Raw genomic sequence first — 221,609 nt, 5'->3', positions numbered from 1 at the left:
GCCAAGGCCATTTTGTCGCAAAATGTATCGCGGAGATCATGCGCAAGGGCAGGCGGCGTTTCCATTGGCCCGGAGCTTTTCTAAGATCGCCCGATGCGCACCCTTTATCCTCCGATCGAACCCTTCGCCTCCGGCCATCTCGATGTGGGCGATGGGCATCATATCTATTGGGAGCGCGTAGGGACGCCAGGGGCCAAGCCAGCAGTCTTCCTCCATGGCGGGCCGGGCGGCGGCATAGCGCCCGACCATCGCCGCCTGTTCGATCCGGATCGCTATGACGTGCTGCTGTTCGACCAGCGTGGCTGCGGCCGATCGACGCCGCATGCGGAACTGGAAGCGAACACCACTTGGCATCTAGTGAATGACATAGAGCAGTTGCGCAGGCTTGCCGGGGTGGAGCAATGGCTCGTCTTCGGCGGCAGCTGGGGCTCCGCGCTCGCTTTGGCCTATGCGCAGACCCATGTGGATCGCGTGAGCGAACTCGTTCTTCGCGGCATCTTCACTATCCGCAAGCAGGAAATCGAATGGTATTATCAGCAGGGCGCCAGCCGCATCTATCCCGACAAGTGGGAAAGGTTCGTCGCGCCGATCCCGGAAGCTGAGCGCGGCGACCTGCTCCACGCCTATCGCCGCGTCCTGACGGGGGATGACCGTGCAGCGCAGATCGCCGCCGCCAAGGCATGGAGCGTGTGGGAAGGCGAAACCATACGGCTCCTGCCTGACGACGCCTTGTCCGCAAGCCATGAGGCCGATGACTTCGCTTTAGCCTTCGCCCGCATCGAAAATCATTATTTCATGCACGGCGGCTGGCTGAAGGAAGGTCAATTGATCCGCGATGCCGCAAAGCTGCGCCATATTCCCGGCGTCATCGTCCAAGGCCGCTATGACATGGCCTGTCCAGCGGAAACCGCCTGGGCGCTGCACAAGGCATGGCCAGAGGCGCGGTTCGAGATGATCGAAGGGGCGGGGCATGCCTATAATGAACCCGGCATATTGGATGCCCTGATCCGTGCCACTGATGGTTTCGCAAAATAAATCCTCCTCATCGTAGATGGGGAGGGGGCGCCAAACGGGCCGGACGGAAATAGCGCAAGCTTATCCATTTCCCGCAATTTGCGTTCGGCTGGTGCCTTCCTCCTGCAAGCATCGGGAGGATTTAATCAAGGTTCACCCTTCGACTCCTGCATCCTCCGCTCGGCGAACCATTGCTCCAGCATCTTGGCGGTGCAGCCGGTGAAGCCGTTGCTGCCGATTGCCGAACAACTCCCCGGCAAATTTTGCCGCTGGACTTGCTCCATGGTCGCGACCTGGCTTCCCCAGCCCGGACCACCCGCAGGCGCGGGCTTTTCGCGCAGCTTCTTGGGGATTCGATAGCGTTCGGATTCAGGCTTGCGCGCGCAAACGATGATTTCGTCACCCTGCCCCTTGGGACAGGGATCGTCGCCATAGACGATCAGGTTGAACACGCGCTGCGGCGGTTCAGCCTGCGCAGGCGCACCCAGCGCAAATGGCAAAAGCGTCGCCGCCAGAAGGCGGGAATGAACAGGGAAACGCATCGGTCATCATCCTTACTCGCCCCTATTCCCCAGCGGAGTGCCCAATCTCCGCAAGTCTTCATCCCTAACGTCGCGCCATGTGGAAAACCGTCACGGCTGTGTCGCAGTTCCCGGCCGGGTTGTGGCCTGCTGCGGCTGTTGTTGCCCAGCTTTCGCCTTCTCCTCCGCAACGGCGCGCGCCTCGATCTGCTTGCTTTCCTCGTCGATGTTGGAAAGCCGCCGTCCGCGCTCCGCCTCGACCAGATCCTTCCAGCTGGCATTATCCGCTGCTTGCCGCTCCGCCTTGGCAAGCCTTGCAAGCTGGTTGAAGCAGCCGGTGAAACCGCCGGGGCCGGTAGCTGAACAGCTCTCTGTGCCGGTGCGGCCGACATATTCCATCGCCTTCACCCGCTCGGCCCAGGCCTGGTTGCTCGGCTTGTTCGGATCGCCGCGCAGGGGCTCGGGGATGCGGTAGCGCTCCTCTTCACCCTTGCGGGCGCACACGACGATGTCGCTGCCTGCGCTCTGCGGGCAGGGGTCTTCGCCATAGACGATGACCAGGTTGACGCGTTCCGATCCTGTCGTCCCGGCCGCCGCAGTAGGCGCCTGTTCCGGCGCCGGCCCGGCCTGCTGTTGCGCCAAGGCGGGGAGGGCGCTCGCAGCCATCAGCAGCATGGCGGTCATCGCGGTCTTCAACATTGACTTCGTCTCCTCAGATCCGCTTCGACAGCGCGATCGCGGCGCGGCATCCCAGGCGAATGACGCCCGACAGCAATGGATAGGCGGGCGCTTGCTCCGCGCCATGAGCTATGGCGGTGTCGCGATGCTCCACCTCTTCCGCCTGAAAATCCGTAATGGTGGCGGCAAGTTCCGGATCGTCCCCGGCCAATGCGTCCAACTGTTCTGCATAGTGGCGATCAATCTCGGTCTCGATCGCGGCGGTGCAGGCCATGGCGGCGTTGGGGCCAATCGCGGCCGTTACCGCGCCCAGGGCAAAGCCCGCCATATCCCAGACCGGCTGCAGCGCCGTTGGCCGTACGCCTCGCCGCGTGATCATCGCATCGAAAATCTTGCGGTGCCGTTCCTCCTGTGCCGCCATGCCCGCGATTACGCGCGCATGGGGATGGCGATCGCCCAGCACGGCGAGCTGCCCCGCATAGATGCGCGTCGCGCCAAACTCGCCCGCCTGATCGACGCGCAGCATGGCGGCGCGTTCGGCGTCCGTCACTTTCCGGCCGGGACGGGGGAAATTCTTCGGCGCGCTCATGCCTCTTTCCTTGCCTTGATCAGCAGCACCAAGATGGCGAGGGCGCTGGCGCCCGACAAGAGCCCGTTGAAACCCGCCAGCGAAATGCCCATCAGCGTCCAGGGCGCGACGTCGCACCGCGTGATCGGTGTCGCCATGATCTGGTTCAATATGTCGGCAGGATTGCCTCCCGCCGGACTGGTGGAGCAGGCGGTCAGCCCTTGCCACCAGCCATATTCGACGCCCGCGTGGAACAGCCCGATGCCGCCGCTGATCCCGATCGCCAGCCCCGCAAGCCCCGCGAAAAGCGCGCTGACGCAGGGCCGCCCCGTCGCACCATAGGCGATCAGCGCCAGCGGGATCGCGGCGAAATGCGGGTAACGCTGCCACCAGCACATCTGGCAGGGATGCAGGCCGCCAATATATTGCGACGCATAGGCACCCCCCAGCAACAGCAGCGGCACGGCCAAGGCGAGGAGGCGAGCAAGGGGTAAGCTCTTCATCATGCCCGCTTAAACCGCCTGGCACCTTTCGTCATGCTGAACTTGCGTCAGCGCCCGAACTTCCTCTGGGTCTTGCCGTAGCGCAGCTTCCGCGTGCCCGGCTTCCCCTCGGTCGCCCGCCCGCGGGGAGCCGCCACCTGCTGGTCGGCGGGCAGGCCAAGTTCTTCCGCCTCCAGCTTGCGGATTTCGTCGCGGATGCGCCCGGCTTCCTCAAACTCCAGATCTGCGGCGGCGGTCCGCATCTTCTTTTCGAGATCCTCGATATAAGCGCGCAGATTGTGGCCGACGAGGTGCGGCCGGTCGTCGATCCCTGTGTCGATCGTGACCTGATCCTTGCTCGCCACATGGGCGATGATGTCGCCGATATGGCGCTTGATCGTGGTCGGCGTGATGCCATGCTCGGCATTATATTCCATCTGCTTCTCGCGCCGCCGCGAGGTTTCATTGAGCGCTCGCTCCATGCTCCCGGTGATCCGGTCGGCATAGAGGATCACCCGCCCATCGACATTGCGCGCCGCGCGGCCGATGGTCTGGATCAGCGAGGTTTCGGAACGCAGGAAGCCCTCCTTGTCCGCGTCGAGGATCGCCACCAGCCCGCATTCGGGAATGTCCAGCCCCTCGCGCAGCAGGTTGATGCCGATCAGCACGTCATAGACGCCCAGCCGCAGGTCGCGGATCAGCTCGATACGCTCCAGTGTCTCGACGTCCGAATGCATATAACGGACCTTGATCCCCGCCTCATGCATGAACTCGGTCAGGTCCTCCGCCATCCGCTTGGTCAGCGTGGTGACAAGCGTGCGGTATCCTTGCGCCGCGACCTTGCGGCATTCGTTGATCAGGTCGTCCACCTGATCCTCGACCGGCTTGATCTCCACCGGCGGGTCGATGAGGCCAGTCGGGCGGATGACCTGTTCGGAGAATGTGCCCCCCGTCTGATTCATCTCCCACGGCCCCGGCGTTGCGGACACGCTCACCGTCTGCGGCCGCATTGCGTCCCACTCGTTGAAGCGCAGCGGCCGGTTGTCGATGCAGCTCGGCAGGCGGAAGCCATATTCAGCGAGCGTGATCTTGCGCCGATGGTCGCCGCGCGCCATCGCGCCGATCTGCGGCACCGTCTGGTGGCTCTCATCTACGAACAGCAGCGCGTTTTCTGGCAGATATTCGAACAAAGTCGGTGGCGGCTCGCCCGGCAGACGCCCGGTCAGGAAGCGCGAATAATTCTCGATCCCCGCGCAACTCCCGGTCGCCGCGATCATCTCCAGATCGAAATTGGTCCGCTGCTCCAGCCGCTGCGCTTCCAGCAGCTTGCCCTCGGCGGTCAACTCCTTCAGCCGCTCGGTCAGTTCATGCCGGATCGCCTCCATCGCCTGCTTCAGCGTCGGCCCCGGCGTGACATGGTGGCTGTTGGGAAAGACCTTCACATATTCCAGCGTAGCGACCTTCTTCCCCGTCAGCGGATCGAATTCGACAATGTCCTCGATCTCATTGCCGAAAAAGCTGACCCGCCAGGCGGTATCCTCATAGTGGGACGGGAAAATCTCCAGATTATCCCCCTTCACCCGGAAATTCCCGCGCGCGAAGGCCGCATCGTTGCGCTTATATTGCAACGCCACCAGTTTGCGGATGATCTCCCGCTGGTCCTCGACCTGGCCCTTCTTCATCGAGAAGGTCATGGCCGAATAGGTTTCCACCGACCCGATGCCATAGAGGCAGGACACCGAAGCGACGATCAGCACATCGTCCCGCTCCAGCAGCGCCCGCGTGGCCGAGTGCCGCATCCGGTCGATCGCCTCGTTTACGCTCGACTCCTTCTCGATATAGGTGTCCGACCGCGGCACATAGGCTTCGGGCTGGTAATAGTCATAATAGCTGACGAAATATTCGACGGCATTCTCCGGGAAGAAGCTCTTGAACTCCCCGTAAAGCTGCGCCGCGAGGATTTTGTTCGGCGCCAGCACCAGCGCTGGCCGCTGCAACGCCTCGATCACCTTTGCCATGGTAAAGGTCTTGCCCGAGCCCGTGACGCCCAGCAGCACCTGGTCCTTCTCGCCCTGCAGCGCCGTTTCCACCAGTTCGGCGATGGCAGTCGGCTGGTCGCCCGATGGCTCATAGTCCGAAACCAGCTTGAACGGTCGCCCTCCCTCGCTCTTTTCCGGGCGCGCGGGGCGGTGGGGGACGAAGCCTTCGCCGGTCTCGGGCTCGTCCAGCGTGGTGCGGATTTGAATTGTCATCGCCGCTTGATATGGTCTCGCACCACCGGGGGTGCAACAGGGAGGATATCGATGCGCAAACCGCTATTGGCGCTGGCCGGAATGACTGCGATGCTGGCCGCTTGCGGCGAAAAGCCGTCCGGCGACCCGCAGACGAAGGAGCAGGTCGCCAAGGAGGTCCAGAAGGTCCAGCTGAAGCCGGGCCAGTGGGAAGGCGCCTACACGCTCGAAGACATCGACATGCCGAACATGCCCGGCGGCAGCGGCGATGAGATGGAAGAGCAGATGAAGAAGGTGATGAACCGCACCTCTATCAAATACTGCGTTTCACCCGAAGAAGCGGCCAACCCCAGCGGCAAGATGTTCTCCGGCCAGGAGAATAAGGACTGCACCTATAAGGGCTTCGACGCCACGGGCGGATCGGTGAAGGGCGAGATCGCCTGCAAGTCCGAACATGGCGCGATGAACGCGGTCATGTCCGGCAGCTACGCGCCTGAAAGCTATGAAATGCACATGGACATGAAGATGACCGGCGCACCGGGCGGTATGGACATGAGCATGAAGGCGAAGACCAGCGGCAAATGGGTTGCCGCCAACTGCACCGAAAAATGAACGATAGCTCAGCGTGCTGGCTCTGCGCCCGCCCGCTGGGCAAACGTATAGAATGGCACCATCCCATCCCGAAAAGCCGAGGCGGGCGCGAAACCGCGCCCGTTCACCCCATTTGTCATCGCGCCATCCATGCGCAACTCAGCAATGCCGAACTAGCGCGGATCCGGGGCGATCCCGCTCAACTGCGCGCGCATCCCGGCATCGCTCATTTCCTGAATTGGGTCGCGAGCAAGCCTCCGGATTTCCACGCGCCCACACATAGGAGGCGTTGATCCCCTAACCCGCATATTTCTCTTGCGCTTTCCCGTCCGTGGAGCGAGCCTCCCGCCGTTCCGTAAGTGAACAGGGGAGAGGATATGCGAAAGACGATTCTGGCGGCGCTGCCGCTGGCGATGACGCTTGGCCTGACAGGATGCGGCAACGAGGCGCCTGAGCCTGAAGCCGTGGAAGCGCCGATCCTGATGAAGGCGGGGGAATGGACGATCACCCGCAAGACCACTGGTTACAACACCCCCACCGTCACCCCGGCCGAATATCAGGCCGCGCTCAAGCAGACGGAGGAGGACAAGCTCTGCATCGCCGTCGATGCCGCGGGTGTGCCGGACGCCAACGCATTGGCCGGCGATGAAGGGAAGAATTGCGCTTACAAGGATAAGCTGCTGCGCAAGGGCCGGCTGATCGCCACCCTGTCCTGCAAGTCTGGCGCGGGCACGTCGGAAATCGTGCTGGAGGGCAATTATACCGCTGATACGCTGACGCTCGGCAGCACCATGACCAAGACCGTCGGCGGTAGCCCGGTACTGCGCACGACCCACGATCTCAGCGGCAAGCGCGCAGGCGAATGTAGTAAGACCTAACGTCCCGGCAGTCATTTGCCCGTTCGTGTCGAGCGAAGTCGAGACGCAGGAAGCGCTGTGCTCCCGACTTCCCTCGATCGAACGGCCTTTAGCGAATGGACCAAGGGGGTTTCAGCAGCGCGCCTGCCTGAAATCGCCAATGCAGCCGCGCCCATTCTGTGGCATCCTGCCGCCCGGCATCTTAGCGGCGGAGACTCGTCCCATGCTGTTTCATCTTTCGATTGCGGCCCATGATCCCAGGCATGTCGCAGAGGTCATCGCGGAAATGTGGCGCGGCGAAGCTCATTATTTCCCGCCGGTGACGCCCGGCAGTTGGATCGCAATGGCGGGCGACGATCGCGGCACCGCTGTGGAGGTCTATCCGATCGACACCGTCCTGCGCGAGGAGGAAGGCGACGCCGACTCCTTCGGCGACCGCACGGGCGAAACCCGCTTCACCGCCACCCACGCCGCCCTGGCCACGCCGCTGACCCAGGACGAGATAATGGCAATTGCCGCGCGGGAAGGCTGGCCCGCCAAATATCGCAAGCGCGGCGGAGCCTTTGGCGTGGTCGAACTGTGGATCGAAGGGCGGCAGATGATGGAATTGCTGACCCCGGCAATGCAGGCCGAATATCTCGCCGCGATGGCGGGCGCCAATTACCGCACCATGTTCTCGCCGCCCCCGTCGGCATGATGCGCTCTTAAGCTATTTGCAAATATGTGCCTCTAGCCTTCTCTGCGGGAAGGACAGGCATGCAACTCACTCAGATTGGGCTTTTCGTCATCGGAACTTTGGCTCTTGTAAGCTGCGTTCAGCCTCAGGACGATCCGGCCAACCCTCCGCGCCTAGGTCAGTGGCATGACCGTATGATGCTGACCAGTATAAGGTTGAACGACAGAGCGTTGAAGGAAGAGGAAGTTCCGCCCCAACTGCGGAAGATTTTTGACAAATTTAACAAGGATGATCGCTATTGCGGCGAACCGCACCCGCGAGACCGTGGGGAGATGCAGGCGCTGCTCAATGAAAAATTTGCTCGTTGTGAACTTGAACAGCTAACTTCCGAAGGCGCCCATGTGCAGGTGCTGGTACGTTGTCGGCCAAGTGGCGAGCAGGACGATGTTTTGGTAACCGCTCGCGGCAATGGCTCGCTCGGTCCAAACTATGTCACCTTCGATGTCGATGCGATCGCTCGCGTCACCGAAGAGACTGGCGGCAATTATCTGCTGGTGGCGTCGGGCCGGCGTGAAATCATTAGAACGGGCGATTGCTGATCTTCATTCCAACGCCCTGATCGCCCGCTCATCGCACCGTTTGGAACCCCGCGTTACCGCCGAATAAACCGGCACATGTATCGCCTGCCCGATCCGCAGCGGCGCGAACCGCTTGCGTGCGATCCCTTCGCAGCGCAGATATAGTTCCAGCATGCGCGGCGGCGTGCTCCATTGTTCGTAGGACAGGCGGAACGTGCCCCAATGAATGGGAATCGCCGTTGAGGCGTTGAGCTTTTCAAAGACGCCGACCGCCTGTCTTGGTCCGATATGCGAATCCGACTCCATCTGCCCCGGCCAGAAACGGAAGGCGCCGATGGGGATCATCGCCAGCCGGATCGGTCCCAATCGCGCCGCTTCCTCCGGCCAAGCCATATCCCCTGCGCCCGTATCGCCTGCGAAGAAGATGTTGCCGGCCCGCGTTTCGATGAAGAAGCTCGACCACAAGGCCCGGCTGCGGTCGGTGCCCCAACGGCTGCTCCAATGATGGTTACGCAGCACATGGACGCGATAGTCCGGGCAATGTTCGTAATTTTCGCACTGGATGACCGTATCCGTGCCCAGGCCGTTAAGCGCCGCGCCGCTGACCGATTGCCCCCAATCGATCGCCGTCGATGGGATGCCATTGTCCTTGAGGATTTTGTCATTGCCAAGGCTGGTGATGATCTGGGGCCGGTCCCGCTCCCACAGTCTTTTCAGCGTGGGGATGTCCATATGATCATAATGATTGTGACTGATGATGATCAGGTCGATCTTGGGCAGGTCCTCGAACCGGATGCCCGGCTGCGCCACGCGCTTGGGTCCCAGCGGCGGGAAAGGGCTGGCATAGTCCGACCAGATCGGATCGGTCAGAATGTTGATCCCAGCGGCCTGCACCAGCACCGTCGCATGGCCGACCCAGGTGGCCACCATGCCGCGCGGCGCTGCGAAGGCAGGCGGACGCGAGGGCTTTACCGCTACCGCATCGGGCCATTCGGGCCGGTCGTCCCGCCCCATCAGCCAGCGGGCGATGAAGCCGCGCCTGTTGCTCCCGGGCGGCGCGGAAAAGCGGATTTCGCCATCAGGATTGAAGAAGCGCTCGCCATCATAATGGCGGCTGACCGGTCCTTTATAATAGATGCGGTCGAGAAAAGGCGGGACAATCGTGATCGCCAGGCAGAGCGCAATGACGAGAAACAGCAGCGCAACCCCGGCTCCGCGCACGATTTTCCCGATGATGAGCCCCATGCCGTCTCCTGCGATGATCACCATGCAGGGTCATAGCCACCCTTGGGCGAGGGGCAAGAGGCGGCCCCGCCTTCGCGGCTTAATGGTGCATGTGTCGCAGCCAGGGAAGCAGCCGCCGTTCCAGCGCGCCGGTGCCATTTTCCTCACCGTCCAAAAACGGAATGGCATAGGCTTCCAGATCATCTTTCAGCAGGCTGGCGCCCTGGCTCGGACGATGCAGGTCCACTACCGCGCCATCGGGGAACTGGCTGGCGAGCGCCGCCATGCCGTCGCTGACGCTCGCATAGGGACCATCGACCTCATAATCCTCCGCCAGCAGCAGATCGACCATCAGTCCGGCGAGCGTCGGGTCGTCTTCCACCAGCAGGATGCGTCCATGATTGCCCGCCATCATCGTCGCTCCAGCCCGAAATGACTGCGATAGCGGTTGAAGCAGCGATCTCCGCAAGTCAGCCGGATCAGAGCGCCTTCGGCAATCGCGGTCGCCCGGCGCGGGTCTTCCGCCACTGCAGGCTTGATCGCCAACTCATTCCAGTCGCGGCTATGCTTGACGTCCAGAACCGCGTGCAGATCGAAATAACGCCTCTCCGATTGGCTGAGCCCGATCCGCCGCAGCGCGCGTGCGGTATGCGCCGACCGTCCGGGCGCCGTCAGTTCGATCACGCCCAACGCGCCGACACTGTGCCAGGCATAGCATCGCTGCGTCGCCATCGCGGTCATCGCATTGGCCAGCGCCAGGCTTTCCCAGGCGGTTGCTTCGATCGACGGCGACAGGTCCAGCGTGGTGACTAGCTGCGCCAGCATCGGGCCATGCATGCCCTTTTCATTGCCGCGCCCCATCTCGTCCCAATAGTTTCGGGCGAGTTCGAGCTTGGGCGAATCCGGCAGCTTCACCTGGGTCATCGCGACAAGGTCGTCAAACCCGGCCTCGCCAGCGGCTTCCTGGGTCAGGAACCAGCGTATCTCGTCCCGCTCGGCCTGCTCGGCCAGCCAGGGGAACAGAGGGTCATGCTGTCCGGGGCCTGACTGTTCCAGATCCTCGAACCAATGAATGAACCCATCAGGATCGGTTGGAGCCTGCGCTGCCCGGTCGCGTATCTGCGCGCGCAACTCCTCGATAAATCCATGCTCCAGCCGCAGTATGACCTCATCCTGCCGGAACCTTTCCTCCCAATCGTCGGGATAGGCCGGGGCAAGCCGCTGCCGGTTCCAATGGCTGAGCCGTTCCTGAAAGGATTGCTGAAGAAACTGCGACTCGCAACTTGGTGCGACGAAACGTGTAGCCACGAAAAATTCTCTCCTGATTGTACCCCTGTTCAATTCGGCGGAGCGCCTCGCGTTCCCCCTAAAGTGCCTAATCAAGATCATTCTATTTGCTGTTTCATCCATGAAAACGCATCGCAGCCTCGCGTCGCGCGTTCCTAAAAGCAGGAGGAACCGATGCTTTCACTTCCCCATCGTTCGATCCAGCGAGCGGTTCAGCAGAGCGTCGCCAGGCTGTTCGGCTCCGGCGGTGAGCGTATCAATCTCGACTCCCCTCTCGGCGATCAGGGACTGTTCGGTCCCCAATCGATGGCGTGGCGCGTACATGCTGACTTCACCACGATGATGATCGGCGGCATCGCCGCCCTCCTCCTGCAGATGCTGCACCCGGCGGCGCTGGCAGGTATCTGGGATCATTCCCGTTTCCGCGAAGACCGCAGCGGCCGCCTGCGTCGCACCGCGCAATTCATTGCGGGCACGACCTATGGCGGAACCGCCGAAGCCGAACGCCTGATCGCGCGCGTCCGTGATGTTCACGACAGGGTGGAGGGGCAGTTGCCGGACGGCAGGCACTATCGGGCCAACGACCCGGCTCTGCTGCGCTGGGTCCATGTCGCAGAGGTCTATTCTTTCCTGTCAGCTTACCGCCGCTATCGCGCGCCGTTTCTGACGACCCGCGAACAGGATCGCTACTATGGTGAGATGGCGCGCCTAGCTGAGCGGCTCGGCGCCACCGAAGTTCCGCGCACCGCCGCTCAAGTGCAGGATTATCTCTTTGCGATGCGGCCGCAGCTTCGCTCCGATGCTCGCACGCAAGAGGTTTCGTCCTTCCTTCTGAAACCCCAAGCCGGGCTATTGAGCTCGCCCTTCAGCAAGATTGCGATCGATGCCGCCATCGATCTTCTGCCGCCTTGGGCCGCCCGCATGCATGGCTTCCATTCCGGCCCCGGTCGCCATCGGACACGCGCGCAGCTCGCCTCCATGGCGGCCTTCCTGCGCTGGGCGCTCGACGGCGGCTCTGCGCAGCGGGCGCAACGGCGCGTGGATCAGGCTTTCAGCAGCTGATCCAGTTCGGCAGGGCGCAATTCCATCTGTAGTTGATCGCATGTGCATTGTCGTGGGGCCTTGTCGGGCCGCCACCGCAAGAAACGCGTGCCATGGCGAAACCGCCCGGCAGTCACCTGGTCATAAACGACTTCCACCACCAGATCCGGACGGAGCGGTTCCCATGCGCTTTCCTCGCCCCGATTCCATCGACTGGGTCCGCCCGGCGCCTTACCCGTAAAGCCCGGCGCTCCCACAAACGGCGTCAGTCGTTGCAGCAGCAAAGGGCGCTCGTCAGCCTTGAAGCTGGACGTGAAGCCGACATGGTTCAGCGCCCCAACCTCATCATAAAGGCCCAGCAGCAATGACGCCGCACCTTTTCCGTCTTCGGTCCGGCGAAAGCCGCCGACAACACAATCCGCGCTCCGATAATTTTTGACCTTCATCATGGCTCGCTCGCCTGAGCGGTAGGGCAGGTCGATCTGCTTGGCGATGATCCCATCCAGCGCACCGCCGCTCCGCTCCAGCCAGGTCGTGGCCACTTTCTCCCTTTCTGTCGCCGGCGAGAGGAGCAGAGTCGCGGTGCCTTCCTGTTCATAAAAGCGCTCTAGAGCGGGCCGCCGTTCGCGTAGCGGCGCGCCCGTCAGGTCCTCATGGCCAAGTATCAGGCAGTCGAAAAGCATCAGCTGCGCCGGGGTTTCGCGAGACAGCCGCAGGATCCTGCTCTCGGCCGGGTGGAGCCGCTGTTGCAGCGCATCGAAGGATAGAGCTCCACCCAGGGGCAGGATCAGCTCACCGTCCAGAATATAGCGCTCCTCTTTTGTCGATAGCAGGGCCTCAACGATCTCCGGAAAGAAGCGGGCCAGCGATTTGCCAGACTTCGAGCGGATGTCCGCGCTCTTGCCGTTCCGCCCGACCACAGCACGGAAGCCGTCCCATTTGGGCTCATATTGCCAGCCTGGCGGCAAGGGCAGTTCTGCAACCAGCCGCGCCTCCATCGGCAAGGGCAGGGATATGGGCTCGCCGGAAGTCATCACCGGACCTCACCCGATTGATCAAGCGTGATGACGACCGGCGCATGATCGCTCGTCCGCTCCCACCCGCGCGGGACGGTATCGACTTCCGCTGCCTTCAGCATCCGCGCCGCTACCGGGTTCAGCAGCAGATGGTCGATCCGCAGGCCCGCATTACGCTCGAAGGCCCCACGCCAATATTTCCAGAAGCTGTAAATGATGTCGTCGGGATGCAACTGCCGGATCGCATCGCTCCACCCTTGGTTCAGCAGCGTTTGGTAGGCGGCGCGAACTTCCGGCGCGAACAGCGCATCGTCGCGCCACCGCTCAGGCGCATAGACGTCAAGGTCGGCGGGCATGACATTATAATCGCCCGCGACAATTACCGGCGCATCCAGATCGATCAATGAGGCAAGGTGAAGCCGCAGTCGCTCGAACCATCGCAGCTTGAAATCGAATTTGGGTCCCGGACGCGGATTGCCGTTGGGTAGGTAGAGACCGGCGACCAGCACGCCGTTCACCGCCGCCTCGATATAGCGGCTCTGGACGTCTTCGGGATCGCCCGGCAGGCCCCGGCGCGTTTCGTGAATGTCTCCAACGCGGCTCAATATAGCGACGCCGTTCCATCGACTCTGCCCGTGCCAGACAGCCTGATAACCGGCATCCTTGATCGCTTTCTCTGGGAAATTCTCCTGCGGAGCCTTCAATTCCTGCAGGCAAACAATGTCGGGCGCGGCGAGGTCGAGCCATCGCAGCAGCACTGGGAGCCGTCCATTGACGCCATTAACATTGTAAGTTGCGATCTTCATGGCTTTTGAAAAGCTAGACGTTCCGCAGCGCAATTGGTTCGACGGCCGCAGGAACGCCATCCGCGCAGGCTCGTTCCTGTCGCTCGAGGTACAGCATCGGAGCAAATGATGGCAGATGATCGGACGGAGCGGCCCGCGAACGAGGCCAGCCTAGCAAAGCAGGCGTCTCCCAAACCTGCGACGCCGACGGAGAAGGAAAAGCAGCAAATCGCCGATGCTAAGGAACGCGCTAAGAAGGATCAGGAGGAACTGCGTTCACAGGGTTTCGGCGATCACAAGGGGACGGAAGGATTCTGAACAGGCACCAAGCAAAAGGCCGCCCGGATAAAATTCCGGACGGCCTTTCCATTGTCAGCCGATTGGACGCGCTCAGAAGAGGCGGACCCCCGCGGCGGAGGTCAGGCTCTTCGTTTTTGCCGTAACCGGCACGTGACAATGAGACATCAGACCACCTCCTTTCCATTGTTGACGATGACCGGGATATGGGTCGCCATTCCGACAGGACAAGGGGTTTTGCGCGCAAGCTCACTGCTTGGCGGCGGCTAACATTATCCCCTTGGCGGAAAGTGAGCGGAAGGTGATGGACAAGCGGCCCCTGTCCTGGGGCATAATGCTATGTTCCCAGTCATGACGCGCTTCACCTGAAAGATGATAGACGGATCGTGGCGCCAAGGGAATGCTAAGGCGGTCGAAGCCCGTGGCCGTTCGCTTGCGAAACCGCAGCGCCGCAGCCGTTTCCAAGGAGATGCCGACAACATGGTCGAACACCGGCCTATCCCGGTGCCACCCGATGCCCGCACCTGGATCGTAGCGGATCAGCAGCGCCTGGACCAGATCGGCGTCGGCAAGTCCCGCGAAGCGGGCCGCGCGCGCCTTGATCGGCGCAAGCCAGGAGGGGATCGGGTCGCTTGGCCCGAAGCGACCATTTTCAAAATCATAGGTCCATCCGAGCGACAGGGTCAGCCGCTTTCCCGTCCATCCCTGAAAGCGGAAGGGCGAGAGGGGCAGGGTGTTCATCTGCGCGATCAGTATCGCTTCTTCGTCCGGGGCGACGAACTCCTCTTCGTAGGAAAGGCCGGGGATAACCGGCGTTTCGAAGAGGCTTGGCTGCCTCATTTTCTTCGCCGTCCCAGCCGCCGCCTATTGCTGTCCACCGCCTTGCGGTAATGGGCGATGGAGGCGCGCATCGCCGCGTCGGGCGTCGCGCCTAGCGTGCCGGTCATCGCCTTCCATTGCAGGACGCTTATGGCTTCGATTTTTTCGACCACCATCCGCTGAGCCTCCAGCGCAGCGGCTGGATTGCCGGCGAGAAGCTTGGGTATTCGGAGGCCGATCACCGTCCAAGCTTCCACACCCAATTGCCAACTTTCGATGGCGAGCCCGAACGGATTGATCTTCTGCATGATGACAGAAGGGCTCGCCTCCCGTTCGGGTTCCGTCGTCCGGAGGCTGAGCTTCACTTATTCCGCCAGGAAGCTCAGCAGATCACCGTTCAGCCGGTCCGGCGCCGTGGCGAACAGGCCGTGCGGTTCACCTTCATACTCGATCAGCTCCGCGCCAGCTATGCCTGCCGCCGCTGCCCGGCCGGTGGGATCGATCGGCACCGTCTTGTCGCTGGTCCCGTGAATGACCAGGGTAGGGATGTCGAAGGCGGCGAGGTCCGGCCGGAAATCGGTGCGACCGAACGCGCTGATGCAATCGATCGTCGCCTTGGGGCTCGCCATGATCGCCAGCGCGAAGGTCCAGTCCAACAGCGCGCTGCTGACCGGCTTGGAAACGAGGCCGATGCCATAGAAGCTCTTGGCGAAGGTCTGAAGAAAGGCGAAGCGGTCCTCCCGCACCTGCGCTTGCATCTGGTCCAGAACGGATTCGTCCACGCCATCCGGATTGCTGTCATCCTTGAGGATATAGGGGACGACCGACGCAACAAGCGCCACTCGGTCCACCTTGGCCGAACCATAGCGCGACAGATAGCGGGCGATCTCGCCTCCCCCCATGGAGAAGCCGATCAGAGAGACTTTGGGCGCGCCAACCTTTTCGATCACCGCCGCAAGGTCGTCCGCGAAAATATCATAATTATAGCCGCCCGCCGGATGACCCGATTGGCCGAACCCGCGCCGGTCATAGGTGATGACGCGGTAGCCTGCCTCCAACAGCGCCAGTGTCTGATATTCCCACATGTCGCCGGATAACGGCCAGCCATGAATGAGGATGACGGGGTGGCCGGATCCCATGTCCTTTACGTGAATCGCATGACCTTCGGGGGTTTGGATATGCATAGGAGCCACTCCTTCCTCTTTGAGTGACCGCAACCGGCAAGGCGGCGCATCGTTCCATCGGGACAGTCAGGGAGCCATGTTGCATGCGCGGCGTTGGACGGCCGAGGAGACAGAGATGACCCATAAGCCCCACGTTCCCGCCGGCAGCCAGTCGCCCTACCCGCTACACCCCGCGCCAATGCAGCAAACACTGCCTCGTTCCGTTCCGGTCAGCCCCCCCGAAGAGCGGCAGGCGCGGGCTTTGGCTACGCATTCCACGGGCTGGACGATCGGGGTTGGGCTTGCCGTCATCGCCTTGAGCTTCCTGTTTCTGCGCCGCCGCTGAGAGCGGAACAAGCTCCGCCAAGCTGGGTTGAACAGACGTGCGGTGGGGCGCCATCAGCGGCCTCAAACAGGCCAACGGAGGATGTCATGGTGACGCTTACTCCCCTGGAAATTGGCCTGGGACTGGTCGTTCTTGTCCTATTGGCCGGGATTGTGGCTCTCGTCGTACGCAACCGGCAGCGCGCAAATCTGAGGTCCAAGTTCGGACCCGAATATTCCCGGACGGTTGAAGAGGTCGGCAGTTCGCGCAAGGCGGAAGCCGAGCTGCAGCAAAGGGAAAAGCGCGTGGCGAGTTTTTCGCTCCGCCGTCTCTCGCCGCAGCAGGTGGACATGTTCACCGATGGCTGGATGAAGGTGCAGAACCAGTTTGTCGATGATCCGCAAGGCGCGGTGTCTCGTGCAGATGTCCTGCTTACTGAAGTGATGGAAGCGCGCGGCTATCCGATCGTCGATTTCGACCGCCGCTCGGCCGACCTGTCTGTCGATCATCCCGAAGTTGTGCAGAATTATCGCTCGGCACATGATATCGCCATCCGCCATGCTCGCGGCGAAGCGGACACCGAGGATTTGCGCCAGGCGATGATCCATTATCGCGCGCTGTTCGAGGAACTGGTGCACGAACCGGGCGAGCCCAATGGCGCTTCGCACATTCCCCGGCCCAGCCGCTTTGGTGACACTGACTATGGCAGGCGTGACCTGCACTAAGAGTTGAACTGTCACTGCCGCCGCGAAGTTCGTCTTCGCGGCGGCAATCATATTCAGGCCGTGGCGGTCAGGCTCGAGCGGCGGCGGTCAAAGCGGTCGGCGTTCATCACGTTGACCCAGGCCGCGACGAAATCATCCACAAACTTCCGGCCTGCGTCTGCACCGGCATAGACTTCAGACAGCGCCCGCAGCTGCGAGTTTGATCCGAAGACCAAATCGACCCGCGTCGCCGTCCATTTCTGCTGATCCGTCCTGCGGCATGTGCCGATGAACAAATCGCCCTTGTCGCTTCCCGCTTTCCAAGCGGTGCCCATGTCCAGCAGGTTGACGAAAAAGTCGTTGGTCAGCTGGCCCGGCCGATCAGTAAGCATGCCATGCCGCGATCCGCCATGGTTGACGCCGAGTACGCGCAACCCTCCCACCAGAACGGTCATCTGCGGTGCGCTGAGGCGCAGCAGACTGGCGCGGTCGATCAAGAGTTCTTCGACCGGCACGCGATAGCTGACCGGCAGATAGTTGCGGAAACCATCGACCTTGGGCTCCAGCACGGCGAAGCCTTCCATATCTGTCTGCTCCTGCGACGCATCCGTGCGGCCGGCGGTAAAAGGCACCACGATGCCATGGCCCGCATCTTTCGCCGCCTTTTCGATGCCAACCGAACCGCCCAGCACAATGAGGTCGGCGATGCTGACCTTCTTCCCACCCGCCGCGCTGCCGTCAAACTCGGCCTTTATCCGTTCCAGGACGCCAAGCACATGAGCAAGTTCTCGAGGTTGGTTGACGTCCCAATCCTTCTGCGGGGCGAGGCGAATACGCGCACCATTTGCGCCGCCGCGCTTATCAGATCCGCGGAAGGTGGAGGCCGACGCCCAGGCCGTTTGCACCAGTTCGGTCACCGTCAGTTCCGACGCCGAAATCTTTTGCTTGAGCGCTTCTACATCCGTCTCATCGATCAGCGCATAGTCAGCCACAGGGATCGGGTCCTGCCAGATCAGATCCTCGGAAGGCACGTCGGCACCCAGATAGCGGGTTTTGGGACCCATGTCGCGATGGCACAATTTGAACCAAGCGCGCGCGAAGGCATCGGCAAAGGCGTCGGGGTCGTTGCGGAAGCGTTCGGCGATCTTGCGATATTCCGGGTCTTCGCGGAACGCCATGTCGGCCGTCGTCATCATCGTCGGCAGGCGCTTATCCGGGCTGTGCGCGCCGGGGGCGAGGTCTTCCGGCTTCTGATTCACCGGCTGCCATTGATGCGCCCCCGCCGGGCTCTTCACCAGCTCATATTCATAGTCGAGCAGCATGTGAAAGAAGCTCATGTCCCATTGGATGGGCGTTGGCGTCCACGCGCCTTCGATGCCGCTGGTGATCGTGTGATCGCCGACGCCCGACTCATGTCCGCTGTGCCAGCCCAACCCCTGCTGAGCGATGTCCGCGCCCTCCGGCTCCGCGCCGATCTTTGATGCGTCGCCTGCGCCATGCGCCTTGCCGAAGGTATGGCCGCCCGCGGTTAGCGCCAGCGTCTCTTCATCGTTCATCCCCATGCGGGCGAAGGTTTCGCGAATATCGCGGGCGGACTGGAGCGGATCGGGATTGCCGCCCGGCCCTTCGGGATTAACGTAGATGAGCCCCATCTGGATCGCGGCGAGCGGCTCTTCAAGGGCCATTTCCTTGTCAGGCTGGATGCGGGTCTGGTTGTCGGGATTGCCGACCCACTGTTCCTCGGTGCCCCAATAAATGTCCTTCTCGGGTTCCCAAACATCCTCACGTCCGCCGCCGAAGCCGAACACGGGACCGCCCATGGATTCGATCGCGACATTGCCGGTCAGGATCATGAGATCCGCCCAGCTCAGCTTGCGGCCATATTTCTGTTTGACCGGCCAGAGCAGGCGGCGCGCCTTGTCCAGATTGGCATTGTCGGGCCAACTGTTGAGCGGCGCGAAGCGCTGCCCGCCTGACGAAGCGCCGCCGCGACCGTCTCCGGTGCGATAGGTGCCAGCGCTGTGCCAGGCCATGCGGATGAAGAAGGGACCGTAATGCCCATAGTCCGCAGGCCACCAGGGCTGGCTGTCGGTCATCAGCGCATGCAGGTCCTGCTTGACCGCTTCCAGATCGAGCGACTGGAATTCTTTCGCATAATCGAAGGACTCGCCCATCGGATTGGCGTGAGCGCCATTTTGATGAAGGATCTCCAGAGATAATTGGTTCGGCCACCAGTCGCGGTTGGTTCGGCCGAGCAGCGACCGCAGCGCCGCTATTTCCTTGGCAGGGCAACTGAGCGGGCTTCCCCCGGTTTTTGCGTCCATGACATGGCTCTCCTTTAGATTGCGATTGGAAGCGTAGGCTTCGTCGCGGATGCAGGAAAGCGATTAACATCGGTCATCATGATCGATAAAAGCGATCACAAGCGTCTGGCGCACGAGCGGTCCAGGCCCGAATCCATTGCGGCTTTTTGGTTCCGCTCCGTTATCCTTTGGTGTAACGTGCAGCTGTTGGCCATGAGGCGTTTCTCATGCCGAGACGATGCGCTGCGTAGGTCAAGAAGGCCGCTCCCGGCACCAGTCCCGACTGAGGGTTAGGAAGCTCAAGCGTCGTCATGGCGGCTTCCAAGGGAGAGCGACCATGGCAATTACGCAACCAGCTGATCTGACATCCCGCCGCGATGAATATGAAATTCGCAAGATCGGCTTTGAAGACCTTCGCATCTCGCTTCGGCAAGGCTGGGAAGATTTCCAGGCCAAGCGCGGCGACCTGGTCTTCATCGGCTTCATCTACCCGCTCGTGGTGCTTTTCGCCATTCTGATCGCCAGCCGGGTATCGATCCTGCCGTTGCTCTTCCCGCTCCTGGCAGGCTCCGTCCTGTTCAGTCCGCCACTGGCGAGCGGCTTTTACGAATTGGCGCGACGCCGCGAACAAGGGCTGGATTCTCGCTGGCGGCATTTCCTGGATGTGGTCCGCGGCCCGTCCGCGCCTTCGCTGCTGGACCTGACCAGCGTCACGGCCATGTTGTTCCTGGCCTGGATCGCCGCCGCCTGGTTCATTTATAATTCAACCGTTGGCACGCTGGGCCACGAGGCGGTGTCTTCCGTGGGCGCGTTCCTCAATGCCGTGTTCGGCACATCCGAAGGCTGGAGCATGATCATCATCGGCAACTTGGTGGGGCTTGGCTTCGCCATTGTGGCGCTGGCGATCAGCGTTGTGTCCTTCCCGATGATCATCGACAAAAATGTTAATTGGGGGATCGCGCTGCGGACATCAGTCAAGGTCGCCTGGAACAATCCGGTGACGGTGGCGGCGTGGGGACTGATCGTCGTGGCCCTGTTAATCCTGGGCGCGCTGCCGGGGCTGGTGGGTCTGGCCGTCGTACTGCCGTTACTCGGATATGCGACCTGGCATCTCTATACGCGCGCGGTGGTTCGCTGAAACAGACACCCGCTCGGCCTGAGCTTGTCGAGCCCGTTCGACAAGCTCAGGCTCCCGAGGGGAGTTATTGGGCGGTGCTGGCTAACGCCTTTGGCTTTGGCATGGACGGAGCGCCATTCCCCAGGGTTGCAAGATATTTGATCAGCGCGGCCCGGTCCTCCGGCCGCCGCAGCCCGGCAAAGCTCATCTTGGTCCCAGGCACATCCCGTCCCGGCGAGGCGAGAAATTCGAACAACTTGTCATAGGTCCAACTGCCGCCATGCGCTTTCATCGCGGGGGAATAGGCAAAGCCTGCATGGCTCCCCACCGGCCGGCCCACAACGCCCCACAAATTGGGCCCGATGCGGTTTGGGCCGCCCTGCGTAAAGTCGTGGCAACTGGCGCAAAGCTGCGTCTTTGCCTTCCCCGCAGCGGCGTCTGCACCGACCAGCAGCGTGCCAAGATCAACGGCCGGTGCAGCGGCGACCGGCCCGGTCGATGCGGAAGGCATGGGCGCCTTACCCCGCATCTCCCGATGATAGGCAATCAGCCTGTTGCCATCGCCCGGATCGCCGAGGCTGGCGGGCCAATCGCGTTGAACCGACGCCATGTCCACGCGCGGCGGCATATCGTCGGCGGGCTTATAGGCGAGGTCCCCGGCAGTGGCGTGCGGATAGAGTTGGCCTGCGAACCAGCTGAAGCTCCAGAGCGCGCCCGCTGCTCCTGCCACGCACAAACCTGTCATCAGCCAGCGCGTCCTGCTCATGGCTTCAACCTCCGCCGCCCATGAAGATCGCCCGGGTCCAATAGGCATAATCGGCCTCGATCGTCATGATCCGTACCAGCACAAGCAGCACCAGCGGCGGCACCAGGATCGCGTAGATCAGCGACAGCCTTTCCCATGCAAGATGCATGAAGATGGACAGGATCAGCCCGGCCTTCATCAGCATGAACAGGATGATAAGCGTCCAGCGGACGATACCCTGCACATGCATGTAGTCGACCAGATAAGACAGCGTGCTGAGCACGAACAGATAGCCCCAGACCTTCAGGTACAGGCTGATCGGATGATGCTGCCCTTCATGGGCCACGGAGGTTTCGGTGCTGGGCATCTCATGCTTCATGGCGATCACCAGAGATAGAAGAAGGCGAAGATGAAAACCCAGACCAGATCCACGAAATGCCAGTAGAGCCCGGCAATCTCGACCGGGCTATAGTCGCCGGTCCGGTCATAATGGCCGCGGGCGACCTTCGACGCGATGATCAGCAGAAGGATGACCCCGCATGTCACGTGCAGGCCGTGAAAGCCGGTGATCATGAAGAAGGATGCGCCGAATTGCGGCGCGCCCATCGGATTGCTCCAGGGGCGCACGCCTTCCTCGAAGATCAGCTTGCTCCATTCGAACGCCTGCATGGAAAGGAAAACCAGGCCGAACAGCGCCGTCAGCAGCATGAGCCCGGCCGTTTTTCGCCGATCATGCCGGTAGCCAAAGTTCACGGCCATCGCCATCGTGCCGCTAGAACTGATGAGGGCGAAGGTCATGATCGCGATCAGCACCAGCGGGATATCCTGCCCGCCGATGTTGAGCGCGAACACTTCTGCCGTGTTGGGCCAAGGCAGCACGGCGGACGACCGCATCGTCATGTAGCCGGTGAGGAAGCAGGAAAAGATGAAGGTGTCGCTGAGCAGGAAGATCCACATCATCGCCTTGCCCCAATGGGTCTGGCGAAAGACTTCCTGATCGGCCGACCAATCCGCAGCAATCTCACGCAGAGAGGGCGTCAGAACCTCTCGGTCTCTTCTGTCCGTCATGGCGTTGGACATGGCGATGTGACCTCATGTCGATAAGAGCAGGGCGGCAATCAAAATCCAAAGGAAGAGAAGGAAGTGCCAATAAATGGCGCAGAGGCGCAGATGGGCCGGGTTGCTTTCAGTCAGCACCCAACCAGCGGCAACCAGGCCGCCCACTATGTGAAGGCCATGCAGCGCGGTTAGCAGATAGAAGAAGGCGTTGGCCGGATTGGACGAAAGATAATAGCCCGCCATTTGATAATGACGCCACAGCAACCATTGACCGACGAGGAAGCAAAGGCCCAGTGCAGCCCCAGCCAGTGAAGCACGCGCTGCCCGGCCTTCTGCGCTTGATCGGCGCGCCATTTCCCAGGCAAGGCTGCTTGCCACGAGAATGGCGCTGTTGATCCAGAGCAGTGGCGGATCGGGCATGGAGACCCAATCATCCGCATGGCCCATGGCGGCATGCAGTCCCATGCGCATGTAATAGGCCGCACCCAATAGTGAGAACATCACCATCGCAACGGCGAAATAGACGGTCAGCCCGACGCTGCCCGCCGAAGGGCGACCCTCCGGCTCACGCGGATCGCGGTCGCTTGCGGGCTCCCAGCTTCTTTCGGCAAGGCGCGCAAGGATGGTCATGTGCGCGGCTCGGTCTGCGCGATGAAGTCGCGCGGCGCGCCTGGAACGCTGTAATCATAGGCCCAGCGATAAACGACCGGGAGCTTCGGTCCCCAATTGCCATGGGCGGGGGGCGTCTGCGGTGTCTGCCATTCCAGGCTGGCTGCGCCCCAGGGGTTGGGTTCGGCGCGGGGGCCGCGGAACAGGCTCCAGATCATGTTGAAGAAGAACAGGCCCTGCGCCGCGAACACGATCAGCGCGGCTATGCTGATCCATTCATTGGCAAGATGCACCGATTCCGGGATGAAGCTTGTCTCGCCCAGCGCATAGTAGCGGCGTGGCACGCCCAATATGCCCAAATAGTGCATCGGCAGGAAAATCGCATAGACGCCCAGAAAGGTGATCCAGAAATGGAGTTTGCCTAGCGTCTCGTTCCACATGCGCCCGAAAATCTTGGGATACCAGTGGTAGATGGCGCCGAAGATCACAAGCACCGGCGACACGCCCATTACCATATGGAAATGCGCGACGACGAAGAAGGTATCGGACAGCGGCACATCGACGCTGACATTGCCCAGGAACAGCCCCGACAATCCTCCGTGGATGAAGGTAAAGATGAACGCGATCGCGAACAGCATCGGCACGCGCAGATGGATGTCGCCGCGCCACAGGGTCAGTAGCCAGTTATAGACCTTGATCGCGGTCGGAATGGCGATGATCAGCGTCGATGTGGCGAAGAAGAACCCGAAATAGGGGTTCATGCCGCTCACATACATATGATGCGCCCAGACGACGAAGCTCAAGGCACCAATGATGACGATCGCCCACACCATCATGCGATAGCCGAAGATGTTGCGCCGGGCATGGACGCTGATCAGGTCGGACACGATGCCGAAGGCGGGCAGCGCGACGATATAGACTTCGGGATGGCCGAAGAACCAGAAGAGATGCTGGAATAGCAGCGGGCTGCCCCCTTCGGTCGGGGTGATCTTTCCCATGCTCTGCATCGTCGGCATGAAGAAGCTGGTGCCGGCGAAATGGTCGAACAGCATCATGATCGCCGCGACGAACAGCGCCGGGAAAGCGAGCAGGCCCATCACCGACGCGGTGAAGATGCCCCATACCGACAGCGGCATCCGCATCAGGGTCATGCCCTTGGTCCGCGCCTGCAACACCGTGGTCACATAGTTGAGGCCGCCCATGGTGAAGGCCGCAACGAAAATCGCAAGGCTGACCAACATGGTTGCGATGCCCCATTGGTGCCCCGGCGTCCCCTCGCTGATCGCCTGCGGCGGATAGAGCGTCCATCCTGCTCCGGTCGGGCCGCCCGGCACGAAGAAGCCCGTCACCAGCACGATCACCGACAGCAGATAGAGCCAGTAGCTCAGCATATTGACGAAGGGGAACACCATGTCGCGCGCCCCGACCATCAGCGGGATCAGGTAATTGCCAAAGCCGCCCAAGAGCAAAGCGGTCAGCAGATATACTACCATGATCATGCCGTGCATCGACACGAACTGGAGGTAATTGTCCGGCTGGATCGCGGGAAAGGCGCCGGGAAAGCCCAACTGCAACCGCATCAGCGCGGACAGTATCAGCGCCACCAGCCCGATCGAAATGGCAGTCACGCTATATTGGATGGCGATGACCTTGTGATCCTGGCTCCAGACATATTTGGTGACCCAACTGTGCGGATGATGCAGCGGGCGTAGGTCGTCAGCCAGTGTAGTAGCCATCAGATAGAGCTCCGGGTGGCGGCAATAGTGCAGGCATTGGCCTTGATCAGCATGATCGACATGGCGGCCTTTGGCATGTCGGCCAGTATCTGGGAGAAACTCGTCTGCTGCGCCTGCCAGTCTGCGAAGGCCCTGGGCGTTTCCACAATGACTTTCCCCCGCATCTCATGATGACCGGTGCCGCACAGCTCTGCGCAGAGAATATCGAACGTCCCCGCCTTGGTCGGCGTCATCCAGAAATAGGTGACGATGCCCGGCACCAGGTCCATCTTCGCCCGGAACTCGGGTACGTAAAAGTCGTGCAGCACATCCTTCGATCGCAGCACGATCTTCACCGGCTTGCCCAGCGGCAGGTGCAGATCGCCCGCCTCGACCAGAAGGTCGTCCCGTCCGAACGGATCCAGCGGATCGAGGCCGATCGGATTGTCGGGCGTCACATATTTGACCGCCGCGGCGCCCAGCACTCCATCAGGGCCAGGATAGCGGAAGGACCATTGCCATTGCTGACCCACCGCTTCGATAATCGTGGCGTCCTGCGGCACCGACACATAGCGGCCCCAGGCCGCGAGGCCGGGAGCCAGCATTCCGGCGATGCCGATCGCTGTCCAGATCGTCAGCCGCTTTTCCAGCGAACTGTTCTCCGGCTCGTAATGGGCGCGATGCCCCACCCGGTGCCTGTAACGGACCAGCGTCCAGGCCATGAAGAGGTTGAGCAGGATGAAGGCGGCCGCGCAAATCCATAGCGTCACGTCGAGCGCGGTGTCGATGGAACCCCAATTGGATGCAAGCGGCGTGCGCCACCAGGGGCTGAATAGATGAAATGCGACCGAACCCAACACCAGCATGGCGATGGCGACCGCAATCGGCACAAGCCCTCTCCCATCGATGTGGGCGCTCGTTGCCGTATTCCGGCTTCTTTCGAGTCGCCCTCGGAAATTACCGTGAGCGGTAGCTTATAGAAAAAGCGGCAGAGGTGAAAGTCTTCCGCTTGTCATGCTGTTGAATCGAGATCCGGCGCGTCCTCCCGCTTACCGTTTGGTGCTTCGCCATACTCGAACGGGTTAATCACTTTGCCTGCCATTCGCGCCCGAAGATTGTTTGATCGAAAGACCTAAAAGCAGGAGGGTCGCAAACTCCGGCGGGACTAGATCATCTGGAGAGCATACTCATGTTGTCGCAATCGGGAACGATCAATACCCCACTTCTCGAGGCGAGGCTCGATCAGCCGGTGGAGGGCGGAAGCGCGCCTTCAAGTCTCTCCGCGCGCCAGATTTTCAAGATCATCAGGCGGCATGAATTGCTGCTCGGCGCCATCGTCTTCATCATTGTGGCGGTAGTCCTTGCGGTGCAATTGACGGCCACCCCGATCTATGAAGCCACGGCTACGGTGCAAGTGGAGCTTAACGATGACAGCGGGTCGCCTGACATGGCCGCCCGCAACCAGCAGCGCGTATCGAATGAAGCGAATATCTACCGTTCGCGCTCCCTTGCCGAACGTGTGGTGCAGGACCTGAAGCTGGCGCAGGACCCGCGCTTTGCCTCTGCGCCGCTGCCGTCGAATGCCATACTCGACACCCAGCGGCTTACCCGTCTTGCGGGAAGGCTGATGTCGATGACGTCGGTATCTAACCTCCGCGATTCCGACTTCGTTGATATCACCGTGCGATCCTCCTCGCCGGAACTCGCGTCGGAGATCGCCAACCAATATCCGGTCAGCCTGGCGGCATACCGCTCTGAAATGCGCGATGATCGCCAGGGCAAAATCGTTGCTCAACTGGATGGCGAACGCGACCGGCTGGCCATCGAAGCCCATAAGGCGGAGCAGGCTGTTGCGGATTTTCGCCGTAAGAATCAGATGCTGACAGGCGCCGGCGGAGCGGAGGACTATCAGCAGATCAACCGCATCGCCGTGGAAGCAGCCTCAGCTGCCGCCATGCGCGCCGCGCAGAATGCGCGTGCCGCTGTCGTCACCAGCGCCGTCAGCAACATCAGCACCGCAGGGGCGACTTCACCCCTGCTGGACCAGCAGAAGCGGCAGATGGATGATCTGATGCGGACGCGCAGCGAAATGTCCCAGATGCTGGGCTCTGAACACCCGCGCATGCGCGGGTTGGAGGCGCAGATTGCGGAAACGAGCGCCAACATGCAGCGAGAGCAGGCACGGGTCGTCACAGCGGCGATGCAGCAGGCGCAGGCTGAAGCAGCGCGCCAGGCTGGCATGGCGAGGAGCGAGGCGGCGGCTTCGTCCTCAAGAGCCGGGCAGTTGGAGGGAACCCTACGCTCCATCACCGGCAAGGCCTTCGCCAACACCGCCGCATCCGTCGAACTCAACGCTCTGGAACGCAATGCAGAAGTCGCGCGCAGCGCCTTCGCCGCGATGAGCACGCGCGCGCAGGAGGTTAAGGCCAGCCTTGCCGCTTCGGGCATCCACTCCCGCCTGATGTCGCCCGCCGCAGTTCCGCAGAGCCCCATCTCTCCGCGGCCCAAGTCGGCGACCTTCGCCGCCTTCGTCGGATCGCTGATCATAGGGCTAGTGATCGTGTTCGGCATCGAACTGACCGACAACAGGCTGTGGAGTGCAGAGCAGATTTATAATCAGTTCGGCCTGCGGACCTTCGCGATGCTGCCTGAACTCACCGGCGACGCCCTGACATCGGCGAAGGCCAATCCCGTAATCCAGGATCCGCAATCCCTGTTTGCGGAGGTTGCGCGGGGGCTGGGCAGCGAGGTCGCCGATCTGGCGACGCCTGGGCGGGCGCAAACCGTGCTGATTACCTCTCCCATCACCGGGGACGGAAAATCGACGGTGACCTTGTCCCTGCTGGCGGCCGCGGTGGCGATGGGCCGGCGCGCGATTGTCATCGACCTGGACCTGCGCCGTGGTGGAGACAGCACGATGGGCCCGGCTGAGGACGGGGACACAAGGCCTGACCTCATCGACTATCTGACGGGTGCGGCCGATGCCCGGCATGTGCTGCCCGCCCCTCCGGCAATGACCTTGGGGAACGGAGAGGTACGCGACCTAGTCACCTATGAGCCGGTCGTCATCAGCGCGCGGGAGCCTGCGCGCAATCCTGTGGCGCTTATGCGCATCGGCCGGGTCAATCACTTGCTGGACGAACTGCGGGATCAATATGACCTGATGATCATCAACGCGCCCCCGACGCTTGCGACGCGGGACTCGCGCATGCTGATGGATGCCGCCGATCACACCTTGCTCGTGGTGCGCTGGGGGCGCACGACCATCGAACAGGTGCGGGCTTCCCTGCAGGTCCTTCAGCGGCCCGTGGACGGGGTGGTAATCAACCGCGTCGATTATGCCGAGCACGCCCGCCGCGGCTATGGAGACGCTGTCCAGTTCTACATGGACTCGGCCGAATATTTCGAAGGCGACTTGCCGCGTCCCCGTCGCTGGTATCAGCGTCTGGGCGGCTTCCCGTGGCGCAGGAGCGCTGATGGCGTCGCCTGACGCCCGCCACCCAATATCCTGATGCTGACAAACCGGGTTCCTGCTTGAGCAGGAGCCCGGTTCTTTTTTGCGCAGGCAGTTAGACCCGCGCGGTCAAGGCGCAGTTCGCATGTTTTGCGCTCACCGAACTGACGGATAGCCCATCGGCCCGCTTAGTCCGTGGGCCAGCCGTGTCTATCGCGCCCGCCCGCACCGGGCAAATCACGGCTGATGAGGATCATCCGCTCGATCGCGAAGACCCCGCCAGTGCGGCGGCATGGGACGCCCTTAAATTGATGATCGTGCAGGAAGCTGCTTGACTGGCGGGCGCTCGGTCGCTGCCTCGCCTTATTCCGCGGGCATCTGCTCGACCGCCCGTTGTCCCGCGGCCGACCGAAGCTTGCTGTGTGTGACCCAGGCGATGTCCAGCAATATCGCCGTCACTACTGCCAAGGAGATGTGCGCAGCACTGGCGCCGGCTGGCCCGAAATAGAGGACGCCGGGCACCGCGATCGCGTAAAAGATGACTGTGCTCAGCGCGAATATCTGAAGAACCCGCTTGGGTTGGCCCATAGACAGCAACGCGCTTTTCGCCGGGATCGAGTGCATGATGAACAGGACGGCGATTACCTGGCTCATAAGCAGAGGGAAAGCGGCGACATATTGCGCACCTGGTCCGATGCGGAGCAGCCATTCTCCGAAGAACCAGGTAATGATGGCGATGACCGTTCCCGTTCCGCTCAACAGCAGTTGCGTATTGAAGATGGTGGAGCGGAAAGTGGCGTAATTGCCGCTCTGCCACATGCGGGCAAGTTCTGGGTAAAGCACGGTTTGAACCTGTGCTCCCATCTGCTGGCCCAATTTGGCAACCCGCTTGGCAAGGTTGTACATGCCCACCGCGCCATGGCCTGCAAGCGCGCCCACGAGCAGTTCGTCCGCTTCATGGGTCAATGTCCGGAGCGTTGTGGACAGATTGACGGTCCAGGCGAATGAAAGGAAGTCCGGGAAATCCTTTCGAAGGCCCCGGAGAGAGACGCTGAACGGCGATGGGATATTCTGCCGTTTCAATGCCTTGTAGCCAAGCCAGAGGAATAGCAGGCTGTTGAAGACCTCGGCGACCGTCCAGGCCAGGATGAATCCGATGACTCCCGCCCCGATCCAGAGGCAAAAGGCGGCCAGGAATGCGCGCAGGATGTTCGACAATATCTGCGAATAGGCCACTTCCCGGAACCGGCCGTCGAGCCGCAGGGCGGCGCCGGGCGCGCCGACTATCCTGCATAGCATCGCGAGCGCATAGATCGCCGCCACGTCCAAAGGCACAGGGGCGAAGATCGCTGAGATGCAGATCAGCAAGATGGAGGAGAGGGTGGCGGTGGTGATGTCCAGCAGCAGGCCATATCCATATAGCCGGGCCATGCGCACAGGATTGGCGTCGCTCTCCTCCTCGGCGGCAAATTTGATGAGCGGTTGCCAGGATTCGAAGCGTATCAGCCGTTCGATCGTGCTGGCCAAGGCGAGCACGATCACCATCGATCCCCATTTTTCCGGGCCCAGCCCGCGCGCAGCGATAGCGACGCTGATCAGCATCACGCCCAGATTGACGAAATTGCCGGTCAGCATATGGCCGATGTTGATCAAGCGGCGGCCCATCGGCCCATTCAGCACGGATGCGACTATCCGCATGCAATAAAATTCCTCAGGCTTTCAGGGGTGGGAAGGCACTGCCGGGCGGTCTTCGGCCCGGATATGCGGCGGGCTGCGGACTTCTTGCACTATACCAGATCAGCGCCGGGCTGACCGCCAGATAGATGAACAGGAACCACGCACGGCCATAGACATGTGCCACCCCCATCGTGGCATTGGCGAAGACCACGACTGCCGTAACCGTTGTCAATAATATGAGTTTGCCATGAGGCAGCCGTCGTGCAGCCACGCCTGCGACGATCGGCACCGCCAGAATGACAAGATAGCCCAATAGGGACAGGGCGCCTCCTTCGTTCAGAAGCAGCAGATAGGTATTGTGAACCGGCAAGCCATATTGGCTGGTATAGCGATACTGGTCCGCGCCCAGGCCGACGATCAGATTATTATCAGCCATGCCCAAGGCTTCCATATTCAGCTCCTGGCGATGCTCGAAGGTTCCAGCTGCGGAGATGTCGCCGGAATCTAGAGCCGAAAGGACACGCGTCTGGAAAGTCTTGGGCAGATAATCCTGGCCAAACATCAAGACAGAGCCGCCCAGGCAAACCACCGTGATCAGCGTCTTGAAGTTCCGGCGCCCGCCAAAGAAGATCAGCGTCGCCGCTATCATGCTGTAAAGTCCCGTGTTGGAACTTGTCAGGATGACGCCCGTGACCAGAAGTCCCATACATGGCAGCGCAACCATGGGCCTCATCTGGCGCGACAGCAGCAGGAACCAAAGGAGGGGCATGGACATGACAGTCAGCACCGCCATGGCATTGGGATTATCGACGAATCCTGAAAGGCGCTTGCCGCCGGTGACCAGCTGCATTTGGCCTTTCGCCATGCTGGTGTAACCAGACATGTAGATGACAATGCCGATCGCGCACATGATTGCCATTCCCCAAAGGCCGCATTTGATCAGCCGGATCACTTCCTTTTCAGGCCGCCGCAGCAGAACCAGGGGCACGATCAGATAAGCGAAGAAATATTGGGAAATGAGCGTGAGACAGCGGGCCATGTCGCCATTGAAGATGCTGCCCAGGAACAGCCCGCCAGTCAGCAACAGGAGGCCGAGCACCCACATCCAGGTAAGCTCGGCGAAAGGACGCGCCATGCGACCGGTGGAAAGGCGCAGCATGAAGGCGCCCAGGAAGAGGCCATCGCCCAGGGTGAAATAAAGGCTGGGCGGGTGCAAGGCGACGTAGGGGGCGAAAAAGACCGCGCCTTGCAGTAGGATAAACTCCCACCGGTGCAGCTCTTCCGTCCAATTCTGCGTCAGGCCGCGCATGTCATTGACAGGGGGACGGGCGGGCGCAGCGAACCTATTTGCCTGATGATAGTCTGTCCGCACGTCGCGCTCCGGGCCCGCCACATTAGCAATGGTTCGTCAGCAGCATGCAAATCTGGTTCAGCTTAGTCCATTGCACATAATTTCAGCGCCTTATTCATAAGGAGCAGCGCTATACGCCCATTGGGTATCCGTATCGCGCCAGTAGAAAACCGCATGCCCGCGTCAGCAGCCTGCGCTTCCCCTCCGGCATCTGTTTCCGCCATGAATCATCGCTTTTGACGCGGATTCCCTTCTGCATCCGCAGCCGGTTGCCTGCCACCTGATGGACCGGGTTAAACTCGCCAGCCTCGTAATCGCGTGGGTCGAGCGCTATGCCGGCAAGCGAGGCGATGCGTTGGAGGCTGCCGGCCGGATCGGCTGCAACATCCTCATAACGGATGCGCAGATATTTCGACGGCCCTACCTTCCGGCACAGCCATTCCGCCGCGAGATTCACATAGGCCCAGCGAGCGGCGCTGTAGAGGAGCGGCTTGGGCACGATCACCCTTTGTAATCCCTTGGACGCGTCGGCTTCATAAGCTTTCGACAGGGACCATGCCACGCCCCGGACATCGCGAACGAGGTGAATGACGTGAAGATCGATGCCCTTGATCTTCGCCAGCGCCATGCCGCGCCCAGGCCATTTGGATGAATCGACGATGGCGGCTTTTCCGGATCGGTCAGACATCAGCCGCATCAGCCGCGCGGTATGGCTGGAGAACGTTTCGAGGTCGCGGCTACCAAACCATCTTCGCGGGCTGAAGACCGTGCCCACCTTCCATTGTGCGCGCCGAAATTCTTCAATGAAGCGGGGCGGCTGTTGAGCATGCCATTGTTCGACGACCGGCTGCCAGAAGGAACAGCTTCTGACCCGTTCGCCGCAGGCGCAATATTCATCGTTGAGATAAACGTGCTGGCTGAGGCCGATGATCTCCCCGCCGCCGAACATGGAACGCTGCTGGCCCAGCAATATGTCGAGCAGCGTTGAGCCGCTGCGACCATATCCGCAGATGTAGATCAGCTTGATTGGCTGTGTTTCGGCCGTGCTTGCAATCTCATCCCATGTCGAATGTTCGGCAGGATTGATGTCTCGTCCGTTATCATGCGCGAGCGGCATGTCCATTCACATTACCCTTTCCTAGCACGGCGCCCGCCGCCGACTGGATAGCTGCATCATCGATCAGGGCAGGATAGCTGCGCGCCGCTGCCGTCCTTTTCGAAGCTGCGGGCTCGGTGGCGGGACCCAATGCCTGCAAGCCTTGCGCCGCCGCCCAGATGGCCGCCTGGGTCCGATTGGCCACACCGAGTTTCCGCAGCACTGCCTTGACGTGGACCTTCACCGTGGCTTCGCTGATGCACAGTTGGCGCGAAATGATCTTGTTGGGCAGGCCGCTTATGAGGCGCTGGAGAATCTCCATTTCGCGGGCCGACAAATTGACGGAGTCAATTGTTGCTGCGCCGCCGCTAGGAATGCCATCCATATTCTCACCGATTAATCGTTCCGCCAATTGCGACGGGAAGATCTTCTCGCCAAAAGCGATGAGGTCCAGATAACCGGCGAGCCGCTCCCAAGGCAGATCATTGGTCAGATAGCCTTGCACGCCAGCCCGGAAAGCTCCCAGCATGGCGTCATAATCGAACTCGGTTGCCAGAATGACGATCTTGGCGGCCGGATGCTGCTGGTGAGCGGCGGCCAAGGCCGCGCCATTCCATTTGAGTTGCTGATCCTCCATCAAGATGAGCAGGAATGCAGCGTCCGTGGAGCCGCTCCTGCGCAATTCCTCGACTGAAGGACCTGCATAGATGATTCGACGGTGTTCTTCGGAAAGAAGGCGCTTGAGGCTTTCGCTGGCTATGGAGTTGCAGCCGACAAGCGCAACATCGGAGGTCGTCGTCATACCCGTCACTCCGTTCATATCACGGCGAGCCGTAATGCGTCGAAACATGAAGTTACTGGAATATTGCGACCAATTTTTTTGTGTTTCGGGACAGTAGCACATATGGAAACTTCAACAAGTGTCTCATTCGATTGTAAAATTGATCTACATTGATCTCCGATGATATGATTCCAGCTTAACCCTTTGAGCTATATAGCTACTCGCCTGGGGCGATTTCCGTCGCCTTTGAGCCACGACTGCTCAGGCCAAGCGAGTCGCGCCGTAAAATTCCTTCTGTGCCGTCGGTCGCCTTCGCGCTGGACCTCGCAATCGGCGTGGGAAATGAAAATCGAGTTTCGCGCCTGTCAATAATCCTGAAGACGTAGTTCTTCGCCATCTGGAACATCCGCTGGAGCGCCGCAGACGCCCTGAATGCTCCCATTCAGCTATCTTGCTACCGAAGTTTGCGACAAGGGATGATAGCTGTCTGGTTCATTGCGGCCCCAAGCCAAGTCGCTAGGCTTTTACGCAAGCCAATTGACCATGGCGTTACTGCATGCGCGACGAATGTGGATCGCTTCATTCAGGCACGTGCCGGTCAAATCAGACGTTTACGACCGCGCAAGGGGTTATCATGGCAGTAAGCACTTCGCCTGCAGCATCCGAACCCTATTTTGATGAACTTGGGGAAAGGCGGAAGAAGTTTGCCGATGGCGGGCCGCTATGGGCCATTCTGCTCCATGACCTGCTCACGCGGCCGACCGGCTTCCCCGGGCCCGCGCGCTTCGCCGCCCTCATGCTTATCGACGGGACGCTTATCCTGTTGACGTTGCTTCTAGTCACGTTGGCCATTCCCGGCGCTGTTTCCTCTGCCTTTTACGGCAGGCCCAGCCTCATGGGCTTTTTCAGCCTCACGGCGGTGTTCACCATTTGCCTTACGGGTCTTTATTGGCGGAGCTGGCGGTTTCTGTCTTTTGGAGATGGTATAGCCATTTCGACCTCAGTCATGGGCGGAATGGCGTCGGGCTGGGCGCTATGTTTCATCATCTCTGTCAGGATCAGGTCGGCGCCACTCGATGCCTTGGGCTTCGCGCTTCTGCATACCGCGCTCTTGCTGGTGACGATGATTGGCGTTCGCACCCTGCGGCGCGGCCTGAGGGAGTTTGCGCGGGGCCGAATGGCGCCTCCCGAAGACAGCCACAATATTCTGCTGCTCGGCAAATTGGAGTGGATCCGCTCGCTCGTGGAGATGCTGAAGGCGGACCGGGAAAACCGCTATAATGTGGTCGGTGCGCTGACCTTTGACGGGCGCGAAACGCGGCTTCAGGTTGCGGGCGTCCCCGTGCTGGGCTCCCCGGACCAACTGCCGCAGATCGTCGAAACTCTTGCGCTCAAGCGCCTCAAGCCGGAATGCCTTGTCATTCGCGGCGACAAGTCCATGCCGCGACGCGCCTTTTCGCATCTGGTGAAGTTGGCGGATCAGTGTGACCTTACCGTCGCCAGCGCCAACGATCTGCAGCGGAGCGAAGACGGCGAGCCACGCATCGAGATCAAGCGCTTCGAACTGGCCGACCTGCTGGGCCGTCCGGAAGTCTCGCTCGATCGCAACATCGTCGATCGGCTGATCCGTTCCCGCCGCATTCTCGTGACGGGCGCAGGGGGAACGATCGGCGGCGAACTCGTCCGGCAGATCGCGACCTTCAAGCCTGCCGAGATCGTTCTTCTCGATCATAGCGAGTTCAATCTCTATACGATCGAGATGCAGGTGAGGGACCTTTTCCCGGACATCATCTGCCGGCCCGAACTCTGCTCGATCCGCGAGCGTTCAGCAGTCGAAGACGTGTTTGGCCGCCATCAGCCCGAAATCGTCTTTCACGCTGCTGCGCTCAAACATGTGCCCATTGTGGAGGGCAATCCCTGCGCGGGCGCGCATACCAATGTGCTTGGCACTCGCAATGTCGCTGACGCGGTCTGTGCGCATGGTGCGCTCGCCATGATTCAGGTATCGACGGACAAGGCCGTCAATCCGGTGGGCGTCATGGGCGCAACCAAGCGGCTGGGCGAACTTTACTGCCAGGCGCTGGACCTGATCGGGCAGTGCGATCCGGATAGCCCCCGCTTCATGACCGTGCGTTTCGGAAATGTTTTAGGCTCCAGCGGATCGCTGGTCCCGCTGTTGCAGCAGCAGATGGCCGCCGGAAAGCCGCTGACCGTCACGCATCCTGAGATCGAGCGTTATTTCATGACGGTCGGCGAAGCGGTTCAGCTCATCTTGCAAAGCAGCGCGCGCGCCATGGAGGCGAAGATCGATCGCGGCACGATCTTCGTGCTCGACATGGGCGAGCCGATCAAGATCGTGGACATCGCCCGGCGCATGATCCGCCTGGCTGGGTTACGCCCCGATATTGATGTTCCGATCCAGTTCGTCGGCCTTCGACCGGGCGAAAAGCTCTACGAGGAATTGTTTGATAGTACCGAGGAGCGCGCCCGATCCTCGATCCCCGGCGTCATAGAAGCGACGCCCTGTCCGGTGCCGCTGGAGAAGCTTGTCCAGGCATTTGCCGAATTATCGCACCTCATCGCTGCCTGTGACGAGGATGGCGTGCGCGACCTCATGAAGGAGCTGTTGCGAGCGCCGGCGCAGTCCACCTGGGCAAAGACGCTGCGCGAGATGACGCGCGAAATCGATGTCGTGGGCAAGGCAGCGAATGAATGACCCTGGGGGATAGCATGAAGCCGATGACCGACCCGCAGCCCCTTATCGCGGCACCGCCGCTCCCATATTCGCCAGCGGCCGACCGCCGCTGGCCGCAATATGAGCAGGACGAAATCAACGCTGTCGTCCGCGTGCTGGCGAGCGGCCGCGTCAACTCGCTGGTGCATGGCGACGAGTGCCGGGCGTTTGAACAAGAGTTTGCCGACTATTGCGGCATGCCGCACGCCATCTCGCTCGCCAATGGAACGCTGGCGCTGGAACTCGCCTTTCGCGCTCTTGGCATCGGCGCCGGGGATGAGGTCATTGTGCCCGCACGTAGCTTCTTCGCCAGCGCGTCGGCGGTCGTCGCGGTGGGGGCCGTGCCGGTTTTCGCCGACATTGACGTCGAAAGCCACACCATTGACCCAGGCGCCGTCGAGGCGCTGATCACCGATCGAACGAGAGCGATCCTCTGTGTGCACCTCGCAGGCTGGCCATGCGACATGGATGCGCTTTGCGCTCTTGCGCAGGCGCACGGGCTTGCCCTGGTCGAAGACTGCGCCCAGGCGCATGGGGCGGCGATTCGGGGCAGAAAAGTGGGGTCCTTTGGCGACGCGGCGGCCTTTTCCTTCTGCACGGACAAGATCATGTCCACCGGAGGGGAGGGCGGAATGCTGCTGCTCAGGGATGCCGCGCACTGGCGCCGCGCCTGGGCGTACAAGGATCATGGCAAGAATGTCGCGCTGCTTTCCGCGCCGTCATCGGGACATGGTTTCCGCTATGTCCACGAGAGTTTCGGCACCAATTGGCGGCTGACCGAAATGCAGGCGGCGATCGGGCGGGTGCAGTTGCGCAAGCTGCCGGATTGGCTGAGGCAGAGGCGCAGCAACGCGGCTGTGTTACGGCAGCGTCTCAGCGATCATCCATTGGTACAGCTGCCCACCGTACCCGACGGAGTGGAGCATGCTTATTATAAATTCTACCTGATGCTGAACCTGGAAGGATTTGCGCCAGGGGCCGACAGGTCGGACATCGTAGCAGAGCTGGTCCAAAATGGCATGGCAGCGGGCAGCGGCTCCTGCCCGGATATGTCGCGCGAACTTGCCGTCCGCAACAGCCTTCATCCCAACACGCGCCTTCTCCCGGTTGCAGCCGAAGTGGGCGAACGCAGTCTCATGCTTCCGGTCGATCATCTCTTAGGAGAGAAGGCGATGAATTTCATGGCGGATAGATTGCTGAACGCTTTGGGCCGGACAGGCTGCGGCCCATGAAATCAGCGGCTCAAGCAATTCCGATTGACTTTAATTCGTTGCTGTTCTGAAACAGCAGAAATGCCTTAGAGCATTGCTGCGACGAAAGGGGAGACGATGATGCGCTTTCTTCCTATCATTGGCCTGTCGCTGCTGGTCAGCCTCATGACCGCTTGCACTGGTTCCGTTTCCGGTCTTCCCGCGGTTTCGACCGCCAATGCCAATCAATATAGGCTCGCGCCTGGTGACGAATTGCGTGTCATCATTCCGGGGCTTGCCGAAGTGGAAAACGGCACGGCCTTTGTCGTCAATGACAGGGGTGAGCTCACCATTCCCCTTATGGGCGGTATTCCCGCGAGCGGATCGACGATCCCTGAACTTGAGCAGCGCATTGCCGCCTTGCTTGTGGAAAAAAGATTGATGGTTTCGCCGGCGGTTAGTGTGCAGCCTGTGAAACTGCGGCCCATTTATGTTCTTGGTGAGGTCCGCAGCCCTGGAGAATATCCGTATCGTCCCGGAATGACAGTCGTGACCGCCGTTTCAGTGGCAGGTGGCTTCACCTTCCGCGCCAATCGCGGCACCGTGGCCATCATTCGCCAAGTCAATGGGCAGGCGACGACGGCAAAAGCATTTGAAAGCACTCCCGTTCAACCTGGCGATACTATCAAGGTGGTCGAAAAATGGTTCTGATATCTGCCCGTTTCGCTTCTTTTCTTTCGTACGGAGCAGTAGCCACTGCTGCCTTGATCTCTCCAGCGGCAGCACAGGAACTCGACCGGGCCACTCCCTTGCTGGAGGCGCCATCTGAATATGACCCGGTGCCCATCCAGCTCGGACGGATCGCCGCTTTTGTAGGGGCGGATGCTCGCCTGGAATATGACTCCAACATCTATGCCCTGCCGTCGAACGAAATTGACGACATGCGCTTCACTGCTTCGCCCTGGGTGAACCTGCAGATGAAGGACGATACTTTGGACCTGGGGCTGCAGGCCCGTGCTGTCGTGCGCCGCTATTTTGATAATAAGACGGAAAATTCGGAGTCGGGCTCGGTCCGGTTCAATGGCGTTTTCAAATTGTCCGGCAGCGACAGCATCAGCGGCCAGGCTGGCTGGCTACGGCTGGTGGAGGAACGTGGCGAACCCGAAGGGCTGAGCATCACCAACATCGGCCCTCGCAAATATGACCAGTTGCGCGGCGAACTGGGCTACACGCATGAGGGCGCGCGCATCACCCTCGGCCTTAAAGGCGGCGTGCTGCACAATAACGCGCTGCGTTCGATCGATGCCGAGCGTGACTATAATCAATATACGGGCTCAGCCCGTGTCGGTTACCGGGTCAGCGGGATCATTACGACCTTTGGAGAAGTCTTCATCGCGGCCCGCGAATTCAGGTTGCCGGTCGATTCGTCGGGGATCGATCGCGATTCCAAGACATATGGCGCACGTGGCGGCGTGTCGTTCGAGCCGGGCGGCCTCATTCGGGGCGAGGCGGGCATCGGCGTTTTTCGCTTCGAGCCGGATGCCGCGACGCAGGATTCCAGAACCGGCCTTTCCGTTTCGGCAGCGCTGACCTACACGCCCACACCCCGCCTGGTCATCACGCTTGACGGCTTCCGAGGCGATGTGGCCACGGTCAGGTCAGGCGCGCAGTCGCGAACGGACACTCGGCTCCGCCTCGGCTTTCAAAATGAGATCTATCATAACCTCCGCTGGCAGGGTGCGGTCATCTACCGCCGCAGCAGCTTCCTCGGCAGCGCCCAGCATGAGCGTACGCTCGCGGGGCTTCTCGAGCTGGAATATTTACTGAACCGCAATATCGCCTTCGCGATCACCGGGCGCCTCGCCTCTCGCAACAGCACGATCGACTTGGACGACTTTGACCGGAGCATCTTGGGCGGGGAGATTCGTTTCCAATATTGACCTGCCGCACCGCCCTGATCCCCACGGTTCAGCGCACCTCGCGTCCGGCGAGGCGTTCCCGGTGCGCAAAATCCAGGAACTCGTCCAGGTTCGCCCAACCATTATGGTCAGTATCCTGCCATGCGTCGTTCCGCATCGGGTTCATGCCATGGGCGCGTTCCCAATTATCGGCCATGCCATCCTCGTCCAGATCGACATAAGGCGCTCCGGACGAGATGGCAGGCAATGTGCGCGGACCGGTCAGGTCGGCCGGATTACGCAGGATCGCCCCCGTACGTCCGGTCACATCCGCTACTGTGCGCACGTCCAGAGAGTCGCGCGGAAAGGCTCCCGCCTGCTTTAAGACTTTCGCATAAGCATTTTCGGCAGACATGACCCGCACACTCAATGGGCATATGGGGTGCTGCGCCATGGCTGCCTCCGCGGGGCTGGTCGCCATGATCTTGACATGGTCCAGCTTGTTGTCGGCAGCGAAGATTTTCGATTCTCCCGTGCTGGCGACTAAGACGCGATCTATGGCGGGGATGACGGCCTTGCTGTTGGGACCTTTCTTATAATAGTTCCCGATGATGTTGACGGGCGTACCGCCGAATGTCTCGTGCACTTCGGTAAATTGAGACGAGCCGTTGTAGAAGACGTTGTTAAGAACTTCCACGCAGGAATGGGGCGGGAAGTTCACATCCGGATTGCGATCTCCATTATGAGCGCACAAATTGCCGATGAAGCTGAGCTTCTGCGCATCCTTGGGGTCCGATGCGAGCAGCGCGCATTTGTCATGCCGTGGCACGCCCTGGGTGAAGATCGAATTGGAGATGGTGATATTGTCATTGTCGGCATAGCCGCTCATGATCTGGTCGAGCGCCCAGGCGCCGCTGACATGATCAAAAATGATGTTGCGGCTGTTCTTGTAGAGGAAGGATCCATTACTTCCCCGATGCGAGCCGTTCAGGTCGGTGCGAACGCGGATGTGCCGTATGATGACATCATGCGTGCCCTCCGCCACGATCGGCGTATATCCCTCTGCACCGCCGGCGTGTGTGATCAGGATGCCGCCGCCAGGGGCCGTCTGCCCGGCGATGGTGATGTAGGGATTGCGGATAAGTGGTCGGCGGGAGGTGAAGCGGATCACGCCGCCGACGCGGAAGACGCAGGTTCGCGGACCTTTTTCCTCGATGCAGTCGCGCAGGGAGCCGGGGCCATGATCGGCCAGCGTGGTGACCGGAATGATTGCGCCCCCACGTCCGCCACGCGCGCGCCGGCCGAAACCTTCCGCGCCGGGAAAGGCATCGACTCCGGGGACATCCGGAAGGACTGATGATCCGCTGAAATCTGCCGGGCCACGCTCCTCGCTTTGGCCCGCGCCCCAATCCGTCGTCGCGATGAAGGGCGTCACCAGCAGCGCGGCAATGCCCGCGCAGAGAAGAGTGGTTGTGTTATGACTCACCATGGCTGATCGGCGCCCGTCTTGGCAGCAGAAAGGAGCGACTGATAGATCGCGCTGATCTGCGCAACGTGACGGTCGGCCCCATAAAGTTGGGTCGCGGCCTTCAACGCTTTAGCCGCAATCGTTTCCGCTTGATCCGGCGAGTCGAGCAACCGCAGGATCGCCTCGGCCATGGCGGCGGGATCGTCGGCGGCGGAAAGGAGCCCTGTGACACCCTCTTCGATCGCCTCCAGATTGCCCCCGGATGCCGCCGCAACTACCGGTGTGCCCAGAAGCATCGCCTCAATCAATGATCGGCCGAAGGGCTCGTCGATCGCGGGCACTGCATGAATGTCGCATGCCGCCATCAACTCGGCCGAGTTATAGCGGAATCCCATGAGGCGCAGCCGATGGCTGATCCCGAGCGTCTGTGCCCGCTCGGTCAACTGGTCCTCGACGCCCGGTTCCAGCGCGGAGCCGAACATCAACCCCAGGAAGGGGAGCGCTGGCCGCTTTTCCGCTAGGCGGGCCACTGTTTCCACGAACAGCATGGGCCGCTTGCGCTCGACGAGATTGCCGAAGAAGCCGATCAGCTTGGTTCGGGGATCGACATTCAATTCTTCGATAAGGGCCTGATGTGCCCTCGCCTTGTCGATCGGTTCGGCGTCAGTGTCGAAGGGGCTGTAAACAACCGCAGTCTTGCGCACGGCCTTCTTCCCGCGCCGCACTTCCGACAAGGCGAACTGCGACACTCCTACGATCCGGCTGGCGATCAAGGGTGCCAGAAAACGCACGCCTCGCGCATCGGGCATGCCGCGATGGTGCCAGAGCAGCTTTGCTCCCGCCAACCGCGCAGGCAGGGCCCAGGAAATGTGCATGGCCCCCTCATTGCTATGCACGATTTGGACGCCGTTCATCTTGAGAAAGCCGGCGAGACGCCACTGATCGAAGCAGGTGCTGATGAAGGATATCGCTCCTCCCGTCTGAGGAACACCCCGCGACTGGCCGAAGAACCGCCTGCCGGGCAAGGTGATGTAATCCAGTCCTTCGGAACGAAGCAGTTGCCCCAATTGTCCTCCACCATAGTGCAGCACAATCAAGGGAGCGAAGCGTGTGCGGTCGAGCCCCTGGATCAGCTTTATCGCCGATATATGACTGCCGCCTACTGCCCCGCCGCCGAAGGGAAAGCAGATTCGGGCAGGAGCCGCCGTTCGCGCGATGCCGCCCACCTGTCGTGGCGCCGGCTCCATAACCTCAGTCGCAGAAAAGCGCTGCAGCATCACATCACCTGTGCCCGTCGGATGGAGGATTGTGACCGGTTTGGCCGCTGGACAGCCATGCCGCTCACGCTGTCATAAAGCGCGGCGTAAAGCGCGCCGATCCTGTCCATGGCGAACTTCTGCCGGACACGCTCGCGCGCGGAGAATCCAAGCTCCCGGCGGCCATCCGGGCCGTGTTCCGCCAGCGTCAGGATCGCCTTGGCCATCAGTGCAGGATCGCGCGGCGGCACGATGATGCCCGTATCGCCGATGACGAAGCGGCTATCCCCCACATCCGTCGCGATGCAGGGTACGGCGCATGACATGGCTTCGCCCAATATGTTCGGGAACCCTTCGCCCCAGGCCGATGGAAGGACGAGCAGGTCCAGGCCAGGCACCCATTCTGCCAGCGACCTGTCATGACCGCGCAATGTCACTCGATCGGCCGGAATTGCCTGCAGCGTTCGCGCCAGATCGCCAACAGGTCGTTCCATGCCCTCGCCGCTCAACAGCAGGTGGATGTCCGCCCCGGCTTCTCTCGCTCGCCTCACGGCTTCGACCAGGGTGGCTGCGTCCTTCATAGGATGGTTGCGCGCGGCCATGCCCACGATCAAGGCGGCTGGGTCGATCCCCAGCCGCTCTATCAGCCGCTCCCGGCTTCCCGGCTGCGGACGGAAATGTCCGCAGTCGAACCCGTTGGGAATGACCATCGTCCGCGATGCGCAAAAGCCCAGCCGCTCATGCTGCTGTGCGGCGGCATGGGAATTGTAGATGATCCGGCGCGGCAGTCGGGACAAAAGCGCTTCCACACGGATAATCGCGCGGGTGGCGGGCTTTTCTTGAGCCAGATCCGCGAGGCTGTGGCGCACATTCCAGATCAGGGGAATGGATGGCCGTTGCAGCCCTGCACCTATGACCGCCGCGAGATGCGCATGATACATCCAGGCCATGACGATGTCCGGCCGCTCTTGCCCGATGATCGAGCGCAGCCGGGCTAGCGCGGCCGGCAGCGCCAGTGCGCCGTCGAGTCCGCAGCTGTGCAACGGTACGCCGCTCGCGCGGATACGGTCGCCTCCCACGCCCGGTGTCATCAGGGAAATCACGCAAGATTCTATATCGCCACCCTGCGCGCGCTCATGTTCCACCAGCTTGGCCAGCATGGTTTCTGCGCCGCCGACATTCAGGGCCGTGATGACATGGGCAATTTTCATAGTTGCTCCTGAAAGTCGGCAAACGAGGCCCGCGACGACGGATCAGGCAGCCGACAGCAGTTCCTCGATTTCCGACCCGGCCCCGATCCTCTCCACAACCTCCAGCGCGCCTTTTTCGCGCAGGGCGAACAACGTCCCATGATGCTCGCCTGAGGGAAGGGTGCGGATGATGAAGAGCAGTGATCCTGGTCCCCGCAAATAGGTGCACAGATTTTCCACCGCCTGCTTCAACTCGCCTTTCGGAAAATAATTTTCGTTCAGGACATTGGCAGCGCGGATCAGGTCAAACCGCCCGGCGAACGTGTCGCGAGATACCAGCACATTATCCTGAACCACGGTGATGCTGTCATGATCGCGGAGCCGCGGACTGACGAGTTCGACCTTCCTGACGCCGATCCCCTCGCGTAGCTTGCGCGCCGCCCTTCGGCCGAGCAGCCGCCTCAGCAGCGGCCGGACCAGCCACATGCCGGTAAGATAATCCATGCGCCGCCGCCAAGGCCGCATGGACCAGCCGAACAGGTCCGCCTGCAACAGCTGTCCTTCCTCGTTCAGCAGGGCGGAACAGTTCGGGCCAAGCGGGACAATCCAGGCGTGGATCGTATAGTCGGTCCCGGTGATGCGCGGCCGAAAGCCTTCGCGACGCAATGTGTCCCACAGGTCCAGCGTCGTCGCGCCGGACGACACGCCTACGTCGAGCAGTTCATTCAGTTCGACGCGCCGTTGCCTAAGTGCCTGCACCAGGCGCTGGTCAATCTCGTCAAACCGTCCTCCCCATGTGCATTTGAAGGTGTTGTTCGGATTTTTGATCGAACTGAAGAAGGCGTCCTCCACCTGCTGGGGCAGGGCGTCGGCCGCGCGCGAAAAGAATTGGGAGGCTGCAATGGTCATAGACCTGAAATTACAATTTGTTGGCTCTTCAGGAAGCTGGGCGCTTGGCTAGCGTCAGGCCATTAGGGATTAGTCCGAATGCGAGCGGCCGCGCTCTGCTGGCTAAGCCCCAAAGCTCAGCACGGGCGTTCATCCGATATCATACTCAATGGCCATGGATTCATGAATTTACTCGCCGCATTCTGACCAAATGAAGACATTCGTCAGGACGAGCGCCCCGTCGGGCAAGCCTCATGTCGCCTTCGTTCTCGCGGGCCTGCGCGCGGGCGGGTCGGAACATATCGTAAGCTTGCTTTGCAATCATTTCAGCCGCTTGGGCTGGACCGTCAGCCTTTTCGCTTTTGAAGAGCCCGGCACCGATCCCTACTATCCCCACGACCCGGCCGTACGCGTGTCGCAGATCGGCTTCCCGCCGGGACGGCTGCCCCTCCTGCAATCGGCATCCGCCATGTTCCAGAGGGTCGCTGCATTGCGTAACGCCTTGGGCGCGGCCAAGCCCGATCTGGTGGTCAGCTTTCTGACGCGTATCAATGTCATCAGCGTGTTGGCGGCAGGGCCGCTCGACATTCCGGTCATCGTATCCGAACGCAATAATCCGGCCCTGCAGCGGCCCGGCGTCGTTTGGTCCGCCCTGCGCCGTTACGCCTACGCGCGGGCTTATGGCCTTGTGACGATGACGCAAGGCGCGATGAACCAGTTCCCGCCATCCATGCGCCGCCGCCAATGGGTGATCCCCAATCCCACGTACGCGCCGATCGAACTAGATCCGCACCGCACGCCCGGCCACACTATCGTGGCCGTCGGGCGCCTAGTGCAGCAAAAGGGCTTTGACCTGCTGCTGAAAAGCTTTGCGCGCGTTGCGGATCATATTCCCCAATGGTCGCTCGTCATCTGGGGCGAAGGTCCCGAACGAGCCACGCTGGAAGCGCAGCGGGACGCATTGGGGCTGCGCGACCGGGTGGCGATGCCCGGCGTTACTCAAGAACATGGCGGCTGGCTGCGTGGCGCTGACATATTCGTTCTGTCTTCCCGGTTCGAAGGGTGGGGGATCGTCATCGGCGAAGCCATGGCCGCAGGCGTGCCCACTATTTCCTTCAACTGCCAGTGGGGGCCTGGGGAAATGATCGTCGATAATGTCAGCGGCATTCTCGTTCCCGACGGCGACGTCGCCGCAATGGGCGAAGCGATCGCGGCCTTGTGCAAAGACCCTGAGCGCCGCGCGCAATTGTCTCAGGCCGCCCGGATCGCGTCGATGCGCTTCAGGATAGACAGCATATTGGGCCAGTGGGAGGATGCGATCACCGATGCGCTCGCGCCTGCCCAGCCCCAGGCAGTTCCACTGAAAGCCGCCGCCGCCTGACTGGCCCGGCCTTTTTCAGAATTGCTCCATTGTTTCGATAATTCTGTCGGCTGGCACCATCTGCCGGTGCGCATAGTCATGTATCCGCCCCGGCCGCACGATCTGCACCGTGTTCCATCCCAACGAGCGGGGGGCGGTGAAATCCTTCGACGGATTGTCGGCGACATAGGTCAGCGCCCCACCCGACCGGCCAAACAGCTGCTCTACATGTTCGAACGCGCGCGGATTCGGTTTCCAGCAGTCCCGGCCCCATTTGTCGGTGCATATCCCCATGTGAATCCCGCGCCCATAAAGGCCGAGGGCCCTGATCTTGCGCCTTTGCGCGTCGAGGAAGCCGTCGGTTATCACCGCGAAGGCCGTTGCCGCATCACGGCTTGCCAAAAACCGCTCCGCGTCGGGAGCCAGGCCGATTTCCGGGCGATGCTGCCGGTAGGTGGCCAGCATCCGCGCGATAGTCGCTGGCTGGGCGTCAATCCCCAAGTCCCTCAGGCTGTCGTCGAAGATTTTTGTGCGGCAACCGGCATCGAAACGGTTGCGCATAACTTGCCCGAGCCCACTGACACCCAAGGCGGCCGCAGCCCATCGGCCTACCGCCTTGAAGCCGCTGAACACATAATCACGCTCCAGATATAGCGTGTCGTCCAGGTCGAAGACGATCACCCGGCTGAACCGACGGCGCATGGCCTCTCCTGGGTCAGACAAAGACCGCATCGTCGAACCGCAGCATCAGTACGCCATCTCGCCAGCCGTCATCCGCTGTCTTGGGCAGCCCGAGCCGTTCCTCCAGCATCCATAAGGCAAAGCGCGCGCCCGCCTGATGCGCCAAGGGATAGCCTCCGCCAAAACGCGCGTTGATCTCGAAAATGGAGGGCGCGCCACTCGCATCCACGCGCACCTGAAAACACAGGGCGCCGCGCGCGCCCTGCAGACTTTCGCCAAGCCGCCAGGCGACGTCCTGCAGCGCCCGATCGCGAACCGTGATTCCCTTTTCCACCTCGCCTGAACGCACGCGCAGCCGCTCGTGCGGGATCGCGCATTTCAGCGCGCCTTCCTGATCGAAATAAAGGCTTATGGTGAATTCACGGCCGTGCAGATATTCCTGCAAAATATAGGGTTCGGCCTTCTTCAGGCCCAGCAGCTGTTCGCGATCATGCACCATCATGATGCCGCGGCTCGAACTGCCATGCCGCGGCTTGGCGAGGAGCGGCAGTGTAAGGTTTGCAGCGCCGTCCAAAAACTCCTCGAGCGCAATGGTGCGGGGGGAGGGGAGGCCGGCCTGCGCCAGGAAGGTCGCCGTCGCCAGCTTGTCGCGCGCCATTTGAACCAGCGGCTCGTCGCTCACGGCAACATGGCAGCCGATGGCGCTGAACTGGTCCCGCGCCTGGCTATAGGCCAGCAGTTCGGTGTCGATGGTAGGCACGACCAACCCGATCTGCTCACCCTTGCAGATGTCGAGCATCGCCGGGATGAACTCGCCGCTTTCCGCTGGAGGCGCAGCAAAGGCCTTGTCCGCTTCCATGCAGGCTGGGCTCCACTCCGGCGTCATGTCGCATGCGAAGATGGTCAGGTCTGCGCCCAACGCACCTGCCGCCTCACGAAAGCTGCGCAAGAGGCTGACCCGGCGGCCTGCCGAGCTCAACATCATGCGCAGCGACCGCCCGCCGGGTGTCCCTTGCTCCATTTCCGTGCCCAATAGTGCGGAACCTTCTCGATGGCTTGTCGTGGCCAAGTCCATGTCAGGACACCTCCCGGATCAGGACGAATGCTTCGGCCGCTTCCCGGTTAACGCAGCTGCCCCGGACTTGAGCCAGCGCCCGCAATGTTTCGACGGATCGTTCGTTGGGGAAGGGGCGCACCTGCGACGCGAAACAGCTGAATGCCTCGATCTTGCGATCGAGATGGCCGCTTATATCGACAAACAGGTTTGGCTGGAATGCTGGCCCCAGATAGGGGGCCGCCCAGTTCGTCTCCGACACGGTTTCATAAGCGAGCACGCGCGCGGGATAGTGCGCGCCGACCGGCCTTGCCGCCACCATCGCCGCTTCGAAAATCAGCCCATGATCGAAGTGCAAATCACCGACGAAGGGTATGAACAGGGCGTCGGGGCGGCATTGGGCGACGAGCGTGCCGATGCCCTGGTTCAGCTCGGCACGCGGTAGGGAATCCAGCATCGCTGCGGGAAAGTCCAAAAAATGCGTGCGCGCGATGCCCAGCATGGCATGTGCCCGCCGCGCCTCAGTCTGTACCTTCTCGACCTGTTCAGCATCGAACATCGGCGCGCTGCCCCGTGTCGCCACGACGACCTCGACATGGCGGCCGAGCGAGACCAGGCGCGCGATCGTCCCGCCGCACCCCAGCACTTCGTCATCCGGGTGGGGAGCGATCACCATGGCGCGCTGAATATTGTCTATCATTGTCATGCCGCCGCCTTCGGCCGCCCCAATATGGCGTGATTAGGCAAGGGCTTTTCTCGAGCCGTCCGCCATCGCGATACAAGCAGCCCCTGATCGTCGCCGCATTTCACGGTGAAGCCCCTTTCGCCCCGCTCCACAATCTGACCCGCCAATGCTGCGGCATGATGGTGGAGCGGTATGGGAACGGCCGACTCTATGACGATCCGGTCATCGCCATAGCTGGTCCACGCCCCCGGATAGGGATCGCCGCAGGCCCTGACGCAGCGCCAGACGGCCGATGCAGGCTGCGCCCAATCGATCAGGCCATCTTCGGGCCGCCTACGCGCGGCATAGGTGGCGCAGCGTTCATCCTGGATCGACAGTGTCGGGGATCCGCTGGCGATATCCTCCAGCACCATAGGCAGCATCTCTTCCAATCGCGCCATATGCTTGGCGTAAAGCGTCGCCGCCGTCTCGTCGGGCGCCAGGTGGAAATATCGCTGCCCAAGCAGGGGGCCGCTATCCACGCCTTCGTCGATCAGGAAAAGGGAGGAGGCGGAGATGGGCTCATCCAGCAGGATGGTCCAGGGGATGACCGCGCGCCCGCGCAGGCGGGGTAGGGGCGCAGGATGATAGCCCACCACACCTTTGCTTGCCGTCGCCCTGAACTGCTCACCGCAAATCTGCGACCAGCCGATGACGAAAATATAGTCCGGCTCCATCTCGCGGATCGCCTGCAGGGCAGCATCAGAATTGATGTTCGCGGTGCGCACGATCCGCGCTCCCGCTCTTGCGGCCTCCTCGGCAAGATCGACGAAATCGGAATGACGCCCGGAAAGATCCGGCGGAAGCGTGAAGACGGCAGCCAGATCCCATTTGGCCGAGGCGGCGAGGCATTTGAGGGCGATCTTGGTGCTTTCAACCGCGCCTACGAGTATGGCCTTCATGCGCCCTCCTTATCGACAAAAGGTTGAAACGCTCGCCGCACAAAGCAACCCTGACGGTGCGCGCAAGAATGGTGAGGTCGAGCCGCAAGGAGCGGTTCGCGATATACCAAAGGTCCAGCGCGATCTTGTCCTGATCGTTCAGCAGCGTGTTGCCATTGACCTGCGCCCATCCCGTAAGGCCGGGCCGCACGGTGCATCGCAACCGTCCCCTCTCACCGGCTTGCGCGATCGTTGGGGGTAGCAGCGGTCGTGGCCCGATCAGGGTCATGGCGCCCGTCAGGATGTTCCAGAGCTGCGGCAGTTCATCCAGGCGAAAGCGCCGGAGGAAGCCGCCCAGCGCGGTGGTGCGCATGCTGTCGGGCAGCAACCGCCCTTCGGAGTCGCGCCTGTCGTTCATCGTGCGGAACTTGAGCACTTCGAACAGCCGGCCTCCCCGCGTCACTCGGGTCTGTTTGAACAACACCGGCGCGCCATCCACTATGCGGATAGAGCCGCCAATCACCGCCATCAGCGGAGCGAACAGCACAAGCCCCGTGGAAGCAAGCAGGACATCGACCAATCGCCTTGTTGGCATCAGGATTCTCCGGCCGCCAACCGCCCGTTCAGGGCAGGTCTTCCGCCTCGATCGGCGCTGACGCCCTTTATCTCCATGGCTGAAAGCAGCATGGCATTCACCCGCTCAACCGAATAACGCTCCTCCGCCGTCCTTCGCGCAGCGCGGGAGAGGCGCAAGGGCAGCTCCGGCTGTGCGCAGACAGTGAGCATCGCGTCCGCAAGCGCCCGGACGCTGCGCGGTTCGACCACAAAGCCGTTGATCCCCTGGACAATCGGTTCACGGCAACCCGGCATATCGGTCGTGATCACGCCACGACCCACCGACATTGCTTCCAATATGGTGCGGGGCAACCCTTCGCGATACCAGCTGGGCAGCACGAAAATGCTCGCCCCCGCCAGATAGGGGCGTACGTCGCGCGTCTCGCCAAGATATTCGATGATCCCGTCCTCGTGCCATTGCGCAATATCTCCGCGGGAAATGGCGGCCGGGTTTTCATCGAGCGGCCCCAGCAGGAGGAAGCGCGCTTCAGGAAACCGGGCCTTCACGATCTTTGCTGACTCGACATATTCGATCAGGCCCTTGTTCCGCAGCAGCCGTGCGATCATCAGGAACACCGCCGGCCCGTCCGGCAGGGGAGCCTGCGCATAGTGGGACAGGTCCACGCCCGATCCCGGCACCTGTATGACCCGGCTTTCCGGCTTGATGATATGGTGCCGCAACATCTCGCCGCGATCGTCGCTGTTAAAGACGAATACCGCCTTGGACTTGCCGATCGCCAGCCGGTAAAGGACGGAAACGATCGCTCGAACACAGGTCAGCAGGCGCGATCCGCCGTCGCTGAATACATGGCCAAGGCCGCTCACCATCGCGTAGAAGTCGATGTTGCGGAATAATCGGCTTGCGATGCCGCCATAGATGATGGGCTTTTGTGTGTAGGCCAGGACGGCCTGCGGGCGTTCGCGCCAGAAGCAGCGAACCAGCCATGCCAGCGTCACAATATCGATGAACGGATTCATGCCGGCACGGGCCATCGGCATCTGCAGATAGGTTGCCCCCATCGCCTTCAACCTGGCTTCGATTTCCGGATCATGGTCCGGCGCGCACAACAGGACCTCATGCCCATTCTCTATCATCGCGGCGATCAGGCGCCCGCGGAAGTTGATCAGCGAATAGGCAAGACTGGCGACGACAATGATTTTCATGCCATTTCATGCTGCACGGGCAGCGTCCTTTCTGATGCCTGCGCCAATCTGTTCCGGCGATTGACGGCTCACCCCGTTCGCGACCGGGGACTTGGCTCATCTTAGGGGGAAGCCATTGAAATTAACGGCACCATTTCGCGACCTATACTGATGAACAGCCGTCGCGCGGCTGGTGCATCCTTTCGGGTAGGTGTCGAGTTTCTTGGGGTGCCTGCTACCCAAAATAGTGGTGGCGCTACCCCTCATCGGTTCGTACCGATGCACAACTGCCCGCAGGCCGATATTCGCCTAACCTGGCGAAAATTCTGGAAATCCTCGTGATGGGGAAAGGCAGATGATCCGGGACGTCGGAGCGGGCAAGCCTTTGGCTAATGCTCGCAAAATCCGCGTCCTTCTGCCGCCGGAAATAGCACTGCTGTGTCCACGACTGGAAAGGCAAATCGAACGGCCATGACTGATCGCCAGCCAGCCTTTATCGTGATCGGCGCTGTAAAGGGCGCGACCACCTGGATCGCACATCAACTCCGCAATCATCCTCAGCTGTGGCTGCCTGACGCCGAACCGCACTATTTCAGTTCGGAATATGAGCGGGGGCCGGCATGGTATGCCTCCCTCTTCGATCCCGCCCCGGCGGGCAGGATTGTGGGGGAAAAGTCGGCGGACTATTTCGCTCATCCTCTCGCGGCCGTCCGCATGGCGAGCGCGTTGCCCGAAGCCAGGCTGATCGTCCAGCTGCGCGATCCGGTTCGGCGCGCATATTCCGACTACTGCATGTTGTTCCGCCGGGGATGGGTGAGCGGCGATCTGCGCGAATATCTTCAAGGCGCGAAGCCGGAAGGGGCACGCTTTCTGACCGGCGGCCTTTACGGCGCGCATCTAGGGCGCTTCCTACTGCACTATCCGCGCCACCAGATTCACGTGATCCTGTATGAATCGCTGCGGCAGGCACCCGAAAAGGCGGTAGCGGACGTGTGCGCACATATCGGCGTACCCGTGCATATAGCACCGGAAGAAGTTGCGAGCCGCAAGAATGACAGCGCCAGCCCGATGCTGCCGCTGCCGCTGCGCCGTATCCTTCAACCGATACGGCCGATCCTCGACCCACTACGCTCTCACCCATGGATGGTGAAGCTGCGGGCATCTTTGGCGGCGCCGGTTCGTTACCCGCCCCTGACCGAGGAATTGCAGCAGATGCTTCGGGAGTTCTACCGCGAGGACATCCTTATCCTTCAGGACATTCTGCAGAAGGATCTCAGCCATTGGCTTACAGGCGCGCCAGCCCCCAAAATCGTAGAGGCCGTCGCGGCGGAGTAGCGCCGGACCGCATGTAGGTTGCGGTGCCTCGATTCTCAGGTGACCGGCAAGGGGAGTAACCCGGAAAAGTTCACCATTGGCGGATAGCGTGGCTTAGACATGTTCGGGATTAAAGCGAGGTGCGCTGATGCCTGATTCCAGGATGGTTCGATCTTGGCTGTTGAACCTCTATATTCATCACCTGCCTCGCTTCCGTGGCAAATGGCGGCTGCTGTCACCCTTTGCCGCGATGCTGGATGGCACGCCGGTCCGGTCCAGCTATGGCGATGTTTGCCTTGGCTTCGATGTCCGGGACCGGACTCATCTGCTTGGGCTGACGGGTAAATATGGCGAGCGGGTGTCCAATGAAGTGACAAATCTTCAGCCGGGCGACTGTTTCATCGATGTTGGAGCCAATTGCGGCGTCTTCACGCTTCTGGCGGCCGAGCAGGTCGGGGCCGATGGGCTGGTCGTCGCCTTCGAACCGTGTTTTTCCACCTTCGCCAAGCTCGTCCGGAACATCGGCCTCAATGCGTTGGACAATGTCCTGCCCTTTAATATGGCGCTTGCGGCGCTGACCCAGCCCGAACTGCTCGATAACAGCGCGTCTGGCCACTCCGGCCGCTTCTCCATCGCAAATGAGCCTGTTCAGACGGGCGAGCGGGTCATGACCTTGTCGATCAGCGACTTTCCCGGCCTCCTCAAGCTGATCGGCGACAGGTCCATCACCGTGAAAATTGACGTGGAGGGATTTGAATATGCGGTGCTGCAGGGATTGCAGCCGATTCTCGACCTGCCGCAGACCCGCGCGGCCGTCGTCGAAGTCGATGACCGCAATCTTGGCCGCTACGGCGCCAAGGCTAGCGAGGTGTTCGGCCTGCTGGAGCGTCATGGCTTCAAGCGCGTCAATCCCGACGACACGGGCCAGCATTTCGACGCAGTCTTTCATCGCCAAAGCGCCGTCGCCAATCCGCCTGCGGCCAGCGTAATCCCCCTTCCGCACAGAAGCTCTCGCGCGCGTCCCGCCTCGCTCAGCCGCCATCGGGGAGCGGCGAACCTTGCGCGCGTCGCCGCGGCCTTATTGGTGCTGGCGGGTGGCTGGTTCATCGTCGGAAAGGGCCTTCCCGTCGATCGGGGGCAGGCGGAGGAATATTTCATTCAGGAAGCCTTGCAATCGCACCATGTGGCGGAAATGCGGGCAGCCCTTCGGCGTTCGCCCCCTGCGGTGTTCAACGTCGGCGAAGTCGGCTCATACGCCCGCATCGCGCTTCCGATCCTGCCTCGGGGTTGGCGCGTAACCGATGTCCAGCTTTTCCCCTCCGACAGCGGCCCCAGCCTGCAAATGACCATCACCAATGATATCAGCCGCCCGGTCTCGCTTTTTGCAGTCCGCGACGATGGCGTAGCGCCCGCGAAACCCGCGGTGCTTACCCGCAATGGCAAGACGGTTGCCTATTGGCAGGAGGGGGAACTTGCCTACGCCTTGATCAGCAAGAGAAAGCGCCCTGCCGAACTGGATCGCCTGGCGGAGGACATTGCGGATAATGTCACCTCTTAATGCGGTGTCGCGGATAGTCCTGTTTCCTGACCATGTTCAGCCAGACCGGCGCAGTTCCAGCGTTACGCATAATCCGGGGCCCGCATCCTGCAGCATGACAGTCCCATGATGGAGCCGCGCAACCGCGCGGACCAGCGACAGGCCGAGCCCTGACCCCGGCTTGCCGCGCGCCGGGTCCAGGCGGCCAAAGCGTCGCAGCGCCTCCTCATGCTGGCCGGCCGCTATGCCCGGTCCATTATCGCTGGCGCTGATGCGCGCGGTGCGGGCGTCCAAGTGCGCTGCCGCCAGCAGGATATTGTCGCCCGCATCCGCATATTTCAGCGCATTTTCGATCAGGTTCGCGATCGCCTGGCTCAACAGCTCCCGATGTACGGGAAAAAGCAGCGGTTCCTCCGGCGCTTCCACCGTCAGCGCAAAGCCGCTTTCCTCAGCCAGCGGCCCGTAGATTTCCGCGATGTCGGCCAGCAGTCTGCCAAGGTCAGTTTCACGCAGCATGTCCGCGCCCAAGCCCGCCTCCGTCCGGCTGATCAGCAGCGCGGTGGACAGCATCGCCTGCAACGTTTCGGCCTCTCGCCGTACCTCGTCCAATGCATCGAGCGCACCCTCGTCCTGCGTGCGGGCGCTCGCCTGCTCGATTACGGTCATCAGGCGCGTGACCGGCGATTTCAGGTCATGAGCCAGCCCATCGGTCATCATCCGCAATTGGCTGACGAGACTGTCGATCCGCTCCAGCATAGCATTGATCGATTGGCCGAGCCGGTCGAACGCATCACCGCTGCCGTCCGTCTCGACACGGTGGTGCAGCGCGCCCACGGCAACCTCCTGCGCGGTTGCAGCGATGCCCCACACCTGCCTTGCCAGGATGCGGCCGAGGATGATCGCCATGGCCAGCGTCAGGACCAGGCTGACCGCAAAGGCGATGCTCAGTGCTTCCTCATGAATGGCGGCGAGGCGCAGGCTGTTTGCGACGACCACCCCTGTCAGCAGGCGGTTGCCATCGCCCAGGGGCTGCGCGACCACGCCGATCGGCTCGGGCTCGACGCGGCCGACGCGATAGAGATTGATGCTGCGCCAGCTTGTCCGCTCGGGCACTGTGGCGGGCCAGGCGCTCAGATTGCCAGCCAGCGCCTTTCCATGACGGTCCGCCAGCAGGATCGCGACATTTTCGTCCCGGCTCGCCCGGAATCGCTCCGCGACATCCCTGCGCACCGCGTCTGATCCCCCGGCGCGATAGAGAGCGATCAGGTCGTCGCGCAGTTCGTCCGCCGCCTCCCGCTCAGCGGCGATCACCGTGCGCTGGCTCGCCTGCTGGACGTAAAGCAGCACGCCCCCAGTCACAAGAAACTGCCCCAGAAAGGCGAGTCCGATGAACCGAGCTATCGAGGATCGCAGGATCGGCGGCCAGCGCCGCACGCCCCTATGCGGCAAGGCCAAGGCGATAGCCCGCGCCCCGCACCGTATGGAGCAGTGGCCGCTCGGACCCGTCGTCCAGTTTCCTGCGAAGGCGGCTCACATGCACATCGATCACATTTGTGCCAGGGTCGAAATGATAATCCCACACGCCTTCCAGCAACATGGTGCGCGTCACCACCTGCCCGGCATGGCGCAGGAAGAATTCCAGCAGCCGGAACTCGCGCGGTTGCAGATCGACAGCCTTGCCGCCCCGCTTCACCCGCCGCGCCATCAGGTCCATTTCCAGGTCGTCGTGCCGCAAGACGGTGACCACGGCATTGCCCGCGCCCGCCCGCCGCAGCAGAAGTTGGACCCGCGCCAGCAATTCGGCGAAGCTGAATGGCTTTACGAGATAATCGTCCGATCCGCTCGTCAACCCTTCCACCCGATCCTCCGGCGTGCCGAGTGCTGACAGGATGAGAACCGGTGTGTCGATGCCGGCGGCGCGCAGCGCCTTCAACACCGACATGCCATCCATGGCGGGCATCATGCGGTCGAGTATGATTGCACCATAACTTCCGCCACTTGCCAGAAAAAAGCCTTCGCGGCCGTCCGCGGCATGATCTACGGTGAAGCCTGCTTCGGTCAGCCCCTTGACGATATAGGCCGCTGTCGCCTCGTCATCTTCCACCACCAGCAATTTGTGGCTCATCGCAATCCCCGATCCAGCGCGACGACATGCCGCCCACCGCTTCCCCTCAGATCCAGCACGACATCATCGCTGGGCTGGCTTATCAGATAAGCCTCCGCCTGATCCAGCGAGCGAAAGGATTTTCCGTCGATCGCGACGATGACATCCCCCACGGCAACCCCATGCCGGGCTGCTTCTCCTCCCGATCTTATGCTGGTTACGGTCAGCGCGGGTCCCGTCGCGCCGATCGTAAGGCCGGGTAACATCCGGCCACGTACCGCCTCGCCCATCGGATCGCGACGCAAGTGGAGGAAGAAAGCAAGGCTGATGAGCAGGGTGCACAGGGCCAGCGCTGCGAGCAAACCGCCCGTGACAGCAGGATCGCCCAGGCCACGCCTCATGCAGTCGCTCTCCTTCATCGGTTCGGCGGAACGGAGGAGGGTACAGGGGGCATGGTCTCCGTTCCGCCTGTCCTGGACCATGGCGGGAAAGTCGCGGCCGGTCACGTTAAGCTTTGTTCACGCAAGGGTCATGCGGCCGCGGGCTGCTGCATAGCCACCCGGCCCGACCGCTCCAGTTTGCCCCAGCCGACGACCCAGCCGCCGATGGCCGATGCGATGGCGCGGATCACCACCCAATACATGATCTGCCGATAGATGAAGCGCTGCGCCACCAGCAGCAGCGCGGGATAAGGCGGGCTGCGGCCGTCCAGGCGATAGGCCACCCAGCCGCATATTATGTCGATCCCGGTGAAGATCAGCCAGTAAAGCGCCATCGCGGCCACATCGCCATTGGTCTGCGCCCAGCCATGCTGCTGCACACGCAAGATGGTGCCGATAACCGACAGCAGTAACGCCAGGTCGATCACCGGCGATATCGCGGCAAAGGCGATCTGGAACAGCCAGGCCTGGGGCAGGCCGACCAGCGCCAGCCCGGTCGGCCGGCGTTCGCGCAGGATGGGGCCATGCTTCCACAGGCATTGCAGCGTCCCGAACGCCCAGCGATAGCGCTGACGCGCCAGCGCTTTGAAGCTTTCCGGCGCTTCGGTCCAGGCGACCGCATCGGGATCGTAGGTGACCCGCCATCCCGCGCGCTGGATCGCGATGGTCAGGTCCTGATCCTCCGCCAGCGTGTCTTCGGGATAGCCGCCCACCGCGTCCAGCGCTCGCCGCCGCCAGGCGCCCACGGCGCCCGGCACCACCGTCATGGCGTCGAAACCCGCCAGGGCGCGCCGCTCCAGATTCTGGGCGGTGATATATTCCAGCGCCTGCCAGCGGGTCACCAGATTGACCCGATTGCCCACCCGCGCGTCGCCTGCCACCGCGCCGATCTTCGGGTTTGCGAACCAGCGCGCCAGGCGGCCGATCGTCTCGGGCTCGAACTGCGTGTCGGCATCCAGCGCGATGAGGACGTCGCCATCGGCATGCAGCAGCGCGCGATTCAGCGCAGCCGCCTTGCCGCCATTTGCCAGCGTCACCAGTTGCACGCGCGGATCGCTGCCGAACGCGCGGGCGACGACTGCACTTGTCGCGTCGCTCGATCCGTCATCGGCGACGATCACCTGCAATCCGGGATAGGCACTGGACAGCACCCGACGCACCGACGCCTCGATTACCCGCTCCTCATTATAGGCGGGAATGATGACTGATACGCTCGGCTGATGCACCGGCGGCGCGGCCTGGTCCCGGCGGGACTGGAACCAGGCCAAAGAGGCCATCAGCACGGCGCGTCCGATCCCCAGCGAGATGGCGAGGTAGAACAACCAGCCGAGCAGCGCCGATCCTCCGGCCAGCAGAATGAAGATCGCGACATCGATCCGCACCGCGGTCAGATCATTCGCCTTGACCGGCGGCATCGCATCGGCCTGGTTCAGCCCCGCAAGCTGGGACACCAGGGCGAAGCGATAGCCGCGCGCTTGCAGGTTGGCGATGATGCGAGGGAGGGCGGCAACCGTTTGCGACCGTTCGCCGCCGCCGTCATGCAACAGGATGATGTTCGCCGACCTGTCGGGCGTGACGTCCCCCACCTGCCGATCGACTTCCCGCACGATCTTGTCCGCTCGCGGCCGCTGCCAGTCATTGGGATCGACATGCAGGCCCACCACCGTATAGCCTGCGCGCTGCGCCGCCAGGGCGGGCTGCAGCTCATCGGCCGTCGTTGGCTCTGCGTCCCCGAAATAGGGCGCGCGGAACAGCCGCATACTGCGCCCGGTATAAGCCTGCACCAGCCGCTGCGTGGCGTTTAATTCCAGTTCCGTCTGCCCAGGTGAAGCGGTGGCCAGATTGGGATGGGAATAGGTGTGGTTGCCGATTTCGTCCCCGTCCGCGACGATGCGGCGGAGCAGCCCCGGATGTTCCAGCGCATTTTCGCCGACAACGAAGAAGGTGGCGGGAACATGCGCCCGCTCAAGGATCGACAGGATTTTCGGCGTCCATTTGGGATCGGGGCCATCATCGAAGGTCAGCGCCACCATATGAGGCTGCGCGCCGGTCCGCTGAACCTGATAGGGGGTCGGCAATTGGCGATAGCGTTCCCGCGTGATCAGGCCGTCATTGTCGAACAGCATGTCGCGCGCGCCCTCGCTGGGCGTCGCCGTGATCCGCAATATCTCGCCAGTCCCCTCCACATCGGTGTTCAATACGCTGGCGACGTGGTGCAGGTCCGGCAGCCCGCCCGACCGGAAGGCAGCCAGGTCGTTCCAGAAACCGGGGTCTTCGCTGCCCAGCCGCCAAAGAGCGACCCCTGCGATGCTCAAGCGCTTGAGCGCTCGCATCTCGTTCCAGCAGGTTGCCGCATCCAGCATCCAGATTTGGTGATGCCTCGTCCCTTCATCATAGGCGAAGCCTGCATTGCCGCTCGCGGCGTCGAAGCGGACTGTCGCGCTGCTGTCATGTGCCGCGAGCCAGGCTTCGTCGAGCGACAGTGCGTCTGCCCCGCCATCATGCCAGTCATAGGCGTAGCTGCCGAGCGCGACGACGATCTTCTCGGGACCAATCGCCCGCAACGCATCCTGCACATGCTGCGCGAACCAAGTCTGTGCGGCGATGGGCCCCGGCGTCCCGCCTTGCCAATGCTGGTCATAGGCCATGAAGATCACCCGATCCGCAACCCGCGCGAATTGGCGGAGGCGCCAGCCCTGTTCTTCCGCCGCGACCGTCACCGCCAGATGCGCGCCCGCCGGCAGGGCCAGTCGCAGTTCCTGCAGGAAGCGCAGATAATCACCGGTCGCGCTTTCGGGCAGTGCTTCGAAATCCATGACCAGCCCCGCCGCATGCCGCTGCGCTACAAAGGCTGCGAGTTGGCCGGCGACATGGTGGCTGGCCGTCCGGCTGGCGAGCAGTCGCGCGACATTCCCGCCTTCCCAGCTTCCACCGCCGATATTTTGCACCATCGGTAAGATCTTGGGCGCATGAGGCTGGCTTGCGATCAGCCGGTCGAAGCGCGGGTCGTCGATGATGTGCAGCGCATGGCCTCGCCCGGCCACGCTCACCAGTGCGGGGGCTACCCAATCCAGCTGTCCTGCATGGCGCCGCAGCGACGCCAGGCTATTCTCATCATCGGGTACGTAGAAGCCGATCGACAGTTTATGCTTCACCTGCCCGCGCCGCCCACCCAGCCAATGGGGCAGCCAGGACCGCAGCGAATGACGCCCGTCAGACAGGCCGACCAGCCGCGCGGCGTGGAGGTGGGGAAAGGGCAGGGGGAGCGCGGTGCCCGCAGGCACCTCAATCAATGTCGTGGCAAAGGCGAGTGCGGTCAGCAGCATCACGACCAAGCCCGCTGCAAGCGATCGCCGCGCCCACAGCCCCCGCCGCCCAGTCGGATCGAAGAAGATAGGTCTCGTCATCTGCTTGCCTTGAAGTCCCGTCGCACGAACATGCTTATGTCGAGAACGGGCCAGGAACCGCCACCGCCTCATCCGCCCTTTGCGACCCGCTCATCCCGTTCGGGCTGAGCCTGTCGAAGCCCGCTCTTGCTATCTGAAGAGAAGAAAAGCCCTTCGACTAGCTCTGGGCGAACGGGCGGGGAGTGATGCTGATCAGGCTACGTTGCTCTAAACCAATGGCCACTAGACCCCCATGTCTTGGCGGAGGATGTGCCGATCATGAAATTTTGGTCATCAGCAAAGCGGCCTGGCTTCAGGCCGTCAAACCGCTCTCCACAGGATTGCCCTGCTCCCGCCAGGCCGCCATTCCTCCGTCAAGCGCGGTCGCGCGCGGAAATCCCAGCTCGCGCAAAGTGGCGGCGGCCAGGGTCGAAATCTTCCCCAGTTCGCAGACGGTCAGTATCTCGACATGCGGATCGGGCAGCACCTCATTCACCCGCAGTTCCAACTGACCGCGCGGCACATGGGTCGCGCCCGGCACATGACTCGCGGCGAACGCCTCTTTCTCTCGAACGTCCAATATCACGAAGTCGTTCGCCCTCTGCACCAGCCGCTGCCGCAACTCGGCCATCGCCATGAATGGCACCTTGGCCGCCGCTTCCTGCAATAGCTGGCGTACCGTCTTGCCTCCGGACATGTTGGTGCGCAGCGCTTCGGTCAGATGGGTGGGGGCGGACAGGTTGAGGCTGTTCATCATTGCGACGAACTCGGCGCGATCGACCTTGGCGAGCCGGGGATTGGTCACCCGCTCCTCAGCTATGGTGGAACTCTCCCGTCCCTTATAGTCATGCGCTGGATAGACCAGCGTATCGCCTGGCAGCGCCAGCAGCTTGCGGAACAGGCTGTCATATAGCTGTTCCGGATCGCCACTGGGCAAATCGCTGCGTCCGGTGCCGCCGATCAGCAGCGTATCCCCGGTAAAGACCCGATCCTCGACATGGATCGCCATCGAATCGCGCGTATGGCCGGGCGTGTGGAGGATATGCATGCGCATGTCGCCCAGGGGGAGCGAATGGCCATCTTCGACATGCAGATCGACATAAGGCGCGGGCGAAAATCGGTGCATGACGATCGGCGCGTTCAGCGCCTCCCGCAAAGCCCGCGCGCCGGAGAAATGATCGGCATGAGTATGGGTGTCGATGATGTAGCGGACGCGCAATCCCTGCTTGTTCACCTCGCCCAGATAACGGTCCACCTGATCCAGCGCCGGATCGATGATGGCCGCGGCGCAGCACTGCTCGTTGGCGATAATGTAGGATTTGCACCCTTCGCCATCCTGGAAGACCGCGAAGAACATGGCGCCTATTCCTGAGGCTGTGGCACGACCCGCAAATAGGGCGTGACGCTGTTCCACCCGCCCGGGAAACGCTCCTTTGCTTCCTCATCCGACACGGACGGTACGATAATTACATCCTCGCCCCATTTCCAATTCACCGGCGTAGCGACCTTGTGCTTGGCGGTGAGCTGGCAGCTGTCGAGCAGGCGCAGCACCTCGTCAAAGTTGCGCCCGCTGCTCATGGGATAGCTCAGCATCGCCTTGATCAGTTTGTCGGGACCGATCAGATAGACCGTTCGCACCGTCTGATTGTCCGCTGCCGTTCGCCCCTCGGACGTATCGCCTGACTCGGCAGGCAGCATCTCGTAGAGCTTGGCTACCTTAAGGTCGCTATCGCCGATGATGGGATAGGTGACATCGCCGCCGGTCGCGGACCTTATGTCGCCCAACCAGCGCTCATGATTGCCGACGGGATCGACCGACAGGCCGATCACCTTGCAATTGCGCTTCTCGAATTCCGGCGTCAGCCGCGCGAGATAGCCCAGTTCGGTCGTGCAGACCGGGGTGAAATCCTTGGGGTGTGAAAAAAGGATGCCCCAACTGTCGCCCAGCCATTCATGAAAGCTGATCTGCCCTTGCGTGGTCTGCGCGGTGAAGTCGGGGGCCTTGCTGCCGATCGAGAGTGCCATCATCTCCCTCCTGTGGAGTCGTGGGCCTCCTCAACCTATCATGGAGCAGGGGCAGGGGGTAGCGGCTCTTCCTGGGTAAGGGGCCCTTCAATGCCGTTGCCGGTGCGCATCCGCGTTACGATGTTCCAAGTGGCGATGAACAGGGCTGCGATCACCGGGCCGATGACGATGCCGTTGAACCCGAACATGTCGATCCCGCCCAGCGTGGTGATCAGCACCACATAGTCTGGGATACGGGTGTCGCGTCCAACCAGGATCGGGCGCAACAGATTGTCGATCATGCCGATGATGAACAGGCCGCAGACGATCAGGATAATGCCCTTCACCACCGCGCCCGTCGCCAGCAGATAGAGCGCGACCGGCACCCAGACGAGCCCCGTTCCGACGGCCGGGATCAGCGAGAAGCAGCCCATCAGCACTCCCCAGAGCAGCGGCCCCTGCAGCCCCAGCGCCCAGAAGACGATTCCGCCGATCATCCCCTGGACGATGGCGACGACAACGCTGCCCTTGATGGTGGCGCGGGTGACGACGACGAACTGCTCCATCAGCGCGCGCCTGTGCGTGGAGCGCAGCGGCGCCGCCCGGTCCAGCCGCGCCGCCAGCGCAGGCCCGTCCCGCAGCAGGAAGAAAGTGAGGTAGAGCGTCACGCTCAACGCCACGAAGAAGCTGAACGCGCTCTGCCCGATCTGGAACACCTGCGCCGCCACCGACCGGAAACTGTTGGCGATCCCCTGGCTCAGCGCCTCGCGCACCGTCGCGAAATTGGTGATGCCCACCCGCGCCAGCATCGCCGACGCCCAGTCCGGCAACCGCGCCTGGAACTGATAGAATGTATGCGCGATATTGATCTCGCCCGACTGCACCTTGCCGTAGAAGAGCGTAGCTTCCTGCACCAACGCGACGGCCAGGATGATCGCGGGCAAAATGACGACCGCAACGATCAGCAGCAACGTCAGCCCCGCCGCGCTGTTGCGCCGACCCGGCATCTGCCGCAGCAGATTCTGGTTCACCGGCCCAAACAGGATTGCGGCGATCACGCCCCACAGGATCGCCGCGAAAAACGGCTCGATCACCAGCGCGAAACCGACCGACACCAGCAGCACGAAGCCTAGAAAGACTCCATCCTCGATGCGGACATTTTGCGGCTGGTCGCTCATGCTCGCGCTTTGGCATAAGCGCGGCGGCAAATCCATGCCCGCTTATTCGGCCTTCGCATTGAACCGGAAATTGAGCGCTACCTTGGGGTCCAGGCCCGTGCTGCTTTCACCATTGCCGACGCCAAAGGCGGCGCGCGCGATGCTGGCTGAGCCCGTTACCTTCCGCTTTGCGCCCACGCCGGACAGGGTGAAGCGAATGGCCTGCGGCTCGCTCGCCCCCTTCAAGGTCAGCGTTCCCGACGCGCGGTAGCTGTTCGCGCCGGTCTTTTCCGCGCCCTTGACCGTGAAGACCGCCTTGGGATGCGCGGCCACGCCGAAAAACTCGTCCCCTGCAAGCATGCCGTCCTGATAGGCATCCCCCACGCTCGCGCTCGCCAGATCGATCTCGACGCGAAGGTCGGCGGTTTCAGGATGGTCGGGGTCCATCACAATCTTCGCCGTCCATCTGGAGAAGCTGCCCCGGATCGTGTCGCCGCCATTGCCCACCGAAAAGCCGATGGTTCCGCCCGGCTGCACGGTCCAGGCGGGCGGCGGTCCCACCGGCTCGGCTGCACTATTCTCCACTTCGGCCGGAGGCGCTGCATTCACGGCATTGTCGGCCACAGCGGTTGTATCGGTCGGCGACTGTTCCTCGACCGTGAGGATCTTTTCCTGCGCGGCTGCAGCCTTTGGCGCAGGCGCAGGCAGGATGAGACGCCCCAGCAGGAAGCCGGCCGCCATCAGGCCGGGTAGCGCCACCAGCAGCAGCGGCGATCGCGCCGGCATCATTCGCCACAGCAGGCCGTCACGCAGCAATATGTGGTGCCGCAACGCGCCCGCGACATGCAGCGCAAACAAGGCGATGCCGACCCAGGCCAGCAGTGCATGCGCCGCCAGGGCCGGGTCATTCGCTCCGGCTGGCAAAGGAAGATGGGGCAGGGGGATGATCCCGAAGACCAGCGTCGGCACCTTGACCTTGGCCGTCGATACCAGCGCCCACCCGGTCAGCGGCGCGCCCAGCATGAAGAGGTACAGCCCGCCATGCACCCCCTTCGCCAATGCGCCCTGCCAGCCGCCCTCGACGGGCGCCGGACGCGGCCTTGTATAGCGCACGACCACGCGCGCGACCGTCAGCGCCAGAATCGTGATGCCAATCGACTTGTGCAGCTGGAAAAGCGCGAAGCCCCGCGCGCCCAAATCCTCCAGCGCCGACCCGACGGCGATCTGAAAAGCCAGGAGGGCGGCGATCGCCCAGTGGAGGAAGATGGCGATAAGGCTGTAGCGGCGCATAGGTCCTCGACCGAGGGTAAGGCAGATCCGCCAACGCTATGAAACCGCCGGGTCAAAGTCCATGGCTGCAAGCGGAAACACAGCGTTCCTTTTTGCGCTGCAGCTAACATCGCCTGTGTCAAAAAGGTCGCAGTTTGGCCAATTTTCCTGCGGCGATTGCATCGCCGCCCGCACTGGCTAAGAGCCTTTAGGATATAACTGGTTGGAAAGCAGGACATGGCAAAACCCGAATCCTGGCGCTTGAGCCCCGAAACCTACAGCTTCATCACCAGCATGGACACGCGCTTCCAGGATATCGACACGATGGGCCACATCAACAATGTGGCCATCTCCGGCATCTTCGAAACCGCCCGCATCCGCTTTCATCATCATCTTGGCCGTCATCCCCAGGAACAGGGCGTGCGCTGGCTGGTCGCCGCCGTGTCGCTGAACTTCGTTGAGGAATCGCACTTCCCCTATCCGTTCGAGGTGCATTGCGGCATCGGCCATATCGGTCGCACAAGCTGGACGGTCAGCTCCGCCGCCTTCCAGAAGGGCGTCTGCGTCGCCACCTGCGACACCACAGTCGTCACCCACGGTTCGGAAGGCCGCCGCGTCATCGATGCTAGCCTGCGCGAAGCGATGGAACGCAATTTCCTACGCAAACCGGCGTAAGTCATCTCTAGCGAGCTGGGTGCCAAAAAAAGGGCTTACTGGTTCGCGCTCAAATCTCCGTTCGTTTCGAGCGAAGTCGAGAAACCGTCCCGCTCTTTCCGTTATCGACCCTGCCTGACCGAACGGAGCGTATTCAGCCCTTCGTCTGTGCGAACCCATCCATCCGCCGCGCCCATTGAAAGGTGATCACCGCGCCTTTCACCGGCTGGATCATGATCGCAGCCAACACCACCGCCAGCCCAGGCCATAGCGCCGCCTGCACCCCCAGCGGGATCGCCAGCGCGCTGTTCACCTCGATCATCAGCGGCACCAAAATGTGCCCCAACAGCAGGATGACGATATAGGCGGGAAAATCATCCGCCCGCGACAAGTCCCATGGCTGCCCGCACGCCTCGCACGCCGCACTGGGCTTCAGAAAGCCAGCGAACATCGCCCCTTCGCCGCACGCCGGGCAACGTCCCCGCAGCGCTCGCGTCAATGCGGGGCGAAGCGGCCGTTCGGCAATGTCTGCGGCAGGGTGGTTGCTCATGCGCCCATCCCTATGGTCAAGCGAGAGGGTGCGCAACCCATGGATCAAGCCATGGATAAAGCGCCCATGACCCTTTCGCCTCTCCAAAAGGCTGTTAAGACGGCGCGATGCGACTGCCGGGTCCTTCCGAAGCCTTTGTCCTATTCGACGATGCGCGAGAGCGTAATCCCGCCCCGGCGCGCCTCTATCGCGACCCGGTGGACGTTATCGTCGCCCACCGGCTTGAGGATGTGCAGCCCGCGCTCGACCGTCTCGCCGAAGCCGGAGAGAGGGGCCTGCACGCCGCTGGTTATATAAGCTATGAAGCGGGACTGGTGCTGGAGGACCGGCTGCTCCAGCTCGCCGCCGGGCAAAAGGGTCGCCCGCCCGCCATGCCGCTGCTCTGGTTCGGCCTGTTTGAAGGTCATCGCTTGATCGATCCTGATCTGATGCCGGACCTCCTGCCCGATCCCGCCACCGCAGGCATTGAGCCACCCCGGCCGCTCGTGGACGAACAGGCCTATCGGGTCGCCTTCGACAGGGTGCAGGAATATATCCGCGCAGGCGACATTTATCAGGTGAACCTGACCTTCCCCTGCGCCACACGCTTCACTGGCGACGTCATGGCGCTCTATGCCGCAATTCGCCCTCGGCAGCGCGCGGGCTATGGCGGCATCATCCGCACCGGCGCGCAAAATATCCTCTCTTTTTCACCGGAGCTGTTCTTCACCAATGTGCGCGGCCAACTCACCGCCCGGCCAATGAAGGGCACCGCGCGACGCGCCGTCGATCCGGCGCGCGATGCGGCGCTGGCGGAGCAGCTTGAGACTGACGCCAAACAACGCGCCGAAAATCTGATGATCGTCGATCTGCTGCGCAACGACCTTTCCCGCGTCGCGCGCGCAGGCACGGTGACGGTTCCCGACCTCTTCCATGTCGAAACCTATCCTACCGTCCATCAGATGGTTTCGACCATCCGCGCGCGGCTGCTGCCCGGCCTTGGCCCGATCGACATATTGCGCGTCCTCTTTCCTTGCGGCTCGATCACCGGCGCGCCCAAAGTGCGGGCGATGGAGATCATCGACGCGGTCGAAGCTTTTCCGCGCGACGTCTATACCGGCGCGATGGGCTGGATCGATCCCAATGGCGATGCCGCCTTCAATGTTGCCATTCGAACCATTTGGGTTGAAGAAGGCAGCAGTGAGGGGCGCCTCGGATTGGGTTCGGGCATCATCGCGGACTCGGATGCGGCATCCGAATGGGCGGAATGCCTGGCCAAAGGGCGCTTTCTCACCGCCGCAGGAACAGTTGGGCTAAGGGGGCTTGAATAGTTTCGATGTCATTGGCTGACGGACGGTTCGACCTGCTCGAAACCATGGCCTTCGATCCGATCGACGGGATCAGGCTGCTGGAATTGCATCTTGAACGGCTGAAGGCGAGCGCTACTGCGCTGGACTTCATCTTTGACCGCCATGACGTGCGCAATGAACTTCAGGCCGCGACCTTCCGCCTGCGCGAACGCAGCCGCCTGCGCCTGCTCGTGTCCCGCCGTGGCTCGATCGCGATCGAGGTGCGCGAACATCGCACCTGGCCCCAGGCGATCATGCAGGTTTCGATCGTGCCGCGTGAGGTTCCCGGCGACGACCCACGGCTCGTCCATAAGACCACTGACCGCGCGGTTTACCGCGATGCCCTGCGGCGCGGCGGCACCTATGAGGTGCTGATGACCGATCGCAATGGCTTTCTCACCGAAGGCTGCTTCTCTTCGATTTTCGTCGAGCGCGGTGACAAGCTGGTGACGCCGCCCTTGACGCGCGGTATCCTTCCCGGCGTTCTTCGCCGCAGCCTCCTCGACATGGGCGAGGCGGTGGAGGGCGAATTGAAGCCCCATGATCTGGAAAATGGCTTCTTCATCGGCAACGCCGCTCGGGGAATGGTCGCCGCTTCGCTGGTGAAGTGAGCCTGACGCTGCCTAAGCTCCCGTCTCCCAGCTTTCGCTGGAATGGCAGGCAAGGGCCATCCCACGCCAACTGGCGGTTGCCCCCAAACCCATAGCGCACTAAGGAGCCCCCGTCCGCCTGACGCGGACTCTAGGCAATCCTTCAGAAAGAGTGTCACGATGAGCCAGACTTCCGCTGCCCTCGGCCGCATCCAGCCCTCCGCCACCCTGGCGATGAGCGCGCGCGTGAATGCCCTCAAAGCCGATGGCGTCGATGTTATTGGTCTCTCGGCGGGCGAGCCCGACTTCGACACGCCCGATTTCGTCAAGGAAGCGGGCATCGCCGCGATCCGCAAGAACTTGACCCGCTACACCGATGTGGACGGCACCGCCGAGCTCAAGGACGCGGTCGCTTTCAAGTTCAGCCGTGACAACGGCCTTACCTACAAGCGCAGCCAGATCAGCGTGAACTCTGGCGGCAAGCACACCCTGTTCAACGCGCTCGTCGCGACCGTCGATGTGGGCGATGAAGTCATCATTCCCGCGCCTTATTGGGTCAGCTATCCCGATATCGTGAACTTCGCGGGCGGCACGCCCGTCTTCGTAGAAGGTCCCGCGAGCCAGGGTTACAAGATCACCGCCGAGCAGCTTGATGCCGCGATCACGCCGCGTACCAAGTGGCTGATCCTGAACTCGCCCTCCAACCCTTCGGGGGCGGCCTATTCGGCGAGCGAGCTCAAGGATCTGGGCGAAGTGCTGCGCCGCCACCCGCAGGTGCTCATCATGACGGACGACATGTATGAGCATGTCTGGTACGCGCCGACGCCCTTCGCGACCATCGCGCAGGTCTGCCCGGACCTCTACGAGCGCACGCTGACGGTCAACGGCTGCTCTAAGGCTTTCTCCATGACCGGCTGGCGCATCGGCTTTGCCGGTGGCCCTGAATGGATCATCAAGGCGATGGGCAAGCTGCAGTCGCAGTCCACTTCCAACCCTTGCTCGATCAGCCAGGCCGCGGCCGTCGCCGCGCTGACCGGCGATCAGGACTTCCTTGAGGAACGCAACGCGGCCTTCAAGCGCCGCCGCGACATGGTCGTATCGATGCTCAACGACGCGCCGGGCCTCGACTGCCCGACGCCCGAAGGCGCCTTCTACGTCTATCCCGACGCTAGCGGCGTGATGGGCAAGACCACGCCTAAGGGTCAGCTGATCGACAGCGATGAGAAGCTGATCGGCTATTTCCTCGACGAAGCCCGTGTCGCCGCCGTCCACGGCGCGGCCTTTGGCCTCTCGCCTGCCTTCCGCATCAGCTATGCAACATCGGAAGAGGTGCTGGCCAGGGCGTGCAAGCGCATCCAAGAAGCCTGCGCCGCTCTAAAATAAGCTCCCAACCCTCCCCATCGACAGATGGGGGGGCCGCTTTGCTTCGCAAATGGCGGCGGAAGGAAAACTGCGGCAGCACCCTCTGTTCTTCCCATTACGCCACAATCGGAAACGGTTATTTTCCCGCGCGCCGTCTTGCAGAGAGGGCGTAGCCGATTATATCCCATTTCAATTAACAACCTAATTTCGCCTGTTAACGACTGGCTAAGCTACCCGCTGCTAATCCCGTTGCCGGGCCAAGATAAAAAGGAACAGCGCCATGTTGGCATTCCTGAAATCCGACCTGTTCCTGCGCTTCCTGGGCGGTTTCGTCCTGGGAACAGTTGGCGTCTTCGCCCTCCAGCCGAGCGTTCCTCCCGCCCTCACGACGCCCGCCATGGCCGCTTCGGCCAGCGCCGCTCCGCAAGTTGCGGACAATGCGTCGCTCTGACGGTTTCCTTCTTGCATTTCTGGCGGCGCTCGCCGTCGCCTCTCCCCTGCGCGCCGAACGCCCCGTCCTCGCACCCCCGCCTGCTGTCGATGCCGCCCCCACCCGCAAACTGGAGACAGCGGTTTTCGCCGGTGGCTGCTTCTGGGGCGTCGAAGGCGTCTTCTCCCATGTGAAGGGCGTTCGCCTCGTCACCTCTGGCTTTGCCGGGGGGCCGAGCAGCTTCAAGGTCGATTATGAGCGCGTCAGCGGGGGCGACACCGGTTTCGCCGAAGCGGTGCGGGTTACCTATGATCCCAAGCAAGTGAGCTATGGCACCTTGCTGCGCGTCTTCTTCTCAGTGATCGCCGATCCCACGACTCTCAACTATCAGGGTCCCGATCGCGGCACCCAATATCGCAGCGCGCTGTTCCCACTTTCACCCAGTCAGGACAAGGCGGCGCGTGCCTATCTCGGCCAGCTCGGCAAAGCGGGCCTTTGGCGCGATCCCATCGTCACCCGCGTGGAACGCTTCTCCGGCTTCCAGGCGGCCGATGCCTATCACCAGAATTTCCTCACCCGAAACCCGCGCCACCCCTATATTCAACGCTGGGACATGCCTAAGTTGGCCGCGTTCAAGGCGATGTTCCCGAAACTCTACACTGATCGCCCCTCCGCCTAATAAGGGAAACGAATATGAGCGGCACGCGCGGTTTGAAGCTTCTTTCCACCCTCCACGCCGATGGCCGCTTGATCGTCGAATTGGCCGAAGAAGCGTTCCCTGCGCCCAAGGGCAATGAAGTGCTGGTCCGAGTGGAAGCCGCCCCGATCAACCCGTCCGATCTCGGCCTGCTCTTCCCGGCCGCCGATCTCGAAAATGCGGATTATAGCGGAGACCGGGTCATCGCCCCGATGTCCGACGCCGCTCTTCGCGCCATGGCGGGCCGGGTGGGCCAGGCGATGGAGGTCGGCAATGAAGGCGCGGGCACTGTGATCGCCGCCGGTGACGCCCCAGACGCTCAGGCATTGCTTGGCAAGCGCGTGGCGCTCATCGCGGGCGGCATGTTCGCGCAATATCGTCTAGTTCAGGCAGGCGCCTGCATCGCATTGCCGGATGACGTGACGGCGGAGCAGGGCGCGGCAGCTTTCGTCAACCCGCTCACCGCGCTCGGCTTTGTCGAGACCATGCGGCGGGAAGGGCATCGCGCAATAATCCACACCGCCGCCGCCTCCAATCTCGGCCAGATGCTGGTCCGCATTTGTCAGGAGGATGGCGTCCCGCTGGTGAACATCGTCCGCAACGAAGCGCAGGTGGCGATCCTCAGGGATTTGGGCGCAGACATTGTGCTCGACAGCTCGAAGGATGATTTTGCCGCTCAACTCCAGGGCGCCATCGCTGCGACCGGAGCAACCATCGCCTTCGACGCAATCGGCGGTGGCACGCTTGTCAGCCAGATCCTTCACGCGATGGAGTTGGCCGCAGCCAAGGACGCCCCGTACAGCCGCTATGGATCGGATAGTCCCAAGCAAGCCTATATTTACGGCATGCTCGACACCTCCCCGACGATCCTCACGCGCAGCTTCGGCTTCAGCTGGAATGTCGGCGGTTGGCTGCTCTTCCCCTTCCTGCAAAGTGCGGGGGCCGACACCGCGCAGCGCATGCGCCAACGCGTCCTCGACAGCCTCACCACCACTTTCGCCAGTCACTACAAGGCCCGCATCTCGCTACGAGACGCACTCGCGCGAGACGCCGTCCTGACGTACAACGCTCGGCGCACGGGTGAGAAATATCTGATCGTGCCGAACTGATCGCTGTCCTGCTCGATCAATAATCTCGCCCCGCATAGCGATGCGGTGACGTTGCGCCCGATACGTCCCCTATGAATTCGGCCCAAACGTCACTTGGCCGCCAGATGCGCTCAATCTCCGCGCGCGCCTCCGCTTCCTCCCAATGGAGTATGTCTCGCCTATAACGGTAGAGGAAGGCCGAAACTCGCAAATTGGCGATGCAGTGGACATGGATGGTCTTGTCAGCAAGCGCCGCCATCACTTCCCGGAACCGCTCGAAATCACTCTCCGACGGCTGGTCGAATGGGACGGGAATATGGATGTAGATCATGCCCAGCGCGCGGACGCTCGCCGCTTCGTCGGGTAACGCCTTATCATGGCTGTGCAGGCCCAGGTTGACGATATGCGTGACATTTAGACCAGCCAGCGCAGCCAATTGCTCCTCGCTGGGCTGGCCAGAGGTGGTCAGCCGCTCGTCAATCCGACGCCACATGAAGATGCCGCTCGGGTCATATACCCCATTATTCATGGCCATGGCACTGCTCCGCGTTCGAAGAGGGTGCCTAGGCGAACGGCGTATCCGATTCGCTTTCCCCGATGGTACGCCACCTCATCTCGCCAGTCGCGCGAACGCCGCTATAATGTCCCGAAGCCGCAGCTTCGTAAAGCCGCAGCAAAACACATCGGGCGGAGCCTGCATCCAGACCCCGCCCGACAACTTCATTCTAAAGCCGCAAAGCTTATTTCGGCGCCAGCACCATCAGCATCTGGCGGCCTTCCATGCGCGGATAGGCTTCGACCTTGGCGATTTCACCCACATTTTCCGCCACGCGCTGGAGCAACTGCATGCCGAGCTGCTGGTGCGACAGTTCGCGGCCACGGAAGCGCAGGGTGATCTTCACCTTATCGCCGTCGCCGATGAAGTCATGGACCTTCTTCATCTTCGTATCATAGTCATGATCGTCGATGTTGGGACGCATCTTGATCTCTTTGAGTTCCTGCGTCTTCTGGGTCTTGCGGGCGATATTCGCCTTTTTCTGGGCCTCGTACTTGAACTTGCCGATGTCCAGGAACTTGCAAACCGGCGGATCGGCGGTCGGCGACACTTCGACCAGGTCCAGCCCGATCTCATAAGCGCGCTCCATGGCCTCCTGCGTAAACATCACGCCCAGATTTTCGCCTTCGTCGTCGATCACGCGTACCTTGGGCACCGTGATGAACTCATTGTAACGGGGACCGGACTTAGGCGGCGGCGCCATCGGGCGGCGCATCATTGGGGGACGTATAGCGGCTTCTCCTATGGTAATCACAAAAATGGCTCTGGCGGCCCTTTAGCGCAAAGCCGAAAGGGGCGGCAAGCCCGCATCTGCGGATTCACCGGCCCCATGTGGCATCGCTGCCTCAGCGCATATCGGGGGCGAGCGCCTCTTTTGCAAGACGTGCAATGACGTCCTCGACCGAAAGAACGCTCTGCCCTTCTTTGCCAAGTTCGCGCAGGGCCACCGTCCCTTCGTCGGCTTCGCGGCGGCCCACGACCAGCAAATTGGGCACTTTAGCCAGGCTATGCTCGCGTACCTTATAGTTGATCTTCTCATTGCGCAGGTCGGTTTCGGCCCGAATGCCGGCCGCGCGGAGCTGCTCCACGACCGTTTGGGCATAGCCATCGGCGTCCGATACGATCGTCGCAACGACTGCCTGAACTGGCGCCAGCCAGAGCGGAAATTTACCCGCATAATGTTCGATCAATATGCCGATGAAGCGCTCATAGGAGCCGAAAATCGCGCGGTGGAGCATCACCGGCCGGTGCCGCTCGCCATCCTCGGCCACATAGGATGCGTCGAGTCGCTCGGGCAGCACTCGGTCCGACTGGATCGTGCCGACCTGCCAAGTCCGCCCGATTGCGTCGGTCAGATGCCATTCGAGCTTGGGCGCATAGAAGGCGCCTTCGCCCGGCAACTCCTCCCAGCCATATTCAGGCGTGTTGAGCCCCGCCGCCGCGACGGCGTTGCGCAACTCTTCCTCGGCCTTGTCCCACATCTCGTCGCTGCCGAAGCGCTTGTCCGGGCGCAACGCCAGCTTGATCGAATAGGTAAAGCCGAAATCCTTGTAGATCCGATCGGCCAGCGCACAGAAGGCGCGCACTTCCTCGACGATCTGATCCTCACGGCAGAAGATGTGCGCATCGTCCTGCGTAAACTGGCGCACCCGCATCAGTCCGTGGAGCGCGCCATGCGGTTCGTTGCGATGACAGCAACCATTTTCATAGAAGCGCAGCGGCAGGTCGCGATAGCTCTTGATCCCCTGCTTGAAGATCAGGATGTGCGCCGGGCAGTTCATGGGCTTCAGCGCCATCCAGTCGGCATCGTCCGACACCAGCGGCCCTTCATCCTCGACATTGGGAACCTCGTCGGGGATCACGAACATATTCTCGCGATATTTGCCCCAATGGCCGGACTGCTCCCATTGGCGCGCGTCCATCACCTGCGGCGTTTTGACCTCGCGATAGCCTGCATCGTCGATGGCGCGGCGCATATAGGCTTCGAGTTCGCGCCAGATCAGATAGCCCTTGGGGTGCCAGAAGACCGACCCATGCGCTTCCTGCTGGAGGTGGAACAGGTCCATTTCCGCGCCCAGCTTACGATGGTCGCGCTTGCCCGCTTCCTCCAGCTTGTGGAGATGCGCCTCGAGCTGCTTCTTGTTGAGCCAGCCAGTGCCATAGACGCGGCTCAACATCGCATTCTTCTGATCGCCGCGCCAATACGCGCCCGACACGCGCGTCAGCTTGAACGCCGCCGGATCAAGCTTCCCCGTGGAGGCGAGATGCGGCCCCCGGCACATGTCGAGCCAGTCCCCGCCCGACCAGTAAACCGTCAACTCCTCGCCTTCGGGAAGTTCTGCGGCCCATTCGGCCTTGAACGTCTCGCCGTCGGCCCGCCAGCGGGCGATCAGGTCCTCGCGCTTCCACACCTCGCGGCGCAGCGCCTTGTCGGCGGCGATGATCTCGCGCATCTTCGCCTCGATCGCGGGCAGATCCTCCTCGGTGAATGGCCGGTCCTTGGGTGCAAAATCATAGTAGAAGCCATCGTCCGTCGAAGGGCCAAAGGTGATCTGCGTGCCCGGAAACAGCGCCTGCACCGCCTCTGCCAATATATGCGCGAAGTCATGCCGCGCCAGCTCCAGCGCGTCGGCCTCGTCCCGCGACGTCACCAGCGCCAGCTGGGCGTCATTTTCCAGCGGCCGCATGATGTCACGCAACTCTCCATCGACGCGCGCGGCGATGGCTGCCTTGGCCAGACCCGGCCCGATCGCCGCTGCAATGTCCGCCGGGGTAGTGCCGGGCGCGACTTCGCGCACGGAACCGTCGGGCAGGGTGATCTTGAGCATGGCGGACAAGGGTCGGGTCTTTCTGTGAGTGGATGAAGCGGCGCAAAATGCCGCGCTTTCCCCATAAATGGGCGGCCCGGCCTGTCAATAGAAGCACTCTTGCCAAGCGCAGCCCGTACAAGCATAATTCATGTGTTGATATAACATTCAATAGGAGGGGTTCATGGCTTTAAGCTTGGCGCAATCCGACACGGCCCAAATGGAACATCCGATGGGCGAGATGAACACGACGCCGCTGGTCGATGTGATGCTGGTGCTGCTGATCATGTTCATCTTGACCATCCCGATCCAGACGCACAGCGTCGGTGTTGATCTTCCGCAAGGGCGGATAGAACGCTCTGTCGATATGAACCTCATCAAGAACAAGGTCAGCATTGATGCCGACGGCCTGATCCGTTGGAACGGGGCGGCGATTGACCGGATCACGCTCCGCCAATATCTCGCCGCGTCCCTGCGGATGCCGGTCGAGCCTGAGTTGCAGTTCGAACCGGACGCCGCCGCCCGCTACGTCGCGGTGGATGAAGTGCTCGCGGACATCCGTCGCGCCGGGGTGAAGAAACTCGGCTTCATCGGCAATGAGCGTTACGCTCAATTCTGACGCAAGCGGTCCGTCAGCATGATCCCCCTTGACCCGCCGTCCGGCTCATAGTCTTCTCCCGTCGGGGACTACAGGGGGGATCCATGGATCAGGAACGCTTTTACGGCGACAGCTTCGCCTTTGAAGGAAGCTGGCGTGAATATGCGCCAATCGCTTTCACTAATCTTCTGCTGACGATCGTCACGCTGGGCATCTATCGCTTCTGGGCGACGACGCGGACGCGGTGCTATCTTTGGGCGAACACGCGCTTCATCGACGACCGGCTCGAATGGACCGGGACGGGCAAGGAATTGTTCCTTGGCTTCCTGATGGTGGTCGCGATGGTCGGCGTGCCCTTCCTGATTCTTCAATTCAGTGCGCAGGCGTTGATCCTCCAGGGGCATGGCGGCGTGGCGGCCATTCTGACGCTGGCCGCTTTTGGCGGGATATTCTATATGGTCGGTGTCGCCCGATTCCGCGCGCTGCGTTACCGGCTGAGCCGAACCTGGTGGCACGGCATCCGTGGCGGCAGCGACGATCAGGGCTTTGGCTACGGCGTCTCCTATATGTGGAAGAGCGCTGTGGGCAGCCTTGCCCTCGGCCTGCTCATTCCCTGGTCGATGATGTCGTTGTGGAACGAGCGCTGGAACAAGATGAGCTTCGGCCCGCACCTGTTCGAGGCGGCGGGGGATCACGGCCCGGCCTTCAAGCGGTTCCTGCTCTTCTATCTGTTTCCGATCGCCCTTGTAGTGGTCGGCGGCATTATCGCTACCATGGCCATCCCGTTCGGTGACATGCAGAATGCTGGAGGCGCGGCAGTCGCTGGCATCCTGGCGATCATCGGCTTGGTGTTTGCCTTATATCTGGGCATGGGCCTCATCGCGCTCGCCTTCTACGCCAAATTCTTCCGCCAGGCGGTCGAGGGACTGTCGCTTGCTGGCCTCAATTTCCAATTCTGCGCTCGCACCAAGGATTGGCTGCTGCTGTTCCTTGGCGACATTGCCCTCGTCACTTGCACGCTCGGCGTCGGATCGATCTTCCTGCAATATCGTCACTGGAAATTCTTCGTCGCCCATATGGGAGCGACCGGCGAGATCTATACGGACGAACTCACCCAGTCGCAGACGAAGACAAGCCGCCATGGTGAGGGCCTTCTCGACGCGCTCGACGTGGGCGCCTTCTGACGCCGATGTCGGATTTCCGGCTCTGGCATTATGACGGTGTCACCGCGGTCCGGCGAAGCGTGCTGCTTCGCCAGGCTGCGGACGGCTTCGTGCTTGAAGAGCCGGAAAGTGGGTGGGCTGGCGCGCCTGCGGCTTGGTCCGATCTCACTGTCATCGGCGTCGAAAGCGGGCGCTCCGCCTATGGACACAGCGCCATTCCCGGCTGGCGTATGGGCTTTGCCGGGGAAGCCCCTGACGGCATTGCCGCCCATCTGCCCAAGGGGGCACGCTATGGTGGATGGATCGACCGTCTCGGATTCTGGCCAGCGGCGGCATTGTTCACCATAGCGGCGGTGCTGGTGGTCTGGGGCGCAGCCGAAGCGCCAGGAATCGTTGCACCGTTTATCCCGCGCAGCTGGGAAAACCGCATGGGCGATGCGATGGTGGGCGACTTCGGCGGCCGCTTCTGCCACACGCCTGCCGGGGACGCCGCGCTTCGCACATTGGTCGCGCAGGTCGATCCGCAGCATGAAGCGCGCGAGATCGCGCTCGCCAACATCCCGATGGTGAATGCCGTCACTTTGCCGGGCGGCCGCGTGATCCTGTTCGACGGGCTCATCCAGCAGGCCGGGTCGCCTGACGAGGTCGCTGGCGTTCTGGGCCATGAACTCGGCCATGTCCGCCACCGTGACACGATGACGGGCCTCATCCGCCAACTCGGCCTCAGTGTCGTCCTGGGCGGAGCAGGCGGCAATGCGGGCGGCTATCTCAACGGCGTACTGGCCATGAGCTACGGCCGCGAGGCCGAAACTGCAGCTGACGAGGTCGCCATTCAGCAAATGCGCAGCGCGAACATCTCCCCCGCGGGCACGGCCGCTTTCTTCGAGCGGATCGGCGGTAAGGAGGCAGGGACAGGCGCAAGGGCGATGACTTGGTTCTCCTCCCACCCGCTTTCCGCCGACCGCCGCCGCCGCTTCGCCGCAGCGGTGCAGCCAGGCACGCGCTATCGTTCCGCGCTCGACCCGGCGCAATGGCAGGCGCTCCGCAGTTCCTGTGCCAAAGACCCGAAAGTCGCGAAATTCTGGGGCAAGCCCTTCTGATCAGGCGAAGATCAGGCGGGCCTCCTTGCCCGTTTCCTGCAGGAAGGCAATGGGTCCGCTCACTGCGATATCGTCCGGCAAGTCCTGCGCGCCAATGCCGTGCAGCGCCATCCCGCTCTGACAGGCGAGAAGTGCGACGCCCAATCCCGACGCCTCTGCAATCAATTGCCTTAGCGTCGGCAACCCGGCCTCGCCATGCGCCGCATCCCTAGGCGCTTCAAAAGTGGGTGCGAGCAGGGCTACCGCGTCAAGTTGCAGGAAGATGCTGGCCCGCCCGCCCAACGCCGCCTGCGCGCTTGCCAGCACGAGCGCGCCACGCAGCCGCTCGGCATCGGCGGTCGCAACGATAATTCTCAGTTCGCGCATAGCTCTGCGGCGCACGCGCTGCAGCGTGGGTCCTTGGCGACTGAAACGGTCCGGAAGCGCATTGCCAGCAGGTCTGCCAGCAGCAACTTGCCCGCCATATCCGCGCCAAAAGGCACCAGCGCGCGGATCACCTCCAGCGCGGCCAAACTCCCCATGACGCCAGTCAGCGCGCCGATCACGCCCGTCTCTGCGCAGTTGCGCTCCGGTGCATCCTGCGGGTCGCCCACCAGGCAACGATAACAGGGTTGGCCGCTCTCCCACCCCCGGTAGGTGGCGAGTTGGCCCTCGAACGATCCCACGGCCGCCGACACCAGCGGGATACGCAGCCTTTGCGCGCAATCCGCCACAGCCAGCCGCGTCGCGAAACTGTCGCATCCGTCCAGCACCACATCGGCGTCACGCAGCATCAGCGCGGCATTGTCCGCATCGATTCGCGCGTTGATCGGGATGAGCTTCACATCGGGATTAAGCCGTGCGACCGCCGCCATGGCGCTTTCCGCTTTCGCCGCGCCGATGTCGTCCGTGCCGAACAGCACCTGCCGTTGCAGGTTGGACAGCGCGACATGATCATCATCGATGACGCGGATCGTGCCCACGCCCGCCGCCGCCAAATAGAGAATCGCCGGGCTGCCGATCCCGCCCGCGCCGATCACCGCGACATCCGCCGACAACAGCCGCGCCTGCCCTGCGCCGCCGATCTCCTTGAGGACGATATGGCGCGCATAGCGTTCCAGTTGCTCGTCGGAGAGCGTCAGCGGGGCAGGGGTCATGATGACGTCACTCCGGTCGATCCGAAACCACCGGAACCCCGCACCGTCTCGTCCAGTTCCTCAACCTCGGCAAAGCGGGCCATCTGCACCGGCGCCGCCACCAGCTGGGCGATCCGGTCGCCGCGCGCGATGACGAAGGGCTCCGATCCCAGATTGATCAGGATGACCTTCAACTCCCCCCGATAATCGGCATCGATCGTGCCGGGCGTGTTGGGAAGACTGATGCCATGCTTCAGCGCCAAGCCGGAGCGCGGCCGGACCTGCACCTCATAACCTTCGGGAATCGCCATGGCGAAGCCAGTCGCCACGGCATGCCGTCCGCCCGGCACGATGATCACATCTTCCGCCGACACCACGTCCATCCCCGCCGCATGGGCCGTCGCATAGATGGGAACAGGCAGCCCCGCGCCATGAGGCAGGCGCTTCAGGCGAATTTCAATGGGTGAGAGGTGGAAGGGCATTGGCGACCTTTTCGATGATACGGGTGGCGACGTCGTCCTTGGGCAGATGCTCCCAGCTTTCGACGCCCTGCGCGGTGACGATATGCACGCTGTTGCTGTCGCCGCCCATCACGTCTCCCGAAACGTCATTGGCGACGATCCAGTCGGCCCCCTTGCGCGCCAGCTTCGCCTGCGCATGTTCGGCGACCTTCTCCGTCTCGGCAGCGAAACCGATCAGCAGGGAAGGGCGCTGTCCATGCTTGCCCAGCGTAGCGAGAATGTCTGGATTTTCGATTAGTGTCAGCGGCGCGGGCTTGCCAGAGCCATCCTTCTTGAGCTTCTGGCCCGACGCGTCCGCTGTGCGCCAGTCGGCAACCGCCGCGACCATGATCGCCGCATCGGCGGGCAGCGCCTTTTCAACGGCGGTCAGCATCTCCCGCGCGCTTTCCACATCGATCCGGTCCGCCCCGGCAGGTGTCGGCAAATGCACCGGCCCCGCCACCAGCGTAACACGCGCCCCTGCCTTTACAGCGGCAGCTGCGATGGCGAAGCCCTGCTTCCCCGACGATCGGTTGGCGATATAGCGCACCGGATCAATCGGCTCATGCGTCGGCCCAGCGGTCACGAGGATGTGACGTCCTTTCAGGGGCCGTTCCACTGTCTCGAAATCAGGCTGCCCCGCCAGGGGATCGTTCGAGCCCGGCCGTGCAAGCAGCCGCTCTACCTCGGCCGCAATCGCTTCCGGCTCAGGCAGTCGGCCTTTGCCATATTCGCCGCAAGCCATCTCGCCGTCGTCCGGCTCCATCACCTGCACCCCATCGGCCCGCAGCTGCTTCAGGTTCCGCTGTGTCGCCGGATGATGCCACATGCGCACATTCATCGCGGGCACCGCCAGCACCGGCTTGTCGGTCGCCAGCAGCAGCGTGGTCGCCAGATCATCGGCAATGCCGTTCGCCATCTTCGCCAGGATGTTCGCCGTCGCGGGCGCTACTACCACCAAGTCCGCCTGGCGGCTCAGCTGGATATGCCCGATCTCGCGCTCTTCCTTAAGGTCGAACATGTCGCCATAGACATGGTCTTCGGTCAGCACGCCAAAAGCGAGCGGCGTCACGAACTTGCCCGCACTCTCGGTCAGCACCGCGCGCACCGCGATGCCGCGCTTTTTCAGCAGTCGCACTAGTTCCAGCGACTTATAGGCCGCGATGCCGCCGGAGACGATGAGGAGGATGCGAGACTGAGTCATAGCTGCAGATGTAGCAGCGCCGTAACGACCGCTCCAGCCACCGCAGCAACACCCGCGACAGCGGCATAGCGCCACCCGCCGCCGATGCGGATCAGCCTGACTTCGCTCAGCGGCGGCGGCGGCGGCGCGCCACCCTTCTCGGGGAAGGCTTCCTCCATCCGGCGCACCAGACCCGGGAGCCTTTGCAGCGTCCGCCAATTCTCGATCAACGCATCGGCCGCCTTGGCCTCCGGGCCCAGTTCCGCGCGCAGCCATTCCCGCACATAGGGGCCGCTTGTCTCCCACAGGTTGATGTCGGGGTCGAGCGCCGTCGCGACGCCCTCCACCATCACCATCGTCTTCTGCAGCAGCAACAGGTGCGGCTGGGTCTGCATGTCGAAGTCGCGCGTGATGGCGAATAGCCCGTCCAGCATCCCGCCCACCGACAGTTCGCGTACCGGCTTTCCGCGCATCGGCTCGCCAACCGCGCGCAGCGCCGTCGCGAACTCCTCGACATTATGATGGCCCGGCACATATTGCGCCTCGAAATGGATCTCGGCCACGCGCTTGTAATTGCCGGTGATCAGACCGTAGAGAATCTCCGCCAGCCACATCCGCGCGCGCCGGTCGATCCGGCCCATGATGCCGAAATCGATTGCGACGATGTCGCCATTGGCGGTGACGAACAGATTGCCCTGATGCATGTCGGCATGGAAGAAGCCCTCGGCAATCGCCTGCCGCAGGAAGGCGTTGACCAGCCGGGCGGCCAGGTCCTTGACGTCGTGGCCCGCCGCGATCAGCGCCTCCCGGTCGGAGATCTTGATCCCGTCGATCCATTCCATCGTCATGACCTTGCCGGTCGTGCGATCCCAATCGATGGCGGGGACGCGATAACCCGGCATCGCCTCCATCGCTTCGCTCAGTTCCGATGCGGAGGCGGCTTCACGCCGCAAGTCCAGCTCGCGAGCGGTCCAGCGCTTCATGTTGGCGATAACCAGCCGGGGCCGCAGCCGCGACGCCTCGCCGCCCAGCATCTCCATATGGGCTGCCGCCCACTCATAGGTCTGGATATCGCGATTAAACTGATCGGTAACGCCCGGCCGGATCACCTTCACCGCCACGTCGCGGCCGTCCTGGGTGATGGCGCGATGCACCTGCGCGATCGAAGCCGCGCCGACCGGCACTTCATCGAAATCGCGGTACATGCTTTCCAACGGCCGCCCGAAACTCTGCTCGATCTGTGCTCGCACTGTGGCGAACGGCACTGGCGGCAGCGCATCCTGCAGACGCAGCAGGTCGTCCGCCGCCTGCTCGCCAACCAGATCGGGCCGGGTGGCCAGCGTCTGCCCCAGCTTTATCGCCGCCGGGCCGATCGCCTGAAACGCATCGGCATAGCGCGGCTGCTTGGGCACCCGCGCGCCCACCCGCGCCAGCCGCACCAGCCGCCGCACCGGCGTCGGCGTCAGCGGATCGCGCTCTATCCCCCGCAACGCCCCATGCCGCGCCAAGGTCCGGCCCCATTTCAGTAGCCGCCAGATATGCGTCAGATGAGAAGGCATCCTAGTTTAGCCCCTCCCCTTCAAGGGAGGGATTGGGGAGGTGACCCGTTGCCTTGAAAGGACTGGGCTTCGTACTGGCCTGCGCCGCCATCAAATCTTCCACCCCGAATGGATCGCCACCAATCCGCCCAGGATCGGCTCGATCTTCGTGTGGACGAACCCGGCCTCCCGGATCATCCGCTCAAACTCGGGCATCGGCGGAAAGCGGCGGATCGATTCGATGAGGTAACGATAGCTGTCCTCGTCATCCGCCAACAGCTTGCCGAGCTTGGGCACCAGCCGATGCGAATAGACATCATATACATCGGAAAAGCCCGGCCAGGTGGTGGTCGAAAATTCCAGGCAGAAAAAGCGCCCGCCGAACTTCAGCACCCGGTGGGCCTCACGCAGCGCCTTGTCGATATGCGTCACATTGCGGATGCCGAAGGCGATCGTATAGGCATCGAAGCTGCGGTCTTTGAACGTCAGCTCTTCCGCATTCTGTTCCGACCAGATCAGCCCTTCGAGGCCCTTCTTCTTGGCCCGCTCGACACCGACGGCCAGCATTTCCGGGTTGATGTCCGACACCGTGACCCGCGCACCATGCTTAGCCAAGCGGAAGGCGATATCGCCCGTGCCGCCCGCCATGTCCAGGATCGCTTCATCCTTGCGCGGCTTCACACGCCCGATGAACTGGTCCTTCCAAAGCCGGTGTGCGCCCACGGACATGGCGTCGTTCATCAGGTCATATTTGGACGCGACATTGGAAAAGACGGCCCGCACCATCCCCTGCTTTTCAGAAGCATCCACATCGCGATAGCCGAAAGAAGCAGTGTCGTTCATGGCCGAGCCTCCTAGAGCATTTGCATGTCCCGAGGAAACACCCCAGATCAGCGAAAATGTTCAGGCACTTCTCCCAGCCGCTCATTTTGAGCGCAGTCGAGAAACGGCCGATCATATGTATTTCTCCAAGGATGATCTGAATGCCCGAACTGCCGGAAGTCGAAACCACCGTCGCAGGCCTGCGCTCGGTTTTGGAGGGCGCCGTCCTTACCCGCGTCGAGCCGCGCCGCTCCGACCTGCGTTTCCCGATCCCGGTGGACCTGCGGCAGCGGTTGACCGGCGCGACCGTCACCTCGCTCTCCCGCCGTGCCAAATATGGACTTATCGAAACGGATCGCGGCGATACGCTCATCTTTCACCTGGGCATGTCGGGGCGCTGGCGGATCGATCCGGCGGAGATCGGCGCGCATGACCATCTGCTGCTGGAGACAGGGGCGGGTCGGCTGCTCTCCTTGAATGATCCCCGGCGCTTCGGTTCGCTTGATCTGGTGCGCAGCGATGCCTGGCAAACCTATGCACCGTTCACGCGCATGGGGCCGGAACCTTTGGGACCCGGTTTCTCCGCCGCCTATCTCGCGCAAGCGCTGAAGGGGAAGGCGACGTCCATCAAGGCCGCGCTGCTCGACCAGCGCATAGTCGCGGGGTTGGGCAATATCTACGTCTGCGAGGCGCTCAACATGGCCGGGATTTCCCCGATGCGCGAAGCAGGGCGGATCAGCCGCGCCCGCCTCGCACTGCTGGCCGATGCGATTCGCGACGTGTTAACGGCCGCCATTGCTGCGGGGGGCTCAACTCTGCGTGATTATGCCCGGCCGGACGGGGAGCTAGGTTATTTCTCCAAACAGTGGCGCGTCTATGGCCGGGAGGGTGAAAGCTGCACCTGTGGCGGGCTGATCCGGCGTCGCGTGGATGGGGGGCGGTCCACCTTTTACTGCCCAAAATGCCAGAAATAGCGCGTCCCCAACCGTTGACGATGCGGCTTATCCCCTGTAAGGGGCGCACCTTCACAGGGGCTGGTGGGCGATTCCTACCGGCTCTTTTCACGAGATTTGACGAGACCGAGGACTTTAAATGGCCAATACGCCGCAAGCCAAGAAGCGCATCCGCCGCAACGAACGCCGTGCCGAAATCAACGGCGCCCGCATCAGCCGGATCCGCACCCTGGTGAAGAAGGTCGAAGCTGCTCTCGCCGCTGGCGACAAGGCGGCTGCGGCTGCGGCGCTGCAGACGGTCCAGCCGGAACTGGCGCGCGGCGTGGCCCGCGGCGTCGTGCACAAGAATACTGCGGCCCGCAAGTTCGGCCGCCTGACGAAGCGCGTCAGCGCGCTCGCCTGAGCCGCACCACTCGATCGTCGAACAGGTTGAAAGCCCGTCCCGCACTGCGGGGCGGGTTTTTTCATGATTCCGTCACGCGGCCGTAACGGAGACTCGCGGATTTCCGCGATTCTCTCATGATTCGGGGAAAAGCCGTCGGGACCGTATATTTGCTAAATAATTGAAATTATTGATAAAAATACCAATCCATCCGTTTTTCCCGGTTTTCCGAGTCAACGCCTTTATTTCACATTTTTGACCCGGCCCGCCCTTGATCCGGCGGAGATTGCCTGTCTATTTTCAACTCTCTGATCGCCACTCGAATCGAATCTCGGCGATCGTCATTGGGTTGTTCGGCACAGTTGCGTTGGAAAGCACACGCTTTTCAAAACGGTTTCATGTGTCTGATAGCTCCTGTCCGTCAGGGGCACAGTTGATGGGGGTCGACTGTTTATGAAGGGTTTAGCGGCAGTGTCAGGAAATTCGAGCGCTCAGGCTTCGCATGATCATGCGCGCCTCGAATCCGCCTGGGACGCCATCCGTACGGGGCTCCGCCGGGATATCGGTCCGCGCATGTTCGACCAGTGGCTAAAGGCTGGCCAACTGGGCGACTATTGCCCGGAATCCCAGACGCTGGATCTGCTGTTCGCGTCCGACTTCACCGCCAATTTCGTGTCCGGCCATTTCGGCGACCGCCTGCGCATGGCTTGGCGTTGTGCAGGTGTCGGCGTGCGGGAGGTGCGGCTGCGCCGTGCGCCCAATGCAGTCGGTCCGCGCCTGCTCGAAGCCGCTCCGGCGCAGGACGCTACCCCGGCGCTCGGCTCCGTCCCGGCGGAAGCCGTCGCCGCCTGCAATTTCCAGCCGCGCCACAGCTTCGCCGATTTCGTTACGGGCGATTCCAACCATCTCGCCTTTTCGGCGGCGCAGGCCGTCGCTGGCGAAGCTCAGCCGCGTTTCAGCCCGCTCTTCATCCATGGCAGCACCGGGCAGGGCAAGACGCACCTGCTGCACGCCATCGCCCAGCATTTCTCCATCCATTCGCCGAGCGCGCCGGTACTCTACATGTCGGCCGAGCGGTTCATGATGGAATTTGTGAACGCCATGCGCGCGAATGAAACCATGCTGTTCAAGGCGCGCCTGCGTGCTGCGCGGCTGCTGCTGATCGATGATATCCAGTTCATCGCTGGCAAGGGATCGACGCAGGAAGAATTTCTCCACACGATCAACGACCTCATCGATTCGGGCGCTCGCATCGTCGTCACGGCCGACCGTGCGCCGCAGATGCTTGATTCGATCGACGCCCGCATCCTCTCGCGCCTTGCGGGGGGGCTGGTGGCGGACATTCGCCCGGCCGACCTCGACCTACGCCTCGCCATCCTGGAGGCCAAGCGGGCCATCGCGGGCGATCCGCCCGTGCCTGACGCGGTTGTGGATTTCCTCGCCCGTTCGATCCGCTCGAACATCCGCGAGTTGGAGGGCGCATTCAACAAGCTGATCGCCTATGGCCAATTGACCGGCCGCTCGGTCGATCTCGAATTTGCACAGAGCATGCTGGCCGACGCCGTCCGCGCCAACGCCCGCCGCATCACCGTGGACGAAATTCAGAAGGTCTGCGCCGCACATTATAAGATCGACGCGTCCGAGATGCGCTCGAAGCGCCGCGCCCGCGCCGTCGCTCGTCCGCGTCAGGTCGCCATGTATCTCGCCAAGAAGATGACGCCGCGTTCGCTTCCCGAAATCGGCCGCATCTTCGGCGGCCGTGATCACAGCACGGTCATTCACGCCGTTCGCACGATAGAGGAATTGCGCCAGACCAACGCGGATATCGACGCGGACATTCGCGCGCTGCTGCGTCAGTTGGAAAACTGACGCTGACAAGAGGGTGGCGACGGGGTTAGGGTGAGAGCCATGATCCGCTCCGCCGCCCTGCTGCTCGCCGCTCTCCTGTCCCTCTCACCCGCTGCCGCGCAGCCCGCGCCGGCGCCTCCACCAGCCGACGTACGCGTCGCGCTCGATACCGGCGCGGGGCGCATCGTCATCGCGGTCCATGCGGACAAGGCGCCCATCACCGCACGCAATTTCCTGCGCTATGTCCATCAGAAGAGGTTTGACGGCACCAGCTTCTATCGCGGCGTCGGCTCGCCCGATTATGGTTTCGTCCAAGGCGGCACGCAAAATGCTCCGGCGCGCGTCCTGCCGCCCATCGCGCATGAGCCGACCACGCAAACCGGCCTCACCCATGATGACGGCGCACTCTCCATGGCCCGCTACGCGCCGGGGAGCGCGACAGGCGACTTCTTCATCGTGCTGGGCAAGATGCCCGGCATGGACGCCCATCCCGAAGCCGCTGGCGATAATCAGGGCTTTGCCGTCTTCGCCCATGTGGTGGACGGGATGGACGCCGTCCGCGCGATCCTCGTCGCGCCCAAATCGGCCACGGCGGGCGAGGGCGTAATGAAGGGCCAGATGCTCGACCAACCCGTCACGATACTGACTGCTCGCCGGCTTCCCTGACTCCGCAAAAGAAAAGCCCGGCGATCACAGACCGCCGGGCCAATCGGGCATGGCTGGGAGCCGCCCCGTTTCGATCCATTCAGCCTTTTCGCTCAGGCGGCAGGGTGATTTTCACATTCTCGCCATTCTGCCCCGGAAAGCCCGTGAACATGGCGTCGATCAAATTGGGCACCAGATAAGTCAGCCTGTTTGACAGCGACTGCGCGCTCGCCTTGCCTTCAAACAGCCGCCGGTTATCCGCCGCCCGGTCGATCTTCATGCTAAGATCGCTGGTATAGACGGTATAGCTGCTGACATCGCTATATCCTGGGCCGAACAGCCAGGGATCATAAAAGCCATACCCCCATGGACGGCCCCAACGCCCGCGCCAGCCCCAACCGCCGTAGAAGAATGGATCGGGCGGACCGAAGCCGGTCGATCGCACCTTCTCCCGTCCATTATCGACATGATAGGCGACGCGGACGATCAGGTCGGCTCGCGCCGGATCGCTCGCAGGCACATAGCCCGTCTGCGACAAGCGTTGGCCGACGAGGCCCGCATATTGCGAAAATTCAAGACCGCCTGCCAGGCGCGGATCGTCGGCTACGATGATGAAGCTCTGCCCGGCGGGGGCGGGTAGCTGCTGGAAGCGGGCCACGTCCGCCTTGAACGACGTCGCGCAGCCAGACAGGGCCACCAGCGCCAGAGCGGGCGCCGCAGCCAGTCCGATCTTCTTGAAAAGAGTCATTGTTCTGCGTCCTGTAGGCGGTAAGCCTGTTACAACCTTGCGCTCTGGCGTAGCAGAACGCAACTGAACATCATTTGAACGCTCGCACAGGGCGCGCGGGCGCAAATCATGTCCGGCCATCCTTCAAGACGGCGCGGCCATCATCTTCCCGTCACTACCGGCAGTCATGCTTCAGCGCATCAGGCCCATTGCGTCATAGGCGGCGCGCAGCGTCGGTTCGGCCGCAGCCGACGCTTTGGCGGCTCCCTTTTTCAGGATCGCATCCAACGCGGCATCGTCGGTGCGCAGTTCCAGGAAGCGGGTGCGGATCGGCCGAAGCGTCTCCACCAGCAACTCGCCCAGCGCAGGCTTGAACGCGCCAAAGCCCTTGCCAGCAAATTCTGCGCACACTGCGTCGGCGCTCATCCCGGCCAGCGTCGCATAGATGCCGACAAGGTTGTTCGCCTCCGACCGCCCCACAAGGCCCTCTGCGCGCTCAGGCAGCGGTTCGGGATCGGTCTTCGCCTTCCTCACCTTCTGCATGATCGCGTCGTCATCGTCGGTCAGGTTGATGCGGCTCATGTCGCTGGGATCGGACTTGGACATTTTCGCCGTGCCATCGCGAAAGGACATGATGCGCGCCGACTCCTTGGGGATGATCGGATCGGGCAGGGTGAACAACTCCACCCCAAAGTCGGTGTTGAACTTGGTGGCGATGTCGCGCGCCAGTTCCAGATGCTGCTTCTGGTCCTCGCCCACGGGCACATGGGTGGCGTTATAGACGAGGATGTCGGCTGCCTGCAGGACGGGATAGACGAACAGTCCGATCGATGCGCCCTCGCGGTTCTTGCCCGCCTTGTCCTTGAATTGGGTCATGCGGTTGAGCCAGCCGATCCGCGCGGTGCCGTTCAGCAACCAGCACAGCTCTGCATGGGCCGGAACACGGGCCTGGTTGAACAGCACCGACCGATCCGGATCGATCCCGGCCGCGACCAGAGCCGCCGCCATGTCGCGCACATTGCGGATGCGCTGCTCGCGCCCTTCATGCGCGGTGATCGAATGCATGTCCGCCAGGAAGAAGAAGCACTGGCTGCTCGCGTCCATCTCATCCTGCATCCGCACCCAGTTGCGGATCGCGCCCAGATAATTGCCCAGGTGTAGATTGCCGGTCGGCTGGATGCCGGAAAGGACGCGCATTCTTCTATCCGTTCTTCGATGTTGCGGTTGATCCCCGACGGCGCATCAGCGCCTTGAGGTCGGACACCCGATAAGCGCCCGTAAGGAAACAGGCCACCCCGTAAAGGGCGATCCCCGCGCCGACAAGCATGGCGAGAGCTATGTAACGCTGGACCATCGCGCCGCCGAGCCACGGCTCTAACAAGCTTTCCCCCGCCAGCAGCGCGCCGCCCATCACCAGCGCCGCCAGCGCGAGGCGGGGTAGCCGCCGGCGTAGCTGAGCATCGGCCGTGAAATGGCCGCGCTTCACCAGTGTTGCATAAAGCATCGCGACGTTGACGGTGGAGGACAGCGCGGTGGCCAGCGGCGGCGCGACATGCCCCAGTCCCACGCGGGCCATCAGCGGGATCAGTGCGATATTGCCGATGATGTTGATAAGGATCGAAAGCATCGCATAACGAACGGGCGTTTTCGTGTCGCCGCGCGCATAATAGCCGGGCGTCAGCACCTTCACGAGGACATAGGATGGCAGGCCGATTGAAAAGGCCGACAGCGCCCAGCCGCACCGGCGCGCATCCTCGACCGTGAAACGCCCATATTGGAACAGGCCCCGCACGATCGGCTCAGCCACGGTGATGAAGGCGATGGTTGCGGGTAAGGTGAGGAACAGCGCCAGCTCGATCCCCCGATTTTGCGTTTCCATCGCCACGGCGTCCTGCCCGGTCGATAGCAGGCGCGAGATCGTCGGCAACAATATGGTGCCCAGGCCAATGCCAATCAGCCCCAGCGGCAGCTGGTTCAACCGGTCGGCATAATAAATATAGGTGATCGATCCCGACGCCAGCAGCCACCCCGACAGGGCGGTCGAGATCAGCAAGTTGATCTGCGACGCGCCAGCGCCCGCTGCTGCGGGCACGATCAGGCGCAACAGCTCGCGTACGTCGGCGTCCAGGCGTGGCCGCTTCAATTTCATCGACACGCCCGCGCGGCGGCAGGCCCATATCAGCCAGAGCAATTGCAGCGCGCCGCCGACGGTCACCGAAATAGCCTGGACCCGCGCGGTTTCATATTCATCCGCGCCATGGAACAGCCACAGCCCGGCAATCATCGCCAGGTTGAGCAGGATCGGCGCGGCCGCATTGACCCAGAATTTGTCGAGTGAGTTCAATATGCCGCCCAGCAGCGAGGCAAGGCTGATCAACGCCAGATAGGGCAGTGTGATGCGAGACAGCAGCACCGCGAACGCGAATTGTTCAGGTGTCGGGTTCTGCCGCGAAAATCCGCCCGACAACAGCCAGGTGATGGGCCAGGCCGCGGCGACCAGCACGACGGTGAAAAGGATCAGGACTGGCAGCAGCACGGCCAGCGCGCGCTCGGCGAAATGATAGCCTTCCGCAACACCTCCCGGTCCGGCGGCCTTGCGATTGAACATCGGGATGAAGGCGGCGGAAAAGGCGCCCTCTGCAAAGAGAGCGCGGAACATGTTGGGCAGACGGAAGGCCACGCCATTGAAGGCGTCCGACGCGAAACCCGCGCCGACATAGCGAGCGGCCAGCGAATCCCGCACCAGCGCCAGCACGCGGCTGGCAAGCGTCAGCCCGCCGACCGAGCCAAGCGCTTTGACGAGTTTCACTATGCCATACCCCGCTCGTCCTGAGTAACCACTGAGCAACGTCGAAGTGGCGTATCGAAGGACAGGTATAAATATGCTTCGATACGGGGCTTCAACACACTCAGTCCCTACTCAGCACGAACGGTGATGCGCGCGCTCAGGCGTGGCCGGCCGGCTCACCCGCCGTCTGTGCAATGGCCTGCGCCTGCTGTTCGTAAAGAGCGCCAAAATCGATCGGGTCCAGCAGCAGCGGCGGGAAGCCGCCGTCGCGGATCGCGTCCGCCAGCACGCGGCGGGCGAAAGGGAAGATGAGGCGCGGCGCTTCGGCCAGCATGAAGGGCTGAAGCTGTTCGTCGGGCACGTTGCGCATGCCGAAGATCGCGGCATAGAGCAGTTCGACGGCAAAGGCGGTGCCTTGCGGTGCGGTCGCCTTCACTTCGATCTTCAGCGAAACCTCGACCACTTCTTCGCCGACCTTGTCGGCGCCGATGTTGAACTGGACGTCGATCTGCGGCTGGTCCGGCCACTGATAGACGGTCGGAGCGTTCGGGTTTTCGAACGACAGGTCTTTCACATATTGGCTGATCAGCGCGATTTGCGGACTCGTGTCCGCGCCGTTGCCCACGTTGGCGGTCTGGATGCTATCGGCTTCGTCGGCCATTTGTGTTCCCTGATTTTCCCTGTTGATCCGCAGGCGACGCGCCCGGGACAATGGCCCGTGCGCTTAGCAGGGGCGGCGGGGCAGGGCAATGGCGGCTGCCAAAGCGGCCATTTGAATTTGGGGGAAACATGCCTATGTTGGTTGCGTTGTCATTCTAGATCTAGACCAAAGGGTGCCTGGCCCCGTGTATGTAATTGTCATCCTCGCCCTCATCGCCGGTTTTCTGGCGCTGCGGCTCTATTCCGTCCTCGGTAAGCGGACGGGGCATGAGCAGGAGCCTGCGCTGCGTCCGGCCGAGGAGCGGGCTAAAGTGACTGTGCTTCAGCCGCGTCCGATGACCGACCTTCCCGGTGATTCGGTTCGCCTTGCCGATGGCCTGATCGCTTCGGGTGGCGAATTGGGCGTGCGCGCGCTGATCGCCGCTGACCGCAACTTCGACGTGCCGCAATTCGTCGAAGGCGCGAAGGCTGCGTACAAAATGGTGCTCGAAGCCTTCTGGCGCGGCGACCGTTCGGAACTGGAATGGCTCTGCGACGCCGATGTACTGGCGTCCTTCGAAGAATCGATCGCGCAGCGTGAAGCGGCTGGCCATGTCCTCGACAATCGCCTGGTCCGCATCGAAAAGGCGCAGATCGTCGATGCGAGCGTCAACGGCCGGATCGCCGAAGTGTCGCTGCGGTTCGAAGCCGACATCGCCGCCGTCACCCGCGACCATGATGGCAATGTCGTTGCCGGGTCGCTGACCGACGCGGTCGGCACAAACGACATCTGGACCTTCACGCGTGACCTGCGCAGCACTGATCCCAACTGGAAGCTCAGCGAAACCGACGAGGCTGCATGAGCCTGCGTAAGTCGGGCGCGCCGCTACTCGCGGCGCTGCTGCTATCGGCGTGCGCGGGCGGTGTGATTCCTCCTGGCGCAACGGGGCCTGCTCCCGCGCGTCCGTCACGCGGTGGTGAGACGGCGGCCCGCCCGCGTCCCGCCACGCCGCGCCCGGCGTTGCCGGTGACCCCGCCTCCGGTTCCAGTCACCGATACCGGAACGGCGCTTGCCACAGGGGTCACTCGGGGTCCTGAAATTGCCAGCCTGATCCCCGCCGGAGAACGCGCCCGAAAGGCATTAGAGGCTTTCCGCATCTCTTGTCCCTCGCTGATGCGCCGCACCGACCAGAGCGGGCTCACTCGAGGATCGGATTGGAACAGCGCCTGCGCCGCCGCGTCCAGTTGGCCTGACGCGAACGCCAATGAATTCTTCTCGCGCAATTTCGAAGCCGTGCAGGTGGGGCCGGGAACAGCCTTCGTCACCGGCTATTATGAACCGGAAATAGCGGGATCGCGTACGCGCCAGCCCGGTTACCAGATCCCGATATACCGCCGCCCGCCCGACCTGATCGATGTCAATCTCGGCCTGTTCAGCGATAGCCTGAAAGGCAAGACGATTCGCGGCAAGGTGCAGGGAAGCAACTTCGTCCCCTTCGATGATCGGGCGCAGATCGTCACCGGCTCATTGGCGGGCCGGGGCCTGGAGATCGCCTGGGCTGCGGACCCCGTGGAATTCTTCTTCCTGCAAGTACAGGGCAGCGGTCGCCTTCTGCTTCCCGATGGCGGCGTCATGCGGATCGGCTATGACGGGCAAAATGGCCGGGATTATACCGGCATAGGCAAGCTGATGAAGGATCGCGGGCTGATCCAGGCGGGCTCGATGCAGGACATCATGGCCTGGCTGCGCGCCAACCCTGAGGAGGGCGCGCAGATCATGAACGAGAATAAGAGCTTCGTCTTTTTTCGGGAGCTGACCGGCGCGGGGCCGCTCGGTGCGCTGGGCGTGCCCGTGACGGCGGAGGCGACGGTGGCCGCAGATCCCAAATATGTGCCGCTCGGGGCTCCCGTCCTGCTCTCGCTTGATCGCGCAGAACCCAATGGCCTGTGGATCGCGCAGGATACCGGCGGCGCGATCAAGGGCGCCAACCGCTTCGACAGCTTCTGGGGCGCCGGAGACCGCGCCCGGTCGGTCGCCGGCGGCATGTCCGCACGCGGAAGCGCGCTCATCCTGCTGCCGATAGGTTCGGCGGCTCGCCTTTCGCGCCAGTGAGCGTCTCTGGCCATGGCCCGGCGGCATCTTTCGTCTGAGGAACAGGCGCTCTGGAGCGCGCTTACCCGGTCTGTTTGGCCCCTGCGGCCCGGTTCGCGCCCCATCGACGCGCCGCCCGCGCTCGCAGTGTCTGCGCCCCCAGGGTTAACACCCGCCCCGTTGCGTCCCACTGTCCCGAGCCCCTCCCGCGCTCCGGCCGCCACGCTCGATTCCACTTGGGAACGCCGAATCCGTAGCGGCACGTTGGTCCCGGACATGGCGATCGACCTACACGGCCACAGCCTTTCCGCCGCCCATGCCAGATTAAACCAGGCCCTCGCCACGGCCCTGTCCCGCGATCTCCGAATCCTGCTGATCGTGACGGGCAAACCGCCCAAAGCCAGCGGATTCGGCCGCGACGCACGCCGTGGCGCGATCCGCGCAGAGATCGGCCATTGGCTCGAAACCAGTGCCTATGCCGACCGCATCGCTAGCGTCCGCCTCGCCCATCCGCGCCATGGCGGAGAAGGCGCGCTCTACGTCATATTGCGCCGCAAAAAATAGGATCGCCCGGCGCAGGCACTGACCTTTTCTTAACCAGCGTCCTTCATACCCTGCTGATCCGTGGCTCATCGTCGAGCCGCGCTCTGGGGCGGGAGGCACATGCAAGGCGTGACATTGAAAAGCCGCGCCACCGCCTTCGCCTGCGCCGCGGGGGCGCTGGTGTTCACCCTGTCCCTCGTTCTGGGACAGGATCAGGCGACCGACATTGTCGGCATCGGCCGCTCGCTGATCATCGCAATATTATGCGGCACGATGAGCTGGGCGTCCGCGCGCCAGACCGTCGCCACCACCGCCGACGCCATCGATACCGCGACGGAAAGGCTGGTCGCGGCCGCCCACGGCGATTTGCAATCGCCCGTCGCCCCTGAAATCGCGGCGGAGCTTCCCGACCTGTCCGTGGCCATGACCAGCCTGTTCAGCCAGGTACGCACCAATCTCGACCATGTGCAGGCGCTCGCCCTTTTCGATCAGGTGACTGGCCTCGCCAACCGAACCAGTTTCTGCCGTCAGGTCGAACGGCTGCTCGCCGAGCGGGAGGGCGATCACGCCGCAGCACTCTTCTTCATCGACCTTGATGGCTTCAAAGGCGTCAACGACACGCTCGGCCATGCCGCGGGCGATCAACTGCTCGCCCGCGTCGCCGGCCGGCTGCGCGAAGTCGTCATGGCGCAGGTCAGCGCTGGCCTGAGCGATGCCGTGCTTGGCCGCCTCGCGGGCGATGAATTCACCATGTTCTTCCCTGACCTCCATGGCCGGGAGGCCGCCAGCCGCATCGCCCGCGCCATTCAGTTCGCACTCAGCGAGCGGTTCGATCTTGGCAGCCAGCATATTGAACTCGGCGCTTCGATCGGCATCGCCTGCTACCCCGATCATGGCGACACCCTCTCCGCGCTGCTGCGTTCGGCCGACATCGCCATGTACCACGCCAAGCACGAAGGCCGTAACCGCGCGGAGATGTTCACCGCCGAACTGGCGCTGGAGGCTGCCGACCGGGCCGAACTGGAGCGCGACCTGCTGCTCGCCCTGCAACGCGACGAATTCATCCTGGAGTTCCAGCCGCAGGTCGAAGCGATCAGCGGCCGCGTCGTCACCGCCGAAGCCCTCATCCGCTGGGCGCATCCGGAACGTGACCTCGTCATGCCCGGCTTCTTCGTACCGGTGGCGGAGGAAAGCGGCGCGATCGTCGCGCTGGGCGACTGGGTGATGAGCCGCGTCTGCGAAACCGCCGCGCGCTGGGCGAAGGCGGACATAGGGCAGCGCATCGCCGTCAACATCTCGTCGCGCGAATTGTCGCAGGCGGACTTCTTCCTGCGCCTGCGCCACGCCATGGCCGCGCACCAGACGCCTCCGCATATGCTGGAGCTGGAAATCTCCGAATCACTGGCGATGGAAATGGATCAGCGGGTCCTGGGTCAGCTATGGGCGCTGCGTCAGGAAGGCGTGCGGATCGCCATCGACGATTTCGGCACCGGCTATTCCAACCTCTCGCGCCTTAAGGAACTGCCGATCGATCGCGTCAAGATCGACCGCAGCCTGGTGCGCGACATCGCCATTTCGGCCGAGGCGCGGACGATCTGCAGCGCCGTCGTCGGCCTGATCCAGGGCCTCGGCATGGAAGTGGTGGTGGAAGGCGTCGAATCCGAAGCGCAGATGGACATGCTGCGCGTGATCGGCTGCACCCTGTTCCAGGGCTATCATTTCGCCCGGCCGACGGGGGAGGAGGATTATCTCGCCCGCTTCGCTGCGCCTAGGATGAGCGATCGCCGGATCGTCTGAACCGCTCGCCCGAAAGCATGACGGCTATCGTCAGCAACCGCCCAAAGCCCGCCGCACGATCAGCGCATAAATCTCCCCCAGCGCCCTAAGGTCCTGCACCGCGACCGCTTCATCCAGCTTATGCATCGTCGCATTGTTCAGCCCGAACTCCACCACAGGGCAAAGCCGGGAGAGGAAGCGCGCGTCGGATGTCCCGCCGGTCGTGGACAGCTCCGCCTCAACCCCGGTCACCTCCCTAATGGCGCTCGCCACAAGGTCGGACAGCGGACCGGGCGCGGTAAGAAAAGGCTCGCCGCTGATCTTCGCCGTCACTACGCCGCCCTCAACCGCCGCGATTGCGCTGATCCGCTCGATCAACTCCGCCCCGCTATGCTGATCGTTGAAGCGGATCGAGATACGCGCCTTTGCTGCCGCTGGAATGACGTTGGTCGCAGGATTTCCGACCTCAAGATCGGTGATCTCGATATTGCTCGGCTGAAACCAGTCATTTCCCTCGTCCAGCACCTCCGCATCGATGGCGGACAGGATTCGGATGAGGGGCGGGATCGGATTGTCGGCAAGGTGCGGATAGGCGACATGCCCCTGCGTGCCATCGACCCTGATCCACATGTTCACCGATCCACGCCGGCCGATCTTGATGACGTCTCCCAGTCGCTGCGATGATGTCGGTTCGCCCACCAGGCACAGGTCGGGGCGCAGGCCATGCGCCGCCATCCGGTCCATCAGGGCCAGCGTGCCGTAAACGGCGGGGCCTTCTTCATCCCCGGTGATGATCAGGCTGATCGTGCCCGCCAAATCTTCCGAAAGGCTACCCAGCGCGCCGACAAAGGCAGCGATGGAGCCCTTCATATCGACCGCGCCCCGGCCGTAAAGCAGGTCGCCACGCAACTCAGGCGTGAACGGGTCGCTGGCCCAGCCCTCGCCCGGCGGCACCACGTCCAGATGCCCGGCGAATGCGAAGTGCGGACCGGCGCCCGTCGTCCGCCAGGCGAGCAGATTTTCGACGGGACCGTCAGGCGCTTCGCCCACGAGGAAGCGATCGACGGTGAAGCCCAGGGGAACCAGCATCGCTTCCAGCACGGCGAAAACTTCGCCCTGCGCCGGCGTGACCGAAGGACAGGCGATCAGCTTCCGTGCTATGTCCACTATGTCGGCATTGGTGCTGGTCATGCTCATGGCGCTGCGTTAGCGAAAGCAGAGCGCCTTTGCCAGCCGGAGGAAAGGTTCATGCCCAAGATCAATCTTGCAGCCATACAGCAGACGAACAGGACCGGTTATCCGGTCCCCTTCGCCGCTGCCGTCTATGGACGCTGGGTACGCAAACTAGGCCCTGACAGCGGACTTGCGGATTTCGGCGTTAGCCATGTCGTGCTGAAACCGGGCGCTGCCTCCTCGCAACGCCACTGGCATGAGGATGAGGATGAATTTGTCGTCGTTCTGAGCGGGCAGGCGGTGCTGGTGGAGGATGATGGGCGCGTCGCGATGCAACCGGGCGACATGGCGGCATTCCCGAAGGGGGAACCGAACGGCCACCATCTCGTCAATGAAAGCGACGGCGATTGCGAATTGCTCGCCTTCGGCCGAGTCCCAACCGGCGACGCGCATTATCCGGACATCGACCTGCGTTGGTCGAGGGGCGGCTATCAGCGCAAGGATGGGAGCGCTTTTTGAGCGGACCGGCGGCGCTCGACAGGCGAATGATGCTGGCTGGCATGGGCGGCGCGCTGATCGCGGCGAAGTCTCCTTCACCGGGGTTGATCAAGCCGCCCCGGCTGCGCCCCGGCGACACGGTCGGGCTGATCGAACCGGCGGGCTTCACCGACGACGCCTTCGACCTCGATCTGGTCAAGGAAACCATCGCCGCCATGGGGTTGAAGCCCAAGCCCGCCGCGCATCTGACGGAGCGCTATGGTTATTTCGCGGGCAAGGACGCCGATCGCGCGGCAGATGTAAACGCGATGTTCGCCGACAGGGAGGTGCGCGCCGTATTCGCCGTGCGCGGCGGTTGGGGCTGCGCCCGCATCCTGCCCCATCTGGATTTCGCTACGATTCGCGCCAATCCGAAGCTGCTGGTGGGGTTCAGCGACATCACCGCCCTCCACCTCGCTTTCGCGGCGCGCGCTGGTTTTGCCACCTTCCATGGTCCGAATGCCGCGAGCAGCTGGCCGCAGTTCAGCTGGGACGCCTTCCGCGCCATCGCCTTCGATGGGGCGACCCCGACGCTCACGAACCCGCCGGGGAAGGAAGACCGGCTAGTCCCGCTGGGCGGCCGCATTCGCACCTTTCGCGGCGGCCGTGCGAGCGGACGGCTGCTGGGCGGTAACCTTGCGGTGTTGGCTGCACTCATGGGAACGCCCTGGCTCCCCGAGTTCAGCGGCGCGATCCTGTTCCTTGAGGATGTGGACGAAGCGCCCTACCGGATTGACCGTATGCTGACCCAATTGTCGCTTGCCGGGGTGCTGGGCAAGCTCGCGGGCGTGGTCTTTGGTCAATGCACCGGCTGCGGCCCCACCGGACCATCCTATGGCGGCTTTACAGTGTCGGAAGTGTTGCAGCAGCATCTTGCGCCGTTGGGCGTGCCCGCTTTTCAAGGCGCAGCGATCGGCCATGTCGCAAACCAGTTCAGTCTTCCCTTGGGCGTGCGCGCGGAAATCGATGCCGACGCGGGCAGCATCCGCCTGCTGGAGGCAGCGGTAAGCTGAGGACGCCTCAGTCCTTCTCGTCTGACGGCCGAATATAGGCGCCGCGCCCGTCCGGCGGCACCAGTGCGCTATCCTTGATGGTCAGCGTCAGCGTCTGAAAGCCGGGCTCCGGCACATCCTTGGTTTTCTCCGCGGTGAGCAGCACCGCGCCATCCTTCTCCTGCCACCGCCCCTCGGCGAACAGGTCGAGCGCGCCATAAACAAGATACCACTGAAAACGCCCGTCAGGACGCAGCAACAATTCCGACCCCGTCTCCATCACCCCGCGCAGATAATAATGCCCGGCTCGCTGCGCCGTATCGGCCAGCGCAGGCGTGGCGAGGAAAGCGGCCAGCGGGAGGAGGGCGGTCATCATGCGCATAAGCGCAACCTACCCTAACTCGGTCCAAAAGGCAGCAACGCCTCATAAACTTCCAGCGGCGGCTTCCCATCGACGCGCGCGCCCTTCCGCATCAGGAAGGCATGCCGCACAATCTCCGCCTGCTGCTCAAGCCCATAATGCTGGAACGGCCGTCCCGGCACGATCTTGTAACCATAGCGGCAAAAGGGGTGCCGCATCAGCGGCAGATACCATTTCCCGCCCCGCTGCGCTTGCCACACATGCGTCATCTCATGGATGAAATGCCCCTGCAGGTGCAGCGGCTGATCGCAGAAGTCGGCGCAGAACAGCCCGCCCTTCGGAGGGAACCACAGGTGCCCGTCCGGCGCCATGGTCACGCGGTCCGGCTGGAGCGGCCACCATTTGCGATGATGCGCCCGCACCTGCTCATAAGCGATCGCATCGCCGAAGATCGATCGGGCGAGCGCGACCTCCGCCGGGGTGAGGGCGCGGCTGGTCAATGCGCCTTGGGCTCATCCTTGGAGGCAGGGGCAGGGGCAGGGGCAGGGGCGGCAGCGCCGGGCTTTTGGATGACCGCGTCCACCAGCAGGCGGTCGCCATTGGCGAGCAGGAAGGTGAATGTCATCTTGCCCCGGCTGATCGCCGTATCATTGACGCCCCAGATCATCAGATGCTTGCCGCCGGGGGCAAAGGCGACCTTGGTCTTGGCGGGGATGTCCACCGAATCCAGCTTCTGCATCATCATCATGCCGTCATGGTCCATGCTCTCATGCATCTCGACCTTCAGCGCATAGTCGGTCAGCACGCCGCGAAGCTGAGTCGCCGCGTCCCCGCCATGCGCCACGAAATAACCGGCCGAAGGCGTCTCCTTGTTGGGGCTCAGGCGCACCCATGCCTGGTCGATATAGGTCGGAGCGGGATCGCCGCAGGCGGCCAGCGCAAAGGGGGTGGCCAAGGCAATGTAGGGGAGAAGGGCGCGCATCGTTCCACTTTCGTGACTGTCTCGTTTCCGGTCGGTTGTCACGGTAATCGCACGCACTTCTTGTGCCAAGAAAGATCGCGCCTATATCCCATCCGCAAACCGGTCTTGCCTTGGCGCTTTCGTGAGGTATGGGGCCGTCAACCGCTGAATGAATTGGGGTTCAAAGAGGACAAGATGGGAAAAGTAATCGGCATTGACCTTGGCACCACCAACAGCTGCGTTGCTGTGATGGACGGCGGCAAGCCCAAGGTGATTGAAAATGCAGAAGGCGCGCGCACCACGCCGTCGATCGTCGCCTTCACCAAGGATGGCGAGCGCCTGATCGGCCAGCCCGCCAAGCGTCAGGCCGTCACCAATCCGGACAACACGATTTTCGCGGTGAAGCGCCTCATCGGTCGCCGCTTCGACGATCCGACCACTAAGAAGGATATGGAGCTTGTCCCCTATCACATCGTGAAGGGTGGCAATGGCGACGCATGGGTCCAGGCGGGCGGCAAGGATTATTCGCCCTCGCAGATTTCCGCCTTCACTCTGCAGAAGATGAAGGAAACCGCCGAGAGCTATCTGGGCGAAACAGTGACGCAGGCGGTCATCACCGTTCCGGCCTACTTCAACGATGCCCAGCGTCAGGCGACCAAGGACGCCGGCCAGATTGCGGGCCTCGAAGTGCTGCGCATCATCAACGAACCGACCGCGGCCGCGCTCGCCTACGGCCTCGATAAGCAGGACGGCAAGACGATCGCGGTATATGACCTTGGCGGCGGCACCTTCGACATCTCGATCCTCGAAATCGGCGATGGCGTGTTCGAAGTGAAGTCCACCAACGGCGACACCTTCCTGGGCGGCGAAGATTTCGACGCCAAGCTGGTCGAATATTTGGCCGAAGGCTTCAAGAAGGATGAGGGCATCGACCTCACCAAGGACAAGCTGGCGCTACAGCGTCTGAAGGAAGCCGCTGAAAAGGCGAAGATCGAACTGTCCTCGGCGCAGTCGACCGAAGTCAATCTGCCCTTCATCACCGCTGACCAGAATGGCCCCAAGCATCTGGTGAAGAACATCACCCGCGCCGATCTGGAGCGTCTGGTGACCGACCTCATCAAGCGCACGATGGACCCCTGCAAGAAGGCGCTGGCCGACGCTGGCATTTCCGCGAGCGAGATCAGCGAAGTCGTCCTCGTCGGCGGCATGACCCGCATGCCCAAGGTGCGCGAGGCCGTGAAGGAATTCTTCGGCAAGGAACCGCACACCGGCGTCAACCCGGACGAAGTCGTCGCCATGGGCGCGGCGATCCAGGCGGGCGTGCTGCAGGGCGACGTCAAAGACGTTCTGCTGCTCGACGTGACCCCGCTGTCGCTGGGCATCGAAACGCTGGGCGGCGTGTTCACCCGCATGATCGACCGCAACACCACGATCCCCGCCAAGAAGTCGCAGGTCTATTCGACCGCCGACGACAATCAGCAGGCGGTGACGATTCGCGTGTTCCAGGGCGAGCGTGAAATGGCGGCGGACAACAAGCTGCTGGGCCAGTTCGACCTGGTCGGCATCCCGCCCGCGCCGCGCGGCGTGCCGCAGATCGAAGTCACCTTCGACATCGACGCCAACGGCCTTGTCAACGTCCATGCCAAGGACAAGGGCACCGGCAAGGAACAGCAGATCCGCATCCAGGCTTCGGGCGGCCTGTCCGACGCCGACATCGAACAGATGGTCAAGGATGCCGAGCGCTTCGCCGAAGAGGATAAGAAGCGGCGGGAAGGCGCCGAGGCGAAGAACAATGCCGAGAGCCTGATCCACACCACCGAGCAGCAGCTCAATGAGCATGGCGACAAGGTGGACGCTGCCCTCAAGTCCGAGATCGAGACGGCGATCGCCGCGACCAAGTCGGCCGTTGAAGGCGGCGACGTCGAAGCGATGAAGGCAAAGGCGCAGGAACTCGCTCAGGTCGCGATGAAGCTCGGCCAGGCGATCTACGAGAAGGAACAGGCCGGTGCCGCGTCGCCGGGCGCGGACGCTCCGAAGGCTGATGATGATGATGTCGTCGATGCCGAATTTTCGGAAGTGGACGACAACAAGGCTTAAGGGCGATGAAACGGTTCTCGACTTCGCTCGGACCGAACGGATATGGTGATTGCCATCGCCGTTCGCCCGGGGCGAAGTCGGGGGACGTGCGCGCGCCGGGGGCGAGATGAGTAGCGAATTGGACTATTACGAACTGCTCGAAGTCGAGCGCACGGCAGACGCGGGCACGATCAAGAGCGCCTATCGCAAGCTGGCGATGAAATATCACCCGGACAAGACCGGGGGATGCACGGACGGCGAGGCCAGGTTCAAGGCCGTTTCCGAAGCCTATGAATGCCTCAAGGACCCGCAGAAACGCGCCGCCTATGATCGCTATGGCCATGCGGCCTATACCAATGCCCAAAATGGCGGCGGCGGCGGCTTCAACGGACGCGGCGCGGGCGGCTTTTCTGACCTGGGCGATATTTTCGAGACGATCTTCGGCCAGAGCGGCTTTGGCGGCGGCGGCCGTCAGGCGCAGCGGCGCGGTGCGGACCTGCGCTACGACATGGAGATCACGCTCGACGAAGCCTATCATGGCAAGAAGACCGAGATCGAAATCGAAGTATCGGCCTCCTGCGAAAGCTGTGACGGATCGGGCGCGCAGCCCGGCACCGGTGTCAAGACCTGCGGCACCTGCGGCGGTCATGGCCAGGTCCGCGCGCAGCAGGGCTTCTTCGTGGTCGAGCGGACCTGCCCCGGCTGTCATGGCGCGGGCCAGGTGATCGAAAGCCCCTGCCGCACTTGCCTCGGCGAAGGCCGGGTGGACAAGCCCAAGACCCTCTCGGTCAACATTCCCGCTGGCGTCGATGAAGGCACCCGCATCCGCCTCTCGGGCGAAGGTGAGGCGGGAGCGCGCGGTGCGCCTTCAGGCGACCTCTATATTTTCCTGCATGTGAAGCGCCATTCGCTCTTCGAACGGGACGGTACGACGCTCTTCTGTCGCGCGCCGGTCAGCTTCACCACGGCGGCGCTCGGCGGTTGCATCGAAGTGCCCGGCCTCGACGGCCAGCGGCACGAGATCAAAATCCCGAGCGGCATCCAATCGGGTAAGCAGATCCGCCAGCGCGGCGCAGGCATGCCGGTGCTGAATGGCCGGGGGCAGGGCGATCTCGTCATCCAGGTGGAGGTCGAAACCCCGACCCGCCTCACCGCCAAGCAGAAGGAATTGCTGGAAGCCTTCCGCGATACGGAAACCGGCGAAGAATGTCCTCAATCCACCGGCTTCTTCAGCAAGCTCAAGGAATTGTGGGGCGACTGAGCGCTCCGCTCTTTCAGCAATTGGAAAGGCCGGGTGCAGCGTCAACTGCCCCGGCCTTTTTGCATATTAGCTGATGTTATTTCCGAAGGTTGCGACGGAAAAAGTCCGTCATGACATCCAGCGCTTCCTGCGCTTCGGGCAAAGCCTGGTTGGCGAAGAAACAATGGTCCAGACCGTCCCAGACATGAAGGTCAGCGCTCACCTTGGCCTTTATCAGTTCGCGATGTGTGTTGACGGCCGCACTGACCTCGCCCGCCCGCAGAGACGTCAGCAGTAAAGTGGCGGGAAAGAAGCGCAGTACGTCGCGCGACATCATCGGCGACATGAGCGGGTCCAAAAGATCATGATCGCCATAATAGAAGCGCTCATCAAGCGTGGCAGGCGCCGTCAAACCCTGCATCGGTTTGAAGGAATACCAGCTGTCACCTGCCCAGCGCGCATCGGCGGACGCACAGAATATGCCCGCTGCGCCGGGTGAGGGCAGTTTCACATGCTGGAACCAGGCAATCGCCTGCGCGGTCAGCAGGCCGCCCGCAGAGCTGCCGAAAATCCCGATCTGGGAGGGCTTACGCGTCTTCAGCAACTCCCGATAGACCGCCGCAACATCTTCGCTGGCGGCGGGGAAAACAGCCTCCGGCGCCTGCCGATAATCGATGGTCAGAATTTCAAAGCCAGTGCGCCCGGCCAACGGAATGGATTCCTGCAATCCGCCCCCTGCGGTGGCCATGATGAAGCCGCCACCGGGCAGATTGATCAGGATGTTGCCGCGTTTGCCGCCTTCACTCTGCTTGGCGGGGGTGACCAGATAGCCGTGCACGCCGCCCATAGTGACTTCGCGATATGTAACCTTATGCTGTTCCGCCAATTTGCGGACAGCGGTCGCCATGCCTTGCGCCATCATCTGCCGGGTCGCCGGAACCCGGCCTTTCTTGATCAGCTGCGTCAGCATGTCATTGGCGTCAAAAGGACGGCGGGGAAGGGCCTTCTTCGCTTCGTCACTTAGATATACCGAGGGCGGAAGGCGGTAGGCTGGGACGTTCACCGTCCCATCCGCTTCAATAGGGTTTGCTTTCGACCGGGCTAGCGCCGGGGTCGCGCCATGCACGCCAGCCATGACCAACAGACCAACGATGTTCATCCTGTGACGCGTGACCATCCTCCACCATTCGATCATCGGATAGTCCCGTGGATCGCCCCGCTGCCCTCGCAGCTTGTTATTATCGCACGATATGGTTCTATTCTGTTTGCGTCAACGCACGATCATGCTCTGCCCCTCGTTGCCCTGAGGGTGCCCCATGGCACGCAAAAAAGGGCACCTCACCGCGTGAGATGCCCCTCCTTTGATGCTTGCCGGTTCTTAGAAGCGGTAGCCGAGGATCAGTGCAGCCTGGTGGCGCTCAGGCTTGGTGCCGCCGACCTGCTCATAGCTCGAATAACGATATTCAGCGCGGGCGATGAAGCCCTGCACGGTCGTTTCGAGGCCCGCGCCCAGGCGATAGCCGTCCAGCTTGGTGCCGTCGCCGGCCGCGTCTTCGAAGCGGGCATTGGTGTAGCCGCCCTTGGCGTAAGCCAGCACGTTCGGGACGACTTCACCGCCGATGCGCACGCCGGCATAGATGTCGCGGTCGGTGCGAACGCCCAGTTCCTTGGCGTCGGAATCTGCATACTCGCCTTCGACGCCGAAGACAGCGCCGTTGACGTTGACGTCATAGCCGATCACGCCGCCATAGAGCAGGCCGCTGTCGTGATTGACCGAGTTGAGATCAACATGGTCCAGACCAACGACGCCGCCGATATAAGGGCCCGAGAAGGGCACTGCATCCTGCGCAAAGGCCGGTGCGGAAACGCTGGCGAGCAGCAGCGCCGAAGCGATGAACTTTTTCATAGGACTTCTCCTGATTCCAATCTTCGTCCGGCGCGATCTAGATTGGCTCATCGGGAGGAGTAAAGTCTTGTAAACAAAGGCATGCCGCATTGCACAACAAGCTGTGGCAATGTTGCATCATGTCTTGAAATGGCGCGCTCATCACCTATCGAACGCTGAAATCTGGACTCCCATCCTCGTCATCCGAGCGGAAGCTGGGATCTCTAGAGGCCGGATAGGAACGGCGATGCGAGCCAGTCGGAATGACGATTGAAAGGGCCTTCGCCCCCGCCTCAAGCCGCCACAAACATATCCGGGTCAATCGCCATCAGGCTCTCCGCCCCACCTTCGATCTTCCGCCTGAGCGCCCCGGCATCGGGCATGATGCGCTCCGCAAAAAACCGGGCCGTGACCAGCTTTGCTTCCAGATAACGCGCATCACTATCGTCCGCCTCCAGCAGGCTGGCCGCGGCTTTCGCCATGCGCAGCCACATCAGCCCCGTCGAAACGATGCCAAGGATGTGCATATAATGCACCGCGCCAGCCCCGGCATTGTCGGGGTTCTGCATGGCGTTCTGCATCAGCCACATGGTGGCCGCGCCCAGTTGTCCGCTGGCCTTTTCCAACGCCTGGGCAACATTCGCCAGTTTCTCATTGCCCTTGGCCTCGGCCACATCGTCAGCAACGATCTTGAGGAAAGCCTGTAGCCCGCGACCGCCATTCATCGGCAGCTTGCGGCCGACAAGGTCCATCGCTTGTATGCCGTTGGTGCCCTCGTAAATCTGAGCGATGCGGGCGTCGCGCACATATTGCTCAACGCCATTTTCCCAGATGTAGCCATGGCCGCCGAACACCTGCTGGCACATGACCGCGACGTCAAAGCCCTTGTCCGTGCCATAGCCTTTGAGCACCGGGGTCAGCAGCTGGACCAGATCATCGGCCGCCTGCCGTTCTTCATCCGTCGCGGCATGCTGCGCCAGATCGACCTGCAGCGCGCCCCACAGCATCAGCGCCCGCAGGCCCTCGGTCAGCGCTTTCGCTTCCATCAGCATGCGGCGGACGTCGGGGTGGACGAACAGCGTGTCGGCCTTCTCCTGGCTGTCCTTGGGCCCAGTCAGTGCGCGGCCCTGCCTCCGTTCGCGGGCATAATGGACCGCATTCTGGAACGCGATCTCCGCCTGGCCCAGCCCCTGCATGCCCACCCACATGCGCGCGGCGTTCATCATGATGAACATCGCGGCAAGGCCCTTATTCTCCTCGCCCACGATCCAGCCCTTGGCTCCGTCATAATTCATGACGCAGGTGGCGTTGCCGTGAATGCCCATCTTATGTTCGAGCGACCCGCAGGACACCGCGTTGCGCTCGCCCAGCGATCCATCCTCATTCACCAGCACCTTGGGCACGACGAAAAGTGAGATGCCCTTGCTGCCTTCCGGCGCGTCGGGCGTCTTGGCGAGGACGAGGTGGATGATATTTTCGGTCAGGTCCTGCTCGCCGGACGAAATGAAGATTTTCGTGCCGGTGATGGTGTAGCTGCCGTCATCCCGCTTCACTGCCTTGGTCTTGATGAGGCCAAGGTCGGTGCCGGCATGCGGTTCGGTCAGGTTCATGGTGCCGGTCCATTTGCCCGATACCATGTTGGGCAGATATTTTTGCTTCTGTTCCTCGCTGCCCTTGGCGATGAGGGCGGAGACGGCGCCGCTGGTCAGGCCATGATACATTTCGAAGCTGTGATTGGCGGACAGCACATATTCGCCCACCGCCGATGCGACGACATTGGGCAGGCCCTGGCCGCCATATTCGACCGGCGCGTGCAGCGTCGTCCAGCCGCCCTCAACATAGGTATCGAATGCCTGTTTGAACCCAGGAGGAGTCGTTACGCTGCCGTCGGGATGGCGGATGCAGCCTTCCTTGTCGCCAACGGCGTTCAACGGAAACAGCACCTCTTCCGCCATCTTGCCCCCTTCGGCCAGGATCGCCTCGACAAGGTCCGGCGTCGCATTCTCGAATCCCGGCAGATTGGCATAGCGGTCGAGCCCCACGACATGGTCGAGCACGAAGCGGGTCTCGCGAAGCGGGGCGGTATAGCTGGGCATGATCTTCTTCTCTCCGGGCTTTTCTGTTCTGCGGGGGTGGGGATGTCAGGGCTTGGCCAACGCCTTTACGAAATCGGACAGTTCGGCGATGGCCGCATCGATGTCGCTCTTCTGCCGGGTAAGCAGTTCGATCCGCCCCTTGCATTTCGCGACGGTGACGCGCCGCTGCTCCTCATGTTCCTCGTCCGCGACATACAGGTCGATCATCTCGCGAATGTCGGCCAAGCTGAAGCCCACCCGCTTGCCGCGCAGGATCCAGGCGAGCCTGGCGCGATCCCGCCGCGAATAGATGCGGGCCAGCCCATGCCGCTCCGGGGCGATCAACCCCTCATCCTCATAAAAGCGCAGCGCGCGCGCCGTTACGCCGAACTCTTCCGACAGATCGGTGATCGTATAGGTCTGCCGTTCCTTATGGTCGGGCAGTTCTATGCCCGCGATGCTGCTGCGCTGATCCATGGCCACTAGCTAGGAGAGGTTTACGTTAACGTCAAGCGCGATCCTGCTGCCCCTCCAAAACCGTTTTTTTTCGCTATTTCATTCATCAATTTGCAGATCATGGACGATTTGGCCTGATGACAGCAACTCCCCTCGCCGCTAAGCGAGCCGCATCATGTTGGGGGCAATCAGACAATCGGAAAGCGCTCGCGGCCTTCTCGCCGCGCTGGCTCTGCTTGTCCTTTCCATCCAACTGATCGCCCCGTCCGGCTTCATGCCCGTCCGCACCGATCGCGGGATAGTGGTGACGCTCTGTACCGGTCAGGGCGCCGTCAATGTGCTGGTTGATCGGGAAAAAGCGCCCCACCGGCAGGATGAAGGCGCGCCAGTGCAGCAGCATTGCGCATTCGCGGCCTCCGTCCAACCTGCGGTCCCGCCGCTCATCCTCTCTGACCTTCCGCTGCCCTCCTGGCAGCGGGCGTTCGGCCCCATTGCCTTCGCGCTCAAGACCGGCCTGATCGCGCGCCTTTCCGCGCCGCCGCCACCTTCCTCCGGACCACCCGCCGCCTCCTGAATTTCGGCCTTTCCGCGCCGCCACCGGTGCGTCCCTATTTCTCGAGGTTTCTTATCATGTCCGCTCTTACCCTTGCGCGCGGCGCTTCGCTGTGCGTCCTTGCCTGTTCGTTTCTGTCCGCTCCCGCTTTGGCCGATGAAGCTGCCGACCAAAGCCGCATTATCGTCACCGCCAGCCCCGTGATCGAAGCTGCCGCCGAGCGTGCCGATCGCACCGCCGGCGGCGCGAATGTGGTCTCCGCAGAGGAGTTTCAGGACAAGCTCGCCGTCTCCCTCCGCGATGCGCTGAGCTTCTCTCCGGGCGTTTACACCCAGCCCCGCTTCGGCCAGGAAGTCCGCATCTCGATCCGCGGCGCCGGCCTATCGCGCGCCTTCCACATGCGCGGCCTGACGCTGTTGCAGGACGGCATCCCGATCAACATGGCCGACGATAACGGCGACTTCCAGGAGCTTGACCCGCAGGTCTTCCAGCATCTCGAAGTCTATCGCGGTGGCAACGCCCTGCGCCTGGGCGGATCCACCTTGGGCGGGGCGATCAACGCGGTCACGCCCACCGGGAGGAGTGCGCCAGGAGTGGAAGCGCGAATCGACGGCGGCTCGTTCGACACGCTGCGCGCCAAGGCGGCTTACGGCTATGCCGACGAGCAGGGCGACGCCTGGGCGGCGGTCACTGCAGATCGATCCGATGGCGACCGTCATCATGGGCGGCGCAAGGCCATGCGCTTCAACGTCAATGTGGGCCTGAAACTAAGTGACCGGGTGGAGACCCGCTTCTACGCCAGCGTCCAGGCCATCCGGCAGAAGCTGTCAGGCGCACTCAACGAAGCCGACGCGCTGAACGATCCAGGCAAGGGCAACTCAATTGGAGATCAAGCGCGCAACATCGATTCAATCCGGCTTCAGAACCGCACCATGGTTCAACTGGATGGCGGCCAATTGGCCTTTGGCGCTTATTACAACAGCAAGTCGCTCAATCACCCGATCTATCAGGTCGTGGATCAGAACTCGGAAGATCGCGGCCTCTTCGCCAGCCTGGATTTGGCAGGAGAACTTGGCGGTCTACCGGTCGCACTGACGTTAGGCAGTCAGGCGCGCTTCGGCCGTGGCGACTTCCGCCAGTTCCTCAACGTAAATGGCAAGGCGGGCGCGCTCACCTCTCTGCAGAAAGCGCATGCCCAAACCATCAACAGCTATGGCGAGGCGCGGATCGCGCCGCTGCCAGGGTTATGGCTGATCGCTGGCGGCATCTACACCCATGGCGAGCGTCGGCTCGACAATCGCCTTGCCCCGGCGCGCAGCGGGGAGGCGAAGTTCGACAGCTTCGCTCCCAAGTTGGGCTTGTTGTTCGAACCCTCCAAGACGGCGCAATTTTATGCGAACTATAGCCGATCGGTCGAACTGCCGGGCTTCATCGAGTTGGGACAGGCTCCTGCTGGCGGCGCCCCCGGCTTCACCCCACTGTTTGCGCAAAGGGCTTGGACCGCGGAGGTCGGAACGCGCGGTCGTTGGGGCATCGCGCGTTGGGATGTCAGTCTCTATCGCGCCGAGATCAAAGGCGAGATGCTGCAATATAATGTGCAGCCGGGCGTGATACCTGCGGCGACCTTCAACGCTGACCGCACAAGGCACCAAGGCATCGAAGCGGGTTTGGACGTGACGCTCACGCCTTGGGCGCTTCTGCGGCAGGTCTATCAATATAGCGACTTCCGTTTTCGAGGCGACGCGCTCTACGGCGACAATTGCCTGCCGGTTGTGCCACGCCATGTCTATCGTGGGGAGTTGCGCCTGGGCACTGAGCGCGCCAGTTTTTCCCCCGCAGTCGAATGGGTCCCGCAGGGTGCGTGGGTTGACTATCAGAACAGCAAGCGCGTGGACGGCTATGCCACGCTCAATCTTGCCGCGCAGACTGAGTTGCGCTCCGGCGTCACATTATTCGTCGATGCACGCAATCTGATGAAGAAGCGGGCGATTGGCGACATAAGCGCGGTGGTCGGGTACGTTGGTCAGGCCACCTTCTACCCGATCGAACGGCGCGCCATCTATGCGGGGCTGCGCGCGCGTCTCTGAAAAGGCAGCGGCCTATCCTCATGAGGGGGTGGAGCGGGGCGGTAAATGGGGCTAGAGGCGGCGCCATGTTGCGTCTGTCCGGCCTTAAACTCCCCCTCGACCACCCGGCCGAGGCGATGCCCGCCGCCATCTGCACGCGGCTGGGAATCGGAGCGTCGGAGCTGATCCGTCATGTCGTCGTCCGCCGGGGCAATGACGCGCGTCGGAAGAATGCGATCCAGCTCGTTTATACCGTTGATGTCGAACTGATCGACGAGCAGGCTATACTGGACAGCTTGGTGGGCGACCATGATGTGCGGCCACGCCCCGACACGGACTATCGCTTCGTCACGCATGCGCCACAACATTGGTCGGGTAAGCGCCCCGTCGTGGTGGGTGCGGGCCCTTGCGGGCTCTTCGCAGGGCTGGTCCTCGCGCAGATGGGTTTCCGCCCCATCATCCTCGATCGCGGCAAGGTGGTACGGGAGCGGACGAAGGACACCTGGGGCCTGTGGCGGCGCGCTGAACTGAACCCGGACAGCAATGTCCAGTTCGGGGAAGGCGGAGCCGGGACCTTTTCGGACGGCAAGCTCTACTGCCGGGTGAAGGACCCACGCTTTTTAGGCCGCAAAGTGCTGGAGGAATTTGTCGCGGCAGGCGCGCCCGACGACATCCTGACCGAGGCGCATCCGCATATCGGCACCTTCCGCCTTGTCACCATGGTGGAAAGCCTCCGCCGCCAGATCGAGGGATTGGGCGGCGAATATCGCTGGCAGCATAAGGTCGAAGAACTGGAACTGGAGCGGCAGGGCGACGGTTCGCAGCGTTTGCGTGGCCTCCACTTATCGGACGGCAGTTTCATCGAAGCGGATCATGTCGTGCTGGCCGTGGGGCACAGCGCGCGCCCTACGTTCGAGATGCTGCACAGGCGCGGCGTCCATATTGAAGCCAAGCCCTTTTCGATCGGCGTCCGCATAGAACATCCGCAAGGTTGGATCGATCGCGCGCGCTACGGCAAGTGCGCTGGCCATCCTGCGCTGGGCGCGGCCGCCTACAGCCTTGCGCATCATTGCGAGAATGGCCGCACCGTTTACAGCTTTTGTATGTGCCCGGGAGGCCGGGTGGTCGCGGCTACATCCGAAGAAGGTCGTGTCGTCACCAACGGCATGAGCCAATATAGCCGCGCCGAGTTCAACGCCAATTCAGGCCTTGTCGTCGGCATTGAGCCGGAACGGGATTATCCGGGCGGGCCGCTGGCGGGAATCGATCTCCAGCGCCATTGGGAAAGCATGGCCTTTACTGCGGGCGGTTCCTCCTACTGGGCTCCCGGGCAGAAGGTCGGGGATTTCCTGGCTGGACGTGCCTCGACCGAACCTGGGGAGGTTGTGCCGTCCTACAAACCTGGCGTCACCATGACCGATCTGTCGCGCTGCCTGCCTGCCTTCGTGATCGATGCTTTCCGGGAGGCGCTGCCCGTGTTTGGCCGCCAGATCGCCAATTATGATCATCCCGATGCAGTTATGACGGGCGTTGAAACCCGCACATCATCCCCGATCCGCATCACTCGGGGCAGAGACCTTCAAAGCCTAAACGTTGCGGGTCTATATCCTGCGGGTGAGGGTGCGGGTTATGCAGGCGGCATTCTGTCCGCAGCGATCGATGGGATTAAGGTCGCGGAAGCCGTAGGACTGGCCATTAATAGCTGACACTGCGAGTCGTCTAGGCCGTGCCGTAGCGGAAACGAGCTAAAAGGCAGCAACAGCCGAGACTTAGCCGATCTTCTTCCTGCGAAGATAAAAAGGCGGCTGCCAAAGACGTTTTTTGTCGCAACCTGAAGCGTACATGAAATATTCATATCCCGATGACATTGTTGGGGTATATTTATTACCCATGCGGCCCTGTATGCAATATACAGTTTCCGCTGCTCTCGGCCGGTCCGACGCTGCCGCAGTAGCTCTCAGTGAAAATCAACAAATAGACAGAGGAGGCCTCTATGTATGCCAAACCTGTGATGGCGGCGCTTTGCGTCTTCCTGGCTTTGCCCGTAGCTGCAGGTGCGCGGCAGGGCCCCGGCCAACTGACGGTCGTGGCGCCTGACAAAGACGCAATAAGTTATGAGAAATGGACGGACCGGACCGCATCGAGGCTGTCGCGGAGCATCCGCCAAGCAACATTGCTTTACCGCGACAGCGCTTCGACCGGCTATGCGCGTGTGCAATTCCGATTGGGAGAACAGGGCAAGCCAGAAAATATCGCCTTGGCTGGGTCTTCCGCATCGACCAGCATCAATCGCATTTCGATGCGTGCGATCCGATCGATTGGTTCCCTATACCCCTTGCCGCAGGATGTCCGCTCAGGGTCCAAATTTGAAGCCTGGGTCATCGTCGCGAATGACGCCACGGAAAGGGAAAATATGCTGACCAGTCTGCGTGCTGAACACCGGGCGCAAACGATGGCACAGGCAGAAGCCGACCGCCCCATTCTTATTGCCCAGCGCTAATCAGACGGAGGGTCGATGAGGCGCCATAATCATTTGGCGCCTCTTCAGCCCGCCGGGAAACTTCCAACAGGGGGGCGGCGTTCTCCCGCCATGCGCCGCCTTCATTTCGATCTCCACAACGGCACCGGCTTTACTGCGGACGATGAGGGCCGCGAGCTGGAAGATGATGACGATCCCCGTGCCTTCGCTATCCGGAGTATTCGCTCCATCCTCAGCGAAGAGGTGATAAAGGGCATCGTTGATCTCACAGGCTGGATCGACATCAGGAGTGAATCGGGCATACAATTCGGGCGGGTGTGTTTCAGCGAGGCTGTGTGTCTCCGGCTCGACCCAGGAGACCGCGATGGTAGAGCCCCATCTCGCCAAGCTTAGGTTCCGGCACTTGTTGACCCTCGAAGAGGAACAGGCGGTGCGCGCTATCGTGCCTCCCGGGCGGACCGTCCTCCGCAACACGGCTGTGGTGCAGGAAGGGGAGCGGTTGGAGGTGAGCACCTTGCTGCTGGATGGCGTCATGTGCCGCCTGAAGGACCTAGCCGACGGCAAGAGGCAGATTACGCAAATCCATGTGGCGGGCGACTTCGTGGACCTGCATGGCTTCACGCTGAAGCGGCTCGAACATGATGTCATGACGCTGACGGACTGCACTATCGCGCTCGTGCCGCATGAGCATATACGGCAGTTCATTGAGAAATGGCCGCGCTTGGGCCGGCTCTATTGGTTCAGCACTAATTTGGACGCCTGCATAAATCGCGAATGGGAACTGTCGCTCGGCCAGCGATCCGCGGTGGAAAGATTGGCCGCGCTTTTCTGCGAACTTCATTTCCGGCTGAAGGTCGTCGGCAGGACTGGTGTCAGCTTTAATCTGGGCATGAGCCAGTCACAGCTTGCCGAGAGCTTGGGAATGACGGCGGTTCATGTCAACCGCACATTGCGGCTGTTACGGGACCGGGGCTTGCTCAACTATCGGCGTGGGGAGGCACAGATACTTGACCTGGACGGGTTAAAGGCCGTGGCTGATTTCGACGATCGTTATCTCTATCCCCATCCCGATCCGCTCTGACGGCAGCCTTCAAGGAAGTTGTTGATTTCAGATGGATTAAGGTGTGGATTACGCAATCCACATTTCGCAACGTCAGGAACCCATGCCGGTATCGCAGGATCGTCAGCAGACGAACGCCGAAACGGCAAAGCCGCCGATTCCGGAGGACGAGCTCGATCGGTTGGAGGCGCTGGAACATTACCGCCTTGGTGGCATTGGCCGCGAATTAGCGTTTGATCGTATAACCCAGTTAGCAGCAAGCCTGTTCGATGTGCCCATGTCGCTTGTGTCGATCGTCGGGTCGGACACGCAATGCTTCCGCGGGGCCTGCGGCATCGACCAAACTCACACTTCGCGCGATATCGCATTTTGCGCTTTCGCGATCCTGCAGCGAGACGTCATGGTGGTGCCCGATGCGATGCAGGATGCGCGCTTCCGCGGTAACCCGCTGGTGAGGGGCGAGCCGCATATCCGCTTTTATGCTGGCGCGCCGCTGCGGGTGGCCAATGGGCAACCCATAGGCACTCTGTGCATCATTGATTACAAGCCTCGGTTGTTCAGTGAGCAGGACAAAAGCCTCCTAGCCCAACTGGCGCGGACAGTTATCGATTTGATCGAATTGCGGGTTGAAGGCTTCGCGGCCGAGGAGCATCGCCGTAAGCTGGATGAAGAACGGCAGTTGTTGAAACTGACGGTGGAAAATGTCAGCGGCGGGGTGGCCGTGGTCGATCAAGACCTGCGGCTGATGTTGTGGAACCAGGCTTTTGTCGATCTGTTCGACTATGCCCCCGACAGCGTGGATGACGGAGTGGACGCATGCAATCTCATCCGTCTCACGGCCCAACGCGGCGAATTGGGGCCTGGCGATCCTGATCAGATCGTCGCTGGCTTTGTCCAATCCATTCGTACCAATCATAGCCGCCGCTTGGAAATACAGCGCCGCGACGGTCGCATCCTCGACATTCGCCGGGAGTCAATAAGGGGTGGGCGGTTCATCATGACTGCCCGCGATGTCACGCAGGAAAGACAGATTAGCCGGATCAAGGATGAGCTTGTTTCGACCGTGAGCCATGAACTTCGGACGCCGCTGACCGCTATTTTCGGCGCATTGGGTCTCATGGCGGGCGGCGCTGCGGGCGAGTTGCCGGAGCGCGCCAAGCAGTTGGTCGCGATCGGTAGTAAGAATGCCGAACGGTTGATCCATCTGGTGAACGACCTGCTGGACATGGATAAGCTGCAGTCGGGCAAGCTGGCCTTCCATTTTGAGGACCACGACCTGGGCGCTCTGCTGGCCGAGGCGGTTGAGCAGATCGAGCCTTATGCGCAGCGGTTCAGCGTACAGGTCGATTTCGATCCGGCCGCCGCGCCCGTCATCGCCAAGGTTGACGGGAACCGTGTCTGCCAGGTGATGGCCAACCTTTTGTCGAACGCCTGCAAATTCTCGCCCGCCGGAGGGCATGTGCGCGTTTCGCTTGAGCGCGCGGGCCAAGTGGCTCGCATATGTGTCGCCGACGACGGGCCTGGCATCTCAGCCGAATTTCAGACGAGGCTGTTCAAGCGTTTCGAACAGGAGGATGGTGCGCATCAGCTTGGCCATAACGGCACCGGCTTGGGCCTCGCCATCAGCAAGGCCATTGTCGAGGCGCATGGCGGGACCATCGCGCTGGATCCGGCAGCGGAGAGGGGGGCGACTTTCCTGGTCGAATTGCCTCTTTCCCCCATAGATTAAGAAGGGAAAGCGGAGATGACTCGCATCCTGTATGTCGATGATGAGGCTGACCTGCGGGAAATCGCGGCTATGTCGCTGGAGCTGGACCCTGAACTGCAAGTCAGAACCGCGGCGTCGGGCAGCGAAGCACTGGAGCAGGCGAAGCAATGGAAACCTGCGCTTATCCTGCTCGACGTTATGATGCCCGGCATGGATGGACCCGCGACGCTGACGGCATTGGGGATTGATCCAGCCACGCAATCCATCCCTGTGGCGTTCATCACTGCCAAGACGCATCCGCGCCACGTGAATGACTTGAAGTCGCTCGGCGCCTGCGCGGTGCTGGCCAAGCCTTTCGATCCCATGACCCTGGCGGCAACGGTGCGGACCTTGCTCCGTTGATGAGCGGGCCGGATCAGAAGATGGAGATGCTGCGTGAGCGCTTCCACCGGCGGGCAGCGTCAGACCGAGCGGAAATGGTTGTGGCGCTCCGGCAGGGCGACCTTCCGCAGTTGTTGCGACTGGCCCATGGGTTGGCGGGGATCGCCGCCATCTTCGGCTATCGAGAGGTCAGCGTGCGGGCGTCGGCTTTGGAGGACGGGATAGAAAGGGAGCTTGACGGTACGGCGCTGGCGGATCTGGGCGGGGCGCTGATCGCGGCATTGGACGAGGTTGGCGGTTCCTCATGTGACCGGAGGACATAACAGGCCACTCCTTCGATATGCCATTTCGACAAGCTCAATGGCTACTCAGGACGAAGGAAGAGTGGCGAAGGTTTACCGTACACTCGAGGCCCCTCTCCGGGGAAGCGCAGAAAAAGGGCGGCATCCGAAGATACCGCCCCATTCCAGCTATGCTGGACCGGTCAGCTCTGCATGATGCGGAGCCAGGCCGATTACTTGAGCTCGACGGTCGCGCCAGCTTCTTCCAGCTGCTTCTTGATCTTCTCGGCTTCGTCCTTGCCAACGCCTTCCTTGACGGCCTTCGGCGCGCCTTCGACGAGCGACTTGGCTTCGGTCAGGCCCAGGCCGGTGATGGCGCGGACTTCCTTGATGACGTTGATCTTCTTGCCACCGTCGCCGGTGAGAACGACGTCGAATTCGGTCTGCTCTTCAGCGGCCGGAGCGGCAGCGGCAGCGGCCGGGCCAGCGACGGCGACGGCAGCGGCGGCCGAAACGCCCCACTTTTCTTCCAGAGCCTTCGAGAGCTCAGCGGCTTCGAGGACGGTGAGGGCCGAGAGCTGATCGACCAGTGCGTTGATGTCTGCCATGTTACTATATTCCCTTCTGGGCGGGGCATGTGCCCCTGATATGAGAGTTGAAAACCTGTCTTGCCGGAAAAGCCGGGGCCCTTAGGCCGCGTTCTTTTCCGCATAGGCGTTGAAGACCCGCGCGAGCTGCGCAGCCGGCGCCTGGGTGACGGTCGCGAGCTTGGTCGCGGGTGCAACGAGCAGCCCGACAATCTTCGCACGCAGTTCATCCAGCGACGGCATCGAGGCGAGCGCCTTGACGCCCTCCGCGTTCAGCAGCACTTCGCCCATCGCGCCACCAACGATCTCAAGCTTGTCGTTGGTCTTGGCGAATTCGACCGCAACCTTGGCGGCTGCGACCGGATCGGCCGAGGAGGCAAGAGCGACCGGACCAGTCAGCAGGCTGCTGAGGCTGGTATAGTCGGTGCCTTCAAGGGCGATCCTGGCGAGGCGGTTCTTCGTAACCTTGAAGGTCGCGCCGGCTTCGCGCATTTTCTGGCGCAGGTCCGTCGACTGGGCGACGGTCATGCCGAGGTTGCGGGTCACGACGACCACGCCAACTTCTGCCAGATGTGCGTTCAGCGCGGAAACGACCTCAGCTTTCTGATTACGATCCATGCCATTCTCCACTTCATGTCCATCGGACGACCCGATGAACGGCAAAAACCCGCGACGAATCACGGGGCATTGGTCCGAAGGGGAGAGATCGACTGGCCCGCATCCTCATGGGAAAACAGGCAGACCCGGACAGGGCAAAGGCCCGGCCGGTAAAGAACTTTTCCCCGTCTAGGTTGGAGATTAAGAAGGGCAAATTCCCTTCACCAACTGTCTCGGACGGAAGACCATCGACATTGCTGCCGGGGGTCCGCTGCGGGCGCCCCTACAGATTTGTAGGAGCCCTGTCACGCAAAATCTGGCGGTTGGGCGTGGCGAATGGCGGAAAACGGCCGTTTTCCGTCGAAGTTCACACCATATGCGCGCGCGTGCGCAGGCGCGCGTAGGCGGCGTGAGAAGCAGGGCCGATATTTCAAAGACCGGGGCGGGATAAGCAGGTCGGAGGGATGTAGGACAGGGAAGAATGGGTTCTCGAGACAAATAGGATGTTTTTTGGGTAAGCCGTGGCGTGCGGGTTACAGTTGGGGGGAGCAGCGTCGGATCCGATCAGCAGTGGCCCCTCATAAAGCCGGTTCGTTTCGAGCGAAGGTTCGAGCTTGTCGAGAACCAAAGTCGAGACGCACCTGAGGACCACTTTCTCGATACGGCTTCTCGACAAGCTCGAAGCCTACTCGAACCGAACGGTGTTTAAATGGAGAGCTGGGGTCCACCCCTCACTCTCCTACACCCGGTCTGCCTGCACCACGGCATCCAGCGCGCGAAGGGCCGAGAGGATGCGGTTCAAATGCTGGGCGTCGCTTACCTCCAGGTCGATAATGTCGGTGTGGAACGGCCCTTCGCGGTTCACCAGCTGGAGGTTGAGAATGTTCGCCTTCGTCGCGCCGAACACATTGGCGACGGCAGCGAGCGCACCCGGCTGGTTCTTGACGATCACCTGAAGCCGCGCGGTGCCTCCCTTGGACTTGCTGTCCCAGGCAAGGTCGATCCAGTCGTCGTCCTGGCCGGCTTCGAGCGAGCGGCAATCAATGGTATGGACCTCGATCGGCTCGCCGGTGCGGCGCACGCCGACGATGCGGTCTCCGGGGACGGGATGGCAGCAGTCGCCCAGATTATAGGCAATGCCCGGCGTCAGGCCGCGGATGGAGACCGGCGCATGTTGGCGGGGATGCGCTTCTTCCATGCCCTCGGCGCTGGTCGATCCCGGAACAAGAGCCTCCATGACCTCTGAATCCCGCAAGCGATGAGTGGCGATGGCGATCATCAGCGCGCCGCGATCCTCAAGCTTCAAGCGTTTGAGAGCGGCTTTCAGCGCCTTTTCTCCCAGTTCGCTGGCGAGTTCGGGGGAGAGGCGGCCGATAATCTCGTCGTAGAGCTTTTCGCCGAGCGCGATTTCCTCGCCCCGCTGCTTTTGCCGGATGAACCGGCGGATGGCGGCCCGCGCCTTGCCGGTTATGGCGAAGGTGAGCCATCCCGGTTGCGGTTCCTGCCCTTCCGACTTCAGGATTTCGACCTGATCGCCATTTTCAAGCGGCGTGCGGAGGGGCACCACACGGCCGTTGACCTTCGCGCCCACCGTCTGGTTGCCGAGCGAGGTGTGCACTGCATAGGCGAAATCAACCGGGGTCGAGCCCTTGGGCAACTGATGCAGCTCGCCCTTGGGGGAGAAGGCGAAGATGCGGTCCTGGTACATCGCCATGCGGGTATGTTCGAGAAGCTCGTCCGCGTCCTGACTCTGCTCCAGAATTTCAACCAGGTCGCGCAGCCAAGCGGCGTGGTGGTCCGCCGCGTCGCCCTTTTGCTTGTAGGCCCAGTGCGCGGCGAGCCCCAATTCCGCGTCATGGTGCATGTCGCGGCTGCGGATCTGCACCTCGATACGGGCATTGTCCTGATGGATGACGGTCGTGTGCAGCGAGCGGTAGCCGTTGCGCTTGGGCGTGGAGATATAGTCTTTGAAGCGCCCCGGAACCATCTTGTAGGTCTGGTGGATGACGCCCAGCGCGAGGTAGCAATCTTCCGTCGTCTCGGTAATGACGCGGAACGCCATAACATCGGTCAGCTGTTCGAAGCTGATGTGCCGTTCCTGCATCTTCTTCCAGATGGAGTAGGGGTGCTTCTCCCGGCCGGAAACGGTGACAGGCAGGTTCTTCCCGCCCAGCAGCAGCTGCAGTTCCGCGCCGATGCGATCGACCTTGTCGTGCCCGCCTTCCTTCAGCTGTTCCAGACGCTTGGTGATGCTGTCATAAGCTTCCGGCTCCAACTCGCGGAAAGACAGGAGCTGCATTTCGCGCATGAAGTCGTACATGCCGATCCGCTCGGCGAGCGGCGCATAGATATCCATCGTCTCGCGCGCGATGCGGCGGCGTTTCGCTTCATTCTTGATGAAGTGCAGCGTACGCATATTGTGCAGCCGGTCGGCGAGCTTCACCAGCAGCACGCGGATGTCGTCCGACATGGCGAGCAGGAATTTGCGCAGATTTTCCGCCGCCCGTTCATTTTCGGACATCGCCTCAATCTTCGACAGCTTGGTCACGCCATCGACCATGCGCGCGACATCCTTGCCGAACGCATTTTCAATCTCCTCATAGGTGACAAGCGTATCTTCGATCGTGTCGTGCAGCAGCGCGGTGACGATCGTTTGGTCATCCAGGCTGAAGTCGGTCAAAATGCCCGCGACCTCAATGGGATGACTGAAATAGGGGTCGCCGCTGGCGCGCTTCTGGGACCCGTGTTTCTGAACGGAAAAGACGTAGGCGCGGTTGATCATCGCTTCGTCCGCGTTCGGATCGTAGCGTTTCACTCTCTCAACAAGTTCATATTGACGCAGCATTGTTACCCGATTGTCCGGGAAGCATCTTGCTGTGCAACAAAAAAATCCCATCTTGGCGTAAAATGGCCGCGCTTTTGCAACGGCTGTGGCTTTGAGCTATCTAGGCAGGACGATGAAGCACAATCTGGCGCAGGATCTGGAACAATGCGCGCTACCCAGCGCATTGGAAGCGATGGGTGAGCGCTGGTCTTTTCTCATCTTGCGAGGCGCTCTGTCCGGCATCCGGCATTTCGAGGAATTTCAATCCACCCTGGGCATCGCCCGCAACATCCTGGCCAATCGTCTGGCGCGGCTAGTGGAAAACGGCATCATGCTGCGGCAACCGATGCAGTGCGACCGGCGCAAGATTGAATATCGACTGACGGAAAAGGGTCAGGAGTTGGCCCCCGTCATGATCGCGCTGCGGCAGTGGGGAGAAAAGTGGGGTTGCGGTCCTGTGTCCTGCCAAGTGCTGGCTGATCGGCGTGATGGCCAACCGATCCGGAAGATGACCATTCAGGCGCATGACGGGCGGCCGCTGGAATTGAGCGATCTAGTGTGGCTCTGTCCCGACGAGATTACGCCGATGGGTTCGGAGCCCGCTGCGGCTGCTTAGGGCAGGTCCCGGCAAAAAAGCGGTTCCCACTTTTTTGCCGGATGTTCTAGGCTGGCGGCAATGTCTGTGCATCGCATCCAGCCTCAGCCCTTCTTTGCTGACAAGAACCGCGCCTTTTGGAACCTGCAATCAGTAGGCTGGGCGGGCGCTTTCCTGCTCCGCGGCTCTTCGACCATCGCCAATGGTCAGCCGCTCTCCAGCCTAATCCCGGTGATGATTTCGACGGTCACCGGCTATTCGGTGACGTTGCTGATCGCGGTGATCTTTCGTTTCCTGCAGAGACAGCGGCCGATCGTTACCTGGGGCGCTTCGATCGTGACCGTGGTCACCGCGGCGGGACTGGTGGCATTTATCGACGCCTGGGTGTTTTCCACGCAAAATCGCGGCAGTGATACAGCGGGGCTCCAGCTTTTCCTGGGTGCCTTTTATCTTAGCATTACATTGCTCGGAGCTTGGTCTGCGCTCTATTATGCGATCAACTTCTACCTGACGGTGGAGGAGCAGGCCGATCAGCTGCTGCGGCTGGAAAACCAGGCTTCAAGCGCGCAGCTCGCCATGCTGCGTTATCAGCTCAATCCCCATTTCCTGTTCAATACGCTGAACAGCATTTCGACGCTGGTGCTGCTGAAGCAAACGGACCGGGCGAATGCAATGCTCTCACGCTTGTCCTCCTTTCTGCGCTATACACTGATCAATGAGCCGACGGCGCAGGTGACGATCGAGCAGGAGGTGGAAACGCTGAAACTCTATCTGGAGATTGAGAAGATGCGGTTCGAGGACAGGTTGCGGCCCGTCTTTAACATCGATCCCGCCGTGGCGCAGTCGCGTCTGCCTTCCCTGCTGCTGCAGCCGCTGGTCGAAAATGCGATCAAATATGCGGTGACGCCCAAGGAAGAAGGTGCGGAAATCTCCATTACAGCGCAGCCTGCCGGTGAAAACGTCCGGATCGTCGTGTCGGACACGGGTCCGGGATTGAACGAGGGGTTCACCCGCCCGAACAATCCGTCAAGCGAAGGAACAGGCGTTGGCTTGGCGAATATCCGTGACCGCCTGATTCAGGCGTTCGGGGAACGACAGAGCTTTGAAACGCGTTCCACGCCAGGCGGTTTTTCGGTGCAGATCGAAATGCCGCTTAATCTGGATGAACCATCGAAAGTGGCCGCATGACCATAAGAACAATCCTCGTCGACGACGAAAGCCTGGCTATCCAAGGCCTCAAGCTGCGTCTGGAAGCGCATGAGGATGTCGAAATCGTAGAAACCTGCTCGAACGGCCGCGAAGCCATCCGAGCAATCAAGACGCATAAACCCGACCTTGTGTTCCTCGACATTCAGATGCCTGGATTTGATGGCTTTTCTGTCGTCCAGGGCTTGATGGAAGTCGAGCCGCCGCTTTTCATATTCTGCACCGCCTATAGCGACCACGCGATCCGCGCTTTTGAGGCGCAGGCGGTCGATTACCTCATGAAGCCGGTGGATGAAGGGCGCCTCGCCGATGCGCTCGACCGGGTACGCCAGCGCCTTTCTGAAAAGAAGCAGGTGCAGGAGGCGGAAAAGCTGCGCGAAGTGCTGGCCGAGGTTGCGCCGGACGCGATGAATGAATTCAACGCTGGCGGCGACGAGGATGCGCCGTCCTCCAATCGCTTCGAAAAGCTCATCAATATCAAGGATCGGGGCCAGATTTTCCGCGTGGACGTAGATTCGATCGAGCGGATCGACGCGGCGGGCGATTATATGTGTATTTATACTGCCGATAATTCGCTGATTTTGCGCGAAACCATGAAGGATCTGGAGAAAAGATTGGACCCCAGGAATTTCCAGCGGGTGCATCGGTCGACGATCGTTAACCTAAGTCAAGTTCGGCAGGTGAAGCCGCATACTAATGGCGAATGTTTCCTGGTGCTAGAGTCGGGCGCTCAGGTGAAGGTCAGCCGGTCCTATCGGGATGTGGTGGCGCGGTTCGTGCACTGAGTTTCAACGAAAAACCCATTGGCGGTTGAGGCCGAACATCACTGCCGGCGTCACGAAAATCATAGCCGGGATGGGAGACCATTCCGGCCATTGCATATGGGTGACGCAGAGGAATACCCAGAGGGCGTTGAGGGCGTAGCTGAGTAGTGAGACCGCGACGAACTTGATCCCCCGCGCCGCATGCCCTGCATCGCCGCCATGTCCGCGGAAGGTGAAGGCGCTGTGCGTGACATAGCCGATCATGACCGCAGCCAGATAGCCGGTGACGTTGGCGATTTGCGGATGCCATCCGACCAACGCCGCCAGCGTCCAGTAAATCGCCGCCTGGCAAGCGGTGATGAAGAGGCCGCTGACGCCGTACCGGACGATCTGCCAGAACAGGGCCTGTCTTTCCGGCGGCAGGCGTGACAGCAATTTCATGAAGGCCCCGTTGCGATTTGATGCGGAGCCTCTAATCCACCCGCCATGAACTTGCAAAGCGGTGTTCCCTTGCGCGGCCGTGCGATGCGCGCCTTGACCATGCTGTCCACAAGGGCGGAGCGGCACTGGAAATGGCTGACCTTCCTCCTGTGGGTCGTGGCCGTGGCATGGCTGCTCTATTCCCGCTGGCCTTCTATCCATTGGCTGACCCTGAACGACACGGACGACAATATCCGCTTCGTCCAGGTGAAGGACTGGCTGGCCGGGCAGGGTTGGTACGACCTGCGGCAATATCGGCTGGACCCGCCCGCAGGGTTCGACATCCATTGGTCGCGTCTGGTCGATCTGCCGATCGCCGCCCTGATGTTGTTCTTCCGCGCGTTCGTCGAACAGGGGCTTGCCGACCGGCTGGCGTGCGCGATCGCGCCGATGATCCCGCTGCTGCCGCTGATGCTGGCGCTTGGTTTCATCGCGCGGCGGCTCGCTGGCGGCAATGGCTGGATATTGGCCGCGCTGGCCCCCTTCGCCGCGCAGATGGGGATCAGCATGTTCGTGCCGATGCGCATCGATCATCATGGCTGGCAGCTGGCCTTGACCGTCACGATGCTGGCGGGGCTGATTGACCGCAACTGGCTGCGCGGTGGCATCATCGCGGGGGTCAGCAGCGCGCTGTCGATCGCCATCGGCATGGAGATGATCGTCTATCTGGCGGCAGGCGGGGCGCTGATCGCGCTGCGCTGGGTGTTCAAGGAAGGCGCGGGGCGGCGGATGCTGCCCTATGCGCTAAGCCTCGCAGGATCGGTATCCATCCTGTTCCTGATCTTTGCGAGCTACGCCAATCGGCAGATGGTGTGCGATGCGATCTCGCCGATCTGGGTCGCGATCTTCGGCGCGGTCGGCGCTGGCATGACGCTGCTCGCACTGCTGCCGCTGCGCAGTTGGCCTGCACGGCTGGGGGCGGGTATCGTGGTTGGGGCCGCCGTCGCGGCCTTCGCCTGGTTCAACTGGCCCCAATGCCTGACCGGCGCGTACCAGATTTCGCCCGAGCTGGAGCGGTTGTGGCTGGCCAACATCCGGGAAGCCAAGCCGATCACAGTGCAGGCGCGCAGCCTGGTGGTGCCGCTGATGGCGATTCCGGTGGCGGGACTGTTCGGCCTGATCTGGGCGCTATGGGAATCGCGGCGCGACAGTGACCGGCTGTGGGCCTGGGCGACGGTGGGGCTGATGATGCTCTTTTCGACCGCCTTGCTCTTCTGGCAGCTGCGTGCGGGCCCTGCGGCGCAACTGCTGGCTATCCCGGCCGCGGCCTGGGCCGCGCATCGCGTGATCCAGGCGGTCTTCTTCGGCAGGCCCCTGGCGCGCATATTGGGCATCGCGGGAACCGCGCTGCTCGCGACAGCGGCCTTCGCAACACCGCTTTATCCACAGATGAACCAGCTATGGGCGGCTGTGTCGGGCGAGAAGCCCAAGCCGCAGAAGCCCGGGGTCAAGACCAGGTATCAGACGATCAACAAGGCCAATGGCCGTTGCCGCTCGCTGCCAGCGTTGGAAGTGCTGAACCAGCTGGCCCCCGCTACCATTTTCACCATGGTCGATCTTGGGCCGCGCCTGATCGCGACGACGCATCACAGCGCGCTTGCCGGCCCCTATCATCGCAATGGCAAGGTGATCCTGGACCTGCACCATGCCTTTGACGGGTCGCCCGAGGCTTTCCGTCCGATCGCGGCGCGGCATCACGCCACCTATTTGCTGATCTGCCCCGGCTTCCCGGAAGGGACCGTCTATCAGTCGCGCAGCCCGCGCGGCTTTTATGCGGGGATGATGCGGGGCGATGTGCCAAGCTGGCTGCATCGTGTGCCGCTCAAGAGCGGCTTCACCCTGCCTTATACGCTCTACCGGATCGATTATTCAGCGGCGGACGGCAAAAAAGTCTCGCAGCAGCGCTGACGCCTCTGCTTCGCCCAGCCCGCCATAGACCTCCGGCCGGTGCAGGCATTGGGGCTGGGTGAAGAGCCGGGGACCTTGCTCGATCGCGCCGCCCTTGGGATCGGACGCGCCATAATAGAGGCGGGCGATGCGTGCATGGGAAATGGCGCCCGCGCACATGGGACAGGGCTCCAGCGTCACCCAGAGGTCGCAGCCGGTGAGGCGGAAATCGCCAATTTGCGCCGCCGCCGCGCGCAAGGCGACGATTTCGGCATGGGCGGTCGGATCATTATCCCGCCGGTTGCGGTTTTCGCCCTCTCCAATAATCTGTCCATCGCGCGTCACGACTGCGCCAATAGGCACTTCGCCCGCGCGCTCAGCCGCGATGGCGAGGTCAAGCGCCCGGCGCATGGGGGAGGGCAGTGGGAAGGGCGGCACCATGACACCGCCCCCTACAGCATGTTCCTGCGTTACGGAATGATCAGGGCTTTTTCACGTCCACCGTCGGTACTTCGACCGTTTCGTTGCGGGTGCCTACTTCGACCTTCGCCACATCGGCCTGGAATTTAGGCAGTTGCCCGCCCTCTACCGCGATCTTGGGCAGGCTGCCTTCCTGCGTTTTCTGCAGGTTGATGAAGCCGGTGGCGATGCCCCCAGCCAGCAGCAGCAGCACAATCAGCAACAAGCCGCCAATGAGTCGCATTGCGCCTTCCTTTCCTCTATGGGCAGCAAACGTCCGAGCGGGGAAAAGGGTTGCGAAAGCGGTCCGACCATCGGGCGGAGCGGCTTGACGCGCGGTGGGAATCCGGTTAGTGGCGCCGCTTTCCGAACGTACATGAACTACAAGGTTGATTGACTATGTCGCGCATTTGCGAGTTGACCGGCAAGGGCCGCCAGGTGGGTCACAATGTTTCCCACGCCAATAACAAGACGAAGCGCGTGTTCCTGCCCAACTTGCAGAACGTGTCGCTCATCTCCGAAACGCTGGAAACGACCGTGAAGCTGCGCGTGTCGACCCATGGTCTGCGTTCGGTCGAACATAATGGCGGCCTGGACAACTGGCTGCTGAAGACCAACGATGAAAAGCTGTCGCTGAAGGCGCGCCGCCTGAAGCGCGACATCGTGAAGAAGCAGGCTGCTGCGGCCGCCTGATTCGGTTCGATATTCGGCTTTAAGAAGCGGCCTGGCGACGGGCCGCTTTTTTGCGTTGCTCGAGGGTCGAGGCGGATTCGGGATGGGCAATCCGTCACCCCGGATGTGATCCGGGGTCCCGCTTCCTTCCTGCGCTTTCCGAATAAGCGGGACCCCGGGTCGAGCCCGGGGTGACGGTTAGGGAATGTCGGGCCTGCCCTGCTTCAGCGCAAATTTCAGCAGCAGGGTGCGCTGGAAAAATTCGTGATTATCGTCTGACGCGATCCACAGGATAATCCTGCTGCCTTCGCGGGTGATTGCGAGCCCTTCGAAATTGTCGGCCAAGAGCGGTGGCGCGAGCCGGGCGATCGGGCGGGCCCACAGGCGATCGTCGGGGCGGGGGCTGGCGGGCAGTTCGATCACCGCCAAGGTGGCGGTGAAAAGGTCCTTCAGCGTGACGCGGCGGTTCAGCACCAGCAAGCGCCGTCCATCCAACGCAACGGCGTCCGTGGGCCTGTATCCCTTTGGCGGCACATAGCGCAGGTGGATGGGGGATGGGGTGGCGCTCTCCGCAGGGTCGCCGCTGAACAGCAGCGTATCGTGGGTGCCGTCGCCCCTCATCCCCATCTCGGCGATCACGAGGAAGCGGCCATCCGGCAGGCGCGCCATCGATTCTATCGAGCCGGTCTCCGGCCATGCTTCGATCTCCGGCCATGTGCGGCAGGATTCTACCCGCGAAAAGCCGGGCGCATAGCGGCAGATGCGCTGGAGCATTTCAAAGCCGACCCAATAGCGATCCGTGACCGGATCATGGGCAATCGCTTCTGAATCCCAGGCCCACCAGGGCTGATCCTGGTCCTGCGTTCGCACCGGCAGGGGCGCGATGAAGGGATGGCGGCTGCCGGGGCCGGGATGGAGGGTGAAGCCCATTAACGTGCCGGAGTCGCTCAGCGCAAGCACTTCGTCCCGCCCATCGACCAGGAGCGAGGAGATGCCGCCGAAGCCGCGATGGGGGCTGCTGAGCTGCCAGCCTCCGAGATAGTCGAGCGCGCCGCTGCTGTGGATCGCCGGGTCCGTAGCGCTTAAAGGCAGCGCCCGCGCGGTGACGAGTAGGCGGCCAGGGCCAAACAATTCAGGCTTATTCTTGTGCGGCGCCGGCAACAGCAGGATCGCAAGGAGCAAAACGATCAATATTCGGCGCATCGCCCCCGCCATAAGCAATCCGGTGCCGCGAACCAATGGCCTTCCTGCCTAATCAGTCCGCGCATGGGACATGTGCTCTTTTTAAGCGTAGAATGGCGGATCACGAGAAAGCGCTGACAAGCATTTGGACGGAGGAGATTTTATCTGAACGGCGGCTGACACGCCCATTCAGGCTTGGCTCAATGCGAATCGGGCAAAAGGGGTGCAATCGATGGTGCGGGCAACACCAATATGCACCGGGATCGATGGCAAGATTTTGAGGAGCAACGCCATGAAGACCAAGTTTTTGATCAATATGGGGGCGGCGCTGGCAATGGGCGCTGCCTCTCTCGCCGTCAGTGCGGCGCCGGCCCAGGCGCGCGATGGCTGGGGCCGTTATGAACGCGGCGACTATTATCGCGGCGACAGGGGCTATCGTGGTTATCGCGGCGACTATTATCGCGGCTATCGTGGCGACCGCTATTATCGCGACAATTATTATCGCGGTTACCGGGGCGGCTATCGTTGCCGGGACAATGGGACCGGCGGGACCATCATCGGTGCGATCGCGGGCGGCCTGCTCGGCAATGAGATCGGCAAGGGCAGCGGCCGCTATGGACGCCGGGGTGACGGCACGACGGGCGCCATCGTTGGCGCGGGCGTGGGTGCGCTGGCCGGCCGGGCGATCGATCGCGACTGCTGATTACGGTCCGCATTATTAAAGAAGAAGGGCTGCCCGTTGGGCGGCCCTTTTTTTTGCCCGCCGCGGGCTGGGGGTGGAGCTGTCACCCAAGCCCAATAGAAAAGGGCCGCTCCGTTGCCGGGCGGCCCTGTTCCCAACATATCCCGAAAGGGAATTACATCGCGTTGGCGGTGGCGTTCGCGGCAGCGTTGCTGGCGTTTTCAGCAGCGTTGGCAGCGTTCACGGCAGCGTTCTCAGCGGCGTTCATGGCATTGTCGGCAGCATTCGAAGCATTCTCAGCAGCGTTGGCCGAAGCATTGGCGGCGTTGTCGGCGTTACCCGAGCAAGCGGCGAGGCCGAGCGACGCGGCGAGAACGAGCGAAAGAGCAATCGACTTGGTCATGGGCAAACCCCTCTCAGAGATAAAAACAGTGCAGACCACTCTCGGAGAAAAGTTCACCCCCCTTTGCGCCTGCGGGGCCGATTCGTAATGAATTGGGCGACTCATGGCAATCCCATTCATGCGACTCGCCATTTTGCTGGCTTTTGTCGAAGTGGCAAAGGGAAGTCGCGGCGCGGCCATTGACGTATATAAAGATTTCTTTATATGGATAAAGCATGAGCGCCGCACTCGACATCTTCAGAGCTTTGAGCGATCCGACGCGGCTGCGTATCATCTATCTGCTGCGCGCGATGGAGCTGGCGGTCGGGGAGATCGCGCAGGTCGTGGGCCAAAGCCAGCCGCGCGTTTCCCGCCATGTCCGCATCCTTGCCGAAGCGGGATTGGTCGAGCGGCGCAAGGAAGGCAATTGGGTTTTTCTGCGATTGGGGCAAGCCGTCGCGATCGCGCCGTTCCTGACGCTTTTCGATCAGTTGGTCCCGTCCGAAAGCGAAGAGCTGTGGCAGAAGGCCGACCTTGCCCGGCTGGCGGCGGTGCGGGCGGACCGTTCGCGCGCAGCGGAGAGCTATTTCGCCGAACATGCCGAGGAATGGGACGCGATCCGGTCGCTGCATGTGCCTGATGTGGATGTGGAAGCCGCGATGACGGCGCTGCTGGGGGCGGAGGCGATCGGGCATTTGCTGGATATCGGCACCGGCACCGGGCGGATGATCGAGCTGTTCGGCCCGTCGGCCGATCAGGTCACAGCGCTTGATCGCAGCCCCGACATGTTGCGCCTGGCGCGTGCCAAGCTGCCTGAGGATGCAGGGGGCAAATATGCGCTGGTGCTGGGCGACTTCGGCGCGCTTCCGCTGGAGCCGGGCAGCATCGACACGGTGGTGCTGCACCAGGTTCTGCACTATGCGCAGGCGCCCGAGGTAGTGATCGCCGAGGCGGCTCGGGTGACTGCGGCAGGGGGCCGGGTGCTGATCGCGGACTTTGCGGCGCATGAGAGGGAAGAGCTGCGGCTGCGCGACCAGCATGCGCGGTTGGGCTTTTCCGACGAGCAGATCGAAAGCTGGTTCGCGCAGGCGGGCCTGGAACTGGAGCGGGTGGAGGTGATGCCCGGCCAGGAACTGACGGTGGTATTATGGCTGGGGCGGCGTCTGGGCGCGCGCATCCTGCGACATGAAGGACGACTTTCCGCATGACACTTTCCTTTCCTTCCGTCGAAGAGGCCCGGCGGGCGCTGGACGCGCCGCTCTATGCGGACCTCGCGGGCGACCTGAATGTGAGCTTCGAATTCTTCCCGCCCAAGACGGAGAAGATGGAGGAGCAGCTCTGGTCCGCGATCGAGACGCTGACGCCGTTGGCGCCGAAGTTCGTATCGGTCACCTATGGCGCGGGCGGTTCGACGCGGGAGCGGACGCATAACACGGTGGCGCGGATCGCGAAGGAAACGCCCCTGTCGGCGGCGGCGCATCTGACCTGCGTGGCGGCGAGCAAGGCCGAGATCGACGAGGTGGTGGACGCCTATTGGGAAGCAGGCGTGCGGCATATCGTCGCGCTGCGCGGCGATCCGCCTGAGGCGGGCTGCAAATTCGAGCCGCATCCGGAAGGCTACCAAGGCGCGGCGGAACTGGTCGAAGGGCTGCGTAAGCGGCATCCTTTCGAAATTTCGGTGGCGGCCTATCCCGAGACGCATCCCGACGCGCTGAATGCGCAGAGCGACATCGATAATCTCAAGCGCAAGCTGGACGCGGGCGCGAGCCGGGCGATCACGCAATTCTTCTTCGAGCCGGACACCTTCTTCCGTTTCCGCGACACGGTTGCGGCGGCGGGGATCGATGCGGAGATCATCCCCGGCATCATGCCGGTCAGCAATTTCGCGGCGGTTCAGCGCATGTCGGCCATGTGCAACACCGATGTTCCCGGCTGGATGGGCAAGCTGTTCGAGGGGCTGGACGACCTGCCCGCTGCGCGGCAGCTGGTGTCCGCGACGCTGGCGGCGGAACTGTGCCGCAAGCTTTATGCGGGTGGGGTGCGCGACTTCCATTTCTATACGCTCAACCGGGCGGAACTGAGCTATGCGATCTGCCATCTGCTCGGGCTTCGGCCGCAGGTGGCGGCGATGGCGTAAGATGTTGAGTTCCGTTCGTCCTGAGTAGCATTGAGCGAAGTCGAAATGGCGTATCGAAGGTTCCTTCGATACGGGTCTTTGGCAAGCTCAGCCCCTACTCAGGACGAACGGCTGAATTTTTGGGCGGAGTTGGACGAAATATGACCGCTGAACAATTATTCCGCGCCTTGGCGGCGGAAAAGATCATGATCTTCGACGGCGGCTACGGCACGTCGATCCAGAAGCATGGGCTGACCGAGGCGGATTATCGTGGGTCGCTCGATCTGGCGAAGGATCAGAAGGGCAATAACGACCTGCTCTGTCTGACCCGGCCGGATATCGTCGAGGGCATCCACACCGCCTATCTCGACGCCGGGGCGGACATGATCGAGACGAACACCTTCTCGTCCACCAAGATCGCCATGGCCGATTATGGCTGTGAGCATCTGGTGCGGGAGATCAACATCGCCGCTGCCCACATCGCGCGCAAGGCGTGCGAGGCCGCTACGGCAAAGGATGGGCGTCCGCGTTTCGTGGCGGGGTCGATCGGGCCGACGAACAAGACGCTGTCGATCTCGCCCGATGTGAACGACCCGGCCTATCGAGAGGTCGACTATGATACGCTCAAGGCCGACTATCGCGAGCAGTGCGACGCGCTGATCGAGGGTGGGGTGGACTTCCTGCTGGTCGAAACCTGTTTCGACACGCTGAACGCCAAGGCTGCAGGCATGGCGGCGCGGGAGGCCGAGGCTGCGGCCGGGCGGCCGGTGCCGCTGATGCTGAGCTTCACCATCACCGACATGTCCGGGCGGAACCTGTCGGGGCATACGATCAATGCCTTCTGGTATTCGCTGCGGCATTTGAAGCCGCTGACCATCGGGGTGAACTGTGCCTTCGGGGCGGATTTGCTGCGGCCTTATCTGAGCGAACTGGCGAAGAATGCCGATACGCTGATCCTGGCCTATCCCAATGCGGGGCTGCCCAATGAGCTGGGGCAGTATGATGAGCTGCCGGAAACGACCGCTTCGCTCATTCGCCAGTGGGTGGATGAGGGGCTGGTCAATATGGTCGGCGGTTGCTGCGGTACGACGCCTGCTCATATCGGCGCGGTCGCGAAGGCGCTGGCGGGGCATAAGCCTCGCGTGGTGCCGGAGTTGCCGGTGGTGACGCGGCTTGCGGGCCTCGAACCGATGCATATCGCGGCGTAAGATTATTCCCCCTCCCGCAGGCGGGAGGGGGCTAGGGGGTGGGCTGATCCAGGCGCCATCCCGAGACGGCCCACCCCCGGCCCCTCCCGCTTGCGGGAGGGGAGAAGAGAATTGAAATGACCAAGACCTCCACCGCCACTTTCGTCAACATCGGTGAGCGCACCAACGTCACCGGATCGGCCAAATTCAAGAAGCTGATCATGGCGGGCGACTATGCCGCGGCCATCGATATCGCGCGCGATCAGGTGGAGAACGGCGCGCAGATCGTCGATGTCAACATGGACGAGGGCCTGCTCGACGCGGTCGAGGCGATGACGACCTTCCTCAAGCTCATGACCTCCGAGCCGGACATCAGCCGTGTTCCGGTGATGATCGACAGCTCCAAATGGGAAGTGATCGAGGCGGGGCTGAAATGCGTGTCCGGCAAGCCGGTGGTGAACTCGATCAGCATGAAGGAGGGCGAAGAGGCTTTCCTGCATCATGCGCGGCTCTGCATGGCCTATGGCGCGGCGGTGGTGGTCATGGCCTTCGACGAGACGGGGCAGGCAGACACCAAGGCCCGCAAGGTCGAGATTTGCGAGCGCGCCTACAAGCTGCTGATGAGCATCGGCTTCCCGCCTGAAGATATCATCTTCGATCCCAATATCTTTGCGGTCGCGACCGGGATCGAGGAGCATAATAATTACGGCATGGACTTCATCGAGGCGTGCCGTGAGATCAAGGCGCGCTGCCCGCATGTCCATATTTCGGGCGGGCTGTCGAACTTCTCCTTTTCCTTCCGCGGCAATGAGCCGGTGCGGCGGGCGATGCATTCGGTCTTCCTCTACCACGCCATCCCGGCGGGGCTGGACATGGCGATCGTCAATGCCGGGCAGCTCGACGTCTATGACGCCATCGATCCGGCGCTGCGCAAGGCGTGCGAGGATGTGCTGCTGAATAGCGATCCTGAAGCCGGGGATCGCCTGGTGGCGCTGGCCGAAAGCTATAAGGGTAAGGACGCGGCGTCCGAAAAGGCGGCGCAGGAATGGCGCGGCTGGCCGGTCGCCAAGCGGCTGGAGCATGCGCTGGTCAAGGGCATCGACATGTATGTTGTCGAGGATACGGAGGAAGCCCGCCTCGCCGCCGTGAAGCCGATCGAGGTGATCGAAGGCCCGCTGATGGACGGCATGAACGTCGTGGGCGACCTGTTCGGGGCGGGCAAGATGTTCCTGCCGCAGGTGGTGAAATCGGCGCGCGTCATGAAGAAGGCGGTGGCGCATCTGCTGCCCTTCATCGAAGCGTCAAAGGAGCCGGGCGCCAAGGGCAAGGGCAAGATCATAATGGCGACGGTCAAGGGCGACGTCCATGATATCGGCAAGAATATCGTCGGCGTCGTGCTGCAGTGCAACGGCTTTGAGGTGATCGACATGGGCGTGATGGTGCCCTGGCAGGACATCATCAAGGCCGCAAACGAGAATGACGCGGACATGATCGGCCTGTCGGGCCTCATTACGCCGTCGCTGGACGAGATGGTGACGGTAGCTGCCGAAATGCAGCGCGCCAACATGACCATGCCGCTGCTGATCGGCGGGGCGACCACGTCGAAGGTGCATACGGCGCTGCGCATCGATCCGGCCTTTACCGGGCCTGTGGTGCATGTGCTGGACGCCAGCCGAGCGGTGGGCGTGGCGACGGCGTTGGTCTCCGAAACGCAGAAAAACGATTTCGTCCAGAAGACAAAGGACGACTATGAGCATGTGCGCGTCGCCCGTGCGAACAAGGGGCATAGTGCGCTGGTGCCGATCGAAGACGCGCGCGCCAACGGGTTTGAGATCGACGAGAGCCTGAAGCCTGGCAAGCCACGCCTGCCCGGCGTGCATCGCTTTCCCGATTGGGACCTGAAGGATCTGCGCGACTATATCGACTGGACGCCCTTCTTCCGCGCTTGGGAATTGGCGGGCAATTATCCGGCGATCCTGTCAGATGCGGTGGTGGGGGAAAGCGCGACCAGTCTTTTCAACGACGCGCAGGCGATGCTTGACCGCATCATTGATGAGAAATGGCTGACCGCGCGCGGTGTGTGCGGCCTGTGGCCTTGCCGCCGCGAGGGTGACGACATCATCGTCCATGTCGAGGACGAAAATCATGTCCGCCTGCCGATGCTGCGCCAGCAGATCGCGAAGCGCGAGGGGCGGGCGAATATGTGCCTGGCTGACTTCATCAGCCCCAATGGCGACTGGATGGGCGGCTTTGCCGTGTCGATCCACGGCATCGAGCCGCATCTGGCGCGGTTCAAGGCCGCGATCGATGACTATTCGGACATTCTTCTAAAGGCGCTGGCGGATCGTCTGGCGGAAGCCTTTGCCGAGCGGCTGCACCATTATGTCCGCACCGCGCTGTGGGGCTATGCCGAAGGGGAGCAGCTGACCAATGAGGCGCTGATCAAGGAGCAATATCGCGGCATCCGGCCCGCGCCCGGTTATCCGGCTTGCCCGGAGCATAGTTTGAAGCCGCTGCTGTTCGACATGCTGGACGCGCATCATGCGACGGGGATCACGCTGACGGAAAGCTTTGCGATGCTGCCGACTGCGGCGGTCAGCGGCTTTTACTTCGGCCATCCGCAGGCGGAATATTTCGGCGTCGCGCGGGTGGGTCGCGATCAGCTGGAAGATTATGCGCAGCGCCGCGGGGTCGATCTGGAGACGGCGGAGCGCTGGTTGCGGCCGAACATGGATTGACCTCTGGATATCCTCCCTGCGCGAAGCGTGGGGAGTGGGACCGTTCGCGATGCGAATGGTGGAGGGCCCTTCGCGACAGCGACGGTTTCACCGTCGCCCCTCCACCATGCTGCGCATGGTCCCCCCTCCCCATCTTGCAATGGGGAGGATTAGGTTACCGTTTCTCGTGATTGGCGGCGACCGCCTTCGCCACGGCCTGCATGAGCTGCCAGCGCGTGGGTATGGGCTCGGTGGTGCTGCCGATCATCACCGCCACGGCGTAGCTGGTGCCGTCCGGCGCGGTCATGATCCCGACATCGTTGAAGCCGGTCGAGCGTGCGCCCAAAATCTGGCCGGTGCCGGTCTTGTGCAGATAGTGCCAGCCTGCCGGCACGCCGCCCTTGATCCGCTGCGGTCCGGTCTTTGCCTCGCTCATGATCGACATCAGCAATTGCGCGGAAGCGGGGGAGAGCATGCTGCCCTCCTTGAGCTTTGCCAGCGCATTCACGATGGACGAGGGCGCTGCGCCATCGGGGGGGCTGGCGAGATAATTGTCGAGCGCTTTGACGCGCGCCGCCATCGGCACCCTGTCGCGCGCGGCATAGAAGCTGCGGCCGATCGAATAATCCTGCCGCCATTCCAAGCCCGCCGCGGTCGCCTGCAGTAACCGCTCGCCGGGGCCGAAGCGTATGTCTTTGATGTAGCGGCGGGCAAGATAGCTGCGCACCGCTTCCGGCCCACCCACGGCGCGCAGCAGCGTGTCGTTGGCGGTGTTGTCGCTTTGTGTCATCGCGCGGCGCATCAGATCGGAATAGCTGGTGGTCCAGCCGCTATTGCCGACCAGAGCGGCTGTCGGCTGGTGGAAGAGGGTAAGGTCCTTGCGCGTGATCGTCGTCGTGTCGGACAGGCGGATCTTGCCGCGATCGACCGCATCGAGGAAGGTCATCGACACCCAGAGCTTGGACACGCTCTGCTGCGGGAAGAGGGCGCTGCCGTTCCATGCCACGGTCCAGTCGCTGCCAATCCGGCGGACGGCGATGCCGACCTTGCCATTGAAGCTCTGGCCAAGGTTGCGCACGACGCTGACGAGAGCGGGCGGCGGGGTTTCGCGCTGATCGACGTCCAGCGCCTGGAACGGCTTGGGCGGATTGGCGACCGGCTTGATCGGATAGGTCGATGTGGTCGGCTGCACCCGCTGCGGTGTTTTGGCCTGAGGTTCGACAGGCGCGCTGACGCAAGCCGACAGCGCCGCCATCAACAAGACAAGGCGGGCCGAACCGCCATCAGGGCGCAACCCGCGCCCGTTATTTCCATCATTCATGTGCGTCCCCGCGCTCTCCCACTCGTCCTTCGTGGCGCGGGCCTCATTGCTGACAAGGTTCATGCGATGAATGATTCCACAATTGCGATGTAAGGAGTCTGAACGGGCTGCTGCTTGCGCTCAGTTAAGGTTAAGCCGCGACGGGTGATGAGAGCGCGATGATGGCTGGACTTGTGGATAGGCGCACGCTGCTGCTGAGCGGCATGGCAGCGGCCGGCGGGGTGATGCTGGGCGGCGCGGCGCTGGCTGCCCCCTTCACGTCGCGGCGGATCGCGGTGACGGTGCGGGGCACGGGGCGCGACGTGGTGCTGATCGCCGGGCTGGCGAGCGGACCGGGTTTATGGAATGGCCTGATGGCGGCGGTGCCGGGCTGCCGCTGGCACCTCGTTCATGTGCGCGGTTTTGCGGGGCTGGCGGCCGATGCCAATGCCAGCGGGCCGCTGGTGCAGCCGCTGGCCGATGAGGTTGCGCGCTATATGGGGGCGGCGGGGCTGGAGCGTCCGGCGATCATTGGCCATTCCATGGGCGGCACTCTGGCGATGATGTTGGGGCTGAAGGGTCTGGCCGGGCGGCTGATGGTGGTCGATATGCTGCCTGAGGGCGCGGCGATGGTCGGCGGCACCGCGCAGGGCATGGGCTATCTGGCCGATCAGTTGAGTCAATATTTTACGGGGACCAAGGCGGGGCGGACCTATCTGGCGCAGATATTGGCGCAGGCTCCGGGCGCGAAGGGGAGCGATCCTGACGTCATCGCCAATGCGCTGCGGGACTTGGCGAGCATCGACCTTGAGCCGCAGCTTGGCCGGATCGCCGCGCCCATGGAGGTTGTCTATGCGGTGGGCGCAGACCCGACGCAGGCGAACGCCATCGGGCGCACCTTCCGTGCTGCTTATGCCGCCAAGAAAGGCGTCCGTCTGGTGCCGATCGGTCCTAGCGGTCATGTCGTCATGGCGGACCAACCCGCGCGCTTCGCGACAGTCGTGAGGGACTTCCTCAGCCCCTGATCAGGGCGTCAGAACCGTGTCCACGGCCTCGGGCAGCATGTCCGGATAGTCGAGCGTATAGTGCAGCCCTCGGCTTTCCTTGCGCTTGAGCGCCGAGCGGACGACGAGGCGCGCGACCTCCAGCAGATTACGCAGTTCGATCAGGTCCGAAGTCACCCGGAAATGGCCGTAATATTCGTCCACTTCCTTGGCGAGCAGGTCGATGCGGTGCTGCGCCCGCTCCAGCCGCTTGGTGGTGCGGACGATGCCGACATAATCCCACATGAAGCGGCGGATTTCCTTCCAGTTATGCTGGACGATCACTTCTTCATCGCTGTTGGTGACGCGGCTTTCGTCCCACGGCCGGATCGACGGGGGCGAGGGGAGTTCGTCCCAATGGGCGCGGATGTGCTTCGCCGCTGTTTCGCCGAACACGAAACATTCGAGCAGCGAGTTGGAGGCGAGGCGGTTGGCGCCGTGCAGGCCGCTTTCCGTGACTTCGCCAGCGGCATAGAGGCCGGGCAGGTCGGTGCGGCCGTCCAGGTCGATGACCACGCCGCCGCAGGTATAATGCTGCGCCGGGACGACGGGGATCGGTTCTTTGGTGATGTCGATGTCGAGGTCGAGCAGCCGCGCATAGATGGTCGGGAAGTGGGTGCGCACAAACTCCGGCGGCTTGTGACTGATGTCGAGATGGACATAGTCGAGGCCGAGGCGCTTGATCTCATGGTCGATCGCGCGGGCGACGACGTCGCGGGGAGCTAGTTCGGCGCGCGGGTCGAAGCGTGGCATGAACCGCTCTCCGCCGCCGGGTACGCCGGGCGGTAGCTTCAGGTGGCCGCCTTCGCCGCGCACGGCTTCGGTGATCAGGAAATTCTTGACCTCCAGATTGTAAAGGCAGGTCGGATGGAACTGGTTCATCTCCATGTTGGAGACGCGGCAGCCCGCGCGCCAGGCCATGGCGATGCCGTCGCCGGTCGCTCCTCGCGGCGCGGTCGAGAAGAGATAAGTGCGGCCCGCCCCGCCGGTGCACAGGATCGTCGCTTTCCCAAGCAGCGCATCGACATGGCCGCTATTCTTGTTGAAGGCGTAAACGCCCCAAACGTGACCGTCTCCCGAATATTTCTCTGCGTGGCGGCTGGTGATGAGGTCGATGGCGACCATGTCCTCCAGCAGAGTGATGTTGGGATTGGCGCGTGCGGCCTTCAGCAGCGCGACCTGCACGGCATGGCCGGTGGCGTCATCGACATGGACAATGCGGCGATGGCTGTGCCCGCCTTCGCGCGTCAGGTGCCAGCGTTCGCCAAATTCCTCGCCGCCGTTGAAGGGGACGCCGAGTTCCGCCAGCCGATCGATTGCCGCAGGGGCTTCGGAGACGACGAACTCGACCGTCTCGCGATTGTTGAGCCCCGCGCCAGCGACCATTGTGTCGCGGACATGCGCCTCGAAACTGTCACCTGCGTCGAGTACGGCGGCAATGCCCCCCTGCGCCCAGTTGGTGGAGCCGCTGTCGAGCGCCGCCTTGGCGAGCACCAACACCTTGCGGTCCTGCGCCAGGCTGATCGCGGCGGTGAGCCCGGCGGCTCCGGAGCCGATGATGACGACGTCATGGGTGGTGGTGGGCATTCGAAACCTTACTCCCCTCCCGTTGACGGGAGGGACTGGGGGTGGGCCTGGGCAAGCGTCGCCTGGACATGCGACACAACGCCTTCAAGGTTTTCCATCACATCAGCATTTGAAAAGCGCAAGATTGGATAGCCTCGGGAGCGGGAGTAATCTTCTCGGCGCGCATCATAATCAACGCTGCGGTCGTGGCTCGCTCCGTCTATTTCAATGATGAGGTTAAGTTCGCGGCACAGGAAGTCGGCGAAGTAAGGGCCGATCGGTAGCTGACGGTTGAATTTATAGCGGAGTTTGCGGGCGCGTAGCTGTTGCCACAAGAGACGTTCTGGTGGGGGAGCGGCGTTTCTCAGCTCTTGGCGCGCGCTGTGTTGCGTCGTTTGAAGCGTTGCGCGGGCCCACCTCCCGATTGCCCGACCCCAATCGCCCCTCCCGCTAGCGGGAGGGGGAACAGGATCGTCTTCCCTCACGCAGCCGCCGTCAGATGGAGGAACACGTCCTCCAGGTCCGGGTCGCGCGTCACCACATCGACGATGGAAAGGCCGCTCGCCTGCACGGCGCTCAGCACTTGGCCTGCGTTGGCGCGGTCCTTCATGTAGGTGATCGTCAGCGTGCGTGGATCGGAAAGTTCGACTTTCTCGAAGCAGGGTGCGTCGGGCGTGGCGGTTATGTCGCGATCGACGGTGACCTGCACCACCTTCTCCTGCGCCATGGCGATCAACTCGCGGGTAGGTTTGTCGGTGATGAGGCGGCCGTGGTTGATGATGCCGATGCGGTCGCACAGCTCCTCGGCCTCTTCCAGATAATGGGTCGTCAGCACGATCGTCACGCCGCGCGCATTGAGTTCACGCACATATTCCCACAGCTGCTGACGTAGCTGCACATCGACGCCGGCAGTCGGTTCGTCCAGCACGAGGATCGGCGGGCTGTGCACCATCGCCTTCGCCACCAGCAGCCGCCGCTTCATGCCGCCCGACAGGGTGCGGGCATAGGCATGGGCCTTGTCCTCCAGATGCACCGCGCGCAGCAGTTCCAGCGAGCGTCGGCGTTCCTTCGGCACGCCATAATAGCCCGCCTGATTTTCCAACGTCTCGAAGGGCGTGAAGAAGGGATCGAAGACGATTTCCTGCGGCACGATGCCGATCGAGTTTTTGGCATTGCGGGGGTTCTGATCGATGTCGAAGCCCCAGATTTTGGCCGTTCCCGACGTCTTGTTCACCAGCCCGGCGAGGATGTTGATCGTCGTGGATTTTCCTGCCCCATTGGGGCCGAGCAGGCCGTAAATCTGGCCGCGCGGGATGGACAGGTTGATATTGTCGAGCGCGCGCTTGCCACCTTTATAGACTTTGGTGAGGTTGGTGATCTCTATGGCGGGGGCGGGTATGTCGGTCATGGCTGATCTTTATGGGGATGGCGCGAACATTCGGGAAGGGATTTCCCCACCATCGCTCGAAACGAACGGCTGCTGTTAGAATTCTTCGGCCACGTCCATCAGGCCCAGCAGCTTCCTGGGCGCGACTTCACGCCAGCTTTTGTGTAGCCGGTCCTCGATTTGATCCCAATCCGTGTCGCCCAGGTCGAGGCGGATGCCGACCCAACCGTCGCCGAAATAGGCCGGGCGGAAGTAGCGAGCGGAATCGCTGTCGATCAGCATCGCCTGTTCTTCCGGCGCGGTCGTCTTGACCAGCACCGCCGTGATGCCGTCGCCATGATGATCCTGGCTGAAATAGGCGAATTTCTTGCCCTTCTCGATACCGAAGCAGGGCATGCCGTGGGATGTGACCTCGTCCGCCTGGGGCAGCGCGAGGGCGCGTTCGCGCACCTTGTTTAGCAGCCATTCGGGCTGGCGCTCGCGGGTCACGAAGTCGGCGAGGGTGCGGGAATAAAGTTGATGCTCGGCGATCAGGATGCGCGCGGCAAGCGTGTCGGCGGTGTCGCCGGGGAGGATGGCGACCTCGGTTTGCGCCAGCACAGGGCCGTCATCCAGTTCGCTGGTGACGACATGGACGGAGCAACCGGCATGGCTGTCGCCCGCATCCAGCGCCTTTTGATGGGTGTCGAGGCCCTTATATTTGGGGAGCAGGCTGGGGTGGATGTTGAGCATCCGGTCTTCCCAGCCGGAGACGAACTCGGGCGAGAGCAGGCGCATGTAACCGGCAAGGGCGACATATTCCGCGCCTGCCTTGCGCAGTTCCGCGTCGATGATCTGGTCGAACTCGGCGCGCTTCAGGCCCTTGTGGCTTTGCGCGAAGGTGGGGATACCCTCCGCCTGTGCCAGTGTCAGGCCAGCGGCTTCCGGGTCGTTGGCGGCGACCAGCACGATCTCATAGGGGCAGGACGGATGTTTGGCGGCGTAGAGCAGCGCCGCCATGTTCGAGCCGCGTCCGGAAATCAGAACGCCGACTTTTGCCTTGGCCATAATCGAACGACCTCCGTTCGTCCTGAGTAGCCGCTGAGCGAAGTCGATGCGGCGTATCGAAGGATGTTGCGCCCCGCCCTTGCTTCGATACGGGCCTTCGACAAGCTCAGTCCCTACTCCGCACGAACGGTGGGAATAATTGCTAACCCAGATGCGTGGCGGTCCAGTCGGCCTTGGCGCTCCAGGTTTCTTGCGATCCCTTGACGGTGCAGCCCTTCTCGCCCGCTTCCACGACACCGACGCGGACCACGGTTTCGCCTGCCGCTTCCAGCTCGGCCGCCACGGCATCGGCAACGTCCGCATCCACCGCCAGCACCATGCCGACTCCGCAGTTGAAGGTGCGCGCCATTTCCTGCGGCTCGATATTGCCCTGCGCCTGGAGGAAGGCCATCAGGCGCGGCTGTTCCCACCCATCGGCATCGACCATGGCATGGCAGCCGTCGGGCAGAACGCGCGGGATATTTTCCAGCAGGCCGCCGCCGGTGATATGGGCCAGCGCATTGATTTTGCCGCCGCGCACCAGCGGCAGCAGCGCCTTCACATAGATGCGGGTCGGCGCCATCAGCGCGTCGATCAGCAGCACTTCATTGTCGAAGATCGCCGGGCGGTCGAGCTTCCAGCCTTTGTCCGCGGCGAGGCGGCGGACCAGCGAGAAGCCGTTGGAATGCACGCCCGAGGAGGCGAGGCCGAGCAGCACATCGCCGGCCTTCACCTTGTTGCCGGTCAGTGCCTGCGACCGCTCCACCGCGCCGACGCAGAAACCGGCAAGGTCATAATCCCCGGCCGCATACATGCCGGGCATTTCGGCGGTCTCGCCGCCGATCAGTGCGCAGCCAGCTTGCTTGCAGCCTTCGGCGATGCCCGCGATCACGCGCTCGGCGACGCCGCTCTCCAGCTTGCCGGTGGCGTAATAGTCGAGGAAGAAAAGCGGCTCCGCGCCCTGAACGATAAGGTCGTTGGCGCACATGGCGACAAGGTCGATGCCCACGCCGTCATGCGCATCATGGTCGATGGCGAGCTTCAGCTTGGTGCCGACGCCGTCATTGGCCGCGACCAGCAGCGGATCGTCATAGCCGGCGGCCTTGAGGTCGAAGAAGCCGCCAAAGCCGCCCAGTTCGGCGTCGGCGCCGGGGCGGCGCGTCGCCTTGGCAAGAGGGGCGATGGCGCGGACCAGCGCATTGCCTGCCGCGATGTCCACGCCAGCCTTGGCGTAGCTGTAGGATTCGGTGTCGCTCATGCTCGCGCCCCCTAAAGCATTTTCGAGCCAGATGGAAACATCTGGCGGCTTAAGAAAATGCGGCAACCCAGAGAGTGCACAATGGCGCGGAAAACGGAACGGGAAATGGGTTGGCGCTTGGCAGATGGGGGAAATCCCGCCAAAAGGGCGCGCGTGAGCCTGTCCCCTGCCTTGCCCCGCCTGAATTTCCGGCCATCGCAGCTGCTTCGCCTGCTGTCGCGTCCCGCGCAGATATTGGGCGCCATCGTCCTTGGTCTCGCAGCGGCGGCGCTGTTCGCGCAGATGGAGGGGGAGCGCGGCGTGCCCCCGATCGCCAGCGGCGGCGACTATCAAGTGAGCGGCATCAAGGTCGATGTGCTGGGCAAGGATGCCAATAGCGCGCGCCTTGCCGGATGGCGGCTGGCGCAGCGGCAGGGCTGGCGCATGCTTTGGACGCGCACCCACGGCAATGCAGGCGTGCCCAGCCTGTCCGATTCGCAGCTGGAAGGCATGATCTCCGGCGTCGAAATCGAATATGAGCAGATCGGCCCCACCCGCTATGTCGCAACGCTGGGCATTTTGTTCGACCGCGCGCGCACGGGTCAGTTGCTGGGCGTGTCTGGCCATGTCATGCGTTCGCCGCCGCTGCTCGTCATCCCGGTGATGTGGGACGGGGGATCGGCCGTGTCCTACGAACGGATCAATGAATGGCAGAAAGCCTGGGCGCGGTTCCGCACCGGCGACAGCGCCATCGATTATGTGCGCGTCGCCGGATCAATCGCCGACCCGGTCCTGCTCAATGCCGGCCAGGTGGGGCGTCGCGGGCGTCTCTGGTGGCGCGTGCTGCTCGACCAATATGGCGCGGCCGATGTGGTGGTGCCGATCGCGCGGCTGGAGCGGCAATGGCCTGGTGGTCCTGTCACGGGCACCTTCACCGCGCGCTATGGTCCCGATGACCGGCTGATCGGCAGCTTCTCCCTGCGCGCTTCCGCCGAAAGCGCCATTCCGCAGATGCTGGATGAAGCAGCGCGGCGGATCGACCAGCTTTATACCGCTGCCCTTAATGATGGACGCCTGCGGCCCGACCCCTCGCTCATCATCGAGGAGCCGGTTGATCCGGATGCTCTGGAGATAGAAAACACCACCGAAGCGCCTGTGGAAACGCTGGAGGCGCCTGTTCCTGCCGCTGCCACCAGCAGCTTCTCGATCCAGTTCGACACGCCGGACGCCGGATCGGTCGCGCAGGGTGAGGCGGCGGTTCGCTCGATCCTGGGCGTGCGGTCCGCGATCACCAGCAGCCTGGCGCTGGGTGGCACATCGGTGATGCAGGTGAGCTTCGACGGCACAGCCGATGCGCTGCGCGCGGCGCTTCAGGCGCGGGGTTTCACGGTCTCCGGCTCTGGCTCCGCCCTGCGTATCCGGCGTGGAGGCGGCGCAGCGCCTGCAGGAGCGGCAGCGCCGCAATGAGGCAGATCAGCCTGCCATTTGATTGGCCAGGGCAGGGGACGGACGGGGACTTCCTGGTCAGCGATGCGAATAGCGTCGCCGTGCGTCATCTGGAAGGTTGGCGCGACTGGCCGCTGGCGATCAGCGTGCTGAGCGGTCCTTCCCTCTCCGGCCGGTCGATGCTGGGCCGGCGCTTTGCGGCCATGAGCGCCGGCAGGGTCATCGACGATGCGGAAGGGCAGGAGGACCGCCTTCTTTTCAACGCCTGGAATGATGCGCAGACCAGCCGCAGGCCGCTGCTTCTGATCGGATTGCGTGCGCCGACGCTGTGGGATGTCAAGCTGCCTGACCTTAAATCCCGGCTGGCAGCGGCGCCGCACATCGCCATTGAGGAGCCCGACGAACCGCTCGCTCGCGCGCTGGTCGAACGGGCGCTGGGAGCGATGGGCGCTAATTATGCGGCTGACCTGCCCGAATGGCTGCTGCGCCGGATAGAGCGCAGCTATGCGGCGATTGCAGGCGTGACGCGGCTGCTGAACGAGGCGGCGCTGTCATCTGGACGTAAGATTTCTGCCGCTATGGCGAAAGAGGCCCTGCAAGCGGCCGGATTCTTGCCTATAATGCCCGATGATCCGCACCCCTCATCAAATTGAGAGAGACGTGGCCGAAGCTGATCCCTCTGCCAGCCTGACCCTGCCCAGCGACCGCTATTTCAACCGGGAGCTGTCCTGGCTGGCCTTCAACCAGCGGGTGCTGGAGGAAGCGATGAACCGCGAGCATCCGCTGCTGGAGCGGCTGCGCTTCCTGTCGATTTCGGGCGCGAATCTTGACGAATTTTTCAGCGTGCGCGTGGCGGGCCTGAAGGGGCAGCAGTTGCAGGACGTCGACATGCGCTCCGCCGATGGGTTGACGCCAGCGCAGCAGCTTGGCGCGATCGCGGAGGAGACCGCGCGGTTGATGGGCGCTCAGCAGAAGGTCTGGGGCGCGCTGCATGGTGAACTTGCGAAGGTCGGCATCGAGGTCATCGGCCCGTCCAGCCCGATGGATGCGGCCAACGAGACATGGCTGCGCGACCATTTCCTGAGCCAGGTCTTCCCGATCCTCACGCCCCAAGCGCTTGACCCGGCGCATCCGTTCCCCTTCATTCCCAACCAGGGGCTCTCGATCGTCTTCGATCTGGAGCGGCTGTCGGACAAGCAGCCGATCCGCGAACTGGTGATGATCCCGTCTTCGCTCGCTCGCTTCGTGCGGATACCGGGCGACCATGCGCGCTACATGGCGTTGGAGGCGGTGATCCGGCGCTTTTCCGCCGATCTCTTTCCCGGCTACCGCGTGCGCAACAGCGGGGTGTTCCGCATCATCCGCGACAGCGATATTGAGATCGAGGAAGAGGCGGAGGATCTGGTCCGCTATTTCCGCAGCGCCATCAAGCGCCGCCGCCGGGGCCGCGTGATCCGGATGGAGATAGAGGAGCGCATTCCCGAGCCGGTCGAGGAAATGCTGCAGGACATGCTCCAGGGGCATGAGGCGATTATCGCCGAGGTGGAGGGCTTTGTCGGCATCGGCGACCTGTCCGGCGTGGTGGATGAGGACCGGCCGGACCTGAAGTTCGAACCCTATGCGCCGCGATTTCCTGAACGAATCCGCGAATATGGCGGGGATTGCTTTGCCGCGATCCGGGCGAAGGACATTGTCGTCCATCACCCCTATGAAGCGTTCGACGTTGTCGTTTCGTTCCTGAAACAAGCCGCATCCGACCCCGATGTCGTCGCGATCAAGCAGACGCTCTATCGCGCGGGCAAGCAGTCGGCGATCATCCGCGCGCTGATCGACGCGGCGGAGGCGGGTAAGTCGGTGACGGCAGTGGTCGAGTTGAAGGCGCGGTTCGACGAGGAACAGAACCTCATGTGGGCCGACGCGCTGGAACGCGCGGGCGTGCAGGTTGTCTATGGCTTCATCGACTGGAAGACCCATGCCAAGGTGTCGATGGTCGTCCGCCGCGAAGGCGAGGCGTTCCGCACCTACTGTCATTTCGGCACGGGCAATTATCACCCGATCACCGCGCGCATCTATACCGATCTGAGCTTCTTCACCGCGGACCCGGCCTATGGCCGCGATGCGGCGGCGCTGTTCAACTACATCACCGGCTATGTCGAGCCGCAGGCGCTGGAAAAGCTGGTCATGTCGCCGCGCGACCTGCGTAATCGCCTGTGCGAGCTGATCGAGGCGGAGATCGTGCATGTTCGCGCGGGCCGGCCCGGCACCATCTGGGCCAAGATGAACTCGCTGGTCGATCCGGCAATCATCGAAAAGCTCTACGCCGCCAGCAATGCGGGGGTTCAGATCGACCTGATCGTACGCGGCATCTGCTGCCTGCGTCCAGGCGTGCCGGGCATGTCGGAGAATATTCGGGTGAAGTCGGTCGTCGGCCGGTTCCTGGAGCATAGCCGCATCACCGTGTTCGGCAATGGCAAGGCGCTGCCCAATAACGGTGCGAAGGTGTTCATCAGCTCGGCCGACTGGATGCCGAGGAACTTTGACCGCCGCGTTGAATTTCTGGCTCCTGTGGAAAACCCGACCGTGCACGACCAGATTCTGGACCAGGTGATGGTGGCGAATCTCATCGATACCGAGCAGAGCTGGGAGCTGGACAGCGATGGCCACTATGCCCGCGTGCGCGCAAGCGATCGCCCCTTCAATCTCCACCGCTATTTCATGACCAATCCGTCGCTGTCGGGCCGGGGTGCGGCGCTGGATAGCGAAGCCGTCCCGACGCTACGCCTGCGCGGGCGAGCCTGACCCGCATGAACTCCATGCTGAGCCAGGTGCGCGCCATCGCCGAGACGATGGCGACATCGCCAGAGCATGCCAATGCGCGCACGGCGATCATCGACATCGGCTCCAACAGCGTCCGCCTGGTGGTGTATGACGGACCCCGCCGCATTCCGTTCACCCTCTTCAATGAAAAGGTGATGGCGGGGCTGGGCGCGTCACTTGGCAAGACCGGCCGCATCGAGCCGGAGGCGATGGAGCGCGGGCTGCGCGCAGTGGGACGTTTCGCCCATCTCTGCCGCGAAATGGAGGTGCAGGACGTCCGCTGTGTCGCCACGGCCGCAGTGCGGGACGCGGCCAACGGCGAGGAGTTCATCCTGCGCGCGCGTGCGATGGGACTTAAGGTCGAGCTGCTTTCCGGGGCTCAGGAAGCGATCGCGGCGGCCCATGGCGTGCTGTCGGGCATTCCTGGGGCCAATGGCGTGGTGGGCGATCTGGGCGGCGGCAGCCTGGAGCTGGCACGGGTGCGCGATGGCGCTGTGCATGACACCATTTCGCTGCCGCTGGGCGTGCTGCGCCTGCCCCAGATCCGCGCGAAAGGCCCTGCCGTCCTGGAGCGGCAGGTGAAGAAGATGCTGGAGAAGGCGGGCTGGGTCGTCGAACCGGGCGTGCCCTTCTACCTTGTGGGCGGTTCCTGGCGCTCGCTTGCCCGCTTCGACATGCAGCTCACCCATTTCCCGCTGCCGGTGGTGCATCAATATGCGATGCCCGCGTCCCGGGCGGAGCAGTTGACGCGAATCGTGTCGCATGTCGGCCGCGCGCGATTGAAGGATATTCCGGCGATCACCGGGTCACGCGTTCCCACGCTGCCGGACGCCGCCGCGCTGCTGTCGGTTGTCGTGCGCCAACTGAAGTCGAGCGAACTGATCGTGTCCGCCTATGGCCTGCGCGAAGGGCTGTTGTTCGAGGATTTGCCGCCGGAGATTCGCGCGCACGATCCGCTGCTGGTCGCGGCCGAGGCGGAAGGGGAGGCGCAGGGGCGCTTCGTCGGCCATGGCGACATGATCGAACGCTGGATCGCATCGCTGTTCGAGGATGATGAACCATCCTGGCGACGCATCCGCAGGGCTGCTTGCCTGCTGGCCGATGTGGGCTGGCGCGCGAACCCTGATTTTCGAGCCGAACGCGGCGTCGAGATCGCGTTGCACAGCAATTGGGTTGGCATCACCGCGCCTGAACGGGCGATGCTGGCGCAGGCGCTGCATAGCAATTTCGGCGGCGGGGCTACGGTTCCGCCCGCCATTGAAGGGCTGGCATCGGCTGCCGCGCTCAAGCGGGCGACGCTTTGGGGCCTTGCGATCCGGCTCGGCCAGCGGCTTTCCGGCGGTGTCGAGGGGCCGTTGCTAGCCTCGAAGCTGGAGATGGTCGGCGATACGCTGGAGCTGCGGCTGCGGAATGTGGATGCAGACCTGTTCGGCGAGGCGGTCGAGCGGCGGCAGCGGCATCTGGCGCAGGCCATGGGCGTGAAGTATCGGCTGGCGTGGTGAGGCAACTACCTGCTTCCCTCCCGCCTGCGGGAGGGGAATGGCTTGAACAGCCCAAAACTTGCCCCCGCACCCATTAGGCCGTATGCGCGCGCGCATGAATAACAAGCACGCGCCCGATCCCGCACTCCTCGCCAAGGCTGAAACCCTCGTTGAGGCGTTGCCTTATATGCAGCGTTATGCAGGGCAGACCTTTGTGGTCAAATATGGCGGCCATGCCATGGGCGACCCGGAGGCGGCGCGTGATTTCGCCGAGGACGTGGTGCTCATGAAGGCGGTCGGCATCAATGTCGTCGTGATTCATGGCGGCGGCCCGCAAATTGGCGCGATGCTGAAGAAACTGGGCGTCGAATCGAAGTTCGTCGGTGGCCTTCGCGTGACCGACAAGGAGACGGCGCAGGTTGCGGAGATGGTTCTGGCCGGTTCGATCAACAAGGAGATCGTGGGCTGGATCGCTGGCGCGGGTGGCAAGGCTGTCGGCATTTCCGGCAAGGACGGTGGCCTGGTCCTGTGCGAGAAGGTGCTGGGCAAGCGGGAGGCGGACCCCAATTCGGGGATTGAGCGCAATGTCGATCTGGGCTTTGTCGGCGATCCGGTGAAGGTCGATCGCTCTATCCTCGATACGCTCTCGCAAAGCGGCATCATTCCGGTGGTCGCGCCGGTGGGCATTGGTGCGGATGGACATACTTATAATGTCAATGCGGACACGATGGCGGGCGCGATTGCGGCCGAGCTTCAGGCTTCGCGCTTCTTCCTGCTGACCGATGTGGCCGGTGTGCTCGACAAGCAGGGGCAGCTGCTGACTGACCTCGATCCCGCGGCAATCCGGGTGCTGCAAGAGGATGGCACGATCAGCGGCGGGATGATCCCCAAGCTCGAAACCTGCGTGAAGGCTGTGGAAGGCGGAGTGGACGCCGCCGTCATCCTGGACGGCCGGGTTCCCCATGCTATGCTGCTGGAAATCTTCACGAAGCGCGGTGCGGGCACTTTAGTGCGCCGGTAAGTCATACGCTGCCGGTTGTTCTCTCCCTCGTCATCCCAGCGAAAGCTGGATCTTGCAAGGCGAGGCTGCGCCCGGGCAGAGGAGATGCCAGCTTTCGCTGGCATGACGAGGGGAAAGGCGCTGGAATCCTGCGCTAAGCCTTGTCGTGCGCCGTCCCCCTCGGCTAGAGCATCGGCAGTCAATTCGGAGACCGCATGGCCTACGCCTTCTATCAGATCATCGTCATCCTGCTCGATGTGCTGTGGTGGATCATCATCATCCAGGCGATCATGAGCTGGCTGATCGCCTTCAACGTCATCAACACCTCAAGCGATGTGGTCCGCACCGTCATAGTTGCGCTCGATCGCATGACGGCGCCAATCTACAATCCGATCCGGCGGGTGATGCCCGATCTGGGCGCGCTGGACCTGTCGCCCATGGTCGTGCTGCTGGCCATCCTGATCATCCGCCAGGCCATATTGCCGCCGCTCTTCGGGCTGGTGTGAGCGTCTGGCGGCAGGACGGCAACGACCTGCTGCTTTCCGTCCGCCTGACGCCCGGTGCCGCGCGGGAGGAGTTGGGTGGACGGTGGACGGACGAGAAGGGCGCTGACTGGCTGGGCGCGCGCGTCCGCGCTGTCCCCGAAAAGGGCAAGGCGAACGCGGCGCTGATTGCGCTGCTCGCCAAGGAACTGGATTGGCCGCGGAGCGCGATTTCGCTGGAATCGGGCGACAGCAACCGGCTAAAGCGGCTGCGGATCAAGGGCGGCGGTGAAGCGTTGGCGCTGGAGCATTTCCAAGTCAGATTGAACCGTCTGACGGCTCAGGAAATGCGGCGATGATGGCTTTACGGCTTTCCACCATCATCAAGGGACGGGTTGAGGCAGCATGACCATCGGCAAGATCATCGACGGCAAGGCTTTCGCCGCCACGCTGCGGGGCAAGGTGGCGGACGGCGTCGCTGCCTTCGTCAAAAGCGCCGGCCGCAAGCCGGGATTGGCCGTGGTGCTGGTGGGCGAGGACCCGGCCAGTTCCGTCTATGTCCGCAACAAGGGCAAGATGACGGTCGAGGCGGGCATGGAAAGCCTGGAGTTCAAGCTGCCTGCCAGCATCGGCGAGGAAGAGCTGCTGGACCTGGTCGAGGAACTGAACGCGGACGACCGGGTGGATGGCATCCTCGTCCAGCTGCCGCTGCCCGGCCATATCGATGAAGCCGCGGTCATCGGCGCGGTTGACCCGACCAAGGACGTGGACGGCTTCCATGTCGTCAATTCCGGTCGTCTGGCGACCGGGCAGGAGGCGCTGGTGCCCTGCACGCCGCTGGGCTGCGTCATGCTGTTGAAGGATGAGTTGGGCGATTTGACGGGCATGGAGGCGGTGGTTGTCGGCCGCTCCAACATCGTGGGGAAGCCCATGGCGCAGCTGCTGCTGGCGGAAAATTGCACGGTCACCATCGCGCACAGCCGGACGCGCGATCTGGCTTCGGTCGTGCACCGGGCCGACATTGTGGTGGCGGCGGTCGGCCGCGCCGAAATGGTGAAGGGCGAATGGATCAAGCCCGGCGCCACGGTGATCGACGTTGGCATCAACCGCGTGACCGACACGGAAGATGGCAAGAGCCGGATCGTTGGCGACGTCGCCACGGCCGAGGCGCTGGCCCATGTCCGGGCGATCACGCCGGTGCCGGGCGGAGTAGGGCCGATGACGATCGCGGTGCTGCTGCGCAATACGCTGGTCGCGGCGCATGCGCGCGCTGGGTTGGCGAAGCCGGAGGGATTGTGAAGGCAGCGCGGGCGGCTCTGATCGCGGCCAGCCTGTTGGGGCTGGTGGCCGCGCGGCCGCCGATGCGGTATCAGCCGGACCCGAGTTCGGTCTTTGCGGCCGAGATCGCTTTCAATCGCCTGGCGCGGGACAAGGGGCAGTGGACTGCCTTCCGCGAAACGGCGGCTGACGATGCGGTGATGTTCGTGCCGCAGCGCGTGATGGCGAAACAGTGGCTGAAAGGACGGACCGATCCGCCCAAGCCGGTGAGCTGGACGCCGTCCGTCATCCATGTATCCTGCGATGGCAACCTTGCCGCCAGCACCGGCAACTGGCGGCGGCCGGACGGCTCCGTCGGCTATTTCACGACCATTTGGCGGCGCGAAAAGAATGGCGCGTGGAAATGGGTGCTGGATCATGGCGACACGCTGGCCGCGCCGCGGGAAGCGCCGGAGTTTCTGGTGGGGAAGGTGGCGACATGCAAGCGGCGGGAGCCGGGGCTCGGCGCTCGCCCCGCGCCCGGAGCGAAGACACCAGCGCCGCCCGCCGATGACAGCCTGATCTGGACCGCCGATGTTGCGGCCGCTGGCAGCCGCCATGTCAGGGTGCGCGCATGGAATGGCAGCGGCTATGATGTGGTGATCGATGACAAGGTAGCGGCGCCGGGCGCATGATCGAGCTGTTCATCTCCGCCTTCGTGACTCTGTTCGTCGTCATTGATCCGCCGGGCTGCGCGCCGATCTATGCCAGCCTGACGACCGGCGCGAGCCACGCGCAGCGGCGTGTCATGGCGATCCGCGCAGTGGGCATCGCGGCAGTGATCCTGCTGATCTTCGCGCTGTGGGGGAAGCAGCTGCTGGGCGTGCTCGGCATCGCGCTCGACAGTTTCCGCATTGCGGGCGGCATCATGCTGTTCATCATCGCGATGGACATGGTGTTCGAGAAGCGCACCCAGCGGCGCGAGGATCGGGCGCACAAGATCGCCGAGACGCCGGAAGTGGAGGATGTCTCGGTCTTTCCCATGGCGATGCCGATGATCGCGGGGCCAGGATCGATCGCGACGGTGATGCTGTTGATGTCGCAGGCCGATGGCATCAGCGAACGGTTGGTCGTGATGGGCGCGGTCGTGGTGACGCTGGCGCTGATGCTTGGGTCGCTGCTGGCGGCGGGGCCGATCATGGCGCTACTGGGCAGCAAGATCGAGGCGGTGATAACCCGGCTGCTCGGCGTGCTGCTGGCCGCGCTCGCGGCGCAGTTCGTGATCGATGGGTTGAAGGCGAGTTTTTAACCCGCGGTTGGACGAAGTCGAGAAACCGCTTCCGCGGCATCTCGGCTTCGCTCGAAGCGAACGGGGATTTTAAGCCCGGACGTCATTCTCCGTTACCGGCGCGATCTTGATTTCGACGCGGCGGTTGCTTGCCTTGCCCTCGGCGCTTTCGTTGGAGGCGATCGGCTGGGTCTCGCCAAATCCGCGCGTCGCGATGCGGGCCGACTGGACGCCGTGGGTGGTAAGGTAATCCGCCACGGACTGCGCGCGGCGTTCCGACAGGGTCTGGTTATAAGCGTCGGACCCGTCGCTGTCCGTGTGGCCGTACACGTCGATATAGGTTTTGGGATATTGGGCCAGGACAGACGACACATCGTCCAGCGTCGGCCGGAACTGCGTTTGAACGGCGGCGCTGTCGGTGGTGAAGGTGATGCCGGACGGCATGCGAAGCACCAGATTGTCACCGTCGCGGATCACATCAACGCCGCTGCCAGCGGTTTCCTCACGCAGCTTGCGTTCCTGTGCGTCCATATAGGCGCCGATGCCTGCGCCCGCGACCGCGCCGATGCCCGCGCCGAGGATCTTCTCGGTCCGGTCGCGCCGCCCGCCGACCAGGTCGCCCAGCAGATAGCCGCCCAGCGCGCCGCCGATGCCGCCGATCGCCGCCTTCGAAATCTGCCGCTGCCCGGTGTTGGGGTCGGTCGTGCACGCCGTCGTCGCTAGCATCGCGGCCAAGCCTGCCGCGCCCATCATGCGATGAGAAATCCGCATAGATTCAATTCCCTTATTATCGTGCGCCCGAAAGGATCGGATGCACTACCCAATGGTCGAGCGCCGTCCTTTGTTCCACAAGCGAACTGAACCCCGTGTGATGCGGCGGTTGTGAAATTGTAAGAAACAAGGTTATAGGGCGTAGCTGACCGCCATGGCCACGATCCCCCCGCACGCTCCGACGCCCTTTCCTTGGGCAGATCTTGTCATCATCCTGGCGTTGGTGGCGCTGAACGGCGTCTTCGCCATGTCGGAACTGGCGATCGTCTCCGCCCGCCGCCCACGACTTCAGGCGATGGAGAAGGCGGGGCGGCGCGGGGCGCAGACCGCGCTGGCGCTCGCGAGCGATCCTGGCAAGTTCCTCTCGACCGTGCAGATCGGCATTACCCTTATCGGTATCGTCGCGGGTGCCTATTCGGGCGCGAGCCTGGGCGGGCCGGTGGGCGAACGGCTGCAGGGGCTGGGCCTGTCACCTAGCGGCGCGGCCAATCTCGGCTTTGCGCTGGTGATCGGCCTCACCACCTATGCTTCGTTGATCGTCGGGGAGTTGGTGCCCAAGCAATTCGCCCTACGCGCGCCCGAACCCATTGCGGCGCTGGTGGCGACGCCGATGCTGTGGCTGTCGAGGCTGACTGCGCCGATTGTCTGGGTGCTGGACGGATCGAGCGCGCTCATCTTCCGCCTGTTGCGGATGACACGCGAATCCGAGAGCCATGTGACGGCAGAGGAACTGCACCTGATCGTCGCCGAGGCGAGCCGATCGGGGGTGATCGAGGAGAGCGAGCGCGCGATCATCTCTGGCGTTGTCCGTCTCGCCGACCGGCCGGTACGCGAAGTGATGACCCCGCGCATGGACGTCGATTGGATCGACATCAGCGCCGACGACGAAACGATCCGCGCCCGATTGCTCGAAACGCCGCACACCAGACTGCCTGTGGGCCGCGGAACGGTTGAAGATATTATCGGCGTCGTCCAGGCGCGCGACATCATGACCGCGCTGTTCCGGGGAGATCGGCTCAACCTTGAAGCCCTGATGCGCCGGGTGGAGGTCGTCCCCGATCAGGTCGATGCGATGGATGTGCTGGAAGTGCTGCGCCGTGCCGATGTGCCCATGGTCATGGTTCATGACGAATATGGCCATTTCGAAGGCATCGCCACGCCCGCAGACCTGCTGTCCGCGATCGCGGGCCATTTCGCGTCGGATCGGGACGCCCATGATGAGCCCGATGTTGTCGAGCGCGAGGATGGCAGCTTGCTGGTGTCGGGGCAGATGCCGGTGGACCTGCTGGCGGACCGGATTGGGATCGACCTGCCGGAAGGGCGGGATTATGCGACCGTCGCCGGTCACGCTCTCTGGTTGCTCAAGCGATTGCCCGAGGTGGGCGATTTTATCGATGACCAGGGATGGCGGTTCGAGATCGTCGATATGGACGGGCGGAAGATCGACAAGCTGCTGGTGGCGGAGCGGTGACCACGCTGCCTGGCGATGCACCGGGCAACAATGGCAGCGCTATCCAAGCGCTAGAGCATCTCGTCCAGCAAGCCCTGTCCGGGCTGAACACCTCGCTGACGATTATCGGCCTGTGTGGCGCGCAAGGAAGCGGCAAATCCACGCTGGCACGCGCACTGAAGGAGCGTTTCGATCGAAACGGCGTGCCCACCGCGCTGCTGTCGATCGACGACCTTTATCGCACACGAGTTGAGCGTGAGATGCTCGGCCGCGCCAGCCACCCGCTGTTGCGCACGCGCGGGGTGCCGGGAACGCATGATATAGACCTTGGCCTTGGGATCATCGCGTCATTGGAGCGTGGGGAGGCGGCACCGTTGCCCCGGTTTGACAAGGCTGCCGACGATCGATTGCCGGACAGCGCGTGGGAAGAAGCAGCGCCCGGCACTCGGCTGCTGCTGTTGGAAGGCTGGTGCGTAGGCGCCCGCCCCCAATCAGAGGCAGACTTGGCTTCCCCCGTGAATCAGTTGGAGCGAGAAGAAGACGCAGAGGGCATCTGGCGTCATTTCGTAAACAGCGCATTGGCGGGCAGCTATCAGGCGCTGTTTGCCCGCATCGACCGGCTTGTTTTTCTCGCTGCACCAAGCTTTGATGTGGTCTTGCGCTGGCGGAATGAGCAAGAAGAAGAATTACGCGGCCGCGCGCCTTCACCAGGCGTCATGTCTGGTAAAGAAATTGCCCGCTTCATCCAGCATTATGAACGGCTGACTCGTCATATGCTTGATGACCTTCCCCGCTGGGCTGACATGGTCATAGAATTGGCGGAGGACCGGTCCGTCATAGCTATTCGCAATCGCGGCGGTTTGCTCTGAATTTGTCGTTCCGCAGGTTGGCGTGAGGCGTCTTTCCCTACTGCCGCATCAGGCGCTCAGAACAGGCTTCGACAGGTCAGCTCGAGCGATTCTTATTCACGGCTGCATGCTGTAAACGCAAGGGGCGCGGCAATCAGTGCCGCGCCCCTTTAGTTTCGGTGAAAGCCTGTTACTTGCCAGCAGCGGCCGGGCCGGTGGCGGGTGCGGCGTTGGCTGGGGCCTTGCCCGCGACGCTTTCCGCTGCATTGGTCGCGTTGCTTGCGGCTTCAGCGGGCGTGGCGCTCGCTTCCGCCGGTGCGGCGTCGGCGGCGGGCAGGGGCAGGTTCGAGCCCTGCGTGTTCAGCCAGGCGATGAGGTTGGCGCGGTCGGCGGGGTTGCCGAGGCCCGCGAAGGTCATCTTGGTGCCCGGCGCGAACTCACGCGGGCTGGTCAGCCAGTGATCCAGCGCCTCGAACGTCCAGTTGCCGCCCTTGCTCTTGAGCGCGTCGGAGAAGGCGAAGCCGCCCTTGCCCTGACCGATGCCCTCGCCAACGGTGGCGTAGAGGTTCGGACCGATGCCGTTGGCGCCGCCCTGGTTCACGGTGTGGCAGGCGGCGCACTTGGCGAACACCTTCTCACCGGCGGCCACATCGGCGCTGGCAAGCAGGGTGTTGAGGCCCGGACCAGCAGCTGCGCCGCCTTCGCCCTCGGCTTCCACGCCTTCGATCGCATAGCCCATCTTCTCAGGGCGTTCGTCATGGAAATATTTGGAGCTGACGATTCCGCCGCCCAGCGCAACGATCCCCGCAAACAACGCCCAGCCTGCAACGGTGTTGAAACGATCGGCCATTTCGCTTGGATTCCCTTGAATTTTGTTCTGGCGGCTTGGTTTCCGCGCCCCCTTTAGCGCGCTGCCATAATGGCGCAAGAGCGAACGCGCAAGCATGGTTGAACGCCCTGACGCCCGCTTTTGCAGGAGCGCTGCCCTGCGCATGCTTGCGCGCGTGCGAAGGAGTGCCTAAGCGCGCTCGCACCGATGGAAAACTATCCCGCCCCCGCCCGCGTCATCGTCGCGGACCTGGCCGCGAAGGCGGCAGCCGATCCCTCGCGCGCGATCGCCTATCAAGGCGCGCCAGGCGCCAATTCGCATCTGGCGGCGTTGGATTACGCGCCCGATTGCGTGCCGCTGCCCTGCTTCGCCTTTGAAGATGCGATCGATGCGGTGCGCAATGGGCAGGCCGCGCGGGCGATCATCCCGATCGAAAACAGCCTGCATGGCCGGGTCGCCGACATGCATTTCCTGCTGCCCGAATCGGGGCTGCACATCATCGACGAATATTTCCTGCGCATCCGGCACTGCCTGATGGCGATCGATGACGCGCCGGTCAAAAGCGCGATGAGCCACCCGCAGGCGCTGGGCCAGTGCCGCCACTATCTGCGTGAGCGGGGCATCCAGCCGGTGGCTTATGCCGATACCGCAGGCGCGGCCGCTCTGGTCGCAGAATCAAAGAAGCCGGGGGAGGGTGCGGTCGCACCCTATCTCGCGGCGGAACTGTACGGCCTGAAGCTGGTGGCGGAGAATATCGAGGATAGCGACGACAATATGACGCGCTTCCTGGTGTTGTCGCGTGAGCCCAAGATGCCGGAACCCGGCGTCGGTCCGGTGATGACGACCTTCCTGTTCGAGGTGAAGAATGTGCCCGCTGCGCTTTACAAGGCGATGGGCGGCTTTGCGACCAACGGCGTCAACATGACCAAGCTGGAAAGCTATCAGCGCGGGGCGAGCTTCGCCGCGACCGAGTTTTTCTGCGACATCGAAGGGATGCCCGGTGATCCGGCGATCGACCGGGCGCTGGCGGAACTGGAGTTCCACAGCAAATGGGTGCGGATGCTGGGCAGCTATCGGCAGGCGCGGCCGCGCACTTGACGCGCCGATGGGGTGACGGGACGCGCCGCGCTCCTTATAGTTGGCGGTGATGGCCGCCGCGCTCCTCCTTTCTGCTCTCGCCATGAGCGCCATCGTGGGCGTGCGTTATCTGCTGACCAGCGGCGGCTTCGCGCTGGCGACGCATGTGCGCCAGCCCGGGCTTTACGCGCATCTTGGGGACCAGGTCAGGCGGGAGATCGGCTGGTCGCTGGCGTCCGCGCTGATCTATGGCATTCCGGCAGGTATTATAGCCTGGGGCTGGCAAGCGCAGGGGTGGACGCGAATCTACACGGACGTTCATGCCTTTCCGCTCTGGTATCTGCCGGTATCGGTGCTGCTCTATCTCGCGGCGCATGACAGTTGGTTTTACTGGACCCATCGCTGGATGCACCGGCCTCGCCTGTTCCGCATAGCTCACGCCGTCCATCATGCGAGCCGCCCGCCCACGGCCTGGGCGGCGATGAGCTTTCATCCCTGGGAAGCGCTGACGGGGGCGCTCGTCATTCCGGCGCTCGTCTTGCTGATCCCCATTCATGTCGGCGCATTGGGCGCGGTGCTGGCGATCATGACTGTCATGGGCGTGTCGAACCATATGGGGTGGGAGATGTTTCCGCGCTGGCTGGTGCAGGGGCCGGCCGGGCGCTGGTTGATCACGGCCAGCCATCATCAACGGCATCATGAGCTTTATAGCTGCAATTACGGCCTTTATTTCCGTGTATGGGACCGCCTGTGCGGGACCGATCGGGGGTTGGGCGACTTTGAAAAGGGGCGCGCATGAGGGCGAGATTGCTGTTTTTGGTTGCGATGTTGGTAACCCTGCCGGGCGCTGCTCCGGACAATCAGCCGCAGCCGCTCAGCATGGGCGTGCGCGACTTGCGATCGGGCAAGGGCAACCTGCTCGTCTGCATTACGCGCTCGCCAGCCTATTTCCCCGATTGCAGCCATGATCCTGACAAGCGGCACCTGACGGTCCCAGTGGCGTCAGGGGCGATCCCGTTGGGAGAGGTGGCGCCCGGCGACTATGCCATCGCCATCATCCACGACGAAAATGGCAATGGAAAGCTGGATACGTTCGCAGGCATCCCGCGCGAAGGCGTCGGCTTTTCCCGCAATCCCGCCATCCGCTTCGGCGCGCCCAGCTTCCGTTCCGCGCAGTTCCCGGTGGCGGGATCAGCGGTCAGGCAGGAAATAAAGATCAAATATTTCCTCTGATTGCCCCGAACTGGAACCGTAATGGCAGCGAAACATTCTAGGCTGCTGACTATTTCGTGGAACAGGGGATTTATGAACCATCGTCAAATTCTCGCTGCAGGGATAGCTTTCGTCGCCCTGAGCGCCGTTCATCCTGCCTTTGCTCAAGTAGAAGACAGCAATGTCCTCACCGTAGGTGTCGGTGCAGCAGTCATTCCCAGCTACGAGGGGTCGGACGACTATCGGGTGATCCCGGTTCCTCAACTGCGCGGGAAGGTCAGCGATTTCGCCTTCTGGACGCGCGGGCCCAGCCTCTACATCGACGCCATTCCCAATCGGGGCGAGGGCATAGATTTCCAGCTGGGGCCGGTCGCTGGCGTGCGCTTCGACCGATCCAGCCGCAAGAGCATCAAGGACGCCGCTGTCCGCGCGCTAGGGGAGCGGGACGTGGCGGTGGAAGTGGGCGGCTTTGTCGGGATCGGCAAGACCGGCGTCCTGACCAGCGATTATGACAATCTGTCCGTCCGCGTCGCTATCACCAAGGATGTAGTGGGCGCGCATGACAGCTATGTCGTCACCCCGGCGATCGAATATTTCGCGCCGCTATCGACGCGCAGCTTCGTCGGCCTTGGCGTGTCGGCCGATTATGTCGGCAAGAAATATGGCCGCTATTATTATGATGTCGATGCCGCCGGGGCGCTGGCGTCGGGGCTCCCCGCCTATTCGGCGGCGGGCGATAGCTCCGGCTTTAAGAAGGTCGGCGTGAACCTGACTGGCGGTTTGTCCCTGTCGGGCGACCTGCGCAAGGGCTGGGCCCTGTTCGCGCTGGGCGGCTATTCGCGCATGTTGGGCGACTATGCGGACTCGCCCGTGGTCAGCATCGCGGGATCGAAGAATCAATGGATGGGCGCGGTGGGCGTCGGCTATACCTTCTGATCTTGTGCGGACAGGGTGACGCCCCACATAAGGCGCTGTATGGAGGCGGCACCCAACCGCATGAAGGCAGGAGACGAAGACAGTGGCGACCCTTGGACTGAGTGATGGCGACAAGGAGGCGGTGGAGGCATTCCGCCGTGACGTGGTGGACCCGTCGCGCACCAGCCTCGTCATCGTCGATTTCTGGGCCGAATGGTGCGGCCCCTGCAAGCAGCTGACCCCCGTGATCGAGAAGGTCTGCGCCGACTATGCGCCCAAGGGCGTGAAGCTGGTGAAGATCAATGTCGATGAGAATAAGTTCATCGCCGCCCAATTCCGCGTGCAGTCGATCCCGACCGTCTATGCGGTGTTTCAAGGCCAGCCAGTCGCCGACTTGAGCCAGGCGCGGACCGAGGGACAGCTGAAGCAGTTTCTTGACCAGTTGCTTGCTCAGCTACCGATCGAATCGGATGAAAAGGCGCAGCTTCAGGAGATCGCGCCGCTGATCGAAATGGGCGAGGAAATGCTGGCGGGCGGCGAATATGATCGCGCGCTCTCTATATTTGAGCAGATTGGCGCGATGGCGCCGGACAATGCAGAGGTCGCCTCCGGCCATGCGCGGGCGCTGGTTGCGCTGGCGCGGCTGGACGAGGCTGAGGCGGTGCTGGATGCACTGCCCGCCGATGTGGCGAAGGATCAAGCGGTGGATCGCGCCCGCGCCGCCATCGCGCTCGCTCGCGACGCAAGGCCGGTGTCTGACCTGTCGGGCGTTGAAGCGAAGGTTGCGGCCAATCCCGACGATCATGAGGCGCGTTTCGAACTGGCGGGCGGGTTGATGGCCAATGGCGATCGCGACCGGGCGGCTGATGAACTTCTGGAGATCGTCCGCCGCGACCGCGCCTGGAATGACGGCGCGGCGCGCGCGCAATTGGTCAAGCTGTTCGAAGCCACGGGCCTTGAGGACCCTTGGGTCGCGGCGCAGCGCCGGAAATTGTCGCAAATCCTCTTTTCCTGACGGCTCCCCCAGTGAACCGCGCCCGCGTCTCCATCTTCCCTTTGTCGGGCGCGCTGCTGCTGCCGGGCATGGACCTGCCGCTGCATATATTCGAGCCGCGCTACAGGGCGCTGATCCACGACGCGATGGCGCGCGACCGCCGCATCGGCATGATCCAGCCGCGGGAGAAAGGGCCCAAGCCGCCGCTGTTCGACGTCGGCTGCCTGGGCCACATCAGCGAGATCGAAGCGCTGGAGGACGGCCGTTTTAACATCATCCTTAAGGGGCTGGCGCGCTTTCGCGTGATCCGCGAACTGGATGTCGCCACCGCCTTCCGCCAGATTGAGGCGGACGTCGAACAGGCGCCGGAGGATGAGGTGCTCCATGCCGTCGAACGCGCGGCGCTGGAGCAGGAGGCGCGGCGCTTTGCCGATGCGCTGGGCTATGTCGTCGATTGGACCGCCGTGTCGCGGCTGGACGATATGTCGCTCGTTAACGGCATCGCCCAGATCGCTCCGTTCGATCCCGCCGCCAAGCAGACGCTGCTGGAGGCGGACACGCTGAACGAGCGGTCGGAACGGATCATCCAGTTGATGCAGATCGTCGGCCGGATCGAGCGCAATGGCGGGGCGACGATGCAATGAGTGCGGCGCTGGACCCGTATCTCTTGTCCAAGCTCGTCTGCCCTGTGACGCGCACGCCGCTGCGTTGGAATGCGGAGCGGGATGAACTGGTGTCGGACGCGGCCGGTCTGGCCTTTCCGGTGCGCGACGGTGTGCCGGTGTTGGTGGTGCGCGAGGCGCGACCGCTTTAACTTTCGTCATCCCCGCTTTCGCTGGGGTGACGGTCTAGGGGTAGGATCGAAAAAAACCGGCCCGGCGAACCGGACCGGCCTTCCTTCGCGACCCGCAGGAGCTTTCAGAATTTAAAATCCAGTCGAGCGTAATAATAGCCGCCTGACGTGCTGTAGGGGCCGTGACCATAATAGCTGTTATAGGCGCCAGCGCCGTTCTGATAGGGCGACACGCCGACCGGCACTGTCACGCCCTGCAGCAGCTTGGGCACTTCGGGCCGCTTGTTGAACAGGTTGTTCGCTCCGACCGAAAATTTGACGAAGTCGGTGAAGTCGTAACCCACTTCCAGATCGGTGATCGCCGTCGCCTTGACCACGCCGTTGAAGTAGAGCTGGTTAGCGCCGCCTGCGCCATCGGCGATCAGGAAGCCGCCCTCCGGTATCACGATCGATCCACCCGCGGTGGACGTGAAGGCGGGACGCACCAGCACGCTGGTCTTGCCGTAGAAGGTTTCACGCAGGTTCAGCGAGAACTTGCCGCTCTTAAACAGGGCATTGGCCACAACCTTATAGTCAGGGTTGGATCGTTCGATATTGCTTTCCGACGCGGCGTTGAAGATCGGATAGCCGACCTTGTTGTCGGTGATCTTCGTCTTGTTGTAGTTGGCGGTCAGCGATAGGTTGAGCGAGCCGAAGTCCAGCGCGACCGGATAGGTGGCGGAGAAATCGATGCCCCAGGTGCGGGTGTCGATGCCGTTGGTGAAGCTCGACACACCGATCGTGCCGTTGGTGAAGAGCGCGCTATCAAGCACGATACCTGCGGCGCTGAGCGCGTTCAGGATGTCGGCTGCCCCCGGCTGAACCACGCCGTTCAGCACCGCGTTGCGCGCGGCCGTTCCGGTGATGCGGTCCTTGATCTTGATGAGGTAGCCATCGATCGTGATCGCCAGCTTCGGCACCGGCCGCAGCACGATACCAGCCGAGAAATTCTTCGACTTTTCCGGCTTCAAAGGACCAAAGCCGAGCAGCGCCGCGGCGGGTGTGCCGGCGGGCAACTGGGCGACGGCACTGGTCGGGCCGACATTGATGGTCGAATATTTCTGTTCGGCGAGAGTCGGTGCGCGGAAGCCTGTACTGACGGTGCCGCGGATCGCGATGGCGTCGGAGAGGTCATAGCGCGTCGTGGCTTTCCAGATCGCCGTATCGCCGAAGTCCGTATAATCTTCGTAGCGTCCGGCAAGATCGACGCTCCAGCCCTCAACCGGTTCAGCGATCAGGTTCAGATAGGCGGCCTTGGAGCTACGCTGGAAGTCGCCCGCGTCGGTCGCCTTGTAGCCAGGGAAGGATTGGACGCCGGTCTTATATGTCGAAACCGCGTCGCCCTGAAGGATCTCATATTCGTCCTTCCGATATTCGCCGCCAAAGGCCAGCGTTAGCGGGTTGGCCATCCCGACTTCGAATTCCTTGCGGATGTCGGTGGTGATGGTCGTTTGGGCCAGTTTGAAACCGCCGTCATAGGCGCTGCTGGGCGTAATGGCGCGGGCTACGCCGCCCGCTGCGAAGCTTTCCTGCCAGAGTTCGCGATGCGCGGACTGTTCGGTGTAGATGCTGTCCTTCTGTGCGCCGTAGGTGCCGCTGATGTCATAGTTCCAGCCCCCGCCGAACTCGCCCTTCGCGCCAATCGTGAAGCTATATTCGTCCTCGACCACATGCTGCAGCGGGACCATGCCCCATACGCCCGTATCGCTATAGCAGATGTTGGGATTATAGGGCGCGGTCGTTACGCTGCCGCCCAGATTGCCGGTTTCGTAGCAGATGCGCTTGGGATGGCGGTAACCTTGCCTTGCCCAGCCCTCGCGGCGGGCGTAATCGCCGAAGCTGTAAAGTTCGACGCCGCCAAAATCATAGCCCATATTGTAGAAGCCGAGCGTCAGCTTCGTGCGGGGCTGGCCGCCGTTGATGCCGGCCAGCGCATCGCCGGCCAGGTTCGACCATTGCGCGGGCGTGTTAGATTGCAGCGTGCCGTCGGCGCGCGTGATCTGCACCTGGCCGGTGCCCACCGTGGTATAGTCCTGTCGGCGGTGGAACAGCGTCAGGTTGAAGAAGCCGTCTTCGCCGAGCTTGAAGCCCATATTGCCGGAGGCGGAGAAAAGCTCCCCTTCGCTATCATAATATTGGCCGCCGGTGACCTTGAAGCTGCCGCCCTCATCTTCGTCCTTCAGGATGAAGTTGATGACGCCCGCGATCGCATCGGTGCCATAGACGGCGGCCGCGCCTTCCTGCAGCACTTCGACGCGGGCGACGGAATCCGGCGGGATGAGGTCGATGCTGGGCGCGGCCGAACCCTGGAACGCGCCCGAGATCACCTGAAGAATGCCGTTGCCATGACGCCGCTTGCCATTGACCAGCACCAGCGTGTGGTTGGGGCTAAGGCCGCGCAGGCGGGCGGACAGCGAGAAGCTGGAAAGGTCGGTGCCCTGCGTCTGCGCCGTGAAGCTGGGGACGATCTGGGTCAGCACCTGGTTTAGATTGGGCTGGCCCACATGGCTGATCGCCTCTTCGCTCAGCACCTGGACAGGGGCTGCGGCTTCGGCGGCCTGCATGCCGACCGCGCGGGTACCGGTGACGATGATCGCACCGCCGTCATCGGCCTGCGGCTCTTGCGGTGCTTCTTGCGCAATGGCGCAGGCGGACCATGAGGACGCCAGAATAAGAGAAAGTCGAAGAGCGGATAGTCGTTTCATCTATTGCCCCCTGATTGTTGATTTATCGTGCAGTGGGAAAGACGAAGGGCCGCGGATTAGCCGCTATTGCAGCGCACAATGAGCTGGTTGAGAAACGCGCAATTTGCCGGCGCATTTTGCATGCAGGGAGGATGGCGGATTTTCTGCCGCCATACGTCTGCTGGTTCTTCGTGGTAGAGTGGACTCAGGACGCCAGCGCCGCGTCGATCAGATCGCGACCTTCCTTGCTGTTCCAGTCGAGCGCCCCAACCACGCGGGCCATCTCCTTGCCTTGCGCGTCGTAGAGCACTGTCGTCGGCAGCATGCCGGTGGCATAGTGAAAGCCGAACTGATTTTCCGGGTCGATCCAGCCCTTAAGGTGGGGCAGCTCGTGCTTCTGGAAGAAAGCCTTCACCGCGCTCTCACCTTGGCTGTCCTGCGAGATGGTGAGCACGGCCAGCCCCTTGGCCCCATAATTCTTCGCGACCGCGTCCAGCGTCGGCATTTCCGCCACGCAGGGCGCGCACCAGGTTGCCCAGAGATTGACCAGCATCGGCTTGCCCACGAAATCCTTGAGCGTCGCATCCGCGCCGTCCGGTCCAGCAAAGGTAAAATCGGGGGCGGGGCTCCCCGCCTTCGATCGGTCGATCGTATAGCTGAATTCACCCTTGCCGCTTGTCGCAGGCTCCTTGGCCTCGCCGCTGGCCGCCGGGACTTCGGCGCTGCTATTTGCTTGACCTTGCCCCGGAGCCGGTGATTGCCTATCGCACGCGCCGAGGCCAGCCAGCAGGAGCAGTGTCATTACGCAGGGCAAGGAAGTTCGCACGGGGGACGGCTCCAACAGCATGTGGGGCGGGCGCTTTGCGGCCGGCCCGGCTTCGGTCATGCGCGAGATAAATGCCTCCATCCCATTCGACAAGCGATTGTGGAAGCAGGACATCGCCGGGTCCAAGGCGCATGTCGCGATGCTGGCCAAGCAAGGCATCGTCAGCGCGGAAGACGCGCAGGCGATCAGTGGCGGACTCGACACCATCGCGGCCGAATATGAAGCGAGCGGCGTGCCGGTGAATCTGGACCTGGAAGATATTCACATGGTCACGGAGTCGCGCCTTGCCGAACTGATCGGCCCGGCCGCCGGACGGCTGCATACGGCGCGCAGCCGCAACGATCAGGTGGCGACCGATTTTCGCCTGTGGGTGCGTGACGCCATCGACGAGGTGGAGGCGGGACTGGAGCAGTTGCAGCAGGCGCTGCTCGCCCGGGCTGAGGAGCATGACGATGCGGTGATGCCGGGCTTCACCCATCTCCAGTCGGCACAGCCGGTGACGTTGGGCCATCACCTGATGGCCTATCGTGAGATGGTCCGCCGCGACCGCAGCCGCTTTGCGGATGCGCGTGCGCGCCTCAACGAATGCCCGCTGGGCGCGGCGGCGCTGGCCGGGACGGGCTTCCCGATCGACCGCCACGCAACGGCGGCGGCCTTGGGCTTTGCCAAGCCGACCGACAACAGCCTGGACAGCGTGTCGGATCGCGACTTCGCGCTCGACTATCTGATGGCCGCGACCCAGTTGGCGCTGCACCTGTCGCGGTTGGCGGAGGAGTTCATCATCTGGGCAAGCCAGCCCTTCGGCTTCATCAAGCTGCCCGACGCCTATTCGACCGGCAGCTCGATCATGCCGCAGAAGCGCAATCCCGATGCCGCCGAACTGGTGCGGGGTCATGCAGGACGGATCATGGGCTGCATGAATGCGCTGTGCGTCACGATGAAGGGCCTGCCGCTTGCCTATTCGAAGGATATGCAGGACGATAAGCCCCCGGTGTTCGAAGCGCATGACCTGATCGGCCTATCGATCGCGGCGATGACCGGCATGATCGAGACGGTGACTTTCCGCACCGACCGCATGCGTGCGCTGGCGGAGAGCGGTTTTGCCACCGCCACGGACTTGGCCGACTGGCTGGTGCGGGAGGCGAACGTGCCTTTCCGCGAAGCCCATCATATCACCGGCCGTGCCGTCGCGGCGGCGGAAAGCGCGGGCACGCCGCTCGCCGACCTGCCGATCGAGACGTTGAAAGCCATTGACCCGCGCATCGATGAGCGCATCTATGCAGTGCTGACGGTCGATGCCTCGGTCGCCAGCCGCAAGAGCCATGGCGGCACCGCGCCCGATCAGGTGAGGGCGCGGATCGCGCAGGCGCGGAAGGAGAAGGCATGAGGATTAGCCTCGCCCGGGGACTGGCGCTTGGTGCATTGGCGCTCGCCCTGGCATCCTGTGGCGGCCGTCAGCCGTTGAAACCCGTCGCGGGGCAGAAGATGCCTGCCGTGCCGGTAGGCGCCGCCGCCGCGCCCACCGCGCAGCAACTCATGACCCCATCGACCCAGGCGCGGCCCGAGCGCAACGTCGAACTGCTCACCCAGTCGCAGCAGCGCAAGGATGATCCGTTCGACCTGCCGCCTGAAAGCCAGCCCCGATAAGACCCGCTAGGACAAAGAAGCCTTGGACCATTTCGACTATGTGAACGGCGCCATGCATGTGGAGCAGGTGCCGATGGCACAGATCGCGCAAGCGGTCGGCACGCCCGTCTATATCTATTCCACCGCCACGCTGACGCGCCACGTCAATGTCTTTCGCGACGCGCTGTCGCAGCTTAGCGACCCGCTGATCGCCTTTGCGGTGAAGGCTAACCCCAATGGCGCGGTGCTGGCGACCCTGGCGAAGCTGGGGCTGGGTGCGGACGTGGTTTCGGGCGGTGAGCTTCTGCGCGCGATCGCGGCAGGCATTCCGGCGAACCGCATCGTCTTTTCCGGTGTCGGCAAGACGGCCGAGGAAATGCGCCTCGCGCTGGAGCATGGCATTTTCCAGTTCAACCTGGAAAGCGAGCCGGAAGCGGAAATGCTGTCCGAAGTCGCGCTGTCGATGGGGAAGAAGGCGCCGGTTGCTTACCGCATCAACCCCGATGTCGATGCAGGGACCCATGCGAAGATCTCGACCGGCAAGTCTGAAAACAAGTTCGGCATCCCTTATGATCGTGCGCTGGACAGCTACGCCGCCGCGCGCGATCTTCCCGGCCTGGATGTGCAGGGCGTCGCCGTTCATATCGGCAGCCAGCTGACCGACCTGACGCCGCTGGAAGCCGCTTTCACCAAGGTAGGCGCGCTGATCGAGCAGCTGCGCGCCGCGGGTCATGCGATCCGCACCGCCGATCTGGGCGGCGGCCTTGGCGTGCCCTATGATCCGTCGCTGCCGATCCCGCCGCTTCCGCAAGCCTATGGCGAGATGGTGACGCGTGTGACCCAGGGATGGAACGTCCGCCTGATGTTCGAGCCCGGCCGCGTCATCGTCGGCAATGCGGGCGCGCTGCTGTCCCGTGTCGTGCGGGTGAAGCAGGGGGCGCAGGCGCCTTTTGTCATCGTCGATGCGGCGATGAACGATCTGATGCGTCCCAGCCTCTATGACGCCTGGCACGACATTCGCGCAGTCGATCCGGTGGGACGACGGGCGACCGCCAATGTGGTCGGCCCAGTGTGCGAGACGGGCGATACCTTCGCGATGCACCGCGACATGGATGTGGTGCAGGCGGGCGATCTGGTCGCCTTCATGACCGCAGGCGCTTATGGCGCAACCATGGCCGGGACCTATAACAGCCGTCCACTGACGCCCGAAGTTCTCGTTTCCGGCGACAAATGGGCCGTGGTCCGCGCGCGGCCGCCGATCCAGGCGCTGATCGAAGCGGATAGCATCCCGGATTGGGTCAAGGACTGATGAAGAGCCTGCCCGTTTTCCTGGCGCTGACGGGCAGGGCCGTCATCCTGACTGGAAAAGGGGAAGCGGCGGACGCCAAGCGGCGTCTGCTCGAACGCGCGGGCGCGCGCATTGTGGGTGAGGGTGATGAGGCCGCAATCGCCATCGTGGCCGATGGCGACGACGCGACGGTCGCCCGGCTCAAGGCGCGGGGCGTGCTGGTGAACGCTACCGACCGCCCTGACCTGTGCGACTTTACTTTGCCTGCGATCATCGATCGTGATCCGGTGCTGATCGCCATCGGTACGGGTGGCGCGTCGGCGGGGCTCGCCAAGGCGCTGCGCCAGCGGATCGAGGCGCTGCTGCCGCAGAAGCTCGGTTCGCTTGCCACCGCGCTTTACGATGCCCGCGCCGCGATCCGCGCGCGCTGGCCCGATGCGAGCGCGCGCCGCCGCGCGATCGACGCTGGGCTGGCGGCTGGCGGGGTGATCGATCCCATGCGCGACGATGCGGCGGACCGGGTGCCGTTGTGGCTGGCCGAGAAGGGCGATGCGGCCGCCTCTCGCTTCATTCACATCTCTCTATTGTCCGGCGAGCCTGACGACCTGACGCTGCGGGCCGCGCGCCTGCTGGGGGAGGCCGACCGCATCTATCATGCACCGGAAGTGCCGCCCGCAATTCTCGACCGCGCCCGCGCCGACGCTGCGCGCATCCGGGCGGCCGCGCCGCCGGCCGATCCGGGCGAAGGTCTCTCGCTCTGGCTGGAACTACCGCGATGAGCCGGGTCTTCGTCAATGAGGGCGGCCATGCCCGGGAAATCACCCTCGACGCCTTTTGCGCGGAGGCCGATCATGCGACCTTCAGCTGGATTCATGCCGACGGCTGGCGGGAGGATGCGCGCGACATCGTCTCCCGCTGCGATCACATGCCGGAAGCGGCGCTCTCCGCTCTGCTGGCGCAGGAAACACGGCCCCGTTGCACGCTGATGGCCCATGGTGCGCTCATCAACCTGCGCGGGCTGGGGAGTGAGGATGACGCTTCCGGCGATCCGCTGGTGTCGATCCGCCTGTGGGCCGAACAGGCGCGCGTCATTTCGGTCAGCTACCGTCCGCTCGCCGCCTTCGAGCCTGTGATGAAGCGCATGTTGGCAGGTACGATCCACGACCCCGGCGATTTGATCGCAGCCTTCGCGCAGGAAATCACCGAGGCGCTTGATCCGGAGATCGCACAACTGGGCGACAATCTGGATGAGATTGAAAGCACGCTGAGCGACACCGGGTCGCCCGAGGTGCGGCGCGAGGTTTCGGAGATCCGCGCCACGGCGATCAGCTACCGCCGCTTCATCGCGCCCCAGCGGCAGGCGCTCGAACGGCTGTCGGCCGCCGATGCGCCCTGGCTCCACGCAGACGACCGGCTGCATCTGCAGGAAGCGGCTGACCGTTGCGCCCGCATGGCCGAGGAACTGGAGGCGGTGCGCGAACGCTCCGCGCTTGCGCATGAAGAACTGACCGACCTGCGCGCCGAACAGATGAACCGGCAAGCGCTGATCATTTCCGTCGTGGCGCTTGTCTTCCTGCCGCTGACCTTCCTGACCGGCCTGCTGGGCATGAACGTGAACGGCATCCCCTTCGCCCATGAAGCCTGGGCCTTTTGGGGCGTGGTGGCGGTATGTGTCGCGATGGCGGCGGGGATTGGCGGCTGGTTCGCCGCAACCCACTGGTTGAGGCGCTGACCTTCAGTTCCGGCTGGCGCTCAAGCGCGCAATCTCCTCGTTCAGCGCCTGGATCGACGAGACCAGGCGCGCCCTGTCGGCTTGCAGTTCCTGAAGCGCATCGCGCGTCTCGCCCAGTTCCACGGCGCGCCGGGCGATGCGCGCGTCCAGTTCCGCATTATGTCGGGCAAGCGCGCTCACTTCGTCTGCGCGTTGGCAGAGATGGCGCAGCCGCGCGTCCAGCACGTCAAAGTCGAACGGCTTGGTGATATGATCGTCGGCCCCCGCCTCCAGCGCTTCCACCACGCTGATACTGTCCTGGCGCCCGGCGATCATGACGAAGCTTGCCTGGCCCGCCAGCCCTGCGGCACGGATTTTCCTCATCGTCGCGATGCCGGGGAGGATGACCAGGTTCATGTCGATCATGATGACATCGACGGGACGAGCGAGCAGGCAGTTCAGCGCCAAAAAGCCGTTTTCCGCTAGGGCGACGTCATAGTTCAGGTGCGACAGCCGGCGCGCCATCACCGCGCGGGCGGTGTCATCCTCATCAATCAGCAACAACCGGCGGCGGCGCTGCGGAACGCCCGTCCCGATATTGTCGCTGTTTGCGCTCCGCCGGACGGCATTGGGCTTGAAAAACTGCATCGCGTGCATCTCCTGCACAGCTTGATCTAGGATAACTGCGCAAAGAAATGGTTAATGCGCGCTTGCCTGTGGCCGCGCTTCCCCATCAGGCGCGTAGGCGCGCAGGAAGCAATCGACGGCGAAGGCGACATCCGTCTGGATCTGCTCTGCCGTGGGCGGTTCGCTATTGCCCCAGATCATCTGCTGGTGGCAGCCCGACAGGGTCAGGACGACCAGGGTCCTTGCCGCCAGTTGCGGATCGGTGCGCCGCAATTGCCCTCGCTCCATCCAGCCCTCCAGAAACCGCGCGAGCAGATTGCGCGTGTGGAGTGGCGCTAGTTCGAGGAAGATAGCGCCCATTTCGGGGAAACGGCTGGCTTCCGCGGCGACGAGCCGGTGCAGCGCGATCGCTTCGGGCGACGTCACCTTGCGCAACAAATCATGGCTGAAGCGAAGGAGGGTCGGCTCAAGCTCTCCGCGCGGATCGAGCAACTGGATCAGGCTGGCATGATAGGTTTCCGTCGCATCACGCAATACCGCGGCGAACAATTCCTCCTTGCTCGGGAAATAGCTCCACAATGTCCCCTTCGATCCACCCAGATCAGCAGCGATTGAAGACATGGTCGTGGCTGCATAGCCATTTTCCAGGAACGATCGCCGCGCCACCGCGATTATAGCGCCGCGACGGTCACGTCGGCGCGCTTCGCGGCGGGACATCAAAGGGGTGTCGGTCGATTCTGTCATAAAAGCGTACCATAGAGTACGATATTTTTATTGACAAGGCTCTGTAGCAGGAGCAAGGGCATTTTTCATACCAGTTAGTACGGTTTATATGTCCGTGAGTCGTTTCATCCCTTCCTTGCGTACCGGCGCTTCGGCAGCGGCGATGCTGGCCTTGGCCGCCTGCGCGTCGGTGCCCGATCTTGGTTCCAAGCCGACTCCCCGAACGGCACAAAGCGTCGCGGCGTCCCAGACCTTGGGGCAGGGCAGTGCCCTCTGGCCTGAGGAGGGTTGGTGGAAGGTCTATGGCGATCCCCAACTTGACGGCCTGATGGAAGAGGGGCTTGCTGCCTCGCCCGATATGGCGGCCGCCGCCGCTCGTTTCCGCCAAGCGTCCGCCGCCGCACAGCAGGCTGGAGCGCCGCTCCTGCCGTCGGTCGATCTGAAGGGATCAGCCGCTGCGACCAAGCAGAGCTATAATATGGGCTTCCCCAAGGACTTCGTGCCCAAGGGATGGCTTGGCACCGGGCAGGTTGCGCTGGATTTCAATTTCGACCTCGACCTGTGGGGCAAGAACCGCGCGGCGTTGGCCGCAGCCACTTCGGAGGCGGAGGCGGCGCGCATTGATGCGCAGCAGGCGCGGTTGGCGCTCACCACCGGGGTTGCAGACGCCTATGCCGATCTCGCCCGGCTTTACGACCAACGGGCGATTCAGCAACGGGCGCTCGATATCCGCGCCGCCAGCCAGAAGCTGGTGACGCAGCGGCAGCGCAACGGCCTCGAAACGCGCGGCAGCGTACGGCAGGCTGACGCGACGGTCGCTTCTGCGCGGGCGACGCTGGCTGGCATAGACCAGTCGATCGCGGTTCGCCGTCATCAGATCGCGGCGTTGATCGGCGCGGGTCCTGATCGGGGGCTTGCGATCGCGCAGCCTCGGCTGGGCAACCTCGCTCCACTTGGTCTGCCGGCCGACGTCACCACCAACCTGGTGGCGCGCCGTCCCGACATTGCCGCGGCGCTCGCCCGTACGGAGGCAGCGGCCAAGCGCATCAAAGTGGCGCGGGCGGATTTCTTCCCCGCCATCAGCCTGAGTGCACTCGTCGGCGTCCAGTCGCTGGGATACAATACTTCCTTCCTGGACCAATCTGCATCAGGCCCGCGTTCCTTCCTCGACACCTTGTTCAGTAAGGATTCGCTGTTCGGCACAGTCGGTCCGGCGATCAGCCTGCCTATCTTCCATGGCGGTGAACTCAGAGGTCGCTATCGCGGCGCTCGCGCGGCCTTTGACGAAGCGGTGGCCAATTATGACAAGACCGTTTTGGGCGCCTATCGGGAAGTGGCCGATGCCGTCACTAGCCGCCGCATCCTCGACCAGCGGCTGACGGAAGCGCGCGCGGCGTTGGCGGCGTCGGCAGAAGCCTATGCGATCGCGCAGAAACGCTATCGCGGCGGCCTGTTCACCTATCTCGATGTGCTGAACGTCGAAGACCAGCTGCTCGCGGCGCGTCAGTCCGTTGCGGAGCTGGAAGCCAGCGCCTTCACGCTGGACATTGCCCTCATTCGTGCGCTGGGTGGCGGCTTCGCCGCCAGCGGCACTTCGTCCAAGGACCTCTCCAATGGCTGATGCAGCCCCCGAATTCACGTCCGAAGCCGGCACGGTCGATAAGAGCGCGCGGATGGAACAGCGCAAGAAATGGCTGGTCCGCCTGGGTTTAGCCGTGCTCATCCTCGGGGCCGTCTATGGCCTTTGGTATCTGTTGGTCGGCCGCACGTATGTCGGCACCGACAATGCCTATGTGAATGCGGAAATCGCGCAGGTCACACCGCTCATCTCCGCGCAGGCGATCGAGGTGCGGGTGACCGACACGCAGGCGGTGAAGCGCGGCGACATATTGGTGCGGCTCGACCCGACCAACGCGCGGATCGCCATAGCGCAGGCGGAAGCGGACCTTGCCGAAGCGCGCCGCCGTTTCCGCCAGACAGCAGCAACCAGCACCTCGCTCGCCGCGCAGGTTGACGCGCGGGGAGCCGCTATCGCTCAAGCGAACGCTCAACTCGCAGCCGCGCAGGCCGACTATGACAAGGCGCGCATCGATCTGCAGCGGCGCGAGGCGCTTGCGCCCGAAGGCGCAGTGTCGGGCGATGAGGTCACCAGCGCGCGCAAGGCTTTTGCCTCTGCACGGGCGGGGCTGGCGCAAGCGCGGGCAGGGGTGGCGACAGCCAAGGCGACCCAGGGCGCGGCAGAAGGGGAGCTGGCGGCCAATGATGCGCTGGTGCGCGGATCGACGATCGAAACCGATCCCGCCGTACTCGCCGCCAAAGCGAAACTCGAAAATGCACGGCTGGATCTTGATCGCACCGTGATCCGTGCGCCCATCGATGGCGTCGTGACGCGCAGACAGGTGCAGGTCGGCCAGCGTGTGGCGCAGGGCAACCCGATCATGAGCATCGTTCCGCTTGCCCAGGTCTATGTCGATGCCAATTTCAAGGAGCGGCAGCTGCGTCGCGTCCGCATTGGCATGCCCGCAACGGTGGTGGCGGACATCTACGGCGGCGACGTCGTCTATCATGGCAAGGTCATCGGTTTCTCGGGCGGCACAGGCTCATCCATGGCGCTGATCCCGGCGCAGAACGCGACCGGCAACTGGATCAAGGTGGTTCAGCGCCTGCCGGTGCGCATCGCGCTTGATCCCAAGGAACTGGCCGCACATCCGCTGCGCGTGGGGCTTTCGACCGAGGTCGAAATCGATCTGTCGGGCGATTGAGGAGCCGTGCGGTGACCGGCGCGGCCGAAACCTTTCCGCTGAATCCACGCCAGCGCATGCTGGCGGGGATGGTGCTGGCGTTCAGCAATTTCATGGTCGTGCTGGACTTGACGATCGCCAATGTGTCGGTGCCGCACATCGCGGGAAATCTCGGCATCTCGCCGGACCAAGGCACCTGGATCATCACATCCTACGCTGTGGCGGAAGCGATCTGCGTGCCCCTTACCGGCTGGCTTGCCCAGCGGTTCGGGACGGTGCGCCTCTTCATCTGGGGCATGATCGGCTTCGGGCTCTTCTCCTTGCTGTGCGGTCTATCGACCACGCTCGGCATGATCGTCGCCTGCCGGATCGGGCAGGGTTTGTGCGGCGGTCCGCTGATGCCGATGTCGCAGACGCTGCTGATGCGCATCTATCCGCCCGAACAGCGTGCGAAGGTGATGGGGCTGTGGGCCATGACCACGCTGGCGGGACCCGCGGTCGGGCCGATCGTCGGCGGCTATATCAGCGACAATTGGAGCTGGCACTGGATCTTCTTCATCAACCTTCCGATCGCCGCCGTCTGCGTCTTTGCGGCGATGGCGTTGCTGGGGCCTGTCGAAACCGAAAGACGCAAGCTGCCGATCGACTATATAGGTCTTGGCCTTCTGGTCTTCTGGATCGGGTGCCTTCAGATCATGCTGGATACGGGCCGCGACCATGATTGGTTCGGCGATCCGATGATTGTCGCGCTGGCCGTGATGGCCGCGGTCGGCTTCCTCGTCTTCATCATATGGGAACTGACCGAAGAGCATCCGATCGTCGATCTGCGGGTGTTCCGCCATGTCGGCTTCACATCGGGCGTGGTGACGCTGTCCCTGTGCTTTGGCGCCTATTTTGCGGGCATCGTCATCATCCCGCAATGGCTTCAGATGTCGATGGGCTACACGGCCTATTCGGCGGGTTTCGTGACCGCCTTCACCGCGATGACCGCGATTCTGGCGGCCCCTTTCGCCGGACGCGCCGTGGGTAAGATCGATGTGCGCTTCCTGATTTCCGGGTCGGTGATCTGGATGGGTTTTGTCACGCTTTGGCGCTCTGGCTGGACCACTACGGCTGATTTCTGGACGCTGGCGCTGCCACAGGTTGTCCAGGGTTTCGCCATGCCTTTCTTCATGATCCCGCTGACCACCTTGACCCTGGGCTCCGTACGGCCGGAGGAAACCGCTTCGGCAGCGGGCATGCAGAGCTTCCTGCGAACTCTTGCCGTTGCGATCTCCACCTCGATCGTCCTCACTGGCTGGGGCAACGGCCAACGCGTCGCGCGCGACGGATTGGTGTCCGCGCTGGATCCGGGCGTAGGCTCCTCGCTGGCCGGAACAGGCATAACCGCTGCACAGACGCCGCAGATGATCGCCGATCTGGTCGATCAGCAAGCGACCGTGCTGTCGATGAACAATGTCTTCTTCGTCGCCGCGCTGGTCCTGTTCCTCGCCGGGGCGCTGGTCTGGATTGCGCCCAAGCCGACCGCCCGAGTGGACATGTCGGCCGCTCACTGACCGAGGCGGATTTCCCGGCTTATCCCGATGGCGCGCAGAAATGCCTCGTCATGGCTCACGACGATCAGCGCGCCGTCATAGCCGGCCAGCCCTTGTTCGATCGCGGCGATGCTATCGAGGTCAAGATGGTTGGTCGGCTCGTCCAGCATCAGCAGCGGCGGGAGCACCGCACCGCCCAGCACGCAGGCCAGCCCGGCGCGCAGCAACTGTCCGCCGCTAAGGCTCCCGGCGCTTTGCAACGCGAGGTCCGCGCGGAACCGGAAGCGCGCCAGCGCCGCTCGCACCTCATTATGCGTCGCTTGAGGGTGCAAGCGCGAGAAATTTTCGGCGATACTGGCGCTCGGGTCGAGCAGGTCCACCCGCTGGTCGAGCAGTGCGCAGGCGACGGGCCGATCGACGCGCCCCGACAATGGGGACAGGGTGCCCGCGATGACGTGCAGCAGCGTCGATTTGCCTGCGCCATTGGGGCCGCTGATCGCGATCCGTTCGGGGCCGGTGATATTTAGCGATAAGTCGTGGAGCACTGGTTTGCCCCCCGCCCGACCCGCGGTCATATGGTCCATCACAACGATCCTTTGCCCCGCCGATAGGCCCGTCGATGGCAGCGCGACCGTCAGACTTTCGACCCGTTCGATCCGCTCGCGCGCGGCGCTCGCGGCCTCTGCGGCCTCCAGCCGTAAGCGATCCGCGAGCCGGGCCGCTTCGCCGCCTGAGCCCTCGGCCCGGTCCTTGCGCATGCCGATCAGGATGCGCGGCATATCGCCTTTCGCTCCCTTTCGCGCACCTGCGGCATCTCGCCGTTGCTTGCGCTCAGTAGCCGTTTGCGTTCGCTTGGCGACGTCTTTCATCCGCTTTTCGGCCTGGGCGAGGTCCTGTTCCGCCGCTGCGAGTTCGACCGCCTTACGCGCCTGCCAAGACGAGAAGTTTCCTCCGTGGCGGTTGATGCCCAAGCTGGTCAGTTCGGCAATCGCGTCCATCTCTTCCAGCAGGGCGCGGTCATGGCTGACAACGATCGCTCCCGCACGCCAGCGTCCCAGCAGCGCAATGAGCGCGGTTCGGCCTTCCGCATCCAGATTATTGGTCGGTTCATCCAGGAGCAGGAAGTCGCGTTTGGCGAAAACCGCTCCAGCAAGCGCCGCCCGCGTGCGCTGGCCGCCGGACAGTTTAGCCAACTCTGTTTCCAGGGCGGCGGTGAGGCCGACCTCGGCCAGCGCTTCCTCCAGCCGGGCCGACAGCGTCCAATCGCACGCCTCCAACTCATCAACTGTGGCTTCCCCGCGCTCCGCCTTGACGAGCAGCGCTACAGCGTCCCGAACGCCGAACAGGTCGGCGATTGTTTCACCGGGATTGACCTGCACCGTCTGGCGCAGTTCGGCCACCTTGCCATTGAGCTGGACACTTCCTCCGCCTGGCTTCAGTCGGCCGGAGATGAGCGCGAGCAGCGTCGATTTGCCGACGCCATTGCGTCCGACAAGCCCAATCCGCTCGGAAGTGAAACGAAAATCGAGGTCCGAAAGGACGCTGGTCCCGTCAGGCGCGGACCAGCTTAAACGAGAGAGAATGATCGAAGGCATGGACAAAAAACTTCCTGAAAGCAGAGCGTTGGGGCAGCGCGATCAGGTGCATGTCCATGTTGATGATCCTCCGAAAACTGGTTCGTGCTAATATAGCAGGGCCGTGCTGCTGGCAACCGGTGACACCCGGCACCGATTGACGCGGCGCGGCATCGCGGTCACTGAAGGGCCAAAAGGGCTGGGTCAGATGCGAATCGTCATCATCGATGACAGTGGCCTGCGCGCGACGGTTCTGGAAGAAGGACTGCGCGAAGCAGGCTATGACGACATCCATATCGTTCCCCCGCGCGGCGGCTTCGTTGCGCGGCTCGAACGCATGGCGCCTGATGTCGTGCTGATGGATCTTGGCAGTCCCAGCCGCGACACGCTGGAGGAAATGCTCTCGGTCAGCCGCGCTCTCGCCCGGCCGATCGCCATGTTCGTCGATCAATCGGACGAATCGATGATCGGCGCCGCGATCGATGCGGGCGTGTCCGCCTACGTCGTCGATGGGTTGCGCAAGGAGCGGGTGAAGCCCGTGCTGGAACTGGCGGTGCGCCGCTTCAACGCGTTTGCCCGGCTGCAGACCGAGTTGGACGAGGCGCGCACCGCGCTGTCCGACCGCAAGATCATCGACCGCGCCAAATCCATTCTCATGAGCCAGCGTGGCCTCAGCGAACCGGACGCCTATACGCTGCTGCGGTCGAGCGCGATGAATCAAGGGAAGAAAATCGTGGATGTCGCTCAGGCTCTGATTACGGCCAGCGACCTGTTGGGAGGGGGCCTGTGACGACAGCATTGCGCATCGCCTATCTGCCGCTGACCGATTCTGCCGTGCTGGCGGTGGCGCGGGAAAAGGGCTTCGCAGAAGAAGAGGGCATCACGCTCGACCTTGTCCGCACCACCAGTTGGGCGACGTTACGCGACCGGCTTGCCTTTGGGCAGGTGCAGGCCGCGCATATGCTGGCTCCGCTCGCCATCGCCGTCACGCTGGGTCTGAGCCAGCAACCTGCGCCTCTTTCCGCGCCCTACAAGCTGAATGTTAACGGCAATATGCTGGTGATGGCGAAGGAGTTCGCCCAGGCGCTCGACCCGGATGTGGCTGCCCGGCTCGACGATCCGCTGGGGACCGCGCATGACTTTGCCGCCGCGATCGGGCTTTGGAAGCGCAAGCCCGTGATCGGCGTCGTCCATCGCTTTTCGAGCCACTCTCTCATGTCGCGCTATTGGCTGGCGAGCGCGGGTGTCGATCCCGACCGGGACGTGTTGTTGCGCGTCGTGCCCCCTTCGCTAACTGTGGAAGCCATGCGCGCGGGCGAGATCGACGGTTTCATTGCGGGCGAACCTTGGGGTAGCGCCGCGGTTGATGCCGGCCTTGCCGAAGCGGTTGCGATCGGGGAGCGCATCTGGCAGCGGGGAGTCGAGAAGGTGTTGGCCTTTCGCACGCCCTGGCTGGAAGAAAATCCCCATGTCGTTGATGGTTTGATCCGAGCGCTCGCGCGGGCGGCCGCCTGGTGCGACGAGCCCGCCAACCACGAAGCACTGGCGCATCTGCTGTCTCAACCGCATTTCGTCGATCAGCCCGCCGACCTGATCCAGCGCGCGCTGTCCGGCCGCATCACGGCGCGGGCGGACATGCCGTCGCTCGACATGCCTGATTTCATGCTTTTTTCCCGTGAGGCCACGCCCTTTCCCTGGCGCAGTCAGGCGCTGTGGTTGTATTCGCAGATGGTCCGCTGGAAGATGGTGGAGCATACGCCGGAGAATGCGGCGAAGGCGGGAGCGGTCTTTCGGCCGGATATTTTTCGCCGCGCACTCGCAGAGAGCAATGTGCCTATCCCCGGAGCCAGCATGAAGGTGGAAGGCGCTGTCGCCACGCCGCTGGCCGTGGGCTCCAAGCGGGGTGAACTGACGTTGGGACCGGACAGATTCTTCGACGGACGCGTGTTCGACCCCGAACGGATCGAGGATTTTCTGGCGAGTTTTTAGCTTTGGCTCGACGCGGCCACAGCGTCCTTCAGGAAATTGTGCCTTGCAACATGAGGCGAATCATTAGATAAGGGAGAGGTCGCGCGACGAAGCGCGTTTACGGATGAGCACGCCCAAGGATGGGGTCGCGCTCTCCAAACAGAATTTTGCAGCAAAGCCGCTGGCCGGGTCTCGTGAAGAACGAGCGTCCGGAGAGCGGCTTTTTTTGTGTCCATTTCACAAGATTGAAGGACGTCATCATGGCAACTGCTTATTGGGACAGCGAGAAAGGCGCAGAGGGGCAAGCCGCTCCGACCAGCTTCTGGAAAGCTGGCCACACGCCGACCCTTATCGCTGCCTTCCTCTATTTCGACCTCGCCTTCATGGTGTGGGTGCTGCTGGGGCCGCTCGCGCCGTCCATTTCCAAGACGCTGGGCCTGACGCCTGCTGAAAAGGGGCTGATGGTCGCCGTTCCGACGCTCGCAGGCGCTTTGCTGCGCGTGGTCAATGGCCTGCTGGTCGATCGCATCGGCTGCAAGCAGGCGGGCGCGATCAGCCAGGTGATCGTTATCGTCGGCCTTGCGACGGCGTGGTTCATGGGCGTCAACAGCTTTGGTGGCACGCTGGCGTTGGGCGTGATCCTGGGCTTTGCCGGTGCCTCTTTCGCGATCGCGCTGCCGCTAGCCAGCCGCTGGTATCCGCCAGAGCATCAGGGCAAGGCCATGGGCCTCGCCGGCATGGGCAATTCGGGCACGGTGCTGGCTTCGCTCTTCGCGCCGATCCTAGCCAAGCTGTTCGGCTGGAACTCGGTGCTGGGCCTTGCCTGCATTCCGCTGACCATCGTCTTCATCGCCTATATGTTCATGGCGAAGAATGCGCCCAATGCGCCCGCTCCGAAGAAGCTGGTCGACTATTTCCGGCCGCTCAAGTCGGCTGACGCCTGGTGGCTGATGGGCTTCTATGCGGTGACCTTTGGCGGTTTCGTGGGCCTTGCTGCCTCACTGCCGATCTACTTCACCGACCAGTTCGGCCTGACCCCGATCGTTGCGGGCTATTGCACCGCGGGCTGCGTGTTCGCCGGGTCGCTGGTCCGTCCGATGGGCGGCGCGCTCGCCGACAAGATCGGCGGCGTCAAGGCGCTGATGATGGTCTATATCGCCGCCGCGCTGGCGCTCGCCGGTGTGTCCTATGCGCCGACCCTGGTGTCCGCGCTGGGCTTCTTCGTCGCCGCGATGCTGGCGCTGGGTGTGGGCAACGGATCGGTGTTCCAGCTGGTGCCGCAGCGTTTCCAGCAGGAGATCGGCGTAATGACCGGGCTGGTCGGCATGGCGGGCGGCATCGGCGGCTTCTACCTTGCCTCGTCGCTGGGCATCGCCAAGCAGTTCACCGGCAGCTTCGCGCCCGGCTTCCTGATCTTCGCGGGCCTTTGCGTGGTCGCGTTCCTCGGCATTTCGCTGGTCCGCGCCCGCTGGCGCGCGACATGGAGCAGCGCCGCGCGCATCTGATGAATTAGCAGGAGAGGAGGCGGCGGCCCGCGAAGGCTGCCGCCCTTTTCGCGTTTGCGAAGGGTTCACTTTCGCAGTTTGCAAAGAAAAGTTTGGCTAAGGAATCACTTGACCCGACCCGTGATTCATTTATGCTGCAATGCGAAGGGCAAGGTTGTCCTCGAACTACATAGCTGACTGGGTCCATGGACGGATCGCATGAAGCGTGAATGATGGCAAAGCCGCCATCCAGACCTCTGGGTTCAAAGCCCAGGTGTCCGGATGGCGGCTTTTTTTTTATTCTGGAGTCAAGGGATGGATTTTCAGAACAACACCGGACCGGAGACGGCCAGCGAAGAGGAAATCTTCGTGCCCTCCGACGATGTTCGTGAGCATCTGGTGGTTGTTGGCAACGGCATGGCCGGCTGCCGCGCGATCGAGGAACTGCTGGCACGGGATGCGGGACGCTATCGCGTCACCATCTTCGGCGCCGAGCCCTATGTGAACTATAACCGCATTATGCTCTCGCCGGTTCTGGCCGGGGAGAAGAGCTTCGATGACATCATCATCAACAGCCGCGAATGGTACTCGGAAAATAATATCGAGCTGATCGCGGGTGATCCGGTGACGGGAATAGACCGCACCGCCAAGACCGTCACGAGCCAGTCGGGTCGCACTGTTGGCTATGACAAGCTGCTGATCGCCACCGGGTCGGATCCCTTCATCATCCCGGTTCCAGGGAAGGATCTGCCCGGTGTCATCAGCTTCCGCGACATGAAGGATGTCGACACCATGCTGGAGGCCGCGAATGGCGGCGGCCGCGCGGTGGTGATCGGCGGCGGTCTGCTTGGGTTGGAAGCCGCACACGGCCTGACCCTGCGCGGCATGAAGGTGACCGTCATCCACCTCATGGACACGCTGATGGAGCGGCAGCTGGACGAAGCGGCCGGCTGGCTGCTTAAGACAGCGCTCGAAGGCCGCGGCCAGACCATCCTGACCGGCGCCAACACCGCTGAGATCTATGGCGACGGCAAGGTCGAGGGCGTCCGCCTCAAGGATGGCAGCGAAATCCCGGCGAGCCTGGTGGTGATGGCGGTGGGCATCCGCCCTTCGACCGCCTTGGCGCGCGAAGCCGGCCTCGACGTTAATCGCGGCATCAAGGTCGATGACCATATGGTCACCAGCGACCCTGACGTCCTCGCCGTTGGCGAATGCGTCGAGCATGACGGCAATGTCTATGGCCTCGTCGCCCCGCTCTGGGACATGTGCCGCAGCCTCGCGGACGGCCTCACCGACCAGCATACGGGCTATAAGGGCTCGGTCACCTCGACCAAGCTCAAGGTCGCGGGCCTGGACGTTTTCTCCGCTGGTGACTTCTCGGGCGGCGAAGGTTGCGAGGACATCGTCCTGCGCGACGCGTCGCGCGGCGTTTACAAGCGTGTCGTGGTCAAGGATGACAAGGTCATCGGCGCGGTGCTCTACGGCGATACGGCGGACGGCGGCTGGTATTTCGACCTGCTCAAGCGGGGCGAGGATGTCGGCGAGATCCGGGACCTGCTGATCTTCGGCCAGGCTTTCGCCTCTGGAGGGGGCGCACTGGACCCTAAGGCGGCCGTTGCGGCGCTCTCGGACGATGCCGAGATTTGCGGCTGCAACGGCGTCAGCAAGGGCCAGGTCGTCGCTTGCATCGAAGCGGGCAATTGCAGCCTCGATGCGGTGCGTGGATCCTGCAAGGCTTCGGCCAGCTGCGGCAGCTGTACCGGCCTTGTCGAGAATTTGCTGGCGGTGGTGCTGGGCGACGACGTTCAGTCCGGCCCGAAGACGATGTGCAAATGCACCAGCTTCGGCCATGACGATGTCCGCCGCGAAATCGTGGCGCAGAATATGCGCTCGATCCCCGAAGTGATGCAGAAGCTGCACTGGTCGACGCCGGACGGTTGCTCGTCCTGCCGCCCCGCGCTCAACTATTATCTGCTCTGCGCGCTGCCGGGTGAATATCAGGACGACCAGCAGAGCCGCTTCGTCAATGAGCGCATGCACGCCAACATCCAGAAGGACGGCACCTATTCGGTCGTTCCGCGCATGTGGGGTGGCCTCACTAACCCGCGTGAGCTGCGCGCGATCGCCGACGTGGTCGAGAAATATGATGCGCCGATGGTGAAGGTCACCGGCGGCCAGCGTCTCGACATTTTCGGTATCAAGAAGGAAGACCTGCCCGCCGTCTGGGCCGACCTCAATGCCGCGGGCATGGTGTCGGGTCACGCTTACGGCAAGTCGCTGCGCACGGTGAAGACCTGCGTCGGGTCCGAATGGTGTCGCTTCGGCACGCAGGACTCCACCGGCCTTGGCGTCAAGACCGAGCGGATGACCTGGGGATCGTGGATGCCCCACAAGTTCAAGATCGCCGTGTCGGGCTGCCCCCGCAATTGCGCGGAGGCGACGATCAAGGACTTTGGCGTGGTCTGTGTGGACTCGGGCTACGAACTGCATGTCGGCGGCAATGGCGGCATCCATGTCCGCGCCACCGACCTGCTGTGCAAGGTGTCGACCGAGCAGGAGGCGCTCGATTATTGCGCCGCCTTCACCCAGCTCTATCGCGAGGAAGCCCGCTATCTGGAGCGCACCGCGCCTTGGATCGAGCGTGTCGGCGTCGAATATGTCAAGCAGCGCATCGTGGAAGACGACGCTGGCCGTGAGGCCCTGCGTGCCCGCTTCCTCTATTCGCAGAGCTTCAGCCAGGATGATCCCTGGGCCGAACGCGCAGCCGGTGCGAATGCAGAACTGCATCAGCATCTCGACCCCATCGCCATCGCTGCGGAGTGAACGACATGACCGATTGGATCGATATCGGAACGCTGGCCGACATTCCCCAGCGTGGCGCGCGCACCGTGCGGATTGCCGGCGAAAAGGAAATCGCCGTCTTCCGCACCGGCGACGACAAGGTCTTCGCGCTGGTCAATGAATGCCCGCACAAGAAAGGCCCGCTGAGCCAGGGCATCGTCCATGGCCATAGCGTCGCCTGCCCGCTCCATAACTGGAACATCGCCCTGAAGACGGGCGAAGCGCAGGGCGCGGATGAAGGCTGCACGCCGACCATCGCGGTGAAAGAGGAGGGCGGTCGCATCCTGATCGCCCGCCCGACCGAGATGAAGGCGGCGGCTTGAGCTTCCGGTCCCCAGCCACAACGGCGGGGACCCGGGTGGGGGTTGCATGCTGGCCATCCCTTGCGGCATGCGCCTCCACCCAATTCTCTCTCTTGGACAAGAGGTAAGAGCATGACTCAGGCCATCCGCACCACCTGCGCCTATTGCGGCGTTGGTTGCGGCATTTCGGCCACGCCGACCGGGCCCCGGTCGGTCACGATCAAGGGCGATGAAGCGCATCCCGCCAATGGCGGGCGCCTCTGCTCCAAGGGCACGCATCTTGGCGAGACGGTGGGGTTGCAAGGCCGCCTCCTGCACCCGATGATCGGCGACAAGCGCGCCAGCTGGGGCAAGGCGCTCGACATGGTGGCGAAGCGCTTTCGCGAGACGATCGAGCGCTACGGACCCGACAGCGTGGCTTTCTACGTGTCCGGTCAGTTGATGACCGAAGATTATTATGTCGCCAACAAGCTGATGAAGGGCTTCATCGGCTCCTCCAACATCGACACCAACAGCCGCCTCTGCATGTCGAGCGCGGTTGCCGGCCACAACCGCGCCTTTGGCGAGGATGTCGTGCCCGCCAGCTATGACGATCTGGAGGAAGCGGACCTGATCGTGCTGGTCGGCTCCAACACCGCCTGGTGCCACCCGATCGTCTATCAGCGCATCCAGGCCGCCCGCGCCGCACGCGGCACCAAGCTGGTCGTCATTGATCCGCGCCGCACCGAGACTTGTGAAGGCGCCGACCTGCACCTGCCGGTAAAGCCCGGCACCGACGTCGCGCTGATGAACGGTCTGCTCGCCTGGTGCGATCAGGAAGGCATCGCCGACCCAGCCTATATGGCCGAGCATGTGAACGCACCCGAAGGCTTTTGGGAGCATATCCGCACCGGCCATGATCTGTGGAGCACGGCCAAGACCTGCGACATCGCACCCGCGCTGCTGGAGCAGTTCTTCAGGCTGTTCGCCGCGACCCCGCGCACCGTCACGATGTTCAGCCAGGGCATCAACCAGTCGATCCGCGGCACCGATCAGGTCAACGCGATCGTCAACGTCCACCTCGCCACCGGCCGCATCGGCAAGCCGGGCGCCGCGCCCTTCTCGATCACCGGCCAGCCCAACGCGATGGGCGGCCGCGAAGTCGGTGGGCTTGCCTCGACGCTCGCCAGCCACATGGACTTTGCGCCTGAAAATGTGGAGCGAGTGGGCCGCTTCTGGGCTGCGCCGAAGATGGCGACCAAGCCGGGCTTGAAAGCCGTAGATCTCTTCCGCGCGATCAACGAAGGCCGGGTGAAGGCGCTATGGGTCATGGCGACCAATCCCGCCGTCTCGCTGCCCGACGCCAACCGCGTGCGTGAGGCGCTGGAAGCCTGCCCCTTCGTCGTCGTCTCGGACATCATCGCCGACACCGACACCAGCGCTTATGCCGACGTTCGCCTGCCCGCCGCCGGTTGGGGCGAGAAGGACGGCACCGTTACCAATTCGGACCGCACCATCAGCCGCCAGCGTCCCTTCCTGGCGCTGCCCGGCGAGGCCAAGCCCGACTGGTGGATCGTGACCGAAGTCGCGCGCCGCATGGGCTGGCGCAACGCCTTCGCCTATGATCGGCCCGCCGACATCTGGCGCGAACATGCGCGCCTGACCGCCTATCAGAATGACGGCCAGCGCGTGCTCAACCTGCGCAGCCACGCCACCATCGGTAACGACGCCTATGAGACGATGGAGCCCTTCCGCTGGGGCGGCGACAAGCCCTTCGCCGATGGCCGCTTCTCGACCCCGGAGGGCAAGGCGCGGCTGGTTCTTACCAAGCAGTTGGAGTTGCAGGAGCCGCTAAAAGCATGGCCGCTGACGCTTAACACGGGGCGCTATCGCGATCAGTGGCACACCATGACGCGTACCGGCCTTGCGCCCAAGCTCGCCCGTCACCGCGAGGAACCGCTGGTCGAAGTCCATCCGCAGGACGCGCAGGCGCTGGGCATCGCCGATGGTGATCTCGCCCGCGTCTCTACCGCGCAGGGGAACAGCCTCTTTCGCGCCAGCGTCAGTGAAGGTCAGCGCGTCGGCGAGATATTCACGCCGATCCACTGGACCGACCAGATTTCGACCGGCGGCCGCACTGGCCTGCTGCCCCGTCCCCTGGTGGATCCGCATTCGGGCCAGCCCGGCTTCAAGGCGACCCCGGCGGCGCTTGAGAAAGTCTCGACCGAATGGAAGGGCTTCCTGATCCTGCGCGGTGAGCAGCCCGCCAAGGTCCCCTGCCTCTGGGCGACCCGCATCACCGTGACGGGCGGTGCGCTTTACGAGGTCGCGGGCAATGGGGATGCGGTGCGGCTCGAAGCCTGCCTGCCGAAGGGTGATCGGGTCGAAGCCATCGACCAGACGCGCGGCACCCGCCGCGTCGCGATCATCGCGGAAGGGAAGCTCGCGGGCATCCTGATCGTCACTAAGACCGGCCTGCTCCCGTCGCGCGACTGGCTGATCGGCCAGCTCCAGGTCGAAGAGGTGGGCGCCTCCGTCCTAGCCGCGCGGGGGCCGGGCAACCAGCCGGACAAGGGGCCGACCATCTGCGTCTGTTTCGACATCGGCCTCAATCAGATCATGGCCGCCATACGCGAGCAGAATCTCGTCGATGTGCCCGCCATCGGCAAGGCGATCGGCGCGGGCACCAATTGTGGATCATGCCGCCCCGCGCTCGCCAACATCCTGACCCAAATTCCGCAGGAGACACTCCATGCAGCAGAATGAGCTTATCGCCCCCGGACAGGTCTGGCTGGTGGGCGCAGGTCCGGGCGACCCGGACCTGCTCACCCGGAAGGCCGAAAAGCTGATCGCGGCAGCGGAGATCGTCTTCTATGACGCGCTGGTGGGGCCCGGCGTACTCGACCTCATCCCCGAGGGGGTCGAACGGGTGAGTGTCGGCAAGCGTTCGGGCCGACACAGCAAGGCGCAGGAAAGCATCAACGACCTGCTCCTCGCCGCTGCCAAGGCCGGGAAGCGCGTCGTGCGCCTCAAGGGCGGTGATCCTTCCGTCTTCGGTCGTTCGGCGGAAGAAATGGAGCATCTGGCCGCAGACGGCATTTCCTTCCGCATCTGCCCCGGCATCACCACGGCCAGCGCGGCGGCGGCGAGTGGCCATGCCTCGCTCACCCTACGCGGCGTGGCGCGGGGCCTGACCCTGGTGACGGCGCATCTGAAGGCCGGCGAACCGCTCAAGCTCGACTGGGAAACGCTGGCCCGACCCGGCGGCACGCTCGGCATCTATATGGGTCGCGCCGCTGCCGGAGAGATCAGCCGCCAGCTGATCGCCGCTGGGCGTGATCCGGAAACGCCCGTGATGGTGGCGGTCAATGTCTCGCTCCCCAGCGAACGGCTGATCCGCGGCAAGCTGTCCGCGCTTGCCTTCCTGGTCGCCACGATCAGCGATGAAGATCCGACCCTGCTTCTGATTGGCGAAGCGGTGGCGGGCACGGCCATGCCTGGTGAGGTCGCCGCAAGCGTCGCTCTTCAGGCTTGAAGGCTCAGCCCTCCGCACCTTCGCCTTGAGCTTGTCGATGCCCCTGCCTTAGTTGGAAGGAAGGTAAGGGGCATCGACAGGCTCAGTCCTGATAGCGCAAACCATCAAGATCTTCCGGCCGGTTGATATTGGGCAGCACGATATCCGCCCGGTCCACGATCTGCGCGCCGATCCGCTCCAGCCAGCCATAGATGGAGCGGTTATTCTCTTCGGCCAGGTGCGCGTCCAGCTCTCCCGCCAGCGAAGCGGGCCAGAACCCGGCAAGTTGCTGCCCCTTCAGCACCGCCGCGCCATCTGCGGTCAGCGCCTCCGCCAGCGCGGCCGGATAGACCGGCATGTCGCACCCGATCGTTAGCACCCCGTCAAAGCCCTGGCCTGCCGCATGATGCAGCGCCGCGTTCAGCCCGCCCAGCGGCCCCATGTCTGGGGCAGGCCGATCGGGTAGGCCCGTCACCCCCTCCATCGCCCGGCCGCAAACCACCACCGCCTCCACATGCGGCGCAATCGCCGCCATCGCATGCTCCAGCAGGATGCGCCCGTCCGGCATCACGGCCAGCGCCTTGTCGCTCCCGAACCGGCTGGATCGCCCACCGGCTAGCACCGCGCCCAGCAATCGCATCGATCCACTCCTTGGCAGAACCTCTGCTTTCCCCTATGGCGCGGCGCGTGAGCGGGCAACCGCTGACATAAGAAGATCGCGCCGGTGCCCATTGGGCTTGAAAGGGAATGCGGTGCGGATAGCGTGGCTATCCAATTCCGCGGCTGTCCCTGCAACTGTAAGCGGCGAGCGCGATGCACTGTGGAACCCGCCGTCTTCAAAGGGGAGGCGATGGGGGCCAGCCACTGGGCCAGACGGCCCGGGAAGGCCGTGCATCGCTGCCTTGACCCGCGAGCCAGGAGACCTGCCAGCGCATGGTCGCTCTTGTCCAGGATCCAGGGATAGGTCCGGGCACGGTGTTTTCCGTCTGAGCGACGCGAAGCGGCGGGGGCCGCATCGGTGCGCGGGGCGGGGCGCTGGCGTCTGTCCTTACCGCGTGTCCGGCCGTTTGCGCGGAGACCCTCGCCCAAGAGTCGCCTGACGCTCAGGGAAGACGAACATGTTCAAGACCGGAATTTCACTGCTGGCGCTTCTCGCCGCCACCCCCGCGCTCGCAGGGGATAATGACGAGATCATCGTCACCGCGCTCGGCATCGAGCAGCCTCGCGATGAAGTCGGCCAGGCCGTCACCGTAATCGACGCACAGACCATCGAAACGCGCCAGTCGGTCAGCATCGCCGACCTGCTGATCACGACGCCGGGCGTACGGTTCAACCGTGCTGATGTGGTGGGCGGGGTTACGGGTATCTCGATCCGCGGCGCGGAAACGACGCAAACGCTGGTGCTGCTCGACGGCGTCAAGGTCAACGACCCCAGCGGCATCGGCGATCTCTATGACTTCGGCAATCTCCTGACCGGCAACATCCGCCGAGTCGAGATACTGCGCGGCTCCAACTCGGTCGTCTATGGCAGCCAGGCGATTGGCGGTGTCGTCAACATCATGACCGGCGAGCCTGCCGAAGGCTTCGGCGGCAGCGCCTCGATCGACTATGGCTATGCCGACACGCTGAACGCCAAAGCCGATGTGTCCGGCAGCAGCGGCATCGCGTCGGGCGGCGTGGGCGTCGCTTATTTTCGCACTGACGGCATTTCCGCCGCCCAGGGCGGCACGGAAAAGGACGGCTATGAGAATATCGCCACCCACGCCAAGCTGAAGCTCGCCTTCACCAACAATCTCAGCCTCGATTTGCGCGGCTATTATATCCACGCCGATCTCGACACCGACATCTTCTTCGGCGCGCCGATGGAGTCGACGGACAGCAGCAAGCTGAACCAATATGTCGGCTATGCGGGCATCAACCTCGCCCTGTTCGACGGCAAGCTGACCCAGCGGGGCGCCGTCACCTGGCTTCGTAACGATCGCGACTATTTCTCGCCCTTCGGGGATTATGGCTATTCGGGCACCAACCTTCGCTTCGAATATGAGGGCGTCTATCAGCCCATTGATCAGGCCAAGCTGGTCTTCGGCTATGAGCATGAGCGGCCGGATTATGATTTCTACGGCTTCGGCAGCGGCGGCGCCAAGGCGAATATCGACAGCGTCTATGCCCTCGCCGTCGTGAAGCCCTTCACCGGCCTCTCGCTCACCGGCGGCGTGCGCCACGACGATCACAGCCAGTTCGGCGGTGCGACCACGCTCGGCGCCAACGCCAATTACACGCCCAATGCTGGCCGCACCAACATCCGCGCCAGCTATGGCGAAGGCTTCAAGGCGCCATCGCTCTATCAACTTTATGATGGCTTCAACGGCAATCCCGCCCTTCGGCCCGAAAAGTCGAAGAGCTACGACATCGGTTTCGATCATAGCGTCGTGGGCGGCCGCGCGATGATCTCCGTCACCGCCTTCCGCCGCGACACACGCGACCAGCTCTATTTCGACGGCTTCATCCTGCCCTTCGGTCAATATATCAACCTGACCCGGACCCGGGCCAAGGGTGTTGAGGCCGCCGTCACGCTGAAGCCCGTCGATGCGCTCACCGTCACGGCTGCCTACAGCTATATCGACGCGATCGACCGGTCGGAAGGCGGCATCAACGAAGGCAAGCTGTTGCCCCGCCGTGCCAAGAATGCGGTGAGCGTCTCGGCCGACTATGTCTGGTCCTTCGGCCTGTCGATGGGCGCTACGCTGACCATGGTGGGCGACAGCTTCAACGACGCTGCCAATACGCAGCGACTTGACGGCTATGCTCTGCTGGGCGTCCGTACATCCTTCCCGATCAACGAACATCTCGAGATTTACGGCCGCATCGACAATCTCGCCGATGAAGAATACTCGACGGTCTATGGTTACAACACCTATGGCCGCTCGGCCTTTGGCGGCGTGCGTGTCCGCTTCTAAAGCCTGGCGAGAGGGGCTGGCGTGAGCCTCAGCCCCTCAATTCTGCGCAACGGTGACCTGCGCCACGATACTGCGCGCGGCCTCCACATAGGCGGGGCCGCCGCACACCGTCCACGCCTGCGGAACGCGGATGCGGGGGATGGAACGCAGCGCCGGATGGTGCAGCATCTCCGTTCCCTGATCGACGACATTCTCGCTGCCGCTCTCGACGATCAGCCAATCGGGCCTTGCCGCGATCATCTCCTCCAGCGGTACCTGGGCAAGCGAGGCTTTGCCCAGCTTCCCCGCCAGATTGACGAGCCCCGCGCGCCGGATCAGTTCATCGACCAGCGTACCCGTCCCGGTCATATAGCCGCGCCGCTGATAATAGGCTGCGACCCCGCCGCGTCCAGCCTGAGGCAGCGGGGCAAGATCGCGATCCATGCGCCGGATCAGCGCCTCCCCGCGCTCGCGATGTCCGACCGCCGCGGCGACCTCACGAATTTGGGCCCGGATCGTGACCAGACTGTCCGCACTGGCCAGCCCCAGCGTTCGCCACTGGCCCGGCGGGGCGCCGACCACGCTTCCCGCACCATCGGGAAGGCCGATCAAAAGATCGGGCCGCATCGCCAGCACCTCCTCGGCGGGGCGGCGGAGCGTGCGAAACCGGCGCGCCTTCGCCACCGCTGCCGACAGTTCCGGATCATGGCCATAGGGGCTGAGGGCGACGATCTGCCGGGGATCGGCAAGCGCCAGCACATATTGATCCGCGCAGGTGTTGAGCGACACGATCCGCTTGGGAGCAGGGGCGGCCGCACCCGTCAGCCCCAGCACACAGAGCGCCGCGATGATAGTCCTGCCTCGCATCCTGTCGCGTCCCCCACGGTGTCGCGAAGCTCTACCAAGCACCTGCAAGGACGCAAGCCATGACCGCCCGGCGTCATCCGCTGCTGATGCCCGCGCTCATCGCGCTCACGCTTGTGGCCGCGCTCGGCTCGCTCACGCTGGGCGCTGTCCCGCTGTCGCTCCCGCGCATCCTGGCCGTCCTTGGTGGAGGGGGCGACGAGATCGCCCGCGCTATCCTCATCGACCTGCGCCTGCCCCGCATGCTGCTCGGCCTGATCGTTGGCGCCATGCTCGGGCTCGCTGGCGCATCGCTCCAGGGCTATCTGCGCAACCCGCTCGCGGAGCCATCGGTGCTGGGCGCATCCAACGCCGCAGCCTTGGGGGCCGTCTGTGCCCTCTATTTCGGCCTCGCGCAACTGCATCCCGCCATTCTCCCGCTGCTCGCCATCACCACCAGCCTCATTGCGATCACCGCACTGTTCCTGCTCGCGGGTCCTTCGGAAAGCCCCCTGACGCTCATCCTCGCGGGCATCGCCGTCGCGACATTGACGGGGGCGGGGATCAGCCTGTCGCTCAATCTCTCGCCCAATCCTTTCGCGGCGATGGAGATCATGAGCTGGCTGATGGGCAGCCTGGAAAATCGCAGCTACGCCCATGTCTGGATTGCGCTTCCCTGTGTCCTCATCGGCGCGGCGCTGCTCATCGCCGATGGTCGCACCCTTGACGCGCTGACACTGGGGGAGGAGGGGGCGCAGGCCCTTGGCGCGGACCTAGGCAAGGCGCGCCTGCGCATCATGCTGGGCGTTGCGATCGGCGTCGGCGGCGCGGTCGCCGTGTCGGGCGCGATCGGCTTTGTCGGCCTCATCGTCCCGCATCTCGTCCGCCCGCTAACCGACCGCTCGCCCTCCGCCGTCCTGCTTCCGTCGCTGCTGGGCGGGGCGGCGCTGCTGACGCTGGCCGACATCGGCGTGCGCCTGATCCCGACCAGCAGCGAACTCAAGCTCGGGGTCCTCACCGCGCTGCTGGGCGTCCCGGTCTTCCTTGTCCATCTGATGCGGGAACGGCGGCTATGGTGACGATCCGTGCGCAGGATATTTCCGTCCGCCTCGGCCGCCATCCGGCAGTCGATGGCGTCACCCTTGCGCTGGAGCCCGGCCAGCTGGTCGGCATCATCGGTCCCAATGGCGCGGGCAAATCGACGCTGATTCGCGCCCTGCTCGGCCTGACGAAGCTCGTCGGCGGCGAAATCGAGATTGATGGCAGCCCCGCGGCGCGCCTCTCGCGCCAGGAGATCGCCCGCCGCATTGCCTATCTGCCGCAGGGACAGACGCTGCACTGGCCGTTGCTGGTGGAAAGGCTGGTCGCGCTAGGCCGCATGCCTCATCTCGGGCCGCTCTCCCGCCTGTCTCCCCACGACGAAGCGTTGGTCGATGCCGCTCTCGCCCGCGCCGACGTCCTTCATTTGAAAGGCCGTGTGGCCACCGAATTGTCAGGCGGCGAACGCGCTCGCGTCCTCCTTGCCCGCGCGCTCGCGGTCGGTGCGCCCGGCCTGATCGCCGATGAACCGCTCGCCGCGCTCGATCCGGGGCATCAGATCGATGTCATGGACCTGTTGAAGGCTGAAGCAAGCGCGGGATCCCTGGTCGTCACGGTGCTCCATGATCTCGGGATGGCCGCACGGTATTGCGACCGCCTGCTGCTGATGGACAAGGGCAAGCTCGTGGCCGATGGCGCGCCGCTGGAGGTGTTGACCGAGCAAAGCCTCGCCGAGGTTTATGGCATTTCCGCTTGCATCGAACCGGATCGCGACTGGCCCCTGATCCTGCCGACGGGACGGATCAAGGACTAGCACTATCTCGTTCGTCCTGAGCCTGTCGAAGTGCGCCACTTTTCCCAAAAGAAAGGGGGGCCTCGACAGGCTCCGTCCGAGCGGAGAAAGAGTTCCTACTCGCTAAATGCCTTGGGCGCCGCCGCCACGACCGTATAGGTCCCAGCGCCAACCTCCGACACCTCCAGCGCCCGTTCGGCCACGCCACTGCGCCCGAACCGGAACGCGCCGTCGATCCCCGAGAAGCCGCCCGGATCGCGCAGCCTCGCCGCCGGGAACGTCGTGCCAGGCTTCCAATCGCGTGCGATTCGCACTGTCAGCAGCACCGCGTCATAGCCAAGCGCCGACAGTCGGAAAGGCGAGCTGCCGTAGCGCGCGCGATATTTGCCCGCGAGTTGGCCATAGAGCCCGTCCGACACGCTGGCGAACCACGCGCCGCGCAGCACCGGGCTCGCCGCGAGGCTATTGTCGGTATTCCATAGTTCTGTTCCCAACAGCCGCGCACCCGCACCGCCATTTTTCCGCACGATCGGCGCGATCTGCAACGCTACGCGGCCGCTATCCGCGATCAGTAGCGCGTCATAGCTGGACGATGCCTGCAGCTTCTTCACCGCCGCCGTTATCGACGCCGCCGACCTGTCGAAGGTCTGCATCGACACCACCGTGCCGCCCGTCTGCTCCACCGCGCGCAGCAGCGCCGTGCCGGACCGCTCGCCATAGACGCCCTTGGGCACCAGGGCGCCGAATTTCGACAGACCCTTTCCCCGCGCGAACTCCACGACCCGCTCGATCGACTGGTTGGGATTGTAGCCCATGATATAAACGCCGTTCCCGGCGACGCTCACATCATTGGAAAAGCTGATCACCGGCACATTCGCGCGCGATGCGATAGGGCCGATGATCCGCGCATCCTCCGCCAGAAGTGGACCCAGGATCAAACGATTGCCCTCGGCCAGCGCCTTGTTGACCGCAGCCGCCGCGCCGAGCCCTGTGTCATAGGTGGTGATGCGCACCCGGTCCGCCCTGGTGTCCAGCAGCGCCAGCGTCGTCGCATTTGCGATCGATTGGCCGACGCCTGCATTGGGCCCGCTTAGCGGCACCAGCAGCGCGACGCGATGCCGCATCGAGTCGGTGGGCAGCCCTTGGGTTACGTCGGGGCTGCTGGGCACAGGTTCGCCGGGTGCCGGTCTGGGGCCGCGCGGCACGACCGTTTGACAGGCTGCGGCCAGCAACGCGGTCGCCGCGAACAAAATGCGTGCACCGCGTTTCAGGGCCGCGAACATGTCCGCTTGCCGGAGGGCATCCGTCTCTGTCATCTGGCGTCCTTATGGAAACTCAATCTTCTGGGCTGGAACCCGGGCTTTACATCGTTGCGGGGCCGATCGGCAACCTTGGAGACCTTAGCCCTCGCGCGGCGGAAGTCCTGCGCCTTGCCGATGTGGTTGCCGTGGAAGATACACGGGTCAGCGCACGTCTGTTGCGCCACGCGGGCTCGGATCGACCGATGGTCCCCTATCACGACCATAGCGCGGAAGGGGTCCGCCTGCGCCTGATCGAGCGGATGGCGAGCGAATCGGTCGCGCTTCTCTCCGACGCCGGAACGCCGCTCATATCAGATCCGGGCTACAAGCTGGTCCGTGACGCCCGCGCCGCCGGGCGCAGGATCATAACGCTTCCCGGCCCCAGCGCCGCCATCGCCGCGCTCACGCTTTCAGGTCTTCCCACCGACCGCTTCCTCTTCATGGGCTTCCCGCCTGCCAAGCAGAAGGCGCGCGCCGACACCTTCGCCGAAGTCGCCGCCCTGCGCGCAACGCTCATCTTCTACGAAAGCGGCCCGCGCCTTTCCGAAAGCCTTGCCGCCATGGCTGAAGGGTTGGGCGATCGCGAAGCCGCCGTATCGCGAGAGATCAGCAAGGCGTTCGAGGAAACGCAGACCGGAACCCTGTCGGAACTCTCCGCCCGCTATGCCGACGCACCCCCCAAAGGTGAGATCGTCGTCATAGTCGGCCCGCCCGGCGAAGCGCCCCAGGCCAGCGCCGAAGACGCCGACGCTGCCCTAATCGAAGCCATGGAGCGCCTGCCCGTCTCCAAGGCCGCCGGCGAAGTTGCGAAGAAGCTCGGCCTCGACCGCCGCGCCCTTTACACCCGCGCCATGGAGCTCAAGGGGTGAAGCGTCAGCAGGCGGAAAAGCGCGGACGCCAAGCGGAGCGCCTTGCGGGCTGGTGGCTGCGGCTCAAGGGCTGGCAGATCGTCGGCCGCCGCCTGCGCACGCCTGCGGGCGAAGTGGACCTCGTCGCCCGGCGCGGCTCCATGCTCGCCTTCGTGGAGGTCAAGGCCCGCGCGACCGGCACCGATCTCGACCTCGCCATCGACGAACGCCGCCTTTCGCGCGTCGCCGCGGCGGCCGAAATGCTCTTCTATGACCTTGCCAAGCCCGGTGACGACATGCGGATCGACGTGATCCTCCTTGCACCGGGCCGCCCGCCGCGCCATCTGGCGAATGTCTGGCATGGGGGGTAACTCAAACCTCCGTTCGCCCTGAGCGGACCCTGAGCTTGTCGAAGGGTCGTATCGACGGGTGAGTGCATGGCAGTGCTTCGATACTGGACTTCGACAGGCTCGGTCCTACTCAGCACGAACGGATTTGGAAGGAAGCGTATCGGATGACCCAACTCAACCCTCTGACCGTGGCCGTGCAGATGGACCCGATGGAAGGGATCAACATCAAGGGCGATTCGACCTTCCACATCATGCTGGCGGGGCAGGCGAGGGGGCATCGGCTCTACCATTATCTCGCGCCCGACCTTACCTATCGCGACGGCCGCGTGCTGGCGAAGGCGCGGCCGGTGAAGGTGCAGAAGGTGGAGGGCGACCATTTCGCCTTCGGGGAAACCGAACTGCTCGACCTTGGTCGCGACGTCGATGTCGTGCTGATGCGCCAGGACCCGCCCTTCGACCTCAGCTATATTACCGCCACCCATCTGCTCGAACGAGTGCAGGCCGAAACGCTGGTGGTGAATGACCCCGGCTCAGTCCGCAACGCGCCCGAAAAGCTGTTCGTTCTAGACTATGCGCGCTTCATGCCGCCCACCATGATCACCCGCGACCTTGCCGAGGTGAAAAGCTTCCTTGCCGAACATGGCGAAGTCGTCGTGAAGCCGCTTTATGGCAACGCAGGCAACGCCGTCTTCCATGTCGGCCAGTCCGGCGCGAACCTCTCCGCGCTGGTGGAACTGTTCAACGCGTCATGGGTCGAACCTTTCATGGTCCAGGCCTTCATTCCCGGCGTCGCGCAGGGCGACAAGCGCATCGTCCTTGTCGATGGCGAAATCGCGGGCGCGATCAACCGTATCCCCGGCGCGGGTGAGATTCGATCGAACTTGGCAGTCGGCGGGTCGGCGGCGAAGACCGAACTCACGGATCGCGAACTGGAAATCTGCGCCGCCATGGGCCCGGAACTCAAGCGCCGCGGCCTGCTGTTCGTAGGCATCGACGTGATCGGCGGTGAATGGCTGACGGAGATCAACGTGACTTCGCCCACCGGCATCGTCTCGATCGACGCCTTCAATGGCACCGACACGGGCGGCATGATCTGGGATGCGATCGACGCCCGCCTCGCTGCACGAGCGGCCGCTTGAACGGTCACCGTCATCTCAGCGTAGGCTGGTATTTCGTGTCTCAAGCTGTGTCCGCAGGAGATTCCAGTTACCGCTGGAATGACGGGAAGTGACAGACTGGGTCCTGCGCCTGATCGATGCGGGCGGCTATTGGGGCATCTTCGCCCTGATGGTCATCGAAAATGTCTTCCCGCCCATTCCGTCCGAACTCATCATGGGTATCGGCGGCATCCGGGTAGGGCAGGGCCGCATGGCGATGGAATGGCTGCTGCTTGTCGGCACGCTGGGCACGACCGTGGGCAACTATTTCTGGTATCTGGTCGGACATATACTGGGCTTTGCGCGCCTGAAGCCCCTGGTCGATCGCTATGGCCGCTGGGCGACGCTGGAATGGAGGGATGTGGAGGCCCTCGACCATATATTCGGCAAATATGGTCAGGTGGTCGTCTTCGTTTTCCGCTTCCTGCCCGCTTTCCGCACCATGATCTCGCTGCCCGCAGGCTTGTTCCGGATGGGACATTTCAAATTCCTCGCCTGGACCGCCGGTGGCGCGCTGATCTGGAATATCATCCTTGCCTATGCCGGCTATATTCTCGGCCAGAATTTTCGGGACATCGACAAATATGTAGGGCCAGTCGCCACAGCCTGCGTCGTGGGTGCGGTTATCTTCTATCTCTGGCGTCTCTTCACCTGGAAGCCGCGCGGCTAGCATCCTGCGCCCTATTCTGGCTGAACTTGTGGAAGCCCCCTACCTTTTCTTCAAGATAGGGAAGCCTTTCGACAGTCAACCGAGACCAGTGGCCTTGAACAGGGCGAAGGGACGTATGAGTGATCCTGATTTAGCATGATACTCTAAGCCCGCGGATGCGCGTTGCGATACACATCCAGCAGATGCGCCGCATCCACCTGCGTATAGATCTGCGTCGATGACAGGCTGGCATGGCCCAGCAATTCCTGCAGTGATCGCAGGTCCGCCCCGCGCCCCAGCAGATGCGTCGCGAAACTGTGCCGGAGCGCATGCGGCGTGGTCCGCTCCGAAAGCCCCAGCCGTCCCCGCGCGCCTTGCACCGCTCGGCGCAGGATGGCCGCCGACAGCGGGCCGCCCCGCGTGCCCCTGAACAACGGAGCCGCCCGCTCCATCGGCCAGGGACAGGTCGCTACATAGGTTTCGATCGCGCTTCGCACCTGGGGCAGCAGAGGCACGATGCGCGCCTTCCCCCGCTTGCCGGTAACGTGCAAGGTTTCACCCAGCGGCAGTACATCGCCCAGCAGCCCCATCGCCTCGCCGATTCGCAGTCCGGCGCCATAGAGGAGCAGCAGCACCGCCCAGTCGCGCGCGCCGATCCATTTTTCCCGCGCCGTCTCGGCAATATCCTCCGCCAGCGCTACGGCCTCGTCAGGTGACACGGGCCGGGGCAATCCGCGTTTCACCTTCGGTCCCTTCAGCAGCGGCACCCGCGCCTCCTCGCCGCCCGTGAACTTCAGGAAGCCACGCACCGCCGATAATTCGCGCGCTGCGGACACATTGCCGATGCCGTCCATCCGCCGCGCCGTCAGGAAAGCGCGCAGATCCGCCTGATCGATCTTCCCCAGCAACTCCGTCGTAATCGCTTCCCCGCGATGCTCCCCCAGAAAAGCGATCAACCGCTCGGCCGTTGCCACATAGGCGCGCACCGTATGGGTCGAGCGCCTCCGATCCAACGCCAGATGACAGCGCCATGTTTCCACAAGATCATTCAATGTTCGGCTCTCCACCTCCGTTCGTGTCGAGCGAAGTCAAGACACGGTAAGCCCATGCTTCTCGACTTCGCTCGAAGCGAACGGCGGGATGACAGTAAGGCAGGCGCGTCCCAAACGGAATCCCCTCATCCCGACGCCCTTGAAAATCCCCCCGAAATGGGCACATGGGACGCATGGCCACCGCTCATGACCCCGATATGCCGACCGGCGCGCTTCGGCAGATTTCGCCGCGCGTGGGCCGTGTGCTCGCGCCCAACCCGTCGCACTTCACTTATACGGGGACGCAGACCTATCTTGTGGGCACCACGGACCTGGCGGTGATCGATCCGGGCCCCGATGACGCGGAGCATATCGCCGCCCTGTTGTCCGCCATAGATGGCCGCCCGGTCCGCGCGATCCTGTGCACTCACACGCATCGCGACCACAGCCCGGCCGCCCGGCCGCTGGCCGACCTGACCGGCGCCCCGATCATCGGCTGTGCGCCGCTGACGCTGGAAGATGATGGTCCCCGCGCCGACGCCGCGTTCGACGCCACCTACCAGCCCGACCGCATCCTGGGCGATGGCGAACAGGTGGCGGGAGAGGGCTGGACGCTCGAAGCCGTCGCGACGCCGGGCCACACCTCCAACCATCTCTGCTTCGCCTTGGTGGAGGAGGGCGCGCTGCTCACCGGCGATCATGTCATGGGCTGGTCGACCAGCGTCATCTCGCCGCCCGATGGTGACATGGCCGATTATATGCGTTCGATGCAGCGCCTGCTCGACCGGGAAGATGCCGTCTATTATCCCGCCCATGGCGATGCCGTGGATAATCCCCGGCGGCTGGTGCGCGGCATGATGGGGCACCGCAAGCAGCGCGAGGGACAGATAGTGCGCTTCCTGGAGCGCAACGGCGCCTCGCACATACCCGACATGGTGGCGGAGATGTACAAGGGCGTCGATCCGCGGCTTCACCCCGCCGCGGGGCGCTCTGTCCTCGCCCATTTGATCGACCTCGATGGGCGGGGTATCGCCGCCGCCATCGGGGATGGCAGGTGGCAGCTGCGCTGAACGAGGATCAACAGATGCTGGCCAATTGGCGCAACGCCCGCTAGGGGCGCGCTGCAATGGGCCGTGAGGAGTAGGGATATGAACGCCATCACCGGAATCCCGCAGGGGATCGACCTGCGCGCGGAGATCGACCGGCTGCGTAAGGAACGCAACGCCGTCATCCTCGGTCACTATTATCAGAAGCCTGAAATTCAGGACCTGTCCGATTTCGTTGGCGACTCCTTGGAACTGTCGCGCAAGGCAGCGGAAACCAACGCGGATGTCATCGCCTTCTGCGGCGTGCGCTTCATGGCGGAAACCGCAAAGATTCTTTCTCCCGAAAAGATCGTCGTCCTGCCCGATATGGACGCTGGCTGTTCACTGGAGGACAGCTGCCCGCCCGCGCAGTTTAAGGCGTTTCGCGAGGCGCATCCCGATCACATTGCCTTGAGCTACATCAACTGCTCGGCGGAGGTGAAGGCGCTCTCCGACATCATCGTAACCTCCTCGTCGGCGGAAACGATCCTGAGCCAGATCCCCAAGGACCAGAAGATCATCTTCGGCCCGGACAAGCATCTCGGCGGCTATCTCATGCGTAAGTTCGACCGGGACATGCTGCTCTGGCCCGGCGTCTGCATCGTCCATGAGGCGTTCAGCGAGACTGAGCTGCTGAAGCTCAAGGCGCAGCATCCCGACGCGCCGGTCGCCGCGCACCCGGAATGCCCGCCCTACATCGTCGACCATGCCGATTATGTCGGCTCGACCAGCGGCATCCTGCAATATGCCAAGACGATGACCGGCGACACGTTGATCGTCGCCACCGAACCGCACATCATCCACCAGATGGAGAAGGCGGTTCCCGAAAAGACCTTCATTGGTGCGCCGGGCGCGGACGGCAACTGCAACTGCAATGTCTGTCCCTATATGGCGCTCAACACGATGGAGAAGCTCTACCTGGCGCTGCGCGACCTACAGCCGCGCATCGAAATGGATGAGCAACTCCGCCTCGCCGCCAAGAAAAGCCTCGACCGCATGCTTGAAATGGCGAGCGGTACGATAGGGAAAGGCGACGTCGGCAACCGCTGATCGGGCGGAAGGGCGGGGTCAGCCCCCGCCCGTCTCCGCCACCATCTCGCGCACCACTTCTTCCAGCTGATCCAGCCCGGAATTCGTCCCAGCCTCGAACCCCTGACCCAGATAATCGTCCCGCATCGCCTTGCTTTCAAAGACGGTATGATGCGTCAGCAGCGTGCGCCCTTCAGCATCCTCGGCCAAGCTGACCGTCGTCACCATCACCGGCGATCCGGGCGCCTCGAAGCTGTTGTCGTAGCGGATGCGCTGGTTGGGCACGATCTCCAGATAGGTCCCGCCAAAGGGCGGCCCCAATTCGCCCTTGTCGCTCGTCATCTGGAACCGGAAGTGCCCGCGCACCCGGAAATCCATCTCGCATGTGCTGAGCGGCCAGCCGACCGGACCGAACCAGCGTTTTACATGCACCGGATCGGCATGAGCCGCGAAGACCAGATGGGCAGGGGCATCGATCAGGCGGGTGATGGTAATTTCGCGGATAGATTCGGGTTCCTCGCTCATGCCGGGTCTCCGCTGATCGTCCGGACTTAGCCTCGACCCACTCAGAGGGACTGTCAACCGCCCGGCGACTGTGCCACATCGCTCGGCCATGCGCGCTGATTCTCCTGTCTTTTCACTCCCCGGCTTCGACCTCGACGCCTTCATCGCCTCCACCCTGGCCGAGGATCTCGGTCCCGACGGCCGCGACGTCACCAGCGAAGCGGTGATTCCCGCCGACGCGATCTTTGACGGGGTGATGGACAGCCGCGACGCGGTGACGCTCGCCGGGCTGCCTATCGCCGCCGCCTTTTTCCGCGCGCTCGACCCGCAGGTGGAGATCGAGCTGCTGAAAGAGGATGGCGACAGCGTCGCTGCCGGCACCGACATCATGCGCATCCGGGGCAAGGCCCGTGCGATGCTTACGGCCGAGCGGTCGGCACTCAACACCGTCCAGCACCTTACGGGCATCGCCACCATGACTCGCGCCTATGTCGATGCCATCCTCGGCACCGGCGCCACGCTGCTCGACACGCGCAAGACCATCCCGGGCCTGCGCATGCTTGAGAAATATGCGACTCGGCAAGGCGGCGCGACCAATCACCGCATGGGCCTGTGGGACGCGGCGATGATCAAGGACAATCATGTCGCCGTCGCCGGATCGGTCGAGGAAGCGGTCCGCCGCGCCGCCGCCGCCGGGATCGAGAGGATCATCGTCGAAGTCGATCGCATCGACCAGATCGAACCGGCGCTTGCCGCCGGAGCTACGCACCTCCTGCTCGATAATATGGACGCGCCCACCCTGCGCGGTGCGGTCACCCTTGTGGGCGGCCGCGTGCCGACCGAAGCATCGGGCGGCGTCACGCTCCAGACCATCCGCGCCAAGGCGGAAACCGGCGTCACCTATATCAGCGTTGGCCGCCTCACCCAGTCCGCGCCCGCCGCCGACATCGGCCTGGACTTCGCCTTTGCATAAAGCCCTTGCGGCAGTCCTGCTGCTGGCCGCGCCCGGCACCGCCCTGGCGCAGGCGGCCGGGTGCAGCCTGCCCGCGCAGATCCCGCGCCCGCGCCTGGAACTGCCCGACAATGGCGAACCGCGCCGTCTCCTTCCCATCGGCGGCTATACGCTGGCGCTTAGCTGGTCGCCCCAATATTGCGCTACCGCCCGGGGGAGCAGCAGCGTCTTCCAATGCGGCGGCCGCAACGGCCGGTTCGGCTTTGTCCTGCATGGTTTGTGGCCCGAAGGGGTCGGGAAGGACTGGCCGCAATACTGCCGCGCCACCGATCTGCTCTCGCGCCAGGTGATCCGCCAGAATCTCTGCACGACGCCCTCCGCCCAGCTGCTCCAGCATGAATGGGCCAAGCATGGGAGCTGCATGACAACCAAGCCGGACCTGTATTTCAACCTAGCCCGCGCCCTTTACGACTCGATCCGCTATCCCGATATGAACGCGCTCGCGCGCCGCGACACGCTGACCGCAGGACAGTTCGCCGCCGCCTTCGCCCATGCGAACCCCGCTCTCAAACCGGAGATGATGCTGGTCCGAACCACGCGCGGAAATCTAAGCGAGCTCTGGCTGTGCATGGACCGCACGATGGAATTCGCCCGCTGCCCCGCCCGGCAGCGCGGCGTGAAAGCCAGCAGCCGCCTGCGGATCGAGCCCGGTCCGGCCTTTGCCCGCTTGCAACGGCCTATGCCAATTCCGGCCCGCCGCCCCGCGCTGATCCTGAACCTCGATCCCAACGCGCAAGCACCGGCAAATTAGTCTCTAACCCTCGATCGTGACGGTCGATGGATGATGCTTGTCCAGATGCCTCCGAATGATGCGCAGATTCTTCGTATTGGACTTGAAAAGGAAGTCAAACACATCGCCTGCAAGGGGGATCGCCCCCACCAGCGTGTCGAACCCGACATTCGCGGCCATGCGCGCCAATTGCCATTTCGGCATGCCCAGATTGCGTGCTTCCCAAACGATCCACGCGCCCATCGCGGCGGTCGCCAAATCGCCCACCACCGGGATCAGCCCGACCAGGCTGTCCAGCCCCACGCGCCGGTTGGTGCCGGGGATGACGAACAGCCCCTCCAGCATCGCCTCCATCGCCTCTATCCGCCGCCGGATCGAGGCGGGATCACGGCTAAAGCCCGGCATATCACGTACCATGCGATCGAACTGGTCTTGCGAAAACGCCATTCTGCTCCTCCAATGGAGCCTAGTTGGTGCTGCGCAACAGATGGTTCAATGGGTGCCGGGCGCGGGGAGAGGCCATGAATCCGTTCAGGCGCCGGGTCACAAGTGACCAGCGCACAGGCGTGCCCAGCGCGATATAGCCATTATGCGCCTGCATCAGCGCCTCGGCCTGGGCTATCCGCGCCATCCGTTCGGGCAGGCTGCTGGCCAGGCTCGCGGCCTGCAACTGGGTATCGGCCTCAGCTGAACAATGAACCTTCCGCGCACAGCCGATCCGCCCCAGATACCAAAGTGCGCTGTCATAGGCAGCAACCTCGTCGATCAGGCGGAGATCGGCCTCACCCTTCTTCGCCACCCGCTCGACTTGCAGGCCGATCCTGCGCAAATCATGCCGGATCAGGCCGAACAATGCCGTTGCGCCTGGGCCCTCGGGCAGGGCGACACGCAACACAGGCGGATCGCCATTGTCGCTGCGCCACCGCGCCACCGCTGCGGCCGCCTGCGCCAGCCGTTCGTCCATCCTCCTATCCGACCAGTCAGGTTGCGTGGGCGGCCCCGGCAGGTCGAGCTGGCTGGGCACGATCTGTTCGGTGATCGCCCAGCCGCCTAGCGGGAACAACACCGGCAACTGAGTGCGGTCGATGGCCATGTTGATCGCGCGCCGCACACCATCATCGTCCAGCAACTTACCTTTGCCCGTAACCGCCAGCCCGAGCAGCCCCTGTACGGGATCGATCCGCACCGCATCACGATCGACCCCTGCCGGCACCAGCAGCGGCAGGTCGGCAAAGCGGCCGCCGAGCACCATGGCGGCCTTGCCCTCACGGAAGCGGATGATCGCCAGCGCAGCCCTCTCCGCCCGCAAGATACGTGTTTCCCCAGGCTGCGCCGGCGGCTCATCCTCGCCACTGCCAACCCGGTCCACAGGGCTGAGAATGAGCGCCTTTCCCCAGCGTTCGCGACGGTACGGACCTGTCCCGCCTTCGCGTGATAGCAGCGCCATTTGCGGCTGCGCCAGCATCTGCAACAGATATGGGCGGGGGGCGGCCAGCCGAATTTCTATCACTTCCCCGGTCATCGGCACCACGGCCTCCACTGCATCGAGCGGCCCTTCCGGATCCAACCGCCGCACCGATTCAATCCGGGCCATCAAGGGCCGTGAAACATCGACCGCCGTAACCTTTTCTCCATCCGGCCAATTGGCGCGGCGCAGCCGAAAGATGTAGCTGCGCCCCTCATCCTCGACGATCCAGCGCTGCGCCAGGGCGGGTAAAATTTCGCCGGCTGCGTCGAACGCCACCAATCCCTGAGCCGTCGCCTCCAGGATCAGCTTGGCGCCAGGATCCGGCAGATTCTCCAGCGGTTTGTCGAGATCGGCTGGCGATCCTATGACGCTGACCGCCACTGGTCCGCTTGCCTCCTGCGAGCAGCCTGCAAGAAGCGCCGCGCCGCCCAATAGGACGGCAATCGGTCGGAGCAGGATGGCGGCCACGGTCATGCGTGCAACAGGCTTAGAGTTTGTCTCGCCGGAGTTGAAGCATTTCTGCACCTATATTCATCGTCCTGCGATTGTTGAGTCAGCCGGGGGCGCGCAGCACGACCTGTCCCATCCCGGAACAGCATTTTGTTAACCATGACTTCGCATTGGACGCGCGGCCGCTCGCGCCTATGACTTTCGATATGCGCATCTTATCCACCACACTGCTCGTCTTCGCGGCCGCCGGAGCGGCCGCCTTGGCACAAGGCACGCCCACGCCCTTCACCTTAGCCGAAGGCGGGCGGAGCTATGCCTCGCTCAAGGATGCGGTTGCGGCGATTGGCGATGGCAAGGGCACGGTGCTGATCGCACCCGGCTCCTACGCCCAATGTGCTGTGCAGGAAGCAGGAGAGGTCGCGTTCCAGGCCCAGACGCCGGGCAGCGTCATCCTGGACGGCATGCCGTGCGAGGGAAAGGCCGCGCTGGTGCTGCGTGGCCGATCAAGCAGTGTCGATGGCATCATCTTCCAGAATTTGCGCGTGCCCGACGGCAATGGCGCAGGCATCCGCCTGGAAAGCGGCAACCTGACCGTGACCAACAGCCTCTTCCGCAACAGCGAAGAAGGAATATTGAGCGGGGATGCGCCGGGTAACAGCGTCGCCATCGATAAATCGACCTTTCGCCATCTGGGCCGCTGTGACCGTGACCTGGATTGCGCTCATGGCATCTATATCGGTCGTTATGGCAAGCTCACCGTTACGCGCTCACGCTTTGATCAGGGCGATGGCGGCCATTATCTGAAAACACGCACGCCGCGCGTCACGATCAACGACAACAGCTTCGACGATAGCGGTGGTCGCCTCACCAACTACATGATCGATCTGTCCAATGGCGCCAGCGGTGAAATTAGCCGCAATGAGATGGTGCAGGGCCGGAACAAGGATAATTACAGCGCTTTCATCACTGTCGCGCCCGAAGGGCGGGAGCATGACAGCGGCGGCTTGTCCATCGCAGGCAACAGCGCATCTTTCGTGCCGGGCCTGCAGCGCAGCAGCAGCTTCGTTGCCAATTTCACGGATGACGCGGTGAAAATCGGGGCGAATCGCCTGGCGAACGGCATCAAGCAGACTGACCGCCGCTAACGGCCCTCAGCTTGCACAAGGCGTTCCGCCGGTCGATAACGGTGCGATGCGCAGCACTTATGATTCCGCAACCGTACGCCTCTATCACCTGAGCGACTCCGAAGAAGGAGGGGCCGCGACGACCCTCTTTTACGGCCCGTTAAGCCAAGCTGTGCTTATCGCCGGACAACAGCCGCAGGATGTCCAGGACGGGCTGTTCATCGCCACCGAAAATGATGTGGTTGCCTGGCTTGATTTGCGGGAGGCCGAATAGCTGCCTCCGTGCTGAGGAGGGGATGTGCGGAAATTGGAAGGCTTTTTCGAGGTCAGTTATGACAGCAGCCGCAAGCTGATCAGAATCATCACCTATGGCTTCTGGAATCTCGACGTCGTCGAGCATTTCGCGCAGGCGATTGCCGACGTGGTGAGGGTCGCGGCAGATGGTTGCGACACGCTGCTCAACACCTGCCGCACAGAAATACATACGTTGGAGGTCAGCGAGGCGCTTGGCCGCATATCTTATGCGAACAGAGACGCGAAGCCTGGCCGGATAGCGATCGTTTCGCCGTCCATGCTTCTGCGGATGCAGACGAAGCGGTTGCAGCAGGCGGATGGCGACTATGGCTATTTCGATACCGAACAGGCTGCCCTGGAGTGGCTCGCTGCGGCATAGAAGCTCCGCCTCTGTGTTCCAGCTTTTCCGCGCCCGCCCGGCCCTATAAGGTCGCGAAACGTGGCCTTGGCAGGAGAAGCGCCCATGTCTTACACCCTCATCACCGCCAATCGGAATTATTCGAGCTGGTCGCTTCGCCCATGGGTTCTGATGAAGGCTCTCGGCATTCCGTTCTCGGATCGGCTCGAGCCATTCGTGCATAGCGTGAATTATGCCGCCTTCCGCGCCTTCTCTCCTACAGGGCAGGTTCCTGTGCTGATTGACGGTGATCGGACCGCTTGGGACTCGCTGGGCATCACGCTCTACCTTGCCGATCGCCATCCTGGGGTTTGGCCGCAGGAGGAGGGCGCACGTGCTTTCGCTCAATGTGCCGTTGCCGAGATGCACAGCGGTTTTTCAACCTTGCGCAATGAGTGCCCGATGAATGTCGGGGTGCGCGTTGAACGGGACTTGCCCTCGCCGCACCTCAACCGGGACATTGCGCGGCTGGCGGAACTGTGGGGCGATGGCCTGAAGCGATTCGGCGGACCATTTCTTGCGGGCCCGGCCTTTACAGCGGCTGATGCCTTTTATGCGCCGGTCGCCTTTCGGGTGCGGACCTATGATCTTGATGTTGGGCCCGTCGCGCGGAAATGGGTCGATCAGATGATCGCTCATCCCGCGATACAGGAGTGGGAGGCTGCTGCATTGGCAGAGACGTGGCGCGAAGAGAGCCATGAGGCGGAGGTTGGCGCTGCTGGACGCATCATCCAGGACGATCGCGCATCCTGACGCTGCTCTCCCAGGGGCGCTACTGCCGGAAACAGGAAATATTGGCTCCATTCCCCCTTTCGCCGGACCCGGTCTGGGTCTAGGGGGAATTTGTTATGGTCAAGCCCCGCACGCTGTACGAGAAAATCTGGGACGCGCATGTTGTTGAGCGCCGCCCTGATGGAACCTGCCTCATCTATATTGATCGCCACCTCGTCCATGAGGTGACGAGCCCCCAGGCTTTCGAGGGTCTTCGGATCGCCGGCCGCCCCGTGCGCCGCCCTGAACTGACGCTCGCTGTACCGGATCATAATCTGCCGACTACGCCTCGCCGCGACGCGCAGGGCAATCGCATCCCGATCGCCGATCCCGAAAGCGCGCAGCAACTCGCCGCGCTGGAGCGGAACGCGCCGGAATTTGGCGTGCGTCTGATCGGTGATGCCGACCTGGAGCAGGGGATCGTCCATGTCGTCGGGCCGGAGCAGGGCTTCACCCTGCCAGGCACGACGCTGGTCTGTGGTGACAGTCACACCAGCTCGCACGGGGCATTGGGCGCATTGGCCTTCGGTATCGGCACGTCCGAAGTCGAACATGTGCTCGCCACCCAGACGCTGCTGCTGAAGCAGTCGAAGACCATGGAAGTCGTCGTGGAGGGCGAACTGGGCTTTGGCGTTACGCCTAAGGATGTCGCGCTGGCGATCTGCGGCCGGATCGGCACCGCGGGCGGCACCGGCTATGTCATGGAATATCGCGGGTCGGTATTCCGCGACATGTCGATCGAGGGCCGCCTGACTGTCGCCAACATGTCCATTGAAGCGGGTGCCCGTTCCGGTTTGTTTGCGCCGGATGAGAAAACTTTCGCCTATCTGCGTGGACGGCCCATGGCGCCCAAGGGCGCGGAATGGGATGCGGCGGTCGCCTACTGGAAGACACTGCACACCGACGAAGGCGCCCAGTTCGACAAGACGATCGTCATCGACGCGGCGGACATCGTGCCCAATGTGACCTGGGGCACCAGCCCTGAGGATGTCGTGCCGGTCACGGGCGTCGTGCCGAGTCCGGAAAGCTTTGCCGATCCTTCTAAACGGGCCGCCGCGCAAAAGTCGCTCGACTATATGGGCCTGTCTGCAGGGCAGCGTATGGAGGATGTGGCAGTCGAACATATCTTCATCGGGAGCTGCACCAACAGCCGTATCGAAGATTTGCGCGCCGCTGCTGCGCTGCTGAAGGGCCGTCACATCGCTGACGGTATCAAGCAGGCGCTCGTCGTGCCTGGATCAGGTCTCGTCAAGCAGCAGGCCGAAGCCGAGGGACTCGACAGCATCTTCAAGGATGCCGGGTTTGAATGGCGCGAACCGGGCTGTTCGGCATGCCTCGGTATGAACCCTGACAAGGTGCCTGCGGGCGAGCGTTGTGCTTCCACCAGCAACCGCAATTTCATGGGCCGCCAGGGTCCGGGATCGCGGACCCACCTTGTTTCTCCGGCCATGGCTGCAGCCGCGGCCATTACGGGGCATCTCACCGATGTGCGGGAATTGCTGAACGAAAAACAGGGAGAGGTGGTCGCATGAAGAAGGTGTTCTGGCTGCTGGCGCTGGGCGCGCTGGCCAGTGCCGCAATGGCGGCGACCCTGGGGCGCGCGGAAGATACGCGCCGTCTGGAGAGCAAGCAGGCGAATTGATGGAAAAGCTGACTATCGTTGACGGCCGGGCCTATCCGTTCGGGATGAAGAATGTCGATACGGACATCGTTATCCCTGCCCATTGGCTGAAGACCATTTCCCGGGCAGGCTTGGGCAAGGGGGCCTTTGAGGTGCTGCGCAAGGAGCCGGGCAATGTCTTCGACGATCCGGAATATGCCGGTAGCCCGATCCTGATCGCAGGCGACAATTTTGGCTGCGGCTCCAGCCGTGAGCATGCGGCCTGGGCCCTTGCTGACCTGGGCATCAAGGTGGTGATCGCGCCGAGTTTTTCGGACATCTTCTCCGGCAATGCGTTCAAGAATGGCATCTTGACGGTCGTCCTGCCGCAGGAAGCGGTCGATCGGCTGATGGAAGTGGCAAAGACCGACCCGATCCATGTCGATCTGGAACAGCAGACCGTCACCACGCAGTTTCAGGACCGTTTCCAGTTCGAGATCGATCCGTTTCGCAAGCACTGTCTGCTTGGCGGGCTCGATGAGATTGGGTTGACGCTGGGACAGGCAGATACGATCAGTCAGTTCGAGGCGAAGGACGCCGGGCTGCGGCCTTGGCTCGTTCCCACCGTTGCGTAACCGTCCCGACCTTCCTATTTCGATTGATAATCCAGCTTCTTTTAACAGGGCACAGGCATGACGACTTTCGACGACCGCGAGAAGGCCTTTGAAAATATGTTTGCCCACGACCAGGAGATGCAGTTCCGCATCCAGGCGCGGCGCAATCGGCTGCTGGGCGAATGGGCCGCTGCCAAAATGGGTCTGACGCCCGAAGAAACCGACGCCTATGCCAAGGCGGTCGTGCAGGCGGATTTTGAGGAAGCGGGCGATGAGGACGTCATCCGCAAGCTCGTGGGTGACATGACCCAGGCTGGCGTTGAGATAGACGAGGCAGGGGTGCGCACCGCTCTGGAAGAGCAGCAGGTGATCGCCCGTCGTCACTTCATTGAAGCTCAGTAAGCAGAACGGACTTTTCTCATGCCGATGGCTGCCGACGAAATTGCAGACATGATCCGGGCGGCTATTCCGGACGCTGAGGTCGAGATTACCGACTTGGCCGGTGATGGCGATCATTATGCGGCGCGCGTGGTGTCGGAAAGCTTCCGGGGCTTGAACCGGGTGGCTCAGCAGCGTGCGGTCTATGCGGCCCTTGGCGGCCGGATGGGCGGGGTGCTTCATGCCTTGCAACTGACCACCGCCGTTCCCAACTAACCGCGTACGATTTTCATGCGCGCCGCGGCTTGCCAGCGGCGCCCTACAGGACTGGACCGACCCATGACCGACGCCGTGCAACAGCGGATCGCCGATATCGTCAACAGCAGTGACGTGGTGCTTTTCATGAAGGGGACGCCTTTATTCCCTCAATGCGGCTTTTCCAGCCGCGCTGTTGCTATCCTGGAGCATCTGGGCGTCGCCTATGAAAGCGTTGATGTTTTGCAGGATCAGTTGGTTCGCCAGGGCATCAAGGCTTTTTCTGACTGGCCGACCATTCCGCAGCTCTATGTGAAGGGCGAATTTGTCGGCGGCAGCGACATCATGATGGAAATGTATGAAGCGGGCGAGCTTCAGCAGTTGATGTCGGACGAGGGCGTCGCTTCGGCCAATTGAGCGCGTTCCGGCTCGCCGGATCAGACCTGCACTATTTCTGGAAGGATCGCGTCTAGCAGCAGCATCGCCGCAGAGGTGATGCGCAGTCGTTGGCCGTCTCTCTCCACCAGAGCTAACTTGGCCAGGCGGGTAACAGCTTGCTCATCAACCAGCATGTCGGGCTCCAATCCTGACATTGCGGCGATCCGGCCAAGATCGACGCCTTCCGCCAGCCGCAGGCCCATGATGAGCGCCTCGCGAGCGCGGTCAGCGGGGGCGAGTGGTTCCTCGCTTTGCAGGCCATGGCTGTTACGGCGCACTGCGGTCATCCAGTTTTCTGGCTTTTTGTGGCGCAGCGTCGCCACTCCCCCGCGGCGGCCGTGGGCGCCCGGACCGATACCGGCATAGCTGCCGTACCGCCAATAGGTTAGATTGTGGCGGCTCTCCTGGCCGGGTCTGGCATGGTTGCTGATCTCATAGGCGGGGAGGCCAGCAGCTTGAGTCATGGCCTGTGTCTGCTCGTACAGCGTAGCCGCATGATCTGGATCGGCGGGTGTCATTTTGCCCTGGGCGACCAGGGTGGCGAAGCGGGTCCCGGGCTCAATAGTCAATTGGTAGAGGGACAGGTGGTCCGTGCCGAAGGCGAGTCCTCGTGTTAGCTCGGCTTCCCATTCGGCTTCGGTCTGGTCTGGCCGTGCGTAGATCAGATCGAAATTCACTCGGTCAAAAACGGATTGCGCGACGTTCAGCGCGGCAAGCCCCTCGGCGACATCGTGGGCCCTGCCGAGGAAATGCAATGCCTGGTCATCGAGGGCCTGGATGCCAAGGGATACGCGGTTGACGCCCGCGCGCGCGAGATCGGCAAATCGCGCCGCTTCCACGGAACTTGGATTGGCCTCCAAGGTGATTTCGATGTCGCTGGTCGGCTGCCAATAATCCGACGCCGCATCGATGATGCCTGCAACAATAGCGGGCGGCATCAGCGAGGGCGTGCCGCCGCCGAAGAAGATCGAGGACAGGCCGCGCCCGCCATTCAGCGATGCTTCATGGGCAAGGTCGTCTAGCAGCGCATCGCGCCAGGCTTCGGTATCGATGCCCGATCGGACGTGGCTGTTAAAATCGCAATAGGGACATTTTGAAACACAAAATGGCCAGTGCACATATAAGGCCATAGGTTCGGGCGCAGGCGCGGGGGACTCGAGCGGGGACAGGGGCATGATTGGGGGCGTCTTTAGACGGCTTTGGGCTGCGCGGCCAGCGATCGCGGCGGCAGCGATGGTAGCTATTCCAGTCGGCGGCGTCGCAGCAGCGCCCGCGCGGCGGGCGGCGATGCCGCAGTCAGTCATGCCGGCCGCCTATCACGGCATGGAAGAGGCGGAGCGCGATAACTGGCTGCTCCGCGACGTCGTCCTGGGCATGCATAATGACGAGCGTGAATCGCTTGGCATTTCGCCGCTCGCCTGGGATGCGGCCCTGGCGCAGGATGCCGCTCGCTATGCGCGGCAGATGGCTCTCACCAATCGCTTCCAGCATTCGCCGCGTGCGTCGCGTGCAGTCCCAAGCGGCGAGAATCTGTGGATGGGCCCACGGCGGCTTTATAGCTATGAAGTAATGATCGGCTCCTTCCTGGATGAAAGGCGGCTGTTCCGTCGCGGCGGCAAGCTGCCCAATGTGAGCACATCCGGACGATGGGAAGATGTTGGCCACTATACGCAGATGATATGGCGCGGCACCCGCAAAGTAGGTTGCGCGCTCGCGGACGGGCAGAATTATGAATATCTTGTCTGCCGCTATTTCCCTGCCGGTAACGAGTTTGGCAAGGGGCCGCTCGATGCGGTGAGCGCACGCGGATCAGTGTTTGCAAGCGGGGGCGAATAGACGCCCCCGCCGGACTTGTCAGAAGACGGTCGAAACCAGTTGGGCGAAGGCGTCGGCGCGGTGGCTCATCGCATGTTTCTTCGCGGGGTCCATCTCGCCGAACGTGATGGCGTGGCCAAGCGGCTGAAAGATCGGGTCATAGCCAAAGCCCTTGTCGCCGCGCGGCGGCCAGGCGATCGTTCCATCGACACGGCCTTCGAACGCTTCGACATGACCGTCGGGCCACGCCAGCGCGAGGGCGCAGACGAAGTGCGCGCCATGTCCCGCGCCTGGCCCTTTGGCCTCTATCGCGTCCCAGACCAGTTTCATCGCAACGCCGAAATCCTTTGTTTCCCCAGCCCAACGGGCGGAGAAGATGCCGGGATCGCCGTTTAGTGCCTCAACACAGAGGCCGCTGTCGTCCGCGAGCGCGGGTAAGCCAGACAAGTCGGCCGCCTGCATCGCCTTCAGCTCCGCATTGGCGACGAAAGTGGTGCCGGTTTCCTCAGGTTCCGGCAGGTCGAGCGCGGCCGCGGAGACAGTCTCTATGCCATAGGGGGCGAGCAGTTCGCCGATTTCCCGCACCTTGCCGGGATTGTGGCTCGCGATCACCAGCTTGCCTGGGCCCAGCTTGCGGATCGCCTGTTCCTGTCCGAAGTCGTCGCTCATCGTTTTGAATACCTCGCCCCGTTCGTTTCGAGCTTAGTCGAGAAACGCGCGCATTGCGCTATCGCTTGTCGATAAGCTCGAAGCGAACGGATTTTGGGGGAAATTATCGGCCGGTCGCCTTGTCCTGCGCCGCGAAGATTTGTGCGCAGCCGATCCGGGCGAGACGGAGCAGGCGGAGCAGTTCTTCCTCGTCATAGGCGGCGCCTTCGGCAGTCGCCTGGACTTCGGCGAACTTGCCATCGCCGGTGAGAATCAGGTTGGCATCTGTTTCGGCATTGCTGTCTTCGGCATAGTCGAGGTCGAGGACGGGCGTGCCGTTGTAGATGCCGCAGCTGATCGCCGCGACCTTCTGCAGGATTGGATCTTCGGTCAGCGCGCCGGAGGCCAGCAGCTTGTCGATGGCGATGCGCAGGGCGACCCAGCTGCCAGAAATCGCGGCGGTACGGGTGCCGCCATCAGCCTGGATGACGTCGCAATCGATGACGATCTGACGCTCACCCAGCTTTTTAAGATCGACGACCGTGCGAAGCGATCGGCCGATCAGGCGCTGGATTTCCTGGGTGCGGCCGGACTGCTTGCCCTTGGCCGCCTCGCGGCTGCCGCGCGTGTGTGTGGCGCGGGGCAGCATGCCATATTCGGCCGTGACCCAACCCGACCCCTTGCCGCGCAGGAAAGGAGGCACCTTTTCCTCGACAGATGCGGTGCATAGCACCCGGGTGTCGCCGAAGCTGACGAGGCAGCTGCCCTCGGCATGAATGGTGAAGCCGGGCTCCATGGTGATGTCGCGCATCTGGTCGGGCGCGCGGCCGGAAGGACGCATAAAATAATTCTCCGAAGCGATCAGTCGGTGGGGCTTAGCGCCGGGCGTGACGTCATGCCAGTGGCGATACGCGGGAAAGATGATAGGAAGCCTGCCATGCAGTTGCGATGGATGATGATTTTGGCGGGCCTCGCCCTGACGGCGGGATGCGCAGGGGAGCGGCCGGAGCTGGAAAAGCCGGTCGCGGCCGGGGATACGATTCGCTTTTCGGCAGGTCCATGCTTCGGCGTTTGCCCAAGCTACAGCCTGCAAGTCACGCCGGACGGGTCGGGGCTGCTGGAACCGGAGCGATTTACGGCGGTCCCTGGGGCGACGCGCTTTACCGTGACGCCGGCGCAATATCGCCGCTTGCGTGCAACGCTGGCGCAGTTCCGGCCGGCTGCGGGAACGGTCAGGCGAATCGCTCATGGCGAGAATTGCACCCGCTTCGCCACTGACATGCCCGCCTACACGATTGAATGGTCCAGAGGAGACCTGCCCTCAACGCGGCTGGAATTCCAGTCTGGTTGCATGGACCCGGCTTATGGCAAGCTGCGGGCAGCTATCGCGACCATTCCGAAGGTGCTGGACATCAGTGCGATGGTGAAGCCGGCGCCCAACCGTTAGCACGACTTGAGTGCGAGCCGGTGCTTGCCTAGATAGAGGTCCATGGCGGTAACACCGGTCACCGAACTCAATGAGCGGGCGCGCGACGTTTTTCGCCTGGTAGTCGAGAGTTATCTCGGCACCGGATTGCCCGTGGCGTCGCGGACGATCAGCAAGATCGCGTCGCTCAGCCTGTCGCCCGCATCGATCCGCAACGTCATGCAGGATCTGGAGGAGCTGGGCTTACTCGCCGCGCCTCATACTTCGGCAGGGCGGATGCCGACCGAGACGGGGCTTCGCCTGTTTGTCGATGGGATGATGCAGGCGGCTGAACCTTCGTTTGAGGAGCGGCGGGCGATTGAGGCGGGCGTCGCCGAGGGCGGTCCGATCGAAGAGGCGCTTTCCGCGGCCACTGCGGCTCTTTCTGGGCTGTCGGCTTGTGCGGGAATCGTCATGGTTCCCAAGAGGGAGCCGGTGCTGCGCCAGTTCGGCTTTGTCCCGCTGAATGAGCGGCAGGCGCTCGCGGTGCTGGTGGGGCAGGATGGGTCAGTCGAAAACCGCGTGCTCGATATGCCCCAAGGCGTCACGTCAGTGATGCTGAATGAGGCTGCCAACTTCATGTCCGCCCGCTTCGCCGGCATGACGTTGAGGGAAGCGGGAGAGGCGTTGCGGCGCGAGATGGAAGGCGAGCGGAACGCGCTTCAGGGCGCAGCGCGCGAACTGGTGGAACGAGGCATCGCCGTCTGGTCTCATGATGCGGATGACCGTCCCGTACTGATCGTGCGGGGGCAGGCGCATCTGCTGGACGATGGGACTGCTGCGGACCTTGAACGCGTGCGGCAATTGCTCGATGAGCTGGAGGGTAAGCAGGAGATTTCCCGCCTGCTTGAAAGCGCGCTGGCGGGGAGCGCGACGAAAATCTTCATCGGCTCGGAAAACAAGCTCTTTTCCCTGTCGGGTTCTTCGGTCATAGCCGCGCCCTACCGGGGCGGCGATGGCCGCGTTGTCGGCGTGGTCGGGGTGATCGGCCCCACGCGCTTGAACTATGCGCGGGTGATCCCCATGGTGGACTTCACTGCGCAGACGTTGTCGAGATTGATGAGATGAGTGAAGACAAGCTGAATATTGAAAATACCGAAGTCGTTGACGAACTGCCCGAAGATGCAGCGCCCGTGGGCGATGCTGCGGCGGAGCGGGTGGCTGCCCTGGAAGGCGAGCTGGCGGCGGCGAAGCAGGAAGTGCTGTACGCCCATGCCGAGACTCAGAATGTCCGGCGGCGGCTGGAAAAGGAACTGACGGATGCGCGGTCCTATGCCGCGACATCCTTTGCCCGGGATATGCTGTCGGTGGCGGACAATCTGGGGCGGGCGCTGCAGGCGATCCCGCCGGATTTGCGTGAGGACGAGAAGTTCAAGGGGCTGGTCGCCGGGCTTGAGGCGACGGGCCGGGAACTGGAGAGCGTGTTCGGGCGGAACGGCATCGAGAAGATGGTTTCGGTCGGCCAGCCGCTTGATCCCAACAAGCATCAGGCGATGATGGAAGTACCGTCCGATGAGGTCGAGCCGGGAACGGTGATGATCGAAATGCAGGCGGGTTATACGATCAAGGACCGGCTGTTGCGGCCTGCTCTGGTGAGTGTGGCCAAGAAGCCGGACTGACGCTTTTTTCCCTTTGTTTAAGCGTTTTTGCCCCTTCGGTCTTTGGACCGGAGGGGTTTTTTGATGAAGGAAATAGCGAGAAGAACGCACTCTTGATTTTCGCCGCATTTAAGATATATCGTAGTGTATCTAGTAACAACGAGAATAGGTTTATGCACTTTTTTAGATCTGAATGCGGCCAAGGGCGTAACGGGCGCTTCGCGGCTATGGCCGGGCATCATGGGCGGCATGGCGGCGGGCGTGGGCCATTTGGCGACGGGCCGATGGGCGGCGGCGGTGGTGGCCGGGGAGGGCGGAAGCGGCTGTTCAGTAATGAGGCGCTGCGGTTGATCCTGCTGGAACTGCTGAGCCAGGAGCCGCGCCATGGATATGACCTGATCCGCGAGATCGAGAGCCGGTCAGGCGAAGCCTATGCGCCGAGCCCGGGAGTCGTCTATCCGACGCTCACGCTGTTGGCGGACATGGACCTGATCGTGGAACAGCCGGGCGCGGGGAGTCGCAAGCTGTTTGCGATCAGCGACGCGGGCCGTGCGCATCTGGCGGAGAACAGGGCGGCGCTGGAAGAGGCGATGGAGCTGCTTACGTCGCTGGCGCGACGGGCCGAGCAAGTCGATGGCGCGCCGATCCGGCGGGCGATGCACAATCTGTCGATCGCCGTCCGGGCGCGGCTGGAACGTGAGGGCGCGGACCGCGAGACCATGTTCGACGTTGCGTCCCTGATCGACGAGGCCGCCAGCAAGATTGAAAGGCTCTGACATGGTTTTGACAGCGAATGTGCCGACTGCCCAGGGTAGCCGCTATCTGCAGCAACTGTGCAAACATTGGGGGCATAAGTTCGAAACGGAGTTCGACGCGGAAAAGGGCGTGATCGCCTTTCCGATGGGGCCGATCCGGCTGACGGCTGGGGCGGATATGTTGGCGGTGACGATCGAGCCCAAAGAGGACGCCGATGTGGAGCGGTTCAAGCAGGTCGTGGCGGAGCATCTGGACCGCTTTGCGTTCCGGGAGGCGCCTTTGCGGTTTGATTGGCGGTGAGGCGAGTGCGGGACAGGGGGCGATAGTGCTAAACGTGTCTCGACATCGCTCGACACGAACGGGGATGGGGTTGGTGGTGGGCGCGTCATGAGATCCCAGCGTTCGCTGGAATGACGGTAGTAGTCAGGCGCGGGGGATGCGGCGGGCGCTGGCGAGATGGTGGGCGTGGGTGATGGCGACGGCGAGAGCGTCGGACGCGTCCGGCCCAGCGACCTTCGCGCCGGGGAGGAGGCGCGCGATCATGGCGTGGACCTGGTCCTTGGACGCGTTGCCGACGCCGACGACCGATTTCTTGACGAGGCGGGCGGCATATTCTCCGACTTCCATGCCGGAACGGGAGGCTGCGAGCAGGACGACGCCGCGGGCCTGGCCGAGCTTTAGCGTGGATTGCGGGTTCACGTTCACGAACACTTCTTCGACCGCCGCGCCATTGGGCTGATGTTCGAGGATGAGGTCGGCGAGCGCGAGGTCGAGCGCCAGCAGGCGGCTCGCCAGCGGCATCGCGGCATCGGTCTTGATCTGGCCGTTGGCGATGTGGGTGAGGCGATTGCCGTCCGCAGCGATCAGGCCCCAGCCGGTGATGCCGAGGCCGGGGTCGAGGCCGAGGATGATCATCGGATTTTCCTCGTCCCTTCAGGGGAAAGGATAGGCAGGCTTTCCGGCCCGCCGGTTAGCCGGAGTTGGAGAGGGGAGTTGCGAGAGGAGAGGGCGCTGCCCCCTCTCCCAGCTTCGCCTAGGGGGCGGAGCCGCCAAGGCTGCGCAACCCTCTCCCGCGAGGGGAGAGGGAAGGGGTTGATCAACCCAGCTTCTCCATGACGGCGTCGGAAACTTCGTAATTTCCCCAGACGGTCTGGACGTCGTCGTCATCTTCCAGCGTATCGACGAGCTTCAGCAGGGTGGCTGCATTGGCTTCATCGACTTCCACGGTGGTCTGCGGCTTCCAGGCGAGCTTGGCGCCTTCGGCCGGGCCGAGCTTGGATTCGAGTGCCTTGGCGACTTCGTGGAGCGCGTCCATGGCAGTCCAGATTTCATGTTCGTCCTCGTTGGACGACACATCATCCGCGCCTGCTTCCAGAGCGGCTTCGAAGATCGCGTCGGCATCGCCAGCGGTCGCTGGATAGGTGATGAGGCCCATGCGGTCGAAACCATGGCTGACCGCGCCGGACGCGCCCAGATTGCCGCCATTTTTGGAGAAGGCGGTGCGGACGTTGGTCGCGGTGCGGTTGCGGTTGTCGGTCAGCGCTTCGACGATGATGGCGACGCCGCCCGGACCATAGCCCTCGTAGCGGATTTCCTCATAATTCTCCATGTCGCCGCCCAGCGCCTTGTCGATCGCGCGCTGGATATTGTCCTTGGGCATGGACTGCGCCTTGGCCGCGTTGACGGCGAGGCGGAGGCGGGGGTTCATGTCCGGGTCGGGCATGCCCATCTTGGCCGCGACGGTGATTTCGCGGCTGAGCTTGGAGAACATCGAGGAGCGCTTTTTGTCCTGCGCGCCCTTGCGATGCATGATGTTCTTGAATTTGCTATGGCCGGCCACGGCCTGCTCCTAAACTTGTCTGTGATCCGAAGCGCGCTCTCTAGCGGGCGCATTTGCCAAGCGCAACTAGACGAGGATCGCGGTGCCGGAGGCGGAGACCATCAGCATGGAGCCGTTGGAGCCCAGCACTTCATAATCAAGATCGACGCCGACGACCGCATTGGCGCCCAGCGTCGCAGCGCGCATGCGCATTTCGCCGATCGCCTGTTCGCGGGCGCGCTGGAGGACATCCTCATAAGCGCCCGAGCGCCCACCGACGATGTCGCGCACACTGGCGAACAGGTCACGGAAGAGGTTGGCACCCACAATCACCTCGCCGGTGACGATGCCGAGATATTCCTTGGCGGGCCGCCCTTCCAGGCGGCTGGTCGTGCTGACGATGATCTCGGACATCTTCTTCTCCCGTTCGTGCTGAGTAGAGACTGAGCTTGTCGAAGTCTCGTATCGAAGCATGGCGGCTGGCAAGGCCCTTCGATACCCCGCTTCGATAACTCAGCGGCTACTCAGGGCGAACGGAGTGAGGTTTATTCCATGCCCAGTGCAGAGAGATAGGTCTGGAGAATGGCTTCCATTTCCTGCCGATCATGCTGCGGCATTTTCCGCAGGCGGATGATCTGGCGCATGATCTTGGGATCATAGCCAGTCGCCTTCGCCTCCAGATAGACATCCTTGATGTCGTCGCCGATGCCTTTCTTTTCTTCCTCGAGACGCTCGATGCGTTCGATGAGAAGGCGTAGCTGATCGGCGGCGACGTTGCCCTCGCTCATATTTCAAATCTCCAGAAGAATGTGAATCGGGTTGGCGACTGCTCCTAATGGCTGTCGGCGTTCTTCGCCACACTCTCCTGCATCTTTGCCAATTGTTCGGGCGTCGCTTCGCTCTGATGGCGCTCTTTCCATTCGGAAAAGGGCATGCCGTGGACGATTTCGCGCGCTTCTTCGCGGCTCAGCGAGCCATCGGCTTGCGCGATCCAGTCGGCCAAACAGTTGCGGCAGAAGCCTGCCGTGCCCATCAGGTCGATATTCTGAACGTCGGTGCGATGCTGCAAATGCGCAATCAGGCGGCGGAAGGCGGTTGCGGCAACCGCATCTGTGAGTATGGTGTCGGCCACGGCGATCCTTTCGCTGATCTACATCATCCTGTCGTGCAGCACGGATAATCGAAAACGGCGCCCTGGCAAGCCAGAGGCGACCATGACGGTCAGGAGCATTTACGAATGACAAAATTGCCGCCCCGCTCGCGCAAGGTCCGCATCCTGGCGACCCTTGGCCCCGCGAGCGATAGCCCGGAAGTGATTCGGGCGCTGTTTGTCGCAGGGGCAGACGCTTTCCGGATCAATATGAGCCATGGCGCGCATGAGGAGCATGCTGCGCGGATCGCCACTATCCGGGGACTGGAGAAGGAATTCGGGCGACCGACGACGATCCTGGGCGACCTGCAAGGGCCCAAGCTGCGCGTGGGCACGTTCAAGAGCGGGCTTGCGGTGCTGGAAACCGGCGCACCATTCGTGCTGGACCGGGATGAAGCGCCGGGCGACGCACGCCGGGTCAACCTGCCGCATCCGGAGATTTATGAGGCGCTGGTGCCTGAAACGCGGCTGTTGTTGGATGATGGCAAGCTGGTGCTGCGGGTGAAGGCGGTGACGGACGGGCGCATCGACACCATCGTCGAAGTGGGCGGGACGCTGTCCAACCGCAAGGGGGTGAATGTCCCTGATGTGGTCGTGCCGGTGCCTGCGCTGACGGAGAAGGATCGGCGCGACCTGAGCTTCGCGGTCGAGCAGGGGTGCGACTGGATCGCGCTGAGCTTTGTCCAGCGGCCGGAGGACCTGGCTGAGGCGCGCAAGCTGATGGGCGGGCATGGCTCGTTGATGGCGAAGATCGAGAAGCCGGCGGCGGTGCAGAGGCTGGAGGAGATTATCGAGCTGGCCGATGGCGTCATGGTGGCGCGCGGCGACCTGGGCGTCGAATTGCCGCCTCAGGCGGTGCCGCCGCTGCAGAAGCAGATCGTGGCGACCGCGCGGCGCATGGGGCGGCCGGTGGTGGTGGCGACCCAGATGCTCGAATCGATGATCAAGGCGCCGACGCCGACGCGCGCGGAAGTGTCGGACGTCGCCACGGCCGTTTATGATGGAGCGGACGCGATCATGCTGTCGGCCGAGACGGCGGCGGGCGATTGGCCCGAAGAAGCGGTGACGATGATGGACAGCATTGCCCATAGCGTGGAGCGCGATCCCGGCTATGTCGAGCGGCTGCACTTTACCGTGACCAAGCCCGATGCGACCACGGCCGACGCACTGGCGGAAGGCGCGGCGGGCATCGTGTCGGTCGTGGGGGCGAGCGCCATCACCTGCTTTACCTCATCGGGCAGCACCGTGCGCCGCGTCGCGCGCGAACGGCCGCTGACGCCGATCCTGGCGCTGACGCCGCGGCTCGATACGGCGCGCAAGCTGGGGCTGACCTGGGGCGTGCATGCGGTGCGGACCAAGGATATCGGCACGTTCGAGGAGATGGTCGGCAAGGCGCGGCGCATGGCGTTGCGGCACGACATGACCCAGAAGGGCGGCAAGATCGTGGTGCTGGCGGGGGTGCCCTTCGGTACGCCAGGTTCGACCAACGTGCTGCATGTCGCCGCGATCCGGGGCGACGAGCTTAAGGGACGGGAATAGCGTCCAGCAGGCCGAGCGCGGCTAGATCGCGGCGGAGCGTGGGGGCATCGCGGAACAGGTGACCGCGGATGCCTAGCGCTTGCGCCGCGGCGATATTTTCCTCGCGATCGTCGATGAACAGCGTTTCTTCCGGGCGGAGGCCGAAGCGGTCGAGGGCCAGGCGGTAGATGGCGGGATCGGGCTTCACCAGCTTTTCCGCGCCGGATACGAGGATGTCGCGGAAGTGGGCGAAGAGCGTGGCTTCGCGGGCGTGGAAAGGCACCCAGAATTCCGCGCTGAAGTTGGTGAGAGCGTAGAGCGGCACGCCGCGCTGGTAGAGGTCTCGCACCAGTTCGGGCATGCCGCTGACGGCGGGCTGGACGCTGTCGATGAAGCGTTCGCCCCAGAGGCGGATCAGCGATTCATGCTCAGGGTGGCGGGCGATCAGTTCCGCGCTGGTTTGCGCGAAGGGGCGGCCCATGTCGTGCTGAACATGCCAGTCCATGGTGACCACATCGCGCAGAAACGCGTCGAGCGCCCGATCATCATCGATCAGGCGCTCGTAGAGGAGCCGGGGCTCCCAATGGTAGAGGACCTGGCCGACGTCGAAGATGACGGCGGCTACCTCTCCGTTCAATTAGCCCTGGCGGGCCTTGAAGCGGCGGTTGGTCTTGTTGATGACATAGGTGCGGCCGCGACGGCGGATCACGCGGTTATCCCGGTGACGGCCCTTGAGCGACTTGAGCGAGTTGCGGATCTTCATGGAACCAGCCTTTGATGAATCTTTGCGTGATCGGAAAATCGAAGCGCAGCCCCTATGGGCGGGGCAGGCGAAAGTCAAGGGTGGGTAGCCGCTCTTTTGCCCCGTTCATCCTGCATGCAGCAAAGCCGTGGCTTCACGCGTTGAAGGAAATGCCGGAGCGGCGGCGTGTATGGGCTGACGCGTCCTTCTTGGAGACTAGCATGATGAAGCAGATCCTCCTTTCCTCCTTCCTCGCCCTGTCACTGGCAGGATGCGCGACGGCGGTGCCGCCGGTCGAAGTGACGCGGTTCCATGTCGGCGATCCGGCGCGGAGCGGCACGATCGTGGTGGAGGAAATGCCCGCCAATCCCGACGCGGGGCTGGAATTCCGCACCTATGCGGCGGCGGTGGAGCAGGAATTGCAGCGGGTGGGCTTTGGTCCGACCACTACAGCCGCGCGGAGTGATTATGTCGCGCTGGTGGGCTTTCGGCGGAGCTTCCGCCCGGCGGGCTATGGCAATGACGGGCGGCCGGTGAGCGTCGGCGTCGGCGGCGCAGTGGGAAGCGGCGGCTATTCGGGAGTCGGCTTGGGGATCGGGATCAACCTGTCGGGACGGCCCAAGGATGTCGTCACGACCGAGTTGCAGGTGCAGATCCGGCGGCGAGCCGATTCGACGACGGTTTGGGAAGGCCGGGCGGTGAGCCAGGCGCGGGAAGGAACGCCTGCCGCGCAGCCGGGCCTGGCCGCGCAAAAGCTCGCCAGCGCGCTGATCGGGGGCTATCCGGGTGAATCAGGCCGCACTATAACCGTCAAATGACCATATCGATCAGCAGCGCCTTCGACAGCGGGAATATTCGCGTTCTTTCCATCAGAGATACCAGTGAGCAGGTTCGCGCCGAGCTGGAGATCGTCAAGGACCGGCAGAGCGACTTCTATCAATGGTTCCATTTTCGCGTGGCTGGCGTGGCGGGCCGTGAGGTGGAGCTGGCGATCACCAATTGCGGGACGTCGGCCTATCCCGACGGCTGGCCCGGCTACAAGGCGCGGGTCAGCGAGGATCGCGAAACTTGGACGCAGGCGGAAACGAGCTATGCCAACGGCACGCTGACCATCCGCCTGTCGCCGGACGTGAATGCGGTCTGGGTCGCCTATTTCGCGCCCTATTCGATGGAGCGGCACCATGACCTGATCGCCTGGGCGGCTTGCCAGCCGGGGGTCGAGCATCGGGAACTGGGCGTGACGCTGGATGGACAGCCGCTCGACCTGCTGACGCTGGGCGAGGGGCCGAAGAAGGTGTGGCTCTATGCGCGCCAGCATCCGGGCGAGAGCATGGCGGAATGGTGGATGGAAGGCGCGCTGGAGCGGCTGTGCGATGAGGAGGATTCGGTTGCGCGGCTGCTGCGCCGACAAGCGACCTTCCATATCGTGCCGAACATGAACCCGGACGGCAGCCGCCGCGGGCATCTGCGCACCAATGCGGTGGGGGTGAACCTCAACCGCGAATGGCATGAGCCTTCGATGGAGCGGAGCCCGGAAGTCTTCCTTGTGCGCGGCGCGATGGAAGAAACGGGCGTTGACTTCGCGATGGACGTGCATGGTGATGAAGCGATCGCCGCGGTATTCCTGGCGGGGTTCGAGGGGATAGCTGGACTGACCGAGCGGCAGCTGGGGCTTTATAATCGGTTCCGGGATACGCTGGCGCTGCGGACGCCGGATTTCCAGACGGAGCGCGGCTATCCGCTGTCGGCGGCGGGCAAGGCGAACCTGTCCATGTCCACCAACCAGATCGCCCAGCGATTCGGCGCGGTGGCGATGACGCTGGAAATGCCGTTCAAGGATAATGACGACCTACCGGATGCTGAGTTTGGCTGGTCGCCCGCGCGGTCGATGCAGTTGGCGAAGGACTGTCTGAGCGTGCTGGCGGAAATGATCGGCGAGATTTGAGGATTAAACGCCGGTCATCCAGCCAACGCTGGGATGACGAGGTGGGGTTAGCCGAGCAGGTCGCCTAGGAAGTCCTTCATCGAGCGGAAGCTGCGCTGGTCGGCGTCGGCGCTGTAGGCGAGACCCTTGTCGGGCATGTTGACCGCATGATCGGTGAAGGCGTGGCCCGTATGGCCATAGGCGTGGATCTGCCAATCGCAGCCTGCTTGCGTCAGTTCGGTGGCCAGGGCCACGGCGGCTTCAGGTGGCGCGATGGGGTCATCCCAACCGTGGCAGATCAGCAGCTTGGCGGTGATAGCGGCATTGGCGAAGGGCGGGGCGTCATAGACGCCGTGGAAGGCGACGCCGCCCGCAATATCCGCGCCGCTGCGGGCGAGATCGAGCACGCATTTGCCGCCGAAGCAGAAGCCGATCGCTGCCGTGCGGCTTTCATCCGCTTCTTTCAGCGCTTTGAGTACGGCATGCGCGCTGTTGACCCTGTCGCGCAGCAATGCGCGGTCGGCGTTCAGTTCGGCCATGTAGCAGCCCATGTCGGGATCTTCGCGGGTAGTGCGCTTGCCCTGCCCGTAGATGTCCGCGACGAGGACGGTGTAGCCTAGGGTGGCGACCTTTTCGGCATAGGCGAAGTCGGCTTCCTTCGTTCCTAGCACATTGGGGAAGAGGAGGATGCCGGGACAGGGTGCTTGGGCGGAGGCGTCCAAAACGGCGAGGCTTTCGAACGTGCCACCGGGGCCTTCATGGGTCGTGACGCGGCGGGTGATGGGCATGGCGGCCTCGCTAAGTGGTGATTGCTGAAGCGAGAGTAAGGGGCTGGAGGGTTGTGGCAAGTGTTTGGAGGCAGGACGCCCGAGAGAGGGAGAAAGGGACCCCGGATCGAGTCTGGGGTGACGGGAAGGGATGAGGATAGAAGTGGCTGGGGGCGGTTCCGTCATGTCGTTGAAGCTTGACCACGGGCTTGGTCGTGTCCTTCCGCTGAGATGCCGGCTTTCGCTGGCATGACAGTATGGGTGGGTTGCGGACGCCGCACAGCCCACCCCGCTGCGACTAAGCCTCACCTGCGGTTTGGCAAGTCTCGCTCCCCTCCCGCTTGCGGGAGGGGTTGGGGGCTTGCGCAGCGTCCGCAACTGGTCCAGACTGTGTGGAAACGCGGCGGATATGGTATGATGCTCCCACGGTTTGGGGGATCATATGGGTCGCTTTATTTCTGGCGCTGATCGCAAGCAGA

Annotated in this window: 228 protein-coding genes and 2 riboswitches; of the genes, 125 read left to right on the top strand and 103 right to left on the bottom strand. The window is 63.0% G+C overall.

Annotated elements, in window-relative coordinates; genetic code table 11:
* The first annotated feature begins 93 nt into the window (after positions 1–93).
* Complete coding sequence (gene pip, locus ACFO3E_RS01140) at positions 94–1,035, top strand: prolyl aminopeptidase (protein WP_066525309.1); 942 nt, start codon at positions 94–96, stop codon at positions 1,033–1,035.
* A gap of 125 nt (positions 1,036–1,160) precedes the next feature.
* Here the strand turns inward: pip and ACFO3E_RS01135 are convergent, their stop codons facing one another.
* The 5 genes from ACFO3E_RS01135 to uvrB all read right to left on the bottom strand — a co-directional run bounded on the left by ACFO3E_RS01135 (position 1,161) and on the right by uvrB (position 5,515).
* Positions 1,161–1,556, bottom strand: a complete 396-nt coding sequence (locus ACFO3E_RS01135; protein WP_066525307.1) for a hypothetical protein — start codon at positions 1,554–1,556, stop codon at positions 1,161–1,163.
* Between the two features lie 90 nt (positions 1,557–1,646).
* On the bottom strand, positions 1,647–2,234 hold the full coding sequence (locus tag ACFO3E_RS01130) for a hypothetical protein (protein WP_066525305.1): 588 nt from the start codon (positions 2,232–2,234) through the stop codon (positions 1,647–1,649).
* A gap of 13 nt (positions 2,235–2,247) precedes the next feature.
* A complete protein-coding gene (locus ACFO3E_RS01125) occupies positions 2,248–2,802 on the bottom strand; it encodes a demethoxyubiquinone hydroxylase family protein (RefSeq protein ID WP_380801839.1) in 555 nt (184 codons plus the stop codon).
* Positions 2,799–3,284 carry a disulfide bond formation protein B gene (locus tag ACFO3E_RS01120; RefSeq protein WP_380801978.1) on the bottom strand — a complete coding sequence of 162 codons (486 nt, stop codon included), beginning with the start codon at positions 3,282–3,284 and terminating at the stop codon, positions 2,799–2,801. Before ACFO3E_RS01120 ends, ACFO3E_RS01125 begins: the two co-directional genes overlap by 4 nt.
* A 47-nt stretch (positions 3,285–3,331) precedes the next feature.
* A complete protein-coding gene (uvrB, locus tag ACFO3E_RS01115; protein ID WP_066525299.1) occupies positions 3,332–5,515 on the bottom strand; it encodes an excinuclease ABC subunit UvrB in 2,184 nt (727 codons plus the stop codon).
* 51 nt (positions 5,516–5,566) lie between these two features.
* Here uvrB and ACFO3E_RS01110 point away from each other — a divergent pair, with 51 nt between their 5' ends.
* From ACFO3E_RS01110 to ACFO3E_RS01090, 5 genes are all read left to right on the top strand, one after another.
* On the top strand, positions 5,567–6,106 hold the full coding sequence (locus tag ACFO3E_RS01110) for a DUF3617 domain-containing protein (protein WP_066525297.1): 540 nt from the start codon (positions 5,567–5,569) through the stop codon (positions 6,104–6,106).
* Positions 6,103–6,378 (top strand): HNH endonuclease, encoded by a 276-nt coding sequence (locus ACFO3E_RS01105; protein WP_156518406.1) that lies wholly within the window; start codon positions 6,103–6,105, stop codon positions 6,376–6,378. Before ACFO3E_RS01110 ends, ACFO3E_RS01105 begins: the two co-directional genes overlap by 4 nt.
* 84 nt (positions 6,379–6,462) lie before the next feature.
* Complete coding sequence (locus tag ACFO3E_RS01100) at positions 6,463–6,963, top strand: DUF3617 domain-containing protein (RefSeq protein ID WP_066525295.1); 501 nt, start codon at positions 6,463–6,465, stop codon at positions 6,961–6,963.
* A gap of 202 nt (positions 6,964–7,165) precedes the next feature.
* A complete protein-coding gene (locus ACFO3E_RS01095) occupies positions 7,166–7,639 on the top strand; it encodes a hypothetical protein (protein WP_380801834.1) in 474 nt (157 codons plus the stop codon).
* A 173-nt stretch (positions 7,640–7,812) separates the two neighbouring features.
* Positions 7,813–8,217, top strand: coding sequence for a hypothetical protein (locus tag ACFO3E_RS01090; protein ID WP_156518404.1), 405 nt, complete (start codon positions 7,813–7,815; stop codon positions 8,215–8,217).
* 3 nt (positions 8,218–8,220) lie between these two features.
* On the opposite strand, the gene ACFO3E_RS01085 is transcribed toward ACFO3E_RS01090, so the two are convergent.
* The 3 genes from ACFO3E_RS01085 to ACFO3E_RS01075 form a co-directional block, all read right to left on the bottom strand.
* Positions 8,221–9,441 (bottom strand): MBL fold metallo-hydrolase, encoded by a 1,221-nt coding sequence (locus tag ACFO3E_RS01085; protein ID WP_066528811.1) that lies wholly within the window; start codon positions 9,439–9,441, stop codon positions 8,221–8,223.
* 79 nt (positions 9,442–9,520) lie between these two features.
* Positions 9,521–9,835, bottom strand: coding sequence for a response regulator transcription factor (locus ACFO3E_RS01080; protein ID WP_380801831.1), 315 nt, complete (start codon positions 9,833–9,835; stop codon positions 9,521–9,523).
* Positions 9,832–10,728, bottom strand: a complete 897-nt coding sequence (locus tag ACFO3E_RS01075) for an iron-containing redox enzyme family protein (protein ID WP_066525281.1) — start codon at positions 10,726–10,728, stop codon at positions 9,832–9,834. The genes ACFO3E_RS01080 and ACFO3E_RS01075 overlap by 4 nt, the downstream gene beginning before the upstream one ends.
* Before the next feature lie 153 nt (positions 10,729–10,881).
* Between ACFO3E_RS01075 and ACFO3E_RS01070 the strand changes: the two genes are divergently transcribed.
* Positions 10,882–11,769 (top strand): oxygenase MpaB family protein, encoded by an 888-nt coding sequence (locus ACFO3E_RS01070; protein ID WP_380801828.1) that lies wholly within the window; start codon positions 10,882–10,884, stop codon positions 11,767–11,769.
* Here the strand turns inward: ACFO3E_RS01070 and ACFO3E_RS01065 are convergent.
* Complete coding sequence (locus ACFO3E_RS01065) at positions 11,751–12,782, bottom strand: ATP-dependent DNA ligase (protein WP_380801826.1); 1,032 nt, start codon at positions 12,780–12,782, stop codon at positions 11,751–11,753. The genes ACFO3E_RS01070 and ACFO3E_RS01065 overlap by 19 nt on opposite strands.
* On the bottom strand, positions 12,782–13,570 hold the full coding sequence (xth, locus tag ACFO3E_RS01060; RefSeq protein ID WP_066525279.1) for an exodeoxyribonuclease III: 789 nt from the start codon (positions 13,568–13,570) through the stop codon (positions 12,782–12,784). The genes ACFO3E_RS01065 and xth overlap by 1 nt, the downstream gene beginning before the upstream one ends.
* A 105-nt stretch (positions 13,571–13,675) precedes the next feature.
* Between xth and ACFO3E_RS01055 the strand changes: the two genes are divergently transcribed.
* A complete protein-coding gene (locus ACFO3E_RS01055) occupies positions 13,676–13,867 on the top strand; it encodes a hypothetical protein (RefSeq protein ID WP_156518402.1) in 192 nt (63 codons plus the stop codon).
* Between the two features lie 228 nt (positions 13,868–14,095).
* On the opposite strand, the gene ACFO3E_RS01050 is transcribed toward ACFO3E_RS01055, so the two are convergent.
* Genes ACFO3E_RS01050 through ACFO3E_RS01040 form a run of 3 tightly spaced genes read right to left on the bottom strand, consistent with a single transcriptional unit; the run spans position 14,096 to position 15,849 of the window.
* Positions 14,096–14,686 (bottom strand): alpha-ketoglutarate-dependent dioxygenase AlkB, encoded by a 591-nt coding sequence (locus ACFO3E_RS01050; protein WP_066525277.1) that lies wholly within the window; start codon positions 14,684–14,686, stop codon positions 14,096–14,098.
* A complete protein-coding gene (locus tag ACFO3E_RS01045; protein ID WP_380801822.1) occupies positions 14,683–15,030 on the bottom strand; it encodes a hypothetical protein in 348 nt (115 codons plus the stop codon). The genes ACFO3E_RS01050 and ACFO3E_RS01045 overlap by 4 nt, the downstream gene beginning before the upstream one ends.
* A complete protein-coding gene (locus ACFO3E_RS01040; protein ID WP_380801819.1) occupies positions 15,031–15,849 on the bottom strand; it encodes an alpha/beta fold hydrolase in 819 nt (272 codons plus the stop codon).
* Between the two features lie 115 nt (positions 15,850–15,964).
* Between ACFO3E_RS01040 and ACFO3E_RS01035 the strand changes: the two genes are divergently transcribed.
* Together ACFO3E_RS01035 and ACFO3E_RS01030 are read left to right on the top strand one after the other, a co-directional pair.
* Positions 15,965–16,174 (top strand): MYXO-CTERM sorting domain-containing protein, encoded by a 210-nt coding sequence (locus tag ACFO3E_RS01035; protein ID WP_156518400.1) that lies wholly within the window; start codon positions 15,965–15,967, stop codon positions 16,172–16,174.
* Positions 16,175–16,260: 86 nt separating this feature from the next.
* Positions 16,261–16,878, top strand: a complete 618-nt coding sequence (locus tag ACFO3E_RS01030; RefSeq protein ID WP_380801816.1) for a hypothetical protein — start codon at positions 16,261–16,263, stop codon at positions 16,876–16,878.
* 53 nt (positions 16,879–16,931) lie between these two features.
* Here the strand turns inward: ACFO3E_RS01030 and katG are convergent, their stop codons facing one another.
* On the bottom strand, positions 16,932–19,181 hold the full coding sequence (katG, locus tag ACFO3E_RS01025; protein ID WP_066525267.1) for a catalase/peroxidase HPI: 2,250 nt from the start codon (positions 19,179–19,181) through the stop codon (positions 16,932–16,934).
* Between the two features lie 316 nt (positions 19,182–19,497).
* Between katG and ACFO3E_RS01020 the strand changes: the two genes are divergently transcribed.
* Positions 19,498–20,298 carry a DUF2189 domain-containing protein gene (locus ACFO3E_RS01020; protein WP_066525265.1) on the top strand — a complete coding sequence of 267 codons (801 nt, stop codon included), beginning with the start codon at positions 19,498–19,500 and terminating at the stop codon, positions 20,296–20,298.
* Positions 20,299–20,362: 64 nt separating this feature from the next.
* Here ACFO3E_RS01020 and ACFO3E_RS01015 read toward each other — a convergent pair whose 3' ends face one another.
* From ACFO3E_RS01015 to ACFO3E_RS00990, 6 genes are read right to left on the bottom strand one after another with little or no spacing between them, the layout of a single operon-like run.
* Positions 20,363–21,043 carry a c-type cytochrome gene (locus ACFO3E_RS01015; protein ID WP_380801812.1) on the bottom strand — a complete coding sequence of 227 codons (681 nt, stop codon included), beginning with the start codon at positions 21,041–21,043 and terminating at the stop codon, positions 20,363–20,365.
* A gap of 4 nt (positions 21,044–21,047) precedes the next feature.
* A complete protein-coding gene (locus ACFO3E_RS01010; RefSeq protein WP_380801810.1) occupies positions 21,048–21,401 on the bottom strand; it encodes a cytochrome C oxidase subunit IV family protein in 354 nt (117 codons plus the stop codon).
* A gap of 5 nt (positions 21,402–21,406) precedes the next feature.
* Entirely contained in the window at positions 21,407–22,090 is a 684-nt protein-coding gene (locus tag ACFO3E_RS01005) for a heme-copper oxidase subunit III family protein (RefSeq protein ID WP_156518533.1), read from the bottom strand.
* A gap of 24 nt (positions 22,091–22,114) precedes the next feature.
* On the bottom strand, positions 22,115–22,711 hold the full coding sequence (locus ACFO3E_RS01000; protein WP_380801807.1) for a cytochrome c oxidase subunit 3: 597 nt from the start codon (positions 22,709–22,711) through the stop codon (positions 22,115–22,117).
* Positions 22,708–24,426 carry a cytochrome c oxidase subunit I gene (locus ACFO3E_RS00995; protein WP_066525254.1) on the bottom strand — a complete coding sequence of 573 codons (1,719 nt, stop codon included), beginning with the start codon at positions 24,424–24,426 and terminating at the stop codon, positions 22,708–22,710. Before ACFO3E_RS00995 ends, ACFO3E_RS01000 begins: the two co-directional genes overlap by 4 nt.
* A complete protein-coding gene (locus ACFO3E_RS00990; RefSeq protein WP_066525250.1) occupies positions 24,426–25,295 on the bottom strand; it encodes a cytochrome c oxidase subunit II in 870 nt (289 codons plus the stop codon). Before ACFO3E_RS00990 ends, ACFO3E_RS00995 begins: the two co-directional genes overlap by 1 nt.
* A gap of 299 nt (positions 25,296–25,594) precedes the next feature.
* Between ACFO3E_RS00990 and ACFO3E_RS00985 the strand changes: the two genes are divergently transcribed.
* Positions 25,595–27,895 carry a GumC family protein gene (locus ACFO3E_RS00985; protein WP_380801804.1) on the top strand — a complete coding sequence of 767 codons (2,301 nt, stop codon included), beginning with the start codon at positions 25,595–25,597 and terminating at the stop codon, positions 27,893–27,895.
* A 170-nt stretch (positions 27,896–28,065) separates the two neighbouring features.
* The gene (locus ACFO3E_RS00980; protein ID WP_257784373.1) at positions 28,066–28,194 is read left to right on the top strand and encodes a hypothetical protein; all 129 of its coding nucleotides are present in this window, start codon (positions 28,066–28,068) and stop codon (positions 28,192–28,194) included.
* A gap of 28 nt (positions 28,195–28,222) precedes the next feature.
* On the opposite strand, the gene ACFO3E_RS00975 is transcribed toward ACFO3E_RS00980, so the two are convergent.
* From ACFO3E_RS00975 to ACFO3E_RS00960, 4 genes are all read right to left on the bottom strand, one after another.
* Entirely contained in the window at positions 28,223–29,557 is a 1,335-nt protein-coding gene (locus ACFO3E_RS00975) for a lipopolysaccharide biosynthesis protein (protein WP_380801801.1), read from the bottom strand.
* A 13-nt stretch (positions 29,558–29,570) separates the two neighbouring features.
* Positions 29,571–30,908 (bottom strand): O-antigen ligase family protein, encoded by a 1,338-nt coding sequence (locus ACFO3E_RS00970; RefSeq protein ID WP_156518398.1) that lies wholly within the window; start codon positions 30,906–30,908, stop codon positions 29,571–29,573.
* Positions 30,909–31,017: 109 nt separating this feature from the next.
* The gene (locus ACFO3E_RS00965) at positions 31,018–32,010 is read right to left on the bottom strand and encodes a sulfotransferase family protein (protein WP_082919556.1); all 993 of its coding nucleotides are present in this window, start codon (positions 32,008–32,010) and stop codon (positions 31,018–31,020) included.
* On the bottom strand, positions 31,988–32,785 hold the full coding sequence (locus ACFO3E_RS00960) for a LuxR C-terminal-related transcriptional regulator (protein WP_066525241.1): 798 nt from the start codon (positions 32,783–32,785) through the stop codon (positions 31,988–31,990). Before ACFO3E_RS00960 ends, ACFO3E_RS00965 begins: the two co-directional genes overlap by 23 nt.
* A 613-nt stretch (positions 32,786–33,398) precedes the next feature.
* Between ACFO3E_RS00960 and ACFO3E_RS00955 the strand changes: the two genes are divergently transcribed.
* From ACFO3E_RS00955 to ACFO3E_RS00940, 4 genes are all read left to right on the top strand, one after another.
* Positions 33,399–35,480 (top strand): polysaccharide biosynthesis protein, encoded by a 2,082-nt coding sequence (locus ACFO3E_RS00955; RefSeq protein ID WP_066525238.1) that lies wholly within the window; start codon positions 33,399–33,401, stop codon positions 35,478–35,480.
* Positions 35,477–36,730 (top strand): DegT/DnrJ/EryC1/StrS family aminotransferase, encoded by a 1,254-nt coding sequence (locus ACFO3E_RS00950; protein ID WP_225870579.1) that lies wholly within the window; start codon positions 35,477–35,479, stop codon positions 36,728–36,730. The genes ACFO3E_RS00955 and ACFO3E_RS00950 overlap by 4 nt, the downstream gene beginning before the upstream one ends.
* 96 nt (positions 36,731–36,826) lie before the next feature.
* Entirely contained in the window at positions 36,827–37,399 is a 573-nt protein-coding gene (locus ACFO3E_RS00945) for a polysaccharide biosynthesis/export family protein (protein ID WP_156518396.1), read from the top strand.
* Complete coding sequence (locus ACFO3E_RS00940; RefSeq protein WP_066525236.1) at positions 37,390–38,628, top strand: outer membrane beta-barrel protein; 1,239 nt, start codon at positions 37,390–37,392, stop codon at positions 38,626–38,628. The genes ACFO3E_RS00945 and ACFO3E_RS00940 overlap by 10 nt, the downstream gene beginning before the upstream one ends.
* Before the next feature lie 28 nt (positions 38,629–38,656).
* On the opposite strand, the gene ACFO3E_RS00935 is transcribed toward ACFO3E_RS00940, so the two are convergent.
* From ACFO3E_RS00935 to ACFO3E_RS00920, 4 genes are read right to left on the bottom strand one after another with little or no spacing between them, the layout of a single operon-like run.
* Positions 38,657–40,075, bottom strand: a complete 1,419-nt coding sequence (locus ACFO3E_RS00935) for a pectate lyase family protein (protein WP_066525234.1) — start codon at positions 40,073–40,075, stop codon at positions 38,657–38,659.
* Entirely contained in the window at positions 40,069–41,331 is a 1,263-nt protein-coding gene (locus ACFO3E_RS00930; RefSeq protein ID WP_082919553.1) for a glycosyltransferase family 4 protein, read from the bottom strand. Before ACFO3E_RS00930 ends, ACFO3E_RS00935 begins: the two co-directional genes overlap by 7 nt.
* Positions 41,331–42,521, bottom strand: a complete 1,191-nt coding sequence (locus tag ACFO3E_RS00925; protein WP_066525231.1) for a glycosyltransferase — start codon at positions 42,519–42,521, stop codon at positions 41,331–41,333. The genes ACFO3E_RS00930 and ACFO3E_RS00925 overlap by 1 nt, the downstream gene beginning before the upstream one ends.
* A 42-nt stretch (positions 42,522–42,563) precedes the next feature.
* Complete coding sequence (locus ACFO3E_RS00920) at positions 42,564–43,409, bottom strand: hypothetical protein (RefSeq protein WP_066525229.1); 846 nt, start codon at positions 43,407–43,409, stop codon at positions 42,564–42,566.
* Between the two features lie 190 nt (positions 43,410–43,599).
* Here ACFO3E_RS00920 and ACFO3E_RS00915 point away from each other — a divergent pair, with 190 nt between their 5' ends.
* Entirely contained in the window at positions 43,600–44,769 is a 1,170-nt protein-coding gene (locus tag ACFO3E_RS00915) for a glycosyltransferase family 4 protein (RefSeq protein ID WP_380801794.1), read from the top strand.
* A gap of 15 nt (positions 44,770–44,784) precedes the next feature.
* On the opposite strand, the gene ACFO3E_RS00910 is transcribed toward ACFO3E_RS00915, so the two are convergent.
* From ACFO3E_RS00910 to ACFO3E_RS00885, 6 genes are all read right to left on the bottom strand, one after another.
* On the bottom strand, positions 44,785–45,450 hold the full coding sequence (locus tag ACFO3E_RS00910) for an HAD family hydrolase (protein ID WP_066525227.1): 666 nt from the start codon (positions 45,448–45,450) through the stop codon (positions 44,785–44,787).
* Positions 45,451–45,463: 13 nt separating this feature from the next.
* Complete coding sequence (locus ACFO3E_RS00905; RefSeq protein WP_380801791.1) at positions 45,464–46,414, bottom strand: ATP-grasp domain-containing protein; 951 nt, start codon at positions 46,412–46,414, stop codon at positions 45,464–45,466.
* A 91-nt stretch (positions 46,415–46,505) separates the two neighbouring features.
* Positions 46,506–47,189, bottom strand: coding sequence for a PIG-L deacetylase family protein (locus ACFO3E_RS00900; RefSeq protein ID WP_066525225.1), 684 nt, complete (start codon positions 47,187–47,189; stop codon positions 46,506–46,508).
* Complete coding sequence (locus ACFO3E_RS00895; protein WP_380801788.1) at positions 47,186–48,109, bottom strand: methionyl-tRNA formyltransferase; 924 nt, start codon at positions 48,107–48,109, stop codon at positions 47,186–47,188. Before ACFO3E_RS00895 ends, ACFO3E_RS00900 begins: the two co-directional genes overlap by 4 nt.
* The gene (locus ACFO3E_RS00890; RefSeq protein ID WP_380801785.1) at positions 48,081–48,683 is read right to left on the bottom strand and encodes a sugar transferase; all 603 of its coding nucleotides are present in this window, start codon (positions 48,681–48,683) and stop codon (positions 48,081–48,083) included. Before ACFO3E_RS00890 ends, ACFO3E_RS00895 begins: the two co-directional genes overlap by 29 nt.
* Positions 48,683–49,867: a glycosyltransferase family 4 protein gene (locus tag ACFO3E_RS00885; RefSeq protein WP_066525216.1), complete on the bottom strand. Its 1,185-nt coding sequence runs from the start codon at positions 49,865–49,867 to the stop codon at positions 48,683–48,685. The genes ACFO3E_RS00890 and ACFO3E_RS00885 overlap by 1 nt, the downstream gene beginning before the upstream one ends.
* A gap of 450 nt (positions 49,868–50,317) precedes the next feature.
* On the opposite strand from ACFO3E_RS00885, the gene ACFO3E_RS00880 reads away from it, so the two are divergent.
* Positions 50,318–51,181 carry a sulfotransferase family protein gene (locus ACFO3E_RS00880; protein WP_066525213.1) on the top strand — a complete coding sequence of 288 codons (864 nt, stop codon included), beginning with the start codon at positions 50,318–50,320 and terminating at the stop codon, positions 51,179–51,181.
* Between the two features lie 127 nt (positions 51,182–51,308).
* The gene (locus ACFO3E_RS00875; protein ID WP_082919552.1) at positions 51,309–52,718 is read left to right on the top strand and encodes an FkbM family methyltransferase; all 1,410 of its coding nucleotides are present in this window, start codon (positions 51,309–51,311) and stop codon (positions 52,716–52,718) included.
* A gap of 36 nt (positions 52,719–52,754) precedes the next feature.
* Here the strand turns inward: ACFO3E_RS00875 and ACFO3E_RS00870 are convergent, their stop codons facing one another.
* The 8 genes from ACFO3E_RS00870 to ACFO3E_RS00835 form a co-directional block, all read right to left on the bottom strand.
* Complete coding sequence (locus tag ACFO3E_RS00870) at positions 52,755–54,152, bottom strand: sensor histidine kinase (RefSeq protein WP_380801781.1); 1,398 nt, start codon at positions 54,150–54,152, stop codon at positions 52,755–52,757.
* Positions 54,136–54,822 (bottom strand): winged helix-turn-helix domain-containing protein, encoded by a 687-nt coding sequence (locus ACFO3E_RS00865; protein ID WP_380801778.1) that lies wholly within the window; start codon positions 54,820–54,822, stop codon positions 54,136–54,138. Before ACFO3E_RS00865 ends, ACFO3E_RS00870 begins: the two co-directional genes overlap by 17 nt.
* Positions 54,819–55,202: a PDZ domain-containing protein gene (locus ACFO3E_RS00860; RefSeq protein WP_066528780.1), complete on the bottom strand. Its 384-nt coding sequence runs from the start codon at positions 55,200–55,202 to the stop codon at positions 54,819–54,821. Before ACFO3E_RS00860 ends, ACFO3E_RS00865 begins: the two co-directional genes overlap by 4 nt.
* A 128-nt stretch (positions 55,203–55,330) precedes the next feature.
* A complete protein-coding gene (locus ACFO3E_RS00855) occupies positions 55,331–58,648 on the bottom strand; it encodes a trifunctional glycoside hydrolase family 18/polysaccharide deacetylase/glycosyltransferase family 2 protein (protein ID WP_380801775.1) in 3,318 nt (1,105 codons plus the stop codon).
* Between the two features lie 292 nt (positions 58,649–58,940).
* Positions 58,941–59,984 (bottom strand): MBL fold metallo-hydrolase, encoded by a 1,044-nt coding sequence (locus ACFO3E_RS00850; RefSeq protein WP_066525207.1) that lies wholly within the window; start codon positions 59,982–59,984, stop codon positions 58,941–58,943.
* Positions 59,985–59,989: 5 nt separating this feature from the next.
* Complete coding sequence (locus ACFO3E_RS00845) at positions 59,990–60,652, bottom strand: peroxiredoxin (RefSeq protein WP_380801976.1); 663 nt, start codon at positions 60,650–60,652, stop codon at positions 59,990–59,992.
* Between the two features lie 38 nt (positions 60,653–60,690).
* The gene (locus ACFO3E_RS00840) at positions 60,691–61,809 is read right to left on the bottom strand and encodes an AI-2E family transporter (RefSeq protein ID WP_380801772.1); all 1,119 of its coding nucleotides are present in this window, start codon (positions 61,807–61,809) and stop codon (positions 60,691–60,693) included.
* Between the two features lie 42 nt (positions 61,810–61,851).
* Positions 61,852–63,078, bottom strand: coding sequence for a cytochrome b/b6 domain-containing protein (locus tag ACFO3E_RS00835; protein WP_380801769.1), 1,227 nt, complete (start codon positions 63,076–63,078; stop codon positions 61,852–61,854).
* A gap of 216 nt (positions 63,079–63,294) precedes the next feature.
* Between ACFO3E_RS00835 and ACFO3E_RS00830 the strand changes: the two genes are divergently transcribed.
* The gene (locus tag ACFO3E_RS00830; RefSeq protein WP_380801766.1) at positions 63,295–63,732 is read left to right on the top strand and encodes an acyl-CoA thioesterase; all 438 of its coding nucleotides are present in this window, start codon (positions 63,295–63,297) and stop codon (positions 63,730–63,732) included.
* A 133-nt stretch (positions 63,733–63,865) separates the two neighbouring features.
* Here the strand turns inward: ACFO3E_RS00830 and ACFO3E_RS00825 are convergent, their stop codons facing one another.
* Positions 63,866–64,261: a DUF983 domain-containing protein gene (locus ACFO3E_RS00825; RefSeq protein ID WP_066525194.1), complete on the bottom strand. Its 396-nt coding sequence runs from the start codon at positions 64,259–64,261 to the stop codon at positions 63,866–63,868.
* Between the two features lie 107 nt (positions 64,262–64,368).
* On the opposite strand from ACFO3E_RS00825, the gene pabB reads away from it, so the two are divergent.
* The 6 genes from pabB to ACFO3E_RS00795 all read left to right on the top strand — a co-directional run bounded on the left by pabB (position 64,369) and on the right by ACFO3E_RS00795 (position 69,777).
* Complete coding sequence (gene pabB, locus ACFO3E_RS00820; protein ID WP_380801763.1) at positions 64,369–65,571, top strand: aminodeoxychorismate synthase component I; 1,203 nt, start codon at positions 64,369–64,371, stop codon at positions 65,569–65,571.
* Between the two features lie 5 nt (positions 65,572–65,576).
* Entirely contained in the window at positions 65,577–66,200 is a 624-nt protein-coding gene (locus ACFO3E_RS00815) for an aminotransferase class IV (protein ID WP_066525190.1), read from the top strand.
* A 159-nt stretch (positions 66,201–66,359) separates the two neighbouring features.
* Positions 66,360–67,562, top strand: a complete 1,203-nt coding sequence (locus ACFO3E_RS00810; protein ID WP_066525188.1) for a pyridoxal phosphate-dependent aminotransferase — start codon at positions 66,360–66,362, stop codon at positions 67,560–67,562.
* A gap of 259 nt (positions 67,563–67,821) precedes the next feature.
* Positions 67,822–67,992, top strand: a complete 171-nt coding sequence (locus tag ACFO3E_RS00805) for a hypothetical protein (protein ID WP_380801759.1) — start codon at positions 67,822–67,824, stop codon at positions 67,990–67,992.
* Positions 67,979–68,650: a peptide-methionine (S)-S-oxide reductase MsrA gene (gene msrA / locus ACFO3E_RS00800; protein ID WP_380801756.1), complete on the top strand. Its 672-nt coding sequence runs from the start codon at positions 67,979–67,981 to the stop codon at positions 68,648–68,650. Before ACFO3E_RS00805 ends, msrA begins: the two co-directional genes overlap by 14 nt.
* Positions 68,651–68,664: 14 nt before the next feature.
* Positions 68,665–69,777 carry a zinc-binding dehydrogenase gene (locus ACFO3E_RS00795; protein ID WP_066525182.1) on the top strand — a complete coding sequence of 371 codons (1,113 nt, stop codon included), beginning with the start codon at positions 68,665–68,667 and terminating at the stop codon, positions 69,775–69,777.
* A 16-nt stretch (positions 69,778–69,793) separates the two neighbouring features.
* Here ACFO3E_RS00795 and ACFO3E_RS00790 read toward each other — a convergent pair whose 3' ends face one another.
* From ACFO3E_RS00790 to thrS, 3 genes are all read right to left on the bottom strand, one after another.
* Complete coding sequence (locus ACFO3E_RS00790) at positions 69,794–70,291, bottom strand: protein tyrosine phosphatase family protein (RefSeq protein ID WP_225870577.1); 498 nt, start codon at positions 70,289–70,291, stop codon at positions 69,794–69,796.
* Positions 70,292–70,310: 19 nt separating this feature from the next.
* A riboswitch (ZMP/ZTP riboswitch) is annotated at positions 70,311–70,392 on the bottom strand.
* Positions 70,393–70,496: 104 nt separating this feature from the next.
* Positions 70,497–71,030, bottom strand: coding sequence for a translation initiation factor IF-3 (gene infC / locus ACFO3E_RS00785; RefSeq protein WP_037464624.1), 534 nt, complete (start codon positions 71,028–71,030; stop codon positions 70,497–70,499).
* Between the two features lie 127 nt (positions 71,031–71,157).
* Complete coding sequence (gene thrS / locus ACFO3E_RS00780; protein WP_197486330.1) at positions 71,158–73,140, bottom strand: threonine--tRNA ligase; 1,983 nt, start codon at positions 73,138–73,140, stop codon at positions 71,158–71,160.
* 163 nt (positions 73,141–73,303) lie between these two features.
* On the opposite strand from thrS, the gene ACFO3E_RS00775 reads away from it, so the two are divergent.
* The 3 genes from ACFO3E_RS00775 (at position 73,304) to ACFO3E_RS00765 (ending at position 75,980) form a co-directional block, all read left to right on the top strand.
* A complete protein-coding gene (locus ACFO3E_RS00775) occupies positions 73,304–73,738 on the top strand; it encodes an ExbD/TolR family protein (protein WP_380801751.1) in 435 nt (144 codons plus the stop codon).
* 83 nt (positions 73,739–73,821) lie between these two features.
* The gene (locus ACFO3E_RS00770) at positions 73,822–74,901 is read left to right on the top strand and encodes a YjgN family protein (protein ID WP_066525177.1); all 1,080 of its coding nucleotides are present in this window, start codon (positions 73,822–73,824) and stop codon (positions 74,899–74,901) included.
* 59 nt (positions 74,902–74,960) lie between these two features.
* Positions 74,961–75,980, top strand: coding sequence for a M48 family metallopeptidase (locus tag ACFO3E_RS00765; protein ID WP_380801748.1), 1,020 nt, complete (start codon positions 74,961–74,963; stop codon positions 75,978–75,980).
* On the opposite strand, the gene ACFO3E_RS00760 is transcribed toward ACFO3E_RS00765, so the two are convergent.
* From ACFO3E_RS00760 to ACFO3E_RS00735, 6 genes are all read right to left on the bottom strand, one after another.
* Entirely contained in the window at positions 75,981–76,346 is a 366-nt protein-coding gene (locus ACFO3E_RS00760) for a DsrE family protein (RefSeq protein ID WP_066525172.1), read from the bottom strand.
* The gene (locus ACFO3E_RS00755; protein ID WP_380801745.1) at positions 76,334–77,116 is read right to left on the bottom strand and encodes a HesA/MoeB/ThiF family protein; all 783 of its coding nucleotides are present in this window, start codon (positions 77,114–77,116) and stop codon (positions 76,334–76,336) included. Before ACFO3E_RS00755 ends, ACFO3E_RS00760 begins: the two co-directional genes overlap by 13 nt.
* A complete protein-coding gene (gene dut, locus ACFO3E_RS00750; RefSeq protein WP_066525167.1) occupies positions 77,113–77,577 on the bottom strand; it encodes a dUTP diphosphatase in 465 nt (154 codons plus the stop codon). The genes ACFO3E_RS00755 and dut overlap by 4 nt, the downstream gene beginning before the upstream one ends.
* Positions 77,552–78,799 carry a bifunctional phosphopantothenoylcysteine decarboxylase/phosphopantothenate--cysteine ligase CoaBC gene (gene coaBC, locus ACFO3E_RS00745; protein WP_066525164.1) on the bottom strand — a complete coding sequence of 416 codons (1,248 nt, stop codon included), beginning with the start codon at positions 78,797–78,799 and terminating at the stop codon, positions 77,552–77,554. Before coaBC ends, dut begins: the two co-directional genes overlap by 26 nt.
* Positions 78,796–80,337 (bottom strand): 2-polyprenylphenol 6-hydroxylase, encoded by a 1,542-nt coding sequence (gene ubiB / locus ACFO3E_RS00740; RefSeq protein ID WP_066525161.1) that lies wholly within the window; start codon positions 80,335–80,337, stop codon positions 78,796–78,798. Before ubiB ends, coaBC begins: the two co-directional genes overlap by 4 nt.
* Positions 80,338–80,427: 90 nt before the next feature.
* Complete coding sequence (locus tag ACFO3E_RS00735) at positions 80,428–81,159, bottom strand: class I SAM-dependent methyltransferase (protein WP_066525158.1); 732 nt, start codon at positions 81,157–81,159, stop codon at positions 80,428–80,430.
* 140 nt (positions 81,160–81,299) lie between these two features.
* Here ACFO3E_RS00735 and mutM point away from each other — a divergent pair, with 140 nt between their 5' ends.
* From mutM to ACFO3E_RS00715, 4 genes are all read left to right on the top strand, one after another.
* Positions 81,300–82,112 (top strand): bifunctional DNA-formamidopyrimidine glycosylase/DNA-(apurinic or apyrimidinic site) lyase, encoded by an 813-nt coding sequence (gene mutM, locus ACFO3E_RS00730; protein ID WP_066525155.1) that lies wholly within the window; start codon positions 81,300–81,302, stop codon positions 82,110–82,112.
* 118 nt (positions 82,113–82,230) lie between these two features.
* Positions 82,231–82,494 carry a 30S ribosomal protein S20 gene (gene rpsT, locus ACFO3E_RS00725; RefSeq protein WP_066525153.1) on the top strand — a complete coding sequence of 88 codons (264 nt, stop codon included), beginning with the start codon at positions 82,231–82,233 and terminating at the stop codon, positions 82,492–82,494.
* 432 nt (positions 82,495–82,926) lie between these two features.
* The gene (gene dnaA, locus ACFO3E_RS00720) at positions 82,927–84,342 is read left to right on the top strand and encodes a chromosomal replication initiator protein DnaA (RefSeq protein ID WP_066525152.1); all 1,416 of its coding nucleotides are present in this window, start codon (positions 82,927–82,929) and stop codon (positions 84,340–84,342) included.
* Between the two features lie 39 nt (positions 84,343–84,381).
* The gene (locus ACFO3E_RS00715) at positions 84,382–84,987 is read left to right on the top strand and encodes a peptidylprolyl isomerase (RefSeq protein WP_380801740.1); all 606 of its coding nucleotides are present in this window, start codon (positions 84,382–84,384) and stop codon (positions 84,985–84,987) included.
* 79 nt (positions 84,988–85,066) lie between these two features.
* Here ACFO3E_RS00715 and ACFO3E_RS00710 read toward each other — a convergent pair whose 3' ends face one another.
* The 4 genes from ACFO3E_RS00710 to secB form a co-directional block, all read right to left on the bottom strand.
* The gene (locus ACFO3E_RS00710) at positions 85,067–85,714 is read right to left on the bottom strand and encodes a DUF4136 domain-containing protein (RefSeq protein WP_066525148.1); all 648 of its coding nucleotides are present in this window, start codon (positions 85,712–85,714) and stop codon (positions 85,067–85,069) included.
* Between the two features lie 171 nt (positions 85,715–85,885).
* Positions 85,886–86,890, bottom strand: a complete 1,005-nt coding sequence (trpS, locus tag ACFO3E_RS00705) for a tryptophan--tRNA ligase (RefSeq protein ID WP_066525144.1) — start codon at positions 86,888–86,890, stop codon at positions 85,886–85,888.
* A gap of 4 nt (positions 86,891–86,894) precedes the next feature.
* A complete protein-coding gene (gene murJ / locus ACFO3E_RS00700) occupies positions 86,895–88,502 on the bottom strand; it encodes a murein biosynthesis integral membrane protein MurJ (protein ID WP_066525141.1) in 1,608 nt (535 codons plus the stop codon).
* Between the two features lie 136 nt (positions 88,503–88,638).
* Positions 88,639–89,142 carry a protein-export chaperone SecB gene (gene secB / locus ACFO3E_RS00695; RefSeq protein ID WP_066525138.1) on the bottom strand — a complete coding sequence of 168 codons (504 nt, stop codon included), beginning with the start codon at positions 89,140–89,142 and terminating at the stop codon, positions 88,639–88,641.
* A 184-nt stretch (positions 89,143–89,326) separates the two neighbouring features.
* Between secB and ACFO3E_RS00690 the strand changes: the two genes are divergently transcribed.
* The 4 genes from ACFO3E_RS00690 (at position 89,327) to ACFO3E_RS00675 (ending at position 93,552) form a co-directional block, all read left to right on the top strand.
* Positions 89,327–89,983 carry a Tim44/TimA family putative adaptor protein gene (locus ACFO3E_RS00690; RefSeq protein WP_066525136.1) on the top strand — a complete coding sequence of 219 codons (657 nt, stop codon included), beginning with the start codon at positions 89,327–89,329 and terminating at the stop codon, positions 89,981–89,983.
* Positions 89,980–91,233, top strand: coding sequence for a murein transglycosylase A (gene mltA / locus ACFO3E_RS00685; RefSeq protein ID WP_066525134.1), 1,254 nt, complete (start codon positions 89,980–89,982; stop codon positions 91,231–91,233). Before ACFO3E_RS00690 ends, mltA begins: the two co-directional genes overlap by 4 nt.
* Before the next feature lie 12 nt (positions 91,234–91,245).
* On the top strand, positions 91,246–91,776 hold the full coding sequence (locus ACFO3E_RS00680; RefSeq protein WP_066525131.1) for a Smr/MutS family protein: 531 nt from the start codon (positions 91,246–91,248) through the stop codon (positions 91,774–91,776).
* A 99-nt stretch (positions 91,777–91,875) separates the two neighbouring features.
* Entirely contained in the window at positions 91,876–93,552 is a 1,677-nt protein-coding gene (locus ACFO3E_RS00675; protein ID WP_066525129.1) for a putative bifunctional diguanylate cyclase/phosphodiesterase, read from the top strand.
* 30 nt (positions 93,553–93,582) lie between these two features.
* Here the strand turns inward: ACFO3E_RS00675 and dapE are convergent, their stop codons facing one another.
* Positions 93,583–94,728, bottom strand: coding sequence for a succinyl-diaminopimelate desuccinylase (gene dapE, locus ACFO3E_RS00670; RefSeq protein WP_066525126.1), 1,146 nt, complete (start codon positions 94,726–94,728; stop codon positions 93,583–93,585).
* Positions 94,729–94,779: 51 nt separating this feature from the next.
* Between dapE and ACFO3E_RS00665 the strand changes: the two genes are divergently transcribed.
* Both ACFO3E_RS00665 and ACFO3E_RS00660 read left to right on the top strand, forming a co-directional pair.
* The gene (locus ACFO3E_RS00665; RefSeq protein ID WP_066525123.1) at positions 94,780–95,223 is read left to right on the top strand and encodes a cupin domain-containing protein; all 444 of its coding nucleotides are present in this window, start codon (positions 94,780–94,782) and stop codon (positions 95,221–95,223) included.
* Positions 95,224–95,249: 26 nt separating this feature from the next.
* Entirely contained in the window at positions 95,250–96,254 is a 1,005-nt protein-coding gene (locus tag ACFO3E_RS00660) for a S66 peptidase family protein (RefSeq protein ID WP_066525117.1), read from the top strand.
* 7 nt (positions 96,255–96,261) lie between these two features.
* Here the strand turns inward: ACFO3E_RS00660 and ACFO3E_RS00655 are convergent, their stop codons facing one another.
* From ACFO3E_RS00655 to ACFO3E_RS00645, 3 genes are read right to left on the bottom strand one after another with little or no spacing between them, the layout of a single operon-like run.
* Positions 96,262–96,609, bottom strand: coding sequence for a hypothetical protein (locus ACFO3E_RS00655; protein WP_380801734.1), 348 nt, complete (start codon positions 96,607–96,609; stop codon positions 96,262–96,264).
* Positions 96,610–96,629: 20 nt separating this feature from the next.
* Complete coding sequence (locus ACFO3E_RS00650; protein WP_066525106.1) at positions 96,630–97,094, bottom strand: vgr related protein; 465 nt, start codon at positions 97,092–97,094, stop codon at positions 96,630–96,632.
* Positions 97,091–97,576: a copper chaperone PCu(A)C gene (locus tag ACFO3E_RS00645; RefSeq protein WP_066525103.1), complete on the bottom strand. Its 486-nt coding sequence runs from the start codon at positions 97,574–97,576 to the stop codon at positions 97,091–97,093. The genes ACFO3E_RS00650 and ACFO3E_RS00645 overlap by 4 nt, the downstream gene beginning before the upstream one ends.
* A 174-nt stretch (positions 97,577–97,750) precedes the next feature.
* Between ACFO3E_RS00645 and dnaK the strand changes: the two genes are divergently transcribed.
* The gene (gene dnaK, locus ACFO3E_RS00640) at positions 97,751–99,652 is read left to right on the top strand and encodes a molecular chaperone DnaK (protein ID WP_066528763.1); all 1,902 of its coding nucleotides are present in this window, start codon (positions 97,751–97,753) and stop codon (positions 99,650–99,652) included.
* 106 nt (positions 99,653–99,758) lie between these two features.
* Complete coding sequence (gene dnaJ, locus ACFO3E_RS00635; protein WP_380801730.1) at positions 99,759–100,892, top strand: molecular chaperone DnaJ; 1,134 nt, start codon at positions 99,759–99,761, stop codon at positions 100,890–100,892.
* A gap of 76 nt (positions 100,893–100,968) precedes the next feature.
* Here the strand turns inward: dnaJ and ACFO3E_RS00630 are convergent, their stop codons facing one another.
* From ACFO3E_RS00630 to ACFO3E_RS00615, 4 genes are all read right to left on the bottom strand, one after another.
* Complete coding sequence (locus ACFO3E_RS00630; protein ID WP_380801727.1) at positions 100,969–102,030, bottom strand: alpha/beta hydrolase; 1,062 nt, start codon at positions 102,028–102,030, stop codon at positions 100,969–100,971.
* A gap of 219 nt (positions 102,031–102,249) precedes the next feature.
* Positions 102,250–102,777, bottom strand: coding sequence for a porin family protein (locus ACFO3E_RS00625; RefSeq protein ID WP_066525099.1), 528 nt, complete (start codon positions 102,775–102,777; stop codon positions 102,250–102,252).
* A gap of 272 nt (positions 102,778–103,049) precedes the next feature.
* Positions 103,050–104,852 (bottom strand): acyl-CoA dehydrogenase C-terminal domain-containing protein, encoded by a 1,803-nt coding sequence (locus ACFO3E_RS00620; protein ID WP_066525092.1) that lies wholly within the window; start codon positions 104,850–104,852, stop codon positions 103,050–103,052.
* 45 nt (positions 104,853–104,897) lie between these two features.
* Positions 104,898–105,308 (bottom strand): MerR family transcriptional regulator, encoded by a 411-nt coding sequence (locus tag ACFO3E_RS00615; RefSeq protein WP_380801723.1) that lies wholly within the window; start codon positions 105,306–105,308, stop codon positions 104,898–104,900.
* A gap of 154 nt (positions 105,309–105,462) precedes the next feature.
* On the opposite strand from ACFO3E_RS00615, the gene ACFO3E_RS00610 reads away from it, so the two are divergent.
* The 9 genes from ACFO3E_RS00610 (at position 105,463) to ACFO3E_RS00570 (ending at position 113,857) form a co-directional block, all read left to right on the top strand.
* On the top strand, positions 105,463–105,861 hold the full coding sequence (locus ACFO3E_RS00610) for a DUF2946 family protein (RefSeq protein WP_066525090.1): 399 nt from the start codon (positions 105,463–105,465) through the stop codon (positions 105,859–105,861).
* 56 nt (positions 105,862–105,917) lie between these two features.
* On the top strand, positions 105,918–107,927 hold the full coding sequence (locus tag ACFO3E_RS00605; RefSeq protein ID WP_380801721.1) for a TonB-dependent receptor family protein: 2,010 nt from the start codon (positions 105,918–105,920) through the stop codon (positions 107,925–107,927).
* Between the two features lie 65 nt (positions 107,928–107,992).
* A complete protein-coding gene (locus ACFO3E_RS00600; RefSeq protein ID WP_380801718.1) occupies positions 107,993–109,612 on the top strand; it encodes an NAD(P)/FAD-dependent oxidoreductase in 1,620 nt (539 codons plus the stop codon).
* A 287-nt stretch (positions 109,613–109,899) separates the two neighbouring features.
* Positions 109,900–110,406 (top strand): energy transducer TonB, encoded by a 507-nt coding sequence (locus ACFO3E_RS00595; protein WP_066525081.1) that lies wholly within the window; start codon positions 109,900–109,902, stop codon positions 110,404–110,406.
* A 15-nt stretch (positions 110,407–110,421) separates the two neighbouring features.
* Positions 110,422–110,778 carry a DUF6894 family protein gene (locus ACFO3E_RS00590; protein ID WP_380801716.1) on the top strand — a complete coding sequence of 119 codons (357 nt, stop codon included), beginning with the start codon at positions 110,422–110,424 and terminating at the stop codon, positions 110,776–110,778.
* The gene (locus tag ACFO3E_RS00585) at positions 110,750–111,466 is read left to right on the top strand and encodes a Crp/Fnr family transcriptional regulator (protein WP_066525071.1); all 717 of its coding nucleotides are present in this window, start codon (positions 110,750–110,752) and stop codon (positions 111,464–111,466) included. Before ACFO3E_RS00590 ends, ACFO3E_RS00585 begins: the two co-directional genes overlap by 29 nt.
* 82 nt (positions 111,467–111,548) lie before the next feature.
* Positions 111,549–113,174, top strand: a complete 1,626-nt coding sequence (locus tag ACFO3E_RS00580; RefSeq protein WP_066525069.1) for a GAF domain-containing sensor histidine kinase — start codon at positions 111,549–111,551, stop codon at positions 113,172–113,174.
* Positions 113,175–113,189: 15 nt separating this feature from the next.
* Entirely contained in the window at positions 113,190–113,555 is a 366-nt protein-coding gene (locus ACFO3E_RS00575; protein ID WP_066525067.1) for a response regulator, read from the top strand.
* Entirely contained in the window at positions 113,555–113,857 is a 303-nt protein-coding gene (locus ACFO3E_RS00570; RefSeq protein ID WP_066525064.1) for an Hpt domain-containing protein, read from the top strand. The genes ACFO3E_RS00575 and ACFO3E_RS00570 overlap by 1 nt, the downstream gene beginning before the upstream one ends.
* Before the next feature lie 191 nt (positions 113,858–114,048).
* Here ACFO3E_RS00570 and rplL read toward each other — a convergent pair whose 3' ends face one another.
* From rplL to ACFO3E_RS00555, 3 genes are all read right to left on the bottom strand, one after another.
* Positions 114,049–114,423, bottom strand: coding sequence for a 50S ribosomal protein L7/L12 (gene rplL, locus ACFO3E_RS00565; RefSeq protein ID WP_066525063.1), 375 nt, complete (start codon positions 114,421–114,423; stop codon positions 114,049–114,051).
* 81 nt (positions 114,424–114,504) lie between these two features.
* On the bottom strand, positions 114,505–115,020 hold the full coding sequence (rplJ, locus tag ACFO3E_RS00560) for a 50S ribosomal protein L10 (protein WP_066528753.1): 516 nt from the start codon (positions 115,018–115,020) through the stop codon (positions 114,505–114,507).
* A 718-nt stretch (positions 115,021–115,738) separates the two neighbouring features.
* Positions 115,739–117,844: a RelA/SpoT family protein gene (locus tag ACFO3E_RS00555; protein ID WP_380801715.1), complete on the bottom strand. Its 2,106-nt coding sequence runs from the start codon at positions 117,842–117,844 to the stop codon at positions 115,739–115,741.
* Positions 117,845–117,956: 112 nt separating this feature from the next.
* On the opposite strand from ACFO3E_RS00555, the gene ACFO3E_RS00550 reads away from it, so the two are divergent.
* Genes ACFO3E_RS00550 through ACFO3E_RS00540 form a run of 3 tightly spaced genes read left to right on the top strand, consistent with a single transcriptional unit; the run spans position 117,957 to position 120,409 of the window.
* Positions 117,957–118,439, top strand: a complete 483-nt coding sequence (locus ACFO3E_RS00550) for a winged helix-turn-helix transcriptional regulator (RefSeq protein ID WP_380801713.1) — start codon at positions 117,957–117,959, stop codon at positions 118,437–118,439.
* A gap of 60 nt (positions 118,440–118,499) precedes the next feature.
* Positions 118,500–119,606 (top strand): sensor histidine kinase, encoded by a 1,107-nt coding sequence (locus ACFO3E_RS00545; RefSeq protein WP_066525054.1) that lies wholly within the window; start codon positions 118,500–118,502, stop codon positions 119,604–119,606.
* Complete coding sequence (locus tag ACFO3E_RS00540) at positions 119,603–120,409, top strand: LytR/AlgR family response regulator transcription factor (RefSeq protein WP_062118703.1); 807 nt, start codon at positions 119,603–119,605, stop codon at positions 120,407–120,409. Before ACFO3E_RS00545 ends, ACFO3E_RS00540 begins: the two co-directional genes overlap by 4 nt.
* Before the next feature lie 3 nt (positions 120,410–120,412).
* Here the strand turns inward: ACFO3E_RS00540 and ACFO3E_RS00535 are convergent, their stop codons facing one another.
* On the bottom strand, positions 120,413–120,829 hold the full coding sequence (locus ACFO3E_RS00535) for a GtrA family protein (RefSeq protein ID WP_066525051.1): 417 nt from the start codon (positions 120,827–120,829) through the stop codon (positions 120,413–120,415).
* 45 nt (positions 120,830–120,874) lie between these two features.
* On the opposite strand from ACFO3E_RS00535, the gene ACFO3E_RS00530 reads away from it, so the two are divergent.
* Complete coding sequence (locus ACFO3E_RS00530) at positions 120,875–122,776, top strand: hypothetical protein (RefSeq protein WP_380801710.1); 1,902 nt, start codon at positions 120,875–120,877, stop codon at positions 122,774–122,776.
* On the opposite strand, the gene ACFO3E_RS00525 is transcribed toward ACFO3E_RS00530, so the two are convergent.
* Entirely contained in the window at positions 122,738–123,196 is a 459-nt protein-coding gene (locus ACFO3E_RS00525) for a nucleoside deaminase (RefSeq protein WP_066525036.1), read from the bottom strand. The genes ACFO3E_RS00530 and ACFO3E_RS00525 overlap by 39 nt on opposite strands.
* 40 nt (positions 123,197–123,236) lie before the next feature.
* Positions 123,237–123,458: a hypothetical protein gene (locus ACFO3E_RS00520; protein ID WP_066525034.1), complete on the bottom strand. Its 222-nt coding sequence runs from the start codon at positions 123,456–123,458 to the stop codon at positions 123,237–123,239.
* A gap of 155 nt (positions 123,459–123,613) precedes the next feature.
* On the opposite strand from ACFO3E_RS00520, the gene rpmB reads away from it, so the two are divergent.
* Positions 123,614–123,907 (top strand): 50S ribosomal protein L28, encoded by a 294-nt coding sequence (gene rpmB / locus ACFO3E_RS00515; RefSeq protein WP_066525033.1) that lies wholly within the window; start codon positions 123,614–123,616, stop codon positions 123,905–123,907.
* A gap of 177 nt (positions 123,908–124,084) precedes the next feature.
* Here rpmB and ACFO3E_RS00510 read toward each other — a convergent pair whose 3' ends face one another.
* Positions 124,085–125,089 (bottom strand): esterase-like activity of phytase family protein, encoded by a 1,005-nt coding sequence (locus ACFO3E_RS00510; RefSeq protein ID WP_380801707.1) that lies wholly within the window; start codon positions 125,087–125,089, stop codon positions 124,085–124,087.
* A gap of 271 nt (positions 125,090–125,360) precedes the next feature.
* Here ACFO3E_RS00510 and ACFO3E_RS00505 point away from each other — a divergent pair, with 271 nt between their 5' ends.
* On the top strand, positions 125,361–125,771 hold the full coding sequence (locus ACFO3E_RS00505) for a glycine zipper 2TM domain-containing protein (RefSeq protein ID WP_066525032.1): 411 nt from the start codon (positions 125,361–125,363) through the stop codon (positions 125,769–125,771).
* 154 nt (positions 125,772–125,925) lie between these two features.
* On the opposite strand, the gene ACFO3E_RS00500 is transcribed toward ACFO3E_RS00505, so the two are convergent.
* Positions 125,926–126,153 carry a circumsporozoite protein gene (locus ACFO3E_RS00500; protein WP_066525028.1) on the bottom strand — a complete coding sequence of 76 codons (228 nt, stop codon included), beginning with the start codon at positions 126,151–126,153 and terminating at the stop codon, positions 125,926–125,928.
* Between the two features lie 215 nt (positions 126,154–126,368).
* Here ACFO3E_RS00500 and ACFO3E_RS00495 point away from each other — a divergent pair, with 215 nt between their 5' ends.
* From ACFO3E_RS00495 to metH, 4 genes are all read left to right on the top strand, one after another.
* A complete protein-coding gene (locus tag ACFO3E_RS00495; protein ID WP_066525025.1) occupies positions 126,369–127,340 on the top strand; it encodes an ArsR/SmtB family transcription factor in 972 nt (323 codons plus the stop codon).
* A complete protein-coding gene (gene metF, locus ACFO3E_RS00490; RefSeq protein WP_066525022.1) occupies positions 127,337–128,269 on the top strand; it encodes a methylenetetrahydrofolate reductase in 933 nt (310 codons plus the stop codon). The genes ACFO3E_RS00495 and metF overlap by 4 nt, the downstream gene beginning before the upstream one ends.
* A 140-nt stretch (positions 128,270–128,409) precedes the next feature.
* Positions 128,410–129,456 carry a homocysteine S-methyltransferase family protein gene (locus ACFO3E_RS00485; protein WP_066525021.1) on the top strand — a complete coding sequence of 349 codons (1,047 nt, stop codon included), beginning with the start codon at positions 128,410–128,412 and terminating at the stop codon, positions 129,454–129,456.
* A 116-nt stretch (positions 129,457–129,572) separates the two neighbouring features.
* Positions 129,573–132,173: a methionine synthase gene (gene metH, locus ACFO3E_RS00480; RefSeq protein ID WP_066525019.1), complete on the top strand. Its 2,601-nt coding sequence runs from the start codon at positions 129,573–129,575 to the stop codon at positions 132,171–132,173.
* A gap of 154 nt (positions 132,174–132,327) precedes the next feature.
* Here the strand turns inward: metH and ACFO3E_RS00475 are convergent, their stop codons facing one another.
* Complete coding sequence (locus ACFO3E_RS00475; RefSeq protein ID WP_066528747.1) at positions 132,328–133,473, bottom strand: serine hydrolase; 1,146 nt, start codon at positions 133,471–133,473, stop codon at positions 132,328–132,330.
* Between the two features lie 158 nt (positions 133,474–133,631).
* Between ACFO3E_RS00475 and ACFO3E_RS00470 the strand changes: the two genes are divergently transcribed.
* Positions 133,632–134,477, top strand: a complete 846-nt coding sequence (locus ACFO3E_RS00470) for an alpha/beta fold hydrolase (RefSeq protein WP_066525018.1) — start codon at positions 133,632–133,634, stop codon at positions 134,475–134,477.
* On the opposite strand, the gene nadB is transcribed toward ACFO3E_RS00470, so the two are convergent.
* From nadB to purM, 5 genes are all read right to left on the bottom strand, one after another.
* Positions 134,478–136,082, bottom strand: coding sequence for an L-aspartate oxidase (nadB, locus tag ACFO3E_RS00465; protein ID WP_066525016.1), 1,605 nt, complete (start codon positions 136,080–136,082; stop codon positions 134,478–134,480). It lies immediately after the preceding gene.
* An 8-nt stretch (positions 136,083–136,090) separates the two neighbouring features.
* Positions 136,091–136,546, bottom strand: a complete 456-nt coding sequence (locus ACFO3E_RS00460; RefSeq protein WP_225870574.1) for an endonuclease domain-containing protein — start codon at positions 136,544–136,546, stop codon at positions 136,091–136,093.
* The gene (locus ACFO3E_RS00455) at positions 136,543–137,469 is read right to left on the bottom strand and encodes an ABC transporter ATP-binding protein (protein WP_380801703.1); all 927 of its coding nucleotides are present in this window, start codon (positions 137,467–137,469) and stop codon (positions 136,543–136,545) included. Before ACFO3E_RS00455 ends, ACFO3E_RS00460 begins: the two co-directional genes overlap by 4 nt.
* Before the next feature lie 75 nt (positions 137,470–137,544).
* Complete coding sequence (gene purN, locus ACFO3E_RS00450) at positions 137,545–138,495, bottom strand: phosphoribosylglycinamide formyltransferase (RefSeq protein ID WP_066525012.1); 951 nt, start codon at positions 138,493–138,495, stop codon at positions 137,545–137,547.
* A gap of 142 nt (positions 138,496–138,637) precedes the next feature.
* Complete coding sequence (gene purM, locus ACFO3E_RS00445; protein ID WP_380801701.1) at positions 138,638–139,732, bottom strand: phosphoribosylformylglycinamidine cyclo-ligase; 1,095 nt, start codon at positions 139,730–139,732, stop codon at positions 138,638–138,640.
* A gap of 105 nt (positions 139,733–139,837) precedes the next feature.
* Between purM and ACFO3E_RS00440 the strand changes: the two genes are divergently transcribed.
* The 10 genes from ACFO3E_RS00440 to ACFO3E_RS00395 all read left to right on the top strand — a co-directional run bounded on the left by ACFO3E_RS00440 (position 139,838) and on the right by ACFO3E_RS00395 (position 149,503).
* Positions 139,838–141,178, top strand: coding sequence for a heavy-metal-associated domain-containing protein (locus ACFO3E_RS00440; protein ID WP_380801972.1), 1,341 nt, complete (start codon positions 139,838–139,840; stop codon positions 141,176–141,178).
* Positions 141,175–141,810, top strand: a complete 636-nt coding sequence (locus ACFO3E_RS00435) for a P-loop NTPase family protein (protein WP_380801700.1) — start codon at positions 141,175–141,177, stop codon at positions 141,808–141,810. Before ACFO3E_RS00440 ends, ACFO3E_RS00435 begins: the two co-directional genes overlap by 4 nt.
* A gap of 7 nt (positions 141,811–141,817) precedes the next feature.
* Positions 141,818–143,956 carry an RNA degradosome polyphosphate kinase gene (locus tag ACFO3E_RS00430; protein WP_380801698.1) on the top strand — a complete coding sequence of 713 codons (2,139 nt, stop codon included), beginning with the start codon at positions 141,818–141,820 and terminating at the stop codon, positions 143,954–143,956.
* Positions 143,957–143,961: 5 nt separating this feature from the next.
* Positions 143,962–145,476, top strand: coding sequence for a Ppx/GppA phosphatase family protein (locus ACFO3E_RS00425; protein ID WP_380801696.1), 1,515 nt, complete (start codon positions 143,962–143,964; stop codon positions 145,474–145,476).
* An 82-nt stretch (positions 145,477–145,558) separates the two neighbouring features.
* Positions 145,559–146,476 (top strand): acetylglutamate kinase, encoded by a 918-nt coding sequence (gene argB / locus ACFO3E_RS00420; protein ID WP_066525003.1) that lies wholly within the window; start codon positions 145,559–145,561, stop codon positions 146,474–146,476.
* Between the two features lie 194 nt (positions 146,477–146,670).
* Positions 146,671–146,961 carry a YggT family protein gene (locus ACFO3E_RS00415; protein WP_066525001.1) on the top strand — a complete coding sequence of 97 codons (291 nt, stop codon included), beginning with the start codon at positions 146,671–146,673 and terminating at the stop codon, positions 146,959–146,961.
* The gene (locus ACFO3E_RS00410; RefSeq protein ID WP_066524995.1) at positions 146,958–147,296 is read left to right on the top strand and encodes a DUF167 domain-containing protein; all 339 of its coding nucleotides are present in this window, start codon (positions 146,958–146,960) and stop codon (positions 147,294–147,296) included. Before ACFO3E_RS00415 ends, ACFO3E_RS00410 begins: the two co-directional genes overlap by 4 nt.
* A 46-nt stretch (positions 147,297–147,342) precedes the next feature.
* Entirely contained in the window at positions 147,343–148,236 is an 894-nt protein-coding gene (gene folD, locus ACFO3E_RS00405) for a bifunctional methylenetetrahydrofolate dehydrogenase/methenyltetrahydrofolate cyclohydrolase FolD (RefSeq protein ID WP_066524994.1), read from the top strand.
* On the top strand, positions 148,233–148,889 hold the full coding sequence (locus tag ACFO3E_RS00400) for a YybH family protein (RefSeq protein WP_380801693.1): 657 nt from the start codon (positions 148,233–148,235) through the stop codon (positions 148,887–148,889). The genes folD and ACFO3E_RS00400 overlap by 4 nt, the downstream gene beginning before the upstream one ends.
* Entirely contained in the window at positions 148,886–149,503 is a 618-nt protein-coding gene (locus ACFO3E_RS00395; protein WP_066524992.1) for a MarC family protein, read from the top strand. The genes ACFO3E_RS00400 and ACFO3E_RS00395 overlap by 4 nt, the downstream gene beginning before the upstream one ends.
* A gap of 69 nt (positions 149,504–149,572) precedes the next feature.
* On the opposite strand, the gene ACFO3E_RS00390 is transcribed toward ACFO3E_RS00395, so the two are convergent.
* On the bottom strand, positions 149,573–150,253 hold the full coding sequence (locus ACFO3E_RS00390) for a YiaD family glycine zipper/OmpA-like lipoprotein (protein ID WP_380801691.1): 681 nt from the start codon (positions 150,251–150,253) through the stop codon (positions 149,573–149,575).
* Between the two features lie 154 nt (positions 150,254–150,407).
* On the opposite strand from ACFO3E_RS00390, the gene ACFO3E_RS00385 reads away from it, so the two are divergent.
* Together ACFO3E_RS00385 and ACFO3E_RS00380 are read left to right on the top strand one after the other, a co-directional pair.
* A complete protein-coding gene (locus tag ACFO3E_RS00385) occupies positions 150,408–151,724 on the top strand; it encodes a hemolysin family protein (protein WP_066524987.1) in 1,317 nt (438 codons plus the stop codon).
* Entirely contained in the window at positions 151,721–152,572 is an 852-nt protein-coding gene (locus tag ACFO3E_RS00380; RefSeq protein WP_380801689.1) for a kinase, read from the top strand. Before ACFO3E_RS00385 ends, ACFO3E_RS00380 begins: the two co-directional genes overlap by 4 nt.
* 169 nt (positions 152,573–152,741) lie before the next feature.
* On the opposite strand, the gene ACFO3E_RS00375 is transcribed toward ACFO3E_RS00380, so the two are convergent.
* A complete protein-coding gene (locus ACFO3E_RS00375; RefSeq protein WP_066528735.1) occupies positions 152,742–153,401 on the bottom strand; it encodes a c-type cytochrome in 660 nt (219 codons plus the stop codon).
* A gap of 186 nt (positions 153,402–153,587) precedes the next feature.
* Between ACFO3E_RS00375 and ACFO3E_RS00370 the strand changes: the two genes are divergently transcribed.
* The 7 genes from ACFO3E_RS00370 (at position 153,588) to ACFO3E_RS00340 (ending at position 158,392) form a co-directional block, all read left to right on the top strand.
* Positions 153,588–154,478, top strand: a complete 891-nt coding sequence (locus ACFO3E_RS00370) for a prephenate dehydratase (protein ID WP_066528734.1) — start codon at positions 153,588–153,590, stop codon at positions 154,476–154,478.
* A gap of 49 nt (positions 154,479–154,527) precedes the next feature.
* Complete coding sequence (locus tag ACFO3E_RS00365) at positions 154,528–155,256, top strand: sterol desaturase family protein (RefSeq protein WP_066528733.1); 729 nt, start codon at positions 154,528–154,530, stop codon at positions 155,254–155,256.
* Positions 155,253–155,690: a DUF2141 domain-containing protein gene (locus ACFO3E_RS00360; RefSeq protein WP_066524985.1), complete on the top strand. Its 438-nt coding sequence runs from the start codon at positions 155,253–155,255 to the stop codon at positions 155,688–155,690. The genes ACFO3E_RS00365 and ACFO3E_RS00360 overlap by 4 nt, the downstream gene beginning before the upstream one ends.
* Before the next feature lie 72 nt (positions 155,691–155,762).
* Entirely contained in the window at positions 155,763–156,605 is an 843-nt protein-coding gene (locus ACFO3E_RS00355) for a MipA/OmpV family protein (protein ID WP_380801686.1), read from the top strand.
* Positions 156,606–156,687: 82 nt separating this feature from the next.
* Positions 156,688–157,599 carry a tetratricopeptide repeat protein gene (locus ACFO3E_RS00350; protein ID WP_066524982.1) on the top strand — a complete coding sequence of 304 codons (912 nt, stop codon included), beginning with the start codon at positions 156,688–156,690 and terminating at the stop codon, positions 157,597–157,599.
* 11 nt (positions 157,600–157,610) lie between these two features.
* Positions 157,611–158,222, top strand: a complete 612-nt coding sequence (locus ACFO3E_RS00345; RefSeq protein ID WP_082919549.1) for an LON peptidase substrate-binding domain-containing protein — start codon at positions 157,611–157,613, stop codon at positions 158,220–158,222.
* On the top strand, positions 158,219–158,392 hold the full coding sequence (locus ACFO3E_RS00340) for a Trm112 family protein (RefSeq protein ID WP_082919548.1): 174 nt from the start codon (positions 158,219–158,221) through the stop codon (positions 158,390–158,392). Before ACFO3E_RS00345 ends, ACFO3E_RS00340 begins: the two co-directional genes overlap by 4 nt.
* 104 nt (positions 158,393–158,496) lie before the next feature.
* On the opposite strand, the gene ACFO3E_RS00335 is transcribed toward ACFO3E_RS00340, so the two are convergent.
* Together ACFO3E_RS00335 and ACFO3E_RS00330 are read right to left on the bottom strand one after the other, a co-directional pair.
* The gene (locus ACFO3E_RS00335; RefSeq protein ID WP_066524980.1) at positions 158,497–161,115 is read right to left on the bottom strand and encodes a TonB-dependent receptor plug domain-containing protein; all 2,619 of its coding nucleotides are present in this window, start codon (positions 161,113–161,115) and stop codon (positions 158,497–158,499) included.
* A gap of 184 nt (positions 161,116–161,299) precedes the next feature.
* Positions 161,300–161,896, bottom strand: a complete 597-nt coding sequence (locus ACFO3E_RS00330; RefSeq protein WP_066524978.1) for a TlpA family protein disulfide reductase — start codon at positions 161,894–161,896, stop codon at positions 161,300–161,302.
* A 43-nt stretch (positions 161,897–161,939) separates the two neighbouring features.
* On the opposite strand from ACFO3E_RS00330, the gene argH reads away from it, so the two are divergent.
* The 5 genes from argH to ACFO3E_RS00305 are packed head-to-tail and all read left to right on the top strand — an operon-like array spanning position 161,940 to position 166,566.
* Positions 161,940–163,307, top strand: a complete 1,368-nt coding sequence (gene argH, locus ACFO3E_RS00325; protein ID WP_066524977.1) for an argininosuccinate lyase — start codon at positions 161,940–161,942, stop codon at positions 163,305–163,307.
* Positions 163,304–163,567 (top strand): hypothetical protein, encoded by a 264-nt coding sequence (locus ACFO3E_RS00320; protein ID WP_066524970.1) that lies wholly within the window; start codon positions 163,304–163,306, stop codon positions 163,565–163,567. Before argH ends, ACFO3E_RS00320 begins: the two co-directional genes overlap by 4 nt.
* Before the next feature lie 22 nt (positions 163,568–163,589).
* Entirely contained in the window at positions 163,590–164,855 is a 1,266-nt protein-coding gene (gene lysA / locus ACFO3E_RS00315) for a diaminopimelate decarboxylase (protein WP_066524967.1), read from the top strand.
* The gene (locus ACFO3E_RS00310) at positions 164,855–165,613 is read left to right on the top strand and encodes a precorrin-2 dehydrogenase/sirohydrochlorin ferrochelatase family protein (RefSeq protein ID WP_066524964.1); all 759 of its coding nucleotides are present in this window, start codon (positions 164,855–164,857) and stop codon (positions 165,611–165,613) included. The genes lysA and ACFO3E_RS00310 overlap by 1 nt, the downstream gene beginning before the upstream one ends.
* Positions 165,610–166,566, top strand: a complete 957-nt coding sequence (locus tag ACFO3E_RS00305; protein ID WP_066524962.1) for a zinc transporter ZntB — start codon at positions 165,610–165,612, stop codon at positions 166,564–166,566. The genes ACFO3E_RS00310 and ACFO3E_RS00305 overlap by 4 nt, the downstream gene beginning before the upstream one ends.
* A gap of 3 nt (positions 166,567–166,569) precedes the next feature.
* On the opposite strand, the gene ACFO3E_RS00300 is transcribed toward ACFO3E_RS00305, so the two are convergent.
* Together ACFO3E_RS00300 and ACFO3E_RS00295 are read right to left on the bottom strand one after the other, a co-directional pair.
* Positions 166,570–167,193 (bottom strand): response regulator transcription factor, encoded by a 624-nt coding sequence (locus ACFO3E_RS00300; protein WP_066528730.1) that lies wholly within the window; start codon positions 167,191–167,193, stop codon positions 166,570–166,572.
* Between the two features lie 51 nt (positions 167,194–167,244).
* On the bottom strand, positions 167,245–167,916 hold the full coding sequence (locus ACFO3E_RS00295) for a TetR/AcrR family transcriptional regulator (protein WP_082919546.1): 672 nt from the start codon (positions 167,914–167,916) through the stop codon (positions 167,245–167,247).
* Positions 167,917–168,004: 88 nt separating this feature from the next.
* Between ACFO3E_RS00295 and ACFO3E_RS00290 the strand changes: the two genes are divergently transcribed.
* Genes ACFO3E_RS00290 through ACFO3E_RS00280 form a run of 3 tightly spaced genes read left to right on the top strand, consistent with a single transcriptional unit; the run spans position 168,005 to position 172,192 of the window.
* On the top strand, positions 168,005–169,516 hold the full coding sequence (locus ACFO3E_RS00290; protein ID WP_066524960.1) for an efflux transporter outer membrane subunit: 1,512 nt from the start codon (positions 168,005–168,007) through the stop codon (positions 169,514–169,516).
* Positions 169,509–170,657, top strand: a complete 1,149-nt coding sequence (locus ACFO3E_RS00285; RefSeq protein WP_380801681.1) for an EmrA/EmrK family multidrug efflux transporter periplasmic adaptor subunit — start codon at positions 169,509–169,511, stop codon at positions 170,655–170,657. Before ACFO3E_RS00290 ends, ACFO3E_RS00285 begins: the two co-directional genes overlap by 8 nt.
* Positions 170,658–170,713: 56 nt before the next feature.
* Positions 170,714–172,192 (top strand): DHA2 family efflux MFS transporter permease subunit, encoded by a 1,479-nt coding sequence (locus ACFO3E_RS00280; RefSeq protein WP_066528726.1) that lies wholly within the window; start codon positions 170,714–170,716, stop codon positions 172,190–172,192.
* On the opposite strand, the gene ACFO3E_RS00275 is transcribed toward ACFO3E_RS00280, so the two are convergent.
* Entirely contained in the window at positions 172,186–173,766 is a 1,581-nt protein-coding gene (locus tag ACFO3E_RS00275) for an ABC-F family ATP-binding cassette domain-containing protein (protein WP_380801679.1), read from the bottom strand. The genes ACFO3E_RS00280 and ACFO3E_RS00275 overlap by 7 nt on opposite strands.
* Positions 173,767–173,953: 187 nt before the next feature.
* Here ACFO3E_RS00275 and ACFO3E_RS00270 point away from each other — a divergent pair, with 187 nt between their 5' ends.
* From ACFO3E_RS00270 to cobA, 7 genes are all read left to right on the top strand, one after another.
* Positions 173,954–174,535 (top strand): ANTAR domain-containing response regulator, encoded by a 582-nt coding sequence (locus ACFO3E_RS00270; RefSeq protein ID WP_066528723.1) that lies wholly within the window; start codon positions 173,954–173,956, stop codon positions 174,533–174,535.
* Positions 174,532–175,734: a CmpA/NrtA family ABC transporter substrate-binding protein gene (locus tag ACFO3E_RS00265; RefSeq protein WP_066524953.1), complete on the top strand. Its 1,203-nt coding sequence runs from the start codon at positions 174,532–174,534 to the stop codon at positions 175,732–175,734. Before ACFO3E_RS00270 ends, ACFO3E_RS00265 begins: the two co-directional genes overlap by 4 nt.
* Before the next feature lie 239 nt (positions 175,735–175,973).
* Positions 175,974–177,218: a nitrate/nitrite transporter gene (locus tag ACFO3E_RS00260; protein WP_066528720.1), complete on the top strand. Its 1,245-nt coding sequence runs from the start codon at positions 175,974–175,976 to the stop codon at positions 177,216–177,218.
* Positions 177,219–177,512: 294 nt separating this feature from the next.
* Complete coding sequence (gene nirB, locus ACFO3E_RS00255; protein WP_380801676.1) at positions 177,513–180,020, top strand: nitrite reductase large subunit NirB; 2,508 nt, start codon at positions 177,513–177,515, stop codon at positions 180,018–180,020.
* A 5-nt stretch (positions 180,021–180,025) separates the two neighbouring features.
* Positions 180,026–180,361, top strand: coding sequence for a nitrite reductase small subunit NirD (gene nirD, locus ACFO3E_RS00250; RefSeq protein WP_066528717.1), 336 nt, complete (start codon positions 180,026–180,028; stop codon positions 180,359–180,361).
* 111 nt (positions 180,362–180,472) lie between these two features.
* Entirely contained in the window at positions 180,473–183,085 is a 2,613-nt protein-coding gene (locus ACFO3E_RS00245; RefSeq protein WP_066524947.1) for a nitrate reductase, read from the top strand.
* On the top strand, positions 183,072–183,854 hold the full coding sequence (gene cobA / locus ACFO3E_RS00240) for a uroporphyrinogen-III C-methyltransferase (protein ID WP_066524943.1): 783 nt from the start codon (positions 183,072–183,074) through the stop codon (positions 183,852–183,854). Before ACFO3E_RS00245 ends, cobA begins: the two co-directional genes overlap by 14 nt.
* A gap of 82 nt (positions 183,855–183,936) precedes the next feature.
* On the opposite strand, the gene mobA is transcribed toward cobA, so the two are convergent.
* Entirely contained in the window at positions 183,937–184,473 is a 537-nt protein-coding gene (mobA, locus tag ACFO3E_RS00235; RefSeq protein WP_066524941.1) for a molybdenum cofactor guanylyltransferase, read from the bottom strand.
* Between the two features lie 65 nt (positions 184,474–184,538).
* Positions 184,539–184,778: riboswitch (cobalamin riboswitch) on the top strand.
* A 173-nt stretch (positions 184,779–184,951) separates the two neighbouring features.
* Between mobA and ACFO3E_RS00230 the strand changes: the two genes are divergently transcribed.
* Entirely contained in the window at positions 184,952–186,790 is a 1,839-nt protein-coding gene (locus tag ACFO3E_RS00230; protein ID WP_066524939.1) for a TonB-dependent receptor plug domain-containing protein, read from the top strand.
* Positions 186,791–186,826: 36 nt separating this feature from the next.
* Here ACFO3E_RS00230 and ACFO3E_RS00225 read toward each other — a convergent pair whose 3' ends face one another.
* Entirely contained in the window at positions 186,827–187,636 is an 810-nt protein-coding gene (locus tag ACFO3E_RS00225) for an ABC transporter substrate-binding protein (RefSeq protein ID WP_066524936.1), read from the bottom strand.
* A gap of 59 nt (positions 187,637–187,695) precedes the next feature.
* On the opposite strand from ACFO3E_RS00225, the gene ACFO3E_RS00220 reads away from it, so the two are divergent.
* On the top strand, positions 187,696–188,691 hold the full coding sequence (locus ACFO3E_RS00220; RefSeq protein ID WP_066524934.1) for a FecCD family ABC transporter permease: 996 nt from the start codon (positions 187,696–187,698) through the stop codon (positions 188,689–188,691).
* Entirely contained in the window at positions 188,685–189,464 is a 780-nt protein-coding gene (locus tag ACFO3E_RS00215; RefSeq protein WP_380801673.1) for an ABC transporter ATP-binding protein, read from the top strand. The genes ACFO3E_RS00220 and ACFO3E_RS00215 overlap by 7 nt, the downstream gene beginning before the upstream one ends.
* Before the next feature lie 95 nt (positions 189,465–189,559).
* Here the strand turns inward: ACFO3E_RS00215 and ACFO3E_RS00210 are convergent, their stop codons facing one another.
* Complete coding sequence (locus ACFO3E_RS00210) at positions 189,560–190,759, bottom strand: penicillin-binding protein activator (RefSeq protein ID WP_066524930.1); 1,200 nt, start codon at positions 190,757–190,759, stop codon at positions 189,560–189,562.
* Between the two features lie 11 nt (positions 190,760–190,770).
* Here ACFO3E_RS00210 and rsmI point away from each other — a divergent pair, with 11 nt between their 5' ends.
* From rsmI to ACFO3E_RS00190, 4 genes are all read left to right on the top strand, one after another.
* Positions 190,771–191,613 carry a 16S rRNA (cytidine(1402)-2'-O)-methyltransferase gene (rsmI, locus tag ACFO3E_RS00205; protein ID WP_380801671.1) on the top strand — a complete coding sequence of 281 codons (843 nt, stop codon included), beginning with the start codon at positions 190,771–190,773 and terminating at the stop codon, positions 191,611–191,613.
* A complete protein-coding gene (locus ACFO3E_RS00200) occupies positions 191,610–191,963 on the top strand; it encodes a YraN family protein (RefSeq protein WP_380801669.1) in 354 nt (117 codons plus the stop codon). The genes rsmI and ACFO3E_RS00200 overlap by 4 nt, the downstream gene beginning before the upstream one ends.
* A 143-nt stretch (positions 191,964–192,106) precedes the next feature.
* Complete coding sequence (gshB, locus tag ACFO3E_RS00195; RefSeq protein ID WP_066524926.1) at positions 192,107–193,081, top strand: glutathione synthase; 975 nt, start codon at positions 192,107–192,109, stop codon at positions 193,079–193,081.
* Positions 193,082–193,169: 88 nt separating this feature from the next.
* Positions 193,170–193,769, top strand: coding sequence for a DedA family protein (locus ACFO3E_RS00190; protein WP_066524924.1), 600 nt, complete (start codon positions 193,170–193,172; stop codon positions 193,767–193,769).
* 143 nt (positions 193,770–193,912) lie between these two features.
* Here the strand turns inward: ACFO3E_RS00190 and ACFO3E_RS00185 are convergent, their stop codons facing one another.
* Positions 193,913–194,800 carry a tyrosine recombinase XerC gene (locus tag ACFO3E_RS00185; protein WP_066524922.1) on the bottom strand — a complete coding sequence of 296 codons (888 nt, stop codon included), beginning with the start codon at positions 194,798–194,800 and terminating at the stop codon, positions 193,913–193,915.
* 173 nt (positions 194,801–194,973) lie between these two features.
* Between ACFO3E_RS00185 and ACFO3E_RS00180 the strand changes: the two genes are divergently transcribed.
* Positions 194,974–195,849, top strand: a complete 876-nt coding sequence (locus ACFO3E_RS00180; RefSeq protein ID WP_066528713.1) for an MBL fold metallo-hydrolase — start codon at positions 194,974–194,976, stop codon at positions 195,847–195,849.
* A 78-nt stretch (positions 195,850–195,927) separates the two neighbouring features.
* Entirely contained in the window at positions 195,928–196,914 is a 987-nt protein-coding gene (nadA, locus tag ACFO3E_RS00175) for a quinolinate synthase NadA (protein ID WP_066524920.1), read from the top strand.
* 18 nt (positions 196,915–196,932) lie between these two features.
* Here the strand turns inward: nadA and ACFO3E_RS00170 are convergent, their stop codons facing one another.
* Complete coding sequence (locus ACFO3E_RS00170; protein ID WP_066524917.1) at positions 196,933–197,418, bottom strand: SRPBCC domain-containing protein; 486 nt, start codon at positions 197,416–197,418, stop codon at positions 196,933–196,935.
* An 88-nt stretch (positions 197,419–197,506) separates the two neighbouring features.
* Between ACFO3E_RS00170 and nadC the strand changes: the two genes are divergently transcribed.
* Positions 197,507–198,370 (top strand): carboxylating nicotinate-nucleotide diphosphorylase, encoded by an 864-nt coding sequence (gene nadC, locus ACFO3E_RS00165; RefSeq protein ID WP_066524915.1) that lies wholly within the window; start codon positions 197,507–197,509, stop codon positions 198,368–198,370.
* The gene (locus ACFO3E_RS00160; protein ID WP_066524914.1) at positions 198,363–199,160 is read left to right on the top strand and encodes a ribonuclease T2 family protein; all 798 of its coding nucleotides are present in this window, start codon (positions 198,363–198,365) and stop codon (positions 199,158–199,160) included. The genes nadC and ACFO3E_RS00160 overlap by 8 nt, the downstream gene beginning before the upstream one ends.
* Positions 199,161–199,163: 3 nt before the next feature.
* Here ACFO3E_RS00160 and ACFO3E_RS00155 read toward each other — a convergent pair whose 3' ends face one another.
* Both ACFO3E_RS00155 and ACFO3E_RS00150 read right to left on the bottom strand, forming a co-directional pair.
* The gene (locus tag ACFO3E_RS00155) at positions 199,164–199,586 is read right to left on the bottom strand and encodes a DUF4112 domain-containing protein (RefSeq protein ID WP_066524911.1); all 423 of its coding nucleotides are present in this window, start codon (positions 199,584–199,586) and stop codon (positions 199,164–199,166) included.
* A gap of 19 nt (positions 199,587–199,605) precedes the next feature.
* On the bottom strand, positions 199,606–201,081 hold the full coding sequence (locus tag ACFO3E_RS00150) for an ABC transporter substrate-binding protein (RefSeq protein WP_380801665.1): 1,476 nt from the start codon (positions 201,079–201,081) through the stop codon (positions 199,606–199,608).
* A 182-nt stretch (positions 201,082–201,263) separates the two neighbouring features.
* Between ACFO3E_RS00150 and ACFO3E_RS00145 the strand changes: the two genes are divergently transcribed.
* From ACFO3E_RS00145 to grxD, 9 genes are all read left to right on the top strand, one after another.
* Positions 201,264–202,202: a right-handed parallel beta-helix repeat-containing protein gene (locus tag ACFO3E_RS00145; protein ID WP_066528712.1), complete on the top strand. Its 939-nt coding sequence runs from the start codon at positions 201,264–201,266 to the stop codon at positions 202,200–202,202.
* A gap of 46 nt (positions 202,203–202,248) precedes the next feature.
* Entirely contained in the window at positions 202,249–202,455 is a 207-nt protein-coding gene (locus tag ACFO3E_RS00140; RefSeq protein ID WP_066524906.1) for a hypothetical protein, read from the top strand.
* Positions 202,456–202,479: 24 nt separating this feature from the next.
* On the top strand, positions 202,480–202,854 hold the full coding sequence (locus tag ACFO3E_RS00135) for a hypothetical protein (RefSeq protein ID WP_156518386.1): 375 nt from the start codon (positions 202,480–202,482) through the stop codon (positions 202,852–202,854).
* Between the two features lie 84 nt (positions 202,855–202,938).
* Positions 202,939–203,625 (top strand): glutathione S-transferase family protein, encoded by a 687-nt coding sequence (locus tag ACFO3E_RS00130; RefSeq protein WP_066528710.1) that lies wholly within the window; start codon positions 202,939–202,941, stop codon positions 203,623–203,625.
* A gap of 95 nt (positions 203,626–203,720) precedes the next feature.
* Complete coding sequence (gene leuC / locus ACFO3E_RS00125; RefSeq protein WP_066524903.1) at positions 203,721–205,175, top strand: 3-isopropylmalate dehydratase large subunit; 1,455 nt, start codon at positions 203,721–203,723, stop codon at positions 205,173–205,175.
* Positions 205,176–205,284: 109 nt separating this feature from the next.
* Positions 205,285–205,878 (top strand): 3-isopropylmalate dehydratase small subunit, encoded by a 594-nt coding sequence (leuD, locus tag ACFO3E_RS00120; RefSeq protein WP_066524902.1) that lies wholly within the window; start codon positions 205,285–205,287, stop codon positions 205,876–205,878.
* 57 nt (positions 205,879–205,935) lie between these two features.
* On the top strand, positions 205,936–206,259 hold the full coding sequence (locus tag ACFO3E_RS00115; RefSeq protein WP_066524901.1) for a DUF1476 domain-containing protein: 324 nt from the start codon (positions 205,936–205,938) through the stop codon (positions 206,257–206,259).
* A gap of 18 nt (positions 206,260–206,277) precedes the next feature.
* The gene (locus ACFO3E_RS00110) at positions 206,278–206,511 is read left to right on the top strand and encodes a BolA family protein (RefSeq protein WP_066524897.1); all 234 of its coding nucleotides are present in this window, start codon (positions 206,278–206,280) and stop codon (positions 206,509–206,511) included.
* Between the two features lie 63 nt (positions 206,512–206,574).
* The gene (gene grxD / locus ACFO3E_RS00105) at positions 206,575–206,907 is read left to right on the top strand and encodes a Grx4 family monothiol glutaredoxin (protein WP_066524896.1); all 333 of its coding nucleotides are present in this window, start codon (positions 206,575–206,577) and stop codon (positions 206,905–206,907) included.
* A gap of 20 nt (positions 206,908–206,927) precedes the next feature.
* Here grxD and hemW read toward each other — a convergent pair whose 3' ends face one another.
* Positions 206,928–208,103 (bottom strand): radical SAM family heme chaperone HemW, encoded by a 1,176-nt coding sequence (gene hemW, locus ACFO3E_RS00100; RefSeq protein ID WP_066524895.1) that lies wholly within the window; start codon positions 208,101–208,103, stop codon positions 206,928–206,930.
* A 127-nt stretch (positions 208,104–208,230) separates the two neighbouring features.
* On the opposite strand from hemW, the gene ACFO3E_RS00095 reads away from it, so the two are divergent.
* Entirely contained in the window at positions 208,231–208,764 is a 534-nt protein-coding gene (locus ACFO3E_RS00095; protein ID WP_082919545.1) for a CAP domain-containing protein, read from the top strand.
* Between the two features lie 18 nt (positions 208,765–208,782).
* Here ACFO3E_RS00095 and rdgB read toward each other — a convergent pair whose 3' ends face one another.
* Both rdgB and rph read right to left on the bottom strand, forming a co-directional pair.
* The gene (gene rdgB / locus ACFO3E_RS00090; RefSeq protein WP_066524892.1) at positions 208,783–209,412 is read right to left on the bottom strand and encodes an RdgB/HAM1 family non-canonical purine NTP pyrophosphatase; all 630 of its coding nucleotides are present in this window, start codon (positions 209,410–209,412) and stop codon (positions 208,783–208,785) included.
* Positions 209,413–209,515: 103 nt separating this feature from the next.
* Positions 209,516–210,232: a ribonuclease PH gene (rph, locus tag ACFO3E_RS00085; protein WP_066524889.1), complete on the bottom strand. Its 717-nt coding sequence runs from the start codon at positions 210,230–210,232 to the stop codon at positions 209,516–209,518.
* Between the two features lie 96 nt (positions 210,233–210,328).
* On the opposite strand from rph, the gene ACFO3E_RS00080 reads away from it, so the two are divergent.
* The 5 genes from ACFO3E_RS00080 to ACFO3E_RS00060 all read left to right on the top strand — a co-directional run bounded on the left by ACFO3E_RS00080 (position 210,329) and on the right by ACFO3E_RS00060 (position 213,510).
* Positions 210,329–210,838, top strand: a complete 510-nt coding sequence (locus ACFO3E_RS00080; RefSeq protein ID WP_380801660.1) for a DUF6438 domain-containing protein — start codon at positions 210,329–210,331, stop codon at positions 210,836–210,838.
* A gap of 42 nt (positions 210,839–210,880) precedes the next feature.
* Positions 210,881–211,924 (top strand): heat-inducible transcriptional repressor HrcA, encoded by a 1,044-nt coding sequence (gene hrcA, locus ACFO3E_RS00075; RefSeq protein WP_066524885.1) that lies wholly within the window; start codon positions 210,881–210,883, stop codon positions 211,922–211,924.
* Positions 211,921–212,475 carry a nucleotide exchange factor GrpE gene (grpE, locus tag ACFO3E_RS00070; RefSeq protein ID WP_066524884.1) on the top strand — a complete coding sequence of 185 codons (555 nt, stop codon included), beginning with the start codon at positions 211,921–211,923 and terminating at the stop codon, positions 212,473–212,475. Before hrcA ends, grpE begins: the two co-directional genes overlap by 4 nt.
* Positions 212,476–212,681: 206 nt before the next feature.
* A complete protein-coding gene (locus ACFO3E_RS00065; protein WP_380801657.1) occupies positions 212,682–213,230 on the top strand; it encodes a PadR family transcriptional regulator in 549 nt (182 codons plus the stop codon).
* A gap of 1 nt (position 213,231) precedes the next feature.
* Entirely contained in the window at positions 213,232–213,510 is a 279-nt protein-coding gene (locus tag ACFO3E_RS00060) for a DUF2218 domain-containing protein (RefSeq protein WP_066524879.1), read from the top strand.
* A 123-nt stretch (positions 213,511–213,633) separates the two neighbouring features.
* Here the strand turns inward: ACFO3E_RS00060 and ruvC are convergent, their stop codons facing one another.
* The 5 genes from ruvC to ACFO3E_RS00035 form a co-directional block, all read right to left on the bottom strand.
* Positions 213,634–214,125, bottom strand: a complete 492-nt coding sequence (gene ruvC, locus ACFO3E_RS00055) for a crossover junction endodeoxyribonuclease RuvC (RefSeq protein WP_066524876.1) — start codon at positions 214,123–214,125, stop codon at positions 213,634–213,636.
* Positions 214,126–214,306: 181 nt separating this feature from the next.
* On the bottom strand, positions 214,307–215,050 hold the full coding sequence (locus ACFO3E_RS00050) for a YebC/PmpR family DNA-binding transcriptional regulator (protein WP_066524873.1): 744 nt from the start codon (positions 215,048–215,050) through the stop codon (positions 214,307–214,309).
* Positions 215,051–215,116: 66 nt separating this feature from the next.
* Complete coding sequence (locus tag ACFO3E_RS00045) at positions 215,117–215,443, bottom strand: heavy metal-binding domain-containing protein (RefSeq protein ID WP_174525906.1); 327 nt, start codon at positions 215,441–215,443, stop codon at positions 215,117–215,119.
* 131 nt (positions 215,444–215,574) lie between these two features.
* A complete protein-coding gene (locus ACFO3E_RS00040) occupies positions 215,575–215,817 on the bottom strand; it encodes a DUF2312 domain-containing protein (RefSeq protein ID WP_066524871.1) in 243 nt (80 codons plus the stop codon).
* 44 nt (positions 215,818–215,861) lie between these two features.
* A complete protein-coding gene (locus tag ACFO3E_RS00035) occupies positions 215,862–216,161 on the bottom strand; it encodes a DUF1244 domain-containing protein (protein ID WP_066524868.1) in 300 nt (99 codons plus the stop codon).
* A gap of 105 nt (positions 216,162–216,266) precedes the next feature.
* Between ACFO3E_RS00035 and pyk the strand changes: the two genes are divergently transcribed.
* The gene (pyk, locus tag ACFO3E_RS00030) at positions 216,267–217,718 is read left to right on the top strand and encodes a pyruvate kinase (protein WP_082919544.1); all 1,452 of its coding nucleotides are present in this window, start codon (positions 216,267–216,269) and stop codon (positions 217,716–217,718) included.
* Here the strand turns inward: pyk and ACFO3E_RS00025 are convergent.
* The gene (locus ACFO3E_RS00025; protein WP_380801654.1) at positions 217,702–218,334 is read right to left on the bottom strand and encodes an HAD family hydrolase; all 633 of its coding nucleotides are present in this window, start codon (positions 218,332–218,334) and stop codon (positions 217,702–217,704) included. The genes pyk and ACFO3E_RS00025 overlap by 17 nt on opposite strands.
* The gene (gene ykgO / locus ACFO3E_RS00020; RefSeq protein ID WP_004210176.1) at positions 218,335–218,460 is read right to left on the bottom strand and encodes a type B 50S ribosomal protein L36; all 126 of its coding nucleotides are present in this window, start codon (positions 218,458–218,460) and stop codon (positions 218,335–218,337) included.
* A gap of 200 nt (positions 218,461–218,660) precedes the next feature.
* On the opposite strand from ykgO, the gene ACFO3E_RS00015 reads away from it, so the two are divergent.
* Positions 218,661–219,257, top strand: a complete 597-nt coding sequence (locus ACFO3E_RS00015; RefSeq protein WP_066528705.1) for a DUF4136 domain-containing protein — start codon at positions 218,661–218,663, stop codon at positions 219,255–219,257.
* A complete protein-coding gene (locus tag ACFO3E_RS00010; RefSeq protein WP_380801652.1) occupies positions 219,254–220,384 on the top strand; it encodes a M14 family metallopeptidase in 1,131 nt (376 codons plus the stop codon). Before ACFO3E_RS00015 ends, ACFO3E_RS00010 begins: the two co-directional genes overlap by 4 nt.
* Before the next feature lie 47 nt (positions 220,385–220,431).
* On the opposite strand, the gene ACFO3E_RS00005 is transcribed toward ACFO3E_RS00010, so the two are convergent.
* A complete protein-coding gene (locus ACFO3E_RS00005) occupies positions 220,432–221,151 on the bottom strand; it encodes a dienelactone hydrolase family protein (RefSeq protein ID WP_380801650.1) in 720 nt (239 codons plus the stop codon).
* Between the last annotated feature and the right edge of the window lie 458 nt (positions 221,152–221,609).

Origin of the sequence: Sphingobium tyrosinilyticum, assembly GCF_042654265.1 — a bacterium.
In the GTDB taxonomy this organism is placed as follows: Bacteria; Pseudomonadota; Alphaproteobacteria; order Sphingomonadales; family Sphingomonadaceae; genus Sphingobium; species Sphingobium tyrosinilyticum.
The sequence above is the reverse complement of the archived record's forward strand: the minus strand, read 5'-3'. Positions and strand labels throughout refer to the sequence as shown.

Bases quoted from the DNA above. Each gene is read 5' to 3' on its own strand.
- pip (WP_066525309.1), top strand. From the start codon at position 94: ATGCGCACCCTTTATCCTCCGATCGAACCCTTCGCCTCCGGCCATCTC.
- ACFO3E_RS01135 (WP_066525307.1), bottom strand. From the start codon at position 1,556: ATGCGTTTCCCTGTTCATTCCCGCCTTCTGGCGGCGACGCTTTTGCCA.
- ACFO3E_RS01130 (WP_066525305.1), bottom strand. From the start codon at position 2,234: ATGTTGAAGACCGCGATGACCGCCATGCTGCTGATGGCTGCGAGCGCC.
- ACFO3E_RS01125 (WP_380801839.1), bottom strand. From the start codon at position 2,802: ATGAGCGCGCCGAAGAATTTCCCCCGTCCCGGCCGGAAAGTGACGGAC.
- ACFO3E_RS01120 (WP_380801978.1), bottom strand. From the start codon at position 3,284: ATGAAGAGCTTACCCCTTGCTCGCCTCCTCGCCTTGGCCGTGCCGCTG.
- uvrB (WP_066525299.1), bottom strand. From the start codon at position 5,515: ATGACAATTCAAATCCGCACCACGCTGGACGAGCCCGAGACCGGCGAA.
- ACFO3E_RS01110 (WP_066525297.1), top strand. From the start codon at position 5,567: ATGCGCAAACCGCTATTGGCGCTGGCCGGAATGACTGCGATGCTGGCC.
- ACFO3E_RS01105 (WP_156518406.1), top strand. From the start codon at position 6,103: ATGAACGATAGCTCAGCGTGCTGGCTCTGCGCCCGCCCGCTGGGCAAA.
- ACFO3E_RS01100 (WP_066525295.1), top strand. From the start codon at position 6,463: ATGCGAAAGACGATTCTGGCGGCGCTGCCGCTGGCGATGACGCTTGGC.
- ACFO3E_RS01095 (WP_380801834.1), top strand. From the start codon at position 7,166: ATGCTGTTTCATCTTTCGATTGCGGCCCATGATCCCAGGCATGTCGCA.
- ACFO3E_RS01090 (WP_156518404.1), top strand. From the start codon at position 7,813: ATGATGCTGACCAGTATAAGGTTGAACGACAGAGCGTTGAAGGAAGAG.
- ACFO3E_RS01085 (WP_066528811.1), bottom strand. From the start codon at position 9,441: ATGGGGCTCATCATCGGGAAAATCGTGCGCGGAGCCGGGGTTGCGCTG.
- ACFO3E_RS01080 (WP_380801831.1), bottom strand. From the start codon at position 9,835: ATGATGGCGGGCAATCATGGACGCATCCTGCTGGTGGAAGACGACCCG.
- ACFO3E_RS01070 (WP_380801828.1), top strand. From the start codon at position 10,882: ATGCTTTCACTTCCCCATCGTTCGATCCAGCGAGCGGTTCAGCAGAGC.
- ACFO3E_RS01065 (WP_380801826.1), bottom strand. From the start codon at position 12,782: ATGACTTCCGGCGAGCCCATATCCCTGCCCTTGCCGATGGAGGCGCGG.
- xth (WP_066525279.1), bottom strand. From the start codon at position 13,570: ATGAAGATCGCAACTTACAATGTTAATGGCGTCAATGGACGGCTCCCA.
- ACFO3E_RS01055 (WP_156518402.1), top strand. From the start codon at position 13,676: ATGATGGCAGATGATCGGACGGAGCGGCCCGCGAACGAGGCCAGCCTA.
- ACFO3E_RS01050 (WP_066525277.1), bottom strand. From the start codon at position 14,686: ATGAGGCAGCCAAGCCTCTTCGAAACGCCGGTTATCCCCGGCCTTTCC.
- ACFO3E_RS01040 (WP_380801819.1), bottom strand. From the start codon at position 15,849: ATGCATATCCAAACCCCCGAAGGTCATGCGATTCACGTAAAGGACATG.
- ACFO3E_RS01035 (WP_156518400.1), top strand. From the start codon at position 15,965: ATGACCCATAAGCCCCACGTTCCCGCCGGCAGCCAGTCGCCCTACCCG.
- ACFO3E_RS01030 (WP_380801816.1), top strand. From the start codon at position 16,261: ATGGTGACGCTTACTCCCCTGGAAATTGGCCTGGGACTGGTCGTTCTT.
- katG (WP_066525267.1), bottom strand. From the start codon at position 19,181: ATGGACGCAAAAACCGGGGGAAGCCCGCTCAGTTGCCCTGCCAAGGAA.
- ACFO3E_RS01020 (WP_066525265.1), top strand. From the start codon at position 19,498: ATGGCAATTACGCAACCAGCTGATCTGACATCCCGCCGCGATGAATAT.
- ACFO3E_RS01015 (WP_380801812.1), bottom strand. From the start codon at position 21,043: ATGAGCAGGACGCGCTGGCTGATGACAGGTTTGTGCGTGGCAGGAGCA.
- ACFO3E_RS01010 (WP_380801810.1), bottom strand. From the start codon at position 21,401: ATGAAGCATGAGATGCCCAGCACCGAAACCTCCGTGGCCCATGAAGGG.
- ACFO3E_RS01005 (WP_156518533.1), bottom strand. From the start codon at position 22,090: ATGACGGACAGAAGAGACCGAGAGGTTCTGACGCCCTCTCTGCGTGAG.
- ACFO3E_RS01000 (WP_380801807.1), bottom strand. From the start codon at position 22,711: ATGACCATCCTTGCGCGCCTTGCCGAAAGAAGCTGGGAGCCCGCAAGC.
- ACFO3E_RS00995 (WP_066525254.1), bottom strand. From the start codon at position 24,426: ATGGCTACTACACTGGCTGACGACCTACGCCCGCTGCATCATCCGCAC.
- ACFO3E_RS00985 (WP_380801804.1), top strand. From the start codon at position 25,595: ATGTTGTCGCAATCGGGAACGATCAATACCCCACTTCTCGAGGCGAGG.
- ACFO3E_RS00975 (WP_380801801.1), bottom strand. From the start codon at position 29,557: ATGCGGATAGTCGCATCCGTGCTGAATGGGCCGATGGGCCGCCGCTTG.
- ACFO3E_RS00965 (WP_082919556.1), bottom strand. From the start codon at position 32,010: ATGGACATGCCGCTCGCGCATGATAACGGACGAGACATCAATCCTGCC.
- ACFO3E_RS00960 (WP_066525241.1), bottom strand. From the start codon at position 32,785: ATGACGACGACCTCCGATGTTGCGCTTGTCGGCTGCAACTCCATAGCC.
- ACFO3E_RS00955 (WP_066525238.1), top strand. From the start codon at position 33,399: ATGGCAGTAAGCACTTCGCCTGCAGCATCCGAACCCTATTTTGATGAA.
- ACFO3E_RS00950 (WP_225870579.1), top strand. From the start codon at position 35,477: ATGACCCTGGGGGATAGCATGAAGCCGATGACCGACCCGCAGCCCCTT.
- ACFO3E_RS00945 (WP_156518396.1), top strand. From the start codon at position 36,827: ATGATGCGCTTTCTTCCTATCATTGGCCTGTCGCTGCTGGTCAGCCTC.
- ACFO3E_RS00940 (WP_066525236.1), top strand. From the start codon at position 37,390: ATGGTTCTGATATCTGCCCGTTTCGCTTCTTTTCTTTCGTACGGAGCA.
- ACFO3E_RS00935 (WP_066525234.1), bottom strand. From the start codon at position 40,075: ATGGTGAGTCATAACACAACCACTCTTCTCTGCGCGGGCATTGCCGCG.
- ACFO3E_RS00930 (WP_082919553.1), bottom strand. From the start codon at position 41,331: ATGCTGCAGCGCTTTTCTGCGACTGAGGTTATGGAGCCGGCGCCACGA.
- ACFO3E_RS00925 (WP_066525231.1), bottom strand. From the start codon at position 42,521: ATGAAAATTGCCCATGTCATCACGGCCCTGAATGTCGGCGGCGCAGAA.
- ACFO3E_RS00920 (WP_066525229.1), bottom strand. From the start codon at position 43,409: ATGACCATTGCAGCCTCCCAATTCTTTTCGCGCGCGGCCGACGCCCTG.
- ACFO3E_RS00915 (WP_380801794.1), top strand. From the start codon at position 43,600: ATGAAGACATTCGTCAGGACGAGCGCCCCGTCGGGCAAGCCTCATGTC.
- ACFO3E_RS00910 (WP_066525227.1), bottom strand. From the start codon at position 45,450: ATGCGCCGTCGGTTCAGCCGGGTGATCGTCTTCGACCTGGACGACACG.
- ACFO3E_RS00905 (WP_380801791.1), bottom strand. From the start codon at position 46,414: ATGATGTTGAGCTCGGCAGGCCGCCGGGTCAGCCTCTTGCGCAGCTTT.
- ACFO3E_RS00900 (WP_066525225.1), bottom strand. From the start codon at position 47,189: ATGACAATGATAGACAATATTCAGCGCGCCATGGTGATCGCTCCCCAC.
- ACFO3E_RS00895 (WP_380801788.1), bottom strand. From the start codon at position 48,109: ATGAAGGCCATACTCGTAGGCGCGGTTGAAAGCACCAAGATCGCCCTC.
- ACFO3E_RS00890 (WP_380801785.1), bottom strand. From the start codon at position 48,683: ATGCCAACAAGGCGATTGGTCGATGTCCTGCTTGCTTCCACGGGGCTT.
- ACFO3E_RS00885 (WP_066525216.1), bottom strand. From the start codon at position 49,867: ATGAAAATCATTGTCGTCGCCAGTCTTGCCTATTCGCTGATCAACTTC.
- ACFO3E_RS00880 (WP_066525213.1), top strand. From the start codon at position 50,318: ATGACTGATCGCCAGCCAGCCTTTATCGTGATCGGCGCTGTAAAGGGC.
- ACFO3E_RS00875 (WP_082919552.1), top strand. From the start codon at position 51,309: ATGCCTGATTCCAGGATGGTTCGATCTTGGCTGTTGAACCTCTATATT.
- ACFO3E_RS00865 (WP_380801778.1), bottom strand. From the start codon at position 54,822: ATGAGCCACAAATTGCTGGTGGTGGAAGATGACGAGGCGACAGCGGCC.
- ACFO3E_RS00860 (WP_066528780.1), bottom strand. From the start codon at position 55,202: ATGAGGCGTGGCCTGGGCGATCCTGCTGTCACGGGCGGTTTGCTCGCA.
- ACFO3E_RS00855 (WP_380801775.1), bottom strand. From the start codon at position 58,648: ATGACGAGACCTATCTTCTTCGATCCGACTGGGCGGCGGGGGCTGTGG.
- ACFO3E_RS00850 (WP_066525207.1), bottom strand. From the start codon at position 59,984: ATGTTCTTCGCGGTCTTCCAGGATGGCGAAGGGTGCAAATCCTACATT.
- ACFO3E_RS00845 (WP_380801976.1), bottom strand. From the start codon at position 60,652: ATGGCACTCTCGATCGGCAGCAAGGCCCCCGACTTCACCGCGCAGACC.
- ACFO3E_RS00840 (WP_380801772.1), bottom strand. From the start codon at position 61,809: ATGAGCGACCAGCCGCAAAATGTCCGCATCGAGGATGGAGTCTTTCTA.
- ACFO3E_RS00835 (WP_380801769.1), bottom strand. From the start codon at position 63,078: ATGCGCCGCTACAGCCTTATCGCCATCTTCCTCCACTGGGCGATCGCC.
- ACFO3E_RS00830 (WP_380801766.1), top strand. From the start codon at position 63,295: ATGGCAAAACCCGAATCCTGGCGCTTGAGCCCCGAAACCTACAGCTTC.
- ACFO3E_RS00825 (WP_066525194.1), bottom strand. From the start codon at position 64,261: ATGAGCAACCACCCTGCCGCAGACATTGCCGAACGGCCGCTTCGCCCC.
- pabB (WP_380801763.1), top strand. From the start codon at position 64,369: ATGCGACTGCCGGGTCCTTCCGAAGCCTTTGTCCTATTCGACGATGCG.
- ACFO3E_RS00815 (WP_066525190.1), top strand. From the start codon at position 65,577: ATGTCATTGGCTGACGGACGGTTCGACCTGCTCGAAACCATGGCCTTC.
- ACFO3E_RS00810 (WP_066525188.1), top strand. From the start codon at position 66,360: ATGAGCCAGACTTCCGCTGCCCTCGGCCGCATCCAGCCCTCCGCCACC.
- ACFO3E_RS00805 (WP_380801759.1), top strand. From the start codon at position 67,822: ATGTTGGCATTCCTGAAATCCGACCTGTTCCTGCGCTTCCTGGGCGGT.
- msrA (WP_380801756.1), top strand. From the start codon at position 67,979: ATGCGTCGCTCTGACGGTTTCCTTCTTGCATTTCTGGCGGCGCTCGCC.
- ACFO3E_RS00795 (WP_066525182.1), top strand. From the start codon at position 68,665: ATGAGCGGCACGCGCGGTTTGAAGCTTCTTTCCACCCTCCACGCCGAT.
- ACFO3E_RS00790 (WP_225870577.1), bottom strand. From the start codon at position 70,291: ATGGCCATGAATAATGGGGTATATGACCCGAGCGGCATCTTCATGTGG.
- infC (WP_037464624.1), bottom strand. From the start codon at position 71,030: ATGATGCGCCGCCCGATGGCGCCGCCGCCTAAGTCCGGTCCCCGTTAC.
- thrS (WP_197486330.1), bottom strand. From the start codon at position 73,140: ATGCTCAAGATCACCCTGCCCGACGGTTCCGTGCGCGAAGTCGCGCCC.
- ACFO3E_RS00775 (WP_380801751.1), top strand. From the start codon at position 73,304: ATGGCTTTAAGCTTGGCGCAATCCGACACGGCCCAAATGGAACATCCG.
- ACFO3E_RS00770 (WP_066525177.1), top strand. From the start codon at position 73,822: ATGGATCAGGAACGCTTTTACGGCGACAGCTTCGCCTTTGAAGGAAGC.
- ACFO3E_RS00760 (WP_066525172.1), bottom strand. From the start codon at position 76,346: ATGCGCGAACTGAGAATTATCGTTGCGACCGCCGATGCCGAGCGGCTG.
- ACFO3E_RS00755 (WP_380801745.1), bottom strand. From the start codon at position 77,116: ATGACCCCTGCCCCGCTGACGCTCTCCGACGAGCAACTGGAACGCTAT.
- dut (WP_066525167.1), bottom strand. From the start codon at position 77,577: ATGCCCTTCCACCTCTCACCCATTGAAATTCGCCTGAAGCGCCTGCCT.
- coaBC (WP_066525164.1), bottom strand. From the start codon at position 78,799: ATGACTCAGTCTCGCATCCTCCTCATCGTCTCCGGCGGCATCGCGGCC.
- ubiB (WP_066525161.1), bottom strand. From the start codon at position 80,337: ATGCCTTCTCATCTGACGCATATCTGGCGGCTACTGAAATGGGGCCGG.
- ACFO3E_RS00735 (WP_066525158.1), bottom strand. From the start codon at position 81,159: ATGAACGACACTGCTTCTTTCGGCTATCGCGATGTGGATGCTTCTGAA.
- mutM (WP_066525155.1), top strand. From the start codon at position 81,300: ATGCCCGAACTGCCGGAAGTCGAAACCACCGTCGCAGGCCTGCGCTCG.
- rpsT (WP_066525153.1), top strand. From the start codon at position 82,231: ATGGCCAATACGCCGCAAGCCAAGAAGCGCATCCGCCGCAACGAACGC.
- dnaA (WP_066525152.1), top strand. From the start codon at position 82,927: ATGAAGGGTTTAGCGGCAGTGTCAGGAAATTCGAGCGCTCAGGCTTCG.
- ACFO3E_RS00715 (WP_380801740.1), top strand. From the start codon at position 84,382: ATGATCCGCTCCGCCGCCCTGCTGCTCGCCGCTCTCCTGTCCCTCTCA.
- ACFO3E_RS00710 (WP_066525148.1), bottom strand. From the start codon at position 85,714: ATGACTCTTTTCAAGAAGATCGGACTGGCTGCGGCGCCCGCTCTGGCG.
- trpS (WP_066525144.1), bottom strand. From the start codon at position 86,890: ATGCGCGTCCTTTCCGGCATCCAGCCGACCGGCAATCTACACCTGGGC.
- secB (WP_066525138.1), bottom strand. From the start codon at position 89,142: ATGGCCGACGAAGCCGATAGCATCCAGACCGCCAACGTGGGCAACGGC.
- mltA (WP_066525134.1), top strand. From the start codon at position 89,980: ATGAGCCTGCGTAAGTCGGGCGCGCCGCTACTCGCGGCGCTGCTGCTA.
- ACFO3E_RS00680 (WP_066525131.1), top strand. From the start codon at position 91,246: ATGGCCCGGCGGCATCTTTCGTCTGAGGAACAGGCGCTCTGGAGCGCG.
- ACFO3E_RS00675 (WP_066525129.1), top strand. From the start codon at position 91,876: ATGCAAGGCGTGACATTGAAAAGCCGCGCCACCGCCTTCGCCTGCGCC.
- dapE (WP_066525126.1), bottom strand. From the start codon at position 94,728: ATGAGCATGACCAGCACCAATGCCGACATAGTGGACATAGCACGGAAG.
- ACFO3E_RS00665 (WP_066525123.1), top strand. From the start codon at position 94,780: ATGCCCAAGATCAATCTTGCAGCCATACAGCAGACGAACAGGACCGGT.
- ACFO3E_RS00660 (WP_066525117.1), top strand. From the start codon at position 95,250: ATGATGCTGGCTGGCATGGGCGGCGCGCTGATCGCGGCGAAGTCTCCT.
- ACFO3E_RS00655 (WP_380801734.1), bottom strand. From the start codon at position 96,609: ATGATGACCGCCCTCCTCCCGCTGGCCGCTTTCCTCGCCACGCCTGCG.
- ACFO3E_RS00645 (WP_066525103.1), bottom strand. From the start codon at position 97,576: ATGCGCGCCCTTCTCCCCTACATTGCCTTGGCCACCCCCTTTGCGCTG.
- dnaK (WP_066528763.1), top strand. From the start codon at position 97,751: ATGGGAAAAGTAATCGGCATTGACCTTGGCACCACCAACAGCTGCGTT.
- dnaJ (WP_380801730.1), top strand. From the start codon at position 99,759: ATGAGTAGCGAATTGGACTATTACGAACTGCTCGAAGTCGAGCGCACG.
- ACFO3E_RS00630 (WP_380801727.1), bottom strand. From the start codon at position 102,030: ATGAACATCGTTGGTCTGTTGGTCATGGCTGGCGTGCATGGCGCGACC.
- ACFO3E_RS00625 (WP_066525099.1), bottom strand. From the start codon at position 102,777: ATGAAAAAGTTCATCGCTTCGGCGCTGCTGCTCGCCAGCGTTTCCGCA.
- ACFO3E_RS00620 (WP_066525092.1), bottom strand. From the start codon at position 104,852: ATGCCCAGCTATACCGCCCCGCTTCGCGAGACCCGCTTCGTGCTCGAC.
- ACFO3E_RS00615 (WP_380801723.1), bottom strand. From the start codon at position 105,308: ATGGATCAGCGCAGCAGCATCGCGGGCATAGAACTGCCCGACCATAAG.
- ACFO3E_RS00610 (WP_066525090.1), top strand. From the start codon at position 105,463: ATGTTGGGGGCAATCAGACAATCGGAAAGCGCTCGCGGCCTTCTCGCC.
- ACFO3E_RS00605 (WP_380801721.1), top strand. From the start codon at position 105,918: ATGTCCGCTCTTACCCTTGCGCGCGGCGCTTCGCTGTGCGTCCTTGCC.
- ACFO3E_RS00600 (WP_380801718.1), top strand. From the start codon at position 107,993: ATGTTGCGTCTGTCCGGCCTTAAACTCCCCCTCGACCACCCGGCCGAG.
- ACFO3E_RS00595 (WP_066525081.1), top strand. From the start codon at position 109,900: ATGTATGCCAAACCTGTGATGGCGGCGCTTTGCGTCTTCCTGGCTTTG.
- ACFO3E_RS00590 (WP_380801716.1), top strand. From the start codon at position 110,422: ATGAGGCGCCATAATCATTTGGCGCCTCTTCAGCCCGCCGGGAAACTT.
- ACFO3E_RS00585 (WP_066525071.1), top strand. From the start codon at position 110,750: ATGGTAGAGCCCCATCTCGCCAAGCTTAGGTTCCGGCACTTGTTGACC.
- ACFO3E_RS00580 (WP_066525069.1), top strand. From the start codon at position 111,549: ATGCCGGTATCGCAGGATCGTCAGCAGACGAACGCCGAAACGGCAAAG.
- ACFO3E_RS00575 (WP_066525067.1), top strand. From the start codon at position 113,190: ATGACTCGCATCCTGTATGTCGATGATGAGGCTGACCTGCGGGAAATC.
- ACFO3E_RS00570 (WP_066525064.1), top strand. From the start codon at position 113,555: ATGAGCGGGCCGGATCAGAAGATGGAGATGCTGCGTGAGCGCTTCCAC.
- rplL (WP_066525063.1), bottom strand. From the start codon at position 114,423: ATGGCAGACATCAACGCACTGGTCGATCAGCTCTCGGCCCTCACCGTC.
- rplJ (WP_066528753.1), bottom strand. From the start codon at position 115,020: ATGGATCGTAATCAGAAAGCTGAGGTCGTTTCCGCGCTGAACGCACAT.
- ACFO3E_RS00555 (WP_380801715.1), bottom strand. From the start codon at position 117,844: ATGCTGCGTCAATATGAACTTGTTGAGAGAGTGAAACGCTACGATCCG.
- ACFO3E_RS00550 (WP_380801713.1), top strand. From the start codon at position 117,957: ATGAAGCACAATCTGGCGCAGGATCTGGAACAATGCGCGCTACCCAGC.
- ACFO3E_RS00545 (WP_066525054.1), top strand. From the start codon at position 118,500: ATGTCTGTGCATCGCATCCAGCCTCAGCCCTTCTTTGCTGACAAGAAC.
- ACFO3E_RS00540 (WP_062118703.1), top strand. From the start codon at position 119,603: ATGACCATAAGAACAATCCTCGTCGACGACGAAAGCCTGGCTATCCAA.
- ACFO3E_RS00535 (WP_066525051.1), bottom strand. From the start codon at position 120,829: ATGAAATTGCTGTCACGCCTGCCGCCGGAAAGACAGGCCCTGTTCTGG.
- ACFO3E_RS00530 (WP_380801710.1), top strand. From the start codon at position 120,875: ATGAACTTGCAAAGCGGTGTTCCCTTGCGCGGCCGTGCGATGCGCGCC.
- ACFO3E_RS00525 (WP_066525036.1), bottom strand. From the start codon at position 123,196: ATGGTGCCGCCCTTCCCACTGCCCTCCCCCATGCGCCGGGCGCTTGAC.
- ACFO3E_RS00520 (WP_066525034.1), bottom strand. From the start codon at position 123,458: ATGCGACTCATTGGCGGCTTGTTGCTGATTGTGCTGCTGCTGCTGGCT.
- rpmB (WP_066525033.1), top strand. From the start codon at position 123,614: ATGTCGCGCATTTGCGAGTTGACCGGCAAGGGCCGCCAGGTGGGTCAC.
- ACFO3E_RS00510 (WP_380801707.1), bottom strand. From the start codon at position 125,089: ATGCGCCGAATATTGATCGTTTTGCTCCTTGCGATCCTGCTGTTGCCG.
- ACFO3E_RS00505 (WP_066525032.1), top strand. From the start codon at position 125,361: ATGAAGACCAAGTTTTTGATCAATATGGGGGCGGCGCTGGCAATGGGC.
- ACFO3E_RS00500 (WP_066525028.1), bottom strand. From the start codon at position 126,153: ATGACCAAGTCGATTGCTCTTTCGCTCGTTCTCGCCGCGTCGCTCGGC.
- ACFO3E_RS00495 (WP_066525025.1), top strand. From the start codon at position 126,369: ATGAGCGCCGCACTCGACATCTTCAGAGCTTTGAGCGATCCGACGCGG.
- metF (WP_066525022.1), top strand. From the start codon at position 127,337: ATGACACTTTCCTTTCCTTCCGTCGAAGAGGCCCGGCGGGCGCTGGAC.
- ACFO3E_RS00485 (WP_066525021.1), top strand. From the start codon at position 128,410: ATGACCGCTGAACAATTATTCCGCGCCTTGGCGGCGGAAAAGATCATG.
- metH (WP_066525019.1), top strand. From the start codon at position 129,573: ATGACCAAGACCTCCACCGCCACTTTCGTCAACATCGGTGAGCGCACC.
- ACFO3E_RS00475 (WP_066528747.1), bottom strand. From the start codon at position 133,473: ATGAATGATGGAAATAACGGGCGCGGGTTGCGCCCTGATGGCGGTTCG.
- ACFO3E_RS00470 (WP_066525018.1), top strand. From the start codon at position 133,632: ATGATGGCTGGACTTGTGGATAGGCGCACGCTGCTGCTGAGCGGCATG.
- nadB (WP_066525016.1), bottom strand. From the start codon at position 136,082: ATGCCCACCACCACCCATGACGTCGTCATCATCGGCTCCGGAGCCGCC.
- ACFO3E_RS00455 (WP_380801703.1), bottom strand. From the start codon at position 137,469: ATGACCGACATACCCGCCCCCGCCATAGAGATCACCAACCTCACCAAA.
- purN (WP_066525012.1), bottom strand. From the start codon at position 138,495: ATGGCCAAGGCAAAAGTCGGCGTTCTGATTTCCGGACGCGGCTCGAAC.
- purM (WP_380801701.1), bottom strand. From the start codon at position 139,732: ATGAGCGACACCGAATCCTACAGCTACGCCAAGGCTGGCGTGGACATC.
- ACFO3E_RS00440 (WP_380801972.1), top strand. From the start codon at position 139,838: ATGGGTTGGCGCTTGGCAGATGGGGGAAATCCCGCCAAAAGGGCGCGC.
- ACFO3E_RS00435 (WP_380801700.1), top strand. From the start codon at position 141,175: ATGAGGCAGATCAGCCTGCCATTTGATTGGCCAGGGCAGGGGACGGAC.
- ACFO3E_RS00425 (WP_380801696.1), top strand. From the start codon at position 143,962: ATGAACTCCATGCTGAGCCAGGTGCGCGCCATCGCCGAGACGATGGCG.
- argB (WP_066525003.1), top strand. From the start codon at position 145,559: ATGCGCGCGCGCATGAATAACAAGCACGCGCCCGATCCCGCACTCCTC.
- ACFO3E_RS00415 (WP_066525001.1), top strand. From the start codon at position 146,671: ATGGCCTACGCCTTCTATCAGATCATCGTCATCCTGCTCGATGTGCTG.
- folD (WP_066524994.1), top strand. From the start codon at position 147,343: ATGACCATCGGCAAGATCATCGACGGCAAGGCTTTCGCCGCCACGCTG.
- ACFO3E_RS00395 (WP_066524992.1), top strand. From the start codon at position 148,886: ATGATCGAGCTGTTCATCTCCGCCTTCGTGACTCTGTTCGTCGTCATT.
- ACFO3E_RS00390 (WP_380801691.1), bottom strand. From the start codon at position 150,253: ATGCGGATTTCTCATCGCATGATGGGCGCGGCAGGCTTGGCCGCGATG.
- ACFO3E_RS00385 (WP_066524987.1), top strand. From the start codon at position 150,408: ATGGCCACGATCCCCCCGCACGCTCCGACGCCCTTTCCTTGGGCAGAT.
- ACFO3E_RS00375 (WP_066528735.1), bottom strand. From the start codon at position 153,401: ATGGCCGATCGTTTCAACACCGTTGCAGGCTGGGCGTTGTTTGCGGGG.
- ACFO3E_RS00370 (WP_066528734.1), top strand. From the start codon at position 153,588: ATGGAAAACTATCCCGCCCCCGCCCGCGTCATCGTCGCGGACCTGGCC.
- ACFO3E_RS00365 (WP_066528733.1), top strand. From the start codon at position 154,528: ATGGCCGCCGCGCTCCTCCTTTCTGCTCTCGCCATGAGCGCCATCGTG.
- ACFO3E_RS00360 (WP_066524985.1), top strand. From the start codon at position 155,253: ATGAGGGCGAGATTGCTGTTTTTGGTTGCGATGTTGGTAACCCTGCCG.
- ACFO3E_RS00355 (WP_380801686.1), top strand. From the start codon at position 155,763: ATGAACCATCGTCAAATTCTCGCTGCAGGGATAGCTTTCGTCGCCCTG.
- ACFO3E_RS00340 (WP_082919548.1), top strand. From the start codon at position 158,219: ATGAGTGCGGCGCTGGACCCGTATCTCTTGTCCAAGCTCGTCTGCCCT.
- ACFO3E_RS00335 (WP_066524980.1), bottom strand. From the start codon at position 161,115: ATGAAACGACTATCCGCTCTTCGACTTTCTCTTATTCTGGCGTCCTCA.
- ACFO3E_RS00330 (WP_066524978.1), bottom strand. From the start codon at position 161,896: ATGACACTGCTCCTGCTGGCTGGCCTCGGCGCGTGCGATAGGCAATCA.
- argH (WP_066524977.1), top strand. From the start codon at position 161,940: ATGTGGGGCGGGCGCTTTGCGGCCGGCCCGGCTTCGGTCATGCGCGAG.
- ACFO3E_RS00320 (WP_066524970.1), top strand. From the start codon at position 163,304: ATGAGGATTAGCCTCGCCCGGGGACTGGCGCTTGGTGCATTGGCGCTC.
- ACFO3E_RS00310 (WP_066524964.1), top strand. From the start codon at position 164,855: ATGAAGAGCCTGCCCGTTTTCCTGGCGCTGACGGGCAGGGCCGTCATC.
- ACFO3E_RS00305 (WP_066524962.1), top strand. From the start codon at position 165,610: ATGAGCCGGGTCTTCGTCAATGAGGGCGGCCATGCCCGGGAAATCACC.
- ACFO3E_RS00300 (WP_066528730.1), bottom strand. From the start codon at position 167,193: ATGCAGTTTTTCAAGCCCAATGCCGTCCGGCGGAGCGCAAACAGCGAC.
- ACFO3E_RS00295 (WP_082919546.1), bottom strand. From the start codon at position 167,916: ATGACAGAATCGACCGACACCCCTTTGATGTCCCGCCGCGAAGCGCGC.
- ACFO3E_RS00290 (WP_066524960.1), top strand. From the start codon at position 168,005: ATGTCCGTGAGTCGTTTCATCCCTTCCTTGCGTACCGGCGCTTCGGCA.
- ACFO3E_RS00285 (WP_380801681.1), top strand. From the start codon at position 169,509: ATGGCTGATGCAGCCCCCGAATTCACGTCCGAAGCCGGCACGGTCGAT.
- ACFO3E_RS00280 (WP_066528726.1), top strand. From the start codon at position 170,714: ATGCTGGCGGGGATGGTGCTGGCGTTCAGCAATTTCATGGTCGTGCTG.
- ACFO3E_RS00275 (WP_380801679.1), bottom strand. From the start codon at position 173,766: ATGCCTTCGATCATTCTCTCTCGTTTAAGCTGGTCCGCGCCTGACGGG.
- ACFO3E_RS00270 (WP_066528723.1), top strand. From the start codon at position 173,954: ATGCGAATCGTCATCATCGATGACAGTGGCCTGCGCGCGACGGTTCTG.
- ACFO3E_RS00260 (WP_066528720.1), top strand. From the start codon at position 175,974: ATGGCAACTGCTTATTGGGACAGCGAGAAAGGCGCAGAGGGGCAAGCC.
- nirB (WP_380801676.1), top strand. From the start codon at position 177,513: ATGGATTTTCAGAACAACACCGGACCGGAGACGGCCAGCGAAGAGGAA.
- nirD (WP_066528717.1), top strand. From the start codon at position 180,026: ATGACCGATTGGATCGATATCGGAACGCTGGCCGACATTCCCCAGCGT.
- ACFO3E_RS00245 (WP_066524947.1), top strand. From the start codon at position 180,473: ATGACTCAGGCCATCCGCACCACCTGCGCCTATTGCGGCGTTGGTTGC.
- cobA (WP_066524943.1), top strand. From the start codon at position 183,072: ATGCAGCAGAATGAGCTTATCGCCCCCGGACAGGTCTGGCTGGTGGGC.
- mobA (WP_066524941.1), bottom strand. From the start codon at position 184,473: ATGCGATTGCTGGGCGCGGTGCTAGCCGGTGGGCGATCCAGCCGGTTC.
- ACFO3E_RS00230 (WP_066524939.1), top strand. From the start codon at position 184,952: ATGTTCAAGACCGGAATTTCACTGCTGGCGCTTCTCGCCGCCACCCCC.
- ACFO3E_RS00225 (WP_066524936.1), bottom strand. From the start codon at position 187,636: ATGCGAGGCAGGACTATCATCGCGGCGCTCTGTGTGCTGGGGCTGACG.
- ACFO3E_RS00220 (WP_066524934.1), top strand. From the start codon at position 187,696: ATGACCGCCCGGCGTCATCCGCTGCTGATGCCCGCGCTCATCGCGCTC.
- ACFO3E_RS00215 (WP_380801673.1), top strand. From the start codon at position 188,685: ATGGTGACGATCCGTGCGCAGGATATTTCCGTCCGCCTCGGCCGCCAT.
- ACFO3E_RS00210 (WP_066524930.1), bottom strand. From the start codon at position 190,759: ATGACAGAGACGGATGCCCTCCGGCAAGCGGACATGTTCGCGGCCCTG.
- rsmI (WP_380801671.1), top strand. From the start codon at position 190,771: ATGGAAACTCAATCTTCTGGGCTGGAACCCGGGCTTTACATCGTTGCG.
- gshB (WP_066524926.1), top strand. From the start codon at position 192,107: ATGACCCAACTCAACCCTCTGACCGTGGCCGTGCAGATGGACCCGATG.
- ACFO3E_RS00180 (WP_066528713.1), top strand. From the start codon at position 194,974: ATGGCCACCGCTCATGACCCCGATATGCCGACCGGCGCGCTTCGGCAG.
- nadA (WP_066524920.1), top strand. From the start codon at position 195,928: ATGAACGCCATCACCGGAATCCCGCAGGGGATCGACCTGCGCGCGGAG.
- ACFO3E_RS00170 (WP_066524917.1), bottom strand. From the start codon at position 197,418: ATGAGCGAGGAACCCGAATCTATCCGCGAAATTACCATCACCCGCCTG.
- nadC (WP_066524915.1), top strand. From the start codon at position 197,507: ATGCGCGCTGATTCTCCTGTCTTTTCACTCCCCGGCTTCGACCTCGAC.
- ACFO3E_RS00155 (WP_066524911.1), bottom strand. From the start codon at position 199,586: ATGGCGTTTTCGCAAGACCAGTTCGATCGCATGGTACGTGATATGCCG.
- ACFO3E_RS00150 (WP_380801665.1), bottom strand. From the start codon at position 201,081: ATGACCGTGGCCGCCATCCTGCTCCGACCGATTGCCGTCCTATTGGGC.
- ACFO3E_RS00145 (WP_066528712.1), top strand. From the start codon at position 201,264: ATGCGCATCTTATCCACCACACTGCTCGTCTTCGCGGCCGCCGGAGCG.
- ACFO3E_RS00140 (WP_066524906.1), top strand. From the start codon at position 202,249: ATGCGCAGCACTTATGATTCCGCAACCGTACGCCTCTATCACCTGAGC.
- ACFO3E_RS00130 (WP_066528710.1), top strand. From the start codon at position 202,939: ATGTCTTACACCCTCATCACCGCCAATCGGAATTATTCGAGCTGGTCG.
- leuC (WP_066524903.1), top strand. From the start codon at position 203,721: ATGGTCAAGCCCCGCACGCTGTACGAGAAAATCTGGGACGCGCATGTT.
- leuD (WP_066524902.1), top strand. From the start codon at position 205,285: ATGGAAAAGCTGACTATCGTTGACGGCCGGGCCTATCCGTTCGGGATG.
- ACFO3E_RS00115 (WP_066524901.1), top strand. From the start codon at position 205,936: ATGACGACTTTCGACGACCGCGAGAAGGCCTTTGAAAATATGTTTGCC.
- ACFO3E_RS00110 (WP_066524897.1), top strand. From the start codon at position 206,278: ATGCCGATGGCTGCCGACGAAATTGCAGACATGATCCGGGCGGCTATT.
- grxD (WP_066524896.1), top strand. From the start codon at position 206,575: ATGACCGACGCCGTGCAACAGCGGATCGCCGATATCGTCAACAGCAGT.
- hemW (WP_066524895.1), bottom strand. From the start codon at position 208,103: ATGCCCCTGTCCCCGCTCGAGTCCCCCGCGCCTGCGCCCGAACCTATG.
- ACFO3E_RS00095 (WP_082919545.1), top strand. From the start codon at position 208,231: ATGCCGGCCGCCTATCACGGCATGGAAGAGGCGGAGCGCGATAACTGG.
- rdgB (WP_066524892.1), bottom strand. From the start codon at position 209,412: ATGAGCGACGACTTCGGACAGGAACAGGCGATCCGCAAGCTGGGCCCA.
- rph (WP_066524889.1), bottom strand. From the start codon at position 210,232: ATGCGTCCTTCCGGCCGCGCGCCCGACCAGATGCGCGACATCACCATG.
- ACFO3E_RS00080 (WP_380801660.1), top strand. From the start codon at position 210,329: ATGCAGTTGCGATGGATGATGATTTTGGCGGGCCTCGCCCTGACGGCG.
- hrcA (WP_066524885.1), top strand. From the start codon at position 210,881: ATGGCGGTAACACCGGTCACCGAACTCAATGAGCGGGCGCGCGACGTT.
- grpE (WP_066524884.1), top strand. From the start codon at position 211,921: ATGAGTGAAGACAAGCTGAATATTGAAAATACCGAAGTCGTTGACGAA.
- ACFO3E_RS00065 (WP_380801657.1), top strand. From the start codon at position 212,682: ATGGCCGGGCATCATGGGCGGCATGGCGGCGGGCGTGGGCCATTTGGC.
- ACFO3E_RS00060 (WP_066524879.1), top strand. From the start codon at position 213,232: ATGGTTTTGACAGCGAATGTGCCGACTGCCCAGGGTAGCCGCTATCTG.
- ruvC (WP_066524876.1), bottom strand. From the start codon at position 214,125: ATGATCATCCTCGGCCTCGACCCCGGCCTCGGCATCACCGGCTGGGGC.
- ACFO3E_RS00045 (WP_174525906.1), bottom strand. From the start codon at position 215,443: ATGTCCGAGATCATCGTCAGCACGACCAGCCGCCTGGAAGGGCGGCCC.
- ACFO3E_RS00040 (WP_066524871.1), bottom strand. From the start codon at position 215,817: ATGAGCGAGGGCAACGTCGCCGCCGATCAGCTACGCCTTCTCATCGAA.
- pyk (WP_082919544.1), top strand. From the start codon at position 216,267: ATGACAAAATTGCCGCCCCGCTCGCGCAAGGTCCGCATCCTGGCGACC.
- ykgO (WP_004210176.1), bottom strand. From the start codon at position 218,460: ATGAAGATCCGCAACTCGCTCAAGTCGCTCAAGGGCCGTCACCGGGAT.
- ACFO3E_RS00015 (WP_066528705.1), top strand. From the start codon at position 218,661: ATGATGAAGCAGATCCTCCTTTCCTCCTTCCTCGCCCTGTCACTGGCA.
- ACFO3E_RS00010 (WP_380801652.1), top strand. From the start codon at position 219,254: ATGACCATATCGATCAGCAGCGCCTTCGACAGCGGGAATATTCGCGTT.
- ACFO3E_RS00005 (WP_380801650.1), bottom strand. From the start codon at position 221,151: ATGCCCATCACCCGCCGCGTCACGACCCATGAAGGCCCCGGTGGCACG.